This window comes from Basfia succiniciproducens, assembly GCF_011455875.1.
GTDB classification, from domain to species: domain Bacteria; phylum Pseudomonadota; class Gammaproteobacteria; order Enterobacterales; family Pasteurellaceae; genus Basfia; species Basfia succiniciproducens.
On record NZ_CP015031.1, the window covers coordinates 1,268,771 to 1,499,456 of the forward strand.

Below are 230,686 nucleotides of genomic sequence, written 5' to 3' on the forward strand. Positions count from 1 at the left end.
TTAAGTGTAATCCCTTTAGATTTAAGTTCGTTGAAAATTTGTTTCCACGCATCCAATACGGCTAAACTTTGATAATCGGGTCCGTATAACCGGGGTAAATTATCATTTTTTAATCTATCCTTGGGCAGTTTAAAAACTACACCATCAAGAGAAACAAAATCTTCGGAATTCCAAAAAGCAACCGGTGCATATTCCGCCACCCAAATGCTTAATCTATCGGGCCAAATTTTGCGCACAACCGCACCTTTAATCCAAGGCATTGATTCAATTTGTTCTCTAATGACATCAACATCCTGCCCGAAAAAGCCTTTTAGCTCTCCCATTTTCAGAATCATATCACGAACATCCGCATTTGTTGTATATTGCGGCGTGCCGACTAACGCAAAAGAACTAATAGGTTTGCTATCAAGTTTGTCCAGCAATGTTTGCCAGTTAATATAAGCAAAATAAAGCAACCCGACACAACATAGCACAAGCAAAGGTTTAACTTGTAAGAAAACTCTTGTTTTCGGTTCTGCAAGCTTTATTTTTTTTTGTGTCGTTTTGCGTTTTACCACAGACATTAAGCGCTAAGCTCCAAAATTTTTACCACAAGTTGTTCAAATGAATAACCTACTGCTGCGGCAGATTTCGGAAATAAGCTATGACTTGTCATACCCGGTGTTGTATTTACTTCAACAAGACGGAAATTACCGTTTGCATCGGTCATCACATCAATACGGCTCCAGCCGCGGCACCCCACTACATCATAAGCGCGTTTTACTAATTTTTGTAATTCCTGTAAGCTTTCCTCGCTCATCGGAGCCGGACAAATATACCGGGTATTATCCGAAATATATTTTGCATCATAGTCATAAAATTCGCCTTCAGGAATAATCTGTACCGCAGGTAATACTTGATCATCCAATACGGGCACCGTCATTTCAATGCCACTCAACCATTCTTCAATAAGTACAGTGTCATCATGGGTTAAGGCTAAATCCACCGCGTTTTTTAATTCTTCGACGGCATTAACTTTTGTCAAACCGACACTTGACCCTTCCCTGGAAGGTTTTACCATTAACGGTAACCCGAGACGTTCGACAACCTCAAGGGGATTAAGTTCGTCCACTGTATCGCGAGTAACGATTTCCATGTCCGCAATAGGTAAGCCGAACCCTTTCCAAAGCATTTTAGTACGCATTTTATCCATAGTTAATGCGGAAGTCATTACGCCGCAGCCGGTATAAGGCAGCCCGATTTGTTCTAAGACGCCTTGAATAACGCCGTCTTCCCCGCCTCGTCCGTGAAGAATATTAAACGCCCGCTCAAATCCCTGCTCTTTGAGTTGAGCTACAGGATATTCTTTCGGATCGATCGGGTGGGCATCATAACCTTGGTTGCGCAATGCCGTAAGTACGGCATTTCCCGAAGTAAGAGAAACTTCACGTTCGGCAGAGGTTCCGCCTAATAAAACTGCGATTTTTTGTTCTTTTAATGGTTTCATTTTATTTTCATCTATACATTGAGCCTTGGCTCTATTATCTACCCTTTCCGACCGTAAAAGTGCGGTCAAAAAAACCGAAATTTTTAAATTATGCTTTTGTCCAAAGCTCGACCAGCTGACGGGACAATTTGCTGACGTTACCCGCACCTTGTGCAAGTACCAAATCGCCGTCTTGCAAAACTCTGTCCATTATTTCAGGCAATTCGGCGGTATCCGTAACCAAAATAGGATCTACCTGACCTAAATTACGAATCGAACGGCATAAAGAACGACTGTCCGCACCGGCAATCGGTGATTCGCCGGCAGGATAAACGTCTAACATAATCAGTAGATCAACTTGCGACAGAACCCTTACGAAATCGTCGAATAAGTCACGGGTACGGCTATAGCGATGAGGTTGGAAAATCATAACGATACGCTTATTTTCCCAGCCTTTACGTGCTGCCTGAATAGTTACGTTTACTTCAGTCGGGTGATGCCCGTAATCGTCAACCAGCATCACTTTGCCGTTAGGTCGGATAAATGACCCCAATTGATCAAAACGGCGTCCTGCTCCCTGGAAGTCCGCTAATGCGGCAAGAATCGCTTCATTTTCAATACCTTCTTCTTTGGCAACGGCTAACGCAGCGGTAGCGTTCAAGGCATTATGTTTGCCGGGTACGTTAAGTAACACATCAATCCGTTCGCCGGCTGGTGTAATCACGCTGTAATGTCCCTGAAAGCCGGTTTGTTCATAATTTTCAATGCGATAATCGGCTTCTTCACTGAAACCATAGGTAATAACCGGGCGACCGACTTGAGGAATAAGCTCCAACAATACCGGATCATCGGCACACATCACTGATAAACCGTAGAAAGGCAAATTATGTAAAAAATTCACATAAGTGCGTTTCATCTCATCAAAATCGCCGTGATAAGTATCCATATGATCCGGTTCGATATTGGTTACTACGGAAACCATTGGCTGTAAATGCAGGAATGAAGCGTCGCTTTCATCCGCTTCGGCAATCAAATAACGACTGCAGCCTAAATGAGCATTTGTCCCCGCCGATTTAACCAATCCGCCGTTGACAAATGTCGGATCAAGCCCGGCTTGTGCATAAATCATTGAAATCATTGCAGTTGTTGTCGTTTTCCCGTGAGTGCCGGCAACCGCAATACCATGACGAAAACGCATAATCTCAGCTAACATTTGCGCCCGTTGAATAACCGGGATACGTTTTTCATGAGCCGCCACTACTTCGACGTTATCCGCTTTAATAGCACTGGAAACCACCACAACGCTTGCATTATCCACATTTGACGCCGCGTGAGAAAAATGAATTTTCGCTCCTAAAGAAATTAAGCGATTTGTAACCGCACTTTCGGCAATATCAGAACCGGTTACCGCATATCCTTCATTTAATAAAACTTCGGCAATACCGCCCATACCGGCACCGCCAATTCCAACAAAATGAATTTGATGTACGCGACGCATACCCGGAATCATATTCCGGACACGTTGTTGAAATTCTTTTTTAGCATTAATCATTATTTATATCTCTATTTTTTAATTTGCATTTTCAATGATTACTTCAGCCACCTGTTGCGCGGCAAAAGGCGCCGACATTTGTTTCGCTTTAATTGCCATCGCTAATAATTGTTCACGATCTAAATTAGTTAACAAATCCACTAATACGTCGGCGTTTAATTCTGCTTGTTGCACGATTTTTGCCGCACCCACATCCGCTAAATATTTCGCATTTAAATATTGTTGCTGATCCTTATGCCGGAACGGAACAAAAATCGCCGGCGTACCCACGGCGGCAAGTTCGCACACCGTTAATGCACCCGAACGACAAATGACAATATCCGCCCAAGCATAGGCTTCCGCCATATTATCAATAAATTCGGTGATTTTTACATCCGCACTTAACGCACCTTTTTCTTCATAAAGTGCGGTAATTTTTTCTACGGAACCGGCACCGACCTGATGACGAATTTCTAACTTATCAGTCAATCGAGCAGCCATTTCCGGCACGGTTAAATTTAATACTCGGGCACCTTGACTGCCTCCCACCACCAATACGCGAAGTTTCCCTGTACGCTCGGCAAAACGCTGTTCGGGATCCGGCATGGAAAATAAATCCTGCCGAACCGGATTACCCACCACTTCGGCATTCGGAAACGCCGTCGGAAAAGCCTGCAAAACACGTTTCGCAATTTTTGACAGCCAAACATTGGTTAACCCCGCCACCGCATTTTGCTCGTGCAAAATAACGGGTACGCCGCAAAGTTTTGCCGCTACGCCGCCCGGACCGGAAACATATCCGCCCATACCGAGTACCGCATCGGGTTTTTGCCGTAAAATAATCTTGCGTGCCTGCATTATAGCACGACAAATAGCAAAAGGTGCGCCCAATAACGCCTTGATACCTTTACCGCGCAACCCCGAAATTCGAATAAACTCAATAGGAATACCGTGTTTTGGCACTAACTGGGCTTCCATTCTATCCTTAGTCCCCAGCCAGCAAATATCCCAACCCTGTTTTTGTAAATATTGAGCAACTGCAATTGCCGGAAAAACATGACCGCCCGTACCGCCGGCCATCACTAACAATTTTTTTCGTTGTGCCACGTAATATCCTTAATCATCTTTTAATCGAGCATGCCCGCCGCGCATAAGGCGGTTTTCATGATCAATCCGTAATAGAATTGCGATACTTATCGCCATAATAACCAAACTTGAGCCACCGTAACTCACCAGCGGAAAGGTTAACCCTTTTGTAGGCAATAAGCCTAAAGACATCCCCAGGTTAACGAAGCCTTGGAAGAAAATCCAAAAACTGATACCAAAAGCAAAGAAACCTTTAAAACGCTGCTCAAGCTGTAATGATTCGCGCCCGATTTTCATAGCGCGGAAAACTAATAAGGCCAATAAAATAATCATAACGGTTATGCCGGCAAAACCGAATTCTTCGCCCACTACCGCCATAACAAAGTCCGTATGGGCTTCAGGCAAATATTCCAATTTCTGAATTGAATTGCCCAAACCCTCGCCGGTAAATTCACCGCGACCAAATGCCATTAAAGAATTCGATAACTGGAAGCCTGTGCCGTAAGGGTCTTTGAACGGGTCCATAAACCCCGTAATACGTTTCATCCGATATGCCGAGGATAGTACCAACACCACGAAAAGAAATCCGCCTGTTGCCGCCAATACCAAGAATTGCATGATATGTGCGCCGACTACAAACAACAGACCAAAGGTAATCACAAAGAGTACAACCGTGCTCCCTAAGTCGGGTTGAAGAATTAGAAACGTGCCGAGGAACCCCATCACAATTAAAGGTTTTGCCGCACTTAGTTTTCTACTGCGGACTTCATCGTAACGACGGGTAAAATAACCGGATAAGAAACAGATTAGCGCTAATTTGGCAAACTCCGCGGGCTGAAAATTGAATAAAACCATCGGAATCCAGCGTCTTGCTCCGTTTACCGATTTACCAATGCCCGGGATAAGTACCAAAATAAGTAAAATTAACGCGAGAATAAACACACGTTTGTGCCATGATTCCCAGTTTGCCATCGGTACTTTAATAAAATAATAACAAATACCCATGGAAAGAATAACATACATGGCATCGCGCTTAGCAAAATAAAAAGGGTCGTCAAACAAACGAGTGCCCACGGGAATTGAAGCGGACGTGACCATGACAAATCCGATAAACAATAAAATGATAAATAACCACAACAAAGATCGGTCATATAACAAATTAGTCGGTGTTAATGTAGTCCAGCGCTGATAACCGGCTTTAATTTTACTAAAAATATGCATTCAAAAACCTAGATAACTTCTACTTTATTGAGCAACGCTCAGCTTTGCTAAACGGGTGAATTCCTCACCGCGTTTTTCAAAAGAGGCAAACTGATCCAAACTTGCGCAAGCCGGCGATAACAATACCATATCACCTGGTTTTAAGGTCGGACGCAATGTTTCAATGGCTTGTTCCATCGTGTTAAATAATTGACTTTGCGATGATAATTTTGCCAAATGCGCACCGTCCTGACCGAAGCAATAACAAAAAATCTCAGGCTTGTTAATTAATTTTTCCAATTCCGAAAAATCGGCGCCTTTGCCGTCACCGCCCAATAATAAATGTAATTTACCTTCGATATGCAAGCCGGTAAGCGCCGCTACCGTGCTTCCCACATTTGTCGCTTTGGAATCATTAACCCAACGTACGCCGTTTGCCATATGAGCAAGCTGAAAACGATGTGCTAAGCCCGGAAAGGTACGAAGTGCGGTCAAAATTCCCGAATTTTTAATCCCCACCGCTTGCGCCAAGGCAATGGCTGCCAGTGCATTCATGTGGTTATGGCGACCGGTTAATTTTATTTCATCACAAGCTAAAATCAGCTTGTCTTTTGCCATCAGATATTTTTTACCGTTTTCCGTTTTCAGCCAATAATCCGCATTATTTTCGGCAAAACTGACTTGCTGCTGCGCACTTTGTTTATCGTCTTCTTTCGTTAACGGATCTTCGCCGTTAATAACAGCAGTTTGGCAATGATGATAAATATTTAGCTTAGCTTGGCGATATTCTTCTAAATCGGCATAACGGTTCATGTGATCTTCAGTTACATTTAATACGGTCGCCGCCGTTGCCTTTAAGCTATAAGTCGTTTCTAATTGGAAACTGGAAAGCTCCAGCACGTAAAGATCATGATTTTCATTAAGCAGAGATAATGCCGGAATACCGATATTGCCGCCCATGCCGACACTTAACCCTGCGGCTTTGCCCATTTCCGTTACTAACGCGGTAACCGTACTTTTTCCGTTCGAGCCGGTAATGGCAATAACGGGTTTAGCGGCTTCGCGACAAAACAATTCGATATCGCCGACCACTTCTACACCGGCAGAAAGTGCGGTCTGAATTTCGGCAGTTTTTACCGAAAGCCCCGGGCTGATTACAATCATATCGCTTTCAAGCAACCATTGCTGATTGAGGCTCCCTGTATGCAAAGGAATGGATTTATCCAATTGTTCCGCACCGGCCGGGATTTTACGCGTATCAATTACGCGAACATTCGCTTTTTTCGCCGTTAAAAAATCAACACAAGATAATCCTGTTTTACCTAAACCGATAACAGTGATGTTTTTGCCTTGATAATCTTTCATTTTATACCTGCCTTCTCAGCTCCGACGGATTAACGCAATTTCAGCGTTACCAATCCAAACAATACGAGCATTAATGAAATAATCCAAAAACGGATAATTACCCGCGGCTCCGGCCAGCCTTTTAATTCATAATGATGATGAATCGGCGCCATGCGGAAAATCCGTTTTTTGCGTAATTTATAAGAACCGACCTGTAAAATAACAGAGACGGTTTCCATTACAAATACGCCGCCCATGATGACCAATAAAAATTCCTGACGGACTAATACGGCAATCGTACCCAATGCGCCGCCTAAAGCAAGGGAACCCACATCGCCCATAAATACCTGCGCGGGATAAGTGTTAAACCATAAAAAACCCAAACCTGCACCAACAATGGCGGTACAGAAAATCACCAACTCGGAGGTGTATTTGATGTAAGGAATATAAAGATATTTGGAAATTTCTACGTTACCGGTCGCCCAGGCAATAATCGCAAAAGCGCCTGCAACAAACACCGTAGGCATAATGGCCAAACCGTCTAAACCGTCGGTTAAATTAACCGCATTACTGGTCCCCACGATTACAAAATAAGCCAAAACCACATAAAACAGACCGAGCTGCGGCATTATTTCTTTAAAAAACGGCACCACTAAACGGGTGGCGTCAGTATCCTTGCCTAACGCATACATGCCGAAAATGGCAATTAACGATACCAGTGACAACCAAAAATATTTCCAGCGAGCGATTAAACCGTCCGTATTTTTGTATTTGATTTTTCGGTAATCATCCACAAAACCGATAGCACCGTAACCGAGTAACACAAATAAACTAAACCAGATATAAGGATTAGATAAATCGCCCCACAATAATGTGCTGACGGTAATAGTCGCCAAAATCATAAGACCGCCCATCGTCGGCGTGCCGCGTTTTTGAAAATGGCTTTCCGGCCCGTCGTTACGCACTTCCTGACCGAACTTAAAAATCTGCAAACGACGGATCATTTTCGGACCAATCCATAATGACAACAAGAGCGCCGTCAATAATGCCAGCACGGAACGAAATGTCAGATACGAAACAACATTAAAACCCGAGTAATATTGCTCTAAAAATTTAGCAAACCAAACTAACATAAGAAGCGATCCTTCAATGAATTAATAACGTCTTCCATTTTCATAGAACGAGATCCTTTCGCTAATAACACAATATCTTCATTTTCTTTCAATTGATGACTGATTATTTCTTTAAGACTGGCGATTAACGCCTCTTTATTAGAGAAATGTACGCCGCCGCAAGCTTTGGAAACCACCGCGCTTTCGCTACCATAAGTCACCACCAGGTCTAAATTGGCCGCTTTGGCGAAATCCGCTACTTCCTGATGACAACTTATAGTTTCATCGCCTAATTCCGCCATATCGCCGAAAGCAAAAATACGGAACGCTTCACGATAGTCAGACAGCACGCTGATTGCCGATTTTACCGAAGCAACATTAGCGTTATAAGTATCATCCAATAATAATAAATTAGTTGACAATTGAATCGGGAACAAGCGCCCTTTCACGTGTGACGGGTTTTCCAAGCCTCGCTTTATGTCTTCTAAACTTGCCCCTACATTCATTGCCAGAGCGCTTGCCGCCACCGCATTGGCAACATTGTGTTTGCCCAGGTAAGGCAACTCGATTTTAATGGCGCCTTTCGGCGTATTTAAAGTAAAGCGAGAACCGTATTCCGAAAGCATAATCTTTTCCGCATAATAATCGGCACCCACATGATCATAAGCAAAGGACTCAAATTCGCGGTCGTTTATATCTCCGCCCCAATAATGCGCATAATTGCTGTCAAGGTTGAGAATCGCCACACCGTCCGGCGTTAAACCGCTGTAAATTTCACCTTTAGCCTGCGCAACCCCTTCAACACTGCCAAAACCTTCCAAATGTGCGGCGGAAACATTGTTCACTAACGCGACATCAGGCATAGTCAAATGCGCGGTATAAGCAATTTCTCCGGCATGATTTGCGCCTAATTCAATAACCGCATATTTGTGTTTTTCCGTTAAACGCAATAATGTGAGCGGCACACCGATATCATTATTAAAATTGCCTTCGGTAAATAAAACCGCCTCATCATCACCGGCGGTTCGCTGCAAAATTGCCGCCGTCATTTCTTTTACGGTGGTTTTGCCGCAAGAACCGGTAATCGCCACCGTTAAAGGTTCAAGTTCCCTTCTTAGCCATGCCGCTAAACGTCCTAACGCTAAACGGGTATCTTTCACCACAAGTTGCGGTACGTCTATTTCGCAAGGATGATCCACCACAACCGCCGTGCAGCCTTGTGCGACGGCTTCGGCCAAATAATTATGACCATCGAACTTTTCCCCTTTTAAAGCAAAAAATAAACCGTTCGGCATTTTCCGGCGCGTATCCGTACTCACGCTTTCAATAGTAAGCGTTTCCTCACCGATTAATTTAGCTTTTAGAATTTGTGCAATTTTTTTTACGTTTAATTTAATCATATTATTCTTCTTATTTGTAAAGGAAAGTTAATTAAAAGTGCGGTCAAAATTTGTGAAATTTTAACCTAAATATTTTTTCACCGCTTCCTGGTCGGAAAAATGATGTTTGGTGTGACCAATAATCTGATAATCCTCGTGCCCCTTGCCCGCGATTAAAATTACATCATTTTCGACCGCACTTTGAACGGCGGTTCTAATTGCTTGCTCGCGATCATATACGATGTTGACCGATTCCGGCCGTTTAAACCCGGCAACAATGTCTTGCACGATTTGATGACGGTCTTCCGTACGGGGATTATCATCCGTCACAATCACATAATCAGCAAAGCGTTCGGCAATTTGTGCCATTAAAGGACGTTTGCCCCTATCTCTGTCACCACCGCAACCGAATACACACCACAACCGCCCGGTACAATGCGCTCGGGCGGCTTGCAACGCTTTTTCCAAAGCGTCGGGAGTATGGGCATAATCGACAATTACCGTCGGTTTATGGGCGGCATGGAGCATTTCCATTCGACCGCACACACCGGTTAATTGCGAAACCGTTTTTAACAGCTCATCCAACGAATAACCTAATGACAACAAGGTTGCTAATACTAACATTAAATTGCTGACATTAAACGCACCAATTAAACGGCTGGTTAAAATAGCGCCACCCCAGCTTGAATTAAACGTAATGGTTGCGCCTTGGCTGTTAAACGAAACTGCGGTCACTTTTAGCCAATTTTCTTGTGTCGGCTGATAGGCCGGATTACAGCTTACCGCAACGGCATCGGGCAATTCCCGTAACCATTGAGCGCCAATTTCATCATCTGCATTGATAATTTTTTGTTGGCATGATAATTCGGAAAATAAGCGTTTTTTCGCCGACGCATAATTTTCCATACTGTGGTGATAATCAAGATGATCGCGACTTAAATTAGTAAAAATGCCCGCCGCAAAATGTAAGGCTTCTATACGATGTTGAACCAGCCCGTGAGAAGATACTTCAATGGCGGCAAAATCAGCGCCTTGTTGAACAAAATCAGCTAAGGAAGATTGTACTTCAATGGCGGAACCGGTGGTATTCGCTGCGGGTTTCAGTGCGCCGAATAAGCCGTTGCCAATAGTTCCCATCACCGCCGGCTTTCGCCCTAAAAGTTGAGCCCATTGCGCCAACAGCTGTGAAACCGTGGTTTTGCCGTTGGTGCCGGTAACACCGACCAGAGTTAAATGTTGGGAAGGCGCTTTATAAAACTGATCGGCGATGTCGGATAAATGTTCCGATAAGTGATAATAAGAAATGACAGGAATTTGATTTTGTTCCGAAACCTGCAAATGCTCATCAGCGTTATCGCATTCCTTTAATACGGCTGACGCTCCTGCTGAAATAGCCTGGGGAATGAATTGACGTCCGTCAACAGAATGGCCTTTTATAGCAACGAAAAGACAGCCAGTCCTTACGGAACGGCTGTCCAGGGTCATCCGGTTCAGTTTAATAGCATCAAATCGGTCATCCCTGCCGAAAAGTGCGGTCAATTTTCGCATAATTTTTTATCTCTTCATTAATTATTAATTAGCCTGTTTTCGCATAGTTTCGCCATTCATTTTTTGACTTAATTTATTATTTAAACGAATAGTTCGCGCAGCCGTTTTATCTGTGACAGGCACGCCATCCGGGGTAATATTATTCGCCCGCAAAGTATATCCCATAATGCTGGAAAATACAGGTGCGGAAACCGCGCCGCCGTAATATTGTCCGGCTTTCGGATCATTAATTAAGATAATCAGGGCAAAACGGGGATCGGAAACCGGCGCAATCCCTGCGGTATAAGCCATATATTTATCAACATAGCGTCCGTTTTCCAATTTTTTTGCCGTACCGGTTTTAATCGCCACACGATAACCGTCAACCAATGCGCGTTTATTTTTAATCGCTACTTTTTCCATCATGTTCACCACATCGCGCGTAATTTTTTCGGAAAATACACGGTTGCCGATGACCGGCGGATCAACTTTAGTAATAGAAAGCGGGCGATAAATACCAAAGCTGCCCAATGTAATATAAGCGCGGGCAATTTGCAGCGGGGTTGCGTTAATACCATAACCGTAAGCGACGTTAGCTCGTTCGATATCGGACCAGCGTTTGCGGTTTGCATTTAAGAACCCAGCCTGTTCGCCGCCTAAGCCTAAATCCGTCGCTTTTCCCAAGCCTGCATTCTGATAAGTTTCCATCAATGCGGAAGGCGGCATACGCAAGGCAAGACGGCTTACCCCGCGGTTTGATGAATTTTCTAAAATTTCATCTAAAGTTTGTTGATTACGCGGCGCAACGTCTTTGATTTCATGACCGTTTAACACCAACGGACCGGTATTAATAATTTCGTTACGACGTACCGCTCCTCGTTGCAATGCGGTTAACACAACAAAAGGTTTAATGGTCGAACCAGGTTCAAAGGTATCGGTCACCGCGCGGTTACGCATTAAATCTTCCGATACGCCGTTACGTTTGTTCGGATTATAAGAAGGCGCATTAACCATTGCCAATACTTCGCCGGTACGGATATCCACCAAAACCGCAGTACCGGATTCCGCATTATTTTCCGCTACGGCTTTTTTGATTTCACGATAAACCATAGATTGTAGTTTTTCATCAATACTCAAAGTTACATCATGAGCGTCATATTTTTTTACATCCGAAATATCTTCAACAATATTGCCATATTTATCTTTACGATAAGTTCGGGAACCCGATTTGCCGATTAATAATGAATTAAAACTTTTTTCAATACCCTCAATTCCGTTATTATCAATATCGGTAAAACCCAGCAAATGTGCGGTTTCTTCAGCACGAGGATAAAAACGACGGGAATCGCTTTTCAATACGACCCCGGTGATTCTCAATTTTTTCACATAATCCGCAACGCTGGGCGGAACCTGACGGGCAAAATATTCAAAGCGGGATCTTGGATTTTTTTCAATGCGTTTAACCAAATCTTTATAAGGTACGCCGATAGTATCCGCTAAGGCTTTCCAGCGGTCTTTATCCGCTAATGAGTTTTCATCTAAAACGAATTTCGGATCCGCCACAACCGAATGCATCGGTACGCTAACGGAGAGAAGTTGTCCGTTACGGTCTAAAATGGAACCGCGCACGGATTGAATTTCCTGAGTTCGGAGAGAACGTTTGTCGGCTTCATTGGTAAGCGTATCAACGTTAATAATCTGAATATAAGCCGCGCGCGCTACTAAGGCCAATAAACAGATAATAATAAGCCCGACAGCCACCTGAAAACGCCCGCTTAAAAAGCTCGTTTCATAAATGATTTTAGGTTTGTTCAGCTTCACTGCCGTATTCGGCATAATATTTTTCTTTACGCTTTTTTTCGGCTTGGCTGACACTTTTCTGGATGTGTTAAATTTCACCATAATATTAAATTACTCTAAAATAACCACTTCATGTTCGCTATCTATGTGTTTCATACCCAATTTCACCGTTGCAATGGCTTCAATTCGGGTATTGTCACTTTGCGTCGTTTCTTCTAACTTCAAATTCAAATATTCGTTTTCTAAAGCTTGCTTTTCAAAAACCAGCTCGCCCTTTTCCGACGTTAAAGTACGGGTTTTATGAGTCACCCATACGGTGGTTACCGCAGTCATCACAATGGCAATTAAAAGCGCAACCACTAATTTATTTGCGGAAAAAAGATCATCGACGACAATGTTTTGTAATGGGTATCTTTCGCTGTTTTCTAACATTATCCGATTCTCTCCGCCACACGTAATACGGCACTTCTGGAACGAGGATTAGCAAAAACCTCCGATTCTTTAGGCTGAATAGCTTTTCCAATCACTTTTAATGTCCGATTACGATTAATTTGATCTTCCCGCAACGGTAGTCCTTTAGGGATACTTTCACCTTTACTTTGTTTTCGCATAAAGTGTTTTACCATACGGTCTTCTAAAGAATGGAAACTAATGACAGACAAACGGCCTTCAGGCGCTAATACCGTCAAGGCGGAATGAAGCACGCTTTCCAGTTCGTCTAATTCCGAATTAATAAAAATACGAATGGCTTGAAAACTACGGGTTGCAGGATGTTTGTGTTTATCCTTGAAAGGCACGGCTTGCGCGATTAATTCAGCTAAAGGTAAAGTTCGGGTTAAAGGTTCCGTGCCGTTTTGTACCGCACTTTTATTATAGTTAACAATTGCATGAGCAATACGCTTGGCAAAGCGTTCTTCACCAAAGGTTTTCAGAACCCAAGCAAGATCCTCTTCCGTTACCTGCTGCAACCACTGCGCCGCCGATAAGCCTTTAGAAGTATCCATGCGCATATCTAAGGGGCCGTCCTTCATAAAACTGAAACCCCGTTCGGCATCATCAAGCTGGGGTGATGACACACCGAGATCCAATAAAATACCGTCAATTTTCCCAACCAAGCCTAATTTTTCACAAATGTCGGGAATTGCAGAAAAGCTATTATGTTCTATATGAAAGCGGGAATCTTGAATTTCTTCGGCTGCCGCAATGGCTCGAGGGTCTCGATCTATAGCAATAAGTCGACCGTTTTCGGTTAATTTGGAGAGGATCAGGCGGGAATGACCGCCGCGGCCGAAAGTACCGTCGATATAAATACCTTTATCTTTCAAAGCCAAGCCATCCACCGCCTCATGCAATAGCACGGTGATATGTTCAGGTGATGAAAAGGTATTTTGTTCGCTCATAAACTAACCCAAATAAAGTAAATGAAAAGAAAAGAAATTTTTATAAGAGATAATGCGGTGTACTTATGTACACCGCTTATCTTGCTAGTGCTGCTGTTCTTTTTTAAGAAAATAATTTTCTTTTATAATGACAGCATTTTTAATGCGTCCGAAGTAGCCAATTCGCCGCTAAGACCTAATTCCAGATCCCGCTCGATTTGTGCTTGCCATTCGGTTTCAGACCAAATTTCAAATTTATTTAACTGCCCGACCAGCATAATTGTTTTTTCTAATTTTGCTCGCTGGCGTAACGGGGCGCTTAATAAAATCCGACCTGCGCTATCTAATTCGCATTCCGTTGCATATCCGGACATCACTCGTTGAACACTGCGCTGCGCCGGATCGAAATTGGCTAACTGACAAAGTTTTTGCTCAATAATTTCCCATTCTTTTAACGGGTAAAGTAGTAAACAGGGCTGACGAATATCTACGGTACAAATTAACTGTCCCTGATTTTCAGCCAATAGCTCAGGACGATAACGGGTAGGAATCGCAATTCTTCCTTTCGTATCTAAATTTATTGCCTGAGCGCCACGAAACATAAGGTTTCCTTTTTAATTTATTAGGAATAATAAAGTTTTGACCGAAAAATCCAATTTTCTCCACAAAACTCCACTTTTCCCCACTTTTTTATAAAGTGTATTATTTGTTTGACTAAGTTGCAAGCTGTTTTGAGGCATAATTTAGTAAAGGAAGGTAAAGATAAAAAAAACCGCACTTTATAAATCCTATAAAGTGCGGTCTAAAAAGACAGATTTTTTAATTAATCTTGTTCATCTGCAGAAATCGGTTTTAGCAACATGAAGAAAGCAATAACCACTACCGCCGTTACCGCACCGCCTAACCATACGGAAAGTTGGTAATCCAAGCCGAAACCGATTGGCGCGTTGAGTAAGAATGTTGAACAAACCAGAGTCATAAACACCGCAGGAATCGTACATACCCAGTGGAATTTTTGATGACGGAATAAATATGCCGCCGCAGTCCATAACATTACCATTGCAGTGGTTTGGTTCGCCCAACCGAAATAACGCCATAAAATGGAAAAATCAATGGTTGAAACCCAGAAACCGATAGCGAATAACGGGAGCGCAATAGTCAGACGTTTAACAAGATTACGTTGGTCATATTTAAAGAAATCCGCAATTAATAAACGCGCAGCACGGAATGCCGTATCACCTGAAGTAATAGGTAATACCACCACGCCCAATACTGCTAAAATACCGCCAAACACGCCTAACATACCGATTGCGGCATCATAAACCACTTTAGACGGTGTACCGATTTGGATTGCTTCGGCAAGTCCAGCCTGATCGTTGTAGAAACTTAATCCCACCATACACCAGATTAATGCAATAATACCTTCACCGATCATTGCGCCGTAGAAAATGAAACGTCCTTCTCTTTCGTTCTCAGTACAACGCGCCATTAACGGAGATTGGGTTGCGTGGAATCCGGAAATCGCACCACAGGCAATGGTAATGAACAGCAACGGCCAAATCGGCGCATTTTTCGGATGCATATTAGTGAAAAAATCCGCTAAGCTGATATCGCCGCCGAGTGTTCTGAAGAACGGAATGCCTTCAAAGAAAAGACCGAATAACATACCGCAGGTCATAAACAACAATAAGGCACCGAAGAACGGATAAATACGACCGATAATTTTATCAATTGGTACTAATGTGGCGATAATGTAATAAATGAAAATTACAGCAGTCCACATAATCAGAATATTGCCTTTTGCCGCACCCGCCTCATCATTTACGGCCGCCGCGCCGACAGAACCCGAATTCATTAAATCGCTGGTAATATTGGTTAACAGTGATGCCGGGCTTGCTACGAATACCACACCCACTAATAACAATAATAAAATAGCAATAATATTCATAAAATGTTTAGCCGGGCGACCTAAATATTTACCCGCTAAATACGGCACGTTCGCCCCGCCGTTACGAATACTCAACATACCGCTGAAATAATCGTGCACCGCACCGGCAAATACGCAACCGAATACGATCCAGAGCATTGCTACCGGCCCGTATAACGCACCTAAAATCGGACCGAAAATCGGACCCGTACCGGCAATATTCAATAATTGGATTAACCAGATTTTTTTCTTGGTCATCGGTACGTAATCCACACCGTCTCTTAAAGAATAAGCCGGTGTCTTACGATCAGGATTGATAACAAAGATTTTTTCGACAATTTTACCGTAGATAAAATAACCGGATAGCAAAATTGCCACACATAACAAGAACCACAACATACTAGCACCTTAAAAAATAAAAAAATAAAACCGCACGTATTGTACGGAAGCGATAGAGATTGTAAACGAAATTTTAACTTTTTTACGCAAACGGTTTACTAAATCGTGATAGATTTCACATTATTTTTTATTTTTTGGTTCTTTTTTCAGCAAATTGCCATTTTCATCCGCCTTAATTTCTGGTACGCCGCAGCTGCGACAGGTAGCCTGATCATAACCGAAGTCTTTACAGAACCGATTATATTTTTCAATTACCCGCTTAAACCAACCGTTTTTTTCTTTTATGTTTTCATTTTTCATCAGGATTCTCCTTTTCAAGTAACTTGAGTAATCTTTTGACTTCCTGCCGGCATTGTTTCAACCAATATTTTTTACCCTTGGTCCGTTCAATCGTTCGGCTGTTAAACAGCTTATCCAACATGGGGCTGGTATCTGCGCCCAAACGGATGAATAAACGGTAAATCGCGCCTTGAGATGAATAAAAAGTGCGGTGATAATCGGCGAAATTTTCCAATATACCGAAATCCTGCCCGTTCAATTGCGTTATTTTTTCCGCTGATGATTTTTCTGCCGATAATTTGTCACGTAAAGGATGAAAAGTAAATGCCAGATTACGCCGGAAATATTGCTGCGCCCGCTTGACCAAATCTTCGCCCGCCGCCGTTAAAGGACGCAATGCAATTGCCGAATAGCAACCGCTGGTCGCCTCTTTATATTCACCAATATTGACTAAAATAAAACCGCACTTTCGCCAAAAATGATCCAGTTCTTCGTTATAGCCGAAGCTTACGGAGAGAAAATCCGCCTGCGCGGTTTGCGCCAGTTTTTCCACTAATTGCAACCCTAAGCCACGCCCCTGCCAATCGGGTTGCACCGCAATGCGGGAAATGCGCAATGATTTCAGCGCACAAGCCTCGGGCAAATTACAGTTAAACGCCAGGCTTTGCGCCACCAGATTGCCTTTCGGACGACGTTCGCCCCGACAAATTGCCCGAATCAAGGCTTTATCGGAAAATCCGCCCTCCTCAAGCGCCCAAACTCCAGCCAGCAAATAGCGCTCCCATTCGGCAATAAGAAAATGTTGTTTAACCGCATCAAACAAACGACGCAAATCTAATGGCGAAGTACGATAATGAGCTAAAGTGAGTAAACCGTAAAAATCCGTAATATGTTCCACCAGTTCGTTTTGCGAAATTTGCCGGATTTTGACCGCACTTTTAATACTGTAAGGCGGTTGAATAAGACGGTCTTCCGCCTCTAGCATGAGCAATTCCTCAATAAATTTTTCCAATTTATCATTTTCAGCCCAACGCAGAGGGCGGATAAGTTCAAACTGTTGAAAACTGCGGTGTAAATTAGGCAAAAACTTGAGCAGAAAGCCACGCCCGGTGCCTTCATAACTATGAATTGTCGTGCAACAAAGAATATGCTTAAAAGTTGAGGTGAGTTGAAATAACAACTCAAGCGGGATCATTGCCGCTTCATCAATCAGTAGCCAATCCTGCGAAAATTGCCGGGCATTTTGCCCAATCCGCCGGCAAAGTTCATCGGGTGCGATAAAGGTAATTTTTTCACCGGCAAAAAGTTGTAAAGTTTCGACCGCACTTTTATTGGGTGCGGTCAAATATACGTTAAACGGTTGCTTGTGATATTGCGCCGAATTGCGTAATTCCTTAGCCAGCAATCCCGCCAGAGCGGATTTTCCCCGCCCGCGTTTTGCTGTGAGGATAAAAATATCGGAATCCGCTTGCAAAATTTGTCTGATGATTTGTTGCTGTTCCGCCGTGGCGGTTGAAGCAATGTTTGTTTTTTGAGTGGAAACGGATTGGTTATTTTGAGCCTGAATACCGTTATCACAACCGTATATTTGTAATAATCGGTTAAAATGAGCGTAAAAATTCGGCGTTTCGACGGCTTGTTCCGCCCCCGACCATCGTAGGCTGTCCGGATCGACATGAGGATTTTTATCCAGCCATAGCAGCAGCCTTCCGCCTGCCCGCAAAGTTCCGGCGGCAATTGCCAGCGCATCTAAATTTAATGAGGTTCTGCCGTCAAATAAAATTTGATCGAATTCCCGTCCCAATAAATTTTTTGCGTTGTGAAAGTTTTCGGGCGATAAAATAACCGCACTTTTCGCCATTTCATCAAAAAAGTGCGGTGGGTTTTCAGCGAAATAAAGTTCCAGACGTCGTTCGGCTAACATTATTCTTCATCGTACGAATAAGGATCTTCAAACCCCAATCCTGTCATAATTTCCGTTTCCAGGCTCTCCATTTCAACGGCTTCATCATCTTCAATATGATCATAACCCAGTAAATGCAGACTACCATGCACTACCATGTGCGCCCAATGCGCCGTTAAGGGTTTACCTTGCTCCTGCGCTTCCCGTTCCACCACTTGGCGGCAGATAACCAAATCGCCCAACAGCGGCAGTTCCACTTCTTCAGGGCATTCAAAAGGGAAAGACAACACATTTGTCGGGCGATCTTTACCGCGATAAGTAAAATTCAACTCATGACTTTCCGCCTCGTCAACAATACGGATCGTAATTTCAGGCTCAAAATGTTCCGCCCGAACGGCATTTGTCGCCCATAAAGTAAATTGTTCGAGTGTCGGAAGATTGCTTTGATCTTCACTGGCGATTTGGAGGTCGATTATTACGTTTTTCATTTAAATATTCTTTATTCTCGGTTCTGTGTGATTTTCCTGAAATAAGGAAAATAAAACTGCGGTAAATTTTAGTCGGCTTTTGGGCTTTGTGTGGCTTCGGCTTGAACTTCAACTCGTTCGGCCCGGCGTTGTTCGGCTAATTTCCGCTTACGGATTTCATCTTCCGCCTCCCAGCTTTCATAAGCCTGAACGACTTTGGCAACCACCGGATGGCGGACAATATCTTTGCTGTCGAAATAGTTAAAGCTTAATTCTTCAACTTTTTCCAAAACTTCAATTGCGTGTTTTAAACCCGATTTCTGGCTACGCGGCAAATCCACTTGGGTTACGTCACCGGTAATAACCGCTTTGGAATTAAAGCCGATTCGGCTCAGGAACATTTTCATTTGCTCGACAGTTGTATTCTGGCTTTCATCAAGAATAATAAAACTATCGTTGAGTGTCCGCCCGCGCATATAAGCCAGCGGCGCAATTTCAATGACATTGCGTTCCATCAATTTTTCAACCCGTTCGAAACCAAGCATTTCATAAAGAGCGTCGTAAAGCGGGCGCAAATAAGGCTCGATCTTAGATCCCAGATCACCGGGCAGAAAACCGAGTTTCTCACCGGCTTCAACTGCAGGACGTGTTAATAAAATGCGGCGGACTTCCTGCCGCTCAAGGGCTTCAACCGCAGCGGCAACCGCCAGGAAAGTTTTTCCCGTGCCCGCAGGACCGATACCGAAACTGATGTCATGAATTAAAATATTATGCAGATACTCAATTTGATTTTTACCCCGAGGTTTAATCAGCCCCCGTTTGGTTTTGATGGTTGTGGTATAAACCTTACTTTCGTCAGTATCCGCCTTTTCATCGGTTTGAGCAGGCTGCAACAGCATTCGGCTTTCCTGAATCGCCATATGCACGTCGGATAAATCCAGTTCTTTGATTTTTCCCCGTACAGTCGCGGTTTCCACGTACAAATCCTGAATTAATTTCACCGCACTTTTAATTAACGCTTCATGATGCGGCTTAGATTGTTTGTCTTTCGATTGGATAATAAAGGTAAAATTACGACGGGCGATATCAAGGTTAAACTCGCTTTCAATGAGTTTGATATTGTCGTCATAAGCGCCGCAAAGGGATTGTAGGCGTGCGTTATCTTGCGGGGTGAGGGTAAATTCTTGTTTATATTGGGTTGTCAATGTTTGATCCTCGGATTACGTTCGTTTTCTTTGCACAAACCAAGAGAACGAACCAAAAGAAACACATCCCGGTTATATTGCTCCATCCTGTTTAGTGGCAAATTTTCTTCACTAAAAGTTTTCTGTCTGCGCTGCGCTCTCGTAGGTAAACCTTTCTAAAAACTTGCTCCGAAACAGGGCAACATAGAGGGAAAGAATGGTGGCTATTGTAAAAAAGTGCGGCTAAAATTACCATAATTTTAAAAATATTTAAATTCCAACCGCACTTTTTCCCCCTCTAAGTTGCCCGGATTTTCCGTAAACGGCAACTTAGTCGGGAGCATTTCTTTGGTTACTTTCTTGGGGCAAGCAAAGAAAGTAATAAACTAGACTAATTCCGGAAACAACATCCCCAACACATTCAACGTCAATCTTCTTGATTTACCGGAATACGGAAAAATATGCATCATCATCATCGGATTAAAGTTTGCTTCAATTACGCCCCATGAGCTTAAATTCGGCTCCGCCGGTTTTTTCAAATCAGGGATAATTAAATCCACGCCGCACACCGCCGCCCCCATTGCCTTAGTAATGCCTACCGCTAAATCTTTATAGCTAGGGTGCATTTCATCGGTCATATCGATACTATCGCCGCCGGTACTGATATTCGAATTGGCCCGTAACTGTACGAGCTGATCTTTTGCCGGCACGGAATCTACCGTTAATCCCTGCTCTTTTAATTGAAGTTGTTCAATCTCACCTAAGGCGATTTTCTTCAGAGGCGTACGGCTGCCGTCACCGCGCAACGGATGATCATTTTTCGCCGCCACAAGTTCCGCCACCGTATGGACACCATCGCCCACCACATTCGCCGGCACGCGCAATAATACCGCAAGGGTTTCGTTACCCAGTACGAAGAAACGGTATTCCGTACCCACCAGATAATCTTCCACCATCACTTCTTTGTCTTCACGGAACGCAATTTCAACGGCTTTGGCGAAATCCGCCTTGTCATGCACGCCTTGTTGAAAAATACTGATTCCCAAACCAAAGTTAGTGGATTTCGGCTTGATAACAACCGCTTTGCCTTCAAATAACGGATAGCTTGCCACCGCTTGCTCGACACTGGTAAATTCCAAACTCTGCGGCACATTGAACCCCGCTTTCGCCAGTACTTTTTTAGTGACAACTTTATTTTCCATAATTAACGGCGAAATATAACTGTCATGCGAGGTCATATTGCCATTTTTCACGTATTCAAAATGATCACCGAATTGCAGGCGCAGGAACTGGTCGTTTTCATCAAGAATTTCCATATTTAAGCCTTTTTGAATGGCATCAAACATTAAAGCCTGAGTAGAAAGCTCCATGTTATCAAAGGCGGATAAAGCATAAAAACGCTCAAAAGCCTGAACTTTATTACGTTTTGCGATTTCCGCGCCCAATTGTTGATAACCGCCGGCCTGTTCAATGGCATCGACTAAACGGGCGCAAAGAGTTTGACCCGGGTCGGAAAACTGGGCTAATTTTTCTTCGGCGAATTCCACCGCACTTTGTTCCGCACCTATAGCTTTCAGCATATCAATCAATTGATTAATAATCCGTTCGCCTTCATCACGATAAGCGGTTTCGCTGTGAGGGTCTTCAAACGCCACTTCGCCTAATCTGGCACGCCCTAACTCAACGGCATCTTGATCCGCCGTTTCATCCAGCCAAATCATTAACAAAATAAAATGATGAATAAATTTTGCGTCCTTTAAATTAATACCGTAAGCCTCAAAAGGGTTCAGATCAAACAGGCGGAATTCAAGATATTGAATCCCCGTATACAAAAATTCGCGGGCTTTTTTCGCCCCGCGCAGGCGGACATTGGAATAAAATTCTTTTTCAGCGATTAATCTGCCGGAATTAACCCAATGTTCCAAGGTTTCCACATATTTTTCAATACTGTCAAAAGAAACGATAATATCCGGCGCATTCACATAGCCGTATTTACTGGAACGCAAACTGCGCACATATTGATTGGGTTTTAACGGTGATCCGTCTTTGAAATAATTCGCCTCCACGGTTGGCGTAGCTGATAATAAATAAAGCAGTATCCATTGATAACGCAGGAAATTTTTTGCCATTTTCAAATATAAATTATTCTGAAAATCGACCGCACTTTTATAGTCCGTTTGTGCGTTAAACAGCGTTTCAACCAGTTTTGGATCCAATTGGAAATTATAATGAATGCCGCTTACCATTTGCTTGGCCTTGCCGTAAGAGGCAACCAAATGCTCGCGATAAGCCACATCCGCCGCATTATCCAGTTGGGCAACCCGGATTTCCTGTTCCGGTGGCAATCCCGCGGGCATACTCATTGGGAAAATATATTCGTTTTCGTCGATAGTACGCAACGTCACTTCATGCAGGGCGGACAGCCAACGTAACGTATCTTCGATTTTTTTATTCGGCGGCGTAATTAATTCCAACTGGCTTTCGGCGAAATCTGTTTGAATATAAGGATGATAGGAACGATTGCCAAAGGCTTTCGGGTGTTCGCTGGTAACAATCGACCCGTCGGCATGTACGCGTTGGCTCTCTTTTTCAATGCCCACAGTACCTTGCCGGAAAAGTAAACCCAATCCCTTTTCTTTAACAATTTGTTGAATATTCATAAGATTTCCTTGATCAAACCGCATAAAATAATGATAAACAGAGGATATATAATGATAAAAAAGTGCGGTGAAAGCAACCGCACTTTTTAATTTATCGGGAGATTATTGATATTCGACTAAAACGTCCGCTTCTTTTATTTCATCGCCATAAATCGGTTGCAGCGTTTTCTGATAAGCTTTATTCAAGGTTCCGTCTTTAGCGAGTTTCTCGATTTCGCCATCTAACCATTGCAGTAAATCCGTATCTTCTTTTTTCACTGCCGGCGCAATGTAATCTAAATCGCCAAGATTTTTAATGGCAACCACATAACCCGGATTTTCTTTCGCCCATGCGAATAATAGCGTATTGTCATGTGAAAGCGCATCGCCCCGACCGTCTAACAATGCTTGAAAAGTTTCGGTATTTTGCTCAAATTTCAACGACTTATTTTTAGGGAAATTTTTGGTGAAATAAGCATCCGCCGTGGTGCCTTTATTTAATAATAAGGTTTTATCCGCAAGCTGAGCGACGTCGGTAATCGGCGCATCCTGTTTCGAAACCACGCCTAACGCCACTTTCATGTAGGGTTTGGCGAAATTTACCACTTCTTTACGTTCCGGCGTTACCGTAAAATTTGCCATGGTAATATCCACTTTGTTGGAAAGCAGATATTCCGCACGGTTTGCCGCTTCCACCAGCACAAATTCCGCTTTATTTTCATCGCCTAAAAGATCTTTAGTTACCGCTTTGGCGATTTCTACGTCAAAACCCTGTACTTTGCCGTCTTTGTCCACATAACCGAAAGGCGGTTTATCGCTGAATACACCGATACGGACTTTATCCGCTTTTTTGATGCGTTCGATGGCTGAAGCGGCGTTATTGTCGGCTGAAGCCGCTCCGCTGTCTTTGTTGTCGCAAGCGGTTAAACCGGTCGCCAGTAATGCTGCCGCTAAAAGTGCGGTCGTTTTTTTGAAAATTTTCATATTGTTACCTTTATGTTGTGTTAAATATAATAATCAAGAATGTTTAAGAAAGTTTTCGCCCGCTCGGTTTTCGGGCTGGTAAAAAATTGTTCCGGCTCGGATTCTTCAATAATATTGCCGTTATCCATAAATACAATGCGATCCGCCACCTGACGGGCAAACTGCATTTCATGGGTGACGATAATCATGGTCATGCCGTCTTTCGCCAGCCCCAGTACCACGTCCAACACTTCGCGTACCATTTCCGGATCCAATGCCGCCGTAACTTCGTCAAATAACATAATATCCGGGTTCATACATAATGAACGAACAATGGCGATACGCTGTTTTTGTCCGCCGGAAAGTTCCCGCGGATAGGCATTTTTACGCTCATATAAACCGACCCGTTTTAATAACGCATCCGCTTGTTTTTCCACTTCCGCACGCGCGCGTTTCTGCACTTTCAAAGGGCCGAGCAAAATATTGTCGATAACGGTCATGTGAGCAAACAATTCGTAGCTTTGGAATACCATACCGATATGTTGACGGGCTTTCACCCAGGAAATATCCTTACCTAATTCGCCCACATCAGCCAACTTTAAAGAGCCGCTTTTGATTTCTTCCAACCCGTTAATACAGCGCAAAAAAGTACTTTTCCCGCAGCCGGAGGGCCCGAGAATAACCACCACTTCGCCTTTTTCAACGGATAAATTAACGCCGTTAAGTGCGGTCACTTCGCCGTAATTTTTTACCAACTCTTTAATTTCTAATAACGCCATGATTCTGTCTCATCATTTTTATTCGATTCGTTTTCGGGCCGACAAACCCGCTGTATATTTTAATTAATTTTCCCAGCGTTTTTCTAAATATTTAGAAAATAAGGAAAGCGGATAACAAATCGCAAAATAAAGTGCGAAAATAACCCCGTAAATCCACAGTGCCGATGTAGGATCCCGGAATAATGAAGTTTCGATGATCTGCTGCCCTACTTTAATCACTTCCAATACGCCGATTAACATGGCAAGGGAACTGGTTTTGATCATACGGGTAAATAAATTAATCGCTCCCGGCGTTACCCGTTTTAAACTTTGCGGCAACAAAATATAAATAAAGGTTTGAATTTTACTTAATCCCAAAGCATAAGCGGCTTCCGTCTGATGTTTTTCGATTGAAGTTAATGCGCCGCGCACTAAATCGCCCATTTCCGCCGTTCCCCAAAAAATAAAAACGAGGATACAAACCGTTACGCCCGATAAATGAACGTTAAACCATTTCGCCACGCCGAAATAAACGATAAATAAAATCGCCAATAAAGGAATAATACGAACGATTTCCAAATACAAACGGCAAAATCCTCTCACAAAGATATTCCGGCTGGTCATCACTACGCCCATTACAATCCCTAAAATGCAGGCAAAAAATACCGAAACAAAGGCAATTTCGGCGGTAATACCCAAGCCCGCCAACAGGCGCTGTAAATTATTTCCTTCAAATAAAAGCGTTAACCCCATCTTTTAGGCTCCATATTTCGCACGACGTAAGCGGCGTTCCAGATAACCGATAAAAACAGACGCCGGCAATAAAATAATGAGGTAAAACACCACCAGCAGGAATAGGGCTTCGTTGGTTTTATAATCCATACCGATAATTTCTTTTGCCATAAACATTAATTCGGCAATGGCGATTGCGCTGACCACTGAGGTTTCTTTCATCAAAAACAAACAATTGGCGCCGATAGCGGGAGTTGCTACCGCAAAGGCCTGCGGAAACACCACATAACGGAAAGTTTGCATCGGCGTTAAACCGATACTTAATGCCGATTCCACCTGACCTTTAGAAACCGATTCAATACCGGCACGTACGGCTTCCGCCATATAACTGCCGCCAAGAAACGCCAAACCGATAACCGCGCAAGTAAAACCCTCTAATTTAACGCCGATTTTTGATAAGCCGAAATAAAGAAAGAAAATTTGAATAAGAAGCGGCGTATTGCGGGAAAGCTCAATATAAGCCTTAACAATTGTCTGCAAACCGCGCACGCGGTAACTCATCACCACAGCGCAAATCACCCCGATAATTACGGAGAATAAAATCGCCCAGAATGAAAGTTCCAGCGTTAAAATTGTGGCATCTACAAATCTTGGAAGCGCATTCCAAATATATTGCCAATTCATAATAATACTCAAGATAAGGAATCAATTAAGTGACATTATAAAGGACTTTTTCTTCCGAAATAAAAGAATGATTCCGTATTATTTATAGCAATTAAGAATATAGAAATGAAAAGTGCGGTAAAAATTTCGAAAATTTTACCGCACTTTACAGACTTTAGAATTATAGCGGAGTAACCGCGTTAATAATTAGATATGTGAACGGATTTCGGTTTTGGCTGCTGCTAAATCCGCTTTTGTCGCCGCCTGATCCAGACTGTCGATAAGTTTATTCAATTTCCAGCCGCTATAGTCCGCATCCAACTCTGCACGGCGGTTGTCCGAAGCTTCGCCGAAATCAAAAGTCTGAGCCAGCACCGCCGCTTTAGTTTGTTGCGCCAATTCCTTAGCATCGGTTGCCAGCGCATTGAATGCGGTCATATCGGAAGCCTGGCTTAACTGCGCTAATTTTGCGTCAAGTTCGGTTTTTAACGCTTCATAACGGTTGGTTTCGGCTTTAACCGGCTGGTGAGTCTGGTTTGAAATATTGCGTACAATTTCACGTTCCATCGGGCTTACCGCCATTGCTTGCATAGAGAATGCGGCGGTAATAAATGCGAATGCTACGGTTTTGATCATTGAATGTTTCATAATACTTTCCTTAAAAATGTTTAAATTAATGTTTGTTACGCGAACAGCCTTTGCCGTTCGATGGTGAGCATTATAAATATTTTAATTAATATGATAAGATTGCTAATTAATAATTCACAATTAACAAAAAATTAATAATACTATGCAAAGTTCAATTTACGGGTATCTTACCTATTTTCATGAAATCGTTATTGAAGGATCTATCGCCGGCGCCGCGCGCAAACTTGAAGTCGCACCGCCGGCAGTGAGCAATGCGTTAAAACTGCTTGAACGGCATTTGGGCTTGCCTCTGTTTACCCGCACCACCCGTAAAATGGAATTAACGGAGGCGGGACAGCGGTTGTTCGATTCCACCAAGGATATGCTTCGAGGTCTGGATTCGGTTATGGAGTCCGTTCGGGATTTAACGGAGAAACCTTCGGGGCTGGTTCGGATTACCACTTCTATTATTTCTTATTTATTGGTCATCAGACCGCATTTCGCCGAATTCTGTGAACGTTACCCCGATATTCGGCTGGAAATTTCCGTCAATGACGGCATTGTAGATATTGTAAAAGAAGGTTTTGATGTAGGAATGCGTTTCGGCGATCGGCTGGAACAGAACGTGGTGGCTAAAAAGCTGCTCGATCCGGTACGGTTGGGACTATATGCCTCGGAAAGTTATCTCCGTAAATACGGAAAACCGGAAACATTAGAAGATTTAAGCCAGCATAAACTGCTGGGTTATCGTTTTGTCACGGCAAATCGCACCTATCCTTTGACTTTTAATCAAGAGGGCAGAGAAATTTCAATAGATATGCCTTATTCCGTTTTAACCAATAATCTTACCGTGGAATTGGATACCGTACGTCAGGGTGTGGCATTGGGGCAATTGTTCGAACCGGTAGTGAACGCCCTGCATGACCGCGAAAATTTTATCCCGGTACTGGATGCGCACTGGACACAATATCCCGCTTTATATCTGTTCTATATGCAACACAGTCAGAAAGCCGGCAAGGTACGGGCGTTGATTGATTTTTTGGAAGAGAAAATAAAGGGATGACAGAATAGAAAGCGCGGTAAAATTTTCGAAATTTTGACCGCACTTTTATGCTGAACGGTTATTCAAATAAACTCAAATTAACCGCCGAAACGCCCTACTCCGAGTTCGTCTTCTTTACGGGTGCGGTTGATTACCGCTTGCGGTGATTGCACGACGCGTAAACCCATTTGATCTTCGGTACGGACAACATCGCCGCGTAGCGAGTTGGTAAATACATCGGTGATTTTAATATCCACGAATTTGCCGATCATATCGGGCGTGCCCGCAAAGTTTACGATACGGTTATTTTCCGTGCGACCGGTCAGTTCCATGATGTCTTTCTTCGACGGACCTTCCACCAATACGCGTTGTTCGGTGCCAAGCATTGCGCGGCTGAATTGTGCCGCTTGATTATTAATGCGTTGTTGAAGAATGTATAAACGTTGTTTTTTCTCTTCTTCGCTCACATCATCAGGCATATCCGCCGCCGGCGTGCCCGGGCGAGCCGAATACACAAAACTGAAGCTCATATCGAAGTTGACTTGCTGAATCAGATTCATAGTTTGTTCGAATTCCTCGTTGGTTTCTCCCGGGAAGCCGACGATAAAATCGGAACTGATCTGAATATTCGGGCGAACCGCACGCAATTTACGGATAATCGATTTATATTCAATCACCGTATGACCGCGTTTCATCATAGTTAAAATACGGTCGGAACCCGCTTGCACAGGTAAATGTAAGAAACTTACCAATTCCGGCGTATCGCGATATACATCGATAATATCATCGGTAAATTCAATCGGGTTACTGGTAGTGAAGCGTAAACGGTCGATGCCGTCAATCGCCGCCACTAAACGCAATAACTCGGCGAACGAGCAAATGCCGCCGTCGTGAGTAGGGCCGCGGTAAGCATTAACGTTTTGACCGAGCAAATTCACTTCCCGTACGCCTTGTTCCGCCAGTTGCGCAATTTCAAATAACACGTCGTCTAACGGGCGGCTTACTTCTTCACCGCGGGTATAAGGCACAACGCAATAAGTACAGTATTTATTACAACCTTCCATAATGGAAACAAACGCTGTCGGACCTTCCGCTTTGGGCTCCGGCAAGCGGTCAAATTTTTCGATTTCAGGGAAACTGATATCCAACACCGCTTTTTCACCGGCACGAATCTGGTTAATCATTTCAGGTAAACGGTGCAATGTTTGCGGCCCGAAAATAATATCCACATAAGGCGCACGTTCACGGATATGTTCGCCTTCCTGCGAAGCCACGCAACCACCCACACCAATCACTAAATTAGGATTTTTTTTCTTTAATTCTTTCCAACGACCTAATTGATGGAACACTTTTTCCTGCGCTTTTTCGCGAATTGAGCAGGTATTCAGCAGCAATACATCCGCCTGTTCCGCTTCTTCCGTTAATTCCAAACCGTGCGTACTCTGCAATAAATCCGCCATTTTTGATGAATCGTATTCATTCATCTGGCAGCCCCAGGTTTTAATATGTAATTTTTGTGTCATCTTTTTTCAATCATTCAGTTAATAAACGGACAGCTTACCCGCTCGAATCGGGTAAGTTAAAATCGGTGGGTCATTTTACAGATTTGTAGCAATTATGACCAGTTAAAAACGCCGTTTTTCACGGATTTTTACCTGTTAGAGTTAGATTTAACCAGTTTAAGCAAACTGATCTATTCCGCTTTTCCCTTACCTTTTACCAACTTCATGATTTCTAAAAAATGCGGTTTAATTTCACGAAACAAGGGGAAATCCCGATGAGCCATCATTACCTCGCCCATCAATTTCAAACCGACCGTAAACTGTTCCGCCATGTCGGATGTAAAGCCCTCACGTTGTTTGGATAGTTCGATAATTTTGAAGATATCGTCATGATTGGCAGCCGTAAATTGAATCTTTTCATCTTTTGGGTTGCCTTGATTATCTTCTAAATATTCCAGAGTAATACGATATTGATATTGTTTCATAAATTGATTCCTTGTAGGATTAATCGTTTTTTTATTATATCTCTTAGGAAAAAATCATGTCAGACTTTCAGCAATATTTAAATTTTAATGAGGAAGAAAATAAACGGCGTCAATTAGAAGTTTATGCCGATACGCACATATCCGCCCTTACCGAACGGCGTATCGCCGCCATTTCCGCACCGCAGCAATGGTTAGTATTGGGCGAACCCTTCTGCCCCGATTGCCGGGTGTTTGTACCTTTTGTGCAAAAGTTTGCCGAATTGAACCCGAATATCAAAATCAAATACGTGGCACGCAAAAATTACCATGAGCGTAGCCGATTTGATTCCGACGAACAACAAAAACTCGTGGTGGAAACCCACAATATTCCAAGTTTATTCCGTATCGAAAATGATACAACACGCTTGGTATTAAAAGAATTCCCCGAGTTTTTCAAACAACGTGCAGAACAGGCGCCCGACCAAAAAGATCAACTTAAAGCGGATTATCGGGCGGGGAAATTTAATGAAGAATTAGAAAGGGAACTGGTAAAATTATTTACCGTTTAATGAAAAAGTGCGGTGAAAATTTTCAAAATTTCTACCGCACTTTTAGAATCATCCTGTTAACCAATAAAACCCTTAATAGCCGTCTTCCTGCATATTCGGCAAAAAGCTGGCTTTTTGAATACGGTTCACTCTTGTGATGATAGAGCCGTCGGAATGCAGTTCCACTTCCCGCCAGCCCGGTTGCAAGGTATCCAGCGCAAAAACATTACTATCCGGCTTAAACTGTATGCAGGTGGAAGGTGTTGCCATAATTTGGTAGTCTTTCCATGTGCCGTCCATTGCCTGATGAATATGCCCGTACAAAATCCCCCGCACATTATCATATTGGGCAAGAACCTGCGCTAATTCGTGGGCATTACGCAGATTATGTTGATCCAGCCAGCTGGAGTGGGTTGGCAGAATATGATGATGCAACACCACCAACGAATAGCGATCCGGATTATCTTTTAATTTGGAATCCAGCCACTCCAACTGATATTGCCCTAATTGCCCGTGCGGCACACCGAACACTTGGCTGTCCAGCATTAGTATCTGCCATTTGTCACCCAATAACAGGTGCTTTTTAGGGCTTAAATTGCCATGCTCCTGTACCAGAATATCAAACATTTTTGGCTGGAAATCATGATTTCCGGGGATCCAAAAAACCATTTTATCTAATTGTTGAACGGATTTGCAGAAACGTAAATAAGCCTCTTCGCTACTATCCTGTACGATATCGCCGGTAGCTAAAACAAAATCATAGTTAAATTGATTTTCTTTCAGTTCCGTCAATACCTGCGTCAAACTCTGTTGCGTATTCACACCTAATAGCTCTCCCTGCTCACCTTTAAACAGATGAGGGTCCGTTATCTGTACAAAACGAATCACATCGCTATCGGCTTCATAGATATATGTATTACTTATCACAGCGAACCTCTAATTATCAAACTGTAATTACCTTATACGTTTCATAAAATTTTTCATCAGGCAAAATAAAAAATTGTTAACAAGATCATATTTATAGCTATTTTTTTATAAAAATTGAACGCCAGATCACATTCCGGTTGCGGCCAATCAACACCAGTTTTTTTGCAACCGCCGATAGTTAAGTTGCAACCATTGGATACCTATCACGGCACTACTGTTATCAATTTTACCCTGATTTACCCATTGATATGCGGTTTCCCGGCTGACTACATGGACTTTAATATCTTCGTGCTCGCAGGCTAAACCGTGCAATCCTTTCGCCTTACTGCTGTCCACTCTACCGGCAAATAAATACAGGCGTTCCACCGTTCCGCCGGGGCTATCCCAAACACTTAACGCATACTCCAGATTATCAATCGTCACGCCGGCTTCTTCTTCGCTTTCGCGCATTGCCACTTCTTCCGGGCTTTCGCCTTCTTCTATCATTCCGGCAATCAGTTCCATTAACCAGGGTGAAGAAGATAAGTTCGGGTCATAGGCGCCAATCCGTACCTGTTCTACCAGCACGACTTCGTCACGAACCGGATCATAAGCGATCACCACAGAGGCCGCACCTTTATAAAGAAGTTCCCGGGTTACGACTTCGCTCATTCCGCCGGCAAACAATTTATGACGAAACTGCACTTTTTTCATCTTAAAAAAACCGCTGTAAAGCGTTTCTTCATTAAGAACTTCAATATCTTGCTGACTAAACTGTTGTAATTCGGACATTACGCTACCTCCGGCGAAAACTATGGGTAAGGATAATTCAAAATTGAAAATTTTAAGGTTTTTTTTATAATTTTTTTGAACTTGCTCACAAAAAATTAGCACAAACGCTCATTTTTTAAGTTTTATTGACAGAATATTTAATGGCATTATTCAAGCTGACCGGAGAAAATCCATTGTTTTCCCAACAGAAATATTGCGCTTGTTCCAGCTGTGAATTTGCCGCAAAACAGGCAAAATAGAAAGGCAGTTCATCGGTAAAAATTAATCTGCCGGAGGGACAATAAGCGGATTTTAAACGTAGGTTTTGCGGATCATGAAACACTTCGCTTAACTGAACGATCCCCACACCCTGAGATTTCAATATTGCTTCCCGCAGGCACCAGCAACGATAAAAAGCGCTGTCCGCATCCGCCTCACCGGCAAACCAATTCTGCTCCCGTTGCGAGGTAAAATGCGCTAAAAGTGCGGTGTAATTTCGCATTTTTTTAGGATGTTCAATATCAATCCCCACAATAGATTGAGGCGTATTAACGGATAAAATCACCGCTACCCAGTCGCCCGAATGGCTGATATTAAAATCAATATGAGGGGGCGTAAAATAAGGACGTCCACTGACAGAACGCTGAATATCCGCTAAAAGTGCGGTAGGAATTTGGGCTTTTTTGCATAATTCCCATAATAAAAAATGCGCAATCCATCGGCTGCGATGACGGCGCTTTACCCGTATATTGTCGGTGGGTTTCCGGCCTAATTCTTCCGTTAAAAACTCAGGCGGAATTTGTCTAAGAGGGTAATGTTGTTGAATATTGCCGAACGCAATGAATGTTGTCATAAAAAATAATAAAGCCAGTAAAAACTGGCCTTATTATACGTTAAAATTTTATTTCGCCAATAAAGCATTCACAAGTTTAATGAACGCCGCCGGATTTTCCAAAGAACCGCGTTCCGCAAGCATGGCTTGATTTAACAGCAATTCAATCCAATCGCCGAATTCGGTTTCATCGGTCACCTCCGCCGCTTTTTTCACTAATTCGTGCTGCGGATTAATCTCAAAGGTATATTTTACTTCCGGCACCGGTTGGCCGCTCATGGCAAAAAGTTTCGCCATTTGGGTAGTCATTTGGTCATTATCCGTTGAAACTACCGCCGGCGTATCCGTTAGGCGGTGGGTTATGCGTACATCTTTTACTCGCTCACCAAGCAAAGTTTTCACCCGTTGGATAAAGGAATCGAATTTTTCATCCTGTTCTTTTTGATTTTCTTCCTCTTTATCCGCCAAATCCCCTAAATCCAAATCCGCTTTGGTGACGGATTGCAACGGTTTACCGTCGAATTCCGTTAAATAACTCAACATCCATTCGTCGATACGATCGGAAAGTAATAATACTTCAATGCCTTTTTTGTTGAACAATTCCAGGTGCGGGCTGTTTTTCGCCGCCACATAGCTGTCTGCGGTAATGTAATAGACGGCTTTTTGCCCTTCTTTCATACGGGAAATATAGTCCTCAAAGGACACATTTTGTTCGCTGCTGTCCGTGTGAGTAGAAGCGAAACGGTAAAGTTTGGCAATTTGTTCTTTATTAGCGAAATCTTCCGCCACGCCTTCTTTCAGCACCAAGCCGAATTCTTTCCAGAATACGGCGTATTTTTCAGGTTCGTCTTTCGCTAATTTTTCCAGCATTTGTAACGAACGTTTGGTCAAGGCTTTGCGCAACGCCACCGTGGTTTTATTATCCTGTAAAATTTCGCGGGAAACGTTTAACGGCAAATCGTTGCTGTCTAACAAACCGCGCATAAAGCGTAAATAATTCGGCATAAAGACTTCGGCGTCATCCATAATGAATACGCGTTGCACATAGAGTTTTAAACCGTGTTTTTGTTCGCGGTTGAATAAATCCCAAGGCGCTTTGCCCGGCACATAAAGCAGACTGGTATATTCCTGATTGCCTTCCACTTTATTGTGCATCCAGCTTAACGGATCGGCAAAATCATGGCTGATATGTTTATAAAATTCTTTATATTCGTCATCGGAAATTTCCGCTTTAGAACGAGTCCAAAGGGCTTGCGCCTTATTGATTTTTTCCCATTTCACACCGGATTCTTTACCTTCTTCGTCATATTCTTTCGTCAGAATTTCCACCGGCAAACCGATATGATCGGAATATTTGCCGATAATTTCCCGTAAACGCCATTCGTTTAAGAATTCTTTTTCATCCTCACGCAGGAATAAGGTAATTTCCGTACCGCGATCCTTTTTCTCAATATTTTCTACGGAATATTCGCCTTCGCCGGCAGAAGCCCAAAGCACGCCTTTATCCGCCGCGACACCGGCGGCACGACTACGCACTTCCACTTTGTCGGCAACGATAAATGCGGAATAAAATCCGACCCCGAACTGACCGATTAACTGACTGTCTTTCGCCTGATCATTTCCTAGCGCGCTTAAAAATTCTTTTGTGCCTGATTTTGCAATCGTACCTAAATGATCGACGGCTTGTTCCCGGGTCATACCGATACCGTTATCGCTCACGGTTAACGTGCCTTTTTTGTCGTCAAAGCTAATGCGCACTTTTAAATCGCCGTCGCCTTCATAAAGTTCCGGTGCGGAAAGCGCTTTAAAACGGAGTTTGTCCGCCGCATCCGATGCGTTTGAAATCAGCTCGCGCAAAAAAATCTCTTTATTGGAATAAAGAGAATGAATCATTAATTGTAAAAGTTGTTTTACTTCGGTTTGAAATCCACAAGTTTCTTTATTGCTCATTTTATTTTCCTCGTAGAACGGGTCTTCCCGTCAAAAGCATTATAATAAACAGGCATGAACCTGTTTCAATAGCTTTCTAGATATAAGAATAATTTTGCAAATTTCAACCGCAGTTTTACGGATTTTTGCATTAGAAGGGAAATAGAAAAAAAGTGCGGTAAAATTTTTGAAAATTTCACCGCACTTTTCAGATTCAGGAAAGATTAGAAGTCGTAACGGACACCGACTTTAGCGCCGTATTGATTGATGTTGTGACCGTTGGCTTTGCCCAAACGGTTATATTCAACACCACCGTTTAAAGAAACGTCTTTCGCTACCTGGTATTGCACGCCGGCTAAGGCGCCGTAACCCAATTTGTAAGAGTCCGTTTCTTTAATTATGCGCGAGCCGCCGGATCTTTTCTCTTCTTTCGCATCAATGTCGTTCGCCGATAAACGTGCGCCTATATAAGGTTTAACCGGTGAACCGACTTCAATATCATAGATTGCGGATACGCCGAAGCCGTGCGCTTTTACTTCGGAATTGCCGTCGGTTGATTTGCCGTAATGAGTATAGTCTATCGCATAACGCATATCGCCCGTGTCATAACCTAGCGCGACATTCGGCGAAAAACGGTGATCGCTGACTTCTCCGGATTTAATTTTCGAATATCCCGCATTACCTTCAACGTAAACGTTGGCTTGCGCAGCGGATACCATGGCTAATGCGGCGATAATCGCTAATAATGTCTTTTTCATAATAAATTCCTTATAAATCTAAGAAAAGGATGGTCGCTAAATAATCCGACAAAGCGGATTTAACTTATTTAGCTGTGAACTAAGACAATTTATCCGCCGAAATGTTCATTTATAAAAAATCCGCCGAATTTAACCGCACTTTTAAATCGGATTTTAAGTACCGCAAAATTGCAACTCAACTCGAGGGTCTGTTTATATTTTATAAACTTGATCTCAACCGCTTACAAAAGATAAACAGCTCCTGCATTTCCGGCAAAAATACACCGCGTGATCACGCTGAATCCGGTTATGGCGGCGAACGGAAAGTTGATGAGTCCGGCATTGGCATTGGTAAGTAAAAGTCTCGCCCTGCACGGATTTAACATCAAACCGATGATAGACGTTTGCCGGCAAATCAAATACGTTGTTCATCACCGTTTGCCATTCGACGCCATGGGGTTTTACCCGCCCGAATACTTGATAAACCAGCAAATGTGCAAGCTCATGAGGTACTACCTGCCCGATAAACTCGGCGGAATTTTCCAACAATAAAGTGCGGTTTAAACGGATTTCGTTTTGTTGCAAATAAGCAACCCCCGCTTTCATTCCACGTACCTGATAAGTGACCGTCGGCATAGGAAAAGAACGATGAAAATGCGTTTCGGCAAGCGTCAGACAATTTGTTAATCTGCGCTGAACCTGCATTTTCAAATGACGAAATCCGGTTAATTCAGAAATATTTTCCATAACGACAAAATCAAAAGTGCGGTGAAATTTTTCGAAATTTTATGTGATGAGAAAAAATTTTCAAAAAATCGACCGCACTTTAACAATGAAGGCTTATGAATGAGCAATATTCATCAGCCCGGATTATTATTTTTTCAATAAATAAGCGCGCAATGCGGCAAAATCATTTTCCATTACATCGGAAAGCAATGGTAATTCCGCATGTTTTGCAAGCGCCTGCGGAAGCGGCAACTGGGTGTTAAGAATGCGTTCAACGGATTCTTTAAACTTCGCCGGATGCGCCGTGCACAGGAACAAACCGGTTTCGCCCGCTTGCAAGTCCTGTTTCAATACGCGATAAGCAATGGCGCCATGAGGTTCGCACAGATAACCTTTTGCATTCATATCGCGTAGGGTTTCTTCCGTTTGTGCGTCGGAAACCGCACCCGAATGCAACTCGGATAAAGCCCAACCGTTACGTTTAAACAATTCTTCGACACGCGGCCAGTTATTCGGGCGGCTGACATCCATGGCGTTAGATAAAGTTGCCACCGTTGCGTTAGGTTCCCATTTACCCTTTGCCAGATAACGCGGAACCGTATCATTGGCATTGGTGGAAGCGATAAAACGCTTAATCGGCAAACCTAAGGTTTTCGCGATTAATCCGGCGGTTAAATTACCGAAGTTACCGCTTGGTACGGAAACCACCAGATTGCTGCGCTCTGAAGGCGAAAGTTGTGCCGCCGCTTCAAAATAATAGCAAACCTGAGCCAGTAAACGGCTGATGTTAATGGAGTTTGCGGAATTTAAACCGATCGCCCGACGCAATTCCTCATCATCAAAAGCTTGTTTTACCAACGCCTGGCAAGCGTCAAAATCCGCATTAATCGCGACGGTACGGATATTGCCGCCTAATGTGCAGAATAATTTTTCCTGTAACGGGCTGATTTTACCTTGCGGATAAAGAATCACCACATCAATATTTTCCAAACCGTAAAATGCATGAGCAACCGCCGCCCCGGTATCGCCCGAAGTCGCGGTTAAGATGGTAATTTTGCCGTCGCCGCGCACTGTCGCTAACGCCTGCGCCATAAAACGGCCGCCGAAATCTTTAAAGGCTAAAGTCGGGCCATGAAATAATTCCAATGCATAAACGCCCTCTTCTACCTTTGCCACCGGAGCCGGAAAAGTGAACGCGTTTTTCACCATGGTATTGAGTTTTTCCGCCGGAATTTCTTCTCCGATTAGAGCGCCTAAGATTTTTTGACTGCGTTCCACTAACGGCAAGGCTAATAATTCGTCAATATTATCTAAAGCCGGAATCACTTCAGGAAAAAATAATCCCTGATCTTTTCCCAACCCCTGGCGTACCGCCTGGGCAAAATTTACTTGTTCTTCCGGGTGTTTAATGTTGTATAGATTCATAATTTAATATTATTCCTGTTTATTTTAATTTCTCAATTATCAATAGTGAGGATATTGATATTATTCGTTATCCTAAAGCCCTTGTACCCTGATTATCCACCTTACAGATATGCACAAAGCCTTCGTTATTCTGCAGATAATGATTCTCTAAATAATTGGCAAGCTTAGTAGCGACCGCTAAATCCGGCGCGATGGAAAAAATTGTCGGACCGGAACCCGAAATCCCGGTGGCTAAGGCGCCTAAATCCCGTGAAGCCTGTTTTACCTCGGCAAAATTCGGCAACAGGGATTCGCGATAAGGTTCGGCTATAACGTCTTTCATCATTAATGCGGCTAAGACGTCCTGCTGCGTGTGACAAGCGTGAACAAAGCTGCCTAAATGGCGTCCGTGAGCAATCACATCCTGACGGGTATAGCTTTTCGGCAAAATCGCCCGCGCTTCGGCAGTGGAAACTTCAATACCCGGATAAGCCAGCACCCAATACCAACTATCGAAAAACGGCAGTTGCTGACAAATATTGCCCAAAGACTGCACCATAAGCTGTACGCCGCCGAGATAGCAAGGCGCCACGTTATCATAATGGATGGAACCTGAAATGCGGCCTTCCAATTCGCCCATCATTTCAAGCAGTTCCATTTTAGAAAAAGGCTCGTTATGAAACGTATTCAATGCCACCAACGCCGCCACAATAGAACAGGCGCTGGAACCTAAACCCGAACCTATCGGCATATTTTTTTCAAGAGTTAAACGCAAAGGTTTGACATGACCGTTACGTAGTTTTAAGCGTTCGCTAAACAGAACATAAGCTTGATAAACAATATTTTTTTGCGGTTCTTTCGGTAATTTACGGACAAAATAACCCGCACTTTCCAACTCAAAACCGGCGGGGATATCTTCAATTTGTACCACATCGCCGAGCAATGACCCGTCAATCGGGGATATTGCCGCACCTAAAGTATCAAAACCGACACTGATATTCGCGCTTGATGCCGGAGCATAAATTCTTAGCATTGTTTACTCTCTTAATTTCTTAACGTTCTGAGGATATCGGCAAAAATACCGGCGGCGGTTACCGCATTACCTGCACCGTAACCACGTAATAATAGCGGAATCGGTTGATAGTAGCGAGTATAAAATGCCAGTGCGTTTTCACCGTTTTTGACTTTATATAACGGATCGTCCGCATCGACTTCCACAATCGACACCTTGCATTTGCCGTCATTTATTTGTCCGACATAACGTAAAACCTTATTCTGAGCACCCGCTTTTTCTACACGGGCGGCAAATTCGGCATCCAGTTGTGGCAAAATTTCCATAAATTCCACCGCACTTTTTCCTTCGGAAAAACCTTTCGGCAATACGCTTTCCACTTCCACATCGGAAAGTTCTAATTCTAAACCGCTTTCGCGGGCTAAAATTAACAGCTTACGCGCCACATCCTGACCGGATAAATCGTCACGCGGATCCGGCTCGGTAAAGCCTTTTTCACGGGCAAGCGCCGTTGCCTGCGACAATGTCAGACCTTCTTCCAGTTTACCGAAAATAAAGGATAAGGAACCGGATAAAATTCCGTTGAAACGTTCTACTTCATCGCCGGCGGCAAGCAGATTCTGCAGATTTTCGATAACCGGCAAGCCCGCACCGACATTGGTATCGTACAGGAATTTACGTTGATTTTTGCGCGCATTTTCACGTACCAAATTATAATACGCCATTTCGCGGGTATTGGCTTTTTTATTTGGGGTAACCACATGAAAACCCTCGCTTAAAGCGCGCGCATATAAACCGGATACGGACTCTGCCGTTGTGCAGTCCACAAATACCGGATTCACCACATGGTGCAATTTAATAAATGACAGTAATACGTCAAAGTCCGACGGTTGGGTGGCATTGGATAGATCTTCTTTCCAGTTATCCAGCGATAAACCGTTTTCATTCAACAACATTTTATTCGAGTTTGCCAAAGCGCAAACCCGAATTTCAATATCCTTTTTTGCCAGATACTCTTTTTGCTGCTTAATCTGTTCGATTAATTCGCCGCCGACACCGCCGACCCCCACAAGAAACATATCGACGCTTTTCTTATTGTTGAAAAGTGCCTGGTGGGTGGACTTCACCGCTTCAATAGCTTTATTTTGCGCCACTACGGCGGAAATCGAGCGTTCGGAAGACCCCTGGGCAATGGCGACAATGCTGATATTCGCCTGTGATAATGCGGAGAAGAAACGCGCCGCAATACCTTTCGCCTGTTTCATACCGTCACCGACTACGGAAATAATTGAAAGATCTTCGATAACCTCAACCGGTTCTAAATCTTTGTCTAATAATTCTTTAGCGAATTCCGTATTTAACGCGTCTTTTGCTTTCGCGACTAATTTACTCGGCACACAGAAACTAATACTGTATTCGGAAGAAGATTGAGTAATCAAAATAACGGAAACACCGGCTTTCGACATCGTTGAGAAAACCCGCGCTGCCATGCCTACCATGCCTTGCATACCCGGACCCGACACATTAAACATCGCCACATTATCTAAATTGGTAATACCTTTGACCTGTAATTCGCCTGATTGCGGTGCGCTTCCGTCAATAACGGAACCGGGTGCGGTCGGATTTCCCGTATTTTTAATCAAACAAGGAATATTGCTGCGAACTAACGGGCCGATGGTTCTCGGATGAATCACTTTTGCACCGAAATAAGACAATTCCATCGCTTCGCGGTAAGAAAGACTTGGCAGCAAACGGGCATCCGGTACCAAACGCGGATCGCAGGTAAACACGCCGTCAACATCAGTCCAGATTTCACAAGCACTGGCGTTCAAGCAGGCCGCTAAACAAGCGGCGGAATAATCCGAACCGTTACGTCCTAACAGAACAAGTTCGCCTTTTTCATTTCCTGCGGTAAATCCCGCCATTAGTACGACGTTATTTTTCGGAATTGAAGCCACATCAACACGTTTTGCCGATTCCTCAATATCGACCGATGACTCTAGGTAATTGCCGTAAGCTAACAGTTTTTCCACCGGATTAATTACCGTTACCTCATATCCGCAAGCTTCAAACCAGGCTTTCATCATAGCGATAGATAATTTTTCACCGCGACAGTCGATTGTTGCTTTTACCGCGTCTTCCACTTTGCCCGTTTGGCGAATTTGTTCTAATAATTCCGCAAGCTGATTGAATTCGCTTTCGATAAGCTGCGATGTACCTTTAAGATCAAAATTATTATTTTTTTCATGCAGCCCGTTAATAATGTTATAAAAAATGTCTAACGCTTCATTAAAATTTGTTTCGGTAGGTTGATTAAGACTGGCTTTTTCAGAAAGAGCGACGAGGTGATTGGTAATTTTTGCGGGCGCCGACAAAACGGCGGCGGCCTGCTCTTCCAAATGAGCTTTTTCGATAAGCCGGGCTGCCTGCAAAAATCTTTCCGGGTTGGCAAGCGAGGTGCCGCCAAATTTAAGTACGCGCATAGGAGTCTCCTATAAAAAATGTTGTGAATGCAAAAAACTGTATAAAAAAACCCGCATAAGTTGCGGGTTTCATGTATTTTTTATTTAGAACGCACTAACCCACCCAGTTACACATCGTAATGGTAATCATAATGGTGGTCATAATCATTGTGCTATTGTTCATAGGTTCGTAAATTTATTTGTACAACGAAAAACGTATGCTAGAAATACCGAAGTTTTTCCGCTTTGTCAACGACAAAATAAAAAAAGCCTGAAAAATTATATTCAGACTTTTTATTCGCTATCGCAAAGCGGTTTTATTTAAAACATCTGCAATTTCCGATTTATTTAATCACACCGCACGCCATTCTCGCTCCACCGCCGCCTAACGCCGCCGGATGATCGGAATGGTTATCGCCGCCTACATGAATCATTATTGATTTGTCGGCGATTTCATCTAAAGATTTAAGGCGCGGAGCCAATACCGGATTAGATGCCGTACCGTCCGCATTTACGGCTAATGCCGGTAGATCACCTAAATGTGCGTTATCTTCCCAAGGAAATCCGTGGCGTTTTGCCTCTTTCGGATCCCAATGCCCGCCGGCGCCTAAACCCGCCACTTTTTTGCCGTCTTTTTCACCTGCCGCACAACTTGGATTTTGATGAAGATGAAAACCGTGCAATCCTGCAGTTAATCCGTTTAATTCAGGAGTGAAAACTAAGCCGTAAGGCGATTCCGTGACAACCACTTGACCGATAGCTTTATCACCTTTTACCGGGTCCAATAAGCTGACTTCAATTACTTTTGATTTGATTTCGGTCTGTACATTTTTTGCTTCTTCCGCGATAGCGGTGCCGCTTAAGGCAAACAAACCTAATAAAATAACCGTCTTTTTCATATAAGCTCCTGTAAACAAATAAAAAGTTGGCAAATGCCAAAGTGATACTATCATTGTATGAAAGATAAACAAGCCAATTGTTGCATTTTTGTTACATAGCTCACAAATATTATCAATAGATGTTTTTAGATAAACTGGTACAATATTCCTTTATTTCATTATCAGGAAAGCACTAACGGGTTATTTCAATGGAAATCACTAACAATTTAAAACAAATTCATAAAAATATCGTATCAATTTGCCAAAATGCCGGTTTGCCCTCGAACTCGGTGAAATTATTAGCGGTCTCGAAAACCAAGCCGGTTGAAGATTTGGAACAGGCTTATCAAGCCGGACAACGTGCTTTTGGTGAAAATTATGTGCAGGAAGGTGTTGAAAAAATTGAATTTTTCCAGGCAAAACATCCGGATATGGAATGGCATTTTATCGGCCCGTTACAATCCAACAAAACACGTTTAGTGGCGGAATATTTTGACTGGATGCAAACGGTGGATCGGGAAAAAATTGCAATCCGTCTGAATGAACAGCGCCCCGTCGATAAATCGCCGTTAAACGTTCTGATTCAGATTAATATTAGTGATGAGGAAAGTAAGTCCGGCATAAAACCGGCCGATATGATGGCGATGGCAAAAATTATCGAAAACTTACCGCACTTGCGTTTGCGCGGATTAATGGCGATTCCCGCCGCAACGCATGATGCGGCGATTCAAGCGCAAAGCTTCTCAGCAATGCATAAACTTTTTGTCGAATTACAACAGTCGTTACCGAATCAGCGAATCGATACTCTTTCTATGGGTATGACCGATGATATGACGGCAGCGATTAAGTGCGGTTCAACCATGGTCAGAATCGGCACGGCTATTTTTGGCAGCCGAAATTAAGGTTTTCGTGACTTATTGAAAATAAAATCCAAAAGTGCGGTTAAAATTTTCGATTTTTTGACCGCACTTTTTCTAACCACAAAAAATGGCACCCTTGGAGTGCCATTTTTGCTTTATAAATATTATAAATTGGTTTTAATCGGAAAAACGTTCGATTCTTGCGCCTAAACCACGTAATTTTTCTTCGATACGTTCATAACCGCGATCGATATGATAAATACGATCCACAATGGTTTCGCCGGATGCGATACAGCCCGCTAATACCAAACTGATCGAAGCGCGCAAATCCGTCGCCATCACCTGCGCACCGGATAAATGTTCGACACCGTGACAAATCGCCGTATTTCCTTCGATTTCCGCTTTTGCTCCCATACGAATTAATTCGGGAATGTGCATAAAACGATTCTCAAAAATCGTTTCGGTAATTTTGCTGGTACCTTCCGCCACTACGTTTAACAAAGTGAACTGCGCCTGCATATCGGTCGGGAAGCCCGGATGTGGCATGGTGCGAATATTCACCGCTTTCGGACGTTGACCTAAAGAATCTAAAGTAATGCTGTCTTCCGTGATGTCTATCTGCATACCGGCTTCGCGCAGTTTTTCAATAACGGCTTCTAAGGTATCCGCTTTTGTTCCGCGGCAAGTAATACGCCCGCCCGATATAGCGGCCGCCACCAGGAAAGTCCCGGTTTCGATACGGTCCGGCACGATGCGATGGCGGCAACCCGCTAAACGTTCAACCCCTTCAATGGAAATCGTATCCGTGCCTGCGCCGGAAATTTTTGCGCCCATGGCATTTAAAAAGATTGCCGTATCCACCACTTCCGGTTCACGCGCCGCATTTTCAATAACGGTTTTGCCTTCGGCTAAAGTTGCCGCCATAATGATGGATAAGGTTGCGCCGACACTGACTTTATCCATATAAATTCTGGCACCTTTCAAACGACCGTTTACCGTCGCTTTCACATAGCCTTCGTCCAGTTCAATCGCCGCACCCATTTTTTCCAGACCGGAAATATGCATATCGACAGGGCGAGCGCCGATTGTGCAACCGCCCGGTAATGAAACCTGTCCTTCATGAAAACGCGACAATAACGGCGCTAACGCCCAAATAGAAGCGCGCATGGTTTTTACCAACTCATAAGGCGCGACAAATTGATTAATATTGCCGGCATCGATCAGCACTTTACCCGGTTCTTCCGCACATTCCACATTAACGCCCAACTTGCGCAGAATCTTAAATGTTGTTTCGACATCTTTTAAGTCAGGCACATTGGTCAATATAACCGGTTCTTCCGCTAAAATTGAAGCGAATAAAATTGGCAATGCGGCATTTTTTGCACCGGAAATATCGACGGTTCCGGTTAAACGAGATTGCCCATAGACACGAAATTTTTCCATTTTATTTTCCTAAAATTAAATTAGTTTACGACGTTTAACATACGTTCTAATTTCCATTTTTCAGGACTGAACGTTTTAATGGTCAAGGCATGGATTTCACCGCTGGAAAAATGATCCATCAATGGCGCGTAAATAGTTTGTTGTTGTTTTAATCTTGATAATTTTGCGATTTCTTCACTGACAACAATCACGCCGTAATGTGCGTTTTCACCTTGCACGTAAACTTCATCAAGATTTAAAGCCTGTTTAAGAATTCGTTCGATTTCTTGGGTTTCCATTGTTATTTCCATTAAGGTTATTTAGCAAATTGCTACTTCAAATAAGGCTTAATCCAATCGGCTAATCCGACAAGATCAGCTAATGTAAGCAATTGGGGCGGGACATTTTCCAATAATAACGTTTTATCAGCGTTTTTCTTGGCTTGGCAATAATGAAGTAAATCACATAATAAAGCAAAACCGGCGGAATCAATGCGGGATACTTGAGATAAATCCCAACTGATATTTTTATCCGCAATTTGTTGTTCTGATAAAAAAGAAGAACGTTGCTCCCTTTTTTGGAATTCATTCCAAAGAGGTAGCAACGTATCCCTAGATAGCTCTCCGTCCAAGCGGAAAGCTATTCTATCATCATTTTGCTCGGCTGCCCATTTCAAATGTTTTTCAGCTTGCATAATTTCTCTTATTTTTTACCAAGGCTAACCGGAACCGCCGCCGCACGTTGTACCTGTGCGGTTAAAGCATCAATCCCGTTTTTGCGTAAAATACTGCTCCACTCCTGTTTTTTGGTATCTACCATGCTCACGCCTTCAGCGGTCATGTCATAAACCTGCCATTTGCCGGTTTTACTGTTTTTACGCCATTGGAAATTTAAATTTAACGGCTCCTGACCTTTCTGTAATAGTTTTACCCGAACGCTTGCCTGACTGTCGCTAACGGTTTGTTGCGGTTGCACCTGAATATCCTGATTGCTGTACATGGTCAACGCCTGAGCATAAGCCTGCACAATAAATTGATCAAATGCGGCAAAAAATTGTTCGCGCTGCGCCGGTGTAGTGGACTTGAAATATTGACCTAACACTAATGAGCCTGCATAGTTCACATGTACATAAGGCATTAAATCCTGACGAACGATATTTTTTAAATAATTCGGATCCTGTTTAATTTTAGGCTGATTCGCTTTAATATCGGCAAATAATTTTTCCGCCGCTTGCCGGGTCAAACCGTAAGGACTTTCATCTGCCAATGCATTTTGGACGGCAAAAAGTGCGGTCACTAAAAGCAAAATTTTTGATAACCAAGTTTTAAATGTGGCTTTTAACATAAATTCATTTCTCCAATAAAATTAAATAACTGTCCTGATTATTCCGCCGCTTTGGGTTCCGCAGAATCGTCTTTTTTGTCTTTATCGCCGTAAATAAACTGCCCGATAAGATCCTCTAGCACCACCGCCGATTTCGTATCTACGATTTTATCGCCCTCTTTTAACATAGCGGTTTCACCATCGTCAAACCCAACGCTTAATGCAATATATTGTTCGCCCAATAAACCGGAAGTTTTAATGGATAAAGAACTGTTTTCCGGAATTTGATTATATTCTTCGTTAATAGCAATAGTTACCTGCGGTAAATAATTTTGCTCATCTAAAGAAATATTCGTTACGCGACCGATAACCACGCCGCCGACTTTCAACGGCGCACGCACTTTTAGTCCGCCGATATTATCAAAAGTTGCGAAGACTTGATAAGATTTCGTTTCACTGAATCCTTGCACATTCGCGACTTTTAGTCCCATAAAAATAAGCGCGGCAATGCCGATTAGCAGAAATAATCCAACGCCAAATTCATATTTAATTGTTTGTCTCATTATTTTTCCTATTTTACGCAGTCCTGTTTGCGCATATCACTCAATAAAAAACCTTAACCGGCACCAAACATAATTGCTGTTAGCACAAAGTCTAACCCCAACACCAATAAAGAGGCGTTCACTACAGTTCTGGTGGTTGCCTGGCTGATACCTTCCGAAGTGGGAATACAGTCATAGCCGTTGAATAAAGCAATCCAGGTTACGGTAAAGGCAAAAACCAGGCTCTTAATAAACCCATCCCATAAATCCAGAGTTCTTACCGCATTTTGCATTACCGACCAGAAACTACCGCTATCAATACCTTTCCATTCAACGCCGATCAAATGGCCGCCGATAATCCCCACTGCAGTAAATAGCACAGTTAAAACCGGCATGGCAATCACGCCCGCCCAAAAACGAGGTGCGATAACCCGACGCAACGGATCAACCGCCATCATTTCGAGGCTGGATAACTGCTCTGTTGCCTTCATTAAACCGATTTCGGCAGTCAATGCCGAACCGGCTCGCCCGGCAAATAAAAGTGCGGTCACAACCGGGCCTAATTCCCGTAATAAGGACAACGCAACCAACTGCCCGACATTCGCCTCGGCGGCAAAATCCACTAAAATAACATAACCCTGCAATCCCAATACCATGCCGATAAAAAAGCCCGATAACAGGATAATTAATAGGGATTGAACGCCAAGCACATATAACTGTTTAATTAATAATGGAAAATGTTTTTTAATTTGCGGTTTACCCACTAAAGAGCCAAACAGCATAAAGCCCGCTCTACCTAAAGCTTTTACCGAATTAATAACATTGCGTCCCAGTGCAGAGATTAAATCAACCATCATTTATTTATTCCTCTGCCAAACAATTCTTCCTCATAATCCTGAGACGGATAATGGAAATGCACGGGACCGTCTTCCTGCCCGTTAATAAACTGTACTACTTGCGGATCAGTGCTTTGCAGCAACTGCTCCGCCGTTCCTTCCGCAATCACTCGCTTATTGGCGATGATATACGCATAATCGGCGATACTTAATACTTCCTGCACATCATGAGAAACCACAATCGATGTCAAATTCAACGCTTCATTTAAACGTTTAATTAGACTGACGATCACGCCCATACTAATAGGATCCTGTCCGGCAAACGGCTCGTCATACATAATCAGTTCCGGATCAAGAGCAATGGTTCTCGCTAAAGCGGTGCGTCTTGCCATCCCGCCGGATAATTCCGAAGGCATTAATTCCGCCGCTCCGCGCAACCCGACCGCTTCTAATTTCATTAATACAATTTGACGAATTAAGCTTTCCGGCAAATTGGTATGTTCGCGAATCGGAAAGGCTACGTTTTCAAAAGTTGAAATATCGGTAAATAAAGCGCCCGACTGGAATAACATCCCCATACGTTGGCGAACTTTATAGAGTTCCGAATTCGACATTTGGCAAATATCTTTTCCTTCAAATAAAATCTCACCCTGCTCCGGGTGTAACTGACCGCCAATCAGTTTTAATAACGTGGTTTTACCAATCCCCGACGGGCCCATAATAGCGGTAATTTTACCTTTTTGAACCTTAAGGTTGAGATCGTTATAAATCGTGCGTTCACCACGTTTAAAAGTGAGATTATTCACTTCAACCAGCGTGTTCTCACCCATAAAACCTCTGTATCATTTTTTTCTCTAATCAAATAAAACTGGGATAATCTACGAATTTTCCCCTAATGTCAAAGTTATTAGTAATAAATTTATGCCAATAAATCTGACAAAAACGTCTGCTATTCGACCATAAACTAAAAGTTTCGTTCCTCAAAACAAAGAAAAATCTTACCGCACTTGCGTAATTTTTCAAAAATTATGCTATTATTCCGCTTTATTTATTAACACAGAATTTAATATTTTATGAATATTCGCTGGAATATTATTCTTGGAACTATCGCTTTAGTATTGCTTGCCTGGTTTTATACATTAAACCAAGACAAGCCGGATTTAACCCGGTTAATCAAAGCGCCTGAAAGCCCTGAATATACCGGGCATAAAATGGAGACCACCATTTTTTCTCCCGCAGGGAAAAAACAATACCAAGCTTATTCGGATACGGCACGGCATTATGATCAAGACGGACATACCGAATTTGTAAACCCGGTAGTGTTCGCTTTAGAGGTGGAAACAGAAAATCAGGGAAAGCAAAGCTGGAAATTAACCGCAAAATCCGCCACCCTGACAAAAGATAATTTACTCTATCTCAATGGTGAGGTTGTGGCCCAAAGCCTGGATCCGATTTCTCGTTTACAACGTATTGAAACGGAAGCCGCAGTAGTCAATTTAAAAAACCAGGACATTACTTCCGATAATATGGTTACCATCCGAGGGCTCAACTTTACCAGTTCGGGCATGAAACTGACCGGTAATCTGAAACAACAAGCAGCGACTTTAAAAGAGCAGGTGAAAACCCATTATGAAATTAGCAATCAATAAAATTTTACTTACTTCCGCATTAGTGATGACTTCATTATCTGCTTTCGCTTTAAAAGACGATACGAATCAGCCTATTAATATTGTGTCTGACAACCAATCCCTGGATATGGAAAAAAGCATCGTCACTTTTACCGATAACGTTGTAATTACTCAGGGTTCCATTTTAATCAAAGCCAATAAAGTAATTATCACTCGTCCGCCCGAGGGTTCGAAACAAAAAGAAACCGTTGAGGCATTCGGTAATCCCGTTACATTTCACCAAATGCTGGATGACGGCAAACCGGCAGACGGTAAGGCCAATAGAGTCCATTATGATTTAGGTAAAGAATTTTTAACATTAACCGGTAATGCGCAATTAAAACAATTGGATAGTACCATTGATGGCGACGTAATTACTTATGATGTGAATAAACAGCAATTAAAAGCTAGCAGTACGGCAAAAAGTCGAGTAAAAACCGTATTAATTCCTTCACAATTAAATGAGAAGAAAAAATAGAGGTTACTTATGTCTATTCTTTATGCCGAAAACTTAGCGAAAAGTTATAAAGGCCGTCAGGTTGTATCCGATGTAAGCTTTACCGTAAAATCCAATGAAATTGTCGGTTTACTGGGACCAAACGGTGCAGGCAAGACAACCTCTTTCTATATGGTTGTCGGGCTTGTGCGCCATGATCAGGGCAAAATCCGTATTGATGATGAGGACATTAGCTTGCTGCCGATGCACAACCGTGCACAAAAAGGCGTAGGTTATCTTCCGCAAGAAGCCTCGATTTTCCGTCGTTTAAGCGTGTACGATAATTTAATGGCGGTTCTTGAAATTCGTAAAGATCTGACTAAAGAACAACGTCATGCCCGCGCGGAAGAATTAATTGACGACTTTAATATCGGTCATATCCGGGATAATTTGGGACAATCGTTGTCCGGTGGCGAACGTCGCCGCGTAGAAATTGCCCGTGCATTGGCGGCGAATCCTAAATTCATCTTATTAGACGAACCTTTTGCCGGTGTTGACCCTATTTCAGTTATCGATATCAAAAAAATAATTAAAGATCTGCGGGATCGCGGTTTAGGCGTGTTAATTACCGACCATAATGTCCGCGAAACACTTGATGTATGTGAGCGGGCATACATCGTTAGTGCCGGAAAAATGATTGCAACCGGAACACCGACAGACATTTTAAATGACGAACATGTAAAACGTGTTTATCTTGGTGAAGAATTTAAGCTGTAAGCTATGGTTAAATTTACTGAAATTTTATCCCCTGAAAATATCCGTCAGGGGATTATTTGTTCAAGCAAAAAACGATTACTTGAAGTTATTTCAGATATCGTAACAAAACGATTTAATCTGCAGGAAGAAGAAATCGGTTATCATATTGAACAATTGGAATGCTTTGAAACCTTGCTTTCAAGAGAAAAACTAGGTTGTACAAGCTTAGGTAACGGCATTGCAATGCCGCGGGCAAAACTGCCAATCGGCGATAAACCGGTTGCCGTATTCTTGCAATTAGCCAGCCCCGTTAATTATGAAGCGCCGGATAAAAGAGATGTTGATTTAGTGCTGGCTATTTTAATTCCGGAAAAATGCTGCGCCGCCTATTCCCCTTATCTGCCGGAATTGGCCGAGCGTTTTTCGGATAAAATGCTATGTAAGCAACTGCGGGCGGCGCAAAGTGCGGATGAAATCTGGCAAATTTTTCAATATATGGATAACTGTTTGCATGAACACACCGACGATACGGCGACGGAAGAAAAATAACACTTATCACTCAAAATGAGGCAATTTATGGAACTTATTATCATCAGTGGGCGTTCCGGCGCGGGCAAATCTGTTGCATTAAGAGCTTTAGAAGATATGGGTTACTATTGCGTTGATAACCTGCCAATCAATTTATTGCCCGAGCTTGCCGATATTTTATCGACCTCTCAGCAATCCGCCGCCGTGAGTTTAGATATTCGTAATTTACCTCATTCACCCGAAACATTAGATACATTACTTCAACAACTGGCCGATGCGCAGCATCAGGTGCGAATTATCTTCCTTGAAGCGGATCGCAGTACATTAATTCGCCGTTATAGCGATTCCCGTCGGCTACATCCGTTATCCATGCAGGATTTATCCCTTGAAGCGGCAATTGAAGCGGAGGCCGGTTACCTGGAACCTTTATTGCAAAATGCCGAATTGGTGATTAATACCAGCGAAATATCCACCCACGAACTGGCACAGCGTTTGCGTGAATTCTTAAAAGGCAAACCTGATAAAGAACTGAAAATTGTCGTCGAATCCTTCGGTTTTAAATATGGTCTGCCCCTTGATGCGGATTATGTTTTTGACGTTCGTTTTTTGCCTAACCCTCATTGGAACCCCGATTTGCGACCAATGACGGGGTTAGATCAACCGGTCATTGATTTTTTAGGTAAATATAGCGAAGTGAATAATTTTATTTATTCCACCAGAAATTACCTTGAAACCTGGTTGCCGATGCTAGAACAAAATAACCGTAGTTATTTAACCATCGCAATAGGTTGCACCGGGGGGAAACACCGTTCCGTGTACATTGCCCAGCAACTTGGCGAATACTTTCAGGCTAAGGGAAAAAAGGTCAAAATCCAGCATAAATCCTTAGAAAAACACCACAAAAAGAATTCCGCCTAATAAAAAAAGCGAATTCAATCAAACAAAAAGGACTGAACGCAATAATACGTGTTCAGTCCTTTCGTTATATAAATATAGTTTTTCAAATCACGAATTTATTTATTCGTACTCATCCAACCATCTAAGCAAGATATTTTCTAAGATCTTTTCGTTTGATGCTTCAGGGTTATCATCAAACTCTTCCAACTGACAAATCCATTGGTGCATATCGGTAAAACGCACGGTTTTAGGATCAACATCAGGATAAAGATCATAAAGATTTTCAGCAATTTCTTGCGCATCTGTCCATTTCATTAGTGGTTCTCTTCCCGCGCATGATTAATCGTATATTTAGGGATTTCTACCACTAAATCCTCATCGGCGATTTGACACTGGCAACTTAAGCGACTATCCACTTCCAGCCCCCAGGCTTTATCTAGCATATCATCTTCTTGATCCGTTGTTTCATTAAGGCTGTCACCGCCTTCGCGAATAATACAATGACAAGTGGTACAAGCGCATAAACCGTCGCAAGCGTGTTCGATTTCAATGCCCGCTTCAAGCGCGACTTCTAATAAATTATCTCCGGCGGCGGCATCAACCACCATGCCTTCCGGGCAAAGTGTTTCGTGAGGAAGAAAAATTACTTTTGGCATTTGTTTATCCTACTTTCCTGTTAATTAAATATCTTCTACGGAATGACCGGTTAAGGCGGAACGAATGGATTTATCCATACGGCGCGCCGCAAATTCCTGAGTAGCCGCATCAAGGTCTTTAATTCCCTGTTTAATGGCTAAAGTATCATTTTGTTGTTGCAACTTATCCAGCTCAACTAAGGCTTTTTTAATTGCACTTAGCTCTTCGTCATTCAATAAATCCCCATCATGAGAAAGTGCGGAAAGAACGGATTCAATTACACGTTTGGCTTCAACACGCTGTTCCGCAAGCAAGCGGGCATCAATATCCTGTTTTGCATTATCCATCGAAGCTTTCAGCATTTGAGTAATTTCGTCATCGGTTAAGCCGTAAGAAGGCTTCACCTGAATTGAAGATTGAACACCTGTAGATTTTTCCATCGCCGTTACATTTAACAAACCGTCGGCATCCACTTGATAAGTCACTCTCACTTGAGCCGCACCTGCCGCCACTGGCGGAATACCGCGTAAAGTAAAACGAGCAAGCGAACGACAATCCGCCACCATTTCGCGCTCCCCTTGAACAATATGCACGGTCATTGCCGTTTGTCCGTCTTTGAAAGTAGTAAATTCCTGCGCCCGAGCTACCGGAATTGTGGTATTTCGAGGAATAATTTTTTCCACTAATCCGCCCATGGTTTCAATACCTAAGGACAAGGGAATCACATCAAGCAAAAGCATTTCCGAATCGGGCTTATTTCCCACTAAAATGTCAGCCTGGACCGCCGCACCTAACGCCACCACTTTATCGGGATCAATAGAAGTTAAAGGTTGGCGTTTGAAGAATTCGCCCACTTGCTCGCGTACAAAAGGTACGCGGGTCGAGCCACCCACCATAACCACTTCGTTTACTTCGTCTGCTGTCACGTTCGCATCTTTTAATGCGCGACGACATGATATTAGCGAACGTTTTACCAAAGGTTGGATCAGTTGGTTGAACTGATTACGGCTAATTTTCCCATGCCAGTTTTGATATTGAATCGCAACCGTTTCATTGTCTGTCAACTGAATTTTCAGCTGAGTAGCCAATTCCACCAGTTGACGTTTTTGTTTATCATCCTGCGGTGAAATACCGGACTGCTCAATAATCCAGTCGGCAACTAAATGGTCAAAGTCATCGCCGCCAAGCGCAGTATCACCGCCGGTAGCAAGTACTTCAAACACACCTTTTGATAAACGTAAAATCGAAATATCGAAAGTACCGCCGCCTAAATCATAAACCGCAATAACCCCTTCTTTTCCGCTGTCTAAACCGTAAGCAATCGCGGCGGCCGTAGGTTCATTAAGCAAACGAAGTACATTCAAACCGGCCAGTTTCGCCGCATCCTTAGTGCTTTGACGCTGAGCGTCATCAAAATAAGCCGGCACCGTAATAACAGCGCCTTGCAATTCGCCGCCTAAACGCCGCTTTGCAAGTGCGGTCAATTTTTTCAAAATTTCACTCGAAACTTCAACGGGACTGACCGCACTTTTACGCGTACTAATCAGCGGCAGTCCGTTTTCCGACGTTTCAAATCGATAAGGTAAATTCGGGTAACGCGCCTGCACATCCTCAAGACTTCGACCAATCAAACGTTTCACCGAAATAACGGTATTCTGCGGATCGATGCTTGCCAACTCTCCGGCTTCATAGCCGACAGTGATTTCATTATTATCACCAAAATGCACAATAGACGGGACTAGGGGACGATCTTTTTCGTCTAATAAAATCTCGGTATGGGCGCTGCGCACTGTCGCCACTAATGAATTTGTTGTCCCTAAATCAATACCCACCGCTAATTTATGCTGATGAGGCGCAGCCATTAAACCCGGTTCTGCAATTTGAAGTAATGCCATGTTATTTTTCTCTAAATGTAAAACAGGCTTATGAGCCTATTTATTCATAAATTGAGTTCAAACTCACAATGAATAAAATTAAAAATCCGCTAATTTATCTTCGATTCGTTCAACTTCAGTCATTAATTTTTTGATAAAACGTAATCGATCATTAATCAGTTTTGCCTGTTGCCAATCCTTCATAGAAAGTGCGGTGGAAATTTCTGAAATTTTTTCTTTATTGCTTTGTTCTATTTCCGCAGAAAAAGTCATTAATCCGTCAATATCCTGCGTGTTTTCAATTTCTTCCAGCTGCTCGCGCCATTGCATTTGCTGCATCAAAAACGCCATATCCTGCGTACTTTTTTCTTCCGTATTTTGTTGTTCGCCCGTATTAAGCGCAATAATACAGTCCGCTCGTAAAATAGGGTCTTTCAGAATTTGTAAAGCGTCATTCACCTCGGCGGATTTTTGCATGGCAAGGCGCTGTTCCTGAGCCGAACTGTTGGCAAAATTATCAGGATGCAACGCTTTTTGTAATGCGAGATAACGTTCGGACAAACGATTTTGATCGAGTTGAAACTCAATGGGCAAATCAAATAACGCAAATGGATTATTCATAATTTATACGTTAAAACTTTCGCCGCAACCACATTGATCTTTTACGTTCGGATTGGTGAACTTGAATCCTTCGTTCAGACCTTCTTTGACAAAATCAAGTTGCGTACCGTTTAAATACACAAGGCTTTTGGTATCAACGATGACTTTAACGCCGTGTTGTTCGAATACATTATCATCCGAATTTAATTCATCAACAAATTCAAGCACATAAGCCAAGCCCGAACAACCTGAGGTTTTAATTCCCAAGCGTAAACCAATACCTTTACCACGGCTTTCTAAACATTTTTTCACATGTTTGGCAGCACTTTCCGTCATGCCGATTGAAGCGGATTGAGAACTCTGCTCCGCATCTTCCACGCTAAATTGTTCTACGGACATTTAATTACTCCCGAGTAAGTTAAGGCGCAAGCATTATACTTACGCCGTCTGTTTTATGCGCCTTTTTTAGATTTATAATCAGCAATTGCCGCTTTAATTGCATCTTCCGCCAGAATTGAGCAATGCACTTTAACCGGCGGTAATTCCAGTTCTTCTGCAATCTGGCTGTTTTTAATCGCACCGGCTTCATCTAAGGATTTGCCCTTCACCCATTCGGTAATCAATGAGCTTGATGCAATGGCAGAGCCGCAACCGTATGTTTTGAATTTTGCATCTTCAATAATGCCTTCTTCATTCACTTTAATTTGTAACTGCATAACATCACCGCAAGCCGGTGCGCCCACCATTCCGGTGCCCACATCTGATGATTTTTTATCAAAAGAACCTACGTTACGAGGGTTCTCATAATGATCGATAACTTTTTCGCTATATGCCATTTCTTGTTCCTAATTTTTAATAAAATAAATTATGCTGCCAGGGTGGATTTCACCACCATAAGTTCACTGTCTTCAAGTGCTTTTAAAGCATGCCATTCATCGGGTATCATCTGTACAATTCGTCCGGGATAAATTTCCTGCGATTCTTCACGGTTTGAAAAATCTATCCGTCCTTTGATTGGAACAACAATGACGGTTTGTGAAACTTTATGTTCCGGTACTGCCTGCCCAGCCTTCAACACTAAATGCGTAACTGTTTGATTCGGTTCGTCGATTAAGTGTTCAAATAATTTAATATCTGTTCGTCCTGTATAAACTTTCATTGTAGCCTCCTTTAAGTTGACTTGATGAATTGAATTTATTTTTCAAAATACAGACTTTTTCGACCGCACTTTTTGAGAACTTTGTACTAAATCTTAATGTGCAGACCATTCAATTTTAGACATATCAATGCCTTCTTTGAACATATCCCAAAGCGGTGATAAATCTCTTAATTTTTTAACCGCACTTTTTACTAAATCAATGGTGTAATCAATTTCTTCTTCCGTGGTATAACGACCTAAAGAGAAACGGATTGAACTATGCGCAAGCTCATCGCTCAAGCCCAACGCGCGCAATACATAAGAAGGCTCTAAACTTGCGGAAGTACAGGCTGAACCCGATGACACGGCAATATCGCGTAATGCCATCATTAAGGACTCGCCTTCTACAAAGTTAAAACTGATATTTAAATTCGAACCAACACGATGTTCCATTGAACCGTTCACATAAGTTTCTTCAATATCTTTTAAACCGTTATATAAACGATCACGAAGTTTAGTTACATACGCCATTTCTTCCGCCATTTCTTCTTTGCAGATACGATAAGCTTCGCCCATACCTACAATTTGATGAACAGCCAACGTACCGGAACGCATTCCTCGCTCATGACCGCCGCCGTGAATAATCGCTTCTAAACGAACACGCGGTTTACGACGAACATATAAGGCGCCGATACCTTTTGGTCCATAGAGTTTATGACCGGACATAGACATTAAATCAACCGGCAATTCCGCCAGATTGATAGGTAATTTACCTACGCTTTGGGTAGCGTCCACATGAAAAATAACTTTATGCTCGCGGCAAATTTTACCAATAGCTTCAATATCCTGAATCACACCGATTTCATTATTAACGTGCATGATCGACGCTAAAATGGTATCAGGGCGAATCGCCGCTCTAAATTCGTCTAAATCAACCAAACCGTCCGATTTAGGCGCAAGATAGGTTACTTCAAAGCCTTCACGCTCTAACTGACGGCAAGTATCCAATACAGCTTTGTGCTCGGTTTTGCAGGTAATGATATGTTTGCCTTTAGTTTGGTAGAAATGCGCTGCGCCTTTGATCGCAAGGTTATCTGATTCCGTCGCACCGGAAGTAAACACAATTTCACGACTATCCGCACCGATAAGATCCGCTATATGATTACGCGCGATATCCACCGCTTCTTCCGCTTGCCAGCCGAATTTATGAGAACGGGACGCCGGATTTCCGAAGATCCCGTCGCGCGTTAAATATTGCATCATTTTTTCTGCAACGCGATCATCCGCCGGACAAGTCGCCGCATAATCTAAATAAATAGGAAATTTCATTATTCACTCCATTCGTTACGTCATATCTATATGACGTGATAAAACTCTAATTATCTACAACTAATAAATTATCAAAATCTGTATGCGTTTTTTGGCTATGTTGTTTGCTAACCAATTCTTCTAATGTGATTTCGTTTAGAAAATTTTCAATACGATCGCTTAATTCCGCCCAAAGGTGATGAGTTAAACAAACTTTTCCACCCTGACAATTCCCTTGCCCCAAACATTTTGTTACCGAAATATTTTCATTCACTGCAGCGATAATCATGCCGATAGAAATTTGACCGCTCGGCTGCCCTAATTGATAACCGCCACCGGGACCACGAACACTTTTTACCAGCCCATGACGGCGTAATTTGGCAAATAATTGCTCTAAATAAGAAAGCGAAATATTTTGACGTTCAGAAATATCAGACAAAGTCACAGGACCATCTTCCGCATTAATGGCAATATCTAAAATTGCGGTTACGGCATAACGCCCTTTCGAAGTTAATTTCATTTTGCCTTTCCTTTAAAAATTAAAAATCTGCTCATTATAGTTACATAACCAAGTAAATTAGTCAACTATTTATCTCGTAATAAATCCAGCCGTTTTTCCACCGCACTTAGCATTCCGCGTAAAATATTCAACTCATTTTTCTTCAAGTTAACACGGTTATATAAATGACGAAGTTTTTGCATTACGCCTTGATTCTGAATAAAACCTAGCGATTGGTACAATTTTTCCGTATGGGCAAAAAAATACTCCAATTCCAATGCAGTAGGTTTTTGCGCAATTTCAACCGAATCCGACATTGATTCGCTTTGTCGCCCGTTTAGCCAGGCCATACGCAATTCATAACTCACCAACTGCACAGCCATGGCCAAATTCAACGAAGAATAGTCCGGATTGGCGGGAATATTGAGATGATAGCGGCATTTCAATAATTCATCATTGGTTAAACCAAATTTCTCACGACCAAAAACAATAGCGATTTGTCCGCAATGCGCCTCTTGAATAGAAATTTTGCCACATTCTCTGGGCTCGATTAAGGTACTTTGTAAGTGACGTAATCTTGCGCTGGTACCGATGACTAATGAGCAATCGGCAACAGCTTCATCAAAACTCTTAACGATCACCGCCTTGCGAAGCACGTCCTCAGCTCCTGCTGAAAGCGCCACAGCCTGCTCGTCAATGCCCTGCTTGGGAGAAACAAGATAAAGGTTTGCCAATCCCATAGTTTTCATTGCTCGCGCAGCGGAACCGATATTACCGCTGTGAGAAGTTTCGACTAACACTAATCGAATGTTATTTAACATATTTTTTACATTCTAACTAAAATTTGTGGTTATTATAGCATAATAACCTTTATATTTAGTCGGAATTTTTTAAAAATTTTAAGCTGGTAAATACAACAAATTTTACATATAATGCGCAACACATTTATACGAGTTAGAATCTCTAACTTAATTATTCCGTTCTTTAAAATCTAGTGGAAATTATTATGAATCCAATGTTAAATATTGCTATTCGTGCGGCACGAAAAGCAGGCAATGTAATTGCTAAAAGTTATGAACGCCGCGATGATATTCAAACAACCTTAAAAAGCGCTAATGATTACGTAACAAATGTAGATAAAGCTGCTGAACAGGCAATTATCGACGTTATTCGTACATCTTATCCGGACCATACCATCATTACCGAAGAAAGTGGGGCGTTAGAAGGTAAAGATAGCGATATTCAATGGGTAATTGATCCGCTAGATGGCACAACAAACTTTGTAAAAGGTTTACCTCATTTTTCCGTTTCTATCGCTATTCGTGTAAAAGGCCGTACCGAAGTCGGCGTTGTTTACGATCCTATTCGTAATGAACTATTTACTGCCGTGCGCGGTGAAGGCGCTAAATTAAACGATCTTCGCTTGCGTGTTGATGCAAAACGCGAATTGGAAGGTGCAATATTAGCGACCGGTTTCCCATTCAAACAAGCTCGTCATATGCCGTTACATTTCGCGGTAATGAATAGTTTAATTGAAAGCTGCGCGGATTTCCGTCGTACGGGATCGGCGGCGTTAGATTTATGCTACGTGGCGGCAAACCGTGTGGACGGTTTCTTCGAAATCGGTTTAAAACCCTGGGATTGTGCAGCCGGCGACCTGATTGTACGTGAAGCGGGCGGTTTGGTTACCGATTACAACGGCGGCCATAGCTATTTAACTTCCGGTCATATTGTTGCGGCACCAGCCCGTGTAGTAAAAGAAATTCTAAATCGCTTGCAACCGCTGTTAGGCGATGAATTCAAAAAATAATCGAAAAATTATATAAAATGAGGGACAAAAATAGATTTTGTCCCTCATTTATTTTTGTTATTTTTTAGCTAACCAATGTTCTAATTTTGTAACGTCCTCAAACCAACTTTGCTCAATTTCATCAATCCAGCGCTTAATATTTTCCCGCCAAATATCGGCTTCATCATGTTGACCTTTTTCAGCCAACAATTGAATATGCTTTAATCCGACAGAAGCCGCCGCACCTTTAATTTTATGCATACAGGCAGCGACATCTTTTTTCTTTTCCTTATCCTTTTGATAGTTCTGGTAAATCGTTAACAATTCATCTATATATTCGGGCATGGTTTGCTTAAATAAGGCCAAATTCTTCAACACAAAAGAAGCGCCCAACATTTCAACCAAATCGTCAAGCAGCGGATAATCAAAGTCATCGGGTAATTCGGCTGCTTTTGTCATTACCGAATTTTGTGCTGACGACACACCTATTTCATCTCCAAAATATTCAGATAAACATTGATTTAATGAGTCTAAGGACAACGGTTTGCGTAAAACATCATCCATGCCTTGTTTTTGATAATCCGATTTATTCTGCATAACATTTGCCGTTAAAGCAATTAAAGGAGGCAAATAATCATAAACGCCATCTTCATATTTTGTTCTCAAAATTTTGGCAATATCAAATCCGGTCATATCCGGTAGTTGAATATCTAAAAGGACTAAATCGTAATTATTCCGTTCAAATTTTGTTAAAGCCTCTTGTCCCGTCATGGCAGTATCCACTTGATGTCCCAGCTTTTCCAGAAGTGATTTTGCAACGATAATATTTAATTCAATATCTTCTACCAACAAAATCGATAAACTAAGATCTAAATCGGCTGTACCATCACTTATTGGTTTGCTCACTTCATCCGCCTGAATAGTGAGTATAAATGTGGAACCTTTACCTATTTCGCTCTCAACTACTAAATCACCGTTCATTAAGCGGGCGATACTTTTAGAAATAGCTAATCCAATTCCGCTACCAGCCGCTTTATGCTTATTAAAGTTCGCCTTAACCTGATAATACATGGTAAAGATTTTATTTAGCTCATTTTCTGGGATCCCGGGGCCGGTATCGCTAATAGCGAAAGCATACCGGTTTTCAGATAATCGACTAATTTTTAAGGTAACTGTTCCCTTATCCGTAAATTTCACCGCATTACTAATAAGATTCCATAGAACCTGACTTAATCTCGTATAATCAAGCAACAACCAATTCGGCAGATCTTTATCTACCTGTAAAATAAATTTCAGATGTTTCTGTTCAGCCATTAATTGCGCCACATTATAAACATCCGTTATTAATGCGTGAAAATCGGTTTCTTTTTTATAAAGCTCAATACGGCTGCCATCCAGTTTTTCTAAATCAATAATATCATTAAAAATATGTCCTAAAGATACCGCACTTACATTGATAGTCTTTAAATAATTGTATTGTTCTTCCGTAAGTTTCGAATCCAATAAAATCCGGCTTAGTCCGACAATTCCGTTCAACGGCGTTCTTAATTCATGGCTAATCGTTGCCATTAATGTAGTTTTATCGCGAATAGCCTGTGCTAAACGCTGCTCCGCCGTAGTTCGTTCACGAATTTCCTGCTGTAATTCACCAACTAAATTTGACAAATTTTGTCGAGACAGCTCCAAACGCTCAACTAATAATGCAAAGAAATAAATAACGAAAGGTGCGGAGATCACACCAAATACGACGGAATATAATAAACTTTCCCAATGAATTTGCCCGGTGATCATCAAACTCAAAAAGATATGAGTACATAGTGCCAGAATAGCAATCAGAATGAAGCCTAATAGTGAAAACTTCAAACGACCTAATTTAGTCACCCAATCAATGTAACGCTGGGCAAAAAATTTCACATTTTTCATAAATTACTCTCAAATTTTTTATCATTTTATTGTAGCAGTAAAATAAATAGATAAGAAATTTAAAAAGTATTCCTCTTTTATAAAATGTTATGTTCTGAGTTAGTCAACAAAAGTGCGGTCGATTTTTACTGATTTTTTAATTGTGGGTAAAAACGCCTAATAAAACCGGATATAACGATTTAAACGCATTATCGGTACAAATAATGAAAACAGCATTGCTGATTTTATTGAAGGGCTTAAATAACTAATTTAGCTTAGTTCCAATCCTATAAAATGCGCCTTTATTTTTACTCAAAAGTGCGGTAAATTTTCCTACAGTTTTGCGCCTACGCGCGTCAATGGCGGTGATGACGCGCCGGTTCAGTTAGTAGGTATGGGTGTGAGCACAAGCACAAAAAAAAGCCCTCATCTCTCGATGGGGGCCTCTCTTCATAACAACCTGGCGGTGACCTACTCTCACATGGGGATACCCCACACTACCATCGGCATAACAGCGTTTCACTTCTGAGTTCGGCATGGATTCAGGTGGGACCACTGCACTATCGCCGCCAGGATAATTCCGTTTCAGATACTGACCGCGGATTCTTCTCTCCGCTATCACTAGCCTACTTCTAGTCTTCTACTCTTCTATTCTCTAAAATTAAAAACAAGCCGATTCCCTGACTACTTACTTATTCCGTAATAACTTTCACTACCAAAAACACTTGAGCGTTGTATGGCTAAGCCTCTCGGGCAATTAGTACCGGTTAGCTCAACGTCTCGCAACGCTTACACACCCGGCCTATCTACGTCGTCGTCTCCAACAACCCTTACAGTATTAAATACTGGGAGAACTCATCTCGAGGCAAGTTTCGTGCTTAGATGCTTTCAGCACTTATCTCTTCCGCATGTAGCTACCCGGCAATGCGTCTGGCGACACAACCGGAACACCAGTGATGCGTCCACTCCGGTCCTCTCGTACTAGGAGCAGTCCCTCTCAATTCTCCAACGCCCACGGCAGATAGGGACCAAACTGTCTCACGACGTTTTAAACCCAGCTCGCGTACCACTTTAAATGGCGAACAGCCATACCCTTGGGACCTACTTCAGCCCCAGGATGTGATGAGCCGACATCGAGGTGCCAAACACCGCCGTCGATATGAACTCTTGGGCGGTATCAGCCTGTTATCCCCGGAGTACCTTTTATCCGTTGAGCGATGGCCCTTCCATTCAGAACCACCGGATCACTATGACCTGCTTTCGCACCTGCTCGACTTGTCCGTCTCGCAGTTAAGCTTGCTTATACCATTGCACTAACCTGACGATGTCCGACCGTCATTAGCAAACCTTCGTGCTCCTCCGTTACTCTTTGGGAGGAGACCGCCCCAGTCAAACTACCCACCAGACACTGTCCGAGTACCCGTTCCAGGCACTTCGTTAGAACATCAAACGTTAAAGGGTGGTATTTCAAGGATGGCTCCACGATAACTGGCGTTACCGCTTCAAAGCCTCCCACCTATCCTACACATCAAAATTCAAGGTTCAGTGTCAAGCTATAGTAAAGGTTCACGGGGTCTTTCCGTCTAGCCGCGGGTACACCGCATCTTCACGGCGATTTCAATTTCACTGAGTCTCGGGTGGAGACAGCCTGGCCATCATTATGCCATTCGTGCAGGTCGGAACTTACCCGACAAGGAATTTCGCTACCTTAGGACCGTTATAGTTACGGCCGCCGTTTACTGGGGCTTCGATCAGGCGCTTCTCTTGCGATAACGCCATCAATTAACCTTCCAGCACCGGGCAGGCATCACACCCTATACGTCCACTTTCGTGTTTGCAGAGTGCTGTGTTTTTAATAAACAGTTGCAGCCAGCTGGTATCTTCGACCGGTTCAACCTTCAAGGGTATACCTCTACAATCTACGCCGGCGCACCTTCTCCCGAAGTTACGGTGCTATTTTGCCTAGTTCCTTCACCCGAGTTCTCTCAAGCGCCTGAGTATTCTCTACCTGACCACCTGTGTCGGTTTATAGTACGGTTTATTATAATCTGACGCTTAGTGGCTTTTCCTGGAAGTGTGGTATCGGTTACTTCGGCACCTTAGCGCCTCGTCATCATCTCTCGGTGTTGATAAGCGTCCGGATTTGCCTAAACGCTCCACCTACCAACTTAAACGACCATTTCCAACAGGTCGATAACCTAACCTACTCCGTCCCCACATCGCAATTATAACAAGTACGGGAATATTAACCCGTTTCCCATCGACTACGCTCTTCAGCCTCGCCTTAGGGGCCGACTCACCCTGCCCCGATTAACGTTGGACAGGAACCCTTGGTCTTCCGGCGAACGGGTTTTTCACCCGTTTTATCGTTACTTATGTCAGCATTCGCACTCGTGATACGTCCAGCAGCCCTCTCGAACCACCTTCTTCCGCTTACACGACGCTCCCCTACCCAACAGTGTTTCCACTGATGCCGCAGCTTCGGTGCTATATTTGAGCCCCGTTACATCTTCCGCGCAGGCCGACTCGACTAGTGAGCTATTACGCTTTCTTTAAATGATGGCTGCTTCTAAGCCAACATCCTAGCTGTCTAAGCCTTCCCACTTCGTTTCCCACTTAATATAAACTTTGGGACCTTAGCTGGCGGTCTGGGTTGTTTCCCTCTCCACGACGAACGTTAGCACCCGCCGTGTGTCTCCTATGCATTACTCTTCGGTATTCGCAGTTTGCATCGGGTTGGTAAGCCGGGATGGCCCCCTAGCCGAAACAGTGCTCTACCCCCGAAGGTATTCACATAAGGCTCTACCTAAATAGATTTCGGGGAGAACCAGCTATCTCCCGGTTTGATTGGCCTTTCACCCCCAGCCACAGGTCATCCGCTAATTTTTCAACATTAGTCGGTTCGGTCCTCCAGTTAGTGTTACCCAACCTTCAACCTGCCCATGGCTAGATCACCGGGTTTCGGGTCTATATCATGCAACTCGACGCCCAGTTAAGACTCGGTTTCCCTTCGGCTCCCCTATTCGGTTAACCTCGCTACATAATATAAGTCGCTGACCCATTATACAAAAGGTACGCAGTCACCCTCGCGGGCTCCCACTGCTTGTACGTACAAGGTTTCAGGTTCTATTTCACTCCCCTCACCGGGGTTCTTTTCGCCTTTCCTTCACAGTACTGGTTCACTATCGGTCAATCAGGAGTATTTAGCCTTGGAGGATGGTCCCCCCTTCTTCAAACAGGATTTCTCGTGTCCCGCCCTACTTCTCGCAAGCTCAGTACCACACAATGATTTTCAAGTACGGGGCTATCACCCTGTGCCGCCCGGCTTCCCAGCCGGTTCCTCTAATCCTCATGCTATCACTTGCAGGCTCTTACGCTTTCGCTCGCCGCTACTTACGTAATCTCGGTTGATTTCTTTTCCTCGGGGTACTTAGATGTTTCAGTTCTCCCGGTTTGCCTCAATAACCTATGGATTCGGTTATTGATAGTAGATTCTTCATCTACTGGGTTTCCCCATTCGGATATCTTGGGTTAGACGCTTCTTATCAACTCACCCAAGCTTTTCGCAGATTAGCACGTCCTTCTTCGCCTCTGATTGCCAAGGCATCCACCTTGTACGCTTAGTCACTTAACCATACAACCTCAAGTATTCTTATACCTGTGTCGTTCGTTATTACTAAACACTTGACCGCTTTTGCTCGGCCAAGATTTTTTTATACTCAGACTTTCTTTTCAGAAAATCTCTCAGTTTTTCAGCTTGTTTCCAATTTTTTAAAGAACAAAAAGATAACGCCTTTCGGCTATCATCATGACTAAATAAACAAAGTCCGGTCAATTCCGGCAAGAACATTGCCTGACCCTCGATTCACTTAGTCATGATGATTGGTGGAGATAAGCGGGATCGAACCGCTGACCTCCTGCGTGCAAGGCAGGCGCTCTCCCAGCTGAGCTATATCCCCAATCCGTTTGCACCTTACAGTGCAACCTTTCCTTTTAGCTTTCACTCGTCCAGCCGGCCTCGCCGCGCTTGAGTGGTGGGTCTGAGTGGACTTGAACCACCGACCTCACCCTTATCAGGGGTGCGCTCTAACCACCTGAGCTACAGACCCAAAAGGATGTTGGTTTGTCTCTTTCTATCAAACAATCTGTGTGAACACTTGCCAGTCGCCTAAAACTTAGTAAGGAGGTGATCCAACCGCAGGTTCCCCTACGGTTACCTTGTTACGACTTCACCCCAGTCATGAATCATACCGTGGTAAACGCCCCCCCGAAGGTTAAGCTATCTACTTCTGGTACAACCCACTCCCATGGTGTGACGGGCGGTGTGTACAAGGCCCGGGAACGTATTCACCGCAACATTCTGATTTGCGATTACTAGCGATTCCGACTTCATGGAGTCGAGTTGCAGACTCCAATCCGGACTACGATGCACTTTCTGAGATTCGCTCTACCTCGCGGTATCGCCGCCCTCTGTATGCACCATTGTAGCACGTGTGTAGCCCTACTCGTAAGGGCCATGATGACTTGACGTCATCCCCACCTTCCTCCGGTTTGTCACCGGCAGTCTCCTTTGAGTTCCCATCTTTACATGCTGGCAACAAAGGATAAGGGTTGCGCTCGTTGCGGGACTTAACCCAACATTTCACAACACGAGCTGACGACAGCCATGCAGCACCTGTCTCAGAGCTCCCGAAGGCACTCCCGTATCTCTACAGGATTCTCTGGATGTCAAGAGTAGGTAAGGTTCTTCGCGTTGCATCGAATTAAACCACATGCTCCACCGCTTGTGCGGGCCCCCGTCAATTCATTTGAGTTTTAACCTTGCGGCCGTACTCCCCAGGCGGTCGATTTATCACGTTAGCTACGAGCACCAGGCCTAAAGCCCAATCCCCAAATCGACAGCGTTTACCGCGTGGACTACCAGGGTATCTAATCCTGTTTGCTCCCCACGCTTTCGCATATGAGCGTCAGTATCTTCCCAAGGGGCTGCCTTCGCCTTCGGTATTCCTCCACATCTCTACGCATTTCACCGCTACACGTGGAATTCTACCCCTCCCTAAAGTACTCTAGACTCCCAGTCTGAAATGCAATTCCCAGGTTAAGCCCGGGGCTTTCACATCTCACTTAAAAGTCCGCCTGCATGCCCTTTACGCCCAGTTATTCCGATTAACGCTCGCACCCTCCGTATTACCGCGGCTGCTGGCACGGAGTTAGCCGGTGCTTCTTCTGTGATTAACGTCAATTGCTTGTCCTATTAAAACAAACACCTTCCTCGTCACCGAAAGAACTTTACAACCCGAAGGCCTTCTTCATTCACGCGGCATGGCTGCATCAGGGTTCCCCCCATTGTGCAATATTCCCCACTGCTGCCTCCCGTAGGAGTCTGGACCGTGTCTCAGTTCCAGTGTGGCTGGTCATCCTCTCAGACCAGCTAGAGATCGTCGGCTTGGTAGGCCTTTACCCCACCAACTACCTAATCCCACTTGGGCTCATCTTATGGCGGGTGGCCCGAAAGTCCCACCCTTTAATCCGAAGATATTACGCGGTATTAGCGACAGTTTCCCGTCGTTATCCCCCTCCATAAGCCAGATCCCCAAGCATTACTCACCCGTCCGCCACTCGTCGGCAAAGAAAGCAAGCTTTCCTCCCGCTACCGTTCGACTTGCATGTGTTAAGCCTGCCGCCAGCGTTCAATCTGAGCCATGATCAAACTCTTCAATTTAAAAAGTTCAATCGCTCAAAATACTGACTATAAATCATTAATTAAATTAACTTTGTTCAGCACTCTAAGTCTTGTTTAAATTTTTTGTTTAAACGAATCTTTCAAGTGCCCACACAGATTGTCTGATAAATTTTTAAAGAACGGTTGCATTAAGCAAGGAAGGGAATTCTATTAAAAGCCGATTTCATTGTCAAGCAAACATGTTCAATTTTTTACTCAAATTTACTTATTTTTTATTTTACTTGCTTCCCTTGCGGTGCGGAGGCGTATTATAGAGATTTCAGATTGGCTTGCAAGTTATTTTTATCAAAAATTTAGAAAAACATTTCAACTGATTATCTTTTATACTAAAACACCAATTATTAGCTATAATTAGCCGAATTTTCACTCTAAGATAGATAATAATTTTAAATTTTTAAATCCCCAGAAGCGAAGTGCTTGGATAAATTTATCTTCCAGCTCAAAATGTTTTGTGTAAAAAATGCAATTATCCGTTTCCGTTTTATCCTTTGGCGTTATGCCGGCTAATAAATCAAATACTCTTTTCGCTATTGCCGTACCGGGTTCAAAATAAAATTTGACTTGCGGTAAACATAATTGAATTTCTTCTTTTATCAATGGGAAATGAGTACATCCCAAAATAACGCTGTCTAAATCGCTTAATTGTATCCATGGGGTTAGTTCGTTTCTTAATGCAATTAGATCAACTGATTCGCCATGAAGTTTTCTTTCGGCAATCTCGGCTAATTTTGTTGAGCCTATTTTTTCAACAATACAATCTTGCGCATAACGCTCAATAAGCGAGGTTACATAAGTGCGTTTAACGGTGCCTTTTGTTGCGAGCAAGCCGATATGCTTGGTCTGAGATTTTTCCGCCGCCGGTTTAATAGCCGGAACGGTGCCGATAATAGGAATGGCAAAATGTTGTCGCAAAGTGGGAAGAACAACCGTACTTGCCGTATTACATGCAATTACAATCGCATCTAAGGGATATTGTTCATTGATTTTTTTGCATACGGTTAATGTGCGTTCAATGATGACTTCTTCACTTTTTTCAGAATAGGGAAAAAAGGCATTGTCAAAGCAATAGAGATAATGTGCGTTTGGCAATAATTGTTTGACTTCCTTGTAAACACTGAATCCGCCTACACCGGAATCAAAAAATAGGATTGTCGGTTTTATTTCTGTATTCATAATCAATCCGTTAAAATTCTCGAATTTTTTACCGCACTTTTGCTCGGAAGACGAGTATCAAGCGTTACTATAAATTTCCCTGTTATTCAACCAGCGCTTAATTAATGTATCAGCCACATCAGGATATTCCACAATAAGCCGGCGCGCATAATGTTGGACGGTCGGAATCATTTTACGATCGCGCATTAAATTTGCCACTTTAAATTCTGCGATACCAGTTTGTTTTGTTCCAAGTACTTCGCCCGGACCACGAATTTCCAAGTCCTTTTCCGAGATAACAAATCCGTCTTGGCTTTCACGTAAAACCTGTAAACGCTTTTGTGAAATTTTTCCCAGCGGCGGCTTATACATGAGTACGCAAAATGAAGCGGTGCTTCCCCGTCCGACACGCCCGCGCAATTGATGCAGCTGAGATAATCCCAGGCGTTCAGCATTTTCAATAATCATTAAACTTGCATTCGGCACATCCACCCCCACTTCAATTACCGTAGTCGCCACTAAAAGATCGAGTTCCGCCGCTTTGAAACTTGCCATAATAGCCTGTTTTTCTGCCGGTTTCATTCGGCCATGAACCAGACCTATACGCAAATGCGGTAAAGCGCGATGCAAATCTTCCGCCGTTGCCTCGGCGGCTTGTGCCTCTAGCACCTCGCTTTCGTCAATTAACGTACAAACCCAATATACTTGGCGGTTCTCATTAGTACAAGCGTTATGCACTCGAGCAACAATTTCCGCTCTGCGTTCTTCCGATACAACAATTGTTTTAATAGGCGTACGACCCGGCGGCAATTCATCGATAATTGACGTATCTAAATCCGCATATACCGTCATCGCGAGAGTACGTGGAATCGGTGTTGCCGTCATGATCAATTGATGCGGATAATTACCTGCTTTTTCACCTTTTTCCCGCAACAGTAAACGCTGATGAACACCGAATCGATGTTGTTCGTCAATAATGACTAATGCGAGATCGGAAAACGCTACTTCTTCCTGGAATAACGCATGAGTCCCCACCACCATTTGAACTTCAGCATTTTTTATCCGTTCAAGTTCCGATTGACGCGCCTTGCCTTTCACCTTTCCGGCTAGCCAACCGACTTCAATACCGAAAGGTTCGAACCAACGGCGGAAATTTTCGGCATGTTGTTCAGCCAGAATCTCAGTGGGCGCCATTAGTGCGACCTGCTTACCGTTATCAATGGCAGTTAACGCAGCTAAAGCGGCGACTAAGGTTTTGCCCGAACCGACATCCCCCTGCACTAACCGCATCATCGGATAATCTTTTGCGAGATCCCGCTCAATATCTTGTGTCACTCTAACCTGGGCATTCGTCGGTTCAAAAGGCAGTGTTGCCAAAAATCGTTGTTTAAGATCCGTCTGAAAATGTAAAGGCAGCGCTTGAAATTGCTGAGTTCCTAACCGCACTTTTTGCATGGCGAGATTATGCGCCAATAATTCTTCGAAAATTAACCGCACTTGTGCGGGATGGGCGCCCTTTTCAAGGCTTTCAACGGACACATCCGGCGGCGGACGGTGTAAAAAGCGAATCGCCTCTTTCAAGCTAAAGGGATAAGGATTAAATTGATCAGGTAAAATTTCTGCGATTTGAATTTTATCAAGCAGTTCCAATGCCTGATCAGTCAGTTTACGTAATGAATTTTGCTTTAATCCTTCCGTCGCGGAGTAAATCGGCGTGAGATTTTCTTCTAATTGAAGCGGTTGCTTATCCCTAATAATTTGGTATTCGGGATGGTGAATTTCGGCCATGAAACGGCCGCGTTTTACTTCACCGAACACTTTGACGCGAGCACCCAGTTGAAAACCATTACGCATTCCCGCATTAAAATTAAAGAAACGCAACATAATTTTCGAGGTGCCGTCAGACAAACTTACCGTTAAAATCGGGCGACGGCCAAATTGAATCTCACAAGTTTGAACAATACCTTCAATCGTTGCGTATTGCTCCGGGCGGAGATCTGAAATAGGCGTAATTCTTGTACGATCTTCATAACGAATGGGAAGATGGAAAAGCAAATCCTGTAAATTATTAATACCGATTTTGCTTAACTTGGCAGAAACAGCAGCTCCCACACCGGAAAGTGATGTGAGAGGTATTGCATCAAGAAGTTGAGTTGTCATGCGATCTATTCGTTGATATTGCGTTCGACAGACTGTACGCCGGAAAGACTTTTAATTTTACGCATGATATTGGCAAGATGTTTGGTATCTTTCGCACTTAAGGTCAACGTCACATGACAAATACGACCTTCACTTTCTTCCGTCCAAATGCTATGAATATTACTTTGTGCCGCCGATATCGCCGCCGTTAGATTGGCCAATGCACCTTGCTGAGCAACCATATTAATATGTAGCTCGGCTTCAAACTCCGCAGAATGATCACACTGTTCCCATTCAACTTTAATAAACGGGACGGATTGTGTCGTCCGTTTCTTTAAATTGCGACAATTTTCATGGTGTACGACAAGCCCCTTACCAGGATTGGCATAAGCTACAATTGAATCGCCCGGAATCGGATGGCAGCATTTAGCAAAGTTGACCAATAATCCGTCCATACCTTTAATAGGTAAGCGTTCCTGATTGTTAACTTCTTCAATATCCGTATAGATAGCGAGACTTTCACCTTGCAAACGACGGGCAATAACTGTACTCAGTTGATTACCTAATCCGACTTCCGCCAATAAGTCATCCATTGTATCCAGATTTAATTCAGTTAAAACATGATGAACTATTGCCGGATCCAAATCTTCAAGATGTTTACCCGCTAAAGCGTGAAGTAATTGATATCTGCCTAAATTAATTGCTTCTTCAAGACGCAAAGTTTTTAAGGTTTGGCGGATTTTCGCCCGAGCGCGCCCGGTTACCACAAAATTCAGCCAGTTAGCGTTTGGTGTCGCATTAGGTGACGTAATAACTTCAACGGTCTGTCCCGAACGCAACGCTTGTGATAACGGGTAAGTTTCGCGATCCACTTTTGCTCCGACACAGGTACTGCCGATACTGGTATGAACCGCATAAGCAAAGTCAATAGGCGTCGCCCCCGCCGGCAATTCGATAATTCTGCCTTTCGGCGTGAATACGTAAATTTCATCGGAAAAGAGATCTGATTTTACGCTTTCAATAAATTCGAAAGAATTACCTGCACTTTGTTGCAGCTCAATAATGCTTTGTAGCCAATGTTGCGCTTTAATTTGTGCCGTTGTCGTATCATTTTTACCGCCCGGTTTATAAACCCAATGAGCGGTCACACCTAATTCCGCGATTAAATTCATTTCCTCCGTACGAATCTGAATTTCAACCGCCACGCCATGCGGACCGATAGTCGAAGTATGTAAAGCCTGATAACCATTTGCTTTCGGCACTGCAATATAATCTTTAATTTGCCCCGGACGAGGTTTAAACAATTGGTGCATTTGCCCGAGGACACGGTAACAATTATCAATAGAATCAACAATTATACGGAAATTAGAAATATCCATAATTGAACGAAACTGTTGATTTCTCAACCGCATATTTTGATAAATATAAAAAAGCGGTTTTTCTTCACTAAAAACCTGTGCGTTAATTCCGACTTCTTCCAAACGCTGCTGAATCGTCACCAAAATAGGATGCACTAACTCCTGTCGGGTATTACGCGCCACCTGAATAACTTTATTTAATACGGCATAACGTTGCGGATGCATGGCTTGAAAGCACAAATCTTCCAATTCGTTTTTTACTTTTTCAATACCGAGACGATGTGCCAACGGGCTGTAAATTTCCAGCGTTTCTTTTGCAATGCGGCGACGTTTATCCGGGCGCAACGAACCGAGCGTACGCATATTATGCGTGCGGTCGGCAAGCTTGATTAAAACCACGCGAATATCTTTCGTCATAGCGAGAATCATCTTACGGAAACTTTCGGCCTGCGCTTCCTGACGGGTTCGGAATTTTAATTTATCGAGTTTTGAAACACCTTCCACAATTTCGGCAACACTTTTGCCGAATTCTGTGGTTAGTTGTTCTTCAGTATAAGGCGTGTCTTCAATAACATCATGCAACAATGCCGCCATGATTGCCTCATGGTCTAAACGCATTTCCGCAATAATTGACGCTACCGCCACAGGATGGGTGATGTATGGCTCGCCACTGGAACGGAATTGCCCCTCGTGAGCATCTCGCGCAATAACAAAAGCGCGTTTTATTAAATCAATATGTTCTGAGGGTAAATAGCCCTGGATAATCTTGTTTAACGGTTCAAAAAGATACAAGGGACACCTACCTTCTTACTAAAAATTCAGATAACGAGCCGATAATTAAAAATAAAAAATTATTCAGATAATAAAGAAACAGCGTTTAATTCCACTTTTTCCTGCTCTAGCGCTTCCTGACGTTCCTGCGCGTTCATAATATTATTATCAATTAAACCTTTTTCAATTTCACGTAATGCGATAACTGTCGGTTTATCATTATCTTCCGGCACTAAAGGTTCACGAACGTGCAACTGTAATTGTCTTGCACGGCGCGCCGCAGTTAAGATTAAATCAAAACGGTTGCCAATTTTTTCAACAGCATCTTGCACTGTTACACGAGCCATATTTTACTCCATGAGTTTAATTAAAAGGGTTAAAAATAATAGGGTTGTTAATGATACTAAAATACCGCTTATTTTGCTAGTAATTGATTAATTAAGGCTTGATTTTGCTCTGTTTGATAAGCCAAAGTCAATTTTTCCGCCCTTAAAATATGAACTAAATCCGCCAACGCCCGGGTAAAATCGTCATTAATAATCACATAATCATATTCATTATAGTGAGAAATCTCATCCATCGCTTTTGACATGCGATCCGCAATAACTTCGGCACTGTCTTGCCCTCGCCCGATTAAACGCTTTTCCAATTCGCCTAACGACGGAGGCAAAATAAAAATACTTTTCACCGAAGGCACTTTCTTGCGGATTTGCTGCGCGCCCTGCCAGTCGATATCTAAGAATACGTCAATTCCCTGCGCAAGATTTTTTTCAATAGTAGGTAATGATGTACCGTAATAATTTCCGCCGAATACTTTCGCATACTCTAAAAAAGCACCTTCGTTAATCAGTAACTCGAATTCTTCCACGGAAACAAAGTGATAGTGGACGCCGTTTTCTTCGCCCGGACGAGGCTGTCGCGTAGTATGGGAAACGGAAACCATCATTGTGTTTGCCTGATCTTGCTCCAACAGTGCGGAAATAAGAGAAGATTTACCGGCACCACTGGGCGCGGAAAGAATATATAAATTACCTTGCGACATAACTTAACCTCACTAAATAGACCTTAGTATTATGCCCATAATTGATAAAGAAATCAGCTAAAAAGTGCGGTTCTTTTTAGCGGAATTTCAAAGACGAATAAAGAACGACAGAAAACCATTTGTCAATACTCATTTTGTTAAATTTCATAGCGTTAAATATTGACATGGATCACAAAAAAGTTATCTGTTATAGTTTAGCGCATAGTCTAGTTTCGAATATAAAAGAAATCGTGCTATAATTTCAAAATGACGGATAGTTGAAATAATAATATTTTGATGACCCGTGATAATTTTGTTTAACTTAAATATTATAGGTGAAAATCTTATGGCAATTAAAATTGGTATCAATGGTTTCGGCCGTATCGGTCGTATCGTATTCCGTGCTGCACAAACTCGCGATGACATCGAAGTTGTAGGTATTAACGATTTAATCGACGTAGAATACATGGCATACATGTTAAAATACGATTCAACTCACGGTCGTTTCGATGGTTCGGTTGAAGTTAAAGACGGTAACTTAGTAGTTAACGGTAAAACAATCCGCGTAACTGCCGAACGTGACCCTGCAAACTTAAACTGGGGTGCAATCGGTGTTGATATCGCTGTTGAAGCAACAGGTTTATTCTTAACTGACGAAACTGCTCGTAAACACATTACTGCTGGCGCTAAAAAAGTTGTAATGACAGGTCCTTCTAAAGATGCGACTCCAATGTTCGTTCGCGGTGTAAACTTCTCAGCTTATGCGGGTCAAGACATCGTTTCTAACGCATCTTGCACAACAAACTGCTTAGCACCTTTAGCACGTGTTGTTCACGAAACTTTCGGTATCAAAGACGGTTTAATGACAACCGTTCACGCAACTACAGCAACTCAAAAAACCGTAGATGGTCCGTCTGCTAAAGACTGGCGCGGTGGTCGTGGTGCTTCCCAAAACATCATCCCGTCTTCAACCGGTGCTGCAAAAGCGGTAGGTAAAGTATTACCTGCATTAAACGGCAAATTAACAGGTATGGCTTTCCGCGTACCTACTCCAAACGTTTCTGTTGTTGACTTAACCGTTAACCTTGAAAAACCTGCTTCATACGAAACAATCAAACAAGCAATTAAAGATGCGGCTGAAGGTAAAACTTTCAACGGTGAATTAAAAGGCGTTTTAGGTTACACTGAAGACGCAGTTGTTTCTACAGACTTCAACGGTTGTGCGTTAACTTCCGTATTCGATGCTGACGCTGGTATCGCATTAACAGATTCTTTCGTTAAATTAGTATCTTGGTACGATAACGAAACTGGTTACTCAAACAAAGTATTAGACTTAGTAGCTCACATCTACAACTACAAAGGCTAATCTTTAGTTAAATTCCAAACAAAACCGCTCTCTATGAGCGGTTTTTTTATTTCCTTTAAAATGCATATAAATTAAAAGTGCGGTTAAAATTTTCGATTTTTTGACCGCACTTTTGAGCTTAGATTAATCTTTTAATTGGCTGATATCCGCTAAATAAATCGCCGGTCTCCCTTCAAAATCACTACCGAATAATACGGCGGAGTCATCGGGATTAAAAGAAGGATGAGGGTGCGTAATCTGACGATCACCATCCAATACCTGCCAGGAAGAACTATGCTTAGCCAATTTAACGGTACGTTGTTTTTCAATATTGAACAGGTACAAAAACGGATCGTTTTCAATGTTATAACTGTCGCTATCCGCTACATCCACCGGAGAATCGCAACCGTCGCCAATAAGCAGATTACCATTAAAATTACTCATTAAATGAGAGCAAGGCGGCATGGTAATCAGGCGCGTATTTTCCAATGTATTAGGATCCACACTGTAAATTACTCGTTCGGTCTGCCCTTTGAAATAAGAAACGTAGATCATTTTTGAGCCGTCCGGCACCCAAAATTCATGGGTACAGGACTCACCTTCTTGATGTTCTTTCGCTTTGCGCACATTTGTGCCGTCTTCATTAACAAACCACATTCTGGCATCCACTAAATCATGCGGGCCTTCATGGCAAAAACCGACAATACTGTCATCAAACGGGCGATAAGTCGGGTGTCCTAACCAGACGTTATCTTGAAGAACCACCTCTAAATCACCGGTTAAAATATCAACTTTAATTAATCGGCAAGTAGGATTGGTATGATAGAAAGCTTTAAACTTATCCCAATCCGTTAATGGTTGCCAGCAGGATTTTAAGATTTCAATACCGACCAATTTCGTACAATCGGAATTTGCCACCCATGTACCGTAGCCTTTCCAGTTTTCATCTACGGTATAAATCACTTTTTCTTCTAAAGTTGCTAAATCCACTTTACGCAAACTTGATTCATTTTTCACATAGAAAAAGAATTTATCATCATGGGAAATAAAGCCGCCGAATGTATTATCGCCTTTTCCTTCGGTTAACTGAATAGCTTCCTGACTCTGAAGATCAAGTAAATAATAATTGCGGTTGCCGTCAAAATCTCCTGCAAAAAGCAATTTTTTGCCGTCTTGAGTGAAACACTTTTGGTAAAAATAATTGCGGTGACAAGTCACGTCTTTTGGTGTTAATCGTGTTACTTTTACATTAGTATCCGAATCAATAAAGGATTCAAAAGTAAGTTGAATTTTCTTCCCTTTCGCCATAATTACGACCTCCATCTGCTAAGAAAAGACAATAAATGGGCGATTTATACCCATCTATTGCTATAAGTTAAATCAATTCGTTATACTTCCGCGCTTCGTTTCAAACCGTATCCCACTGCAAAGATAGCCAATGAACAGCAAGCAAATAAGGCTCTACCCCATAAAGGATTCGGAATAAGAATCATCAATAGAAGACCTGCCGCCATTAACATAACCAACGTACTTAATTTTTTGCGTTGTAAACGGTCGATTTCATCTTGACCTTCTTCGGCTACACACTCGGCATCCACATCTTTAAAGAATGCTATTCTTCTTTCATTATTGGTATCTTTCGCTTCATTATAGAATAATGTGGTTAAGCAGAAGAAACCGGCGGTGAAAATTAAGTGCGCCGCAATGGTAATAATGACTTTTAATTCGGAAATTTCACGTTTAGTTAAATCTTCAACACCAAACCAGCTTGCAACATATTCCGGTGTAAAGACTTTTACCACAGACCATGACACGAACATACCGAATAATACTGTTGCCCAAGGCGCCCATTTAGGTGTTTTACGAATAATAATCGCTAGGAATAACGGAACCAGAATCGGTGATTGTAATAAGGTTGCAACTTGCATCATTAAATCGAATAGACTTAAGTGTTTTAATGAGTTAAAGAATTGCGCCATTAGGATTACTAAAATACCGTTAATTACACATACGATTTGGCCTGCACGTAATAATTCTTTGTCATCGGCTTTACCTTTGCGAATAATCGGTGCATAAAAACTACGGACAAATACGCCTGAGTTACGGTTTAATGCGGAGTCCATTGAAGACATTGTCGCAGCAAATAAACCCGCCATCAGTAAACCGATCGTGCCTGCCGGCATAACGTTTTTGGCAAATACAAGGTAAACTGCGTCCGACGCTTTCTTACCTAATTGCGGATAAAGTGAAGCCGCTTCAGGATAAATAATTGCCGTTACCCAAGGCGGAATGAACCAGATAATTGTACCGACAAGCATTAATAGCAGTGCAAAAATTGCCGCTTTACTCGCATTTTTAGAATCTTTCGCATTTAAAAAACGATAAGAATCCTGCATATTGTTGATACTTTGTAACTGTTTCACAATAAAGAAAAGGAAGGTACAAATTAAAATAAGTGGATAGTTCATATCCGGGCCGGATACAAATCCGCCAGGGAAACGATCAATAATTTCACCCGGTCCGCCAATCACAACCAAACCGACAACCGCACAAGCCACAGAAATAACGGCAACAACAAGCATTTGCACGAAGTCTGAAGCCACAACGCCCCAGGCACCACTCAATAATGAAATAATTAATACTGAAATCCCCGTTACATAGATAGTCATGGTGATATCCGCATCAAATACGGCCGAAGCAAATACGGATAAACCGTTTAGCCATACACCGGCATTAATTACGCTAAGCGGAATGATCACCCAGGTAAAAAATTGCTCATTACTTGTACCGAAACGACGTCCGATTGCTTCTGTCGGCGTATCGACCCGCATTTGTCTGAAGCGTCTTGCAAAATACCAATAAGCACAGGCATAAGCAACCATGTTACCGACGAATACGGCAATCACGGATAAACCGTCATTAAACGCTTTACCGGCAGCACCGGTAAAGGTCCATGCCGAGAATTGCGTCATAAAGGCTGTCCCACCTACCATCCACCAGAGCATTTTACCGCCGCCCCGGAAATAGTCACTCGTACTATTACTTGCCATTTTTTTGAATAACAAGCTGATTGCTATAATTAAAGCAAAGTAACCAGCCATAACTAAATAATCAACATTCATAATTTTTCTCCAATCAGTTTTACTGTTGGGCTGTAATTTAGCATAAGAAAAAATAAAAAAATGTGATCAAAGTCTATTATTTAAAACATTGTTTTATTTTTATAAGAAATAAATTTTATAAATTTTATTGATTTTGACTTTTAATAATAATTAAGAAAAAAGTGCGGTCAAAAAATTAAAAAAAACAGCACCGGTTAAGGTGCTGTTCGGATACGGTGATAACGAAAATTATCGTAATAAAGCTTGAATTTTTTTCACTTCTTCTAAGCCCGTATTATCTTCAGAAAATTCTACCTTACTCAATGCCTGCAATTTCTGTAATAATTCGGTTTTTGCCGGCGTCATTTCCGTTGTGCTTAAAAACTCATTATTATTCAACAGGCTACCGTTTACAACATCTGTATATTTACTTTCCTGATAGAATCTGAATGAGCGGTTGTCTTTGAAAACACCTTGCTTCGGACCGTTTTCATAAGGACTTTTTCTGAATAGATAGTTAAAGCGTTTATTATCAATGGCAACATTGTTTTCCACGGTAAAGGTCCCCGGATTGAAATTATCCGTAAATCCATCCATATTGTTACGGAAAGAAATGCTGTTTTTAATAACATGATTTACCGGCAATCCTTCACCGCCCAATTTAAATCCGTTACCGATAGAAGCGCTCTTACTCTTTAACTTCAAGGTTTGCCCGTTCATAAAGGCAATAGAATCTTTAATAGTCACAACACCGTTCGGACCGTCTTCCACTTTATTAAACAGATCCCAACCGTCATCTACATTGTGGTGAGAAATACAACGGATAAAGCTGTTACCGTCGCCGATTCTCATTTTAGCGGCAAAACCGTCGGCATTAATTTGCGAATCATCCATATTGTTAAAACTGATACTGTCAGTTACAGTATTATGGCTTGCCCATAATGATCTGCCGATTTTTTCCGGCGAGGTAATTTGGAATCCGGTATCCGGTGCGCCATGAGTGACAATATGACTGAAATTATTATGGCTGCCATGAACAATTAAACTTGCACCGGACACCTCAATATTTTCCATATTCCAAAAGCTGGCTTTATGAAGCACTTCACCGATAAATTTAACTTTACCTTCAATTCCTTTTAATGTTTTCGGCGAGTCTTTTAATCCGCTCATGGTTGTATCCAAAGTCACCGCGGCATATTCTCCCGGTTGCAATTGAATTGTTCCGCCCGGCGGCAATAATTCAAGCGCGGTCACTAAATCCAACGGTTTTTCTGCCGAACCGTTGCCTGCTGCACTGCCGTTTGTTGCAACATACAACAGTTTCGGATTTTGTAACTGATGTTTCTCAATACTGATATTTTGTTCGAATCCGTTTTCTTTTAATTTTGCTTTTGGAATAAACTGAACTTTTAAGTCTGTTTTATTTTGGTTAAGTTTTAGTTTATGTTGAACATATTCACCCGCTTTCACAACCGGTGATTTAAATAATGTTTTATTTCCTCGCTGTAAAACAAACGAACCTTCATAGTTTGCTCTCGCCTGGAAGACATAATCACTACCAGTCGCTTTAGTTGAAGACTCAATATTTACTATTAAAGGCATGGCTTTCGGCGTAAATTTTGCCGGTTCGACTTTCTTGCCGTCAGTGAGTTTTAAATCAACATTTTCCACAGTTATCTTCGCATTACGGGAAGCAAAAAAGCCCAGATATTGCTTGTCCGCATTTTGGTTCGCTAAAATACCGGGATTTACTTTATCCAACACTTTTTTATATTCTTTACCGTCCTGAATATATGTCACTACAAAACCCTGATCATTTTTCTCCAGAGTTAAACGAAGGGGGTTATTTTCAAAATCAATACCCTCCGCATAATCTTCTCTAACCAGCTTATTACCAGCAGTTCCCCAAGGTTCTTTAATGCCTTCTCGGTAAGATGCGTTAATATTTACCTTCCCGTTATGCGCTTTTGTATTACTGCGTAATAAATTCATCACCATATTTGAAGCCGCAGGGAATTCTTCATAGCCCATAGGTTGAGGTTCAGCACGAGGTTTTCCTACGATATCACGTACCATAATACCCGCACCTTCTTGTCGATTCGGTTTTGCACCGGTTTCCGGCCCTAATTGTTCCAACCGCACATCCGCTGATATAACAAAGTTAGTATTAATTGGTAGTTCTGTATAATAATAAGTCACCCCTTCATGGGAATTTGCCAATTTACCGCCTCGGCTTTCAATGGTAAATTTGGTCGCCAACGCCCCTTCCTGAACGGGATGACCGTCAACTGTCGTTTTATTTACACCGACTTTCTCCGGCAAAATTGTTGAACCGAAATTAAGATCCGTTGACTGCCCGAATGCCGCACTTTTCCAAATAAGATCACTTGGATTAACAGCTGCCACTGCACTTGATGCTGAAAATAATGCTAAATAAAAAAGTGATGCCAAATTTTTATTTGTCATAAAATTCTCCTTAAATTTAGAGGGGGATTATCTTGTCTGTTTAATGAATGGCTGGCACTGTAGCATAGTTTTAATTATAAAAATGTGATCGAGATCTTAATTTGAAATAATGTTTTATTTTATTAGATTTAATGTTTTGTTTTACAAAGAATACTGATAAAGCTTTGGTAAAAAACAAAAAAAAGACTAAGCCTGATACAACACAAAACTTAGTCCTTAATTTAATTGAATTTTAAAAATGGTTAAAAATACGCCTGAACAAGAAAATTAAAACAATACTCTGGCGCGAATCGTACCCTCGATTGATTTAAGTTTTTGCAGTAAATCCGTACTGTCATCCGTTTCTACATCAATAACCACATAACCGATTTTAGCATCAGTTTGCAGATATTGCGCGGCGATGTTGATATTTTCATCAACAAAAACCTGGTTGATTTTATTCAAAATACCCGGGCGGTTATGGTGAATGTGCAAAATACGTTTTGCCGTACGATGTTCCGGTAACGAAACTTCCGGAAAATTCACCGCACTTAGAGTTGAACCGTTATCCGAATATTTAACGAATTTACTTGCCACTTCAGTGCCGATATTTTCTTGCGCTTCCGCCGTTGAACCGCCGATATGCGGGGTTAAAATCACATTATCGAATTTACGTAACGGCGACTCAAACGCTTCCGCCGCAGAAGCCGGCTCTTTCGGGAATACGTCGATTGCGGCGCCATGTATTTTCCCCTGTTCTAACGCTTCGGCTAACGCATCAATATCAACAACCGTACCGCGCGCCGCATTAATTAAAATACTGCCCGGTTTTAACTGAGCAATACGTTCCGCGCTCATTAAATTCTTTGTTGAAGGCAGTTCGGGTACATGTAATGAAATAATATCGCAGGAACTTAATAATTCCTCTAAAGTGGAAACTTGCTGCGCATTACCTAAAGGCAGCTTGGTTTCAACATCGTAGAAAAATACATTCATACCTAAAGACTCGGCGATAATACTTAATTGCGAACCGATATGACCGTAGCCGACGATACCTAATTTCTTACCGCGAACTTCATGAGAACCCGCCGCCGACTTGTTCCATTCACCGCGGTGAACCTGCGCGTTTGCCGCCGGAATATTGCGCATTAATAACAAAATCTCACCGAGAACCAATTCCGCTACGGAACGGGTATTAGAGAACGGCGCATTAAATACGGGAATACCCTTTTCTTCCGCCGCTTCCAATGCCACTTGATTGGTGCCGATACAAAAACAACCGATAGCGATTAATTTATTCGCATGTTCAAGAATATCCGCCGTTAAATTTGTGCGGGAACGTAAACCAATAAAGTGCGCTTCTTTAATTGCTTCTTTAAGTTCATCCGGCTCTAACGCTTTTTTATGATATTCAATATTAGTGTAACCGGCCGCATGTAACACATCTAATGCGTTTTGGTGAACACCTTCAAGAAGTAAAAATTTGATCTTAGATTTATCCAAAGATACTTTATTAGTCATGTTTGCCTACCTTGTATATTTATTATTCAATAATTTTAGCACCGTCCGGTGTGCCGACAATCACGGTATGCGCCGCATTTAACGCAAAAATACCGTTTGTTACCACACCTGCGACATTATTCAATTCTTTTTCCATTTCAATAGGATTCATAATAATAAAATTATGCACGTCCAAAATTACGTTACCGTTATCGGTAATCACGCCTTCACGCCATTCAGGGCTTCCGCCCAACGCTACCAATTTACGGGCGACTTGTGAACGCGCCATAGGAATCACTTCTACCGGCAACGGGAAAGTGGAACCCAGTATATCTACCTGTTTGCTGCTATCGACAATGCAAATAAAATTTTTCGCCAAAGACGAAACGATTTTTTCACGGGTTAACGCCGCACCGCCGCCTTTAATCATCATTTTCTGCGGATTGATTTCATCGGCGCCGTCTACATAAATATCCAGACCCGATACGTCATTGGCACTGAAAACCTCAATACCTTGTTTTCTTAATAATTCTTCCGATGCTTTAGAAGCCGCTACCGCGCCTTTAATTTGATCACGAAATGCACCTAATTCTTCAATAAAGCAATTTACCGTTGAACCGCTCCCTACCCCGACAATCATATCCGGTTTGACAAATTGTAATGCGGCTTTAGCCGCAACTTTTTTCATTTCGAGTTGATTCATGATGAGATCCTTTTCAGATTAGTTTTAAATTAAGCCTGGTATTTATTCAGCATAAAAAATACGGTTTTTTACACCGCACTTTTAGGGGTTGTTTATTATTCAAATCGCCACATAAATTTAAAACCAAACAATATACGTAAACGTTTGCGTAGCAGAAATAATAAGCCTACTTTAATACCAATCAAAAATATAAACAAGAACAAATTTACAAAAATTTTAGTCCGTTTTATGAAAATTTATAAAAGATAAACAGACCCTAGTCATCAGGTAAAAAAACTTCCAGCAATTCATTTAAAAACAACTTACCTCGTTCGGTAATTTGCCAGGTCGACTCGGTTTCAATAATATAATTTTTTTCCAGCGCCCAATCTATTTGTTTTTTGACCGCACTTTCAGGCAAACCGGTAAATTGCACGAATTCCGTTTTCGGTACGGGTTCCAACAGGCGGAAACGGTTCATAAAAAATTCAAAAGGACGATCCGCTTTGTTAATCAGCCGTTCTTCATAAAGATATTCGCCGCGTAAATAACCTTTCGGATGCTTGGTCTTGCTGTAACGTATAATATCGCCATTGACGAAGCTCATTTTGCCGTGAGCGCCGCAACCGACAGCCAGATAATCACCAAAACGCCAATAATTTAGGTTATGTCGGCATTGGAAATCCGGTTTGGCATAAGCGGAGGTTTCATATTGCCGATAACCCGCTTCCGTTAATAATCGGTGTCCCCGCTCAAAAATATCCCAGAGCTCGTCGTCATCCGGTAATACGGGCGGACGATAAGCAAACATGGTATTAGGCTCAATAGTAAGCTGATACCAGGACAAATGCGGCGGATTTAATGCGATAGCCTGCCGTAGGTCGTCCAGCGCCTGTTCCGGCGTTTGATTCGGCAAGCCGTGCATAAGATCTAAATTAAAGCTTTTTAAACCGGAAATTTTGGCAATTTCCACCGCACTTTTTGCTTCCCGGGCGTTATGAATTCGTCCTAAAGCTTTTAGTTTTTCATCATTAAAACTTTGTATGCCCATGGAAATCCGGGTGACACCCGCTTTCACATAGCCTTGAAATCGTTCGGCCTCTACCGTACCGGGATTGGCTTCCATAGTAATTTCAATGTGCGGTGAAAAATCAATAAGTTTTTTTATTTCCGTTAACAAACAGGTAATGCTTTCCGCAGAAAACAGGCTTGGCGTGCCGCCGCCAATGAAAATGCTGTGTAGCGGGCGATTCTGCACGCTGTCTTTAAAACGAAGAAGATCCGCCTGCAAATCCGTCACTAAATGACGGATATAATCGATTTCAGGGATCGCACCTTTTTGCGCATGAGAATTGAAGTCGCAATAAGGACATTTCTGCACGCACCAGGGAATATGCACATATAAACTAAGCGGAGGAAGAACGAGAGTTGTCATGAACGAACCGCTTATGCGCCTAATTTGCTTTTTAAGACCGCCAATGCGCGGGCGCGGTGAGAGATTTTTTTCTTCTCGACGGTTTCTAATTCTGCGAAAGTACAGCCTTTTTCCGGAGTGAAGAACAGGCTGTCGTAACCAAATCCGTTTTCGCCTTTTTCGGCAAAAATAATTTCACCGAGGCATTCGCCCTCCGCGATAATCGGCGAAGGATCCGTTTCATGTCGTAACATTACAATGCAGCTCACAAATTTTGCCTGACGTTTGCCGGCCGGCACATCGGCTAAATCGCGCAATAACTTACGGCGGTTTTCCGCATCCGCCGTTTCGCCGTCAATGCCGGCATAACGGGCGGAATATAATCCCGGCGCGCCGTTTAAGGCTTCCACCACCAGTCCGCTATCGTCAGCAATTGCGGGTAAGCCCGAAACTTTAGCGGCATAACGCGCTTTTAATAATGCATTTTCAACAAAAGTTAATCCGGTTTCTTCCGGGCTTTCAATGTCTAAATCCGTTTGCGCAACCACTTCAAAGCCGAAATCCGCCAGCACATCCGACATTTCACGAACTTTACCTTTATTACCCGTCGCCAACACAATTTTTTGTTTCATAATCCGTACTCCTCATATTAGGAAGTCTGTTTATCTTTTGTAAACAGCCCCAGGCGAATCATTATACTTGAATAGAAAAAAAGCGGAATATTCCTATTCCGCTTTTAGCAAGTTATGTTTAGAACCCTATCTTTTTTATCTTTATAATTTTATCCGATCTTTATTTTTATCCAAAGTCGCCTCTCCTATTCCCTGTATTTCCAGTAATTGTTCTACGTTGGTAAAATTACCATGCTTTTCACGGTATTGAATAATAGCTTCCGCTTTTTTTGCGCCAATGCCGATTAAAGTTTGCTTAATTTCCTCTGCCGTTGCCGTATTAATATTCACCGTATTGCCAATATTATCTGCGGGCTTGGCGGTTTCGGAAGTTTTTATTGCTTGAGTTTCTGCAGAAGCCGGCACTTTATCAGCTGCGAATGCAGTTCCGGCAGATAATAACGAACCGGCGGCTAAGCAACTAAGCAAAAATTTTCTTACTGATAATTTCATTAACGATTCCCTTTTAAAGTTAAAATAACGTTGCTCGGTAGCAACAACATTACTTTCAGGGAATAATCGGTTCATACAAAGAAATACGGTATATTTTTTCGATCCGATGCACAAAATTAAAAAAAGTGCGGTCAAAAATACGGGAATTTTAAAAGAAATTAGCGTTAATTTTTCAATAACGGCAGTTATCCCACTTCTTTAATCCGTAATTCTTTCGGCACTTCAAAAACCGTATTTTCCTCACAACCTTCAAGTTCTTCGACGGAATCGACACCAAGTTCTTTTAAACGGGCAATCACGGACTGCACCAATACTTCAGGCGCCGAGGCACCGGCGGTGACGCCGATAGTATTTATACCTTTTAACCAATCCGGCTCAATATCATTCGAATCATCAATCAATTTTGCCGGCACACCCATACGGGAAGCCAGTTCGGCTAAACGATTCGAATTTGACGAGTTTTTTGAACCCACCACAATCACCAAATCGGATTGTTCGGCAAGTTCGCGCACCGCCTGCTGACGGTTGGTAGTGGCATAACAAATATCGTTTTTACGAGGTCCTTGAATCGCGGGATATTTTGCTTTTAATGCGGCGATAACATCGGAAGTATCGTCAATAGATAAAGTGGTTTGTGTCATAAACGTCAATTCTTCGTTATCTTTCAAACCTAACTTAGCAATATCTTCTACATTTTCCACCAGAAAAATACCGCCTTCCGGGTTATCATACTGCCCCATTGTTCCTTGCACTTCAGGATGACCCTCATGACCGATAAGAATAGCCTTTGTCCCCTTACGACTGGCGCGCGCCACCTGCATATGCACTTTTGTAACCAACGGGCAAGTGGCGTCAAACACTTTCAGGTTGCGGTTTTTCGCTTCCTGACGTACCGCCTGAGATACGCCGTGCGCGGAAAAAATCACAATTGCGCCGTCCGGTACTTCGTTTAATTCTTCCACAAAAACCGCGCCGCGTTCACGCAGTCCGTTCACCACAAAACGGTTATGTACCACTTCATGGCGCACATAAATCGGCGCGCCGTGAGTTTCAAGCGCGAGTTCCACAATACTGATGGCTCGGTCAACACCGGCACAAAAACCGCGCGGATTGGCTAAAATAATTTTCATTGCTTGTCCGCCTTTTTCTCGCCGTTTTTAAAGCTGTCTAAAATTAATAATCCAACGCCGACACAAATGGCGATATCCGCTACGTTAAACACAGGATAATGCCATTCCCGCCAGAAGAAATCGAAAAAATCCACCACAAAACCGTTATAAGCGCGATCCGCCATATTGGCAAGCGCTCCGCCGATAATCAGGGCGTAAGCGGAATTCTGCAACTTCTGCCGTGCGCTGTTTTTTCGCAGCAAATGCACCAACACGGCGGAAATAACCAGCGCCAGTGCAATAAAGAAATATTTTTGCCAGCCGCCGTGTTCAGCCAGAAAACTGAAAGCGGCGCCCGTATTTCTAGCGTAGGTTAAATTGAATATCGGTAAAATGTTTACGCTTTCATACAATTCGAAATTTTGCGTCACAATGTATTTTGTGAGCAGATCAATGAAAAAAGCGACCGCACTTAGCCATAAAAACGATAGACCGGTTTTAGATTTTGTCATCAAATTTTTACCTAAAATATAGGGGCGTACCGCATACGCCCCAATTCATACAACAGCGCAATATATAACACGCCCCGCAAATTTATCAATTACGCAAAACGACGCTCTTCACCATTGCCGTTCACGTTTTCTTCGCAACGTGAACACAGGCTGTTTGCGTCTTTGCTGTCGGAATAATGCCAGCAACGCGGACATTTGTGGTTAGCGGAACGGATAGCTTTGATGGCTAATCCCGCTACTTCGCCTTCCGCAACATCGGCATCCGCTAAAGTTTTCACTTCTGCTTTTGATGTAATAGTCACAAAACGTAACTCGTTGCCCAGTTTGTTGAGCAATGCACTGTATTCATCGTTAGCAAAAATAGTCACTTCCGCTTCCAAACCGCCGCCAATCACTTTGTCATTACGGGCTTGTTCAAGCACGCGATTGACTTCGTTGCGCACGGTGATCACTTGTTGCCAGTAAGCGTCGTCCAATGATTCCGAGGCATCTAAAGCAAATAAGCCGTCGTAAAATTCCTCGGTAAATACGAATTCGCCGCGTTCGCCCGGCAGATAACCCCAAATTTCATCCGCGGTAAAAGACAGAATCGGCGCCATCCAACGTACAAGGGCTTCCGCAATGTGCCATAAAGCGGTTTGACAACTGCGACGGGCAAGACTGTCCGCTTTAGTGGTATATTGACGGTCTTTGATAATATCTAAATAAAATGAACCCATTTCGACAGAACAGAATTTCATGAGACGTTGCACCACAGTGTGGAACTGATAGTTATCATAGGCCTCTTTAATTTCCGCTTGTGCCCGGAAAGCGCAATCCACCGCCCAACGATCTAACGAAATCATCTCATGGGCTTGTACCAAATCGCGTTTCGGATCAAAACCATTCAGGTTTGCCAACAAGAAACGCGCGGTATTACGGATACGGCGATAGGAATCCGCCGCACGTTTTAAGATTTCGTCGGAAACCGTCATTTCACCGGTATAGTCCGTTGACGCCACCCATAAACGTAAAATATCGCCGCCGAATTTATCCATTACCTCCTGCGGCGTCACAATATTGCCGATAGATTTCGACATTTTGCGACCTTGACCGTCCACCGTAAAACCGTGGGTCAGTACTTGTTTGTAAGGCGCTTTATTGTCTGTAGCCGTAGAGAGCATCAGTGACGACATAAACCAACCGCGGTGTTGGTCGGAACCTTCGAGATACATATCCGCTTCCTTACCGTTAAATTCAGGACGGTTTTTCACCACGGAATAATAGGTCGACCCGGAATCAAACCAAACGTCTAAAGTATCGGGCACTTTGCTGTAATGAGCGGCATCGTCGCCTAACAAATCTTTAGCGTCCAAATCCCACCAGGCCTGAATTCCTTTCCGTTCCACCAGTTTTGCCACTTCTTCGATAAGCTCAAGAGTTCGCGGATGCAGCTGCTCGGTTTCCTTATGAATAAATAACGCTACCGGCACACCCCAGGTACGTTGACGGGAAATACACCAATCCGGACGGTTTTCCACCATTTTTTCAATACGTGCCTGACCCCAATCCGGAATCCAACGTACTTTTTTAATTTCGCTTAATGCCTGTTGGCGTAATCCCTGAGTTTCCATACCGATAAACCATTGCGGGGTAGCACGGAAAATAATCGGGGTTTTATGGCGCCAGCAGTGCGGATAGCTGTGGCGGATTTTTTCCAGTTTCAGTAATGCGCCCACTTCGTCTAGTTTTTCAAGCACTTTACCGTTAGCCTCAAATACACCAAGACCTGCAAAAAATTTTGCATTAGAATTGAATTTACCGTCATTACCGATTAACCCCGCCATGCCGATATTGTATTTACGCGCCACTACATAGTCGTCCTGACCGTGATCCGGTGCGGTATGAACCAAGCCGGTACCGCCGTCAAGCGTGACGTGATCGCCCAAAATAAACGGCACGTTATAATCATAGAACGGATGCTTAAATTGCAATAATTCCAAATCGGAACCTTTAGCCGAGCCTAACGCTTTCCAGCTTTCAACGCCAACCGCCTGAGCGACGCTTTCCACTAATTCGGCAGCTAAAATAAAACGTTCGTCACCGAATTGTACGATTTGATATTCTAATTCCGGATTGATAGAAATCGCTTTATTGGACGGCAACGTCCAAGGCGTGGTAGTCCAGATAACGGCGGATAATTTACCCTTGCCTTGTTCCGTTAAAACGAACTTATTTTCCACCGCACTTTCGTCCGCCGCAGCAAAACGCACATAGATTGAAGGTGAAGTTCTGTCTTCATATTCCACTTCCGCTTCCGCCAATGAAGAGGCGCAATCCAAACACCAGTGAACAGGTTTTGAACCTTTATATAAATGACCGTTCGCCACCGCTTTACCGAAAGCGCGGATGATATTCGCTTCGGTGTCAAAATTCATGGTTAAATACGGGTTATCCCAATCCCCCAACACCCCTAAACGGATGAAGTCTTTTTTCTGCCCTTCCACTTGCTCGCGCGCATATTTACGGCATTCTTCACGGAATTGGGCCGCGGAGATTTTTTGATTCGGCTTACCCACCAAACCTTCCACTTTTAATTCGATCGGCAAACCATGGCAGTCCCAGCCGGGAATGTAAGGGCTGTCAAAACCCAGTGCGGTTTTAGATTTAATAATAATATCTTTTAAAATTTTATTTACAGCGTGACCGATATGAATACTGCCGTTGGCATAAGGAGGGCCGTCATGCAAAATGAAGGATTTTTTACCTTTTGACGATTGACGGATTTTTTGGTAAAGGTCGTTATCATACCAATTTTTTAACATGCCCGGCTCGCGTTTAGCCAGGTCTCCGCGCATCGGAAAGCCTGTTTCCGGCAGGTTTAACGTATTTTTGTAATCTTTTTGTTCAGACATTTTTCGTACCACGTTGTAATAAATTAAGATATTAAAAACTGAATCGGTTAGTTATAACTTTTTTTCTATATGAATTAAAGCAAAATCAACTGTTTTGCCGAAAATACTGTTGCGCCACTAATACATCCCGGGCGATTTGTTGTTTCAGAGCGTTAAGTGACGGAAATTTCATTTCATTACGGATTTTATGACAAAAAGTCACGGCAATATTTTGCCCGTAAAGATTTTCATCAAAATCAAACAGATGAACTTCTAAACGCTGCTCTACGCCGTTCACCGTAGGGCGCTGCCCGATATTGGCAACCCCTTGAAAAGCCCGTCCGCAAGGACATTGAATACGTACGGCATATACGCCTTGCAACGGATTTACCTGCCGTTGCAAACGAATATTGGCGGTAGGAAAACCTATGGTTCTGCCTAATTTCTGCCCGTGCACGACTTTGCCGAAAATGCTGTAAGCGCGCCCAAGCAGTTCTTCCGCTTTTTTGAGATCGTCATGCGCCAGCGCATGACGGATTGCGGTACTGCTGATACGCAGTTTATCCAGTGAAAATGTGCGGTTGTCTTCCACGGAAAATCCGTATTTTTTACCCGCACTTTCAAGCAAAGAAAAATCCCCTCGGCGATTAGCGCCGAAACGGAAATCGTCACCAATACTTAAAAACTTCACATGAAGCCGATTGACTAAATAAGTTTCGATAAACAGATTAGGATCTTGCTTGGCAAAAGTGCGGTCAAATTTTACGCAAATTACGTAATCCACACCCTGTTGTTGAAGATAATGCAATTTATCCCGTAAACGCATTAAACGAGCCGGAGCCTGTTGCTTTGCATCGGCAGACACGAAATACTCTCTCGGCTGAGGTTCGAACAGCATCACCACCATCGGCAACTTTAATTGATTGGCTTTTTCACGCAAATGCTGCAAAATCGCCTGGTGCCCTAAATGTACACCGTCAAAATTACCGATAGTGAGCGCACAACCGGCGAAATCCCGCCGCAAGTTGTGTAAACCGCGAATAAGCTGCATTAAGTAGTCCGTTAAATAAATAGAAAATTATGCCGTATTATACGCATAAATTAACTAAGATTAAAGGTCGGGATAAACTAAACCGCTCAGTAAGTTTACGGGCTTTTTTTCATTAAAACGGGAATTAATACGGAAACCGCCGCCGCACCTAAGGTCAGCAAAATACCCATTGCCGAAACGGTGCTGAGCCGTTCGTCTAAAATTAAAATAGCCAGGATTACGCCGAATATCGGCTCTAAAGTAGTCAGAATACTCGAAATATAGGTCGGCGTTTTTTGTACCCCTTTAAACCATAATACAACCGCCAGCCAAGTGCAGCCTATTCCCAGATAAAACAAGGAAATCGTTCCCTTAACGCCCGGCACAATTGACCAATCCCGTACTAAAACGCAAGTGAAGGGTAAACACAAAATACTGCCTAAAATTACTAATACGTTGGTATAATCTTTCGGCGCCATTTCCTGCATAATATCTTTCGATAAATATAAACAAAAGCAAAATGATACGGCGGACCCCAACACTAACAGGCAGCCCCACGGATTAATGAGATTATCCTCTCCGCCTCCGACAACAGTTAAAATAATGCCTGCCAAAGCAACCAAACTTAGCAATAAATCGATTTTATTAATTCGTCGTTTAAAAAACAAAAAACCTATTAATACGGTCAGTAACGGGATCATACCCAGCATAGTGACCGCGCTGGCGGCGGAAGTAAAATAAAGCCCGATAAATTGCAATAAAAACATCAGGGGAAAATTAATCAGTGCCAGCAGCCACATTATTTTTAAGCGATCTTTCGGCACTCGTTTATAAGCGGCAAAAAAACCTGGTAACATGATGATCGAAGCGATAAAAAAACGACATTGCACCATCAACACCGGATCCATCATTTCATAGGTATATTTTGCCGCAATAAAAGCGCTCGCCCAGATGAGCGTGGCAATAATCTGAAAAAGCATGATTTGCCTACAATATAGTGACTTTATTTTTAATGTAGTTAATCAGCATCGACGATAATACGGAAATACCCGCCGCACTAATCACTAAGCAAATACCAAATAAAGTGGTTAAAGTAAGATGTTCGCCTAATAATAAAATAGCTAATAATACACCGAATACCGGCTCTAAGGTCGTTAAAATGCTGGCGGTATTTGCCGAAGAAACCCGTAACCCTTTACTCCACAGACGATAAGCCAGCCATGTACAGCCGACGCTTAGATAAAGGATCGCTGAAATACCTTCGATATTAAGGTGAATTTGCCAATCTTGTATCAATAATAAAGAAAATGGAACGCAGCTTATCGCCCCGGTCATAATAATCACATCCGTATAGGCTTTTGCCTCGACCGCTTTCATAACGCTTTGCGCCAAATGAATACTAAATGAAAAGGCAATGCTGCCGAGTAATACCAGCGTACAGCCTAATAAAGTCACTTCTCCGCCGGGTTCGGAACCATAAACTACAAAAACGATGCCTGTTAAGGCAACTATTCCTAATAACCAATCCAGTAATCTTGCCGGTTTATGAAAGAAAATATGACCTAATAAAGTGACTACCAAAGGCTCCGTGCCGAGCATGGTTACCGCACTGGCAACCGAGGTATAATGCACGCCGGTAAATTGCAACAACAGGACCACCGGGAAATTTAACAAGCCCAATCCCCATAATTGCAAGCGGTATTGTTTTGGGATTTTCCGATAGCTACGGAAAAATGTCGGCAGCACTAACAAGGCGGATAAAATTAAACGTAACATCACGGTTAGCGCCGGATCAAACATGGTATAACTGAATTTAGCCGCAATAAACGCACTCGCCCAAATTAGCACGGCGGCAATAAGGTAAAACATATTTTCTTCTTATTAAGGATAATAAATTTAACGGGCAAGCAAATGACGTTTACGAATACCTAGTATTACCAACATCAGTAAATAACTTGATGCGGCAATCAGAATTAACTCGGCTAACCGGATGACTTTAGTCAAAAATGCCATCTCGTTCCATATTACTAATTGCGGACTAAAATACCAAACTACCGTTCCCATAACCAAAGCCGCCGCTAAAACTTTCAAAAAAAAGACCGCACTTTGCTTCGTGAAACAATACACATCGGCTTTAGCTAATCCTCGATATAATAAATAGGCATTTAAAGTTGCCGACATTGCCGAAGCCATAGCAAGCCCCACATAGCTGAAAGGAATAGCCAGTAAATTAAATACCATATTACTAATCATAGCAATAATCCCAATCTTGACCGGTGTTTTCGTATCTTGTCGGGCATAATAACCGTTAGCCAGAATTTTAATCAGCATAAAACTCAACAAGCCCACATTAATGGACCACAGCGCATAAGAGGTCGCCTGCACATCGGTTAAGCTAAATTGCCCGCGCATAAAAAGCACCAACAACATAGGTTGAGCCAATACCGCAATACCAATAGTCGCCGGCACGCCTAACAATAAAATCATTCTAACGCCCCAATCCATAGTGGCGCGGAAGTCCGCCGCACTTTTTTGCACGTCGTCGGCGCGGTTGACATGCTGACGGGAAAGAGTCGGCAAAATCACGGTAGAAATTGCAATGCCGAATAAGCCCAACGGGAATTCCAACAAACGATCGGAATAATAAAGCCAACTGATGGAACCGGTCATTAAAAAACTGGCGATGAAGGTATCCAGTAATAAATTAATCTGACTAACGGAAACCCCGAACAACGCGGGAATCATTAATGTACGGATTTTTTTTACACCTTCATCATTCCATGCCCAACGCGGGCGAACTAATAGACCCGCTTTTTTCAAAAAAGGCAACTGGAACAAAAATTGCAGCAATCCGCCGATAAAAATACCAATAGCTAAAGCGACATCCGGGGATTCCATTTGAGGTGCCAATAAAAGTGCGGTAGTAATCATCGCAATGTTCAACAGCACCGGGGAAAACGACATCACGCCGAATTTACCCAGGCTGTTTAAAATAGCACCGGATAACGCCACAAAAGTAATAAACCACAAATAAGGAAAGGTAATTTTCAATAACAATGAAGCGGAAGTAAATTTTTCGGCATTCGGTCCGTCATTGATCCAATCAATAAACCAACCGGTACCGAAGATCGCCGCGACTACGGGCGATCCGACCATTGCAAGTAAGGTCACGATAGAAACCAAGCCGCCAAGCGTTCCCGAAACCTTACCGATAAATTCTTGCGTTTTGCTTAATTCGCCTGATCTTTGGTATTCCGCCAACACAGGTACAAACGCCTGAGAAAATGCCCCTTCGGCAAATAAACGACGCAGGAAATTAGGAATCCTGTTAGCAAATAAAAAAACGTCGGCCGTGGCTCCCGCTCCGATAATATTAGCGATTACCACATCCCGTACTAAACCTAAAACACGGGATAACAGCGTCATTGTACTTACAATGATGCCTGATTTTAAAAGTCGTTTGCTCAAAATATAGCCTTATTAATAAAAATATTTTCAAATATAAAATTTCTGCCTAATTGTATAGAAATTTCATTTTTACGCTATATTCTAAGCAAAAAAACTGATAAAATCTCGCCCACATCGTTAATTTCATCGCTTAACGGCTTACAGCGACACTCAAAACGGTGGAAACATTCGGTTGTGTCTCACCGAAACTAACAGAAATTACTTAATTAATCATTGACAAACCTGCATAAAAAGGGCATATTTTACGCCTTTATTTTATGTTCGTTTAATTACAGAAATTCTTAGGAGTTTGACCTTGGCTAATATCAAGTCAGCAAAAAAACGTGCGGTTCAATCAGAAAAAAGCCGTCAACACAACGCAAGTCAACGTTCAATGATGCGTACATACATCAAGAAAGTATACGCAGCAGTAGCAGCAGGTGAAAAAGCAGCTGCTCAAGCAGCATTTGTAGAAATGCAAAAAGTTGTAGACCGTATGGCTTCTAAAGGCTTAATCCATGCTAACAAAGCGGCTAATCACAAATCTAAATTAGTTGCTCAAATCAAAAAATTAGCGTAATTTTTAAAGCTTTAAAAAATCGAATAAATAAAACCGCACTTTTAGTTGCGGTTTTTTATTATCCTGAATTAGCAATCCGACACTAACGGTATCTTCTGCGGCGACGGTGAAAAACTAAAGCGGAACTGTTTTTGATTTCTTTTACCGTATTGATTTGTTCCGTTATTTGACTGCGACGCGCACGGCGATAATGGCTTAAAAAATAATGAACGGAACTTGCCAGAATAACCCCGGCCAGAAATACGATAATTAATTCTCCGTATAAACGGTGGAAAATCTGATTGATCTTATTTTGTGTCGTTTGTCCGTATTTTGAATCAAAGGTCACCCGTAAAAAACCTTCAATACCGTTTGGAGAATAAATGGGCTCCACAATTTGTTGCCGATTCACTACATGATGTTTTGAACTCTCTTCGTTTAATCCTAATTGTTCGCGCAAATCTAAAGTATTACGGGTTTGTGCCAGTAATTCGCCGTTTTTGCCGTAAATTGAGGCATCCAACACAAATTTATCTTTGGTCAGATTTTCGAGATTATCCGTGAGCTGTTCATTTCCGGCATTATTTACCAATAACATGGAAAATAAATTTGCCTGTTGGCGAACCAATAAGTGAGAAAGATTGGATACCTGATTCACACTCGCCAACTGAGAGCCGATTTTAAACTGATTTATACCAAACAAAATAATGCTCATTACGGTGATGCAAAGGGCAATAATCACAACAAACATTAAGGATTTCGCCAATTTTTCTTTAATTATATGCAAATTATGTTCCCCAAAAACTGAAAGCGATAGTATTATGATAAAGTTTACACATAAACTAAGATTATCATAATAATATCATAGGATCCGTTAATTTATGCAAACAAGCGAATTCATTAATCTGACTCTTAAAGACATCAAACAACATTATTCCCCCTTCCCTAATAAATTAATCAACAATCAGCCCCAAACCGAAGGCCGGGATTATTTTATTTTATTCGGCACCAACTTAGAACCTGCAAAACTTCAGGCTTTCCAACAAAAGTGCGGTGAAAATTTTCAAATTTTCGATTGCTGGAATAATCTGCATAATATTGTCGTGTTATTAAAAGGACATTGGCAAAAAAGCTATGAAACCCATGCCCACGATCTCACCCTTGACGCGGCAAAAATTGATTTTAATGCGAACCTTGCGGAACAGGGGTTACTTGTGATGGATATGGATTCAACAGCAATTCAAATAGAATGTATTGATGAAATTGCAAAATTAGCCGGCACCGGCGAAGAAGTCTCGGCGATTACTGCGGCGGCTATGCGCGGCGAATTGGATTTCGAGCAAAGTTTACGCCGCCGGGTAAGTACATTAAAAGATGCGCCGGAAACAATTTTACAGGAAGTTCGCCTGCAATTGCCTTTAATGCCCGGCTTAAAAGAAACCGTACGGATATTACAGCAACATAATTGGCGGGTTGCCATCGCTTCCGGCGGTTTTACTTATTTTGCCGATTATCTGAAAGAATTACTGAACTTAGATGCCGCCGTTTCAAATCAATTCGACATTGAAAACGGCAAGCTCACCGGGCGGGTAAAAGGCGATATCGTGCACGCTCAATATAAAGCGGACACTTTAAAACGTTTAGCCCGCGAATTTAATATTCCGTTAGAAAATACCGTTGCCATCGGTGACGGTGCGAACGATTTGCTTATGCTGAAACAGGCGAATCTTGGCGCTGCCTTCCACGCTAAACCAAAAGTACAACAACAGGCGCAAGTTGTGGTAAACTTTGCCGACTTAACCGCCCTGCTCTGTTTATTGAGCGCCGGTGAAAAAATTAAGCATTTATCATAACAGGAGAATGAATTATGCCATCATTTGATATTGTTTCAGAAATTACCATGCACGAAGTAAATAACGCGGTTGAAAATGCCAACCGTATTTTATCGACACGCTATGATTTTCGCGGTGTAGAAGCCGTTATTGAATTAAATGAAAAAAATGAGACGATTAAATTAACTACGGAATCGGATTTCCAATTGGAACAGTTAATTGAAATTCTAATCGGCGCCTGTATTAAACGTAATATCGACAGCACATCCTTAGATATTCCGACGGAAAGCGAACATCACGGCAAATTATATTCAAAAGAAGTGAAGTTAAAACAAGGCATTGAAACCGAAACGGCGAAAAAAATCACAAAGCTGATTAAAGACAGCAAATTAAAGGTGCAAACGCAAATTCAGGGCGAACAGGTTCGTGTAACCGGCAAATCCCGCGATGACCTTCAAGCCGCGATTCAATTGGTTAAAGGTGCCGAATTAGGACAACCTTTCCAGTTTAATAACTTCCGCGATTGATATTCTTTAAAAGCCGACTTAGTCGGTTTTTTTATTACCGAATTGTTATCCGATATAGCGGGAAAATTGAAAGGCAGAATAATAAATGGTGCCCCCAACAGGACTTGAACCTGTGACCAAGCGATTATGAGTCGCCTGCTCTGACCAACTGAGCTATGGGGGCAAAAGAAATGCGCTTTCGTTAAAAGCCAGGTGATTATATTGAAATATTGGAATGAAGTCTATAAGTGCGGTCGATAATCGTCGATTTTTCAAACAAATAAGGTCCGGAAAACCGAACCTTATTTTTTATAGATTATTCATCTAGGAAACTGCGCAACGTTTCCGAACGGCTTGGATGACGCAATTTACGCAATGCTTTTGCTTCAATCTGACGAATACGTTCACGGGTTACATCAAATTGTTTACCCACTTCTTCAAGAGTATGGTCCGTATTCATATCAATACCGAAACGCATACGCAAAACTTTCGCTTCACGCGGGGTCAAACCTTCAAGTACTTCATGAGTGGCAACTTTCAGGCTTTGTGCCGTTGCGGAATCTAACGGTAATTCCAAGGTGCTGTCCTCAATGAAATCACCTAAATGCGAATCGTCGTCATCACCAATCGGAGTTTCCATTGAAATTGGCTCTTTGGCTATTTTAAGCACCTTACGGATTTTATCTTCCGGCATTCCCATACGTTCAGCCAACTCTTCAGGTGAAGCCTCACGGCCCATTTCCTGTAACATTTGACGGGAAATACGGTTTAATTTATTAATGGTTTCGATCATATGCACCGGAATACGAATGGTGCGCGCCTGGTCCGCAATAGAACGGGTAATCGCCTGACGAATCCACCAGGTTGCATAAGTTGAAAACTTGTAACCGCGGCGATATTCGAATTTATCTACCGCTTTCATCAAACCGATATTACCTTCCTGAATCAAATCCAGGAATTGTAAACCACGATTGGTATATTTTTTCGCAATAGAAATCACTAAACGTAAGTTCGCTTCCACCATTTCTTTTTTGGCGCGACGGGCTTTCAACTCACCTTGAGCAATACGTTCGCCGATATCGCGGATTTGTTGAACGGTTAATTTCGTATCCGTTTCAACCTGCTGTAAACGCACGATAGATTTACTGATTTCCGGTGCCCGTTGCTGCAATTTTTCTACATAAGCTTTTTTGCTTTGCAACAAGCCTTCCAACCATTGTTCAGAGGTTTCGTTACCGATAAAGGCCTTTTGGAAATCATCTTTCGGCACTTTCGCATAATCCACAGCAAGGCGTTGAATTTGACGTTCTTCCGCTCGAACTTGTTTCATCATACTGCGCATTGACAACACTAACGTATCGAACTGGCGAGGGACTAAACGGAATTGAGTAAAAATATCAGACAAAACTTGAATCTGTTCTTTTACTTTATTATCGGTGCGTCCGTATTTTTCAATAAATTCTAAAGTTTTAACACATTGATCTTTTAATGCGGAGAATTTTTCACGAGCAACTTCAGGATCAATAGAATTATCGCTATCGTCTGTTGAGGTATCGCCTTCATCGCTCTCTTCGTCTTCTTCCTCATCATTTAGCGCATCCGCCGGAATATCGCCGTCTTCATCATCAAGCACTTCCTCTAAATCAGAAATTTCTTCACTTGCTTCTTCCGCATTCAAATCAACAAAACCTGTGATCAAATCAGCCAAACGAACCGAACCTTCTTCAACTTGTTCATATTGTTTCAGTAAATAATCCAGAGCTTCCGGATATTCTGCAACAGCGCTTTGTACTTCATTAATGCCGTCTTCAATACGTTTTGCAATATCGATCTCGCCTTCGCGGGTTAATAATTCAACGCTTCCCATTTCACGCATATACATACGCACCGGATCCGTTGTTCTGCCTAATTCCGCTTCAACACTTGACAATACCTGAGTCGCTTCTTCCACCGCATCTTCATCGGCAATGGTTTCACTCAACATTAAATCATCGGCATCAGGTGCGCTTTCCAGCACTTGGATACCCATGTCATTAATCATTTGAATAATATCTTCAATTTGATCCGTATCAACAAGTTCTTCAGGAAGATGATCATTTACTTCTGCATAAGTTAAATAACCTTGTTCTTTCCCTTGGGCGATTAACAATTTCAATTGAGATTGTGGATTGTGATCCATATATGACGTCCGCCTTTGATTCATTAGTTATATGAAAGATAAAATACGTCTGATTTTACCACTGTTACGGTTGATTAACTATTATTTTGTTGTGGTCGGGCTAATAATTGTGCCAGCTCTTGTTTTTCCTCAGGGGATAAACCGGTACTACGATCCTTAGCAATCAACCTTTCGATATTTTGATCCGTAAACCGGACATAAAGATAAAGCAAGGTTTCCAAAAATGTTTCCTGGATTTTATCATCCGTTACTAAATGATCCCAAATCGCTAAAATTTCAAGGGGCTTACTGTATTGTGAGTCTCGCCAATACTCAAGAATTTGCCCCATGGTAATCCCCATATTGTCACGACATAATTTTGTTAATGCATAAAACAGCTCGAATCCCGGCTCATTTAGGCTTTTTAACGGCTCTAAATCATAATCTAACTGTGCCAATTGCGGATTTTGCAGCAACAAACCGATTAACAGACGCATCGGCGTACGTTTAACCGCAGGACTTTTTTCAATCGCTGTTTCCGGTTGTTCAATCTTGCTTGGAATTAAGCTTTCTAATTGGGTTTGATCGATAATCCCCAGTTTTTGCGCCAGAATATTGCGCAAATATAAACGCAGCATTTGCCCCGGAATCCGTTTAATCAACGGCACGGCTAAAGCGGCAAGCTTACTTTTCCCCTCTTTACTGGAAAGATCAACCTGTTCGATCAAATGCGTAAACATAAAATCGCTTAACGAAAGCGCTTTTTGAATATAGTCCTCAAAAGCATCTTTTCCGTATTGGCGGATATAGGTATCCGGGTCTTCGCCGTCGGGCAGAAAAACAAATTTTAACTGACGACCATCCTGTAAATAAGGCAAGGCATTCTCTAACGCCCGCCATGCTGCTTCCCGTCCCGCTCGGTCGCCGTCATAGCAACAGACAATCTGTTCCGATGCTCTGAATATCAGTTGAATCTGCTCTGCAGTAGTTGCAGTACCCAATGAAGCAACAGCATAATTTACCCCGAACTGCGCCAGCGCCACTACATCCATATAGCCCTCCACAACCAGCAGCATTTCAGGCAAATCGTTGATTTGCAGCGCCTCATACAGCCCGTAAATTTCATTACCTTTATGGTAAGTCAGCGTTTCCGGCGAATTCAGATATTTCGGCCGCTCATCAGTTAAAACCCGTCCGCCGAAAGCGATGGTTCTACCCCGACGATCACGAATAGGAAACATAATTCGGTTACGGAAACGATCATAAATATCACCGCGATCGTTGCGGGAAAGCATACCTAAATCAAATAATTTTTGCTGTTCCGCTTTTGTGGTACCGAAACGGCGTAACACCGCATTAAAACTGTCGGGTACAAAACCAATGGCAAAACGTTCGATGACTTCTTCCGACAATCCCCGCTTCTGCAAATAGGCTTGAGCGGGAATACTATGAGGCAATTGCTGCCGGTAAAACTCGGCAATATCATGCATCAATTCATAAAGATTGCGTTTATTTTGATAGTGCGGTTGAGATTTCTCGAATTTTTTATCACTGCCGGCTTCGCGGGGAACCTCTAAACCGAGGAAATTAGCCAGTTCTTCCACCGCTTCCAGAAATTCGAGTTTGTCGTATTCCATCAAAAAACCGATAGCATTACCATGGGCACCACAGCCGAAACAATGATAAAATTGTTTATTTTTACTTACGGTAAAAGAAGGGGTTTTCTCATGATGAAAAGGGCAGCAAGCCTGATAATTATTCGTGCCGGCTTTTTTGAGTTTTACCCGTGAATTGACTACATCCACTATATCAGCTTTAGCCAGTATATCGTTAATGAATGAACGGGGAATCGGAACGCCCATTAGCCAACCTCAAACAAGATAAGGAAATTAATGAAGACTACAATGAACAAAACCGTGATTCCCTTGCTCAATTCTGTTTCAGGGTTTCACGGTTTGTCGAACTCGAGTTTAATTAAATTAAAAATCTAATTAATATAAACGTGTATTACGAGCATTTTCACGAGCTACGCGTTTAGCGTGGCGTTTTGCACGAGTCGCGTTCTCACGTTTACGAATTGTAGTCGGTTTCTCATAGAATTCACGGCTGCGAACTTCTGCTAAGATACCCGCTTTTTCGCAAGAGCGTTTAAAACGACGTAATGCAACGTCAAATGATTCGTTTTCACGTACTTTAATTACTGGCATAAGCCATCACCTCTAAAATAATTTGATAATAAGTTAAGTTAATTTTGCAAAATTACTGAGCAACTTACTCAATAAGGTCGCCAATTTTAATCCAAATTCATAGCAAAAGTAAAGTATTGATTTGTTGTTTTATGAGCAAACACCGCTTTAACGCTCAACAAACAATGAAAAGTGCGGTAGAATTTGCCACAAATTTTTAAGACTTTTTAAATTAAGAGAAAATCCATGCGAATCTTAGGAATCGAAACATCTTGCGACGAGACGGGCGTCGCTATTTACGATGAAGACAAAGGGCTGATTGCCAACCAGCTTTATACGCAAATTGCGCTGCACGCCGATTACGGCGGCGTTGTGCCCGAACTTGCTTCGCGCGATCATATCCGAAAAACCGCTCCGTTAATTGAAGCTGCATTGCAGGAAGCGAATTTAACCGCAAAAGATATCGACGGCATTGCCTATACCTGCGGTCCGGGATTAGTGGGTGCGTTATTGGTCGGTTCCACCATCGCCCGTTCGCTCGCCTATGCCTGGAACGTGCCTGCTGTCGGCGTTCATCATATGGAGGGACATTTATTGGCGCCGATGTTGGAAGATGCCGACAACAGACCGCAATTTCCCTTTATTGCGCTGCTTGTTTCCGGCGGTCATACCCAATTAGTCAAAGTTGAGGGTGTCGGCAAATATGAAGTAATGGGCGAAAGCATTGATGATGCCGCCGGCGAAGCCTTTGATAAAACGGCGAAATTATTGGGCTTGGATTATCCTGGCGGTGCGGCGCTTTCCCGTTTGGCGGAAAAAGGCAGTGCCGGACGTTTTGTTTTTCCGAAACCAATGACGGATCGCCCCGGATTGGATTTCAGCTTTTCGGGTTTGAAAACCTTTGCCGCCAATACCATTAATCAGGCAATTAAAAACGAAGGCGAACTCAGCGAGCAGACGAAAGCGGATATTGCCCATGCCTTCCAAACCGCCGTAGTGGAAACTCTTGCGATAAAATGCAAACGCGCGTTAAAGGAAACCGGTTATAAACGTTTAGTGATCGCCGGCGGAGTAAGTGCCAATAAACAGCTTCGTCAAGGGCTTGCAAACCTGATGGACGATTTAAAAGGACGGGTCTTTTATCCCGCCCCGCAATTTTGTACGGATAACGGCGCAATGATTTCTTATGTGGGTTATCTGCGTTTGAAACACGGCGAACGCGCCGACCTTGCTATCGAAGTGAAACCTCGCTGGCCGATGATCGAACTTGAAGCAATTTAGGGTTCGTTTATCTTTTATAAACGGACCCTAACCTAAAAAATAATAAAAAATTAACCGCACTTTTAAATTATGGCAAAACTTTATTTTTACTATTCAACAATGAATGCAGGGAAATCCACTACCCTGCTGCAATCCGCCTATAACTATAACGAGCGCAATATGAACACCTTGGTTTATACCGCGGCGATTGACGATCGCTTTGGCGCCGGCAGGGTAACATCCCGCATCGGCATTAGCCAACAAGCTAAATTATTCAATAGAGAAAGCAATCTATTTGAAGAAATAAAAAGGCATTTAGCTTCGGAAAAACTCCATTGCATCCTCATTGACGAAGCGCAGTTTCTGACCAAACAACAGGTTTATCAGCTAACTGATGTAGTTGACCTATTGAATATCCCTGTGCTTTGTTATGGCTTGCGTACGGATTTTCAGGCTGAATTATTTGAAGGAAGCCAATATTTGTTAGCCTGGGCGGATCAATTGGAAGAACTGAAAACCATTTGCCATTGCGGTCGCAAAGCGAACTTTGTGCTGCGTTTAAACGAGCGGGGCGATGTGGTCAAAGACGGCGAGCAAATCCAAATCGGCGGCAATGAGCGCTATTTATCGGTATGCCGTTTCCATTTCAAACAAAAAACGGGCAAACTGCATAATTAAAGTCTGTTTAACGGCCCCTAATAAAAAACCGTAATATGGAAAATTTTCTTGCTAAAAATACGGAATTAAAATAAAACTAATACATCAACCCAACAAAGAGGTGCAAATTATGAAAAAGATTATGGCATTATTAGTCGCCGGTGCGTTTATTTTCACTTTATCGGCTTGTGAAACCACAAAAGGCGTGGGTAAGGATATCCAAAATGCCGGTCAAAAAATGGAGCAAGTATTCAATTAATTGATTGATTGAAAAACTGATTCGACTACCTAATTTACGGGAACAGATCAAAGTGCGGTCAAAAAAATTAAATTTTTTAACCGCACTTTTGTTTTACCCGCTTTCAAGCCGGTTAGCGCTTGTAAGCGTTCACAATAGCCAGAAATTCCGCCTCGCTCATCACCGCCACGCCCAATTCCTGCGCTTTGGTTAATTTGGAACCGGCATTGTCGCCGGCAATCACAAAATGAGTTTTGGCGGAAACGCTGCCCGCCGCTTTTGCGCCGAGCTGCTGCAGCAAATCTTTTGCCTCGTTTCGCCCCATTTGCGTTAATGTGCCGGTAAGCACAACGGTTTTGCCTTTGAAAGGATTCTCGCCCGCTTCTTTTGTTTCAACGGTTTCCCAATGAATTCCTTGAGCAATCAGATCATTTACCGCATCAATATTATGCTGCTCGCGCCAAAATACATAAATACGGTTTGCCACCACTTCGCCCACATCCGCCACTTCCTGCAATTGCTCCGGGCTTGCCGCCTGTAAGGCGTCTAAATTCTTAAAGTGATTCGCCAGATTCAGCGCCGTCGCCTCGCCCACTTCACGAATACCTAAGGCAAAAATAAAGCGAGCAAGCGTGGTGTTTTTCGCTTTTTCCAAACTGTCCAACGCATTTTGAGCGGATTTTTCCCCCATACGCTCCAAACGCATAAGTGTAATTAAATCCAATTTAAACAGATCCGCCGGCGTGCGGATAAGTTCTTTATCCACCAACTGCTCAATCAGTTTTGCCCCGACACCGTCAATATCCATTGCCCGACGGGAGACAAAATGTTTAAGCGCTTCTTTGCGCTGGGCGTCACAGAATAAGCCGCCGGTACAGCGTGCCACCGCTTCGCCTTCAATACGCACGATTTTAGAACCGCAAACCGGGCATTGAGTCGGAAAAACAATAGCCTGCGCATTAGCCGGACGGCGTTCGTGAAGCACGCCGATAATTTGCGGAATCACATCCCCCGCCCGACGAATAACCACCGTATCGCCAATGGCTATATCAAGGCGCGCAATTTCATCGCCGTTATGTAAAGTTGCGTTACTCACGGTAACGCCCGCCACAAACACCGGCTCAAGTTTTGCCACCGGCGTAATTGCGCCGGTTCTGCCCACTTGGAATTCAACATCATTTAACCGGGTTAATTCCTCTTGCGCCGGAAATTTATAGGCAATCGCCCAACGCGGCGCTTTAGAAATAAAACCTAATTCCCGCTGCAAGCCAATATCGTTGATTTTTAACACCGTACCGTCGATATCGTAACCCAAGGTCGGACGCTTTTGCTGCATACTGCGGTAAAATTCCAGCACTTTTTCGCTTCCGTCACATAGCTGAACTTCAGAATTTACCGGAATACCCACGGATTTCAGCCATTGCAGCCGTTCATAATGAGTAGCGGGCAATTCCACGCCTTCGGCAATGCCAACACTGTAAGCATTAAACACCAAAGGACGCCGGCTGGTAATTTTCGGGTCTAACTGGCGCAGTGAACCCGCCGCCGCATTACGCGGATTGGCAAAAGTTTTCTCACCATGTTCAAGGGCACGCTCATTCAGGCGGTTAAAACCTTCGTGCGGCATAAAAACTTCACCGCGCACTTCCAGCCGGGCCGGCGGATTGTCCGTTAATAATTGCAAGGGAATATTGCGGATAGTGCGAATATTTAAGGTAATGTCTTCGCCCGTTGTGCCGTCGCCGCGGGTCGCCGCTTGAGTTAATACGCCGTTCACATAAAAAATACTCACCGCCAGCCCGTCTAATTTAGGTTCGCAACAAAATGTCAGCGATTGCGGCAACACAATCAATCGATCCTGAATACGCTTTACAAAGGCATTAAATTCTTCATCTGAGAAAGCGTTATCCAGCGATAACATGGGAAGTTCATGGGTGATTTGAGCAAATCCGGCAAGCGGCTTGGCGCCGACCCGTTGAGTCGGCGAATCCGCCGTAATTAACTCCGGGTGCTGTTGCTCCAGCGCTTTTAGTTGATGAAATAAACGGTCGTATTCCGCATCGGGGATTTTCGGATCGTCTAATACGTGATATTGATATTCGTGATAACGCAGCGTATCCCTTAATTGTTTAATTTGTTGATTAATATCCATTATAGTCAAGTCCTGAGAAAGCAAACCGCACTTTTAACAAACGCAAAAGTGCGGTCTTTTTTTCGAAAATTTTAAATCCGTTTATTTTATTTTGGCTAAATATTCTTCTTCCGCCGCATCGGTAAACAGCTCTTGCTGTTCCGTTAATACAAAACCGCCAAGTTGCTGCGCCAAAGTTTTGGCAGAACGAATCATAATTTTTAAATTGGTACGATCATTGCCGGGAGAAGGAAGACGCATAAAAATCGCCACGCCGTCGGTAAAAAACTCATGCAGCGTATAAGGATTAAATGTTCCCGGTTGAGTAATATTGGCGGCACTGAATAACACCGGACTTGCTACGGTTAAATCCAAATGGCGATGATAAAGATTATCTTCACCTAAAGAGAAACCTAAATCTTCCAAAGCCTGAACTAAAACCGTCCCTTGGAACTGACGGTTTTCCGCCGCCGCCACATATAACATCACAAAAGAAACGTCTTCATCTTCGTTATTATCTGACTCTTTTTCCTGTTGTGCCGGTTGGTCGAATTCAATAGGTTGTTGTAACGGCGCCCGTGAAAGCGGCGATTGGGTAAAAATCTGATTGCCTTCCTGTGACGCTTCCTGCAATTGAGTACGTAAATATTCGGAAGAAGAATTAACCCCTTCGTTCGGATCTACTGTCGCCTCGATATCCGCAATAGTTTGCCGGGCAAGATTTTGTTGCACAGGTTGCTGATAATAAGGTTCGTTCGGCTGTTGATAATATTGAGGTTCGGTATTACGGCGGGACGGTCGCATTTCATAAATAGGAGCGGATTCCGCCGGTGCCGGTTCGACATTCGGTAAGGTAATTTTAATTTGATCGACCGATTGGGGCTCGGCTCTAACCGGCGTTTCCTGAGTTATAGGTTCAGGTTCTGTATTTAAAGGCTGTTGAACCGGCGGTTCCTGATGAATTACCGCTTGTTTCGGTTGAGTAAACGCCGGTGCCACATTTCTTGCCTGCTTATAAGATTCCGGAGTTGAAATAGGCTCGTCCTGTCGATTTGCGCGACCGAATGTATTTGCATTTTCAAAATATTGTGATTTTTCACGACGATTCGACCATAACCCATGAGCGACCAGCGCCACAAGTGCAAGAATACCTAAAATAATTAAAATCGTATTTAAATCCATCGTTCGGCTATCCTATTTCCTGTTTTTACAACTATATTCACATTCTAATCATGTGATCTAAAATGTCCCTAGCTTACCATATTTTATTGATTTAATGGTATGTTTATCTTGAAATTCGCCGGCGAATTCAATGTTTAATAACTCATATTACCAGTAAATTCCGCGAATATTCGTCGTAAGATAAAATCTTTGCTTTTTCCGACCGCACTTTGTATGCTAGCCCTCATTCGTTTTTTAATCTATATTTTTTTAGGGAGTTTTATGAAAAAAGAAAAGGAAATAAAATCCGGGTTTCATTATTTTGTCATGGGCTGGCATTTAATCGGCCAACAAGGCTTGAGACGTTTTGTGGTTATGCCGGTTTTGCTCAATATTGTACTGCTCAGCGGGCTCTTCTGGCTTTTTGTCAGTAAAATCAGCGATATGATCGAAGGGGTGATAAGCTTTATTCCCGATTGGCTAAGTTGGTTAAGCGGTATTTTACTCGCTTTGTCTATCTTAATGATTTTACTTGTTTTTTATTTTATTTTTAATACGTTATCGGGCTTTATCGCCGCTCCTTTTAACGGCTTGCTGGCGGAAAAAGCGGAAGCCATGCTTACCGGCGAGTCCGGCGAAAATATGACGACCATGGAATTTATTAAAGACACGCCGAGAATGCTGGCACGCGAATGGCAAAAACTGCTTTACAGTTTACCGAAATATATCGGTTTATTCCTTTTAAGCTTTATCCCGCTTATCGGGCAAAGCCTGATTCCGGTGCTGACCTTTTTATTCACCGCTTGGATGATGGCAATTCAATATTGCGATTATCCTTTTGATAATCATAAAATTTCTTTCCCGACAATGAAATTCAAACTCAATGAAAACCGTATTCAAAATGTGACTTTCGGTACGTTTGTCACCCTTTGTACATTTGTGCCTTTTATTAATTTTGTGATTATTCCGGTAGCGGTTTGCGGTGCGACGGCAATGTGGGTGGACACTTATCGGAAACAGCTTTATCTTGATAAAAATCCGCAAAAATCTACCGCAGTTTCAACCGCCTCGACGGAAAAACCGGGTAGCGATATAGCGCGCCGCTCAAACAATATTCGAAACAGATAATTAAATAAATCAAAAGGTTATCAAGTTTTTCCGTTTTTATTTATTAAGGTCGGTAGTATACCGACCTTTTTATATAAACGTTGGTTATAAAATAGATCAAATAACTATTTTTTTAATATAAAGGCTAGTGCTATAAATATTGCAACTAAAGCATAGTTCTGAGGAGAACATTTTATGACAATTTTTGCAGATAACTCATATTCAATCGGTAATACTCCGTTAGTTCGTTTACATAACTTCGGTCACAACGGAAACCTTGTTGTTAAAATTGAAAGCCGTAACCCAAGTTTCAGTGTGAAATGCCGTATCGGTGCAAACATGGTATGGCAAGCGGAAAAAGACGGCGTTTTAACTAAAGACAAAGAAATTGTTGACGCTACAAGCGGTAACACAGGTATTGCTCTTGCTTATGTAGCTGCCGCCCGCGGTTATAAAATTACTCTGACTATGCCGGAAACAATGAGCCTTGAGCGTAAACGTTTATTACGCGGTCTAGGTGTAAACCTGGTGTTAACGGAAGGCGCAAAAGGTATGAAAGGCGCTATTGCTAAAGCGGAAGAGATCGTCGCATCGGATCCGAACCGTTATATCATGCTAAAACAATTTGAAAACCCGGCGAATCCGGCAATTCACCAACAAACCACAGGTGTCGAAATTTGGCAGGCGACCGAAGGTAAAGTGGATGTGGTTGTTGCAGGCGTGGGTACCGGCGGTACAATCACAGGTATTTCCCGAGCAATTAAGCTGGACCAAGGCAAACAAATTACTTCCGTTGCCGTAGAACCTGCCGAAAGCCCGGTTATTACACAAACCTTAGCCGGCGAAGAAATTAAACCGGGTCCGCATAAAATTCAGGGTATCGGTGCCGGTTTTATTCCGAAAAACTTAGATCTTTCGCTTATCGACCGCGTTGAAACCGTAGATAGCGATACGGCAATAAAAACCGCCCGCCGTTTAATGGCTGAAGAAGGTATTCTTGCTGGTATTTCATCCGGTGCGGCAGTTGCGGCGGCGGATCGTTTAGCAAAATTACCGGAATTCCAAGATAAATTAATCGTAGCGATTCTTCCTTCCGCTTCAGAACGTTATTTAAGTACGGCGTTATTTGAAGGTATCGAAGGCTAATTAAAGTAAAAAACACAACATAATAATTCCCTTTAACCCCCTTTGCGGTCAATATCAATTATGAATTGACCGCTTTTTTATGACTGTAACGCCCCCCTCAGTCACTATGTAGTGGTAGACTAATTCCGCAGTCCTCAATAAGTGGTAAAATAACATCACAAATGAGGAAATATTATGAGAAGAACATTTAGCGCAGAATATAAAGCTGAAGCAGTAAAATTAGTGACTGAACGAGGATATTCAGTTTCTCAAGCTTGCCGAGAGTTAGGTGTGGGTGAAACAGCACTTCGTCGCTGGATAAGTCAAGTTCAAGCGGAGCAACAAGGTTACGTTTTAGCTGGTTCAAAGCCAATTAGCCCAGAACAACAACGAATTCGAGAACTTGAAAATCGTATTAAAGAACTTGAAGAAGATAAGGCCATTTTAAAAAAGGCTACAGCGATTTTAATGTCACTCGAAAACAAAAATACCAAGTCATTACGACGTTAAAATCGCGAGGAATCAACCGGTTATGTGAGCTATTTAGCGTGTCTGAAAGTGCTTACTACGCCCATTTGCGCACAGCCAAAAAGCCAGCGAAACACACAGCTTTAGCCGTTGAAATCAAGGCAATTTTTGATGCAAGCCGAAGTTCAGCAGGCAAACGAACGATTCAATCGCATTTGAAAGAGAAAGGTATTTTTGTGGGGTTGTATTTAATTCGTAAGTTAATGAATAAGCAAGGATTATTTAGTAAGCAACCGCAAAAATGGCGCAATCCTAGTAAAGGAAACAGTCAAGTTTTTGAGAATATACTAAGTCGAGAATTTACGCCTGATAGCCAAACGACCGTGCTATGTGGTGACACGACCTATATAAAAATCAATGGGATATGGTGCTATTTAGCAGTGGTAATTAATTTATTAAATCGTCAAGTCGTCGGTTGGAAGCTAAGTCGCTATCATGATAGTGAGCTGGTTAAAGATGCACTGAATCATGCGATGCTGAATATTGAACGCACGGAGCGAATGTTGTTCCATTCAGACCAAGGTAGTATTTATGGCAGTGAAATCTTTACTGATTCAGTTAAGAAACATGGGCTTACACAAAGTATGAGCCGTCGTGGTAACTGTTGGGACAATGCGCCGATGGAGCGTTGGTTTCGGAGTTTTAAATATGAATGGATGCTGAAAGGGGGTTATAGTGATTTTGAAAGTGCTGTAAATGATGTGAGAGAATATGTGATGTATTATAATCACATTCGCCCACATAGCTATAATCAAGGTCTATCTCCGATTTTAGCAAAAACAACTTATCGGAGACTGTTAAATTAGTTGACCACTACACTACGTGACAGCTCCCCCCATAAAGGGGGGAGCGAAAAGGGTTAGAATTATAACCATCGGCTACAACATTTATGTCCTGTTTAAGGTAGTTGTTTTTAAAATTAACCGTTAATCGACATATGAGTCCGCCATTATTTGGAAACTACAGAATAACGACCAACGCACTTATTTATTGAGGACTGTAGTACTAACCTATACATTTTTCGCTCCCCCCTTTATGGGGGGAGCTGTCACGCAGTGACTGAGGGGGAAACTAATTACTATAATAAGTCGGTTCTTTATAGGTTGAGTGACCGACTTCTTCCACCAATCCGATTATTTTTCTGAAAGATTCTAAAAGTTCTTCCTTGTTATTAGCAACATAATAATATTTACCTACACATTTTTCCCATGCCGCTTTTTGCGTGCCTGACGGACCGTAACCAAAAGCGACAAAGCCGATACGGGTCGGTTGTTCCAGATAAGTCTTATCCTGTAATGAATTTAGTTTGCTTTTGATTTTCTCGCACATTCCTTGGTTAATTAATGTACTCGTAATATTTAATGAGCTGCTGGCATTATTAATTTGATCCTCCCCATCAGAAAGCACCAATATAATTCGCTGTGTATTAGCGCCTAATTTACTTGGTTGAGCGTTTTCATCCGGGGTTGTATTCATTAATAAATTAGCACCAATTAACAAGCCGGAACTGGATAATGTCGCACCCAAAGCCGGAACTCGATTAAACCGGCTAACAAGATCTGCCGATTCATTTTTTCCCGCCCAAATATAAGTCGAATTAATACGGTTATTTGCGCTACCTAAACACCATGAATTTTTACTAAAATACATAAGGGAACTCAAATCTTTTCCGTCAAAAGAATTAATTGATTCAATTGTTTTATCATAATCAACAAATGCATCAAAATACTGTGCTAATGTTGCATAAGAATAACGTTGCTGGTTACTACCTACATAAGAAAGCAATTCGGAGTATTGGATAGTAGTATAGTAATAACCTCCGTAATAACTATTACGAACGCTTATGCTTGGTTTTATTTCATAAGGCAAATAACATTGAGCAGTATTATTTTGCTGTTGCGCTCCAAACGCAAATGACGTAAAGCCGATTCGATTGTATTGGCTGATAACTTTGCCTTCTTCAGTGTTATTTTGCTCAAGAAGCTCTTTGGCAATTGCGGAAACGACTTCTCTAAGAATATCTATTTTAGCAGTACCATATTTTGTACCGCTCACACTAGAATTCATTGAGCCACTCAAGTCCGCTACCAACATTAGATCAATAGGGATAATTTCATCCAGATTTTTCTGTATATAGATTTTATTAGCGTTAATGGTTGTTGTTTCGGCAAAACTAAGCCCGTTATTTTTACCGAGATAGAGCCAGGAAGGGCGCTCGAATTTGCCGGATATTTCACAAGCGATACTCTTTAATTGTTCGCCGTTTGGACCTTGCAGGTTGTTGCATTGATAGTCATATTTATCGCTGATTTTTAGATTATCCTTAAAATAGGTTGAGGGGTAATAATAGTGACGGACTAATCCGCTCACCAACTCTTGGTTACGTTTGTATTTTTGTGCCGAAAAGGTGTCGCTGAAACCTTCTAATTCTTCTTTAGTCACCGTTTGACGAAGTACATCCGCATGCTTTTGATTTGTCGTTCTGAAATCATTATTCTCCGCCATTAACGCCAGCCCCGCCTGTTCTATTCCCTGTGAAAAACGGGCTTTATCCAGCAACATTCCCGAACCGTCAACAGTTAACGCCACTAAACCGATTAAAAAAAATGACAATATTCCCATGATCACCGCATAGGCACCGTCTTCGTTTTGAAAAAATTGCTTTAACTTGATGAAATAATGATATTTTTTCATAGCAAATTTCCTACTTGGCAGATTAACGGGAAACCGTAATAGAAGAAGAACGTATCGTCTCTTTCATATTTTTTGCCACACCCGGCACCAGCGCGCTGAAAAAGCTGTAATTAGGCACGCAAACGGTAACCTGATATAAAGGGATTTTTCTTGTATCGTTGATTTCGGATCGTGGCGAGAGATTTTCCAACCCTTGCAAACTATCATAAGGTTCGCATTTGGCACGGTCTCCGATTATGCGGTAAACCGAATTTTGCGGTGCCAAATATTCCAATACGACATAAATTTCTTTATTGCTGTTTTTATCGCCAAAAGCCATTCGTTTGGCAAGCAATTTAAAGTTGTTTACGTCGCGATTATTCACATTTTCGGTCGCTAAATTTTCTTTACCGTCGTATAGCTGGGTTCGTTCGCGCAAAATATTAGCCAAAGAATAAGAAATATTATCCAACCGCCCGGTTGTGGAACGTAACATTGCCAAATCCGTCATAAAAGCCAGAATCAGAATCAGCAAAATCAGCATGAATACGAATTCAATGGTAACGGAGCCGCGCTGCTGGCGAATAAAACGGCGTAAAGGGCTAATTGTTGTATCGGAATGAAGGACGTTCATATTCTTGCACCACAAAAATCTCCCGGTTAAACATCGGGTTAATCCATTGTTCGGAAATAAAAGGCAACGGCACTAAAAAGCGATAACTATAACTTAAACTGTAACGCGCGATACTGGCGTCCGCACCGGTCGGCGAAACGGCTACGCCGTTAACTATAGTAGGCTGTCTGAAAACTTCATTAACCAAATCATCAACGGATTCCGCATATTCAACCTTCACGTCGATTTTCTCGTCTCTCACATCAAAAAAAGCCAATACCGCATTATTTTGCTGTTGATGTTGTTGCTCTAATACCGTTCTAAACAAGCTGGCGTAATCATTATTTTCCGCCCGTTGGTTTTTGGTTATGCGCACACTTTCCGTTAACAGATAATCCCAATAAGAGGTGAATAATGTTAAGCGGGCAAGTTCGAGAATCATAAATACAACCATAAAGAAAAGACCCACCGTCAAGGTGAATTCGATAGAAGAAACCCCCTTTCGGCAAGATAATAATTTTCTTATTTTGTTCATATGACATTCTCGGCTGAAATCAAAACATTATTTTTTATAACGGGCAGTCGTAACTTTATTAGGGACTTTTTCGGTTTTCTTTAACGCATTAACTAAATCTTCCGGCGAAGTATTTAACCGCTCTTTTTTTATAATATCCAAAGCGTAATTAGTGTCGCCGCTTTTCACCAGCGCAAAAACCAGATTATGTACCAAGCGCTGTTCTTTTGCACCGTTTAAATATTGAGGTAATAATAGATTTACCGCATTTTTATAATCACCGTTAATAATTTTTAACATTGCGAGATTATTAATAGCGATAACGTCGTTAATAAAGCGGTTTCTGGCGGAATTAATATCCTGCTCGGCATTTTTATATTTTCCTAATTGCGCATTTGCAATACCGCGCAAATTATAGGCTTCGGAATTATGCGGATATTTACTTATTAACATGGAAGCCGAACTGATTGCCTCATTATAATTCTGTAATTGAATTAAATTACGAATTTGCAAAATAGTGGCTGACTGAAAATAAAGATTTTGTTCATTTAATAAAGGCTGTAAATAATCCAATGAAGATTGGCTGTCGCCTTTTTGATAATAAGTAAGCGCTAATTTATAACGAACGGAATTATCTTCCGTTGTTTTTAACTGTTCGCGGTAAAGGGAAATCAAACCGTTATAATTGTTAGTGGAATGATAGAGTTTTTCTTTTGCGACAAAACTCTCGGAATCGCTCATAGGGAGACCGGAGCAACCGCCAAGTGCAAAAATTAAAGATAAAAATAATGCTTTTTTCATTGAGTTGTTAAACATTTGGAAATACCCTCATCACACCAGGTGCGACAATTAAAATAATAATCGGAAACATAATAAATAAAATTAAAGGCACGCTCATCTTAGCGGAAAGCGTACCTAAATGTTCTTCGATGGTCAGTAGTTGAAGTTCCCGCATATCTGACGATAATTGCAATAAATGACTATAAATCGAAGAACCGAAATTTAAACTTTGTTGCAATACGGTAGTAAACATACGGATTTCTCTGGTCGGCAAAGAAACGGCCAAGGTATCCAATGCCGACGGTAGACCGATAATTTCCGCCTTACGGATAATTCTGAGCATGACGTAACTTAAATCCGGATTCAGAATCTTAAAATCCTCCGCCACACGTAATAACGCGGCATTAATAGTCATCCCGGTTTGTACGCAAATCGCCACCAAATCCACAAAACTTGGCAAGTCGGTCATCATGTTTTTAACTTTGCGGTTTAAAATCATGTTGGCGAGAGAGCCGGGAATTAAAATCACCAAAACGAAAATAACCGCACCGGCAATTGCCAGGCTTTTTCTTTCCGCATCCAGATTAAAAAGCGCGTAAATACCGGTTAATATTAAAGTAATAAAAAGTTTCACTTTAATATTTTTATCTATGGTGCTTAATATATTTAAAAACTTATTATTAGTAATAATTAATTGTTCTAACTCAACTTGCTGTTGATTTTTATTTTTCTGCGTTTCTTTATTGTTTTTTTCTTTCGGATACATACCGGAAATAATATCCTGATTTCTGCTCAATTTCTTTTTATTGGAAACCGCCAGAAAAAAAACTAAAAAACCGGATAAGGTTAATGCCAAATAAAATAACAAGGTTCCCAATATCATGTTGCTTTCCTCATTAACCACCAAATAATTCCCATACCTAAGGATTCGCTGCCTAACACATAATAAAGAATCATTCGTCCGCCCGGATCATTTAATAAAAACTCAAAATTTTCTGGCATCATAAATTTCATAAAAATAAAAAATGCCACCGGGAACGAAGCCACAATCATTGCCGACATTCTTGCCTCGGAAGTCATCGCGCTTTTTTTCTTTTCCATTTTTTTACTGTCCGCAATAACCCGCCCCAAACGCAGAATAACCTCCCGCATTTGTCCGCCTTTATCCAGATTCACCCGGATAATGGTAATAAAGAAATAATATTCTTTATAAGGATAGCGGCTATAACTGTCTTCAAAAACCGAATTGGCATCCTCGCCGATAGCCAAACGTTTATGAATCGCGGTGAATTCCTCGCCAATCTGCCCGCTGATATCTTTGCCGCAACGTTCCAAAGCTTGTAATAAACCGGCTCCCGAAGAAGTTGCCGAATTAAGAATTTGAATCACTTCCGGAAACATTTCCTCAAATTCTTTTCTATTTCGCCGTTGCCCCAATTTCCATACGATAATAAAAAACAGAACGAGAAAAACGCCTAAGAAAATAAATTTATCAACTTTTATATATAAATAATTTAAAGTGTGAAAAAAGAAAAAAATAATTAAGGTTAACAATACGTTTCTTAATAAATTCCGTTCATTCCCAGCCGTAAAATAATATTTCCAAAGTGCGGTCTTAAATTTAATATTTTTGAAAAACTCGTTAATAGTTTTAAATGAATCATCATTCTGATTAATCTTCTTTTTAGCAGAATTTAAATTAAGCGCCGTATAAGTAAATAACAGCAAACTGAAGATAATAATCAGATAATACAAAATCATTGCAAACCCTCGAATATACTTTGCAACTCATTGCTTAAATTAAATATTTGCGCGTTCTGGTACACCACGGAATTGGATAACAAGCCGTGAGAAATAAACTCACCGATAATTTTTCCGTTTTCATCCCGGTATTTACTCGGCTGATAAGTGAAAATATCCTGTAAAACAATATGTCCGCTTTCCATCCCCATGATTTCCGTAATATTGGTGATTTTTCTCGAACCGTCATTTAAGCGGGAAGCCTGCACAATAATATTCACCGCGGCGGCGATATTGCGTCGAATCGCCTCAAGAGGCAAAGAGGCGTTTGCCATCATCACCATACTTTCCAGACGGGAAGTGGCGTCTCGAGGACTATTGGCGTGCAGAGTAGACATTGAACCGTCATGCCCGGTATTCATTGCCTGCAACATCTGGAACGCTTCCGCACCGCGGCATTCCCCCACAATAATCCGTTCCGGGCGCATCCGCAGCGCATTAATAACTAAGTCCTGCATGGTAATGGCACCGGTTCGCTCAACACCGGCAATCCGGGTTTCCAAGCGCACCACATGGGGCTGTTCTAAACGTAATTCCGCCGTATCTTCTAAAGTAATCACCCGTTCCGTATGAGAAATATAATTGGATAAAGCGTTTAATAACGTGGTTTTGCCCGAACCCGTCCCGCCGGAAACGATTATGTTCACCCGGGAACGGGCGGCGATAATCAGAAAATTTGCCATTTCCAGCGTCATGGAACCGAAATTCACCAATTCCTGTAAAGATTTTTTATTTTTGCTGAATTTACGAATGGAAATGGAGGTACCGTCTAAAGCGATAGGCGGCACTACCACGTTTAAACGGCTACCGTCCGGCAGGCGCGAGTCCACCAGCGGCGAACCGTCGTCAATCCGGCGCCCTACTCGCGCCACCAGCCGTTTGGCAATATCCGTCAGCTGTTCGTTATTAATAAATTGCTTGTTGGTTTTTTCCAGAATACCGGCGCGCTCAATCCATACGTCATCCGGGCCGTTCACCAGAATATCGTTTATCGTGTCATCTTCCATTAATTCCCGTAACGGACCGTAACCTGTGATTTCATCGGCAATAATCTCCGCCATACCGGAAGCGTCAAGGGCGGTAAGATAATGTCCGTGCTGATTGCTGACCTGATAAACAATCTGCACCAGTTCGTCAACCAATTTACCGTATTCACTCTGAATTTCGTCAAGTTTCTCAATATCCAGATTGCTCAACACTTCATTACGGAAAAAAACTTGTTGCTCTTTAGTTAACATAGAACGCCTTCATATCTAACGATTGAATAACAGACGATAAAGCCCCTTAAACAGGCTTTTATTTTCATTGTTCAAATTATTCCGCGACAATACGCCGATAATTTTCATTGCCAGAGTATAAAAAGATTTTTTGTGGGCTTTGCTCAAATTTAATGCCAATATGGTTTTAGCTTCGGTGTTTTTAATAAAAGGAATCACCGCATCCACCGTCGCGCCCAATAGGGTCTCAATATCCGATTTTGCCATTAGTTTTTCACTTTTCGGCTTATGATCGGAAATGCAAACGAACACTCGGACCGCCTGATTGGTAAGGCTGCGCAGGCGATCGCATTGTTCCAGGAACTGTTTCGCCACACGCAGTGCACCGATTCGGCGCTCCACCACTAACACAAAGCTGTTGCTGTATTTAAAAAATTCGGGATACAGATCTTTATCAATATTAAAGATCGGCTGATCATAAATAACGAAATTATATTTTTCCGTCACTTTATCATTCAGCCCCTGAGGCACTCCGTTAAAAATATCAAGATATTCGTCATATTTGGCAATATCGCCCTGTAATTTTTTATCAAAAGCAAGATCCAAATCCTGTGAGCCGTTAGGGCCTTGCGCAAGCAACACCGGCACTTTTTTCTTGCTGATAATCTGATTGGCAATATGGGTTGCAATTAAGCTACTGCCGATTCCGCCTTTGCAGCCTAATACACAAACGTTCACGGTATGTCTGGTATGAGGAATGCTGATTTTTGATGAGGTAATTTTTTCCATCATCAAATGCAATTGCGTATCCGCATGGAAATATAAAATCCCGGTATCCGCTAAATTTTGCGCCAAGGTAATGGAATCGGAATTGCCCACCGCACAAATCCAAAGGTTTTGCGGCACAATGGCGGTGATATGTTCCGCAATTAACGAAACATCCGTTTCATCTTTTATATCAATAATCATGCCGATAATGTCTTCTGGGCTAAAAGCGATATCCGCAGAAAGAAAATGGCGCTTGCGTTGTTCGACATTTTCAAAACCGCGAGTGCGCAATAGCTGCGACACATTGTTTTGCATTTCCTCCGAATCCGACAACACCACAATTTTACGGGCGCCGTTTTGGTTCGATTGATTCTTATCAAGTAATAACATGATTAACCCCGCCCGGAATTATTGGATAAACCCGCCGTTTTTCATAAAATTTGTCGTTAATGTTTTATGATAAACATTCTTAAACGGCATTAAATTGAAAAAGCGTTCTAACGTACCGGTTTGCTCAAATGAAGGATAAATTACCTTTTCCGCATCGTTTGGCGTAACTAAATTAACCGTTGCCACCACTACCAATTCTTTAGTTTCACGAGAAGTCGTCACACTGCGGAAAAACGCTCCCAAGATTGGAATATCGCCAAACAGAGGAACCTTTGAAACCCCTTCTAAATCACTGGAACTGAGCAAACCGCCGATAATAAAGCTTTCGCCGTTACCCACTTCAAAGGTGGATTTCGCGCGGCGGGTTTGGAAATAAGGAATATCCCCCACACTTGTATAGGTGTAATTCCCCGCCAAGGTGCTGACCTCTTGCGCTAAAACGATCCGAACCTGATCATTTTTTTGCACTTTGGCGCCTACCATCAGCTTTACCCCGAAATCTTTATAAATAATGCTCGTGTTGCCGTCACTGTCCCGCTGAGCAAAAGGCACTTCGCCCCCCACCAAAATATCGGCGGTTTCGCCCGATAACATCGAAATATTGGGTTCGGCTAAAATTTTACCGTTATTCGCATTATTAACCGCGGTGATAAATGCGCTTAACCGGTTAGCGTTAATCAATGCGATTGAACCTGTAGTGCCGTCGAATCCGCCCGAATATCCGTTAGCGCCGGAAGTCCAGTTCTCCAGTACGGAACCGGATAAATGCTCCCATTTTATGCCGAGCGAATCGGAGAAATTTTTATTCACCTCGGCAACCGTTAATTTCACATTGATTTGTTTGGTCTTGTCGACATTCGTATTATTAATCACACCGTTATATTCATATTTATCTAAAAACGGTATTTTCTCATCAGACATACCATTACCGCGTTTTAATGTGGTTTCGGTAACTTTAGGCGCAACACCGATAGCCTCTCCTACAATACGGTTTACTTCTTCACTTTCGTGCTGGGTATTTGCTTTTCCTTCAATGACATAGGCTTTCCCTAATTTTTTTACCTGTAGGTTACTATTAGGAAAGCGGGCTTTAATTTGTTTGTTGGTATCAACAATATTATTAATTAAAGCATTCACATTCAGCGTATCGGTATATAAAATATTGCCGTTTGCATCAAATGCCGTTACATCCGTGGTACCCTCCTGTTTGCCGTAAACCATAAAACTGTAATCGTCTACAATTTCATAATCGGCGACTTCGGAAGAAGAAACAAAAATCGTATCGATTTTTTTATCCAGCTCAATATATTTGCTTTTTCCCTGTTCCAAATACATGGGTTTTGCGAAAATCGGAGCGGCGCAAACCAACATAAATGCCGTTAGCGCGGCAGTCATTATTTTTCTTGTTATCTGTTTACAAATCGGCATAGGTTATTGACCTCTCAATTCTCTAATAAAAATGCCACGGTGATTCGGCTCACCCTGCTTCCATATATTGTTGGGAAATAAAATTAAATTGGCGCCCTTAGGTAGGGAGTAAAACTTTTGCAGTTGCTGCGCGTTAAGCTTGACGCTAATATACCCGACGATATTTCTATCCATTAATTTCTCATCTTGTCCATAAATTTTGCTTTGCAGAACCACCGTATCGCCAACCAGTTTAATCAGTTCCGTACGTTCCTTATTGTTTTTACCACCGGCAATTTGCTGGCTGCCAACAGAAACATGGCTCCCCGCCCGTAAAGTATCAAAAATATAACCATTCTCAGCTTTAATATAAATGCGGTACGCCACTTCCTGCATTGGATCAAGGCTCGACAGCAAATAGTCCGGATGTTGAGGGGAAAGCAATAAATCCGGTGATAAAAACGAACCGACTTGCAGAGTTTGTTTTGCCAGATAACCCTGCAAAGAGGAATTTTCATTGTTTGCCAACCAGGCTTTTAAATCGAAATTAGCCCTTGCGTCATCGGAATCTACCGTTAGTTCGCTTAAGGCATAATCCTCCGCTTGCAATAATGTGCCTTGCGGGATTTGTCGGGTAGTTTGGGCAATAAGAATAGAGATTTGCGATTTAGGGGCGGTTTTTTCGCTCGTGGTCTGTTGCTGCGGTGTATTCGGGCTTTCCTCAGGCAGCATAAAAAACAAGCCGCTAAGCCCCATTGCGAGAATAAGGAATGAAATAAAAAACAGCACTCGATAATTCATATTATATCCTTTTACATTCTCCCGGGAATTTACCTGCTAAGAAGCAAACAACCACAAGGTGGCCAAATATCCCGAACTAATGGCAACGCCGTAAGGCAATCCGTTTTGTTTAATGGATTGGCGAAAAAAAAGCCAACCGATAATAATTAACAAAAGACCAAAAACTGCGGTCAGAAAAAAGAAAGAAATAAGCTGTGCAGGAGGAATTGAAAGCATTAACACCGCAATTAATTTAGCATCGCCGCCGCCCATCACATTCAACGTAAATAAAATAAAACAGACGGCAAGCCCGATAGCTCCTTGCAACACAAACACCTGTTCATAGTTCAGCCAACTTAATGCAACCATGGTAAAAAACAGACTGATAATTACCCGGTTGCCGATAATTCTTGATTTAATATCCGTCCAACTTAAATAAATCAGTTGCAAAACAGCGGTTAAATAAAGCCCTATAGTGAGTTGGTTGGTTAGCATAAAACTACATTTGTGTCGTTGTTATAATTAAGTAGGCACACGCCCAGAAACGTGCGCCATTAAAGATTTGCTAGTAATATGGGGTTAATTACCCACCAGTTACATCGGTACCTGCCACTTTTCCTTTTAGCTCACCAAACTTAGTTTTTAGTGCACCAATGAAGCCATCATCACTTGAAAACGCAATCACAATAAATGCTGCCATAGCAACTGCAATCAAACCATATTCGATTGCGGTTACGCCTTTATGATCCTGTTTGAAACGACGGATAGCTTCCGTTGTTGCAATATAGGTTTTGGTTGTTAAATTGGTTAACATAGATTTCTCCTGATTTTATTTGGATTCTTTATATTGCTGATTGCGATCAACATAAATTGATCGCCGATTACATAGAACCATAAGTTTTTAAGTAAACTTATGTAAATTTATGTAAGCTCGTGAATGCTATCATGGATTTAAATATTAATTCAACTATAACTGTTTGTATTTTATACAACTTTTTAATAAAAATTAAAAAAATCAAATATAGATCACATTTTTTATGTAAAATTTAAGCGGGTTTTATTGGTAATTTTAATAAGTTTTGTAAATTTAATGTAAATTTATGTATGTATAATTGGCCGTTTTTTATGGCTGCGCCCCCTCAGTCACTACGTGACAGCTCCCCCAGCTTCGTGGGGGAGCGATATTTTTTTGTGTATTTTGATAACGACAATGCCATTTCAGTCTATTCCTTCGCCCCCTCAGTCACTGCGTGACAGCTCCCCCATAAAGGGGGGAGCGAAAAGGGTTATAATCATAACCATCGGCTACAACATTTATGTCCTGTCTAAGGTAGTTGTTTTTAAAATTAACCGTTAATCGATATATGATCCGCCATGATTTGGAAACGACAGAATAACGACCAACGCACTTATTTATTGAAAACTGTGGCATTAACCCATACATTTTTCGCTCCCCCCTTTATGGGGGAGCTGTCACGCAGTGACTGAGGGGGGGCGGATTTTCCAGTGTCTACAACACTTCAAAAAAGCCCCAAAAAAATACCGCACTTTTATCTCTAAAAGTGCGGTATAAATTGACAGAATTTTATATTTTACTGTTTCGCAACCACTTTGCCGTCTTCGTAATCCACGGTAACAGGTTTTGCCGGTAATAATTTGCCGGACAAAATTTGTTGTGCCAACGGATTTTCGATTTCCTGTTGAATTGCGCGTTTGAGCGGTCTTGCGCCATAAACCGGATCGTAACCGACTTCGCTGATAAAATCCAACAAGGTTTCGCTAAAGTTAATTGCATAACCGTGTTGCTCCATACGTTTGGTTAAGCGGGCTAATTGGATTTGTGCAATCGCCTTGATGTTTTCTTTCGCTAACGGATGGAATACCACGGTTTCATCAATACGGTTGATGAATTCCGGACGGAAATGTTGGCCGACCACCGACATCACGATTTCCTTCATGCCTTCATAACCGAGATCTTTATTTTCCTGAATTAAATCCGATCCTAAGTTTGATGTCATAATCACCACGGTATTGCGGAAATCCACGGTTCTGCCCTGCCCGTCGGTTAAACGCCCGTCATCCAATACTTGCAATAAAATATTGAATACATCGTGATGGGCTTTTTCCACTTCATCCAATAAAATCACCGAATAAGGTCGACGACGCACCGCTTCGGTTAAATAACCGCCTTCTTCATAACCCACATAACCCGGAGGCGCCCCCACCAAACGGGATACGCTGTGTTTTTCCATAAACTCGGACATATCGATACGCACCATGGCGTTTTCATCGTCGAACATAAAGTTCGCCAGCGTTTTACAAAGCTCGGTTTTACCCACCCCGGTAGGCCCTAAAAACAGGAAGGAGCCAATCGGACGGTTCGGGTCGGAAAGCCCCGCACGGCTACGACGGATAGCGTTCGCCACCGCTTCCACCGCTTCACCTTGCCCGATAACGCGTTTATGTAATTCCTCTTCCATACGCAATAATTTTTCTTTTTCGCCTTCCATCATGCGGGAAACCGGAATACCGGTTGCGCGGGAAAGTACCTGGGCGATTTCTTCGTCGGTCACGCGGTTACGCAACAGACTCATTTCCTTGCCTTCTGCGCTATCTGCCGCTGCAAGTTGTTTTTCCAATGCCGGAATCGTGCCGTATTGCAATTCGGACATCTTATTCAAATCGCCGGCGCGACGTGCCTGTTCCATTTGCGTACGGGCGTTTTCAAGCTCGGCTTTAATATGTTGCGTGCCGGAAAGGGCGGCTTTTTCACTTTTCCAGACTTCTTCCAGCTCCGCATATTCCCGTTCTTTTTCGCTTAATTCTTTTTCAAGCATATCCAAACGCTTGCGGCTTGCTTCGTCTTCTTCTTTCTTCAATGCCTGTTGTTCAAGTTTTAATTGAATAATACGACGATCCAAACGATCTAACGGCTCAGGTTTGGAATCGATTTCCATACGAATGCTGGATGCCGCTTCATCAATCAGATCGATCGCTTTATCCGGTAATTGACGATCGGAAATATAGCGATGAGAAAGCGTTGCCGCCGCTACGATTGCCGGGTCGGTAATTTGCACGTGATGGTGCAGTTCATAACGCTCTTTCAAACCGCGCAGAATGGCAATGGTGTCTTCCACTGTCGGTTCATCTACAAATACTTTTTGGAAACGGCGTTCAAGTGCGGCGTCTTTTTCGATGTATTGACGATATTCGTCTAAAGTCGTCGCCCCTACGCAATGCAATTCGCCACGGGCAAGAGACGGTTTTAACAAGTTGCCCGCATCCATAGCGCCGTCGGTTTTACCGGCGCCTACCATGGTGTGAATTTCATCAATAAACAAAATCACCTTGCCTTCTTCTTGCGCCAGCTCTTTTAATACCGCTTTCAAACGTTCTTCAAATTCGCCGCGGTATTTTGCCCCGGCAATTAAAGCGCCCATATCAAGGGAAAGTACGCGTTTGCCTTTCAACCCTTCCGGCACTTCGCCGTTTACGATACGTTGTGCCAGACCTTCTACGATAGCGGTTTTACCTACACCAGGCTCACCGATTAACACCGGGTTATTTTTGGTACGGCGTTGTAACACCTGGATTGCACGACGGATTTCTTCATCACGACCGATTACCGGGTCAAGCTTGCCGCTTTCCGCCCGCTCGGTTAAGTCAATAGTATATTTTTCAAGAGCCTGACGGCTTTCTTCCGCATTTTGATCATTCACGCTTTGTCCCCCACGAATGGTTTTAATCGCTTGTTCTAAACTTTCTTTTTTTGCACCGCACTTTTTAAGTAAATCGCCAAGGCTGCCTTTTTCTTCCAATGCGGCCAGTAAAAATAATTCCGATGAAATAAATTTATCATTGTTGCGCTGTGCAATTTTGTCGCACAAATTCAATAAATTCAGTAGCTGACGGGAAATCTGCACATCTCCGCCGTTGCCGGAAACCTGCGGCAATTTATTGATTTCACTATTTAATTCCGCTTTCAACGCCCCGACATTCACGCCGGCGGAAGTCAAAATCGGCGCCACCGAACCGTCTTGCTGATTAATCAAGGCGCTCAGCACATGAACCGGCTCGATATATTGATTATCCTTTCCCAATGCTAATGACTGCGCTTCGGCCAATGCCTGTTGGAATTTTGTGGTAAATTTTTCGATATTCATAGTTGCCTTCCTTAAAATTCATAGAACATTTTTTGTTCACAAAACAGTAAATGAGATTAAATTCCGGCGTTTCAAGGGGAAAATAAAAAATATTTTATGTTAAATAGCAATGCTTAATCTCTTTATGCGGTCAGAATAAAGAAATGCCTATCGCTGCCGGTGTGATAATCTAATTTACTCACCCGGATTTGCCCTCTATAATGCCCGAATGCAAACAAATTTATAGGATACGAATATGCAGTTTTCAAAAATGCACGGATTAGGCAATGACTTTGTTGTGGTTGATGCGGTGACGCAAAATGTGTACTTCCCGGAAGAAGTGATCAAAAAACTGGCGGATCGCCATCGCGGTATCGGTTTTGACCAAATGTTGATTGTAGAGCCGCCTTATGATCCGGAATTAGATTTTCACTACCGTATTTTTAATGCCGACGGTAGCGAAGTGGCGCAATGCGGTAACGGCGCCCGTTGTTTTGCCCGTTTTGTAACCCTCAAAGGATTGACCGATAAAAAAGACATCGCGGTCAGTACCACCAACGGCAAAATGATTTTAACCGTTCAAGACGACGGTATGATTCGGGTGAATATGGGTGAGCCCGTTTGGGAACCGGCAAAAATCCCGTTTATTGCCAATAAATTTGAGAAAAACTATATTTTACGCACGGATATTCAAACCGTATTATGCGGTGCCGTGTCGATGGGCAATCCTCATTGTACGCTGGTGGTTGATGATGTGGAAACCGCAAATGTGGCGGAGCTTGGCCCACTGCTGGAAAACCATGAACGTTTTCCCGAACGCGTTAATGTTGGCTTTATGCAGGTGATTAATCCGAATCACATTAAATTGCGGGTCTATGAACGGGGTGCGGGCGAAACGCAGGCTTGCGGCAGCGGCGCCTGTGCGGCGGCGGCTATCGGCATAATGCAAGGGTTATTAGAAAATAAGGTACAGGTGGATTTGCCGGGCGGCAGTTTGTGGATAGAATGGCAGGGAGAAGGCCATCCGCTTTATATGACCGGCGATGCGACCCATATCTATGACGGTGTGATTAAGCTGTAAAATTCCTTAATTTTTAACCGCACTTTTCGCGCTCAAAGAGGAAATTTCTCTATCTGAGCGCGTTTCCAATGGTAATTAATATGAATAACGCTCAAGTTGACGAACTGGTTGTCAAACATCTTAAAGCAAATCCTCAATTTTTTGTTCAACATATTGATTTATTAGATCAACTTATCATTCCTCATGCACAAAAAGGCACACTGTCTTTAGTGGAAATGCAGTTGGAACGCCAACGGGAACGCATTAAAGAACTGGAGGCGGAATTGGCGCTTTTCGCCGATTTGGCACATCAGCAACAGGATATTTTTCTTGCGTTAATGCCGTTACAAAAACGATTGGTACAATGTAAAAATTTTCCCGAAGGCGTGGAAGAAATCAACAAATGGGCAAGAAATTTTGAACTGCAACAAGCTAAAATTTTACTTTTTAATGACTGTTGGCAGAAAAACCCCAGCGTGGGCGAAGAATTCTGGATTGATCGCAAAGGGTTTGAATTAATCCGTCTGGAACGGATCGGACTGCGCCATTTTTATTTAGGCGAACTGACCAACAAAGAGAAATCTTTGTTATTTTTGCCGGAAGAATTACCCGTCGGTTCCATTGCCTGTTGTTTATTGGGAATGAAAAAAAATCAACATAAATCCACCGCACTTTTGTTATTCAGCGCAAGGGATACGGCTCATTTTCATAACGGGCAGGATACCGCTTTCCTTAAACATTTGGTCAGCATTATCGAACTGCATTTGCATCGCTGGTTAATGATTTATCAGCAAGCGGAATAATTAAGGGCGGAATAATCCGCCCGATTTTAAGCAAATTTGCTTTTAAGCCTTAATTTGTTTGCGTTCACCGATTTTATTAGCGATTAAAAACGCGATTAAACCGAACACAAGCGCCGGCACAATGGCGTGAAAATCCAATAACTTCAGTTTTGCGACGGTAAGATAAATATAGCTGCCAAGGCCCACAACCATCGAGGCAATCGCACCGTAAGCGTTGGCTTTGTTCCAATAAATACCGAGCACAATTACCCACAAAAATGCCGCTTCCAAACCGCCAAAGGCAAACAGGTTCAACCAAATAATCATATCCGGCGGATTTAAGGACAAAAATACCAAAATCACCGTAATGGTTAAGGTAATCAATGAGGAAAAACGGGAAATAAGTTTTTGATTGTTTGCTTTCTCGGGTTTCGCCGCAAGATAAATATCCTTCACAAAAATAGCGGAAGACTGAATCAGCTGCGCATCAATAGTGGACATAATAGCCGACATCGGCGCCGCTAAAAAGATCCCGGCTACAATCGGCGGCAATACTTTGATCATCAGTGTCGGGATTACTTGATCGGGGATAGTCAAATCCGGCACAATGGCTCGCCCTAATGCACCGGATAAATGCATACCAAACATAATGATCGACAAAATAATCGTGCCGATAAGCATTCCGCTGTGCAGGGCTTTGCTGTCTTTAAACGCCATACAGCGCACCGCAGTATGAGGCAATCCAACCACCCCGAAACAAACCAGTACCCAAAATGAAGTCATGAACTGAAAGTCCAGCATATTATTCGGCCCGTAAGGCGAAACCAGCTGCGGATCCACTTCTGTGAGTTTGGTGATTGCCGCCTCGGTACCGCCTGCCGCATAAATAACGGCGCCAAGCAGAATCATCGTGCCGAGAATCATCACCGTGCCCTGAATGGTATCCGTTAATACCACGGCGCGGAAACCGCCGATAAAGGTATAAAGCCCCACGGTCAGCGCAAAAATTAATAAAGACTGGGTATAATTAATGCCGATTGTAGTTTCTAGTAAACGTCCGCCGCCAATAAACTGCGTGGTCATCGCGGCAAAAAAAGCAATTAACAAGGCTATGCTGGCAATCCAAACCAAATATTTGTTTTTATAACGATAAAGTAATAAGTCATTGATGGTTAAGGCATTTGTCTCACGAGACAACATAGCGAATTTTTTACCTAATGCGCCTAGTGCCAACCAAACCGCCGGCACTTGAATCATGGCAAGCAGCACCCAGCCTAAACCGTATTTATAAGCGGCACCCGGACCGCCCACAAAAGAGCTGGCACTGGCATAAGTGGAAGCTGTTGTCATCGCCAGTACAAAGCCCGTCATAGAGCGGTTTCCCACATAATATTCGGTTAAAAAATCGCCCCGCTGACGTTTCACATAGGCATAAATTGCCGCACCGAAAATAAATGCCAGATAGATAACAAGCGGAAAAATCACCCCTAAATTCATGAATTTTCTCCCGCACTTTTATCTTTGCCGCTACTTCCGGAATGATCCAAATCAATGTCCTGATAAACGATTTTAATCATCCAATAACCGATAACCACAAATAAAATCGGTAAATAAATACAGGACAATTCAAACCATAACGGAAACCCTAAAGGCCCGGCGGAACCTTTCGGCAAATAGGCGCAAACGCACCAGCCAATCACATAAAGAATCGTTAATCCCAGTGACCAACGGGCTTCTTTTTCAGCTTGCAGATAACGTTTTTGAATATTCATAACTATCCTTAGTGTAAATAACGGGAAGTAAGTATAAAAAAAAGTGGATCTAAAAATCCACTTTTCTTTTAACTATTCACCCATCCCTAATTTTTTTTCCAGGTAATGAATATTGGTACCGCCTTTTTGGAAATTTTCATCTTCCAAAATCAGATTTTGCAACGGAATATTGGTTTTAATACCGTCGATAATCGTTTCGGCCAATGCGTTTTGCATGCGACGAATCGCTCCCTCACGGGTATCCGCATGCACAATTAACTTCGCAATCATGGAATCATAATGCGGAGGCACTGTATAACCGGCATAAACGTGAGAATCCCAGCGCACGCCTAAACCGCCCGGCGAATGCAAATGCGCGATTTTGCCAGGCGACGGCAGGAAGGTTTTAGGATCTTCCGCATTGATACGGCATTCAATGGCATGACCGTGAACTTTAATGTCTTCCTGTTTCACCGAAAGCGGCAAGCCTGAAGCAACGCGTAATTGTTCTTTTACAATATCGACGCCGGTAATCATTTCCGTTACCGGATGTTCAACCTGAACACGGGTATTCATTTCAATGAAATAGAATTTGCCGTCTTCATATAAAAACTCGAACGTACCTGCGCCGCGATAGCCGATTTCAATGCAGGCATTGGCGCAACGCTGTCCGATATCGCGACGGATTTCTTCCGTAATACCCGGCGCCGGCGCTTCTTCCAATACTTTTTGGTGACGGCGCTGCATTGAGCAATCGCGTTCCGCCAGATACACAGCATTTCCGTGGGTATCCGCAATAACCTGGATTTCTACGTGGCGCGGGTTTTCCAGGTATTTTTCCATGTAAACCATGTCGTTATTAAATGCCGCTTTCGCTTCCGCTTTGGTCATGGCAATAGATTCTTCCAATGACTCGTCGTTACGCACCACTCGCATACCGCGACCACCGCCGCCGCCCGAGGCTTTAATAATAACCGGATAACCGATACGATTGGCGATTTGCTTATTTTTCACCATATCCGTGCCTAAAGGGCCGTCGGAACCCGGTACGCACGGCACGCCCGCTTTTTTCATGGCATTAATCGCTGAAACTTTATCACCCATTAAACGAATAACATCCGCAGTCGGACCGATAAAGGTAAAACCGGAAACCTCAACCTGTTCGGCAAAATCCGCATTTTCGGATAAAAAACCATAGCCCGGATGAATCGCGTCGGCACCCGTTACTTCCGCAGCCGCAATAATCGCCGGCACGTTCAAATAACTTTTTACCGAAGGCGCAGGACCGATACAAACCGTTTCATCCGCTAATAAAACGTGTTTTAAGTCACGATCTGCCGTAGAGTGAACCGCAACGGTTTTAATGCCCAATTCTTTACAGGCACGTAAAATACGCAATGCAATTTCACCACGGTTAGCAATAACCACTTTTTCTAACATAAGAGTATTCCAATTCGAAATTTGATCAACAAATGTAAAAAGGTGGGATAAACCCACCCTACAAGATTATTCGATAACGATTAACGGTTCGTCAAACTCAACCGCATCGCCGTCATTGACAAGAATTGCAGTGACCACACCGGCTTTATCCGCTTCAATACGGTTCATCATTTTCATTGCTTCAACGATACAAAGCGCATCACCCATTTTCACTGTTTGACCCACTTCAACGAATGCTTTTGCTTCCGGACTTGGACTACGGTAGAAAGTCCCTACCATCGGAGAACGAATGATATGACCGGAAAGCTCCGCTACCGCGTCAGGTGCCGCCACAGGAGCCGCCACCGGTGCATGCGGAGCCGCTACCGGCGCAGGTGCCGCAGCAGGTAAAGTATATTGAATCGCACTTGGTGCGGCCGCACCGCGACTGATACGAACGGACTCCTCTCCTTCGGAAATCTCCAACTCCATAATGCCCGATTCTTCAACTAATTCGATAAGTTTTTTGATTTTACGAATATCCATTGCCATAATATTTTGATCCGTTTTGTTGCTAAAAATAAAAAATAACAACCGCACTTTACAATACTGAAACATGCAGTCTCAAGTGCAGTTTGCCGAGAATAGATTTATTGCCCGCAAGATTACCTGAAATTTAACCTTTTTGCGATAAATTTCTACTATTTTCGCTGAAATTATGCTTTTTTCGCTAAAAATTCGACGGCGAACTCAAATGCGCATTCATAACCCTTTGCGCCTAATCCGCAAATCACCCCTTCAGCCACATCGCTAAAATAAGAATGATGACGGAAAGGCTCGCGTTTATGAATATTCGAAAGATGAATTTCCACAAAAGGAATCGCCACCGCCAACAAGGCATCACGTAATGCCACGCTGGTATGAGTAAAGGCAGCCGGATTAATCAAAATGAAATCGACTTTTTTAAAACTTTGATGAATTTTATCAATCAGTTTTTCTTCGCTGTTGGCCTGAAAACATTCCAATTCAATATTGTTTTTTGCCGCCAACGCCTGAACATTGGCTTCAATCGCCGCTAAAGAAAGCGTACCGTAATGTTTCGGCTCTCTTGCGCCCAACATATTTAAATTCGGGCCGTTTAGCAGCAAAATACGTGATGATTGCGACATAATTATTCCTTTTTATATGAAAGGCTTACATTATAACGATTTTTTCCTCATTTGCAGCGCCTATGTGGTCAAACCTTTGTTTTAAACAGGGTGGTTTCCTATAGAGTAAATAACCCTTAAAAATTAATTTCGGTAATAAATCCGGAATTAAAATCCGCCACCGGCAAGCCAGACCCCGGCCAGCTTCTTACCACCTGATATTCCATTAAATCCAGCGTATCCAATCCCGGCGTAACGTCCGGCGTATACTGACGGGCAATGCGGGCAAGCTGGGTTAAGCCGAAACTGCTTTCGATTGAAGAACTGATGACCGCCTTCATACCCAAATTTTGCGCTTTTTCAATTAATGAAACACATTTTTCCAATGAGCCCACCAACGTCGGTTTAATCACAATCGCCGTAACATGAGGTTCGGTAACCACTTCGAAATCAGGCTCGCGCACCGATTCGTCCCAGGCAATATTAATTCCCGTTTGCTCGGCAAACCGACGGCTTTCCTCACGGGTTTTGCAGGGTTCTTCCAAAAACTGAATGCGCGGGAGATGTTCCGGTTTCACATATTTGGCGAACATCGCCGCTTTTGCCGGCGTCCAGCTGCGGTTGGCATCTAAACGCAAATAAAGATCCGGAATGGCTTCCAATAACATATCGGCAATCATGCCGTCCCGGTTGGCTTCGTACATGCCTACTTTAATTTTTGCCACTTTCTCGCCTTGCATTTGATCCAAGGGTTCATAAAGCTCGTCGGGATCGCCGTAACACAAAGGCGCAACCTGATAATTCCCTTCCGTTTGTAATGAGCCTTTCATCTCCGCTAACGCACAACTTAAACCGAACGCCACCGATGGGTATAAACCGTCAAAGGAAAGTTTTTCATTGCGGCTGCGGGCTGCATCCCAATCTTTCAGCCATTGAATTGCCTGTTCCTGCGCTTGTTCTAAGGTTTCCCAGCTGTATTCAGGCAGCGGAGCTATTTCCCCCCAACCTTCGTTCTCTTTGCATTTGATCTGTACTAACAGACCTTCACGCCGTTTTAAAAAACGATTGCGCAAAATCAGTTGGCTGTCAACGGGAATGGAATAACGATAAAGATGATAACAACGAGTAGTCATATGTTTTCTCTGAAAAATTAAAAAGTGCGGTTAAAATTCGTTGGAATTTTGTGTTGCCCCCCTCAGTCACTGCGTGACAGCTCCCCCCATAAAGGTGGGAGCGAAAATCACATTATCGCGCCTGCACTGGCGGTACTAGCTATGTTGAAATGTAGTGGTCAACTAATTTAACAGTCTCCGATAAGTTGTTTTTGCTAAAATCGGAGATAGACCTTGATTATAGCTATGTGGGCAAATGTGATTATAATACATCACATATTCTCTCACATCATTTACAGCACTTTCAAAATCACTATAACCACCTTTCAGCATCCATTCATATTTAAAACTTCGAAACCAACGCTCCACCGGCGCATTGTCCCAACAGTTACCACGACGGCTCATACTTTGTGTAAGCCCATGTTTCTTAACTGAATCAGTAAAGATTTCACTGCCATAAATACTACCTTGGTCTGAATGGAACAACATTCGCTCCGTGCGTTCAATATTCAGCATCGCATGATTCAGTGCATCTTTAACCAGCTCACTATCATGATAGCGACTTAGCTTCCAACCGACGACTTGACGATTTAATAAATTAATTACCACTGCTAAATAGCACCATATCCCATTGATTTTTATATAGGTCGTGTCACCACATAGCACGGTCGTTTGGCTATCAGGCGTAAATTCTCGACTTAGTATATTCTCAAAAACTTGACTGTTTCCTTTACTAGGATTGCGCCATTTTTGCGGTTGCTTACTAAATAATCCTTGCTTATTCATTAACTTACGAATTAAATACAACCCCACAAAAATACCTTTCTCTTTCAAATGCGATTGAATCGTTCGTTTGCCTGCTGAACTTCGGCTTGCATCAAAAATTGCCTTGATTTCAACGGCTAAAGCTGTGTGTTTCGCTGGCTTTTTGGCTGTGCGCAAATGGGCGTAGTAAGCACTTTCAGACACGCTAAATAGCTCACATAACCGGTTGATTCCTCGCGATTTTAACGTCGTAATGACTTGGTATTTTTGTTTTCGAGTGACATTAAAATCGCTGTAGCCTTTTTTAAAATGGCCTTATCTTCTTCAAGTTCTTTAATACGATTTTCAAGTTCTCGAATTCGTTGTTGTTCTGGGCTAATTGGCTTTGAACCAGCTAAAACGTAACCTTGTTGCTCCGCTTGAACTTGACTTATCCAGCGACGAAGTGCTGTTTCACCCACACCTAACTCTCGGCAAGCTTGAGAAACTGAATATCCTCGTTCAGTCACTAATTTTACTGCTTCAGCTTTATATTCTGCGCTAAATGTTCTTCTCATAATATTTCCTCATTTGTGATGTTATTTTACCACTTATTGAGGACTGCGGAATTAGTCTACCACTACAATTTTGATAACACCAACGCCATTTCACTCCATTCCTTCCCCCGCAACGTCGGGTAGGTGCCTGCAAGGCGGAAAGGCGAAAATCCCCGCCCCCTCAGTCACTGCGTGACAGCTCCCCCAACTTTGTGTGGGAGCGAAATTGTTGCCGTATTTTGATAACGCCAACGCCATTTCACTCCATTCCTTCCCCCGCAACGTCGGGGAAGTCCTGCAAGGCGGAAAGGCGAAAATCCCCGCCCCCTCAGTCACTGCGTGACAGCTCCCCCAACTTTGTGTGGGAGCGAAATTGTTGCCGTATTTTGATAACGCCAACGCCATTTCACTCTATTCCTTCCCCCGCAACGTCGGGGAAGTCCAGCAAGGCGCAGGGAAAATTCCTGTCCCCTCAGTCACTGCGTGACAGCTCCCCCAACTTTGTGTGGGAGCGAAATTGTTGCCGTATTTTGATAACACCAACGCCATTTCATTCCATTCCCTCCCCCGCGAAGTCGGGGGAGGTGCCTGCAAGGCGGAGGGGGAAAATTCTTACTATCAGTCACTGTATGACGGCTCCGCTTTTTACTCGTGTTAATAAGAAATCCGATTGTTTTGTTATAAAAGTGCGGTCGATTTTAGAGAAATTTTGCTGGTAAATTCCGCCTTTTTACAGGTAACCTCTTAGCCTAATAAATTGCACAACGGAAATAAATTGTTATAATCCCATCGACTTATTAACGGATAAGTTAAAACTTTATATGTTAGGTGAATATAACATTATGAATTCATTAGAAAAAAAACAAATCACTTACGGACAACGATTAAAAATTGCTTTTCAATATGCAATGCCGCAAATTTATTTAACACAAATTGCCGGTTGGTTTGCCAATAAACGTTGGGGTGCCGTCACACATTTTGTGATCAAAATGTTTGCTAAAAAATATAATGTGCATATGGCGGAAGCGGCAAAACCGAATTTTTCCGATTATGTGACATTTAACGAATTTTTTATTCGTCAGTTAAAAGAATACGCACGCCCGATTAATCAAAATACCGATGCTTTATGTTTGCCCGCAGACGGCAAAATCAGCCAGTGCGGGCATATTGACGACGAATTATTGTTACAGGCAAAAGGTCATAGCTTCAGCTTGCGCGACCTATTGGCGGGCGATGAAGAATTAACCCGACTGTTTAAAGACGGCGAGTTTGTTACAACTTATTTGTCGCCGCGCGATTATCATCGTGTGCATATGCCGTGTAACGGAACTATCCGCAAAATGATTTATGTGCCCGGCGAACTGTTTTCCGTCAATCCTTTTTTGAATACCCATATTCCGAATTTACTGGCGCGTAACGAACGGGTTATCTGCCTGTTTGATACGGATTTCGGCCCGATGGTGCAAATTTTAGTAGGCGCTACGATTACCGCCAGTATCAGTACGGTTTGGGAGGGGGTGATTAATCCGCCAAGAACGGGAGATATCCGTACCTGGACTTATGAAGGTCAGAGCGCTGTCAGTTTAGCGAAAGGGCAGGAAATGGGTGCGTTCCAATTAGGTTCTACGGTAATTAATTTATTTCCTAAAAATGCCGTGAAGTTAGCGGATTATTTGCAAGTAGACACGGTTACCCGTGTCGGTGAAATTTTGGCGTATAAAAAATAATTACGGCTTTACCCTTGAATTATATGGATAAAGAGCCATATAGAGAGGGTGAAAAAACTCATTCATTCATCATTAATTTAAATAGGGAAATAGAATGTCAAAACAATTTTTTGATTCAGTTGCGTTAGACAGCGTATCGGCAAAAGGCGGCTATGGCGTAGGATTACAAATCGGCCAGCAATTATTAGACAGCCGATTAAATGTTGAAGCGGAAGCGGTAGCGAAAGGTATTTACGACGTATTAAACAATAATGCCCCTGCGTTAGATTTAAATGAAGTCAGCAAAGCGTTACAGGAATTACAGCAAAAAGCGCAAGATGCCGCTCAAGCGCAATTTAAACAAATTGAAGAAGACGGTCGCGCATTTTTAGTGGAAAATGCGAAAAAAGACGGCGTGCAGGTAACGGAATCCGGTCTTCAATATGAAATTCTAGTGGAAGGTAACGGTAATAAACCTTCCCGTGAAGATACCGTGCGCGTTCATTATACGGGGACTTTACCTGACGGTACCGTATTTGACAGTTCCGTAAGCCGCGGTCAACCGGCGGAATTTCCGGTAGGCGGCGTTATTGCAGGCTGGGTGGAAGCATTACAATTAATGCCGGTGGGTTCTAAATGGCGTTTAGCTATTCCGCATAATTTAGCGTACGGTGAACGCGGTGCGGGAGCATCAATTCCGCCGTTCAGCCCGTTGGTGTTTGAAGTGGAATTATTAGATATTCTTTAATAATCCGGTTTAATAAAAAATAAGGACGCTATATTGGTGTCCTTATTTTTATCTGTGTTTTATTTATAATCTAAAGTGCGGTCAAAATTCGATAATTTTGACCGCACTTTTGCACTTCTTATGCGGTTATTTGTTTAACACGATCATATCATCGCGGTGAATCGCCACAGAGCCGTATTCATAACCCAGAATTTTTTCAATATTCTGAGATTTTTTGCCTTGAATGAGATAAAGCGCATCGCTGTTGTAACGTGGCATGCCAAGGGCGATATCTTTGCCTTGTTGGGTGCGGATTTTTACCACTTCTCCGCGGGAGAAACGACCTTCAATATTTACAATACCCGCCGGCAATAAAGACTTATGTTGTTCTAATATTGCATTTTCCGCCCCTTGATCGATGGTCAGAATGCCGGCGGAAGGCGCGGCAAAGAGCCATTGTTTACGGCTTTCCAGTTTATCGGTCTGAACCGTAAATTTCGTACCTATAGCTTCGCCGTGGGCAAGATCGGCGATAACATTTTCCCTGTTTCCCGGAGCAATGATTGTTTCAATGCCGGAACGGGTTGCAATGTCGGCGGCGGTAATTTTGGTGGACATTCCGCCTGTGCCTAAGGTTGTACCGCTACCGCCGGCAATAGAACGAATATGATCGGTAATTTCATTTACCGCCGGGATTAGCTTTGCCTGCGGATTTTTCCGCGGATCGGAATCAAATAATCCTTGTTGGTCGGTGAGCAAATAAAGTTGTTCCGCCTGTACTAAAATCGCCACTAACGCTGATAAGTTGTCGTTATCGCCTACTTTGATTTCTGCGGTGGCGACGGCGTCGTTTTCATTTACGACCGGAATAATGCGGTTATCCAATAACGCGTGAAGCGTATCTCTGGCATTTAAAAAGCGTTCGCGGTCTTCAATATCGGCGCGGGTTAATAAAAGCTGACCGATATGAATATCGTAAATGGCAAATAGTTGTTCCCACGTTTGAATCAGCTGGCTTTGCCCAACCGCCGCCAATAATTGTTTTGAGGCGATTGTGGGCGGAAGTTTCGGGTGATTAAGATAATGCCTGCCCGCCGCCATTGCACCGGATGTGACAATTACAAGACGATAACCTTCCTGATGTAATTGCGCCAATTGACGCACGATTTCGATCATGTGGGCGCGATTTAATTTTGGCGTACCTTGAGTTAATGTGCTGGTACCGAATTTCACTACAATGGTTTTTTGCGAGTTTTGTTTTTGTTCCATTTTTCCGCCTTGCGAATTTGCGCAATTTTATAAGTGAACTTTAAATTAGCATTAAACAATTGAGAAATCACCTCATTTTTGAACGCACTTTTTCATTCAAATAAAAAATTTTTCCAATTCTCTACAACGCTCATGATTTAGAACAAAATTTTTAATCGGGAAAAGCATATAATTTGCACGGAATCAGTTTTAGGAGAAATTATGCAAAATCAAAGTGAAGTGAGTTCACAAAAACAACGTGAAATTACCCGTCTTTGTGTGCACACCGCATTATTATTGTTACAACATGGTGCGGAAAGTGCTTTAGTTGTGGCATTAACCACTCGTTTAGGCTTGGCGTTGGGCGTTGACAGCGTAGAATGCGCACTAACGCCGAATGCCGTAATTGTCACGACATTAACGGACGGGCATTGTTTAACTACTACAAGAAAAAATATCGATAAAGGCATCAATATGAAAGTGGTTACCGACGTTCATCATATCGTGATTGCGGCGGAACATCGGATTTATAGCTTGGAACAAGTGAAAAGTAAATTAGAAAATATGAAGCCGATAAAATATAACCGTTATTTTGTTGTGCTGATGATTGGTTTATCCTGCGCAAGTTTCGCCCATTTGTCCGGCGGTGATAATTTAATTTGTCTGATTACCTTTATAGCTTCTTCTATCGCCATGTATATTCGTCAAGAATTATCCGTACGGCATTTTAACCCGTTAATCGTGTTTTGCTGCACCGCATTTGTGGCTTCTATGATTTCCGGTTTGGCATTGAAATTTCAGCTGGGAAATGATGCGCAAATTGCATTGGCATCCAGTGTCTTGTTATTGGTACCGGGTTTCCCGCTGATCAATTCCCTTGCGGATATTTTAAAAGGCCATGTGAATATGGGGCTGGCGCGTTGGAGTATTGCTACTGTATTGACCTTTGGCGCCTGTATGGGCATCGTATTTGCCTTAAATGTATTGAATATTGCAAATTGGGGGTATTAAATGGACTTATTAATCACACTGATTGACGATATGTTTTTTGCCTCAATTCCCGCCGTGGGGTTTGCGCTGATTTTTAACGTGCCGCCTAAAGCATTGGGTTATTGTGCGATTTTGGGCGCTATCGGGCACGCTTCACGCACTTTGTTGATGCATTTCGGCGTATCCATCGTATTTGGTACTTTTTTTGCCGCCGGTCTCATCGGCTTTATCGGCGTGCGTATCGCCCAACATTATCTTGCCCATCCAAAAGTTTTTACCGTGGCGGCAATTATTCCGATGATTCCCGGCGTTTATGCCTACAAAGCCATGATCGCCATTGTTCGGATTAATTCTTTAGGATCATCGCCCGAATTGTTTAATCAAATGGTGGATAATTTTGTAAAGGGCTGTTTTATCCTCGGCGCACTGGTTTTTGGACTTGCTTTGCCGCGTCTGCTATTCTATCGGGGCACACCTGTGGTTTAGACCGCAATTTTATCTGATAGAAAGAGGCATTTTATGACACTGAGTTTAATCGTCGCAGCCACAAAAAACCATGTAATTGGTAAAGATAACCAAATGCCCTGGCATTTACCTGCAGATCTAAAATGGTTTAAAGAAAACACTCTTGGAAAACCGGTTATTATGGGGCGCAAAACCTTTGAAAGTATCGGTCGCCCGTTGCCGAAGCGCGTGAATATTGTGCTTTCCCGTCATCCTTTCGAACATGAAGGCGTTATATGGAAAGAAAGCCTGGAAAGTGCGCTAGATTTTTTGAAAGATTCAGCCGAAATTATGCTTATCGGCGGCGGACAGTTATTCGAGCAATATTTATCTCAAGCGGATAAACTGTACTTCACGGAAATTCAGGCGGAACTTGAAGGCGATACCTTTTTCCCGGCAATTAATACGGACGAATGGGAAATTTCCTATGAGGAATATCGCCCGGCGGATGAAAATAACGCCTATGATTTACGGTTTTTAATTTTAGAGCGCAAATCATAAATTAAAAAAGTGCGGTAAAAAAATCGAAATTTTCTACCGCACTTTTTTATTCGATTCCGGCTAACTTATGGGTTTGAATGCTCAATTGCCATTTGGGTTTATTCGGGCGTTGATTTAATTTGCCTAACAACGCGATGGTTTCCAGCAAATTCATTTTTCCTTCTATTTCGCAAGGCGAAAGGTAATAACGCTCCGCCCGAATTTTTTGTTCAATTTGTTGGCAGAAATTTTCCGCATCGGCATCCATCACAATACGTACTTCATGGGCGAAATCAATACAACGGCGCCGATACTTTTCCGCATACATCGCCTTCGGGCTGGCGGAGATATAATCAATTTGCGGCGGCACCGCTCTCAAACCGTTGGTTTCGATAGCCAGAAAATAGCCGTCCCGTTTAAATTGCGCCAATAATAAGGAAATATTCGGCTGAATCGTCGGTTCGCCGCCGGTGATAATAATATTTTTGGCAGAAAATGATCGCACTTTTTCCACAATTTGCTGCAAAGTCCGATATTCGAACCGTTCATAATCCGTATCGCACCAAGGGCAAGCCAGATTACATTTGCCGAAACGTACAAATATGCAGGGCATACCTGTGTTGAAGCCTTCGCCCTGTAAACTTTCGAAAATTTCCACAATAGGATAACGGGGGTTGGAAATTAACAGATTTTCCACCGCAGTTATTCCCGATATTCGCAAAAAGAGGTCGGCGTTTCCCATAAGCGAATAGCGGAAACGGGCAGCCCCGCGTCATGTTTTAAGCGATTAAAGATAAATCGCGACATTTCCTCGGCGGTTGTGCGAACCGGAATCCCGAAGGTTTTTGAGTTCAGCTCCACTAATAAACGGGCAATTTTGCATTCGCGTTCGCTTGTATTGTCATAAATAAAGGCATGATCCATCGGGTCTAAAATGAATTTTTTCACGACGGTTTTGAGATCTGAAAAATCCACTACCATGCCTTTTTTCGCACCGCTTTGGTGAAGCTGAGCGCTCATCACTTCCACTTGAAGCTTATAGGTATGGCCGTGTAAATTTTGGCATTTGCCGTCATGACCGTCCAGAATATGGGCCATATCAAAACTGAATTCTTTTGAAACTTTAAACATTTTTACCGCACTTTTATTGTTTTGAAGCTAAATACTGTTGTAGACCGTTTTCCCGCAGAATGCAGCTCGGGCAACTGCCGCAACCGCCTTCAACACCGAGATAACAGGTATGGGTATGTTCGCGCACATAATTTAATGCGCCTAATTCGTCGGCAAGCCGCCAGGTTTGCGCTTTGGTTAAATACATTAACGGCGTATGAATGTTGAATTGATAATCCATCGCCAGATTTAACGTCACATTCATGGACTTGATAAATACATCGCGACAATCGGGATAACCGCTGAAGTCGGTTTCGCATACGCCGGTGATAATGTCACGAATGCCTTGCCCTTTGGCATAAATCGCCGTATAAAGCAAAAATAAGGCATTACGCCCGTCCACAAACGTATTCGGCATACCGGCTTCATCTTTAGTTATTTCAATATTATCCATCATCGCATTGGCGGTGATGGTTTTGATAACGGAAGTATCAATTAAGGTTTGTTTAATGCCGAGATCCTGGGCTATCCATTTTGCTTTTTCCAGCTCAATAGCATGGCGCTGGCCGTATTGAAAAGTCACCGCCTCGACATTTTCAACGCCGTAATCGGCAATGGCTTTAAGCAGACAGGTTGTAGAATCTTGTCCGCCGGAAAAGATAACAACCGCTTTGCGGTCGCCGTTCGGATTTGTAATATTCATCGTTTTCCTTAGTTTTTTTGCGTGGGAGGTTTTCGAACCACGAATTAAAAGAGTGCATATTCTACCTATTTGTTTGTGTTGTTGCAAAATTTCGATATTGAATTTGTTATTTTTTAGTAATAACGCAAATATTTTTGAAACGCCCCTAAACCCTATTGTAGAATGTGGACTTAATCGGTTTATTTGTTAAATGGAAGGTAAATTATGCGTTGGCAAGGTCGAAGAGAAAGTACAAATGTTGAAGACAGACGTTCGGAACGTTCCGGCATTTCGATGGGCGGGAAGAAAACGGGCGTTTTAGGGTTTATTATTTTATTGGTAGGCGCTTATTACGGCGTGGATTTATCGGGATTGGTGGGAACTTCATCGAATATTGGTGAGGTCGGTTCCTCATTAAGCCAAAACGAAGAGGAAACATTGGAAAAATTATCCCGGGTGGTGTTAGCCGATACGGAAAGCACATGGCAGGATTATTTTGCCCGTAGCGGACAAAAATACAGTGCGCCGACCATGGTTTTATATAACGGCGCAACCCCTAGCGCCTGCGGAACGGGTCAATCCGCTATGGGGCCTTTTTATTGCCCGAACGATCATAAAGTTTACTTAGACTTATCTTTTTATAACGATATGAAAAATCAGCTGGGTGCCGGTGGTGAAGCGGCGTTCGCTTATGTAATCGCTCATGAAGTAGGACATCATGTTCAGAATTTAACGGGCATTTTGCCTCGAATCAGCCGCCTGCAACAAAGTAATCCCGCTCAAGCTAATCAGCTTTCGGTTAATCTTGAATTACAGGCGGACTGTTTTGCCGGTGTATTCGGTTATCAGGCGGTAAAAAACAATATGTTTGAAGCGAGTGATTTAGAAGTAGCGTTTGCCGCAGCGGAGGCGGTAGGAGACGACCGTTTACAAAAACGCAGTCAAGGTTATGCGGTACCCGATAGTTTTACTCACGGTACATCGCAACAGCGTCTCACCTGGTTCCGAAAAGGCTTACAAACCGGCGACCCGACACAATGCAATACGTTTACTAACTAATCTGAAAAATATCGGAATACGTAAAATATCGCTCCCCCACGAAGCCGGGGGAGCTGTCACGCAGTGACTGAGGGGGCAAGGATTTTTCCCCTCTGCCTTGCAGGCACCTCCCTCGACGTTGTGGGGGAGGGAACGGGCTGAAATGGCGTTGTCGTTATCGTAATGCACAAAAATATCGCTCCCCCACGAAGCCGGGGGAGCTGTCACGCAGTGACTGAGAGGGCAAGGATTTTCCCCCTCCGCCTTGCAGGCACCTCCCCCGACGTTGCGGGGGAGGGAACGGGCTGAAATGGCGTTGTCGTTATCGTAATGCACAAAAATATCGCTCCCCCACGAAGCTGGGGGAGCTGTCACGTAGTGACTGAGGGGGCAAGGATTTTCCCCCTCCGCCTTGCAGGCACCTCCCCCGACTTCGCGGAGGAGGGAACGGATTGAAATGGTGTTGTCGTTATCAAAATACGCAAAAATATCGCTCCCCCACAAAGCTGGGGGAGCTGTCACGCAGTGACTGAGGGGGCAAGGATTTTCCCTCTCCGCCTTGCAGGCACCTCCCCCAACTTTATGAAGGAAGGTGCGGGTTGAAATGCGGTATGGTAAAGAATAAGTCGTTTTCTTATTAAAAAAAGTGCGGTCAAAATTCAAGGATTTTTACCAAGGAGATTTGATTTTTACTAAGAAAAGTTAGAAATAAATCGACTGAATTAAATGGCACGCCCTATTGGATTCGAACCAATGACCTACGGCTTAGAAGGCCGTTGCTCTATCCAGCTGAGCTAAGGGCGCAATGTCAAATGGCTTATTGAAATTGAACTGAAAGAAGTGGTCGGCGAGATAGGATTTGAACCTACGACCCACTGGTCCCAAACCAGTTGCGCTACCAAGCTGCGCTACTCGCCGACGAATGGCTGCCATTATAGTGAGCTTTTTTATTCAGTCAATAATTTTTTCTGATTTTTTGTTTGATCGCTTAATTTTATCTCAATTAGGCTTACAATCCCGAAAAAATTTTGCGAAAATAGCAAACGTTTACGGTTCAATTAAAATAAGGAAAAATCAATGACTGCACAGGTTATTTCGGGTTCGGCTTTAGCGAAAAAAGTAAAAACGGAAGTCGGGCAAAAAATCGAACAATATGTTGCGCAAGGCAAACGTGCCCCCGGGTTAGCTGTAATTTTAGTGGGCGCCGATCCCGCTTCTCAGGTTTATGTGGGGAGTAAGCGCAAAAGTTGTGCGGAAATCGGTATTAATTCCAAATCCTATGATTTAGAGGAATCCACCTCTGAAGCAGCGTTATTAACTTTAATTGACGAATTGAATAACGATGCGGATATCGACGGTATCTTAGTGCAACTGCCGTTGCCGAAGCATATCGACAGTACAAAAGTTATCGAGCGCATTGCGCCGCACAAAGATGTGGACGGTTTCCATCCTTATAATGTGGGGCGTTTGTGCCAGCGTATTCCGACTTTGCGCGCCTGTACGCCTTACGGTATTATGAAATTGCTGGAAACTACGGAATTAAACCTGAAAGGTCGACATGCGGTGATTGTCGGCGCTTCAAATATCGTCGGTCGTCCGATGGCGATGGAGTTGTTGCTCGCCGGTTGCACGGTGACCGTTACTCACCGGTTTACTACCAATCTGGAAGGTTATGTCCGTCAGGCGGATATTTTAGTGGTCGCCGTAGGTAAAGCGGAATTTATTCCCGGGAATTGGGTCAAAGAAGGTGCGGTGGTTATTGACGTGGGAATTAATCGTTGTGAAGACGGCAAGCTGCGCGGCGATGTGGAATTTGCCGCGGCCGCGGAAAAAGCCGGGTTTATTACGCCTGTTCCCGGTGGTGTCGGTCCTATGACTGTTGCCATGTTAATGTTTAACACATTAACGGCGTATGAAAACAATGGTTAGCCGTGACGGATAAAAGTGCGGTCGTTTTTTTAAATTTTTCAATTAATGTAAATTTAATAGACGAACCGATCCGATTTCGTTATGTTTAACCTATAGTTTCAATTAACTTGTTAAAAAAGGAAGGAAAAATGGGCTTATTTGATTTTGTAGGTAATATCGGTAAAAAAATCTTCAACCGAGAAGATGAAGCGTCTAAAGCGGTAACCGAGCATATCGCGGAAGACAATCCGGGCGTTGAAAATGTGAACGTGACTGTTGAAAATGGCGTGGCAAAACTTGAAGGTTCGGCAAAATCCGCCAGTGCGTTGGAGAAAGCCATTTTAATGGCGGGAAATATCGCCGGTATCACCTCGGTGAAAGCCGACGGGGTGAATATTCTGAACGGCGAAGTATTAGCCGGTGATGACGAATTCTATGTGATTCAAAAAGGCGATACATTATGGGCTATCGCGGAAAAACATTATGGTAACGGCATTAAATATAAAGCTATTGTTGAAGCAAACAAAGAAGTGATCAAGGATGAAAATAAAATTTTCCCCGGTCAAAAAATCCGTTTGCCTAAATCACTTTAATTTAGCCGTTTAATTAATTTTGAAGCCCCTATTTTAAGTAATAAAAATAGGGGTTTTTCTTTGTTTTAGATTATTTTTTAAGCAAATATTTTAATTTAATCGGCATTTCCTCGACTGAACCCGCGACTAACGTTATAATCCTCAAGTTTATATGTATTTAAACCGTGTTCGGTGTAAAACCTTCGCCGAGTGCACATTCAATTCGAGAAAATTCAATTCGAGGTAAACAGAGAATGACAACTATTGAAACAACTCAAGGTCTTGAGCGTCGTGTGAGCATCACCGTTCCTGCTGAAACCGTAACAACCGCAGTGCGTGATGAATTAAAACGCGTAGCAAAAAATGCACGCGTAGATGGCTTCCGCAAAGGTAAAGTTCCGGCGCAAATTATTGAAAAACGTTTTGGCGCATCTGTTCGTCAGGACGTGTTGAACGACTTATTACCGCGTCATTTCTTTGACTTAGCGTTTAAAGAAAAAGTAAATTTAGCCGGTCGCCCGACTTTTGCCGTTGAAAACTATGAAGAAGGCAAAGATTTACAATTCACTGCAACTTTTGAAGTATATCCGGAAATTCAATTGCAGGGTTTAGAAAACATTAAAGTTGAAAAACCTGTAGTTGAAATCACTGATGCCGATGTGGACAACATGGTTGAAGTGTTACGCAAACAACAAGCGACTTGGGCTGAAACGGACAATGCGGCGACTAAAGACGATCGTGTAACTATCGATTTCGTCGGTTCTATCGACGGTGAAGAATTCCAGGGCGGCAAAGCGAACGATTTCGTACTGGCAATGGGTCAAGGCCGTATGATTCCCGGCTTTGAAGACGGTATTCTAGGTCATAAAGCGGGCGAACAATTTGATATCGAGGTCACTTTCCCTGAAGATTATCACGTTGAAAACTTAAAAGCGAAACCGGCTAAATTTGTTATCACCGTGAAAAAAGTGGAAGTGGTGGTATTGCCTGAATTAACGGCGGATTTCATTGCTAAATTCGGTCCGAATACAAAAACCGTTGATGATTTACGTGCGGAAATCCGCAAAAATATGCAACGCGAATTAAAAAATGCGTTAACGGCCCGCGTTAAAAATCAAGTAATTGACGGTTTAATCGAACAAAACCAAATTGACGTACCGTTCGCTGCGGTAGATCAGGAAATTGAAGTGTTACGCAATCAAGCGGCACAACGTTTTGGCGGCAATGCGGAACAAGCGGCGCAATTACCTCGCGAATTATTCGAAGAACAGGCAAAACGTCGCGTTCAAGTAGGCCTTTTATTAGCTGAAGTGATTTCTTCAAACGAATTAAAAGCTGACGAAGAAAAAGTAAAAGCGATGATCGAAGATATTGCCTCCGCTTATGAACAACCGGCCGAAGTTGTTGAATATTACAGCAAAAACAACGAATTAATGAATAATATTCGTAACGTTGTATTGGAAGAACAAGCTATCGACGCAGTGCTTGCTAAAGCGCAAGTAACGGAAAAAACTTCTTCATTCGATGAAGTAATGAATCCACAAGCATAATTATTGCTTTAGATTTTAGCTTTTTTAAGTGCGGTCAAAAAATGCAAAATTTTGACCGCACTTTTCTTTTATTCAGATCCTATATTGGTACTTGCCGGCGTTTTAAGTTAGAAAAATTCTATTTTTCAGGTAAAATAAGCAAAAATTTGCCCATAAGCTAACCAATAACAATGAATCGTTAGCTATTTACATTAATTTATGAGGACATTATGGCACTTATTCCTATGGTTGTAGAACAAACCTCCCGCGGTGAGCGTTCGTACGACATTTATTCGCGTTTGTTGAAAGAACGCGTCATTTTTTTAAGCGGTGAAGTTGAAGATAATATGGCAAACCTGATCGTAGCCCAACTGCTTTTTTTAGAATCGGAGAATCCGGAAAAAGACATTAATCTCTACATTAATTCTCCGGGCGGTTCGGTGACGGCCGGGATGGCTATTTATGATACGATGCAGTTTATCAAGCCCGATGTACGCACTTTGTGCGTCGGTCAGGCTTGTTCTATGGGCGCATTTTTATTAGCCGGCGGCGCTGCCGGTAAGCGTGCCGCGTTACCTCACGCCCGAGTGATGATTCACCAGCCGTTAGGCGGGTTCCGCGGTCAGGCATCGGATATTCAGATCCATGCGCAGGAAATTTTAAAAATTAAACAAACATTAAATGAACGTTTGGCCTTTCATACCGGTCAACCTTTTGAGGTTATCGAGCGGGATACGGATCGCGACAATTTTATGTCGGCGGAAGATGCAAAAAATTACGGTCTTATCGATAGCGTATTGGTTAAGCGTTAATTGGAATCAGTAGAATGACAAAAGAAACAGAAACCACCTGTTCGTTTTGCGGTAAATCGCAAGATGAAGTAGGTAAATTAATTGCCGGCGTCGATGGCTATATTTGCGGCGAATGTATTGATCTTTGTCATGATTTATTGCATGACGAAGAAACACGGGAACAACAAAGCGCTGAAGAAGCGGTTGAAACGGAAGAAAAATTACCGACCCCGCATGAAATCCGCGCTCACTTAGACGATTACGTTATCGGGCAGGATTATGCGAAAAAGGTATTAGCCGTTGCGGTTTATAATCATTATAAGCGCTTGCGTTCAAATCACGGCATTGCTGATGTTGAATTGGGCAAAAGTAATATTCTGTTAATCGGTCCGACCGGTAGCGGTAAAACCCTGTTAGCCGAAACAATGGCGCGTATGCTTAATGTGCCTTTTGCCATGGCGGACGCGACCACCTTAACTGAAGCGGGTTATGTGGGCGAAGATGTTGAAAACGTAATTCAAAAGTTATTGCAGAATTGCGATTATGATACGGAAAAAGCGCAACGAGGCATTATTTATATTGATGAAATCGATAAAATTACGCGTAAATCGGAAAATCCGTCTATTACCCGTGATGTATCGGGCGAAGGCGTTCAGCAAGCGTTATTAAAATTAATTGAAGGAACTGTGGCGTCTATTCCGCCTCAAGGCGGGCGCAAACATCCGCAGCAGGAAATGCTGCGCGTTGATACTTCAAAAATTTTATTTATTTGCGGCGGCGCTTTTGCCGGCTTGGATCGTGTGGTTCAAAAACGTATTCATAAGGGGAGCGGAATCGGCTTTGATGCGGAAGTAAAAGGCAAAGAAGACGAAGTCAGTTTAACGGATTTACTTAAACAAATTGAAACCGAGGATTTAATCAAATACGGTTTAATTCCGGAATTTATCGGCCGTCTGCCGGTGGTGGCGCCGTTAAGCGAACTTGATGAGAAGGCGTTGGTGCAGATTTTAACCGAACCTAAAAATGCGCTGACCAAACAATATCAGGCATTATTCGGCTTGGAAAATGTTGAACTCGAATTTACGCCGGAAGCTTTAAACGCTATGGCTAAGAAAGCCCTTGAGCGTAAAACGGGCGCTCGCGGTTTGCGTTCAATTGTTGAAGGCGCATTATTAGACACTATGTATGATTTACCTTCATTGGAAGGGCTTGTTAAAGTGGTGGTTGATGAGGCGGTTATCAACGAACACCGCGCACCTAAATTAGAATACTAATCGGAATATGTCATTATTTAATAAAAAGTGCGGTATTTTTTACCGCACTTTTGTTATTGCTACTTGAAGTTCCGCCTTCTATCCCCATATAAAATGAACCAGTCTGAAATTTCAAATAAAGAGTAAATTATGAGCAAAAGAATTCAACAAAAAGAATTACCGGTTCTCCCTTTACGAGACGTCGTGGTATTTCCTTTTATGGTGATGCCGTTATTTGTAGGCCGTGCAAAATCCATTCATAGTCTTGATAAAGCAATGGAATCAGGTAAACAATTATTATTGGTTTCGCAAAAACAAGCGGAATTGGAAGATCCTACCATTGACGATATTTATAACGTCGGTACCATCGTTAATATTATCCAGTTGTTAAAATTGCCTGACGGTACGGTGAAAGTGTTGGTGGAAGGCCAGCAACGCGCCAATATTTTGAAATTAACCGATCAGGATTATTTTTCAGCTACCGTAACGCCCATTGAAACGACTTTGGGCGATGAAAAAGAACTTGAAGTGTTACGCAATACGGTTCTCGAAGAGTTTGACAACTACGCTAAACAAAACAAAAAAATTCAACCCGAATTAGCCAAAGCTCTGGCCGATGTGGGTGATTTTGACCGTTTCGCCGATACGCTGGCGGCACATTTACCTATTTCCGTCGCCAATAAACAGGAAGTGCTGGAACGTGAAAATGTGACCGAGCGTTTGGAATACTTGCTTGGCACTATGGAAAGCGAAGCGGATTTATTGCAGGTTGAAAAACGCATTCGTAACCGCGTGAAAAAACAAATGGAAAAAAGCCAGCGGGATTACTATTTAAATGAGCAGATTAAAGCCATTCAAAAAGAACTTGGCGACAATGATAATGCTCTCGAGAATGATGAAATCGGTCAATTACGTCAAAAAATTGAAGATGCAAAAATGCCGTTAGAAGCCCGCGAGAAAGTTGAGGCGGAATTACAAAAATTAAAAATGATGTCGCCGATGTCTGCGGAAGCGACCGTTGTACGCAGTTATATTGACTGGATGATTCAGGTTCCTTGGGCTAAACGAACTAAAGTCAAAAAAGATATTGTGAAAGCGCAGGAAATTCTGGATGCGGATCATTACGGATTGGAACGCGTTAAAGAGCGTATTCTTGAATATTTAGCGGTACAAAGCCGTTTAAACCAAATTAGGGGGCCTATCCTGTGTTTGGTGGGACCACCTGGGGTGGGTAAAACCTCTTTAGGGCAGTCAATCGCCAATGCCACCGGTCGCAAATACGTACGTATGGCGCTGGGCGGTGTGCGCGACGAGGCTGAAATCAGAGGTCACCGCAAAACTTATATCGGCTCTTTACCGGGTAAGTTAATTCAGAAAATGGCGAAGATTGGCGTGAAAAACCCATTATTCCTGTTGGATGAAATTGATAAAATGGCATCCGATATGCGCGGTGATCCTGCTTCGGCGTTATTGGAAGTATTGGATCCGGAACAAAATTCGCATTTTAACGATCATTACTTGGAAGTGGATTACGATCTTTCCGACGTGATGTTTGTGGCTACCTCGAATTCCATGAATATTCCTACGCCGTTATTGGATCGTATGGAGGTTATTCGTCTTTCCGGTTATACGGAAGATGAAAAACTAAATATCGCGCAGCGTCATTTAGTGCAAAAACAAATGGAACGAAACGGCTTGAAAGCCGGCGAATTAGCCATTGAAGAAAGTGCGATTGTGGACATTATCCGTTATTACACCCGTGAAGCCGGGGTACGCGGACTTGAGCGTGAAATTTCAAAAATCTGCCGTAAAGCGGTGAAAAACTTACTGCTTAATAAAGAATTGAAATCCATCACGGTGAATGCCGATAATTTGCATGATTATCTCGGCGTAAGACGTTTTGATTTCGGTCTTGCCGATACGCAAAACAGAATCGGTGAAGTAACCGGGCTTGCCTGGACCGAAGTGGGCGGTGATCTGCTTACGATCGAAACGGCATCCGTTGTGGGTAAAGGAAAATTAACCTTTACCGGTTCGCTCGGCGATGTGATGAAAGAGTCCATTCAGGCGGCAATGACCGTTGTGCGTACCCGTGCGGAAAAATTAGGTATCGCCGCTGATTTCCACGAAAAACGGGATATTCACATTCACGTTCCGGACGGTGCAACACCGAAAGACGGTCCGAGTGCAGGGATTGCAATGTGTACTGCGCTGGTGTCTTGTTTAACCGGCAATCCGGTAAAATCGGAAGTGGCGATGACGGGCGAAATCAGCTTAAGAGGCAAAGTATTGCCAATCGGCGGTTTGAAAGAAAAATTGCTTGCGGCGCACCGGGGTGGTATTAAAACCGTGATTATTCCAAAAGATAATGTTAAAGATCTTGAGGAAATTCCGGAAAATGCGAAAAATGCGTTAACCATCATTCCTGCTGAAACCATTGATGAAGTGTTAACCGTTGCACTCGAAAATCCGCCTGAAGGCGTTGAATTTATCAAAGCGGCACCGCTGGCTAAAGTGAAAGCGCCGAAAGCCAGAAAGCCCGTTTCAAAACGTTCGACTTCAACGGTGAACTAACTTTTTAAATACTCAATCGGCACGGGCTAAGGCTCGTGCTTTTTTATTTTTCTCGTGATAAGTGGCGGACTTTCGATTATAATTCGAAAACTTTTAATTATTATTTATAGGATTAGCACTAATGGTAATGGAAAAAATGCATAATGCCTCAAACAGCATATTTTCAAAAATTATTTTTGCGCTGATTTCAGTGGCGTTTGTAGTGAGCGGTATGGCCGGCTACATGGTCGCTACGGCCGATACATCAGCGGTAAAAATCAACGGTGAAGAAATCTCTCAACAGGCATTCCAACAACAATATAATGACGAATATCAACGATTAAGTCAGCAATTAGGCGCGCAATTTTCTGCCGTCGCGGATACGCCGGAGTTTTCTGAAGGATTAAGAAAATCAGTGTTAAACCGTCTTATCGACCAAGAGTTATTACGCCAATATGTAACGGATTTAAAATTAGCGGCAAGCGATACCTATGTAAAACAGGAAATCGTTACAACTCCGGCATTTCAGGCTGACGGTAAGTTTGATAACAATGCCTATCAGCAAATATTACGTGCAAATAATATGACGGCGGATATGTATGCCGAATATGTGCGTGAGGCGTTACGTTTAGATCAATTGCAATCAGGTTTAGCCGGTACGGTGCTGATGTTGCCGGCTCAGCAGGAAGAATTCGCGAAATTATTTTTCCAAAAACGGACTTTCCGTTTAGCAAAATTGCCTTTAACCGCTGAAATGGCGAAGCAGACGGTAACGGATCAGGAAGTCGCGGATTATTACAACGCCAATAAAAGTGCGTTTATGGTGCCTGAATTAGTTAAGGTGCAATATCTTGATATCACCCGTGCGGCTGCGGAAAAAGCGGTAAAAGTAACGGATGTTGAGATTCAGCAATATTATCAGGACAATAAAGCCCAATTTGTTTCTAAAGCGCAGGATCGTTTAGCCCATATCCAGTTTGCGAAAGAAACGGATGCGTTAGATGCGTATCAGGCTCTACAAAACGGGGCGGATTTTGCCGCTTTAGCGAAAGAAAAATCCTTAGATAAACCTTCTGCCGTTAACGGCGGTGAGCTGGGCTGGCTGAATGCCGGCGATTTGCCGAAAGCATTTGAAGAGGCGGCTGCGGCATTGCAAATCGGTCAATACAGTCAACCGGTTAAAGTAGATAATCAATATCACATTATTAAGCTTGAAGATCGCAAAGCGCCAAAAGCGCAAAGCTTAGAGGAAGTGAAAGATCTAATTGCAAGCCAGATTCGCCAGGATCTGTTAAATAATCAATTTTATTCTTTAGAAAAACAGGTTGCTGAAAAAGCCTTTGAGGATCAATCCTCTCTCGAAGCGGCGGCAAAAGTTGCCGGCGTTGAAATCAAAGAAACGGATTACTTTTCGCGTAAAGATATTCCGGCAGCGTTGAATTTCCCGTCAGTGGCGAGTGCGATATTTGACGGCGATATTTCTCAAGGTAATCAGAATTCCGAACCGATGAATGTGGCTGATCAACATTCGATTGTGGTTCGTGTGGTTGATCATAAAGCGGAAGGCACAAAATCCTTAGAAGAGGCAAAAGCGGAAATTACCGCCTATTTAAAACGCCAAAAAGCGGAAACCGTTATGCTTGAACAGGCTAATAAAACGGTGGAAGAATTAAATCAGGGAAAACAACCTGCGTTAAATTTTGCGGCTGCCGAAACCTGGGTTTATGCGGAAAATAAAGATCCGGCATTAAATAATGCGATTTTCTCTATGGCAAAACCGGAACAGGATAAAACAACTTACGCTGCGGCAAAAGCGGATAACGGCGATGTAGTTATTGTGGCGCTAACTGCGGTAGAAAACGGGGAAGTTTCTGCGGAACAGGGTGCGCAATTTACCGCACAGGTTATGCAGGCGGAACAAACGGACTTACAGGCTAATTTACTTAAATCTTTGCGTAATAAAGCAAAAATCGAAGTAAATGAAGAGTTTATGAAACAAAGCCAAGACTAAAAGTAAGTTTATTTTAAAGATAAAAGTCGCTGATTAAATTAATCAGCGGCTTTTTGTTTATATGTCAATGAGTAAGTATTTAGCACAAAATTTTCAAATTTCTAACCGCACTTTTATGTTTAAAAAATTGTGCAATGGCTTCTCTCAAGCTAGGGCCGGACAAGCTGCTTGCCGCGGTACTTGCACGGAAAACTTATAAACCCAGTGAATTTTATTCATGTTTAAATATTGCCGGTTTGTTCTATATCAAACACTTCGGCGACATCTGCGGAATTCTGCCGGATTCGCCAACGGATATTAAATTCATACAGCGTGATACCGTATTCCCGCTCGCTTGGCTTACCCGCTTGATAAGCCGGGCGCGGATCCTGTGCGATCACATCAGTGAGAAAGCGTCCAAAGTGCGATCGTTTTTGTTCGATTTTCTGGATGATATTTTGTATTGACGGAGTGAATTCAACCTTTAATTTAGCTTGCGGTTTTTCCTGGGCAAAGCTTGATTTTGCCTGCGGCTCGCTATCGACATAGGCAATATAGGGTTTAATATCGAAAATCGGCGTGCCGTCCACTAAATCTACCGACCCTAAATGCAGTAAAACCTTGCCGTTGCTAATTTCTATCTTACGTAATTCGACTTTGGATAAGCCTAACGGATTCGGGCGGTGGGTAGAGCGGGAGGCAAATACGCCGATACGCCGGTTGCCGCCAAGACGAGGCGGTCTGACGGTCGGTTGCCATTTACCCTGCGGAACTTTATCAAACTGAAAAATCAGCCATAAATGGCTGAATGCTTCTAATCCGCGCACGGCTTCGGGTTGGTTAAAGGGCGGTAATAATTCAACGGTGCCGACGCCGTCGGGAACGAGATTCGGCTGGCGCGGCACGGAAAATTTCTCTTTATAAGGCGTATTAATAATCGCAATTGGGTGGAGGCTGAGAGAAGTATCCGACATATTTTCCTTAAAATCCGTAATAAGTATTGATAGAATAGGCCTTTCATTATAACACCGCTTAAAAGTGCGGTCTCTTTTTTGCAAATATTATGACTCAAAGTGCTTTAAAAACCTGGTTTGAAACCGCCCGACCAAAAACTCTGCCGCTTGCCCTGGCTATTATTTTTACCGGTTCCGCCGTGGCTTACTGGTTCGGCAGTTTTGATTGGCAGATTACGCTATTATGCTTATTAACCGCTACCTTACTACAAATCCTTTCTAATTTTGCCAATGATTACGGCGATTTCCAAAAGGGTTCGGATACGGTCGAGCGTATCGGTCCGTTGCGAGGCATTCAAAAAGGCAATATGACGGAAGGGCAATTACGCAACGGATTAATTGTCACCATTATATTGATCTTAATTTCCGGTTTTGCGTTATTAGCAACCGCTTACCAATCATTACAGGATTTGATTGTGTTTATCGCATTAGGTATTGCCTCTATCGTGGCGGCGATTGCTTATACCGTCGGCAAAAAGCCTTACGGTTATCTCGGATTAGGCGATATTTTTGTGTTCTTATTCTTTGGTTTACTGGCCGTTGCCGGCACCTATTACCTGCAGGCTCACAGTATGAACTGGACGGTATTTTTACCTGCCGGCGCTTGCGGTTTTCTTTCGACCGCGGTATTAAATATCAATAATATGCGGGATATCGAGCAGGATAAAAAAGCGGGCAAACATACTTTGGTGGTGCGTTTAGGAGCGGAAAAAAGCCGAGTGTATCATTGCCTTTTATTAACTTCCGGTGTGCTTTGCTATGCGCTGTTTTCCGCGATAAATGTAGATTCCCGGTGGGGATTTCTTTTTATTCTGGCAGTGCCGTTGTTAGTGAAACATGCCGGTTTCGTTTATAAAACCAAAGAGCCGATTTTATTGCGCCCCATGCTTGCCCAAATGTCTTTATTGGCATTGTTGACTAACGTGCTTTTCAGCCTCGGTTTAGTGCTGGCAAAATAGCAACCGATAAGCGTATCGGAACCGGATTTTCGCTTTAAATGCGGATTTGAGTTATACCGGAAACAGGTTTATACTAGAAAAGTCCAATTTATATAAGGGTAATTTTATGCGTATCGATACTTCAGAACTCTGTGACGTTTATCTTGATCAAGTGGATGTTGTAGAGCCGATTTTTTCCAGCTTCGGCGGTGTAAACGAATTTTTCGGTAAAGTAACAACGATTAAATGTTTTGAAAATAACGGGCTGATTGCCGAAATTTTAGAAGAACAAGGTGAAGGTCGAGTACTTTTAGTAGATGGCGGCGGTGCCGTGCGCCGTGCGTTAATCGATGCCGAACTTGCTCAACTTGCGGCGGATAACGGCTGGGAAGGTATTATCGTATATGGTGCGGTGCGGCAATTAAGCCGATTAGAGAATATTAATATCGGTATTCACGCGCTTGCGCCGATTCCTGTCGGTGCGGATGAAGATACGCAGGGCGAAAGCGATATTCCGGTTAATTTCGGTGGTGTGACCTTTTTCCCGGAAGATTATGTGTATGCGGATTTAACCGGTATCATCCTTTCTCAAGAGCCGTTAGAACTTGAAGAACTCGGTGAAGAATAACAGATAATTATATTGAGTTTGCAAAAGTGCAGTAAAAAATCCGAAAATTTTTACCGCACTTTTTGTTTTTAAAATAAAGGTGTAATAGACAAAATAAATTTAAGCCAAAAAATGATCGCATAAAGCGATCATTTTTCTTTAGTTAATTGGATTACGAACGTTTCATAATTTCGAAGAATTCTTCGTTGGTTTTGGCCACCATTAATTTATCAATAAGGAATTCCATGGCTTCCACTTCACCCATCGGGTTAAGGATTTTGCGCAGAATCCACATTTTTTGTAATTCGTCAGGCGTGGTGAGCAAGTCTTCTTTACGGGTACCGGAACGGTTGAAGTCGATAGCCGGGAACACGCGTTTTTCCGCAATTTTGCGGGAAAGATGTAATTCCATATTACCCGTACCTTTGAATTCCTCGAAAATAACTTCATCCATTTTTGAACCCGTATCAACAAGAGCGGTGGCGATAATGGTTAAGCTGCCGCCTTCTTCCACGTTACGCGCCGCACCGAAGAAACGTTTCGGGCGATGTAAGGCGTTGGCGTCCACACCGCCGGACAAGATTTTACCGGAAGCCGGCGTGACCGTGTTGTAAGCGCGGGCAAGACGGGTAATTGAGTCTAATAAAATCACCACATCTTTTTTATGTTCTACGGAACGTTTTGCTTTTTCGATTACCATTTCCGCAACCTGAACGTGGCGGGACGCCGGTTCGTCAAAGGTTGAGGCAATAACTTCGCCTTTCACCGAACGCTGCATTTCGGTAACTTCTTCCGGACGCTCGTCGATAAGCAGTACGATTAATTCACATTCCGGATAGTTGTGGGTGATGCTTTGTGCAATATTTTGCAGCAACATGGTTTTACCCGCTTTCGGCGGCGCCACGATAAGACCGCGTTGGCCTTTACCGATTGGTGAAGCCAAATCGAGAATGCGCGCGGTCAAATCTTCCGTTGAGCCGTTGCCGCGTTCCATACGTAAACGGGAATTGGCATGTAAAGGCGTTAAGTTTTCGAAAAGAATTTTGCTGCGGGAAACTTCGGGTTTGTCATCGTTAACCTGGTCAACTTTTAACAGGGCAAAATAACGTTCGCCTTCTTTCGGCGGGCGGATTTTACCTTCGATTTTATCACCGGTTTGTAAGTTGAAACGGCGGATTTGACTAGGTGAGACGTAAATATCGTCCGGGCCCGCCAAGTAAGAGCTGTCGGCGGAACGAAGAAACCCGAAGCCGTCCGGTAAGATTTCAAGAATACCGCCGCCGAAAATATCTTCGCCGCTTTTGGCGTGCTGTTTAAGAATGGCAAAAACGATATCCTGTTTACGTAAACGGGCTAAATTTTCTAAGCCCATTTGACCTTCGCCAAGCGCGACTAATTCAGACACGGGCGTATTTTTTAATTCTGTTAAATGCATAATAATTTGTTGAGAGTCTTTTTGATTGGATTTAATGAAATTTTGACTTGTCTGCTTAATTGTCGGCAGTAATTTTGAATGGGCTAAAGTTACCATTAAATCGACGAGGTGTCTAGTTTTTGGTTAAAAAAATCTTATAAAAAGTGCGGTTAAAAATAATGGATTTTTTAATTTTGTTCTGTCAAACCGCCTGAAGAATACGGAATTGTTTAACTTGCCTTGCATATTTTTTGAGGATTTTCGCATATCATGCTATTCTTAGCGCCACAATAAACAAATAGATAAGCAGACCTTTTATTTATGTCTTTAGATCATTTAAGCCAACAACGTTTCGCCGATTTACCCCTTAATGCCAAAGTATTGGAAGCCTTAGAAAGTAACGGCTTCGAATATTGTACGCCGATTCAGGCGCTTTCGTTGCCTATTTCATTGGCGGGTAAAGACGTTGCCGGGCAGGCGCAAACCGGTACCGGCAAAACCATGGCGTTTTTAACCGCAACTTTCCACCATTTATTGGAACATCCCGTTAAAACGAATCATCCGCGGGCGTTGATTATGGCGCCGACCAGAGAACTTGCGGTACAAATCGCTCATGATGCGGAACGTATGGTGAAAACCACCGGTTTAAAAACCGCACTTGCCTATGGCGGTGACGGTTATGACAAACAGCTGAAAGCCATTGAAGCGGGTGCGGATATTATTATCGGCACTACCGGACGCATTATTGATTATGTGAAACAAAATATTATTGCTTTATCGCATATTCAGGTGGTGGTGCTGGATGAAGCGGATCGCATGTTCGATCTCGGTTTTATTAAAGATATTCGCTATTTAATGCGCAAATGCCCTTCACCTAAGCAGCGCCTTACTTTGCTGTTTTCCGCAACCCTTTCTTACAAAGTGCGGGAGCTGGCGTTTGAAGATATGAATGATCCCGAATATGTGGAGGTGGAACCGCTGCAAAAAACCGGTCACCGCATTAAAGAGGAATTATTTTATCCTTCCAATGAAGATAAAATGCCGTTGCTTATCACTTTATTAGAAGAAGAATGGCCGGAGCGTTGCATTATTTTTGCCAATACCAAACATCAATGCGAGAAAATCTGGGGTTATTTAGCCGCCGACGGTCATCGTGTGGGTTTGCTGACCGGTGATGTCGCGCAGAAAAAACGTTTATCTCTGCTGAAACAGTTTACCGACGGCGCTTTGGATATTTTAGTGGCGACGGATGTGGCGGCGCGCGGCTTACATATTCCGGATGTTACTCACGTATTTAATTATGATTTGCCGGACGACCGGGAAGATTACGTACACCGCATCGGGCGAACCGGTCGTGCGGGGGAAAGCGGCGTTTCCATTAGTTTCGCCTGCGAAGAATATGCGATGAATCTGCCTGCCATCGAAGAATATATCGGGCACCATATTGCTGTAAGTCAATATGATCCCGACTCGTTAATTCGCGATTTGGCAAAACCTTACCGTTTAAAACCGAGTCTGCCGGCAAGCAATCGCCATAATCGAAACGGGGCAAAGCCTTTCAAAAAACGTTTTTAAAATTCACTTAAAAAATACCGCACTTTTGTTCCGATTCACGGCAAAAGTGCGGTATTTTTTTCTGATTTTTCAGAAGCCAGATCTTGATCACGGACGTTGATTTTTCAATTCTTTATAATTAGCGTTTATTTATAAAAGATAAACAGGCCTAGCCCAAAATAAGGAGATTTAAATGAAAAATACAATTATTAAAGGGTTAACCGACTTAGTCGAACAAAAACGGGATAATTTAATTCGCCAGGTGGTGGTTCAACTTGAAGCGCAAGGCTATAAAGCGGTGTTGGAACAAGCTACCGTGCAACAATTTTGCCGGCAATTCGCCCTTTCACCGGTTGAGTTCGCGTTGCGATGTTTGCCTGTCGCCGCTTGTTATGCGTTAACGCCGATTTCTCAGTTTAATGTGGGAGCGATCGCAATCGGCCAATCCGGTTCGTTTTATTTTGGCGCAAATCAGGAATTTGTTGCAGCCTCTATGCAACAGACCGTACATGCGGAGCAAAGTGCGATTTCTCATGCCTGGCTGGCGGGAGAAAAAGCTATTGCTCACATGGTGGTGAATTACACGCCTTGCGGGCATTGCCGCCAGTTTATGAATGAATTGAACAGCGCCGAACGGCTTAAAATCCATTTGCCTCATAGCCAAAATAATTTGCTGCACAATTATTTGCCGGATGCATTCGGGCCGAAAGATCTGAATATTCAAAATGTGTTTTTTGACGGGCAATCTCATCCGTTTAACTATCAAGGGCATGACCCTTTGATTCGTGCGGCGGTAGAGGCTGCAAGTCAGTCTTACGCGCCTTACAGTCAAGCTTTCAGCGGCGTGGCGTTGCAGCTTGGCGAGCTAATTATTTGCGGACGCTATGCGGAAAATGCCGCTTTTAATCCGACTTTTCTGCCGTTGCAATCGGCGCTGAATTATCAGCGTTTGCAAGGGCTGATTGATGTAAAAGTCCGTCGTGTCGTAATGGCGGAGGCAAAAGCGGATTTAACCAGCCTACCGATGACGCAAAGCCTCGCCGGCGCTCATTTAGGGCTTGATATCGAATATATTTCGCTATAAGTCCAATAAAAGTACATTGAATTTTTATCTATAATCCTCGAAAGGATTATTTTTGACATTACGGTGTCAACTGCTTCAAAGAAAAATAATTCGTTATGCGGGTTTTGAATGATTTTTTGTATAATTTTCGCTCTTTTATTCAGATTCCGGTTATCTCGTGTTAGAATTGCCCGTTTTAAGATAATAGGATGATATAAGCAGAATGAATTTAGTCGATTTTCTTGTAGATAAACTGGATGCTTTAAAAGCAACAGAGATTGAATGTATAGACGTGCGAGGCAAGTCTTCCGTCACCGATAATATGATTATTTGTACCGGTTCTTCCAGCCGTCATGTTGCCTCCGTGGCGCAGAAGCTAATTGATGAAAGCAAACAGGCGGGCTTTGAAAGCTTTGGCGAAGAAGGTAAAGCGGTCGCCGATTGGATCGTGGTGGATTTCGGTCAGGCAATTGTACATATTATGCAAGGTGACGCTCGTCAAATGTATCAATTGGAAAAACTTTGGGCGTAAAATTCCTCTGAGATTCTTCACAATTCGTATAACGGAAAATTGCATTTTTTTGACCGCACTTTTCAATCCGATATCATAAGGGTTACAGCATAAATGAAAATTCAGTTAATTGCAGTGGGAACAAAAATGCCCGATTGGGTGAAAGTGGGGTTTGAGGAATATCAACGCCGTTTTCCCAAAGATATGCCTTTTGAATTAATTGAAATTCCTGCTGGCAAACGGGGAAAAAATGCGGATATCAAACGGATTCTGGAGCAGGAAGGCAAAGCCATGCTTAGCGCTTGCGGGCGGGGAAAGGTGGTGACCCTGGATATTCCCGGTAAACCTTGGACCACGGATCAATTAGCCCGGCAACTTGAATCCTGGAAAAATGACGGTCGGGATATTTGTTTGCTAATCGGTGGGCCGGAAGGTTTGTCGCCGGAATGTAAAGCGGCGGCGGAACAAAGCTGGTCGCTTTCACCGCTTACTTTGCCTCATCCGCTGGTGCGGGTGGTTGTGGCGGAAAGCCTTTATCGAGCCTGGTCATTAACGACGAATCACCCTTATCACCGGGAATAATTAATATTGAGCGAATAGCGTTCACTCATTTTTGAAGAATATGAATTTGTTAACAAAACTTTTTGCAACACCTCGACATGATCCGATTCGCGATAATAAGGCGGAGCGGAATCTGTTTGCCCGTCGAGCATTAGTGGCCTTTATCGGTACGCTTTTGCTGACGGTAGTTTTATTCACAAATTTATATAATCTGCAGGTAACGGAATACGATAAATATCAAACCCGTTCTAACGGCAACCGTATTAAATTGCTGCCGGTACCGCCTACCCGCGGGTTGATTTATGATCGTTACGGTAAATTATTAGCGGAAAATCTGACCTTTTTCGGGCTATATATAGTACCGGAAAAAGTGGAAAATTTAGACCGCACTTTTGACGAACTCAGAGATGTGGTGGGGTTAACGGATAGCGATATCGAACAGTTTAAGAAAGAACGCCGTCGTTCTTCTCGCTATACGCCGATTATGCTGAAATCCGATTTAACGGAAGAACAAATCGCCCGTTTTGCGGTGAATCAATATAATTATCCGAGTCTGGATATTCGTCCGTACTTTAAACGCCATTATCTTTATGGTGAGCCTTTAACCCATATTTTAGGTTATGTGGCGCGAATTAATGATAAAGATGTAGAACGGCTGAAAAAAGAAGAAAAAGACGCTAATTATGCCGGTACAACGGATATCGGTAAGCTCGGTATTGAACGTTTTTACGAAGATCAGTTGCACGGCACGGCAGGTTATGAACAGGTAGAAATCAATAACCGCGGTAAGGTTATCCGCAAGTTGAGCGAGCAGCCTCCGGTTGCGGGGAAGAGTATTTATTTAACTATTGATTTAGAATTACAGCGCTTTATTACCGATTTACTTGCCGGCCAGAAAGGGGCCGTTGTGGTAATGGATCCGCGGGACAGCAGCATATTAGCCATGGTTTCCAGTCCGAGTTATGATAACAATTTATTTGTAGGCGGTATTTCAGGTTCGGCTTATAAGCGTTTGTTGGAGGATCCGACGCGGCCTTTATACAGCCGGGCGACTCAAGGGGCTTATCCGCCGGCTTCTACCGTGAAACCGTTTATTGCCGTTGCCGCATTAACGGAAGGTATTATTACGCCGAATATGACTATTTTCGACCCCGGTTACTGGATATTGCCAAACAGTACAAAACGTTTCCGGGACTGGAAAAAAACAGGGCATGGTTCATTAAATTTATATAAATCCATTACCGAGTCTGCGGATACTTATTTTTATCAGGTCGCCTATAAAATGGGGATTGATAAGATGTCGGAATGGATGACTCGTTTCGGTTTCGGCGTACCGACCGGTGTTGATATTCAGGAAGAGACTTCCGGTATTATGCCGACCAGAGAATGGAAGCAAAAACGTTATAAAAAACCTTGGGTAATAGGCGATACGATTCCCGTCGGTATCGGGCAGGGCTACTGGACGGCAACACCGTTGCAGTTGGCTAAAGCGACCAGCGTGTTGGTTAATGACGGTAAAGTAAACACGCCGCATTTAATGAAAGAAACTGTGGGTTCGGAGAAAGAGCCTTATAAGGATCCTTTGTTGTATGAGGATATTTCGGAACCGACTAAAGCCGCCTGGAATGAGGCAAAACGCGGAATGTACGGTGTTGTCAACGCACCGAACGGAACAGGGCGTAAGGCGTTTACCGGTGCCGCTTATCGGGTGGCGGGAAAATCCGGCACGGCACAGGTGTTTAGTTTGAAAGAAAATCAACGATATGATGCAAGCCAGTTAAAACGGGAATTACATGATCACGCCTGGTTTACCGCATACGCTCCTTATGAAAACCCGCATATCGTGGTTTCCATTATTTTAGAAAATGCCGGCGGCGGTTCGGGCAATGCAGCACCGGTAGTGCGTCAAATTATGGATTATTATTTATTGCATCGTTTGCCGCAAGTTGCCAAATTAGAAGGGATTACTGATGAGCAGAGCGTAAACTCCGCAGCAGAACAGTCGAAAGCGGCTGAAAATAATAGTGAGGAGGCTGCAACATCAGGCGATATGCCTATTGAAGAACCTATTTCATTACCGCACGAAGGGGCGACAGAATGACCGAGAAAAAATCTATCTTCTCAAATATTTGGACCAGGTTGCACCTTGATTTTCTGTTGCTGGTCGGATTATTGGTTGTCTCGGGCTACGGTTTAATTGTGTTATACAGCGCTTCCGGTGGCAGTGAGACAATGTTCCGTAGCCGGATTATCCAGGTTGTATTGGGATTTGCGGTGATGATTGTAATGGCTCAATTCCCACCTCGCTTTTATCAACGTATTGCGCCTTATTTATTTTTTGTCGGACTTATTATGCTGATTTTGGTGGATTTAATCGGTACCACCAGTAAAGGTGCTCAACGTTGGCTTGATTTGGGTTTATTCCGTTTTCAGCCGTCAGAGATCGTTAAACTATCGGTGCCATTGATGGTAGCGGTTTATTTAGGAAATAAAAAATTACCGCCTAAGCTTTCCGAAACCGTTATTGCACTGGCAATTATTGTAGTGCCGACCTTGTTAGTAGCAATTCAACCGGATTTGGGGACATCTATTTTGGTAAGCGCCTCCGGGCTTTTCGTTGTATTTTTAGCAGGTATGAGCTGGTGGCTTATTTTGGCGGCAGTAGTCGGTTTAGCTGCATTTATACCGATTATGTGGTTGTATTTAATGCATGATTATCAAAGAACGCGAGTGCTAACATTATTGGATCCGGAAAAAGACCCGCTCGGTGCCGGTTATCATATTCTTCAGTCTAAAATTGCTATCGGTTCGGGCGGATTATGGGGTAAAGGCTGGATGTTAGGCACGCAGTCTCAGCTGGACTTCTTACCCGAACCTCATACCGACTTTATTTTTGCCGTATTAAGTGAAGAACAGGGTATGTTTGGAATTACGCTATTGATGTTAATTTATTTCTTTATTATTATTCGGGGTCTAATTATCGGTGTTAATGCGGAAACTGCGTTCGGACGTATTCTAACCGGCGCATTAACATTAATTTTCTTTGTTTACATATTTGTAAATATTGGGATGGTAAGTGGAATTTTACCGGTAGTAGGTGTACCATTACCGCTTATCAGTTATGGTGGAACGTCATTTGTTTCATTAATGGCGGGATTTGGCGTAATAATGTCAATCCATACGCATAAACGTACTCTTTATCACAAAGGGAACTAATTAAAGTTTTCACGGTCAGATTAGTCTGATATCTGTGGAAATTTAGGACACTAACCTAGAGTATCTATTATGAAACTAAAATTCTTATTAACTGTATTATTAGCAGTGATGACAACCGCTTGTTCGGCAAGTTCGAATACTGCGCAGGTAAATAATACAAAAAAACATTATGGTATTGCAGGGCCGAAATTAGAACATAAGGGTGCTGCAAAATCATCAAATACTTATGTTGTAAACGGTAGAAAATATACTACGCAAACTTCTCGTAATGCAAAAAATTACAGTAAAGAAGGGAAAGCAAGTTATTATCACAACAAGTTTCACGGGCGTCGCACGGCGAGCGGTGAGAAATACAGCAACCAGCAATATACCGCAGCACATAAAACCCTGCCTTTAGGTTCTTATGCATTAGTGACTAATTTGCGTAATAACAAAAAAGTGATTGTGCGTATTAATGATCGCGGACCGTTTTCCAAAACACGCATTATGGATTTATCACATGCCGCTGCAAACGAGCTCGGTTTAATTAGAGCAGGTGTTGGAAATGTGCGAGTGGAAGCGTTACATGTTGATCGCAGCGGTCAGATCTCCGGTGCTGGCGCATCAACATTAGTGAAAAATGCGAGAACCGATGAAGCCCGCGATAGAATCAAATAAATGACAAATGTTTGATTTATTTTATTACACAAAGTGACGACATGTTAAATGACGTCACTTTGTCTGCTTATTTAGCCTGAGAATTAAGGATTGAAAGCAGGCAAAACCGACTTATTATTTTTATTTATCCGAAGGATTTATCGATGTTAAAGAACGCACTTAAAAAAACAAGCTTGGCAATATTTGCCGGTTTATTAGCTCTACCATTAACGGTGTCCGCCGAAGACGTTAATTTCGGTATAGTTCCTCCTCAAGTGAATGCACAAACCTATGTTGTTATGGACTATAACTCCGGCGCTGTGCTTGCTTCCTTAAATCCTGATCAACGTCAGTATCCGGCCTCATTAACTAAAATGATGACAAGCTATGTAATTGGCGATGCGTTAAAACAAGGTAAAATTCATAATACCGATACCATTACTGTCGGCGAAAGTTCATGGGGTAAGAATTTCCCCGATTCATCTAAAATGTTCCTGAACCTGAATCAACAGGTTACGGTTGAGCAATTAAACCGCGGTATTATTATTGTATCCGGCAATGATGCCTGTGTTGCCATGGCCGAACACGTATCCGGTACAACGGATAATTTTATTAACAGCATGAATAAATATGCCGAACAATTCGGATTGAAAAACACGCATTTCACGACGGTACACGGTTTAGATGATGCAAACCAATATTCGTCGGCACGAGATATGGCGATTATCGGCGCACATATTATCCGTGATTTGCCGGAAGAGTATAAAATTTATGCGGAAAAAGACTTTACTTTCAATAAAATCAAACAGCCGAACCGCAACGGTCTATTATGGGATAAAACCATCAATGTTGACGGAATGAAAACAGGTCATACAAGCCAGGCAGGTTATAACTTAGTCGCCTCGGCAACGAACGCGGATAATATGCGTTTGATTACGGTGGTGATGGGTGTGCCGACTTATAAAGGCCGTGAAGTGGAAAGTAAAAAACTACTGCAATGGGCGTTCAACAGTTTTGATACCTTCAAAACTTTAGAAGCGGGTAAAGCGGTTACAAACCAGGATATTTATTACGGCAATCAGGGCAAAGTACAGATCGGCGTGTTGCAGGATCGCTTTATTACCGTGCCTAAGGGCCGTAATGCCGATTTAAAAGCCCGTTTCGAATTAGATAAGAAATATTTAGAAGCGCCTTTAGCAAAAGGTCAGGTCGTGGGTAAAGTGATTTACCAATTAGACGGTAAAGATGTGGCAAAAGTCGATTTACAGGCAATGCAAGACGTTGAAGAAGGCGGAATTTTTGGTAAAGCCTGGGATTGGTTAGTATTAACGATTAAGAGTTTATTCTAGGTAATAGGCGACGTTATTTAATTTGTTAAGCGTTAATTAAAAACCGCATTTCGCTTCATGGCAAAGTGCGGTTCGTTTTTTCAAAATTTTGACTGATTATTCACCATTGAAATTTTGTATTTCGGCTTTATATTGTGACAACACGTAAGAATAGAATTTAATAATTTAAAGGATAAAGAGATGAGCGAAACAAAAACAGTAAATTTATCAGAACTACCGCAACAAAAATTAAAAGATTTATTAGAATTTCCATGCAGTTTTACCTTTAAAGTTGTAGGCGCCGCACGCCCGGATTTAATTGATGATGTGGTGATGCTGGTACAGCAGCACGCAAAAGGCGATTATAATCCGCGTAATGCCGTGAGCAGCAAGGGAACATACCACTCGGTTTCTATTGATATTATTGCGGAAGAAATCGAACAAATAGAAAGACTGTATGAAGAATTGGCTAAAATTGAAGGCGTGAGAATGGTTCTTTAATAATAGCCGAATGTTTTTTGAGAGCCTCCGTTGAGGCTCTTCTTTTATAGTTTTGCATTTTGTATATAGTTTGGTTTTAGCAACGTATTTAGAATTTTATATGGAACAAAAATTAATTATCCGTCAACTCGGTATACGGGATTACCAAAAAACCTGGCATGAAATGCAGGAATTCACCGACAATCGCACTGATAAAAGTGCCGATGAGATTTGGTTGGTTCAGCATCCCTCCGTTTTTACGCAAGGGCAAGCGGGCAAAGCCGAGCATTTACTCCGTAGCACGGCGATTCCCGTTGTGCAGTCGGATCGCGGCGGGCAAATTACCTATCACGGAATCGGTCAGCAGATTATGTATGTGTTGATCGATATTAAGCGGCTTAAAACACAGGGGCGGGATATTAGTGTCCGCCAACTGGTGAGTGCGCTGGAACAATCCGTTATCAACACGTTGGCGGATTACGGCATTGAAAGTTATGCAAAAGCGGATGCGCCGGGCGTTTATATTGACGGCAAAAAAATCTGTTCGCTGGGGTTGCGTATTCGCCGCGGTTGTTCTTTCCACGGGCTGGCGTTTAATATTAATATGGATCTCGAACCTTTTCACAGTATTAATCCTTGCGGCTATGCGGGGTTGGAAATGGTTCAGCTGGCGGATTTTGTTTCACCTCAGGAGGCGGATTGCGACAAAGTTTCGCCAAAATTAGTTGAACACTTTGTAACAATTTTAGGCTATAATAAGCAACAAATTTTTAACATTAAGGAATAACCTAGTGAGTACCGCATTTAAAATGGAACGAGGGGTAAAATACCGCGATGCAGCGAAAACCTCGATCATTCAAGTTAAAAATATTGATCCCGACCAGGAGTTACTGCAAAAACCTTCCTGGATGAAGATAAAACTTCCCGCCAATTCGGCTAAAATCCAAAGTATTAAAAACGGTATGCGTCGTCACGGGTTAAATTCCGTTTGTGAAGAAGCTTCATGCCCTAATTTGCACGAATGTTTTAATCATGGCACGGCGACATTTATGATCCTCGGGGCAATTTGTACGCGCCGTTGCCCGTTCTGTGACGTTGCGCACGGTAAACCGTTGCCGCCGGATCCTGAAGAACCGAAAAAATTAGCGGAAACTATTCAGGATATGAAATTGAAATATGTGGTGATTACTTCCGTTGATCGCGACGACTTGCCTGATCGCGGTGCGGGGCATTTTGCCGAATGTATCAAGGAAATCCGCAAAATTAACCCGAATACCAAAATTGAAATTTTGGTGCCTGATTTCCGCGGACGTATTGAACAGGCGTTGGATAAATTAAAAGACAATCCGCCGGATGTGTTTAATCATAATCTGGAAAATGTACCTCGTTTGTATCGCGATATTCGTCCGGGTGCGGATTATCAATGGTCGCTGAAATTATTACGTGAATTTAAAGCATTATTTCCGCATATTCCAACCAAATCAGGCTTAATGGTAGGATTGGGCGAGACAAACGAAGAAATTTTAAACGTGATGCAAGACCTGAGAAACAACGGGGTAACCATGCTGACCTTAGGGCAATATTTGCAGCCAAGCCGTTTCCATTTACCGGTCGCCCGTTATGTGCCGCCTGAAGAATTTGACGAATTCCGCACCAAAGCGGAAGTCATGGGCTTTGAACACGCAGCCTGCGGTCCGTTTGTGCGTTCTTCTTACCATGCGGATTTACAAGCCAGCGGCGGATTGGTGAAGTAATAAACAGATCTTAAGCAAAAAGTGCGGTAAAAAATTCGAAAATTTTTACCGCACTTTTTTATCGTTATTTTTTATTACAAAGAGTAAGCCCGATAACAATCAGCAAAGAGCTAATCAAATGATAGCCGTGCAACTGTTCACCCAACACTAAAATGCCAAGTGCCGCCGCAAAAAGCGGGGTAGCGTTGGTGAACGCGGCGCCTTTTGTCCCGCCTACAATAGTCATACCGTAATTCCAGAACCCGTAAGAGAGAATTGAAGGACCGATTATGAGATAGAGAATAATCATCCATTGGCCATAAGTCAGCTCACTGATAATCTGTAGATTTTCGGTATTCAATTGAGAAAGAAACACCGGTGTGAAAATTATCATAGCAATGCCGACTTGTGCGGTCAGCATAACGGAATTGCCGATTTCTTTAGGTCTCAACCGGATAATGCTGCAATAAACCGACCAACTGACGGCTGATCCGATAGCCCATAAATCTCCTTGATTTACGTTAAACGTCAGCAGTCGGCTAAGATCTCCGTGACTTAGTAGCCACAATACGCCGATAAAGCTAATTAACGCCCCGATAAAAACGGGAAAGCGAATAGTATCTTTAAAACAAATCCGGTTTAAAAACATCACCACAATCGGTACCACGGCAAGATAAATACTGGCGTTTAGCGCAGTGGTGGTTTGCAAACCCTGATATAAAAATACGGGGAAAATCAACACGCCTAGTAATGCAAGTGCGGTTAAAATTTGCCAATTTTTGCGAATAATATGCCGTTGCTGAGGAAGATATTTAGCAAACAGCAGCAGTAAAATAATTGCGGCGGGCAGCCAGCGTAAATAATTTAAAATAATCGGCGGAATTACATGGCTCAGGATTCGGCCGAACATATAGTTACCGCCCCAAAAGAAGGTGGCAAGAATAAGGCAGAAATAACCATAACCTTTGCTTTGGGTAAAATGCGGCATTAACACTGACCTCGTTCGATAATAATACCCACATTACGGGCTTCGGCAACCGCTTTAGGTTTGCTTAATTTCAGCTTAATCCATTTTATGCCGAATTCTTTTTGCAATTGTTCGGCAACTTCATTCGCCACCCGTTCAATTAATAAAAAAGGCTTCGATTGAATATATTGAATAATAAATTGACTGACTTCCGCATAATTTAAGCAATAACTCACATTGTCGGTTTCTGCCGCTTTGCTGCTATCCCATGCCATCTCAATATCAAAGATAAGACGCTGTTTGATTTGTTGCTCCCAATCATAAACGCCGATTTGGGCAAAAACGGTTAATTCTTCAATAAAAATGCGATCGATCATAAGGTTTCCTATTATTGCTGAAATATAATTGGCTATATGCTATCAATTTTAGGTAGAATAAACGAACTATTTATCGCATTTCACTCATGTTATGAGCGAAAGGTTATCTTTAAGGTGAGTCCGATGAGCTTTTTTGCCATTTTATACATGCTGGCGACCTATTTTTTAGGATCAATTTCAAGCGCAATTTTAATTTGTCGGCTTGTAGGATTGCCGGATCCTCGGCAAAGCGGATCCGGTAACCCGGGTGCGACTAATGTGTTACGTATTGGCGGGCGCTGGGCTGCATTAGCCGTGCTGATTTTTGATATTTTAAAAGGTATGATTCCCGTTTGGTGTGGTTATTACCTCGGTTTAACTCCTTTTGAGCTGGGTATGGTGGCATTAAGTGCTTGTCTTGGACATATTTTTCCGATTTATTTTAAATTCCGCGGCGGGAAAGGTGTTGCAACGGCATTCGGCGCTATTGCTCCGATTAGCTGGGGAATTGCCGGCGCAATGTTAGGTACTTGGGGAATTATTTTTTTACTCAGCGGTTATTCTTCTTTGAGCGCCGTTATCGCCGCACTGGTAACACCGTTTTATGTGTGGTGGATTCGTCCCGAATTTACTTTTCCTGTAGCATTAGTTTGTTGTTTGTTGGTTTATCGCCATCATGAAAATATCCAGCGTTTATGGCGCGGGCAGGAAGATAAAGTTTGGGCTAAATTCAAAAAGAAAGAAGATTCGCAAGGCGAATAAAGCTTCCCCCTCCGCCTTGCAGGCACCTCCCCCAACTACGTGGGGGAGGGAACGCTGTGGAATGCCGTTGGCGCTGTCGAAATACGAAAAATTTCGCTCCCCCACGAAGCTGGGGGAGCTGTCACGCAGTGACTGAGGGGGGAAAAATCCGATTATTCAAATCGCATTACGTTAACCGAATGAAATAGATCAGTTAAACCCGCGCTTCCCCCTCCGCCTTGCAGGCACCTCCCCCAACTGCGTGGGGGAGGGAATGGGCTGAATGATATTAGCGCTGTCGAAATACGAAAAATTTCGCTCCCCCACGAAGCTGGGGGAGCTGTCACGCAGTGACTGAGGGGGAAAAATCCGATTATTCAAACCAAATCACCGTCGCCATGCGACCGGTATTGATATCTCGACGGAAAGAAAAAAACTTATCCTGTTCCTCATAAGTGCAATGTTCCCCGCCGCTAATATTGGTTACGCCCATATTATGCAGACGTTGGCTGGCAATTTGATAAAGATTGCCTAAAAACTTGCCTTCCGTATTGGGATCTGCAATAAAGGCTTGTTTTGCTTTATTATCCTGCGCAACAAATTGTTTCATTACATCCTCACCCACTTGAAAAGCATTGGGGCCGATAGCGGGTCCGAACCAGGCAATAATTTCATCACGGGGGCATTGAAAGCATTTGATCGTTTCTTCCAATATACCGTCGCATAACCCGCGCCAGCCGGCGTGCGCGGCGGCGACTTCAGTCCCCGCTTTGTTGGTAAATAGTACGGGCAGGCAATCCGCCGTCATGACTACGCAAACCTGATTCGGTTGGGCGGTATAAACCGCATCCGCATCAAGATCTGTTCCTTCGAAAGGAAGCGTGATGACACGGATGCTATGGGTTTGAGTTAAGAAAACGGGCAACTGCGGTAGGTTGAAATTTTCCACTAGCAGATTTCGATTAATTTTGACTGCGTTCGGATCGTCACCTACGTGATTGCCCAAATTAAAACTTGTATACGGTTCTTGGCTCACGCCGCCTTGACGATAAGTAGTGAATCCATGGATATTACCGGGCGCAATCCAGTCGGCTTGCAATGCATCCATCATTTTATCCTTCAACATTTAGTAGTCTAATTCATCTTTATGTAATTGATAATCCGCTTTCAACGCATTGACCAGTTCGACAAAATCTTCCGGTAAAGGCGCATGCCATTCCATCAGTTCGCCTGTAATCGGGTGTTCTAAACGTAACATGATTGCATGTAGCGCCTGGCGTTGGAAATTACGCAATACGCTCATAAATTCTTCGCTGGCATTTTTGGGCGGACGAGGGCGCCCGCCGTAAGTTTGATCTCCTAATAACGGATGGGCGATATGGGCCATATGTACTCTGATTTGATGGGTACGACCGGTTTCCAGACGCAAACGTAAGCGGGTGTAATTGCGGAAATGTTCCATTATCCGATAATGAGTTACCGCAGGTTTACCCATAGGATGAACCGCCATAAGGGTGCGCTTGGTGGGGTGGCGGGACATCGGCTCGTCAACGGTACCGCCTTTTGTCATAATGCCGAAAGCAATGGCTTCGTATTCACGGGTAATTTTGCGTTTTTGTAGTGCGCGAACCAATTGTGTTTGTGCGGGAATAGTTTTTGCCACGACCATTAATCCCGTGGTGTCTTTATCCAGACGATGTACGATCCCTGCCCGCGGCACTTCGGTAATTTGCGGATAATGATAAAGCAATGCATTCAGTACCGTACCGTTAGGATTGCCGGCACCGGGATGAACTACAAAATCTTTCGGTTTGTTAATAACTAAAATATCATCGTCTTCATAAACAATATTTAAAGGAATATTTTGAGGCTCAAAGCGGTTTTCATCTTCAATTTCAACGGTAATTTCAACTTGTTCGCCGCCATATACTTTCTCGCGGGGGATATTGGCGACTTTTCCGTTTAACAAAACGAGCTCGTCTTCTATCCAGGTTTTTAAACGGGAGCGGGAATAATCCGGGAACAATTCGGCTAAAGTTTGGTCTAAACGCTGTCCCATTTGATGAGGCTGAACTTCAGCCGACATAGTAATTTGTGCCATAAATATCAAAATTCCATTAATTGAAGTTTGCTTATTTTATAATGTTCTATACAATATCTTAATTATTTCGGGAGCATTGTAACTCACAACACTAAATTTTTATACATAAAAAAGGATTATAGCTTATATGCGTAAATTTAAATCATTGACTCTTATTGCTTTAAGCGTGTTGGTTATCGCAAGTTGTTCGAGTTCGGAAAAACCTGTTGAACAGGCATCGGAGCAAGAATTATTCTCAACAGGAGCTAATTATTTACAAGAGGGTAATTACACTCAGGCTACGCGTTATTTAGAAGCTGTAGATTCACGCTTTCCCGGTAGCTCTTACAGTGAACAGGCTGAATTAAATCTCATCTTTTCTACTTATAAATCTCAAGATTACACAAAAACGCTCACAACTGCGGATCGTTTTTTACAACAATTCCCGCAAAGCCAACATTTAGATTATGTGCTTTATATGGCGGCGTTGACGAATTCCGCTTTAGGCGATAATTTATTCCAGGATTTCTTTGGCGTAGATCGTTCTACCCGGGAAACCACTTCAATGAAAACCGCTTTCAGCAATTTCCAGACCTTAGTGCAAAATTTCCCGAACAGCCCTTATACGCCGGACGCTTTGGCTCGTATGGCTTACATTAAAGACCGCTTAGCCCGTCATGAATTGGAAATTGCCAAATTTTATGCTAAACGCAGTGCTTGGGTTGCGACATCTAACCGTATTACCGGCATGTTGAGAAGCTATCCGGATACGCAAGCTACTTTGGAAGCTCTACCGCTATTACAGGAATCCTATGAAAAAATGGGGTTAACACAATTGGCGAGTCAGGCGGCAACTTTGGTTAAAGCAAATGAAGGCCGTGTAATAAAAGAAGCGGAAAAACCGAAAGAGCCGTTCTTGAGCCTGCCTTCTTGGTTATCATTCGGATCTTCCGATTCCTCCGATAAAGAAAAGGTTGCGACAAAATCCGACGATTCTTTTTTTAGCTGGCCGTCATGGTTGTCATTCGGTTCGAAAGATTAAGGATAAAACCGAATTATTAGATTTTCCGGTATTTTAATAAAACATTCTAAATGCCTGTTTAGCTGATTTAAAGCCGAGTTATTTGTGAGATAACTCGGCTTTTTATATGTTTCAAGTTTGTGAAATTTTTGCGCAAAAAATGGCCTGTAATTTTGTGTAAAAGAGAATTTTAGTCTTATTCAATGCTTTGGTAAATGATTCTAACTTTTTGAAAAATAACTAATTTAAGTTAACTATAAAGAGGTATTATCATGTGGTGAAAATTTTTTATCAGACGGAATGTTAAAAAAATATTGATCAAAAGCAATAATTTGTTATTTAACCATGAAAAATGTATGCGCATTTGCTATTTTTAGCCTTGAGGAACTCTCTTTTTATTAAGTATCACCTTGTTTTTGATGATAAAAATTCTCATTTTTATTGGCAGGGTAGAATTAATAAAAACTTTAAAATTAAATCTAAGATTCTTAACCTTGGTTAAACCTTGAATGGAGTAATTATCGTGAACATACTCAGAAAAACGCTATCTTCTTTAGCGATTGCAGGCTTAGGTTTTGCAATGGCGAATTCGGCGGCAGCTGAAGAAAAAGCTATGGCAACACACCAACAAGCGCAGCAATTACAGCAACCCGCGCCTGAAACAGCAGCAAAACGCGCACCGACTAAAGAAGAATTAACACCAGTTAATCCTAATCTTAAAATTGAAGCGGCAAACGAAAAATTTGCTGCGGATTTCCCAAGACAGTATAACTCCTGGGCGAAAACAGCGGAGCAGACAGAATTCCATAAAGAGGTAGAAGACGATCCTCGTATGATCGTTATGTGGGGCGGTTATGCATTCGCAAAAGAATTTAACTCTCCTCGCGGTCACATTTATGCAGTAACTGATGTACGTAATATTTTACGTACAGGTTCGCCAAAAGATGCTAACGGCGGTCCGCAACCAATGGCTTGCTGGACCTGTAAAGGTCCGGATGTTCCTCGTTTAATTGCCGAATGGGGCGAAGAAGGTTACTTCTCCGGCAAATGGGCAAAAGGCGGCGCTGAAGTTGTAAACAGCATCGGTTGTGCCGACTGTCACGATACTCAATCTCAAGATTTTAAAGACGGTAAACCTGCATTACGCGTTGCCCGTCCGCATGTTTTACGTGCGTTGGATACGGTTGGTAAAACCTTTGCCACTTCCGATCGTACGGATCAACGCGCCGGGGTTTGTGCTAACTGCCACGTTGAATATTATTTCGATAAAAGCACCGGTGCAAACAACGTAGTTTTCCCATGGTATAAAGGTCGCGACGTAGATAGTATCGAAAAATACTACGATGAAATCGGTTTTAAAGACTGGGAACATTCAATTTCTAAAGCGCCAATGTTAAAAGCGCAACACCCTGATTTTGAAACCTGGTCAATGGGTACGCACGGTAAAAACGGCGTAACCTGTGTTGATTGCCACATGGCTAAAACACAAGATAAAGACGGTAAAGTTTATACGGATCACCAAGTTGTGGGTAATCCTGTAAAAGATAACTTCCAAAATACCTGTGCTCGTTGCCATGATCAAAGCCAGGATACTTTAATTAAAACTGTTGAACAGCACAAAGCGGACGTTCGCGAAGTGATGCTTAAACTTGAAGATCAACTTGTTAAGTCTCATTTCGAAGCGAAAACCGCTTGGGATAACGGTGCAACTCAAGAAGAAATGAAAGATGCGCTGCAAGCAATTCGTCACGCTCAATGGCGTTGGGATTTTGCGGCGGCGAGCCACGGTATGCATATGCACGCACCTGATGTAGCATTAAAAATCATTGCCAGCGGTTTAGATCGCGTGGCAGATGCCCGTGCTAAATTAGCCGTTATTCTTTCGAAACACGGCGTTCAACAACCAATCCAATACCCGGATATTTCAACTGCTGAAAAAGCATGGAAAGTAATGGGAATCGATATTGAGAAAGAACGCAAAGAAAAAGAAGAGTTCATTAAAACAGTGATTCCTGAATGGAATAAAGAAGCGATTAGCAAAGGGTTAATTTTAACCGCTCCGCCGACAACACCTGCAAAATAATGACAAAAGCGACCGCACTTTGAGTTTTCCTGAAAAGAACAAAGTCGAAGTGCGGTAACTTAAATCAAAGGATTAAGGTAAATAAGATGAACTCTGTATTGAAAAAATTTGCAAAACTCTCAGCATTGTTCGGAGTGATGCTATTTGCGACAACAGTTCAGGCCGAACAGGCTAAAGTTGACGCGAAGCAAGAGTCTCCGGTGGCTGCTTTTGACCAAACGTTGGACAACGTACGCGATCCTAATAAGTATTGTGCACAATGTCATAACCTTGACACCTCAAAAGACCAGGCTGTGGGTACAAACCATGCGGGTAAATTCCATGGTACTCATTTAACTAAAAACAACCCGGCAACAGGTAAACCTATTACCTGTGTAAGTTGTCACGGTAATATTAGTGAAGATCACCGCAAAGGCGCCAAAGATGTTATGCGTTTTGAAAGTGATATTTTCAGTACTGAACAACCGATGTATTCAGTACAGGAACAAAATCAAGTTTGTTTCTCTTGTCATAAACCGGATGATTTGCGTAAAAAACTTTGGGCTCATGATGTTCACGCAATGAAAGCGCCTTGTGCAAGTTGCCACACATTACATCCCGCTAAAGATGCAATGAAGGATATCGAACCTAAAGAACGTGTGAAAATCTGCGTTGACTGTCATAGCGAACAACGTTTACGTAAAGAAGCCGCAGATGCAGCGCAATCTGCAACCGAACAAAAGGATAAACAATGACAGCTTGCTCACGCCGAAACTTTGTTTCCGGAATGGGTGCGTTAATCCTCACAACGGGAACATCAGTTAAATTATCGGCACAAGGTGAAAAGCCTAACGAAACGGCGCCAAAACGCTATGCAATGGTACATGACGAAACTTCATGTATCGGTTGTACGGCCTGTATGGATGCCTGCCGTGAGACTAACCAAGTGCCAGAAGGTGTTTCTCGTTTGGAAATTCTCCGTAGCGAGCCTCATGGCGAATTTCCGAACCAGGAATATGAATTTTTCCGTCAATCTTGTCAACATTGCACTAACGCGCCTTGTGTGGCGGTATGTCCGACAGGTGCTTCGTTCATTGACCCTGAAACGGGTATTGTTGATGTAAACAAAGATCTTTGCGTAGGTTGCCAATATTGTATCGCCGTATGTCCTTATCGCGTACGTTTTATTCATCCGGTGCATAAAACTGCCGATAAATGTAATTTCTGCCGCGATACCAATCTTGCAGCAGGCAAACAACCGGCTTGTGTTGAAGCTTGCCCGACTAAAGCATTAACCTTTGGTGATATGAATGATCCAAATAGCGCGGTCGCACGTAAAGTAAGAGAAAATCCGGTGTATCGTACCAAATTAACATTAGGTACCGAGCCGAATCTTTACCATATCCCATTTGCAAAAGGAGAGCATAGATAATGAGTACATTAACCTATCCTGTGCCTTTTCATACGCCTGATCTTGTATGGGATTCCTCTATTGCGATTTACCTGTTTTTGCTGGGTATTTCTTCCGGTGCGGTACAGTTAGCGATCGCTTATCGCCGCTCCCACAAGTTGGAAAAACCAAGTGAAAACTGGATTGTTCGTAGTGCCGCGGTATTGGGAACGATACCGACCCTAATCGGTTTGACTTTATTGATTTTCCATTTGGCACGACCTTGGACGTTCTGGAAATTGATGTTTAATTATCAATTTAATTCCGTGATGTCGATGGGGGTTATGCTTTTCCAAGTCTATATGCTGTTTATGGTAATTTGGATTGCGGTACTCTTTAAAGCCGAAATCGATAACCTAATTAAGAAATTTGTGCCGAAGTTACGGTTCGTAACCAATATTATCGGCGCTTGTGAACGCATTTTTAGTGCCGCCGAAGTAATTCTGTTTATTTTAGCCGCAGTATTAGGCGCTTATACCGGTTTCTTGTTATCGGCATTAATCAGTTACCCAATGTTGAATAACCCGGTATTGCCGGCATTATTCCTCGCATCGGGAACCTCATCCGGCATTGCCGCCACATTCCTGTGTATTTTAATCGCAGGTAAACTTAAAGGCGACAGCCATGAAGTGCATTATATCCATAAATTCGAAGTGCCGATTATGGTAACCGAATTGGGTTTAATCGTCTGCTTCTTCGTAGGCTTGTACTTTGGCGGCGGTCAAAAGGTCGTTGCCTTGCAGAATGCCCTTTCCGGCTTCTGGGGCGCGGTGTTCTGGATTGGCGTTATGTTGATTGGTATTATGATTCCGCTAATCGCAAACTTATTTGCCAGCGATAAATGGAAATATAATGCGAAATTTATCATTTTAGTGTCAATTTTTGACTTAATCGGTGTGCTTTGCCTGCGTTACTTTATTTTATACGCCGGCCAACTAACCATCGCAATGTAAGTTTACTTTCTGTAGAATAAAGGCGTATTTCGGTACGCCTTTTATTATTTTTCTTTTATTTTCTTATGTCAGACAGATTATTATGATCCCAGAACTCGGCTTTATTGCATTGCTTATTGCATTACTTTCTTCTTTCTTGCTTACGTTAATTCCGCTTGTAGGTATGATAAAACGCAATACGAATTTACTGAGTTATGCCTGGAATTTCAGTTATCTGTTTGCCATTTTCAGCACGATTTCCATTGCCTGTTTAGCCTATTCTTTTTCGGTTAATGATTTTTCGGTGGAATATGTCGCCGCCCATTCGAATTCACAGCTTCCTCTGTTTTTTAAAATTGCCGCGACCTGGGGCGGGCATGAAGGCTCCATGTTATTCTGGCTGTTTTCATTAAGTTTATGGACTGCCGCTTTTGCTTTTTTCAGTCGAAAAATTGATCCTGTTTTTTCAGCGCGGACCCTTTCTATTCTCGGTTTTATTTGTTTGAGTTTTGCTATTTTTATTCTGTTTTTTTCCAACCCTTTCATTCGTCAGTTCCCTTTACCGCCGGAAGGGCGGGATCTTAATCCGATGTTGCAAGATATCGGTCTGATTATTCATCCGCCGCTGCTTTATTTGGGTTATGTGGGGTTCGCGGTAAATTTTGCTATGACTTTATCCGCCATGCTAGGCGGACATGTTGATGCCGCTATCGCACGCTGGACAAGAATTTGGGTATTGTTATCATGGTTCTTCTTAACTTTGGGCATTATGCTCGGTGCATGGTGGGCATATTACGAACTCGGCTGGGGCGGCTGGTGGTTCTGGGATCCGGTGGAAAACGCCTCGTTGATGCCTTGGTTAATCGGTCTGGCGTTATTGCACAGCCTGATAGTTACCGAACAACGCGGGATTTTCAGCTATTGGACGATACTTTTTTCATTATTTGCCTTTGCTTTCAGCCTGCTTGGCACCTTTATCGTGCGTTCCGGCGTATTAACTTCGGTTCACGCTTTTGCCGTGGACGGCGAACGGGGGACTGCATTATTACTTATTTTCTTCCTGTTAACGGCGTTGGCATTAACCGTTTTTGCCCTTAAAGTCAATTTGCGTCAAAGTGCGGTCCGTTTTTCTGTTTTTTCGAAAGAAAGCTTTTTGTTGTTGGCTAATGTAGTTCTCACTATTGCCACTGTCAGCGTGTTTTTAGGAACTTTTTATCCAATGGTATTTTCGGCGATGGGCTGGGGTTCTATTTCCGTCGGTGCGCCGTATTTTAATAGCATTTTTGTACCTTTGTTGCTGATTATGCTTATTGCGATGGTTTTTGTATTAGCTACAAAATGGCAAAAAATGAACCGCACTTTATTGCGGCAAAAATCAATATTGCTTATCCCCGCCCTTCTGATTGCATATTTGATTATTCATTTCACCGTTCGGCAGGATGAAAGTCTGCGCTTTCATTTTTCCGCATTTGTGCTGCTTAGTTTGGCAATTTGGCTGTTGCTTGCAACTTTATGGATAAATTGGCGAAAAATAGGGTTGCGACGGTCAGGCATGATCCTTGCTCATTGCGGTGTCGCCCTTGCGGTGGTTGGTGCGGTGATGTCCGGTTATTTCGGCAGTGAAATCGGCGTACGTTTAGCGTCGCAACAGAGCCAAATGTTAAACGGTTATGAGTTCCGCTATATAGGCTTTACTAATGAGCTAGGTCCTAACTTTACTTCGGAAAAAGCGCATTTTGAAATTTATAAAAATAACCAAAAACTGACCGCACTTTATCCGGAACGCCGTTATTATGAGGTACGAACTATGAATATGTCGGAAGTAGGCATTCAATGGGGCGTTTTAGGCGATATTTATATTGTCATGGGAGATAAGCTGGCGCCGAATGAGTTCAGTTTTCGCCTGCATTACAAACCTTTTATCCGCTGGTTATGGCTGGGCGGAATCTTAATGGCGTTAGGCGCTTTAGTGGCCGCCGTAAGCCTGGTTCAACGGAAAAAACACCATGGCGTTTTCATCGGCAATTAAAAAAGAATAACATAATGAAAAGAAAAGTATTTTTATTTTTACCTCTGATTGTTTTATTGGTTATCTGCATTTTTTTAATAATGGGATTAAAGCAGGATCCGAAAAAAATTGCTTCGGCGTTAATCGGTAAACCTGTGCCGGAGTTTTTCCAGGCGGATTTACTGGATAACAACCGTATCATTAGCAATAAACATTTGCCGAAACAGCCTTATTTGCTGAACGTATGGGGTAGTTGGTGCTATTACTGCCAACAAGAACATCCGCTTTTAATGGAATTGGCGGAACAACGTATTCCGATTGTGGGTTTGAATTATCGTGACAAAAAGCAAGGCGCTCTAGAAATGTTAGCTAAAAAAGGCAATCCTTTTGCGTTGGTGATTGACGACAGCCGCGGCGAATTAGCAATGAAATTAGGCGTGGACGGCGCGCCGGAAACCTATGTAATTGATGAAAACGGCGTAATCCGTTACCGTTATTCCGGCGCTGTTGACAAAACCATTTTACAAAAAGAAATTCTTCCCGAATTCAATAAGTTAAGAAACTAAATGAAAAAAATACTGTTCTCCATATTGGTGTTTGTAAGCTTGTCTCTACAAGCGGAAATGGTCGATACCTATCAGTTTAAAAACGTAGAAGATCGCACCCGCGCGGTTGCTTTGGCGAAGTCTTTACGCTGCCCGCAATGCCAGAATCAAAATCTGGTGGAGTCGAATTCTCCCATCGCTTACGATTTACGTATCGAAGTGTATAAAATGGTGGATGAAGGTAAGTCGAATCAGCAAATTGTGGAAGTGATGACTTCCCGATTCGGCAATTTCGTTTTATATAAACCGCCTTTTGAACTTACTACGGCATTGCTTTGGTGTTTGCCTATCGGGTTACTTTTATTGGCGGTATTGTTAATGGTGCGTTATTTGCGCCGGCGCTCGGAAAATCGCGAAATTTGCACCGCACTTAGTGAGCGGCAACGCCGGGAATTGGCGGAATTATTGGCTAAAAATAAGGGTAAAAAATGACGCAATTTATTATCGGGCTTATTATTTTTGCCGCCATCGGGCTTTTGCTTTTTGTGTTTTTTACCAAAAAGGTAAGTTGGCAGCAAAATTATCGTCAGCAGCAAAATATCGCTTTATATGAACAGCAACTTCAAAGTAATCCGGGCGAGGAACTGGCAAATGAGTTCGCTCAGCGTTTATTAATGGACGAACAACAAAGTGAAGCGGCGCTAACATTGAAAAGTGCGGTCGGTTTTAGCCGAAAATTATCGGCGCTACTGTGGCTGGTACTTGTCGTTATGCCGTTGCTTTATTATTTTTCTTTAAACCGCTTCGATTATGTACGGCAAGGGGAAAAAGCCTTTGCTCAACAACAAAGCCGGTTAATTACCGCCAGTGCCGAAGATAAGAATATTGATTATGTGCTATCAATTCAAAACAAACTGCGTAAAGACCCGAATAATGCCGACGATTGGGTTGAACTCGGACAGGCTTATATGTTGAGCAACGATTATGATAACGCTTTGCTTGCTTACGGCAATGCGGAAAAATTAGAGGGTGGCAAACCCCATATTTTAGGTTTAGCGGCAACGACGTTATATTATCAGGCGGGGCAAAAAATTACCCCGCAGGTACAACATATTATCGATATTGCTTTAGCTGCCGATCCTAAAGAAGTGTCGAGCCTTTCCTTAATGGCGTCGGACGCGTTTTTAAAAAACGATTTTCCAAGCGCATTGCAATATTGGCAGCAGTTATTGGATTCCGGGCATACGGGGATCGATCGTCGGGAAATTATTCGAAATATGAATCTGGCGACAATGCTGCAAAATAACCGGATGCAACAAAAGGCAAATTAAGTGTGAAAAACTATTCGGAAACAATCATTATCGGTGCCGGCGCCGCGGGTTTATTTTGTGCCGGGCAAATCGGCAAAGCGGGAAAATCCGTCACGGTTTTTGATAACGGCAAAAAAGCGGGACGTAAAATCCTGATGTCCGGCGGCGGATTTTGTAATTTTACCAATTTAGAGGTTTTGCCTTCCCATTATCTTTCCCATAATCCGCATTTTGTGAAGTCGGCGTTGGCGCGCTTTACCCAATGGGATTTTATCGCCATGGTTGCGGCGCAGGGTATTGCTTATCATGAGAAAGAATCCGGGCAGTTATTTTGCGATAACGGCGCGGAAGATATTGTGAAAATGCTGGAAGCGCGATGTACCGAAAACCGGGTGAGCATTCAGTTACGACAGCGCATTGATTTGGTGGAAGCGGTACATAATGATGAAAACGCGCGTTTTAAAATTCAGTCCGGCGGGCAAACCTGGTATTGTAAAAATCTTGTGATCGCAACCGGCGGGTTGTCTATGCCGGCGCTGGGCGCCTCGCCTTTCGGCTATCAAATCGCCGAACAGTTTGGTCTTAATGTGCTGTCGCCGCGTGCAAGTTTAGTGCCTTTTACTTATCGCGAAAATGACAAATTTTTAACCGCACTTTCGGGTATTTCGTTGCCGGTACGGGTAACGGCACAAAACGGCAAATCCTTTAGTAACAACTTGTTGTTTACTCATCGGGGCGTTTCGGGGCCGGCGATTTTACAGATTTCCAATTATTGGCAGCCGAATGAATCGGTGGAAATCGATTTGTTGCCGGCGGATTCTATTGATGAATATTTGTCGCAATTAAAAGCAAGTTCGCCGAAGTTACAATTAAAAACCGCATTATCCCGTATTTTGCCTAAAAAACTGGTGGAATTATGGTTTGAGCGGCAGCTGCTGCAAGACGAAACTTTGGCTAATTTAAGCAAAGTGCGGTTAAAAAATCTGGAAAATCTAATTCATCATTGGCAGTTTCAGCCTAACGGTACCGAAGGTTATCGCACGGCGGAAGTAACTATGGGCGGCATTGATACGAAGGAAATTTCTTCCAAAACCATGGAAAGCCAAAAAGTAAAAGGGTTATATTTTATCGGCGAAGTATTGGATGTGACAGGCTGGCTCGGCGGCTATAATTTCCAATGGGCGTGGAGTTCCGCCTATGCTTGTGCGGTGGGAATTACGCAAACGGAGTAGCGTGAAATTAGACAAGAAAATACCGCGCTTTCTTGACAAAAGTGCGGTATTTTTTTATGGATTTTTGTTTAACAATCCTGACAAACCACAAAATTATATTCGTGGCGGGCGGCAATTTTCGCTTTACGTCGTTTTAGATGTTTTAAGCGCAAATTACGGCGTTTCGATAAACTCAAAGAGAGTTTGTTTTTCGTTTTTAATGAGGGTTTGCGTCGTCTTATTAACATAATTATTCCTGTTTTTCTTGGTTATCCGTTAACGGTAACGGTAAATTTTCGTCTGTCTCGCTTGGTTTGTCTTTATTATCGGCATTTTCCTGTACGCGATAATAATTAATAATACTGTTCATATAACGGCGGATATTTTCTACGTATTGAAAGGCTTCATATCCTCTGGCGTAACCGTATTTCAAATTAGGATAATAACGTTTTTCAGCCAATAACGGCAGATTCTTTTTCACATCCAGCCAATTGTCTGGGTCGCCGCCTAAATTTTTGGTTAAACGGCGCGCATCCAGCATATGTCCTAATCCCATATTGTAACCCGTTAAGGCGAACCAAATCCGATCTTCTTTTGGAATGCTGTCCGGCACTTGCGAAATCAGCCAATGCAAATATTCGGATCCCGCTTTAATACTTTGTTCCGCATCGGTGCGGTCGGCGATTTTCATCCGCTCGGCGGTATCTTTGGTTAACATCATCATACCGCGCACGCCCGTCGGTGAGGTAGCATTTTCGTTCCAATGGGATTCCTGATAAGCGATAGCGGCAAGTAAACGCCAATCCAAGTCACCTTTATATCGGTCAAATAAAGGGGCGTATTTCGGCAAAATATCATTAATCGCCTGCACGTACTGGCGCATATCTACGTAGTCGAACTGGCTGAAATGGTTGAAATATTTTTCTTCAATTCGGGCGATTAAACCGCCTTCAAGCGCCGTATTCATAAAATCCAGTAAGGCGGCTTGTAATTCATTGTAGGAGTTATTCGGCAAATACCAATGTACCGATGCCTCATCCGTTACGTCAAATGCCACGGCAATTTCAGGACAAACCTGCTGAACGGCGGAAACATCAATGGAATTTGCCACCGTATATTTAATTTTGCCTTGAGCCACCTGCAATAATAATTCTTCCTGAGTCTGGTTGTTTTCCAGCTGCCATTTTAAATTCGGATATTTTGTTTGATAACCTTGCAGAATCAATGGCAGTTCCGAACCGCGGGCGATAATCAGCTTGTCCTTGATTTGGCTTAGCGATTGCGGACGGCTTTCGCCTTTGCGGTAAACCAACTGCCAGGAAGCGGAATAATAAGCTGGACCTAATTGAAAAGTTTCCGCTTTTTTGGCTTGATAGAGTAAATTAGCGGCGGCAATATCGATTTCATTGTCTTCCAGCGCATCAAATAATTGTTCGCTGTTATCCATGGCTTTCATTTCCAGCTCGACACCAAGATAATCGGCAAACGCCCGGCTTAATTCATATTCCAAACCGGCCTGCCCTTCATTGCCGATAAAATAAGACACCGGATTATTGACCGTGCCGACAACTAATTTGCCACGTTGTTGAATTGCGTTATAGCGGTTTTCTTCCGAGCGCATCATTTGCTGCCAGGGGAATACCATATCGATAGCCCAGAGCACCAATGCGAATGCCGCGATTATCCGTAATAATAAACCTTTCAAATGAGAACTCTCTGTGTTTGGAAAATGATGGCATTGTAACCGTTCAATCAAAATTTCTCAAATATTCACAATATCCAAGGGAAATAAAGAAAAAGTGCGGTCCGAAAACGAGAAATTTTAATGTGATTATAGATTAACCCAATATATAAAAAGCGGAAAATTATGACGGTTTTCACGGAAGGCGGATAATCTTTCCAGCCTGTAAAAATACATAAGCAAACGTTTTCGTTTTGCCGGGATTTCCTTTATAATAAGCGGGATTTTGTTTAACTCGTTAAGGTACAAACCCTATGTTCCAGATTTTCCGCGGCTCACCAGCCCTTTCTGAATTCCGTTTAAACCAACTTTCCGCCCGTTTTCAAAAAGCAGATTTACCGGTGAAATCCTGCTATGCGGAATATTTACATTTTGCCGACTTATCGGCAGGATTAAGCGCTGAAGAAACAGATGAATTAGAGCAATTATTACATTATGGTCCGACTTTGGCGCAACACGAATCTAAAGGCGAATGCTTTGTGGTGATTCCGCGGGTGGGGACTATTTCTTCCTGGTCGTCTAAAGCGACGGACATCGCACATAATTGCGGTTTGGATAAAGTCGTGCGTTTAGAGCGCGGCATCGCATATTATTTTGAATTTGACCGCACTTTGAGCGCCGAACAACAGCAGCGATTGGTTTCCCATATTCACGACCGTATGATGGAAACCGTCGTTCGTGCGCCTGAACAAGCCGCCGTATTATTTGATTCGCAGGATCCGAAACCCTTTACCACAGTAGATATTTTAAACGGCGGTCGCAAAGCGTTGGAAATCGCTAACGTTGAATTAGGTTTAGCTCTGGCTTCGGATGAAATGGATTATTTGGTTGAAAATTTCACCGCGCTCGGACGCAATCCGAATGACATCGAACTTTATATGTTCGCTCAAGCGAATTCAGAACACTGCCGCCATAAAATCTTCAATGCGGATTGGGTGATCGACGGTGAGAAACAGGAAAAATCCTTATTTAAAATGATCAAAAACACCTTCGAGAAAACCCCGGATCATGTGTTGTCCGCTTATAAAGACAATGCGGCGGTGATGGAAGGTTCAAAAGTAGGGCGTTTCTTTGCGGATCAGGACTGTCAATACCGTTATCACAATGAAGACGCTCATATTTTAATGAAAGTGGAAACACACAATCACCCGACGGCTATTTCACCGTTTCCGGGGGCGGCAACAGGTTCCGGCGGTGAAATCCGTGACGAAGGGGCGACCGGTCGTGGAGCCAAACCAAAAGCGGGCTTAGTGGGTTTTTCCGTGTCTAACTTGGTTATTCCGGGTTTTGAACAACCTTGGGAAAACGAATTATCCAAACCAAGCCGTATTTCTTCCGCATTGGATATTATGATCGAAGGCCCGCTTGGCGGCGCCGCATTCAATAATGAGTTCGGTCGTCCGGCATTATTGGGATATTTCCGTACCTATGAAGAAAAAGTCAACAGTTTTGCGGGCGAAGAAGTGCGCGGTTACCACAAACCGATTATGTTAGCCGGCGGTATCGGCAACATCCGTGCCGAGCACGTGCAAAAAGGCGAAATCCCGGTGGGGGCCAAACTTATCGTGCTTGGCGGTCCGGCTATGAATATCGGTCTGGGCGGCGGTGCGGCATCATCAATGACTTCCGGTAAATCGAAAGAAGATTTGGATTTTGCCTCCGTTCAACGGGATAATCCGGAAATGGAACGACGTTGTCAGGAAGTGATCGACCGTTGCTGGCAAATGGGTGAAGGCAATCCAATCGCTTTTATTCATGACGTGGGTGCCGGCGGTTTATCCAATGCAATGCCTGAATTAGTGCACGACGGCGGTCGCGGCGGTAAGTTCGAATTACGCAATATTCTTTGTGACGAACGTGGCATGTCGCCGTTGGAAATCTGGTGTAACGAGTCGCAGGAACGTTACGTACTGGCGGTAGCACCGGAAAATTTAGCGGTGTTTGAAGAACTTTGTCAACGTGAACGCGCCCCTTATGCCATTATCGGCGAAGCGACGGAAGAAGAACATTTAATGCTGCACGATAATCATTTTGACAATAATCCGATTGATTTACCAATGAGCCTGTTGTTGGGCAAAACGCCGAAAATGACCCGTGATGTGAAATCAACACAGGTGAACAATAGCCCCGTTGACCAAACAAATATTGAATTAAAAGAAGCGTTCCACCGCGTATTACGTTTGCCGGTGGTAGCGGAGAAAACTTTCTTAATCACTATTGGCGACCGTACGGTAACCGGTATGGTTGCCCGCGATCAAATGGTCGGACCGTGGCAAATCCCCGTTTCCGATGTGGCGGTAACCACTGCGGCGCTGGACACTTATCACGGCGAAGCCATGTCTATCGGCGAACGCGCACCGGTGGCATTGTTGGATTTTGCCGCTTCCGCGCGTTTGGCCGTGGCTGAATCCATCACCAATATTGCCGCTACCAATATCGGCGATATCAAGCGTATTAAACTTTCCGCCAACTGGATGTCCGCAGCCGGTCACGAAGGCGAAGACGCAGGGCTTTATGAAGCGGTGAAAGCCGTCGGCGAAGAACTTTGCCCGGCTTTAGGATTAACCGTCCCGGTGGGTAAAGATTCCATGTCGATGAAAACCACCTGGAGTGAAAACGGCGAACAAAAAACCGTTACCGCCCCATTATCATTAGTGATTTCGGCTTTCGCACGCGTGGAAGATGTGCGCAAAACCGTTACTCCGCAACTTCGTACCGATAAAGGCGAAACCGCATTATTATTAATTGACTTAGGCGAAGGCAAAAATCGCTTAGGCGCCACCGCACTTGCACAGGTTTATAAACAATTGGGTGACAAACCGGCGGACGTAGTGAATGTTGAGTTGCTGAAAGGCTTCTATAATGCAATGCAAACCCTTGTTCAACAAGGTAAATTACTTGCTTACCACGACCGTTCCGACGGCGGTTTAATCGTTACCCTGGCTGAAATGGCATTTGCCGGTAATTGCGGTATCCGTGCCGAAATCAGCGCTTTAGGCGATAACGATTTAGGTATTTTATTCAGCGAAGAACTGGGCGCCGTTATTCAGGTACGCGAATCCGATTTAGCAGCGGTTCGCGAAGTATTAACCCAACACGGCTTAATTCATTTAACTAAAGATTTAGGCTTAGTGACGGAAGACGACGAATTTGAAATCAAACGCGGTACAAAAGTGGTATTGAGCGAAAAACGTTCCGAATTACGCGGAATTTGGGCGGAATTAACGCACCAAATGCAACGTTTACGTGATAATCCCGAATGTGCGGATCAGGAATTTGCCGCTAAGAAAGATCCGGCAAATCAAGGATTCAGCGCACATTTAACTTACGACATTAACGAAGATGTTGCCGCGCCATATATTGCAACAGGTAAGAAACCTCGTATTGCCGTCTTGCGCGAACAAGGGGTGAACAGCCATGTCGAAATGGCGGCAGCCTTTGACCGTGCAGGTTTTGAAGCCATTGACGTTCATATGAGCGATTTACATACGGCACGCCAAAACTTAAAAGATTTCAATGCGTTAGTAGCTTGCGGCGGTTTCTCTTACGGCGACGTATTAGGCGCAGGCGGCGGCTGGGCAAAATCTGTCCTGTTTAACACCGCACTTCGCGATCAATTCCAGGCATTCTTTGAGCGTGAAGATACACTGGCATTGGGCGTATGTAACGGTTGTCAAATGATCTCAACCCTTGCCGACATTATCCCGGGTACGGAAAACTGGCCTCGTTTTGTACGTAATACATCCGAACGTTTCGAGGCGCGCGCCGCATTAGTACGAATCAACGAAAGCAATTCCGTTTGGTTCCAAGGCATGGCCGGGTCTCATATGCCAATTGCCGTATCTCACGGTGAAGGCAGAGTAGAGTTCAAAAACGACTCACAACTGCAAGGCTTACGCGACCAAGGTCTAATTATCGCTCAATACGTAGATAACAACATCCGACCGACAGAAGTGTATCCCGCTAACCCGAACGGCTCCGTCGACGGTATTACCGCCCTAAGCAACACCAACGGCCGCGTCGCTATCATGATGCCGCACCCGGAACGCGTATTCCGCACCGTCAGCAACTCATGGCACCCGGAAGACTGGAGCGAAGACGGCGCCTGGATGCGGTTGTTTAGAAATGCGAGGGTGTTTTTGGGATAAAGTATAGTTTTTAAAGCACTTGGATTTTTCTGAGTGCTTTTTTTTTTAAATTATTAGACGTCGGATCCTAACTAGATTAAACTATACATCAGTTTATTGTTCATTTGCAGATGAATAAAGGTGAGTTTGTGCGGAGTTTTTTATTAGAATATACAAAAAGGGAAAGGGATGATGTTTCCAAGGAGACTGAGATTGAGATTGATATTCATGTTAATCTATGGGGGGTAAATGCTCGGAAACCAGAAATCGCTCCAATTATAGATTTTGGTTTTATGGTCGAGAATATTAAAAGTGTTAGTAGTATCATATTGTATTGTCCATTTCATATAGATAGAGTTGACGATTTAGGCGGTATATTATCTCAACAACCGGATCTTATTGAGGCAATATTTAATGAAGATTGCGAAGTTTTATCAAAAATTCATCCTAATAGAACTAAAATTACTAAAAGAGGTGATAATTTTAAATCCTCCAGTGAAGATCGGAAAGAATTTATACTATACAAATTAGATGCATCGTTAATTGAATTCTGCGATCAAGACGAGTATGGACGAGTAGAAGTTAATGTTAAAAACATTTTATCTGGCAATGAAGAAGTTTTACCATCCTTAAATGGTACTGATATTTACTATTTCAGAATAAGAATACATCCTAAAGACAATGATCATATTTATATTTTAAAGAGAGAAAATGAGCGTATAAATATACTACAAGATTCATCATTAAGAACAACTGAGATTATAGATTTTAGAATTAATGATTTTAGATCTATAACAGAAAATATAAAAGAAGAAGTTTTTAGATTAAATACTTTTAATATAAATAGCATTCATTATTTAATAATGAGAAGTTCAACTGATGAATTTATTTCTGGCTCTGATAAATATAAAAGTAGACTTTTAGAAAGAGAAGTTTGGAAAGACTATATAGAGTTAAATAAAAATAATGATGTAATAGCATATCATTTTAAAGAAATTGCAGAAGAAAAGAATGAAAATAATAAAAAATATATATCTTCTTTTACTAATCTTTCAAGATTTAAATATCCATTAAATGTTGGGAAGAGAATGCTATGTTATGTTTTAATTGTTATATTGATTTCTGTAATATCTAATTTATTTTATGATTTTTTTTTGAGATTTTTTCATTAGGAGGATAATTATGGAGTATCAAATAATTAAATATTCTGACATTAATCCTGATACATTAAAAGAACTATTTGAGCGTTTATCACTAGAATATTTAGAAAGCGAATCAGTACTCAATCAGCAAATTCAAGGTTTTCTTCCTGCATATCCAGATATTTCCAACTGGTATAATAAGGTTATTCAGGAGATAAAAATCAATCCGAATAATCGTGAAATGTTTATTTCATTATCAAATGAAAATAATTCATTATCTATTTCTGGATTAATGATTTTAAAAAATCATCTCGAAGAGAAAAAAATTTGCACATTACGAATAAAAGATAGCTATCAGAAAAAAGGTATTGGTTCTGAATTACTTGAGATTGCATTTGGATTTTTAGATACCAAAAAACCATTGATTACAGTTCCGGAAGAGTCTGTAGATATATTTTCAAGAATTTTTAATAAATATGGTTTTGAAAAGAAAGATGAAATTCCAGATTTATACCGGAAAAATAAAATTGAATATATCTATAATGGGTTGTTTAAATGAAAGTATTAATGTCTATTAAACCACAATATGTAGATAAAATTTTTTCGGGTGAAAAAGTTTATGAATTAAGAAGGAGGATTTTCCAAAAGAAAGTTAGTACTATTGTCATCTATGCAACAAGTCCTGTTATGAAGGTCATAGGAGAAGTTAATATAGATAGTATTGTAATTGATAGTCCTGAGAATATTTTTCGACGTTTTGAGAAGTCGATTTGTATTACTGAAGATAATTTTTTTAATTACTTTTTTAATAAAAATGTTGCTTATGCCATAAAGATAGGAGCTGTTTGTAAATATTCTAAACCCAAAGAATTAAGCTATTTCGGCATAGATAGGGCTCCTCAATCATATATTTATCTGAAATAGTTATATTCTACCTGTCCCGGCATGTGATTTAAAATCAGTTGTTCGATGAACTCTCGCGTGCCCGATCCTTTTTCACGCAATACTAAAGGTAATGTGGAAAGCTGATTTAAATCAATGGTTGTCATATCCCGTGGTTTGCCTTGATGTTTATCGGCGTGACAATCTTTAATTCTTTTGTATTATTACCGCAAAGTATCGTTGAACTGTTAATTACCCTAGATAATTTTTTACTAATGATGTCGATGGCGGCGTTAGGCTTAACCACGCAAGTTAACACCATTAAACAGGCAGGTATAAAACCTTTAATCTTGGGCTAGGTGGTGTGTCTTTGGTTAATTATCGACGGATTTGCGATTAATATAACGGCGGAAAGATTATTAGGTTAAAAGTGCGGTCATTATTGGTGAAGTTTTTTACATCAGACTTTCCCAAAATGCTTTAATTAACGGCTCATTTAAGCGTTTTTTCTGTACGCAAATTCTCCGATGGCGCAGGTTTCCTAGCCTGTGCCGTTTCTTTTTAAGAGGGATATAATAAGCGAACACAGGGATGCGTGCGTTATTAACGAGCTTGAATGAGATTATTTAGAAATGCGCAGATGTTTTTTTAAGGCTTGATTTACAATCCAAGTGCAACAAAGCATAAATTCAAGTGCAATATTTTTGACAGACTAAACCGGTTAAACTTAGTTGGAATCTATCAAATTATTTTAGGACAATACCTAACTTATCTAAAAAAGAGTAAACATGATGAAAAAATTATTGTCAACAGCAGCGGCGCTTTTAGTGTCCGGTTTTATTTTAAGTGGTTGTTCAACAACTGAAAAACATTGGGGTTATACGGGAGATGTTTCGCCGGAATATTGGGGAGGGCTATCCGATAAATTCAAAACTTGTGCCGTCGGTCAAAAACAGTCGCCTGTAAATATTCAAGTACAAAAAGCAACGGATAAAGATTTGCCTGCGTTAAATATAAACTATTTAGCTTCAAAAGCGACGGTAGTTAATAACGGTCACTCTATCCAAGCGGATTTAACAGACGAAAACAGCACGTTAACAATTAACGGTAAAGTTTATACCTTAAAGCAATTCCATTTCCATTCGCCAAGTGAAAATACGATTGACGGTCAGTATTTACCACTGGAAGGGCACTTTGTCCACGTGGCAAAAGATGGCGGTATCGTAGTTGTAGCGGTACTTTATGAAATTGGAGGCGAGAATGCACAACTTGCAGATATTTGGGCCGGTATGCCCGAAAAAGCAGGAGAAAAAGTAAAATTAAAAGCGAAATTTAATCCTGCAACGTTAATTTCTTCAAAACAAAGTTACTATAGTTTTGAAGGTTCATTAACTACGCCTCCTTGCACTGAAGGTGTGGATTGGATTGTATTAAAAGCATACGGTCATGTAAGTGCCGAACAAGTAGAAAAATTTGCAAAAGCGGTTGGCGTTAAAAATAATCGTCCAGTTCAGCCATTAAATGAGCGAACTATTGCTAAATAACCTCTGGGACGGTGCAGGTTTCCTAACCTGTGCCGTTTTTCTTTTGGGGAGATTGATTATAAGTTCAGAAAAACCTAACCCATCTTTGCTAAAGAGGGGAATTTTTCTATTGTTATCTCTGTGTAGTGGTCAACTAATTTAACAGTCTCCGATAAGTTGTTTTTGCTAAAATCGGAGATAGACCTTGATTATAGCTATGTGGGCGAATGTGATTATAATACATCACATATTCTCTCACATCGTTTACAGCACTTTCAAAATCACTATAACCCCCTTTCAGCATCCATTCATATTTAAAACTCCGAAACCAACGCTCCATCGGCGCATTGTCCCAACAGTTACCACGACGGCTCATACTTTGTGTAAGCCCATGTTTCTTAACTGAATCAGTAAAGATTTCACTGCCATAAATACTACCTTGGTCTGAATGGAACAACATTCGCTCCGTGCGTTCAATATTCAGCATCGCATGATTCAGTGCATCTTTAACCAGCTCACTATCATGATAGCGACTTAGCTTCCAACCGACGACTTGACGATTTAATAAATTAATTACCACTGCTAAATAGCACCATATCCCATTGATTTTTATATAGGTCGTGTCACCACATAGCACGGTCGTTTGGCTATCAGGCGTAAATTCTCGACTTAGTATATTCTCAAAAACTTGACTGTTTCCTTTACTAGGATTGCGCCATTTTTGCGGTTGCTTACTAAATAATCCTTGCTTATTCATTAACTTACGAATTAAATACAACCCCACAAAAATACCTTTCTCTTTCAAATGCGATTGAATCGTTCGTTTGCCTGCTGAACTTCGGCTTGCATCAAAAATTGCCTTGATTTCAACGGCTAAAGCTGTGTGTTTCGCTGGCTTTTTGGCTGTGCGCAAATGGGCGTAGTAAGCACTTTCAGACACGCTAAATAGCTCACATAACCGGTTGATTCCTCGCGATTTTAACGTCGTAATGACTTGGTATTTTTGTTTTCGAGTGACATTAAAATCGCTGTAGCCTTTTTTAAAATGGCCTTATCTTCTTCAAGTTCTTTAATACGATTTTCAAGTTCTCGAATTCGTTGTTGTTCTGGGCTAATTGGCTTTGAACCAGCTAAAACGTAACCTTGTTGCTCCGCTTGAACTTGACTTATCCAGCGACGAAGTGCTGTTTCACCCACACCTAACTCTCGGCAAGCTTGAGAAACTGAATATCCTCGTTCAGTCACTAATTTTACTGCTTCAGCTTTATATTCTGCGCTAAATGTTCTTCTCATAATATTTCCTCATTTGTGATGTTATTTTACCACTTATTGAGGACTGCGGAATTAGTCTACCACTACACTGTTAGAAGCGCCTGTTTTTCTAAAAAGGGCGCTGTCCTCATAAAAAAGTGCGGTAAATTTTACCGCACTTTTGCTATTGGTTTGCTGATTAATCCCGGTTAATCGCCGTCATAGGCGCGTTGGAAGATTTCGATAACCTGTTGTTTGGTAGCTTTGCGCGGGTTGGTGAGCATGCAAACGTCTTTCATTGCATTTTCAGCCATGACGTCAAAGTCTTCCGGTTTAACGCCGAGTACTTTTAAGTTGGCAGGAATGCCTACCTGTTTGCTTAGTCGACGGATCGCGGCGATGGCTTTGAGCGCTGCGTCATCGGTACTCAAGCCCTGGATGTTTTCACCCATTGCGTTGGCAATATCACGGAAGCGGTTGAGGTTGCCGATTAGGTTAAATTCTTCCACATAAGGCAGTAAAATTGCGTTACAAACACCGTGCGGCAGGTTATAGAAACCGCCTAACTGGTGCGCCATTGCGTGTACGTAACCTAAGGAAGCGTTGTTGAATGCGATACCCGCTAAGTATTGGGCGTAGGCCATTTTATCGCGGGCTTTCATGTAATCCCCGTTTGCCACGGCTTTCGGCAAATATTGCTGGATCATGGAAATCGCCATTAAAGCTGCGGCATCCGTAAGCGGATTGGCTGCGGTAGAAACATAGGCTTCAATGGCATGAGTGAGAGCATCCATACCGGTTGCGGCTGTTAAACCCGCCGGCATGCCTTTCATCAGCAGCGGATCGTTTACCGCAATTTGCGGAGTAACGCGCCAGTCCACAATCGCCATTTTTACTTTGCGGGCCGTATCTGTGATGATACAAAAGCGGGTGATTTCGGAAGCGGTACCGGCAGTGGTGTTTACCGCCATTAACGGCACCATCGGGTTGGTTGAACGATCCACGCCTTCATAATCCTGAATGCGACCGCCGTTACTGGCAATTAAACCGATACCTTTCGCGCAGTCGTGAGATGAGCCGCCGCCTAAAGAAATAATACAATCGCAGTTATGGTCGTGATAGAAGGCGATACCGCTTTCCACGTTTTTATCCGTCGGGTTAGGTTCCGCACCGCCGAAGATAATAGGCTCTAAGCCGGCACCTCTTAGGATGGTGGCGAGTTGTTCCGCCATGCCGCTTTGAGCAAGAAAGCCGTCGGTCACGATGAGCGGTCGGTTGCCGCCCAAGCTTCTCATTAACTCGCCGACTTCTTCAACAGCGTTTTCTCCGAATACGTTTCTGGTTGGTAAAAAGTAATATGTTGACATAAGCACTACCCCCATGAGAAAAATAGCTTGAGTAAATTCTGTTTATCAAATCAGCAATTGCTGTTCGATAAATGTACTATATACCTCTTAAAAAATAGGCAAAAGGAAATTGTTACATTTAATTAACAAAATTTTAATAATTGTGACAAACTTCAAATTTTTGGCGGTTTTGAAGTGCCTATTTGGAGTGATAAGAATTAATGAACGCGTAATAACAAATAACCGCACAAAAGTGCGGTTATTTTTTCCTAAATTTTTGATCGGGTTATTTGGTTGTACTTTTAAGCAATAAATAACCTAATATTGCCGATACGGACGAACCAAGCAAAATACCTAATCTTGACAAGGTATTGATTAAGCTGTCCGATTGCCCGTCGGTAAAGGCTAAGCCCGCCAGGAACATCGACATAGTGAAACCGATACCGCACAAAATTGCGATAGCAAAAACCTGCTTCCATTTTATACCTTCCGGCAGTTTGGCAATCCCCAGTTTGACCGAAAAATAACTAAAGCTGAATACGCCTAGAGGTTTGCCCACAATTAAACCCAGCGCAATACCCAACGGCAGGGTGGAGAAGATCATATCCGTATTAATCGTGCCTAATGACACCCCCGCATTGGCAAAGGCGAATAATGGCAAGACAAAAAATGAACACCAAGGGGTGAGAATATGTTCAAAGGTATGCAGAGGACTTTTGCCTTCGCTATCTTTTTGCGGGATACAGAAACCGATAATTACACCGGCAAGAGTTGCATGAACGCCGGATTTTAATACCGCAGCCCATAAAATTAAGCCGAAAATTAAATAGGCGCATAAATGTCCCACTTTCATACGGTTGAGGGTAATTAAGCCGGCTATCGCCACAATTGCTACGCTTAGCGCCTGAATACTCAATTCCTCGGAGAAGAAAACGGCAATAACTACGATAGCGCCTAAGTCGTCAATAATAGCTAACGCCAGCAAAAAGACTTTCAACGGCAAAGGTACGCGAGTGCCGAGCAATGCGACAATCCCTAAAGCAAAGGCAATATCCGTCGCCATTGGAATAGCCCAGCCGTTACTTAATTCCGGGTGTTGATTGGTGATTAAGTAATAGATGAGAGCCGGCACAATCATACCGCCGATGGCGGCAACCGCCGGAAAAATAGCCAGTTGATAGCGGGAAAGCGAACCCTCAAGCATTTCTCGTTTTACTTCAAGCCCTACGAGTACGAAGAAAACCGCCATAAACCCGTCATTAATCCAGTGTAACAGGGTTTTGTTGATCATAAATTCGCCAAACTGAACGCTAACAGGAATGTCCAAAAAGTTAAAATAAAAATTATTCAAAGACGTATTAGCAAAAATCATTGCTAATAATGCAAAGAAAAATAATAAAATGCCACTTGCCGAGCCCATCTTAAAAAAGCGCTGGATTTGAGCCATAAACATGTTGCATCCTCCTTTAAATGTTAGATTTATAGATGGACTCATCTTAGCATAAGTTATAGATTTTTTATTACAAAACCATTAATTAAGCGTTAATTTTAGTAAATGATTAGATGATATCTAATATTTTATCTTTTTGGTTATAATGGCATCTAATTTGCTATTAAATTTTCTTATTTGAATGCGGATTTGTACGAAAAAAGTGCATTAAACTGTTTGAAAACAGTATTGTTTTACTTAAAAAGGCGCCTTTATTCAGCTATCTATAAACGGTTTTTTTCACCGCCAAAATGCTCAATAAGATTTTCCGTCAACTTTGCCAATTCGCCGGTCATCAAAATAAAATCGGCATCAAAGCGTTGGGCAAAGTCTTCTTTTAAAATATCATCGTTTTTTTCACGAATCATGTCGGCAAATTTCAACCGTTTTAAGGTGCCGTCGTCATTTAATACAAAGGTTAAATGCTCTTCCCATTCAAGGGCAAGTTTGGTCACAAATTTGCCCGCCTGCAAGTGAGAGATCATTTCTTCGCTGTCCAAAGCTTGATTTTTGCAGCGAATAATGCCTCTGTCGTCAGCCGCTTTAAGCTCGGCTTCTTCTAAGGGAACCAGCCATTGCGGCATATAGTTTTTAATGATCCAATCGGTCATCACCATGCTTGGCTCATTAGCAAAGGCAAGAGGTACCACCGGGAGCGAGCCTAAAGATTTCCGTAATAAAGCGAGCACATCTTCGGCACGTTTGCTTGAAGCCGCGTCGACATAAATTAAATTTTTTTCGGTATCGATCCAAATCGCCGTTTGTTGATTTTTACTGAATGCGCGGGGTAACAGCACCGATACCACATCGTCTTTCAGCGCCTGCTTTTCGGTTTTTTTCAGTTTGCGGTTTTCTTTTTCTTCTAATTCATTGATTCTGTTATCTAATTCCCGTTTTATTACATGCGCGGGAATTATTTTTTCTTCCTTGTGAGCTACCAATAAAATTTGTTTACCCACTGAAAAGCAGAATAGTTCGGCACCGCGCAACGGCGTTGTCCAGCCGAATTTGCTCATATCCGATTGACCGCAAGGGTGATAGGCGCATTGCGCCAGATTTTGTTGAAGTTTATCTTCCGACCAATCGAGCTCTTTAGTGAGCTTATAAATCATTGCATTTTTGAACCAGTACATTTGATGATGTCCTTACGAAAGTTTAAAGGGAACATGCCATATTCGTATAACATTGCTTAACAATCTTGGAACGATATGGGGTAAAATATTGCGGTATTTTACTCTAAATCGGAGAATTAAATGAAAAATAAATTGATCACCTTTATCGGTGGCGGAAATATGGCGCAGGCGATAGTGTTCGGATTGTTGAATAAAGGATATTCGGCGGCAAAATTAATTGTTTGCGATCGTAATGAGGCTAAACGCAACTTATTTGCCCAAAAAGGCGTTGAGGTCAATTTAACGAATGTAGAGGCGGCGGAAAAAGCGGAAGTAGTGGTGCTTGCGGTAAAACCTCAGGCGATGGCGGAAACCTGCGGCCCATTAAGCGCGGTGGATTTTAGCGGAAAATTGGTCATTTCCATTGCTGCCGCAGTTTCCGTAAGCCGTTTATCGGCGCTGCTTCCAACGGCGAAAAATATTGTGCGGGTAATGCCGAACACGCCGGCGCTGGTGTCGGAGGGCATGGCGGGTTTATTTGCATCGACAGGGCTTAACGGGGAATATCAGGATTTCGCTGAAGATTTGCTGAATGCGGTAGGGAAAACCTGCTGGCTACAAAAAGAAGAGGATATGCACGCCGTTACCGCAGGATCCGGCTCAAGCCCCGCTTATTTCTTTCTATTTATGGAAGCTATGGAAAAAACATTATCAAGCATGGGAATTTCACCGGAAAATGCCCGCACTTTGGTGCAGCAGTCCGCTTTAGGTGCGGCGAAAATGGTGGAAAACAATCCGCAGCTGCCCCTTTCGACATTACGCGAAAATGTCACTTCAAAAGGCGGAACCACTGCGGCGGCGTTGGCGGTGTTTAATCAATATCAATTAGATAAAATCGTGCAACAGGCGATGGAAGCCTGCGTTGCCCGTTCTCAGGAAATGGAAAAATTATTTTAATGAACGTTCGTCCTTTTACTTGGCTGGCGCTAAGTTATTTCGGTTATTATTGCGCTTACGGCGTGCTGGTTCCTTTTTTACCAGTGTGGTTAAAATCGCAAAATTACGGCACCGAATTAATCGGCGCGGTTATTGCTTCCTCTTATCTTTTCCGTTTTCTAGGCGGTATTTTCTTTCCTTCCCGGGTAAAACGGGCGAATCAAATTTTATCCGCCTTAAGATTATTGGCTTGGGCTAATGTTTTTGTTATTACTGCGATGGCGTTTGTGTCGGAAAGTTTCTGGTTGATTTTTATTGCTATCGCCGTTTTCAGCATGGTTAATGCTGCCGGGATGCCTTTAACGGATTCAATGGCGACCACCTGGCAACGCCAGATTAGGTTGGATTACGGCAAGGCGCGGCTTATCGGGTCGGCGGCTTTTGTGGTGGGCGTCACTGTGTTCGGTTCTTTAATCGGCGCTATCGGCGAGCAATATATTATCAGCATATTAATCGGTTTATTCGGTCTATATGCCGTTTTACAAATGGTACCGCCTCAGCCGAAACCGGCGGATGAAGATAAAAATTCGGCAAAAAGTGCGGTCGGTTTTGGCGAACTTTTGAAAAAACCGACTCATTTGAGGTTAATTATTGCCGCCATGTTAATTCAGGGATCTCATGCGGGTTATTATGTTTATAGCGTTATTTATTGGACAAATCGGGGTATCGCCGTTGAAACTACCAGTTTGTTATGGGGATTAGGCGTTATTGCGGAAATCCTGTTGTTCTTTTTCTCCGGTCGTTTATTTAGAAATTGGTCGGTGAACGCTATTTTTTATTTGTCGGCAGCCGCCGCTGCGTTGCGTTGGGGGGCGTTCAGCTACACTGACGCATTATGGCAAATCGCCTTATTGCAATGTTTACACAGCCTCACTTTTGCCGCTCTGCATTATGCCATGGTGCGCTATATCGGCATGCAGCCGCAAAACGCTATGGTGCGTTTGCAATCTTTGTACAGCGGTTTGGCAAGTTGCGCTTCCGTAGCGTTATTGACCGCTTTAGCCGGCATAATCTACCCCATCTCAAGTCATTGGGTATTTTTGGTGATGATGATTTGTGCGTTGATCGCATTATTTGTGATTCCGCGCAAGCCGACAAACGCATAATTCCGTTTGTGTTACCCACTCATATAAGGAAATATATGTATTTAGTTAAATTCAGTGTTATCAGCGCTATTATAAAGGGTGAGGACGAAAGATTTTATTGATAATCCGAAACGCCTGTCGGAGGACAGGCGTTGTTGATTCAATAAAATTTCTTATTGATGATAGTTTTCCATAAATCGGGCGAATTTGCTCAAGGCCTCTTCAATTTGATGCACATAAGGCAGAGTAACGATTCGGAAGTGGTCAGGCGCGTGCCAGTTAAAGCCTCTACCGTGAACTAACAACACCTTTTCCTGCGCCAGCAAATCGAGCACGAGTTTTTCATCGTCATAAATATTGAATTTTTTAATGTCGATTTTCGGGAACATATAAAGTGCGCCCATCGGTTTTACGCAACTTACGCCGGGAATTTGATTTAATAATTCATAGGCGCGGTTGCGTTGTTCGTACAAACGACCGCCGGGCACAATCAATTCGTTAATACTTTGATAACCGCCTAACGCAGTTTGGATGGCATGTTGCATCGGCACGTTCGCACATAACCGCATTGAGGCGATCATGTCTAACCCTTCGATATAGCCGCGTGCTTTATCTTTAGGCCCGTTTAAAATCATCCAACCCTGACGGAAACCGCAAATGCGATAGGCTTTGGACAAACCGTTCATGGTGATGGTTAATAAATCGGGCGCTAAGCCCGCAATATGGTGGTGAACCGCGCCGTCATATAAAATTTTGTCATAAATTTCATCAGAGAAAATTAATAAACCGTTTTGCCGTGCGATTTCGGCAATTTCCAATAAAAGTTCTTTGCTATAAACCGCACCGGTCGGATTGTTAGGATTAATAATAACAATGGCTTTGGTGCGGGAGGTGATTTTGCTTTTAATATCATCGATAGCCGGGAACCAATCCTGTTCTTCATCACAAAGATAATGTACCGCTTTACCGCCTGCCAAGGTTACCGCCGCAGTCCATAACGGGTAGTCAGGCATTGGCACCAGCACTTCGTCGCCGTCGTTTAAAAGCGCCTGCATTGCCATTGTAATTAGTTCCGAGGCGCCGTTACCGATATACACGTCATTTACCGTAGCGCCGTGAATACCTTTTGATTGGTAGTATTGCACAATAGCTTTACGGGCGGAATATAGCCCTTTGGAATCGCAATAGCCTTGTGCGGTCGGTAAATTGCGGATAACATCAATCAGAATTTCGTCGGGCGCTTCAAAACCGAAAGGCGCGGGGTTGCCGATATTCAGTTTTAAAATTTTGTGACCTTCTTCTTCTAAACGAAGCGCCGCTTTATGCACGGGGCCGCGAATATCATAACAGACATGTTCTAATTTATTCGATTTAGGAAAGAGTTCCATAAGGGCTACCTTAATTACTAATTACTTTTTGATGTTGTCTTTTGGGCTTGTGTTTAAAACTTCCGCAAGCGTCAGGAAAAGTTTTTTCAATTTACGCTTATTTTAAACGGAATAAAAGATTTACTAAAAAATTTTTTTAAATTGCGGTAGAATTAATGGCTCCGTTAACCCTTTGAGCTGGGTATTTTGTCGGTTTAAGCCGGTTTAGCTTTAATTCTTTCATATATGTTTCTAACGATGGATAGTTTGCAATCATTACAACAACAGCTAATACAGCAAATGGATGCGTATCAACCTTGTAAAAATCAGCCTGAAATTACCGCGCTTACGGCAAAAATTCAGCTGGAACAAAATCTTTTAGCCTGGTTGAAAGCACAACAAGATTATCCTCAGTTCTATTTGCATTGCCGGGCGGATTCTCCTAACGAGCAGGAAAACCATATTGCCACAATCGGGCAGGTGCGCACTTTTACAACGGTAAATCATGCGCAAACTTTCGTACGGCGGGCGGATTTCACTTTGGTGGGCGGAATGACCTTTAACGGCGAATGCGATTTTTATTTGCCGCGTTTATTGTTACGGCAAGTTGACGGCGAACTCACCGCGACCTTATTTATTGACAGTCAAAAGGATTTATCGGTAGAAAAGCAACTTGCCGGCAAATGTTTAAAAAATTTTACAAAATCCGTCGCGCTTGAGCCGGTTGTTCAATCCGTGCAGTTAGTGGAAAAAAAAGCGACGCAAGCTCAATGGTGCGAATGGGTGGAACAGGCGTTATTAGAAATAAAAAAAGGCAGTTTCACCAAGGTTGTGTTGGCTAATGAAAGTATTTTCAGCAGTCGGCAGCCGATAAACGCCATTGATTTTCTGGCTGAAAGCGAGAAAAAAAATACCGGTTGTTATCATTTCTTCTTTGCCCAAAAAGCGGATTGCGCCTTTATCGGCTCGTCGCCCGAACGTTTATATTTGCGTAACGGACAAGATTTACAGACGGAAGCGCTGGCGGGAACGGCTGTTATGAGCGATGATGAAGAGCAAAATCAGCGGCAGGGCGAATGGTTACTCAAAGATGAAAAAAATGAGTACGAAAATATGCTGGTGGTGGAAGATATTTGCGGTAATATTGAATCCTTTACGCAGAATATCGAAGTACAATCCGTAGAATTAAAACGTTTACGCCTGGTACAGCATTTGCGGCGGAAAATTTTCGCAAAATTGACCGCACTTGCGGCGGATGAAGCTTGTTTGAACGCCATTCATCCCACCGCGGCGGTGGCAGGGTTGCCGAAACAAAACGCATTACGGTTTTTAGCCAAAACGGAGACCTTTGAAAGAAGCTGGTATGCCGGTACCTTAGGTTTTATGAACCGTGCAAGGGCGGAATTTTGCGTAACTTTACGTTCCGCTTTTGTGGAACAAAACAGAATTCGTGTTTTTGCAGGCGCAGGGATTGTCGCAGGCTCTGTCCCCTTGCTAGAATGGCAGGAAATTGAAAGAAAAGCATCAGGGTTATTATCTTTATTACAAAATAGTGGAGAGCACATATGTCAGTAAGCACATTTAATCGTTGTTGGTCAAAAGTGATCCTTGAGACTTTAACACGTCACGGAGTGAAACATTTCTGTATCGCTCCCGGCTCCCGCTCCACACCTTTAACGCTTGAAGCAAACCGCTTGCAGGAACAACGGCGGGCGTTGTGTCATACGCATTTTGATGAACGGGGTTTGGGCTTTTTTGCTTTAGGCTTGGCAAAATCTTCGCAAACACCGGTGGCGATTATCGTAACTTCCGGCACGGCGGCGGCTAATCTTTACCCTGCTATTATCGAAGCGCGCCAAACCGGCGATAATCTGATTGTGCTTACCGCAGATCGTCCGGACGAATTAATAGAGTGCGGTGCAAACCAAGCGATTTTGCAGCAAAATATGTTTGCGGGTTATCCTGTTGCCAGCGTGAATTTGCCTCGCCCGAGTCAGGATTATATTGTCTCCTGGTTAATTTCTACGCTGGATCAGGCTTGTCATCAACAAGCGCAACAAGCAGGCGTGATTCATATTAATGTGCCGTTCGCCGAGCCTCTTTATGACGCCGATGAAGATGAAATCGACGTTCATCCTTGGTTGGCGCCGGTACAGCGCTGGCTTAATCATAATAAACCATGGGCGGATCATCAGGCTTTACAGGAAGAAGTGGTGATGCACGAGCATTGGGATAATTGGCGCACCAAACGCGGCGTGATCGTGGCGGGCCGTTTAACGCAGGAACAGAGTATGGGTATTACCGCCTGGGCAAATACCATGGGGTGGGTAGTATTAACCGACATTCAATCCGGCGTTGAACCAAGTCTGCCTTATGCGGATATTTGGCTTGCCAACAAAACCGTGCGCGAAAAATTATTGCAGGCGGATCTTGTGATTCAGCTGGGCTATGCTTTTGTCAGCAAACGAATCAACCAATTTTTGGCGGATTTCAAAGGTGAATACTGGATTGTGGATGAAAGCGCGCACAGAGTGGATCCTTATCATCATATCCATACCCGCTTTACCGCCAAAGTGCATCACTGGTTACGCGCTCATCCGCCGTTACGGCAAAAACCTTGGTTGCTCGAACCATTGGCATTATCTAAATTCTGCGCAAGTTTTATCGAACAACAGGTAGGCGGCAATTTAAACGAAGCTTCATTGGCGCATCATATTGAACGAATTTTGCCGAATAACGGAATTTTATTTTTAGGTAACAGCTTATTTGTCCGCCTTGTGGACGCTCTGGGCAAATTACCGGAAGGTTATCCGGTAATTACAAACCGCGGCGCCAGTGGCATTGACGGTTTACTAGCTACCGCAGCCGGTGTGGGAATGGGCTCGAATCAGCCCGTAGTCGCCATGATCGGCGATGTTTCCGCTCTGTATGATTTAAACTCGTTGGCATTGTTCAAAAACGTTAACCAACCGACGATTATTTTCCTGATTAATAATAACGGCGGCGCTATTTTTGATATGCTGCCGGTGGAAAGTTCGGTAAAAAGCGAATTTTACCGCATGCCGCATCATACGGAATTTTCGCAAGCGGCTTCAATGTTCGATTTAAAATATGCCCGTCCGTACACCTGGGCGGATTTAAGCTCCGTGCTGAAACAGGCGTATTCCCGTAAAGAAGCGACGGTAATCGAAATTAAAGTCGGTCCGATGGACGGTAGTAACACCTATAAACGCTTAATTGAACAAATCAGTTATGCGGTAATCGGTGCTTAAAATGAGTAAAAAACCTTGATAAATTTCAAGGTTTTTTTATAGGTGAATACAATGACTCTGGTTTTTTTACACGGTTTGCTCGGCACAAAATCCGACTGGCGGAAAATCATCGAAAATCTACCGCACTTTCGTTGCGTCAGCCTGGATTTACCTTTTCACGGCGAACATAAATTTACTGAAGCGAATAATTTTGAGCAATGTGCGGATTTTATCTCTCATCAAATCAAAAGTGCGGTAGGAAATCAGCCGTATTTTTTAGTGGGTTATTCGCTTGGCGGGCGGATTGCCCTTTATTATGCGTTGCAGTCTCAATGCGAAAAGGGGAATTTACAAGGTTTGATTTTAGAAGGTGCGAATCTCGGTTTAACCTGTGATGAGGCACGCAAAGTGCGGTGGAAAAACGATGAATTTTGGGCTCAACGGTTTATCACTGAATCTGCGGAAAGCGTGTTAAATGATTGGTATCAACAACCTGTATTTGCTCATTTAAACGCACAACAACGTGCGGATTTAATTGAAAAACGTGTTACAAACTGCGGTAAAAATATCGGTAAAATGCTGGAAGCAACTTCCCTTGCTAAACAGCCTTATTTAGGCGATAAAGTGCGGGAAAGTACATTGCCGGTTTATTATTTGGCCGGCGAAAAAGATCAAAAATTCCTCCAAATGGCGGTACAGGAAAAGTTGAACTTACAGCTTATTGCTAATGCGGGGCATAATGCGCATCTGGAAAATCCCGTCGAATTTTCGCAAAAACTGACCGCACTTTTGCGAAATCATAAAATAAAAAAGACGGATAACTTATGATCTGTTTATTTATCGGTTTTTCTTTCTAGATTTGCAAAACTTCCGCTATAATGACCGCACTTTTCATTAACTCAAAGGACTTACAATGTTATATCCAAGCGAAGAATTTCTTTACGCCCCGGTTGAATGGGCGGATCACAGCGAAGGTTACACCGACATCCGTTACCACAAATCCAAAGACGGCATCGCCAAAATTACTATTAACCGCCCGGAAGTACGTAACGCATTTCGTCCGCAAACCGTAAAAGAAATGATTCACGCCTTTTCCGACGCCCGTTTCGATGAAAAAATCGGTGTTATCGTGTTGACCGGTGAAGGGGAATACGCATTCTGCGCCGGCGGCGACCAAAAAATCCGCGGCGATTACGGCGGTTATAAAGACGACAGCGGCGTTCATCACTTAAACGTACTGGATTTTCAACGCGATATCCGTACCTGCCCGAAACCTGTGGTAGCAATGGTTGCCGGTTATGCGGTGGGCGGCGGTCATGTTTTACACATGATGTGCGACTTAACCATCGCGGCGGATAACGCCAAATTCGGTCAAACCGGTCCGAAAGTGGGTTCTTTCGACGGCGGTTGGGGAGCCAGCTATATGGCGCGTATTGTAGGTCAGAAAAAAGCCCGCGAAATCTGGTTCTTATGTCGCATGTACGACGCCAAAGAAGCTTTGAATATGGGCTTGGTAAATACCGTGGTACCTTATGCGGATTTAGAAAAAGAAACAGTGCGCTGGTGTCGCGAAATGCTGCAAAACAGCCCGATCGCATTGCGCTGCCTGAAAGCCGCCCTGAATGCGGACTGCGACGGTCAGGCCGGTTTACAGGAATTAGCGGGTAACGCTACTATGTTGTTCTACATGACGGAAGAAGGTCAGGAAGGTCGCAACGCTTTCAACCAAAAACGCGAACCGGATTTCAGCAAATTTAAACGCAATCCTTAATTTTGTTAAGTGCGGTTAGAATTTATAGAATTTTATGCGGCCCTTGCTGCCCCCTCAGTCACTGCGTGACAGCTCCCCCCATAAAGGTGGGAGCGAAAATCACATTATCGCGCCTGCACTGGCGGTACTAGCTATGTTGAAAAGACAACATTACTTTTCCACCTCTAACTTCGTGGAGGAGGGAACGGAGTGAAATGCTGTTGTCGTTATCAACATACGCCAAAAATATTGTAGTGGTAGACTAATTCCGCAGTCCTCAATAAGTGGTAAAATAACATCACAAATGAGGAAATATTATGAGAAGAACATTTAGCGCAGAATATAAAGCTGAAGCAGTAAAATTAGTGACTGAACGAGGATATTCAGTTTCTCAAGCTTGCCGAGAGTTAGGTGTGGGTGAAACAGCACTTCGTCGCTGGATAAGTCAAGTTCAAGCGGAGCAACAAGGTTACGTTTTAGCTGGTTCAAAGCCAATTAGCCCAGAACAACAACGAATTCGAGAACTTGAAAATCGTATTAAAGAACTTGAAGAAGATAAGGCCATTTTAAAAAAGGCTACAGCGATTTTAATGTCACTCGAAAACAAAAATACCAAGTCATTACGACGTTAAAATCGCGAGGAATCAACCGGTTATGTGAGCTATTTAGCGTGTCTGAAAGTGCTTACTACGCCCATTTGCGCACAGCCAAAAAGCCAGCGAAACACACAGCTTTAGCCGTTGAAATCAAGGCAATTTTTGATGCAAGCCGAAGTTCAGCAGGCAAACGAACGATTCAATCGCATTTGAAAGAGAAAGGTATTTTTGTGGGGTTGTATTTAATTCGTAAGTTAATGAATAAGCAAGGATTATTTAGTAAGCAACCGCAAAAATGGCGCAATCCTAGTAAAGGAAACAGTCAAGTTTTTGAGAATATACTAAGTCGAGAATTTACGCCTGATAGCCAAACGACCGTGCTATGTGGTGACACGACCTATATAAAAATCAATGGGATATGGTGCTATTTAGCAGTGGTAATTAATTTATTAAATCGTCAAGTCGTCGGTTGGAAGCTAAGTCGCTATCATGATAGTGAGCTGGTTAAAGATGCACTGAATCATGCGATGCTGAATATTGAACGCACGGAGCGAATGTTGTTCCATTCAGACCAAGGTAGTATTTATGGCAGTGAAATCTTTACTGATTCAGTTAAGAAACATGGGCTTACACAAAGTATGAGCCGTCGTGGTAACTGTTGGGACAATGCGCCGGTGGAGCGTTGGTTTCGAAGTTTTAAATATGAATGGATGCTGAAAGGTGGTTATAGTGATTTTGAAAGTGCTGTAAATGATGTGAGAGAATATGTGATGTATTATAATCACATTCGCCCACATAGCTATAATCAAGGTCTATCTCCGATTTTAGCAAAAACAACTTATCGGAGACTGTTAAATTAGTTGACCACTACAAATACGGCAAAAATTTCGCTCCCCACAGCGGTGATTTTTTCCGTTACATTTCTTATTAAAAGACAACTTTGGAAAAATTCCGGCTTTTTTTACAACATCACAAGACTTTTCAGCTAAAAAATGATAATTTCCTTTGACTATTTTTCTATCTGAAGGTAAGATTCACGCCCTATGCAAAAGGTAAAACTACCCCTAACCGTTGACCCGGTTAAAGATGCGCAACGCAGATTGGATTACGTAGGCTACTACGCAGCCGATCAGTTGGTTCGTCTTAATGAGTCAGTGGTAAAAGTGCTCAGCGATGCACAGGTAACATTATCGTTTTTCATCGATCCGCAAAAATTAGTGGTGATGAAAGGTCAGGCGCAGGTTGAGGTTGAATTAGAATGTCAACGTTGCGGTCAGACGTTCAATCAAACGCTGGAATGTACGTTTTGTTATAGTCCGGTGGCTAATTTGAGTAAAATTGATGAATTACCGGAGATTTATGAACCGATTGAATTTAATGAATTCGGGGAAATAGATTTAATTGGTACGATTGAAGATGAATTTATTTTAAATCTTCCAATTGTTCCAATGCATTCATCTGAACACTGTGAAGTGTCCGCGCAGGAACAGGTTTTTGGCGAATTGCCAGAAGAATTGGCAAAAAAACCGAACCCGTTCGCTGTATTAGCTAATTTAAAGCAAAAGTAAATTTAGGAGTATAGCCAATGGCTGTTCAACAAAATAAAAAATCTCGTTCACGTCGTGATATGCGTCGTTCACATGATGCGTTAACTACTGCTGCAGTATCAGTTGATAAAGCAAGCGGTGAAACTCATTTACGCCACCATGTAACTGCTGACGGTTACTACCGTGGTCGTAAAGTGATTAACAAGTAATTGAACTTATTACTTTAAGGTAATCACTTGAGTCGTCTAACCCTTGCGTTAGATGTGATGGGCGGGGACATTGGTCCCCGTATTACTATCCCTGCGTCTATAAAAGCGTTGGAAAAAGATCCAATGCTATCTTTGCTTTTGTTTGGCGACAGCCAGCAAATAAATCCCTTATTGGAACAAGTTCCGTCCGCTCTGAAAGAACGTCTCCGTGTTTGTCATTGCTCTCGTGTAGTTGAAAATAATCAAGGTTTATCCTATGCCTTACGTCATAGTAAAGGAACGTCTATGCGTTTAGCTATCGAAGCGGTACAAAAAGGCGAGGCTCAAGGTTGTGTCAGTGCCGGCAATACCGGTGCTTTAATGGGATTATCAAAGGTACTTTTGCAACCGTTAAAAGGAATTGATCGTCCGGCGCTTATTTCTCTGCTGCCGACAATGGACGGCGGTCGCACGGTTATGCTGGACTTAGGAGCAAATATAGATTGCAACGCGAATAATTTATACCAATTTGCTTTAATGGGTGCTATTTTTGCAGAAAATCAACTTGATTTGGTTTTCCCCCGGATTGCTTTATTGAATATAGGCATTGAAGAAATTAAAGGTTATAAATCCATTCGCGAAGCCGCCGATTTATTAACAGGCAACAGTTCGCTCAATTACATCGGTTTTATCGAAGGAAATCTCCTGTTAAACGGCAAAGCAGATGTTATCGTCAGTGACGGGTTTGTGGGTAATATAGCCCTGAAAACCCTCGAAGGGGCGGCAAAAAATGTGATTTCCTTAATAAAAGGAAAATCGCGCAATCATTTATTAAAACCTCTGTTTAATTGGTTAATAAAATTGCTGTTTAAAGACAGTTATCAACGTTTACAAAAAATAAACCCGGATCAATATAACGGGGCATCATTAATCGGATTAACCTCAATCGTTGTTAAAAGCCATGGCGCTGCAAATATTGAGGCATTTAATAATGCGATTCATGATGCTGCATTACAGGCCCGCCAACAAATTCCTGAAAAAATATTGGCAGGGTTACAAAAATAATCTAAAAATTTTAATAAAGTTGTGACATAACGAGAACATTATGTACAGTAAAATCTTAGCCACAGGTAGTTATTTACCTGCACAAGTGCGTACTAACGCCGATTTAGAAAAAATGGTCGATACTTCGGACGAATGGATTTATACCCGTTCAGGCATGAAGGAACGCCGTATCGCCGCAACGGATGAAACATCGGCGACGATGGGTGCCAATGCGGCGGCAAAAGCCTTGGAAATGGCAAATTTAGATCCGCAGGAAATAGAGCTTATTATTGTAGGTACAACAACTAATTCCCATTCTTATCCAAGTGCGGCCTGTCAAATCCAAGGTATTTTAAATATTAAAGACGCAATATCCTTTGATGTCGCCGCAGCCTGTACCGGTTTCGTTTATGCGCTTTCTGTCGCCGATCAATTTATTAAAAGCGGGCAAGTGAAAAAAGCCTTGGTCATCGGCTCTGATCTAAATTCCCGCCATCTTGATGAAACCGATCGCAGTACGGTGGTTTTATTTGGTGACGGTGCCGGTGCCGTTATTTTAGAGGCAAGCGAACAACAAGGCATCGTCTCAACCCATTTACATGCATCCGCCGATAAGGAAGATATGCTTTCATTGCCTCATATTGAACGCGGTGAAGACAAATCCGGCTATATCACAATGCAGGGTAATGCCACCTTTAAACTTGCCGTGGGTCAGCTTTCAAGCGTCGTAGAAGAAACCTTAGAAAAAAATAATTTGCAGAAATCCGACTTAGACTGGCTGATTCCTCATCAAGCCAATATCCGTATTATTTCGGCAACGGCAAAAAAATTAGATATGGATATGTCACAAGTTGTATTAACCATAGAAAAATACGGCAATAACAGCGCTGCAACGGTACCTGTCGCATTAGACGAAGCCGTTCGCGACGGACGGATCAAACGGGGGCAACTCCTTCTGCTTGAAGCCTTTGGCGGTGGTTGGACTTGGGGCTCCGCTCTCGTTCGTTTTTAATATATAAACTCCTCAATATTTTTATTGAGGTTTTCACTCGGAATTCAATAAAATAGGAAATACAATGAAAAAATTTGCAATGGTTTTCCCGGGTCAGGGATCGCAATCAGTAGGTATGCTGGCTGAACTTGCCGAACAATTTCCCGTTGTTCAAGAAACCTTTAAACAAGCTTCCGAAGTCTTAGGTTATGACTTATGGCAACTCGTGCAACAAGGTCCTGCCGAAGAACTTAACAAAACCTGGCAAACTCAGCCCGCACTTTTAGCAGCTTCAGTGGCAATTTACCGTATTTGGCAACAACAATACCCGGAATTAAAACCCGAAGTGATGGCCGGCCATAGCTTGGGTGAATATTCCGCTTTAGTTTGCGCAGGCGTTATTGATTTTCAGGATGCTATTAAATTAGTTGAATTACGCGGTAAATTAATGCAACAAGCCGTGCCGGAAGGTACAGGCGCAATGTACGCAATCATCGGTTTAGATAACGAATCTATTATTAACGCCTGTAAAGCCGCCGAACAAGGCGAAGTGGTTTCCGCAGTAAACTTTAACTCTCCTGGACAAGTTGTTATTGCCGGTAGCAAAGCCGCTGTCGAGCGTGCCGCAGCTGCTTGTAAAGAAGCTGGCGCAAAACGTGCGTTACCATTAGCGGTAAGTGTTCCTTCTCATTGCGCATTGATGAAACCGGCGGCGGATCAGCTTGCGGTTTCCTTAGAAAGTATTTCGTTCAAAGCGCCTGAAATTGCCGTTATCAACAATGTCGACGTGAAAGCGGAAAATGATGCAGAAGCAATTCGAACCGCCCTTGTTCGCCAACTTTACAGCCCTGTTCGTTGGACTGAAATCGTTGAACGCATGGCTAAAAATAATATCGAAGTTTTACTTGAAATGGGACCGGGCAAAGTATTAACCGGTTTAACCGGCCGAATCGTTAAAGAACTTTCGGCACAACAAGTAAATGATGCGAAATCATTAGAAACGGTAAAAGAAATTTTAGCTTAATTATTCGTGGTGGGTTTTCGCCTGCCATTTACCAGGGTCTATTTATCCGGTGGTTTTTTAACCCCCGCCTACAAACGTTAGGAGACAAATATGCAAGGCAAAATCGCATTAGTAACAGGCGCAACCCGCGGTATCGGTCGCGCGATTGCGGAAGAATTAGCGACAAAAGGCGCTTTTGTTATTGGTACCGCAACATCAGAAAAAGGAGCGGAAAGTATTTCCGCTTATTTAGGTGAAAAAGGCAAAGGTTTCGTGTTAAACGTAGCTGATCAGGAATCTATCGAATCCGTTTTGGAACAAATCAAAAAAGAATTCGGTGATATTGATATCCTTGTAAATAATGCGGGCATTACCCGTGACAACCTGTTAATGCGCATGAAAGATGACGAATGGTTTGACATTATTCAAACCAACCTCACTTCCGTTTATCGCTTATCTAAAGCGATGTTGCGTACTATGATGAAAAAACGTTTCGGCCGTATTATCACTATCGGTTCGGTTGTCGGTTCAAGCGGTAACCCGGGTCAGTCCAATTACTGCGCGGCAAAAGCCGGTTTAATCGGTTTCAGTAAAGGGCTTGCCAAGGAAGTGGCGTCTCGTGGAATTACGGTAAACGTTGTTGCTCCGGGCTTTATTGCAACCGACATGACAGAAGTATTAACAGAAGAGCAAAAAGCGGGGATTTTAACTAATGTTCCTGCCGGTCATTTAGGTGAACCTAAAGATATTGCCAAAGCGGTTGCTTTCCTTGCATCCGAAGATGCGGGCTATATTACCGGAACTACTTTACACGTAAACGGCGGCTTATATATGGCATAATTTTATTCTTATTCCGTTCCGAAAACAGAAAAAGGATAAAAAGCATGGCAAAGCATTAGTCTTAATGCTAGAATTAACCTTGCTATAACGTGAGTTACGCAACAGCGTATGCAAAAACGTAACTGATTTCTAACCGTTTGTATGTTCCAATTTGTTTGTATTGTGGTTTGACCACGCAAAGAAATAGCTTGCAAGTTTTGGAAAAATACATACACTATTTACCTTATCGCATTGGGCGAGAACTACAATAGGAAAAAAAAATGAGCATTGAAGAACGCGTAAAAAAAATCATTGTTGATCAATTAGGTGTTAAAGAAGAAGAAGTTAAATCCGAAGCGTCTTTCATCGAAGACTTAGGTGCCGACTCTTTAGACACAGTTGAATTAGTAATGGCTTTAGAAGAAGAATTCGATATCGAAATTCCTGATGAAGAAGCTGAAAAAATTACAACGGTTCAATCAGCAATTGATTACGTTCAAAACAATCAATAATTAATTCATTAAGGCGGTAATAACCGCCTTAATTTTTTATCTCATTCTCCCCCCTTTCATCTTTTTGTGTTATCCCTGAATAGCTAAAAAATAACCAACTTATTACATTTTTTTGATTTAAATAAAACTTTTATAAGAATCCTGTAATAAATGAATTAAATCAATTGAAAGCATTTCTAATTCACGTATCATTTGCGTAGTTTTTAAAAATAACTCTTTCGGGGAATTAATCATGCTTTATTTAGAATTTCTGTTTCTATTATTAATGCTTTATACGGGTAGCCGTTTCGGCGGTATTGGTCTTGGGGTAATTTCAGGTATCGGGCTGGTTATTGAAGTATTCATACTTCGTATGCCGTTAGGTAAAGCGCCAATTGATGTAATGCTTGTAATCTTAGCTGTAGTAACTTGTGCCTCCATACTTGAAGCGGCCGGCGGTTTAAAATATATGTTACAAATTGCAGAACGCGTACTGCGCAGTAACCCAAAACGCGTAACTATTTTAGCGCCGATGGTAACTTACGTAATGACATTCATGTTAGGTACCGGTCACTCAGTTTACTCCGTAATGCCGATCATCGGTGATATCGCGTTAAAAAACAAAATCCGTCCGGAACGTCCGATGGCGGTTTCATCCGTAGCTTCGCAATTAGCTATTACATCCAGCCCGTTATCCGCGGCAATTGCTTATTATTTAACGCAAATCACTAAAATGCCGGGCTATGAACATATCACATTGTTGAACATTATTTCAGTGACCGTTCCGGCAACTTTCGTCGGTACTATGGCAATGGCGCTTTACAGCTTACGTCGCGGTAAAGAATTGGAAGATGATCCGGAATATCAACGTCGTTTAAAAGATCCGACTTGGCGCGATCGTATTTTAAATACGACTGCAACCTCTTTAGATGCGGAATTACCTCGTTCGGCAAAAATGGCGGTATGGTTATTCGTACTTTCGCTTGTTACCGTTGTAGTCATCGCAATGCTTCCTGAAATCCGCACAGTAGGTGTGCCGGTGGATGGCAAACCGGTGAAAGCGATTTCTATGTCATTCATTATCCAAATGATGATGCTCTGTTTCGGCGGTATTATCTTAATCGCAACCAAAACCAATCCGCAATCCGTACCAAACGGTGTGGTGTTTAAATCAGGTATGGTGGCATGTATCGCAATTTACGGTATTGCATGGATGAGTGATACATACTTCTCATACGCAATGCCTGAATTCAAAGCGGCGGTAACTACTATGGTTGAAAGCTATCCTTGGACATTCGCTTTCGCTCTATTTGCCGTATCCGTAGTAATCAACAGCCAGGCGGCAACCGCGGTAATGATGTTGCCAGTAGGTATCAGCTTAGGCTTACCGGCGCCCGTATTAGTCGGTTTAATCCCGGCGACTTACGCGTACTTCTTCATTCCTAACTATCCGTCAGATATCGCAACCGTGAACTTTGACGTAACGGGTACAACCAAAATCGGTAAATACTACTTCAACCACAGCTTCATGATACCGGGTCTTATCGGTGTAACCACAGCTTGTTTGGTAGGTTATGCCTTAGCTCATATGATTATTGTTTAATTTAATCAAACAATATCATCTTAAAAGTGCGGTCAAAATTTTCAAAGTTTTGACCGCACTTTTTATTGTTTAAAGTCCGAGAGTTTCTTTCACGAAAGGAATGGTGAGTTTGCGCTGCGCTTGCAAGGAAGCCTTATCCAATTTAAGCAAAGCGTCAAATAAGGTGTGCATATCGCGGTCTAAACGTTTTAATAGAAAATTTGCCGTTTCATCAGGCAATTCAATCCCGCGTTCATGGGCATTACGTTGTAAGACCAGAATTTTTTCTTCATCGGTAAATACATTAAGATGATAAATTTCGCCCCAGGTTAAACGTGAAGCAAGATCAGGCAACTTAATCGACAATGCGTTAGGCGATTGATTGGCACTGATTAATAATAAAGTATTTTCTTTTTCTTTAATGCGGTTAAACAAATCAAAAATCGCGATTTCCCATTCTTCATTACCAACCACAAGCTGTAAGTCATCAAGACATACCGCATCCTGGTATTCCAGATTTTCTAAAACTGCGGGAGAAAAATACTGAGATTTGCTTAAAGGTACATAAATTGCAGGGCGATTCTGCAATAAAAATTGATTAGACACCGCTTTCAATAAGTGGCTTTTACCGCTTCCTTCGGCGCCCCATACATAAAAGAATTGCTGTTTAAGGCAGGCAATATTTTTAGATAAAGAATCAACCAGCAGATCATTATGACCTACAAAAAAATTATCCAGGGTTTCGTCGTCAATTTGATGAATCGGTAAAGGAAGTTGATGCTCTGACAAAAAATAATCCTAACTAAAATAAATGAGGTAAGAATATAGCTGAAAAAAATAGGGTTAGGCAAGGCCCAACCCCATTTTTTATTTATTCCATCTGATTTTTTGCTTTCGGTAACAACAGGTTCAATACAATGGCGACCACCGCACATAAGCTGATACCTTTGAGAGAAAGCTCTCCCACATTCACAAACATACCGCCGATACCAAAGGTCATCACTACCGAAATAATACAGAGGTTACGGGCTTCCGTTACATCCACTTTATCGCGAATTAAGGTACTCATCCCTACCACCGCAATCGAACCGAACACTAACATCATAATACCGCCCATAACGATAGTCGGAATGGTTGATAAAAATGCGCCGACTTTGCCACAGAATGAAATACCGATTGCCCAAACCGCCGCCCAGGTCATAATATTCGGGTTGAAATTGCGGGTTAACATAACCGCACCGGTGACTTCCGCATAAGTCGTATTCGGCGGACCACCCAATAAAGAGGCGGCTGTTGTCGCCACACCGTCGCCTAATAAAGTGCGGTGTAAGCCGGGTTTACGAATAAAATCCTTGCCGGTAACGGAACTGATCGCCATGATACCGCCGACATGCTCAACGGCAGGTGCAATAGCGATTGGTAATAAGTATAAAATCGCTTCCAGTTTAAATTCCGGCGTAGTGATCTCCGGTAAGCTGAACCAAGGTGCGTTCAATACGGGTTGAAAATCAATTAAACCTAAGAACAAACACAAAATATAACCGACCGCTATCCCGAACATAATAGGAATCAGCTTCATCATGCCCTTAGAGAAAATCGCGACACACAAGGTAGTAAGCAAAGTAACCATGGAAACCAACACCGCGTCGTTATAGCTATAAGCACTATTTTTGCCAAGCGCCATATCTACTGCGGTAGGTGCCAAACCCATACCAATAATAATGATAACAGGGCCGACCACAACCGGTGGAAAAATGCGTTGCAAAGCGCCAGCTCCGCGCATCTTAACCAAGGCGCTTAATGCGACATAAACCAGCCCCGCAAAAGCAAGCCCGCCCATAGTGACTGCGATACCCCAGGTTTGAATACCGTATTGCATCGGTGCAATAAAGGCAAATGAAGAGGCCAAAAAAATAGGAACCTGTTTTCCGGTACATAACTGGAATAACAATGTTCCTATCCCTGCGGTTAACAATGCCGTATTTGCATTTAACCCGGTAATTAACGGCACTAATACCAATGCGCCAAATGCCACGAATAGCATTTGCAAACCTACAAAGGCTTGTTTCGCTTTACTCTGCACCTCAATCGGTGCGTTTGTTTGATTTGTCATGTAAGTTTTAACTCTCTGATTAAAATTAACTTGAAACTAAAAATTATTTTGTGCCGAAAATTTTATCGCCCGCATCACCAAGACCCGGAATAATGTAACCGTCTTGATTTAAATGATCATCAATTGAGGCGGTATACAATTCGATATCCGGATGGGCGGATTCCAACGCTTTAATACCTTCCGGCGCCGCAACTAAAACCAATACTTTAATGTGTTTGCAGCCCTTTTGTTTTAATAAGTCAATGGTTGCAATCATAGAGCCGCCGGTTGCCAACATCGGATCAACAACGATAGCTAAACGTTCTTCAATGTCACTGGCTAATTTTTGGAAATAAGGAACCGGTTCTAAGGTTTCCTCGTCACGATACATACCCACAACACTGATACGCGCGCTCGGAATGTGTTCTAACACACCATCCATCATACCGAGCCCCGCACGTAAGATCGGTACTACCGTTACTTTTTTGCCTTTAATGCGTTGAACTTCAACCGGACCACACCAACCTTCAATCGTCACAATTTCCGTTTCTAAATCCGCCGTTGCTTCATAAGTCAGCAAACTTCCCACTTCAGTCGCTAATTCACGGAAATGTTTTGTACTTACATCAGCCGCACGCATTAAGCCTAATTTATGTTTCACTAAAGGGTGTTTAACTTCAACTAGTTTCATAAGACATTCCTTAATCTAATTTATTTAAAAAATCAGTAAATTTTAAATCAGAACAATTTAAATTAACAGGGGCTAACCCCGTTATTTTTTCCCGATAAAAAAGTGCGGTCGAAATTTTGAAATTTTTGACCGCACTTTTAAACCATTATTTATTGGAACCCTCTGGGTGCAAACCAATACCTTGATGGCGTTCTTTTAATTTATCAATTACGTCTCCCCATTCAAGGTTTTGCTCGTGCAACATCACCGTTAAGTGATAAATTAAATCCGCCGTTTCCGAAACAATTTCACCTTTATCTTTAGACAAGGCGGCAAGAGCGGTTTCAACCCCTTCTTCCCCGACTTTCTGGGCAATTTTTTTGGTGCCTTTAGCATAAAGCGTTGCGGTATAAGAGCTTTCCGGATCGGCAAATTTACGCTCTGCCAACACACGCTCTAACTTGGCAAACCAAGTCCAATCACCTTCGCTTTGTGCTGCAAACTGATGGAAACAGCTCTCTTCTCCCGTGTGGCAAGTGGGACCGATCGGATCCGCTAAAATCAATAACGTATCGTTATCGCAATCCAAACTCATATCCACCACATTTAAGAAATTGCCTGAAGTTTCGCCTTTTGTCCATAAACGCTGTTTAGTACGCGAGAAAAAGGTCACCACTTTTTCATCACAGGTTTTTGCTAAGGCTTCTTGGTTCATATAGCCCAACATTAACACTTCGCAGGTTTGGAAGTGTTGGATGATGACGGGGAGGAGGTTATCGACTTTTTGCCAGTTGATTTTATTTTGCATATTTTTCCTTAATTTTAACCGCGTATATGTATTTTTACGTAGGGACAGACTTTATGTCTGTCCAGCGTTGTTTATTTGACGGACAGGGATAAACCCTGTCCCTACGAGTTATCTGCGAACTTCCACACCTTCCTGCGCCAAATATTCCTTCAACTCCCCAATATTGATAATCTGCTTATGGAACACGCTCGCTGCCAAGGCACCATCCACATTGGCTTCAATAAAGGCGTCGCGGAAATGCACCATTTCACCGGCACCACCAGAAGCAATAAGAGGCACTTTGCACACATCACGCACTAATTTGAGCTGAGTTAAATCATAGCCGTTGCGCACGCCGTCTTGGTTCATCATATTTAACACGATTTCACCGGCGCCACGTTTTTGCACTTCTTGAACCCAGTCGAGTAATTGCCAGTTGGTTTGGCGGGTACGGCTTTCGTCACCGGTGTATTGATTCACCCAGTATTTACCGGTTTCTTGTTCAAACCAACTATCAATACCCACTACGATCGCCTGCACACCAAAACGATCCGCCAATTGTGTAATTAAATTCGGATCGGCTAATGCCGGAGAGTTGATCGAAATTTTATCTGCACCGAAGGCAAATAATTTTTCCGCATCCTCGATGGTTTTGATTCCGCCCGCTACACAAAACGGAATGTCGATCACTTCCGCCACACGTTCTACCCAGCTTTTATCCACCGTTCTGCCGTCGGATGAAGCGGTGATGTCATAGAATACTAACTCATCCGCCCCCTCTTCCGCATAACGAGCCGCCAAGGGCACGATGTCGCCAATAATTTCATGATTGCGGAACTGCACGCCTTTTACTACCTGCCCGTTACGTACATCTAAACAAGGGATTATCCGTTTTGCCAACATTCGATTGCCTCCGCTACATTAAATTTGCCTTCCAATAACGCGCGCCCAACGATTACACCTGCCACGCCCGTGCCTTTTAATGCCTTGATATCCTCAAGCGAACCGATCCCGCCTGACGATTGGAAATTTACAGCCGGATATTTAGCGCAGATTTCTTTATATAAATCTACGTTTGAACCCGCCAAAGTGCCGTCACGGGAAATATCGGTACATAACACGTGTTGTAAACCGACCGATTGGAAATCTTCAATCAGCTCTTCAAGCGATACGCCGCTTGCTTCTTGCCAGCCGCTAATTGCAATGATTTTTTGACCGCTTGCATCAATGTTCACATCTAATGCCAACACGAATTTTTCCGCACCGTATTTGTTAAACCACTCTTTAACCATCGCGCGTTCTTTCACGGCGGTTGAACCGATTACCACACGGTTTGCGCCGACTGCTAAAAGATCCGCCAAATCTTTCTCGGTACGAATCCCGCCACCCACTTGGATTTTACAATGGGTTGCCGCAATAATTTTACCGATTAAAGCGGTTTGACGTTTAGCCGGATCTTTTGCCCCGGTTAAATCCACCAAATGCAACTGCTCTGCCCCTTGGGCTAAATAACTGGCAAATTGCTCAATTGGGTTATCGCTATATGTGGTTTGTTTGGCGTAATCTCCTTGATGTAGGCGAACAACATTGCCATCAATAAGATCGAGGGCGGGGATAATAATGGATTTTTTCATTGTTTTTTCCTGTATTAAAATTCCGGCGTGTTAAAAAATGCGCTTTCGCTGGATTGCTGAGCCAGTTTCTCCGCTTGTTTATAAAGGGTTTTCTTATAACCTTCCGCCAGCGGTGCACAAGCAATTGCTTTATCTAAAACGGTTTTATCCAAATTTTTTGCCGGTTGGGATAACAAACCGTGCACTAGGGCGACGGTCATTTCAGGATAAGGGCGTTTAACTAATTCGAGTTTATCGCCCCGTGCAATCACGCCGTTTTCCAACACTCGCACATACCAGCCGACCAAACCTGTTTCCACTACGGTTTTGCGGGTTTCGGGCACTTCGGTATTTTTAGATAAGGTATTGCAGGGTTTACGCGGCTGACAGACTTCCACAAGAGCGGAACCGATGCGGTATTGATCGCCGATACAAACGCTGTTTTCATCCGATTCGGATACCACAAAATTTTCGCCGAAGCGGGAATCCTGCAAATAGTCGTAATCCAGCTTCAAAAGTGCGGTCAGTTTTTCCAAAGATTTTTGCGCCATAAAAAACAAGGCTTTATCCACACCGCCGTGATGTTTTTTATCGCCCACATCATTGCCTTCCGCACCGAGTTGGTGCACACGCACCTTATCCACCGCTTTTTTACGAATTGCCGTTTCAATGTTTGAACCGTCGGCAAGCGAGAGAGTTTCCACTTGGGCGACTTTAACTGCCAGAATATGCGACATTACAGATTCTCCACAAAGTTTTTCAACAACTGCGCGCCGTTTTTGCCGGAACGTTCCGGATGGAACTGTACGCCGTAGAAGTTTTTACAGCCTAACGCCGCACTAAAAGGCACACCGTAATCGCTGGTGGCGATGGTATGTTCATTCGGCAACACCGCATAGCTATGCACAAAATAGAAGTGGCTGTCTTGTTCGATACCGGCAAATAGCGGGTGATCCTGCTCGTAACGCACTTTGTTCCAGCCCATATGCGGCAGCGGTAAACCCGTATTCGGGATTAAATCCGTATGCCCGCTCATCAGGCTTAGGGTCGGTACATTACCTTCGCTGGAATACTCCGTCATCAGCTGCATACCTAAACAGATACCGAGCATAGGTTGAGTGGCGTTTTGGATGGTTTCAATTAAATTGCGATCTTGCAAGATTTTCATCGCCGCCATCGCAGTGCCCACACCGGGCAATAGCAATTTATCCGCTGATTTGATAGTTGCAATATCACGGCTAATTTCCGCTTTAATATTTAAGCGGTCGAATGCAAATTTTACAGATGACAGGTTTGCACAGCCTGTGTCGATGATTACTAGGTTGGTCATATAAATATATCTTTATTTTAATTTACCTAATGCTTTTGCTGCATTTGGATTTTGGAATGCTTTTATAGTTTCTAACTGAATTTCAGCCTGAATTTTGGGATCTAACGGTAACTTAGATAAAATAGCTTTTTCAACTAAAGTAGTTAATGGTTCACCGATAGCTTTCCTAAAATTAAAGCCTAATAATTGTAGAATTATAAAAGTTTCTTTTGAAACCACAGGAGACAAAATTCTAACTACCTCATCAACATTTCCACCAGTAGCTTTAGCTAAATCTTGTAATTTAGGAATTAACTCTTGCGTAATGTAGTCAATTTCTTTATCAGCAATTTTCTGAGCCATTAGTTCTTGTTGGTAAGCTTGGGAAATTTGCAATAATTCATTTTTATCCGAAATTAATTCCTGAATAATTTCTTCTAATTCATTTATTGTTTCTTTATCATCTTTTTTGGCTTTACTTGCTTTAATTTTCGTAAAAATAGCTGACGCCGTGTTTTTAACTAATGCTTCAGATAACTTAACACCTAAATCAATTAATTGCTGATCCATATAAACTTTCTCCAATTACAAGCGGTCAAATTCCCCAAAAACTTTGCAAAATTTCACCGCACTTCTATATTTAAAATCTCCCCCAACCCCTCTTTACAAAAGAGAGGAGCTAATTCAAGGAGCTCATACTCAATTCGACTTGTAGTGGTCAACTAATTTAACAGTCTCCGATAAGTTGTTTTTGCTAAAATCGGAGATAGACCTTGATTATAGCTATGTGGGCGAATGTGATTATAATACATCACATATTCTCTCACATCATTTACAGCACTTTCAAAATCACTATAACCACCTTTCAGCATCCATTCATATTTAAAACTTCGAAACCAACGCTCCACCGGCGCATTGTCCCAACAGTTACCACGACGGCTCATACTTTGTGTAAGCCCATGTTTCTTAACTGAATCAGTAAAGATTTCACTGCCATAAATACTACCTTGGTCTGAATGGAACAACATTCGCTCCGTGCGTTCAATATTCAGCATCGCATGATTCAGTGCATCTTTAACCAGCTCACTATCATGATAGCGACTTAGCTTCCAACCGACGACTTGACGATTTAATAAATTAATTACCACTGCTAAATAGCACCATATCCCATTGATTTTTATATAGGTCGTGTCACCACATAGCACGGTCGTTTGGCTATCAGGCGTAAATTCTCGACTTAGTATATTCTCAAAAACTTGACTGTTTCCTTTACTAGGATTGCGCCATTTTTGCGGTTGCTTACTAAATAATCCTTGCTTATTCATTAACTTACGAATTAAATACAACCCCACAAAAATACCTTTCTCTTTCAAATGCGATTGAATCGTTCGTTTGCCTGCTGAACTTCGGCTTGCATCAAAAATTGCCTTGATTTCAACGGCTAAAGCTGTGTGTTTCGCTGGCTTTTTGGCTGTGCGCAAATGGGCGTAGTAAGCACTTTCAGACACGCTAAATAGCTCACATAACCGGTTGATTCCTCGCGATTTTAACGTCGTAATGACTTGGTATTTTTGTTTTCGAGTGACATTAAAATCGCTGTAGCCTTTTTTAAAATGGCCTTATCTTCTTCAAGTTCTTTAATACGATTTTCAAGTTCTCGAATTCGTTGTTGTTCTGGGCTAATTGGCTTTGAACCAGCTAAAACGTAACCTTGTTGCTCCGCTTGAACTTGACTTATCCAGCGACGAAGTGCTGTTTCACCCACACCTAACTCTCGGCAAGCTTGAGAAACTGAATATCCTCGTTCAGTCACTAATTTTACTGCTTCAGCTTTATATTCTGCGCTAAATGTTCTTCTCATAATATTTCCTCATTTGTGATGTTATTTTATCACTTATTGAGGACTGCGGAATTAGTCTACCACTACAACTATTTATCCCCCTCTTTAGAAAAGAGGGGTTAGGGGAGATTTGATAGCGATGTTAATTTCGCTTTAATCAAATTACAACCCCGTTGGCGCAAGCGTCCTTGCTTGTGCCTAAACCAATTTTTCAGTCCAATCGTAGACGCTTGAACTATCTGTTATTTCTTACAAACTGTCGAATGCAAATTTTACAGATGACAGGTTTGAACAGTTTGTGTCGGTGATCATAGTTAATTTAATTCATTAAGTGTTACGCCACATTCGTTTGTTGAGCTACTTGGAATCACTTCATAATTTTTACCGGCTTCAGCAACAAATGAGATTTCCTTTCCACCCGAACATTTGTAGTATGTCGTTGTTGTTTTACCTGTTGTAACATCTTTAAATATATGTGGAGCGCTCATAATCTCGTTCTTTACATTTACTTTCGCATTCGCTGGAATAATAAATTCTTTGAAAAATGGTGTTGAACCGATATTTGAAAATTGGCTAGGATCCTTGCTATATACAGATTCAGGCATACCGATAGATTCGTTTCCTTTTGCACCAACAAGTGATGAAAACGCCTGTCCTACACCTCCGCCAATTGTAATTTTTTCTTTATTTCCATTATGTTCGATGGTAAGTGTTGATGGTCTGCCATTTTGACCAAATATGCGAATACGGGCATCAGTTGAGGCATTATAAGTTTTATCTTTTGTAGATAATTCCGTACCCATACAGCCAGCAAGCAATAAAATAGATAAAGCTAAAGATAATTTTTTCATTTTTATATTCCTTTTTTATTTGTCACAAGCGATCAAATTTCACAAAAAATTTGTAAAAATCAACCGCACTTTTAAGCCTAGCACTTGCGTGCTAAGTTATCCATATCATCAATACGCAAAAGCATAGGGTATTGCATTCAGTTCAATTGTGCGGTTTAGCGGGATTGGGTAATAATGTCTTTAATATCGTCGATTATTATGACACCAAGCATAACGCTGTTATATTTTGATTTTAACACTCCGCTTCATCGGGGGATTTCGGTTTAGGTGGCAACATACGTTTGTGATGAGAACGGTTGTGCCAGAAACGAATTTGTTGCAGCGCCTGCGGGCTAACGGTTTCGCCGCGCAGATAAGCGTCGATTTCCGCATAAGTAACGCCCATTTCAGCTTCGTCCGTTTGTCCTGCCCATAAACCGGCGCTCGGTTTTTTATCCAGCACGCTTTGCGGTACGCCAAGATAACGTCCGAGTTCAAATACCTGCTCTTTGCGCAATCCCGCTAAAGGCAGCACGTCCGCCGCACCATCGCCGAATTTGGTAAAATAACCCGTCAGCCATTCCGCCGCATTATCGGTGCCCAACACAATAGAACGATGGCTTTGTGCCGTGGTAAACAGCGCAATCATACGCAGTCTTGCCATTAAATTGCCCTTTAATACGTTAATGCGCTCCGGTTCGGAATTTAATACCGGGGAAAGTTGTTGCATAATTAAATCGTACCAAGGCGCAATGGAAATTATTTGTCCGTCAATACCGGCGCTTTCCAGTGTGGCTTGCGCATCCGCCACATCTGACGGACTGGTTACTTCGGCGGGCAAAATTAAGGCTTGTACCGGTGCGCCGGTGCGCGCTACCAAATGAGCGCAGACGGCGCTGTCAATACCGCCGCTGACGCCCAGCGTATAGCCGTCCATACCGTAAAGTTCGGTTCGTTGGTTTTCCAGCCATTGAATTAAATAATCTGCGTATGCTGCCGTTTTCATTCTTTTTTCCCCGAATGCCGTTCAATCAGATGTTGTTTTAGCGTCCATAAATCCTGCGATAAATCCACATAATAACCGTGAGGTTTTTCCAACCGGCGGACTTCATTCCAAAGCGATTGTAATTCCTGTCGGCAATGCGCACGGCTCTCTTCCAGTGTCGGTATGGTCAGCTGTTTTTCCCCTTGCGAAATCCATTGCTGCAATTTTTGTTCCGCAACAAAATCCGTCACCCATTTGGTTTTCCAGGTATATTCCGGGTCAAACAACATATAAGGTTTAGTACTATCAATGATTTCATCATGTAAGGTAATCACATCGGCGATCGCTTTGTGATTTTTATCATACAGGCGCCACAAATTTTTAAAGCCCGGTGTAGTGGTTTTTTGCAAGGTCTCGCTAAGTTTAATTTTCGGAATAATCCGCCCTGCGTTTTCCAGCGCAACAATCTTATATACGCCGCCGAAAACCGGTTCGCTTTTTGCGGTAATCAACCGTTCGCCTACACCAAAACTGTCGATTTTCGCCCCTTGCAGCAACAAATCTTTAATCAGATATTCGTCAAGGGAATTGGATACGGTAATTTTAGTTTCCGTAAGCCCCGCCGCATCCAGCATTTCTCTCGCCCGAATACTTAAATAGGCTAAGTCGCCGCTATCAATACGGATACCTTTCAATTTATAGCCCCGTGGCGCCAGATATTCGCGATGAACCCGTATTGCATTAGGAATGCCTTGATGCAACGTATCATAAGTGTCCACCAGCAACACCGTGTTATCGGGGTAAGTTTTGGCATATTGCAGAAAAGCTTCGTATTCATTATCGAAACTTTGTACGTAAGCATGAGCCATCGTGCCCAAAGCGGGAATACCGCAGGCAAAATCGCTGTACACATTGGACGTACCGTCTACACCCGCAATATAGGCTGCACGAGCCCCGAAATGGGCGGCATCAACGCCATGCGCACGGCGCGCACCAAATTCCAGCACATTACGTCCTTGTGCTACACTCACTATACGCGCCGCTTTAGTGGCAATCAGCGTTTGATGATTCAACGTCAGTAATAAAAAGGCTTCAATCAGGGTGCAATCAATAATCGGCGCACGGATCACAACAAGCGGTTCGGCAGGAAACACCGCCGTACCTTCTTTCACCGCCCACAGATCACCGCGAAAACGAAAATGACGCAGATAATCCAGAAAACCTTCTGAAAAAATCTGTTTTTGTTGTAAAAAGGCAATTTCCTGCTCGCTGAAATGTAAATTTTCCAGATAATCCAGTAATTGCTCCAACCCGGCAAAGACCGCATAACCGCCCTCGTCCGGCACCCGTCGGAAAAAATAGTCAAAATAGGCAATTTCATCTTGTCTGCCCTGCTCAAAATAACTGTTCGCCATAGTCAGAGCATAAAAATCCATCAATAATGCACTGTTTTGCATAATGCCTCCTTATTTTTAAATGTCATATAAGCAAAAAATGTAAACTATCACTTAAAATTGTAAAGCATAAGCTACATTAAACGCCGATAAGGATGATATTTCAAGTTATTTTGTAGCAAGAAAATGAAATAAAAAAACTTTATGAATTCTGACCGCACTTTGGGGCGTATGTGATACGCCCCTAGGATTCGATTATGAAAATTTACAACACGCCCTTACTGCTCGGCATTTCATTTCCTTCGATTTTAATCGCCTGGCGCAAAGTTCTGCCGAAAGCTTTAAACAAGGCTTCGATTTGATGGTGAGCATTGTCGCCTTTAACGGATAAATGCAAGGTTGCAAGCAAGGTATAGGCAATAGACTGGAAAAAATGCTCCGTCATTTCGGTGCTGAAATCGCCCACTTTGTCACGATTGAATTTCGCTTTGAATTTGAAATACGGGCGACCGGATAAATCCAGGGCGCATTCCGCTTTGCATTCGTCCATAGGCAGCACAAAACCAAATCGCTGAATACCGCGCTTATTGCCGATAGCCTCTTTTAACGCCGCGCCCAGTGCCAATGCGACATCTTCGATGGTATGGTGATCGTCAATATGCAAATCGCCTTTGCAGCTGACATTCATGCGAAACCCGCCATGAGTAGCGATTTGATCAAGCATATGATCAAAAAAACCGATACCGGTATTAATTTGATTCACCCCGGCTTCATCCAACCAGACTTCCACTTTGATGTCGGTTTCTTTGGTTTTGCGAGCCACAACGGCATGACGCGGTTGACCTAAACCTTTCGGATCCGCCACAGGTTCCCGTAATAATTTTTCGGCGATCATATCCCAGTCTAAATTTTCCGGATGATACTGCAATGCGCGAATACCCAGATTTTCAGCCAGTTGAACGTCTGTCGCCCGATCGCCGATAACAAAGCTGTCTGCGGGATCAAATAATTTTTTATCAATGTACTTTTTCAACAATTTAATTTTCGGTTTACGGCAATCACAGTTGTCTTCCGGCTTATGCGGGCAGATTAAAATATCATCAAATTCAATGCCTTGCGAACGAAAAACAGCTAACATGGCATTATGCGGCTTATCAAAATCTTCCTGCGGAAATGAATCCGTTCCCAAGCCGTCTTGATTCGATACCATCACAAAACGATAACGATTTTTTAATTTGAGCAACGCCGGAATCACATTACGTTCGAATTTGAGCTTTTCTAAACTGTCAATTTGAAAATCGGTTTTCGGCTCGTCGATTAACGTGCCGTCACGGTCGATGAATAGGGTTGGTTGTTGAGTCATATAGTGTCCTTGTAAGGCAGGCTTACCCGCCCACCATCAATGCAACATAAAGTGCGGTTAAAATTCCGGATTTTTTGGGGCCGGCAAGCCCTACGATTATGCGAGTTTAAGCGCAGCCACTGTTTTTTCTAATTCCGCTCTAGTTCCAATCGAAATCCGAATACAATTTTGCAAACCAAAGGCTTTGTGCTGATCACGCAAGATAATGCCCTTTTCCCATAAGGCGTTAAACACTTTTTCACCATCCTGGAATTTCACCAGTACATAATTAGCTTCGGTGGTGAAAATATCTACTACGCTTGGGATTTGTTTGAGTTCGCCAATCAACCACGCGCGATTTTCCAATACCTCTGCAACCCGCATTTTCATTTGTGCTACGCCCTGTGGCTGTAAAGCCTGAGCGGCAATATCCGAAACGGGTACCGGCAACGGATAAGGGGCAATCACTTTTTGCAGCACGCCGATAAGCTCAGGATTTGCCAAGGTAAAACCGCAACGTAATCCCGCCAGAGCAAAGGCTTTGGAAAGCGTACGGATAATGGCTAAGTGTGGATAATTTCCCAGTTGTTTTATCATCGAAGTTTCAGGGCTGAATTCAATATAGGCCTCATCCACTACTACAATAGCGCTGCCGGCTGTAATGTCCAACAAACGAATCAAATCCGCCTGATTTAACACATTACCTGTCGGGTTATTCGGACTACACACAAAAATCACTTTTACGCCTGCTAAATTTTTTTCAATTTCAGGTAAATCCAGCTGAAAATCCGCTGTTAACGGTACGGTTTTAGTGGCAATACCTAGCGTTTCCGCACTCACGGCATACATGCCGTAAGTAGGCGGACAGTAAAGTACTTTGTCTTCCGGTTCGCAAAACCCTTTAATCAACAATTCAATGCTTTCGTCGCCGCCTCGGGTCACAATCACATTTTCAGGTTTTACATCCGCGTAAGCGGCATAGCCCTTTATCACCGCTTCAGGTTGCGGTTCGGGATAACGGTTAAAAATACGCTCGGAAAGGTTAAAGTCCGGCGAAGTCGGGTATTCGTTGGCATTCAGCCACACATCGCCGTTACCGCCCAACCGACGTGCGGATTGATATGGCGTTAAGGCTTGAACGTTTTTTCGCGAGAGTTGTGAGATGCTCATATTATCTTCCTTTTCTTTCGTAGGAGCGGATTATTTAATTTTTGCTAATCGAATCGATACTGCCTGTTTATGCGCATCCAACCGTTCCGCCGCTGCCATCACTTCAACGGTTTTAGCTAAATCTTTAAAGCCTTGCGGGCTGAGTTCCTGTACCGTCATGCGTTTGCTGAAATCCGCCAGACCTAGGCTGGATGAAGTCCTGGTATAGCCGTAAGTAGGTAAAACATGGTTAGTACCGCTGGCATAATCTCCCATACTTTCGGGGCTGTAGGCACCTAAGAAAATTGAGCCTGCATTATCGATATTCGGTAATAAATCACGGGCGTTTTGTACTTGAACCACCAAATGTTCCGGCGCATATTCATTACTGATTTCAACACATTGCTGTAAATTTTCAGCAATAAAAATGCGACTGTGCGCTAACGCTTTTTGCGCAATTTCGGAACGTGGCAAGGTGGTCAGTTGGCGTTCGACGGCGAGTTCGGTTTCCAGCGCCAATCGTTCGCTCGGCGTAACCAGTATGACTTGGCTGTCGGCACCGTGTTCCGCCTGAGAAAGCAAATCACTCGCCACAAAATCAGGATCGGCATTTTCATCGGCAAGTACCAGCACTTCCGACGGCCCCGCCTGCATATCAATGGCGGCGCCGTTCACCGCCTGGCTTACCTGGCGTTTAGCTTCCGTCACAAAGGCATTGCCCGGTCCGAAAATTTTATCTACTTTCGCTACGGTTTCCGTACCGAATGCCATTGCAACGACGGCCTGTGCGCCGCCTACCTGATAAATGGTTTCTACGCCGCAAAGATTCGCCGCATAAAGGATCGCATCGGCAATCGGTGGCGGCGAACAGAGCACGATTTTTTTACAGCCTGCAATTTTGGCAGGAATTGCAAGCATTAATACGGTTGAAAACAGGGGCGCCGAACCGCCGGGAATATATAATCCCACACGATTAATCGGGCGGGTCAGCACTTGGCAACGTACACCCGATTGGGTTTCGACATCCGCCTCGACGGGAACCTGTGCAAGATGGAAAGCTTCGATATTTTTCTTCGCATTTTGAATGGCTTGTTTTAATTCTTCCGGCAGGCGTTGCGCAGCTTCCTCAATTTGCTGTTCGGAAACCTCCAAACTATTCAATTTTACTCTATCGAATTTTTCCGAAAGCTCAAACAGCGCTTTATCGCCATTGGCAGCCACATTTTCCCGAATGGCATCCACCGCATCTTTAATGTTCCCCGCCGCAGAAATCGCCGGGCGTGTAAGGGCTTGTTTCTTTTCTTGTTCGGTTAAATCTTTCCAAATTAGGGTTTGCATATTTATCTCCGTTTTTCTCTTTCTTAAATCTCCCCTAAATTCCCCTCTTTAACAAAGGGGAACGGAGAACGATCTCAAGCCAGCATTTTTTCAATAGGTAACACCAGCACCGAACTTGCGCCTTTTTCTTTTAACTGTTCCATAGTCTCCCAGAACAGATTTTCCTGACTGACCACGTGAACAGCCACTTTAGTATCGTCGTGGGCAAGCGGGAGAATTGTCGGATTTTCCACTCCCGGTAACAGCGCGGTAATTTCTTCCAATTTATCTTTCGGCGCGTGTAGCATAATGTATTTGGATTCATCGGCTTGTTGTACGCCTTGAATACGGGTGAGAATTTTATCCACCAACGCCTGTTTTTCCTCCGACAGCGGTTCCTTACGTTGAATTAAGCAGGCTTTTGAACGATAAATCACTTCCACTTCTTTTAAACCGTTGGCTTCAAGAGTAGCGCCGGAGGAAACCAAATCGCAAATGGCGTCGGCTAAGCCGGCACGCGGTGCGACTTCAACGGAACCGTTTAATAAAATACTTTTGAAAGGAACGCCCTGTTCTACCATATAGCGTTTTAGTAATTGAGGATAAGAGGTAGCAATGCGGCAATCGCGCAGCGATTCGGGGCCGTCAAATTCAACATCGCTATCCACCGCCAGCGACAAGCGACAACCGCCGAATTCTAAACGGCGCAACATTTTATATTCCACTTTGTCGCCTGCCGCCGTGCGGGTTAATTCTTCTTCCTCCAACACGTTTTCGCCGATAATGCCTAAATCGACCACACCGTCAAACACCAATCCGGGAATATCATCATCACGTACTCTTAAAATGTCGATGGGTAGATTTTCCGCATAAGCAATTAATTTTTGTCCTTGTAAATTAATTTTTACACCGCATTGTTTAAGTAATTCTTGAGATTCATCACTTAAACGGCCTTTTTTCTGCATTGCAATTCTTAAACGTTTATTGGTTGACATATTGTATTTCCTTTTATTGTTTTTTATTTAATCGGGTTAAATCCGGAGTATAAAAAAACCTCCCGAAAGTTTCCTTCCGAGAGGTTTAGCAATCCTGTTTCCACACTTGCCCGGAAGTTTTCTTTTCTTCCGAACACCACAAAACGCCCGAAAGATCAATCAGGGTGATGATGGTGATGAGATAAAGTGCGGTTGAAGTTCATGTTATTTCTCCAATTTTTCTATGCCCTTTAACTTACTGCAAAATCTTTTAAGCCGCAAGCTGTTTTTGCTATTTTTTATGATTTTTTTGCACGGATAAAAAGTAATACGGGGCGGTGCTGCAAATCCTTAAATTCCGTTTGCCACTCCGCTTGGTCGGCAAGCATGGGCTCCGCCATTTTCTCAATTGTAAAACCCGCCTGTATTAAATTATTTACGATTGTTGAAATCGTTCGATGATAAGTTAAAAACGGCTGTTTAAACCAACTGCGCTCCCGCTTGCCTTCATCCCGATAAAAATTCAGACGATAAGCGATTTGTTGTTTATTTTCATCTTTTTCCCAGCGTTCTCCGCCCTGATAGGCGGTGACGACGGGATGCTCCTGAGAAAAAACCAAGCTTCCCCGCGCCGTTAATTTATTAGAGATTTTCGTCAACAATGCAGGAAAATTTTCAACATAGTGGAAAGCAAAAGAGCTGGTAATCACATCAAATTGTGCCTCCGGCAGTTGATCAAGTTGTTCCATGGGAAGATGGTGCAAACTAAAGCTGCCTGATGAAAACTGCGGTTGATTTTCGCAGAATTTCCCCAAATCGATTTCCGCCTGTTTCAGCATACTTGCAGAAAGATCGATGCCCACTACTCTTTTTGCCCCCAGCCGCAAATACATCTGCAAATGCTCGCCTGTTCCGCAGCCCATATCCAGCAAGGTTTTACCTGTTATATCAGGCAATAAAGACAGCATAGTCGGTTTCTCGACTATTTCATTTAAGCTGCCGGGATTGGCGCGAAGTTTTTGGTATAACTCAAAAAATCCTTCGCTGTCATAAACGGATTCTTTCATAGCAATAAATCAATAAAAAATACAGGCACGGGAAATTTTCCGTGCCGGTTATAAGGCCTGAGCAGGTGATTTAACCTTTAAATTCCGGTAACCAGCCGAACTGCATAGCAAGCTGGGACAGGATATTTAACACGCCGAAAATAATAATGAAATACACCATTAAATTACCGCCGAAGCAACTATAAGAAGGTTTGTTGAATTTTTTCCGGCTCGCTTTCGCCAATAATGCCGGCACGATAGCCGCCCAAATCGTTGCCGCCAGCCCCGCGTAACCAATGGCGATAACGAAACCGTAAGGGAATTGCAAACTGAGTAATAATGGCGGCAAAAAAGTCACTAATGCCGTTTTCGTTCTGCCGGCTTTGCCGTCGTCAAAACCGCAAAGATCCGCAATATAATCGAATAAACCCAAGGTCACGCCTAAAAATGAACTGGCTATTGCCATATAAGCAAAGAATTTCAACGCCAGAGCGATATAATCCGTTTGAATATATTTACTTAATGCCGCAAGTAATGCCGCAATATCGCCGCCTTTTTCAATAACCGGAACAAATTCCGCACGCGGTAAATTCCCTTGAATTGCTAATTGCCACAAAATATAGATAATCAGTGCAATAAATGTGCCGACAAAAACGGATTTCGAAACCTTGCCCGCATCACGATTATAGTACTTAACCAGACTTGGCACGTTTTGATGAAATCCGAAGGAAACCAG

221 protein-coding genes, 5 tRNA genes, 3 rRNA genes, 1 riboswitch and 1 other annotated feature (2 of these 231 cut by a window edge) are annotated in these 230,686 nt (G+C 42.7%); of the genes, 81 read left to right on the forward strand and 148 right to left on the reverse strand.

The genetic code is table 11. From position 1 onward, the window contains the following. The 24 genes from A4G13_RS05670 to A4G13_RS05785 all read right to left on the reverse strand — a co-directional run. Positions 1 to 563, reverse strand: the 5' portion of a protein-coding gene (locus tag A4G13_RS05670; RefSeq protein ID WP_011200831.1) for a cell division protein FtsQ/DivIB. Its footprint begins 208 nt before the window's first position; the window shows 563 of its 771 coding nt (coding positions 1–563); its start codon is at positions 561 to 563; the stop codon falls past the left edge of the window. Then, positions 563 to 1,486: a D-alanine--D-alanine ligase gene (locus A4G13_RS05675; protein ID WP_090655158.1), complete on the reverse strand. Its 924-nt coding sequence runs from the start codon at positions 1,484 to 1,486 to the stop codon at positions 563 to 565. The genes A4G13_RS05670 and A4G13_RS05675 overlap by 1 nt, the downstream gene beginning before the upstream one ends. An 88-nt stretch (positions 1,487 to 1,574) precedes the next feature. Further along, a complete protein-coding gene (murC, locus tag A4G13_RS05680) occupies positions 1,575 to 3,017 on the reverse strand; it encodes a UDP-N-acetylmuramate--L-alanine ligase (protein ID WP_011200834.1) in 1,443 nt (480 codons plus the stop codon). Positions 3,018 to 3,035: 18 nt separating this feature from the next. After that, positions 3,036 to 4,076, reverse strand: a complete 1,041-nt coding sequence (murG, locus tag A4G13_RS05685) for an undecaprenyldiphospho-muramoylpentapeptide beta-N-acetylglucosaminyltransferase (RefSeq protein ID WP_243739759.1) — start codon at positions 4,074 to 4,076, stop codon at positions 3,036 to 3,038. 36 nt (positions 4,077 to 4,112) lie between these two features. Beyond that, positions 4,113 to 5,303, reverse strand: coding sequence for a putative lipid II flippase FtsW (gene ftsW, locus A4G13_RS05690; RefSeq protein ID WP_090655152.1), 1,191 nt, complete (start codon positions 5,301 to 5,303; stop codon positions 4,113 to 4,115). A gap of 24 nt (positions 5,304 to 5,327) precedes the next feature. Next, positions 5,328 to 6,647, reverse strand: a complete 1,320-nt coding sequence (gene murD / locus A4G13_RS05695) for a UDP-N-acetylmuramoyl-L-alanine--D-glutamate ligase (RefSeq protein WP_090655149.1) — start codon at positions 6,645 to 6,647, stop codon at positions 5,328 to 5,330. A 29-nt stretch (positions 6,648 to 6,676) separates the two neighbouring features. Next, the gene (gene mraY / locus A4G13_RS05700) at positions 6,677 to 7,759 is read right to left on the reverse strand and encodes a phospho-N-acetylmuramoyl-pentapeptide-transferase (RefSeq protein WP_011200838.1); all 1,083 of its coding nucleotides are present in this window, start codon (positions 7,757 to 7,759) and stop codon (positions 6,677 to 6,679) included. Continuing rightward, positions 7,753 to 9,138, reverse strand: coding sequence for a UDP-N-acetylmuramoyl-tripeptide--D-alanyl-D-alanine ligase (gene murF / locus A4G13_RS05705; RefSeq protein WP_090655146.1), 1,386 nt, complete (start codon positions 9,136 to 9,138; stop codon positions 7,753 to 7,755). Before murF ends, mraY begins: the two co-directional genes overlap by 7 nt. Positions 9,139 to 9,198: 60 nt before the next feature. Then, positions 9,199 to 10,665, reverse strand: coding sequence for a UDP-N-acetylmuramoyl-L-alanyl-D-glutamate--2,6-diaminopimelate ligase (gene murE, locus A4G13_RS05710; protein ID WP_090655144.1), 1,467 nt, complete (start codon positions 10,663 to 10,665; stop codon positions 9,199 to 9,201). Between the two features lie 24 nt (positions 10,666 to 10,689). Further along, positions 10,690 to 12,546, reverse strand: a complete 1,857-nt coding sequence (ftsI, locus tag A4G13_RS05715) for a peptidoglycan glycosyltransferase FtsI (protein WP_090655142.1) — start codon at positions 12,544 to 12,546, stop codon at positions 10,690 to 10,692. A 9-nt stretch (positions 12,547 to 12,555) separates the two neighbouring features. After that, on the reverse strand, positions 12,556 to 12,876 hold the full coding sequence (gene ftsL, locus A4G13_RS05720) for a cell division protein FtsL (protein ID WP_011200842.1): 321 nt from the start codon (positions 12,874 to 12,876) through the stop codon (positions 12,556 to 12,558). Continuing rightward, positions 12,876 to 13,844 carry a 16S rRNA (cytosine(1402)-N(4))-methyltransferase RsmH gene (gene rsmH, locus A4G13_RS05725; protein ID WP_090655139.1) on the reverse strand — a complete coding sequence of 323 codons (969 nt, stop codon included), beginning with the start codon at positions 13,842 to 13,844 and terminating at the stop codon, positions 12,876 to 12,878. The genes ftsL and rsmH overlap by 1 nt, the downstream gene beginning before the upstream one ends. A gap of 122 nt (positions 13,845 to 13,966) precedes the next feature. Next, entirely contained in the window at positions 13,967 to 14,425 is a 459-nt protein-coding gene (gene mraZ, locus A4G13_RS05730; RefSeq protein ID WP_011200844.1) for a division/cell wall cluster transcriptional repressor MraZ, read from the reverse strand. 221 nt (positions 14,426 to 14,646) lie between these two features. Further along, on the reverse strand, positions 14,647 to 16,149 hold the full coding sequence (locus A4G13_RS05735) for a carbon starvation CstA family protein (RefSeq protein WP_090655137.1): 1,503 nt from the start codon (positions 16,147 to 16,149) through the stop codon (positions 14,647 to 14,649). 120 nt (positions 16,150 to 16,269) lie between these two features. Next, a complete protein-coding gene (locus A4G13_RS05740; RefSeq protein WP_041639906.1) occupies positions 16,270 to 16,449 on the reverse strand; it encodes a DUF5363 domain-containing protein in 180 nt (59 codons plus the stop codon). Further along, complete coding sequence (locus tag A4G13_RS05745; protein WP_090655134.1) at positions 16,439 to 18,352, reverse strand: tRNA(Met) cytidine acetyltransferase TmcA; 1,914 nt, start codon at positions 18,350 to 18,352, stop codon at positions 16,439 to 16,441. Before A4G13_RS05745 ends, A4G13_RS05740 begins: the two co-directional genes overlap by 11 nt. Then, positions 18,352 to 18,819, reverse strand: a complete 468-nt coding sequence (gene ybeY / locus A4G13_RS05750; RefSeq protein WP_090655131.1) for an rRNA maturation RNase YbeY — start codon at positions 18,817 to 18,819, stop codon at positions 18,352 to 18,354. Before ybeY ends, A4G13_RS05745 begins: the two co-directional genes overlap by 1 nt. Positions 18,820 to 18,887: 68 nt before the next feature. Beyond that, positions 18,888 to 20,003: a PhoH family protein gene (locus tag A4G13_RS05755; RefSeq protein WP_090655128.1), complete on the reverse strand. Its 1,116-nt coding sequence runs from the start codon at positions 20,001 to 20,003 to the stop codon at positions 18,888 to 18,890. A gap of 365 nt (positions 20,004 to 20,368) precedes the next feature. Further along, complete coding sequence (gene gshAB, locus A4G13_RS05760; protein ID WP_090655125.1) at positions 20,369 to 22,642, reverse strand: bifunctional glutamate--cysteine ligase GshA/glutathione synthetase GshB; 2,274 nt, start codon at positions 22,640 to 22,642, stop codon at positions 20,369 to 20,371. Positions 22,643 to 22,744: 102 nt separating this feature from the next. Continuing rightward, positions 22,745 to 23,605, reverse strand: coding sequence for a cysteine ABC transporter substrate-binding protein (locus A4G13_RS05765; RefSeq protein WP_090655120.1), 861 nt, complete (start codon positions 23,603 to 23,605; stop codon positions 22,745 to 22,747). Between the two features lie 20 nt (positions 23,606 to 23,625). Next, complete coding sequence (locus A4G13_RS05770) at positions 23,626 to 24,363, reverse strand: amino acid ABC transporter ATP-binding protein (RefSeq protein ID WP_011200853.1); 738 nt, start codon at positions 24,361 to 24,363, stop codon at positions 23,626 to 23,628. 63 nt (positions 24,364 to 24,426) lie between these two features. After that, positions 24,427 to 25,095, reverse strand: a complete 669-nt coding sequence (locus A4G13_RS05775) for an amino acid ABC transporter permease (RefSeq protein WP_011200854.1) — start codon at positions 25,093 to 25,095, stop codon at positions 24,427 to 24,429. 3 nt (positions 25,096 to 25,098) lie between these two features. Continuing rightward, positions 25,099 to 25,758, reverse strand: coding sequence for an amino acid ABC transporter permease (locus tag A4G13_RS05780; protein ID WP_090655116.1), 660 nt, complete (start codon positions 25,756 to 25,758; stop codon positions 25,099 to 25,101). A 186-nt stretch (positions 25,759 to 25,944) separates the two neighbouring features. Continuing rightward, positions 25,945 to 26,385: a hypothetical protein gene (locus A4G13_RS05785; RefSeq protein WP_090655112.1), complete on the reverse strand. Its 441-nt coding sequence runs from the start codon at positions 26,383 to 26,385 to the stop codon at positions 25,945 to 25,947. 142 nt (positions 26,386 to 26,527) lie between these two features. Between A4G13_RS05785 and A4G13_RS05790 the strand changes: the two genes are divergently transcribed. Continuing rightward, positions 26,528 to 27,427, forward strand: a complete 900-nt coding sequence (locus tag A4G13_RS05790) for a LysR family transcriptional regulator (protein WP_090655109.1) — start codon at positions 26,528 to 26,530, stop codon at positions 27,425 to 27,427. Positions 27,428 to 27,504: 77 nt separating this feature from the next. Here the strand turns inward: A4G13_RS05790 and miaB are convergent, their stop codons facing one another. After that, positions 27,505 to 28,929: a tRNA (N6-isopentenyl adenosine(37)-C2)-methylthiotransferase MiaB gene (gene miaB / locus A4G13_RS05795; RefSeq protein ID WP_090655106.1), complete on the reverse strand. Its 1,425-nt coding sequence runs from the start codon at positions 28,927 to 28,929 to the stop codon at positions 27,505 to 27,507. 170 nt (positions 28,930 to 29,099) lie between these two features. Next, on the reverse strand, positions 29,100 to 29,393 hold the full coding sequence (locus A4G13_RS05800; protein WP_011200859.1) for a DUF3861 domain-containing protein: 294 nt from the start codon (positions 29,391 to 29,393) through the stop codon (positions 29,100 to 29,102). A gap of 56 nt (positions 29,394 to 29,449) precedes the next feature. Here A4G13_RS05800 and A4G13_RS05805 point away from each other — a divergent pair, with 56 nt between their 5' ends. Continuing rightward, on the forward strand, positions 29,450 to 29,941 hold the full coding sequence (locus A4G13_RS05805) for a thioredoxin family protein (protein ID WP_090655102.1): 492 nt from the start codon (positions 29,450 to 29,452) through the stop codon (positions 29,939 to 29,941). Between the two features lie 72 nt (positions 29,942 to 30,013). Here A4G13_RS05805 and cpdA read toward each other — a convergent pair whose 3' ends face one another. The 10 genes from cpdA to sodC form a co-directional block, all read right to left on the reverse strand. Continuing rightward, complete coding sequence (cpdA, locus tag A4G13_RS05810) at positions 30,014 to 30,844, reverse strand: 3',5'-cyclic-AMP phosphodiesterase (RefSeq protein WP_090655257.1); 831 nt, start codon at positions 30,842 to 30,844, stop codon at positions 30,014 to 30,016. Between the two features lie 150 nt (positions 30,845 to 30,994). Beyond that, entirely contained in the window at positions 30,995 to 31,618 is a 624-nt protein-coding gene (gene nudF / locus A4G13_RS05815; protein ID WP_090655254.1) for an ADP-ribose diphosphatase, read from the reverse strand. Between the two features lie 115 nt (positions 31,619 to 31,733). Then, complete coding sequence (locus A4G13_RS05820) at positions 31,734 to 32,450, reverse strand: 4'-phosphopantetheinyl transferase family protein (protein ID WP_090655099.1); 717 nt, start codon at positions 32,448 to 32,450, stop codon at positions 31,734 to 31,736. Between the two features lie 48 nt (positions 32,451 to 32,498). Next, positions 32,499 to 34,379, reverse strand: a complete 1,881-nt coding sequence (htpG, locus tag A4G13_RS05825) for a molecular chaperone HtpG (RefSeq protein ID WP_090655096.1) — start codon at positions 34,377 to 34,379, stop codon at positions 32,499 to 32,501. 203 nt (positions 34,380 to 34,582) lie between these two features. Beyond that, positions 34,583 to 35,116 carry an opacity family porin gene (locus A4G13_RS05830; RefSeq protein ID WP_011200865.1) on the reverse strand — a complete coding sequence of 178 codons (534 nt, stop codon included), beginning with the start codon at positions 35,114 to 35,116 and terminating at the stop codon, positions 34,583 to 34,585. Between the two features lie 213 nt (positions 35,117 to 35,329). Beyond that, on the reverse strand, positions 35,330 to 35,842 hold the full coding sequence (locus tag A4G13_RS05835) for a SprT family zinc-dependent metalloprotease (protein ID WP_090655093.1): 513 nt from the start codon (positions 35,840 to 35,842) through the stop codon (positions 35,330 to 35,332). A 126-nt stretch (positions 35,843 to 35,968) separates the two neighbouring features. Then, on the reverse strand, positions 35,969 to 37,246 hold the full coding sequence (gene thrC / locus A4G13_RS05840) for a threonine synthase (RefSeq protein ID WP_011200869.1): 1,278 nt from the start codon (positions 37,244 to 37,246) through the stop codon (positions 35,969 to 35,971). A 67-nt stretch (positions 37,247 to 37,313) separates the two neighbouring features. Next, the gene (gene thrB, locus A4G13_RS05845; protein WP_090655090.1) at positions 37,314 to 38,258 is read right to left on the reverse strand and encodes a homoserine kinase; all 945 of its coding nucleotides are present in this window, start codon (positions 38,256 to 38,258) and stop codon (positions 37,314 to 37,316) included. An 11-nt stretch (positions 38,259 to 38,269) separates the two neighbouring features. Continuing rightward, positions 38,270 to 40,720: a bifunctional aspartate kinase/homoserine dehydrogenase I gene (gene thrA / locus A4G13_RS05850; RefSeq protein WP_090655087.1), complete on the reverse strand. Its 2,451-nt coding sequence runs from the start codon at positions 40,718 to 40,720 to the stop codon at positions 38,270 to 38,272. Between the two features lie 323 nt (positions 40,721 to 41,043). Further along, positions 41,044 to 41,598, reverse strand: a complete 555-nt coding sequence (gene sodC, locus A4G13_RS05855) for a superoxide dismutase family protein (protein WP_090655084.1) — start codon at positions 41,596 to 41,598, stop codon at positions 41,044 to 41,046. Positions 41,599 to 41,786: 188 nt separating this feature from the next. Between sodC and A4G13_RS05860 the strand changes: the two genes are divergently transcribed. Beyond that, positions 41,787 to 42,479, forward strand: coding sequence for a YggS family pyridoxal phosphate-dependent enzyme (locus A4G13_RS05860; protein WP_090655081.1), 693 nt, complete (start codon positions 41,787 to 41,789; stop codon positions 42,477 to 42,479). 135 nt (positions 42,480 to 42,614) lie between these two features. Here A4G13_RS05860 and murA read toward each other — a convergent pair whose 3' ends face one another. Genes murA through mlaF form a run of 7 tightly spaced genes read right to left on the reverse strand, consistent with a single transcriptional unit; the run spans position 42,615 to position 47,390 of the window. Next, positions 42,615 to 43,880 carry a UDP-N-acetylglucosamine 1-carboxyvinyltransferase gene (murA, locus tag A4G13_RS05865; protein ID WP_011200875.1) on the reverse strand — a complete coding sequence of 422 codons (1,266 nt, stop codon included), beginning with the start codon at positions 43,878 to 43,880 and terminating at the stop codon, positions 42,615 to 42,617. 20 nt (positions 43,881 to 43,900) lie between these two features. After that, a complete protein-coding gene (locus A4G13_RS05870; RefSeq protein ID WP_041639921.1) occupies positions 43,901 to 44,158 on the reverse strand; it encodes a BolA family protein in 258 nt (85 codons plus the stop codon). Positions 44,159 to 44,190: 32 nt separating this feature from the next. Then, on the reverse strand, positions 44,191 to 44,553 hold the full coding sequence (locus tag A4G13_RS05875; RefSeq protein WP_090655078.1) for an STAS domain-containing protein: 363 nt from the start codon (positions 44,551 to 44,553) through the stop codon (positions 44,191 to 44,193). An 8-nt stretch (positions 44,554 to 44,561) separates the two neighbouring features. Continuing rightward, entirely contained in the window at positions 44,562 to 45,203 is a 642-nt protein-coding gene (gene mlaC, locus A4G13_RS05880; protein WP_090655076.1) for a phospholipid-binding protein MlaC, read from the reverse strand. A 38-nt stretch (positions 45,204 to 45,241) separates the two neighbouring features. Further along, complete coding sequence (gene mlaD, locus A4G13_RS05885) at positions 45,242 to 45,745, reverse strand: outer membrane lipid asymmetry maintenance protein MlaD (RefSeq protein WP_090655073.1); 504 nt, start codon at positions 45,743 to 45,745, stop codon at positions 45,242 to 45,244. 53 nt (positions 45,746 to 45,798) lie between these two features. Then, the gene (gene mlaE, locus A4G13_RS05890; protein ID WP_011200880.1) at positions 45,799 to 46,581 is read right to left on the reverse strand and encodes a lipid asymmetry maintenance ABC transporter permease subunit MlaE; all 783 of its coding nucleotides are present in this window, start codon (positions 46,579 to 46,581) and stop codon (positions 45,799 to 45,801) included. After that, the gene (gene mlaF, locus A4G13_RS05895) at positions 46,578 to 47,390 is read right to left on the reverse strand and encodes a phospholipid ABC transporter ATP-binding protein MlaF (RefSeq protein WP_011200881.1); all 813 of its coding nucleotides are present in this window, start codon (positions 47,388 to 47,390) and stop codon (positions 46,578 to 46,580) included. Before mlaF ends, mlaE begins: the two co-directional genes overlap by 4 nt. A gap of 243 nt (positions 47,391 to 47,633) precedes the next feature. Between mlaF and lptC the strand changes: the two genes are divergently transcribed. The 5 genes from lptC to rapZ are packed head-to-tail and all read left to right on the forward strand — an operon-like array spanning position 47,634 to position 50,865. Then, the gene (gene lptC / locus A4G13_RS05900) at positions 47,634 to 48,209 is read left to right on the forward strand and encodes an LPS export ABC transporter periplasmic protein LptC (protein ID WP_090655070.1); all 576 of its coding nucleotides are present in this window, start codon (positions 47,634 to 47,636) and stop codon (positions 48,207 to 48,209) included. Beyond that, complete coding sequence (gene lptA, locus A4G13_RS05905; protein ID WP_011200883.1) at positions 48,190 to 48,705, forward strand: lipopolysaccharide transport periplasmic protein LptA; 516 nt, start codon at positions 48,190 to 48,192, stop codon at positions 48,703 to 48,705. Before lptC ends, lptA begins: the two co-directional genes overlap by 20 nt. Before the next feature lie 9 nt (positions 48,706 to 48,714). Continuing rightward, on the forward strand, positions 48,715 to 49,440 hold the full coding sequence (gene lptB / locus A4G13_RS05910) for an LPS export ABC transporter ATP-binding protein (protein WP_090655068.1): 726 nt from the start codon (positions 48,715 to 48,717) through the stop codon (positions 49,438 to 49,440). Between the two features lie 3 nt (positions 49,441 to 49,443). Continuing rightward, on the forward strand, positions 49,444 to 49,968 hold the full coding sequence (gene ptsN / locus A4G13_RS05915; RefSeq protein ID WP_011200885.1) for a PTS IIA-like nitrogen regulatory protein PtsN: 525 nt from the start codon (positions 49,444 to 49,446) through the stop codon (positions 49,966 to 49,968). 27 nt (positions 49,969 to 49,995) lie between these two features. Continuing rightward, positions 49,996 to 50,865: an RNase adapter RapZ gene (gene rapZ, locus A4G13_RS05920; protein ID WP_041639924.1), complete on the forward strand. Its 870-nt coding sequence runs from the start codon at positions 49,996 to 49,998 to the stop codon at positions 50,863 to 50,865. A gap of 99 nt (positions 50,866 to 50,964) precedes the next feature. On the opposite strand, the gene iscX is transcribed toward rapZ, so the two are convergent. From iscX to trmJ, 10 genes are all read right to left on the reverse strand, one after another. Continuing rightward, positions 50,965 to 51,159, reverse strand: coding sequence for a Fe-S cluster assembly protein IscX (gene iscX, locus A4G13_RS05925; RefSeq protein WP_011200887.1), 195 nt, complete (start codon positions 51,157 to 51,159; stop codon positions 50,965 to 50,967). Continuing rightward, positions 51,159 to 51,500: an ISC system 2Fe-2S type ferredoxin gene (gene fdx, locus A4G13_RS05930; RefSeq protein WP_090655066.1), complete on the reverse strand. Its 342-nt coding sequence runs from the start codon at positions 51,498 to 51,500 to the stop codon at positions 51,159 to 51,161. The genes iscX and fdx overlap by 1 nt, the downstream gene beginning before the upstream one ends. Positions 51,501 to 51,524: 24 nt before the next feature. Next, a complete protein-coding gene (gene hscA / locus A4G13_RS05935) occupies positions 51,525 to 53,375 on the reverse strand; it encodes a Fe-S protein assembly chaperone HscA (protein WP_090655063.1) in 1,851 nt (616 codons plus the stop codon). 78 nt (positions 53,376 to 53,453) lie between these two features. Further along, positions 53,454 to 53,975: a Fe-S protein assembly co-chaperone HscB gene (gene hscB, locus A4G13_RS05940; protein WP_090655060.1), complete on the reverse strand. Its 522-nt coding sequence runs from the start codon at positions 53,973 to 53,975 to the stop codon at positions 53,454 to 53,456. Between the two features lie 3 nt (positions 53,976 to 53,978). Continuing rightward, positions 53,979 to 54,353: an iron-sulfur cluster assembly protein IscA gene (iscA, locus tag A4G13_RS05945; RefSeq protein WP_011200891.1), complete on the reverse strand. Its 375-nt coding sequence runs from the start codon at positions 54,351 to 54,353 to the stop codon at positions 53,979 to 53,981. 53 nt (positions 54,354 to 54,406) lie between these two features. Next, the gene (gene iscU, locus A4G13_RS05950; RefSeq protein WP_011200892.1) at positions 54,407 to 54,790 is read right to left on the reverse strand and encodes a Fe-S cluster assembly scaffold IscU; all 384 of its coding nucleotides are present in this window, start codon (positions 54,788 to 54,790) and stop codon (positions 54,407 to 54,409) included. A 29-nt stretch (positions 54,791 to 54,819) separates the two neighbouring features. Beyond that, positions 54,820 to 55,113 carry a cupin domain-containing protein gene (locus tag A4G13_RS05955; protein ID WP_011200893.1) on the reverse strand — a complete coding sequence of 98 codons (294 nt, stop codon included), beginning with the start codon at positions 55,111 to 55,113 and terminating at the stop codon, positions 54,820 to 54,822. Between the two features lie 93 nt (positions 55,114 to 55,206). Beyond that, entirely contained in the window at positions 55,207 to 56,421 is a 1,215-nt protein-coding gene (locus tag A4G13_RS05960) for an IscS subfamily cysteine desulfurase (RefSeq protein ID WP_090655057.1), read from the reverse strand. Positions 56,422 to 56,467: 46 nt separating this feature from the next. Beyond that, on the reverse strand, positions 56,468 to 56,920 hold the full coding sequence (gene iscR / locus A4G13_RS05965; RefSeq protein WP_011200895.1) for a Fe-S cluster assembly transcriptional regulator IscR: 453 nt from the start codon (positions 56,918 to 56,920) through the stop codon (positions 56,468 to 56,470). 65 nt (positions 56,921 to 56,985) lie between these two features. Continuing rightward, on the reverse strand, positions 56,986 to 57,720 hold the full coding sequence (trmJ, locus tag A4G13_RS05970) for a tRNA (cytosine(32)/uridine(32)-2'-O)-methyltransferase TrmJ (RefSeq protein ID WP_011200896.1): 735 nt from the start codon (positions 57,718 to 57,720) through the stop codon (positions 56,986 to 56,988). A 185-nt stretch (positions 57,721 to 57,905) separates the two neighbouring features. On the opposite strand from trmJ, the gene suhB reads away from it, so the two are divergent. Then, positions 57,906 to 58,709 (forward strand): inositol-1-monophosphatase, encoded by an 804-nt coding sequence (gene suhB, locus A4G13_RS05975; RefSeq protein WP_090655054.1) that lies wholly within the window; start codon positions 57,906 to 57,908, stop codon positions 58,707 to 58,709. Between the two features lie 57 nt (positions 58,710 to 58,766). Here the strand turns inward: suhB and A4G13_RS05980 are convergent, their stop codons facing one another. The 11 genes from A4G13_RS05980 to gmk all read right to left on the reverse strand — a co-directional run bounded on the left by A4G13_RS05980 (position 58,767) and on the right by gmk (position 72,795). Then, positions 58,767 to 60,611, reverse strand: a complete 1,845-nt coding sequence (locus tag A4G13_RS05980; RefSeq protein ID WP_090655047.1) for an ATP-binding protein — start codon at positions 60,609 to 60,611, stop codon at positions 58,767 to 58,769. A 437-nt stretch (positions 60,612 to 61,048) separates the two neighbouring features. Continuing rightward, positions 61,049 to 61,164, reverse strand: a 5S ribosomal RNA gene (gene rrf / locus A4G13_RS05985). A 162-nt stretch (positions 61,165 to 61,326) separates the two neighbouring features. Next, positions 61,327 to 64,224 (reverse strand): 23S ribosomal RNA (locus tag A4G13_RS05990). A gap of 249 nt (positions 64,225 to 64,473) precedes the next feature. Then, positions 64,474 to 64,549 (reverse strand) — tRNA-Ala (locus tag A4G13_RS05995). A 73-nt stretch (positions 64,550 to 64,622) separates the two neighbouring features. Further along, positions 64,623 to 64,699 (reverse strand) — tRNA-Ile (locus tag A4G13_RS06000). A gap of 70 nt (positions 64,700 to 64,769) precedes the next feature. Then, positions 64,770 to 66,312, reverse strand: a 16S ribosomal RNA gene (locus tag A4G13_RS06005). The 16S, 23S and 5S rRNA genes sit together here with 2 tRNA genes alongside, the layout of an rRNA operon. A gap of 384 nt (positions 66,313 to 66,696) precedes the next feature. Continuing rightward, a complete protein-coding gene (gene murI, locus A4G13_RS06010; RefSeq protein WP_041639929.1) occupies positions 66,697 to 67,506 on the reverse strand; it encodes a glutamate racemase in 810 nt (269 codons plus the stop codon). Between the two features lie 57 nt (positions 67,507 to 67,563). Continuing rightward, positions 67,564 to 69,645, reverse strand: a complete 2,082-nt coding sequence (gene recG, locus A4G13_RS06015) for an ATP-dependent DNA helicase RecG (protein ID WP_090656442.1) — start codon at positions 69,643 to 69,645, stop codon at positions 67,564 to 67,566. A gap of 5 nt (positions 69,646 to 69,650) precedes the next feature. Beyond that, a complete protein-coding gene (gene spoT, locus A4G13_RS06020) occupies positions 69,651 to 71,774 on the reverse strand; it encodes a bifunctional GTP diphosphokinase/guanosine-3',5'-bis pyrophosphate 3'-pyrophosphohydrolase (protein WP_090656445.1) in 2,124 nt (707 codons plus the stop codon). A gap of 59 nt (positions 71,775 to 71,833) precedes the next feature. Continuing rightward, positions 71,834 to 72,100, reverse strand: a complete 267-nt coding sequence (gene rpoZ / locus A4G13_RS06025) for a DNA-directed RNA polymerase subunit omega (protein WP_011200903.1) — start codon at positions 72,098 to 72,100, stop codon at positions 71,834 to 71,836. Between the two features lie 68 nt (positions 72,101 to 72,168). Continuing rightward, positions 72,169 to 72,795, reverse strand: coding sequence for a guanylate kinase (gmk, locus tag A4G13_RS06030; protein ID WP_090656448.1), 627 nt, complete (start codon positions 72,793 to 72,795; stop codon positions 72,169 to 72,171). A 325-nt stretch (positions 72,796 to 73,120) separates the two neighbouring features. On the opposite strand from gmk, the gene gap reads away from it, so the two are divergent. Next, positions 73,121 to 74,140 carry a type I glyceraldehyde-3-phosphate dehydrogenase gene (gene gap, locus A4G13_RS06035; protein ID WP_041639932.1) on the forward strand — a complete coding sequence of 340 codons (1,020 nt, stop codon included), beginning with the start codon at positions 73,121 to 73,123 and terminating at the stop codon, positions 74,138 to 74,140. Between the two features lie 123 nt (positions 74,141 to 74,263). On the opposite strand, the gene A4G13_RS06040 is transcribed toward gap, so the two are convergent. From A4G13_RS06040 to murJ, 15 genes are all read right to left on the reverse strand, one after another. Further along, positions 74,264 to 75,427 carry an oligogalacturonate lyase family protein gene (locus A4G13_RS06040; RefSeq protein ID WP_090656451.1) on the reverse strand — a complete coding sequence of 388 codons (1,164 nt, stop codon included), beginning with the start codon at positions 75,425 to 75,427 and terminating at the stop codon, positions 74,264 to 74,266. Between the two features lie 80 nt (positions 75,428 to 75,507). Further along, the gene (locus A4G13_RS06045) at positions 75,508 to 77,241 is read right to left on the reverse strand and encodes a sodium:solute symporter family protein (protein WP_090656454.1); all 1,734 of its coding nucleotides are present in this window, start codon (positions 77,239 to 77,241) and stop codon (positions 75,508 to 75,510) included. Between the two features lie 228 nt (positions 77,242 to 77,469). Next, complete coding sequence (locus A4G13_RS06050; RefSeq protein ID WP_090656456.1) at positions 77,470 to 79,686, reverse strand: right-handed parallel beta-helix repeat-containing protein; 2,217 nt, start codon at positions 79,684 to 79,686, stop codon at positions 77,470 to 77,472. A 267-nt stretch (positions 79,687 to 79,953) separates the two neighbouring features. Then, positions 79,954 to 81,186, reverse strand: a complete 1,233-nt coding sequence (serA, locus tag A4G13_RS06055) for a phosphoglycerate dehydrogenase (RefSeq protein WP_011200909.1) — start codon at positions 81,184 to 81,186, stop codon at positions 79,954 to 79,956. Positions 81,187 to 81,208: 22 nt separating this feature from the next. Continuing rightward, on the reverse strand, positions 81,209 to 81,868 hold the full coding sequence (gene rpiA, locus A4G13_RS06060) for a ribose-5-phosphate isomerase RpiA (RefSeq protein WP_090656459.1): 660 nt from the start codon (positions 81,866 to 81,868) through the stop codon (positions 81,209 to 81,211). Between the two features lie 256 nt (positions 81,869 to 82,124). Further along, the gene (gene hemW, locus A4G13_RS06065; RefSeq protein WP_090656462.1) at positions 82,125 to 83,282 is read right to left on the reverse strand and encodes a radical SAM family heme chaperone HemW; all 1,158 of its coding nucleotides are present in this window, start codon (positions 83,280 to 83,282) and stop codon (positions 82,125 to 82,127) included. 11 nt (positions 83,283 to 83,293) lie between these two features. Next, positions 83,294 to 83,893, reverse strand: coding sequence for an RdgB/HAM1 family non-canonical purine NTP pyrophosphatase (gene rdgB, locus A4G13_RS06070; protein WP_090656463.1), 600 nt, complete (start codon positions 83,891 to 83,893; stop codon positions 83,294 to 83,296). A gap of 141 nt (positions 83,894 to 84,034) precedes the next feature. After that, a complete protein-coding gene (locus tag A4G13_RS06075; protein ID WP_041639938.1) occupies positions 84,035 to 84,385 on the reverse strand; it encodes a ComEA family DNA-binding protein in 351 nt (116 codons plus the stop codon). Between the two features lie 185 nt (positions 84,386 to 84,570). Further along, the gene (ispH, locus tag A4G13_RS06080; RefSeq protein WP_090656466.1) at positions 84,571 to 85,515 is read right to left on the reverse strand and encodes a 4-hydroxy-3-methylbut-2-enyl diphosphate reductase; all 945 of its coding nucleotides are present in this window, start codon (positions 85,513 to 85,515) and stop codon (positions 84,571 to 84,573) included. Continuing rightward, the gene (gene lspA / locus A4G13_RS06085) at positions 85,512 to 86,006 is read right to left on the reverse strand and encodes a signal peptidase II (protein WP_090656469.1); all 495 of its coding nucleotides are present in this window, start codon (positions 86,004 to 86,006) and stop codon (positions 85,512 to 85,514) included. The genes ispH and lspA overlap by 4 nt, the downstream gene beginning before the upstream one ends. Before the next feature lie 89 nt (positions 86,007 to 86,095). Next, a complete protein-coding gene (gene ileS, locus A4G13_RS06090; protein WP_090656472.1) occupies positions 86,096 to 88,900 on the reverse strand; it encodes an isoleucine--tRNA ligase in 2,805 nt (934 codons plus the stop codon). A gap of 85 nt (positions 88,901 to 88,985) precedes the next feature. Beyond that, positions 88,986 to 89,930, reverse strand: a complete 945-nt coding sequence (gene ribF / locus A4G13_RS06095; RefSeq protein WP_011200918.1) for a bifunctional riboflavin kinase/FAD synthetase — start codon at positions 89,928 to 89,930, stop codon at positions 88,986 to 88,988. A 95-nt stretch (positions 89,931 to 90,025) separates the two neighbouring features. Beyond that, positions 90,026 to 90,889, reverse strand: coding sequence for a DMT family transporter (locus A4G13_RS06100; protein ID WP_090656475.1), 864 nt, complete (start codon positions 90,887 to 90,889; stop codon positions 90,026 to 90,028). Between the two features lie 7 nt (positions 90,890 to 90,896). Further along, positions 90,897 to 91,778: a DMT family transporter gene (locus A4G13_RS06105; RefSeq protein ID WP_090656477.1), complete on the reverse strand. Its 882-nt coding sequence runs from the start codon at positions 91,776 to 91,778 to the stop codon at positions 90,897 to 90,899. 27 nt (positions 91,779 to 91,805) lie between these two features. Further along, positions 91,806 to 93,377, reverse strand: coding sequence for a murein biosynthesis integral membrane protein MurJ (gene murJ, locus A4G13_RS06110; protein WP_011200921.1), 1,572 nt, complete (start codon positions 93,375 to 93,377; stop codon positions 91,806 to 91,808). A gap of 295 nt (positions 93,378 to 93,672) precedes the next feature. Here murJ and rpsT point away from each other — a divergent pair, with 295 nt between their 5' ends. Beyond that, positions 93,673 to 93,936: a 30S ribosomal protein S20 gene (gene rpsT, locus A4G13_RS06115; protein ID WP_011200922.1), complete on the forward strand. Its 264-nt coding sequence runs from the start codon at positions 93,673 to 93,675 to the stop codon at positions 93,934 to 93,936. Positions 93,937 to 94,018: 82 nt separating this feature from the next. Here rpsT and A4G13_RS06120 read toward each other — a convergent pair whose 3' ends face one another. Next, positions 94,019 to 94,702 (reverse strand): YtjB family periplasmic protein, encoded by a 684-nt coding sequence (locus A4G13_RS06120; protein WP_011200923.1) that lies wholly within the window; start codon positions 94,700 to 94,702, stop codon positions 94,019 to 94,021. 94 nt (positions 94,703 to 94,796) lie between these two features. Between A4G13_RS06120 and serB the strand changes: the two genes are divergently transcribed. Next, positions 94,797 to 95,768, forward strand: a complete 972-nt coding sequence (gene serB / locus A4G13_RS06125) for a phosphoserine phosphatase (RefSeq protein WP_011200924.1) — start codon at positions 94,797 to 94,799, stop codon at positions 95,766 to 95,768. A gap of 14 nt (positions 95,769 to 95,782) precedes the next feature. Next, positions 95,783 to 96,274, forward strand: coding sequence for a YajQ family cyclic di-GMP-binding protein (locus A4G13_RS06130; protein ID WP_011200925.1), 492 nt, complete (start codon positions 95,783 to 95,785; stop codon positions 96,272 to 96,274). Positions 96,275 to 96,360: 86 nt separating this feature from the next. On the opposite strand, the gene A4G13_RS06135 is transcribed toward A4G13_RS06130, so the two are convergent. The 4 genes from A4G13_RS06135 to rpsU all read right to left on the reverse strand — a co-directional run bounded on the left by A4G13_RS06135 (position 96,361) and on the right by rpsU (position 100,618). After that, positions 96,361 to 96,437 (reverse strand) — tRNA-Ile (locus A4G13_RS06135). A gap of 132 nt (positions 96,438 to 96,569) precedes the next feature. Next, positions 96,570 to 98,432, reverse strand: a complete 1,863-nt coding sequence (gene rpoD, locus A4G13_RS06140; RefSeq protein ID WP_243739725.1) for an RNA polymerase sigma factor RpoD — start codon at positions 98,430 to 98,432, stop codon at positions 96,570 to 96,572. 74 nt (positions 98,433 to 98,506) lie between these two features. Next, entirely contained in the window at positions 98,507 to 100,273 is a 1,767-nt protein-coding gene (gene dnaG, locus A4G13_RS06145) for a DNA primase (RefSeq protein ID WP_090656482.1), read from the reverse strand. 129 nt (positions 100,274 to 100,402) lie between these two features. Further along, the gene (rpsU, locus tag A4G13_RS06150) at positions 100,403 to 100,618 is read right to left on the reverse strand and encodes a 30S ribosomal protein S21 (RefSeq protein ID WP_005717672.1); all 216 of its coding nucleotides are present in this window, start codon (positions 100,616 to 100,618) and stop codon (positions 100,403 to 100,405) included. Between the two features lie 225 nt (positions 100,619 to 100,843). Between rpsU and tsaD the strand changes: the two genes are divergently transcribed. The 3 genes from tsaD (at position 100,844) to A4G13_RS06165 (ending at position 102,773) form a co-directional block, all read left to right on the forward strand. Next, positions 100,844 to 101,878, forward strand: coding sequence for a tRNA (adenosine(37)-N6)-threonylcarbamoyltransferase complex transferase subunit TsaD (gene tsaD / locus A4G13_RS06155; RefSeq protein WP_090656483.1), 1,035 nt, complete (start codon positions 100,844 to 100,846; stop codon positions 101,876 to 101,878). Positions 101,879 to 101,947: 69 nt separating this feature from the next. After that, entirely contained in the window at positions 101,948 to 102,535 is a 588-nt protein-coding gene (locus A4G13_RS06160; RefSeq protein WP_090656486.1) for a thymidine kinase, read from the forward strand. Positions 102,536 to 102,644: 109 nt separating this feature from the next. Next, positions 102,645 to 102,773 carry an entericidin A/B family lipoprotein gene (locus A4G13_RS06165; protein WP_041639950.1) on the forward strand — a complete coding sequence of 43 codons (129 nt, stop codon included), beginning with the start codon at positions 102,645 to 102,647 and terminating at the stop codon, positions 102,771 to 102,773. A 112-nt stretch (positions 102,774 to 102,885) separates the two neighbouring features. Here A4G13_RS06165 and ligA read toward each other — a convergent pair whose 3' ends face one another. Next, entirely contained in the window at positions 102,886 to 104,904 is a 2,019-nt protein-coding gene (gene ligA, locus A4G13_RS06170; RefSeq protein WP_090656489.1) for an NAD-dependent DNA ligase LigA, read from the reverse strand. 81 nt (positions 104,905 to 104,985) lie between these two features. Beyond that, complete coding sequence (gene zipA / locus A4G13_RS06175; protein WP_090656491.1) at positions 104,986 to 106,065, reverse strand: cell division protein ZipA; 1,080 nt, start codon at positions 106,063 to 106,065, stop codon at positions 104,986 to 104,988. Positions 106,066 to 106,326: 261 nt separating this feature from the next. On the opposite strand from zipA, the gene cysZ reads away from it, so the two are divergent. From cysZ to A4G13_RS06195, 4 genes are all read left to right on the forward strand, one after another. Beyond that, positions 106,327 to 107,172, forward strand: a complete 846-nt coding sequence (gene cysZ / locus A4G13_RS06180; RefSeq protein WP_090656494.1) for a sulfate transporter CysZ — start codon at positions 106,327 to 106,329, stop codon at positions 107,170 to 107,172. Positions 107,173 to 107,346: 174 nt separating this feature from the next. Further along, entirely contained in the window at positions 107,347 to 108,297 is a 951-nt protein-coding gene (gene cysK / locus A4G13_RS06185; protein ID WP_090656496.1) for a cysteine synthase A, read from the forward strand. Positions 108,298 to 108,471: 174 nt separating this feature from the next. Beyond that, positions 108,472 to 108,786, forward strand: a complete 315-nt coding sequence (locus tag A4G13_RS06190; RefSeq protein ID WP_165898014.1) for a transposase — start codon at positions 108,472 to 108,474, stop codon at positions 108,784 to 108,786. Between the two features lie 11 nt (positions 108,787 to 108,797). Then, positions 108,798 to 109,610 (forward strand): IS3 family transposase, encoded by an 813-nt coding sequence (locus tag A4G13_RS06195; protein WP_041639880.1) that lies wholly within the window; start codon positions 108,798 to 108,800, stop codon positions 109,608 to 109,610. A gap of 265 nt (positions 109,611 to 109,875) precedes the next feature. Here A4G13_RS06195 and A4G13_RS06200 read toward each other — a convergent pair whose 3' ends face one another. From A4G13_RS06200 to clpB, 13 genes are all read right to left on the reverse strand, one after another. Further along, entirely contained in the window at positions 109,876 to 111,498 is a 1,623-nt protein-coding gene (locus A4G13_RS06200; protein ID WP_090656707.1) for a TadE/TadG family type IV pilus assembly protein, read from the reverse strand. A gap of 22 nt (positions 111,499 to 111,520) precedes the next feature. Further along, positions 111,521 to 112,111: a tight adherence pilus pseudopilin TadF gene (gene tadF, locus A4G13_RS06205; RefSeq protein WP_090656709.1), complete on the reverse strand. Its 591-nt coding sequence runs from the start codon at positions 112,109 to 112,111 to the stop codon at positions 111,521 to 111,523. Next, on the reverse strand, positions 112,080 to 112,625 hold the full coding sequence (locus tag A4G13_RS06210; RefSeq protein ID WP_011200938.1) for a TadE/TadG family type IV pilus assembly protein: 546 nt from the start codon (positions 112,623 to 112,625) through the stop codon (positions 112,080 to 112,082). Before A4G13_RS06210 ends, tadF begins: the two co-directional genes overlap by 32 nt. Before the next feature lie 27 nt (positions 112,626 to 112,652). Beyond that, positions 112,653 to 113,420: a tetratricopeptide repeat protein gene (locus A4G13_RS06215; RefSeq protein WP_011200939.1), complete on the reverse strand. Its 768-nt coding sequence runs from the start codon at positions 113,418 to 113,420 to the stop codon at positions 112,653 to 112,655. Further along, positions 113,413 to 114,267, reverse strand: a complete 855-nt coding sequence (locus tag A4G13_RS06220; RefSeq protein ID WP_090656712.1) for a type II secretion system F family protein — start codon at positions 114,265 to 114,267, stop codon at positions 113,413 to 113,415. The genes A4G13_RS06215 and A4G13_RS06220 overlap by 8 nt, the downstream gene beginning before the upstream one ends. Continuing rightward, the gene (locus A4G13_RS06225) at positions 114,264 to 115,145 is read right to left on the reverse strand and encodes a type II secretion system F family protein (RefSeq protein WP_011200941.1); all 882 of its coding nucleotides are present in this window, start codon (positions 115,143 to 115,145) and stop codon (positions 114,264 to 114,266) included. Before A4G13_RS06225 ends, A4G13_RS06220 begins: the two co-directional genes overlap by 4 nt. Beyond that, positions 115,142 to 116,422, reverse strand: coding sequence for a TadA family conjugal transfer-associated ATPase (locus A4G13_RS06230; protein WP_011200942.1), 1,281 nt, complete (start codon positions 116,420 to 116,422; stop codon positions 115,142 to 115,144). Before A4G13_RS06230 ends, A4G13_RS06225 begins: the two co-directional genes overlap by 4 nt. A gap of 15 nt (positions 116,423 to 116,437) precedes the next feature. Beyond that, positions 116,438 to 117,559 carry a CpaE/TadZ family protein gene (locus A4G13_RS06235; RefSeq protein ID WP_011200943.1) on the reverse strand — a complete coding sequence of 374 codons (1,122 nt, stop codon included), beginning with the start codon at positions 117,557 to 117,559 and terminating at the stop codon, positions 116,438 to 116,440. Positions 117,560 to 117,577: 18 nt separating this feature from the next. Further along, positions 117,578 to 118,954 (reverse strand): type II and III secretion system protein family protein, encoded by a 1,377-nt coding sequence (locus A4G13_RS06240; protein ID WP_243739726.1) that lies wholly within the window; start codon positions 118,952 to 118,954, stop codon positions 117,578 to 117,580. A gap of 36 nt (positions 118,955 to 118,990) precedes the next feature. Next, positions 118,991 to 119,767 (reverse strand): hypothetical protein, encoded by a 777-nt coding sequence (locus A4G13_RS06245; RefSeq protein ID WP_011200945.1) that lies wholly within the window; start codon positions 119,765 to 119,767, stop codon positions 118,991 to 118,993. Between the two features lie 36 nt (positions 119,768 to 119,803). Beyond that, on the reverse strand, positions 119,804 to 120,241 hold the full coding sequence (locus A4G13_RS06250) for an A24 family peptidase (RefSeq protein ID WP_090656716.1): 438 nt from the start codon (positions 120,239 to 120,241) through the stop codon (positions 119,804 to 119,806). Between the two features lie 88 nt (positions 120,242 to 120,329). Beyond that, the gene (locus A4G13_RS06255) at positions 120,330 to 120,560 is read right to left on the reverse strand and encodes a Flp family type IVb pilin (protein ID WP_090656719.1); all 231 of its coding nucleotides are present in this window, start codon (positions 120,558 to 120,560) and stop codon (positions 120,330 to 120,332) included. 778 nt (positions 120,561 to 121,338) lie between these two features. Then, positions 121,339 to 123,909 carry an ATP-dependent chaperone ClpB gene (clpB, locus tag A4G13_RS06260; RefSeq protein ID WP_090656722.1) on the reverse strand — a complete coding sequence of 857 codons (2,571 nt, stop codon included), beginning with the start codon at positions 123,907 to 123,909 and terminating at the stop codon, positions 121,339 to 121,341. A 235-nt stretch (positions 123,910 to 124,144) separates the two neighbouring features. Between clpB and dapF the strand changes: the two genes are divergently transcribed. Next, on the forward strand, positions 124,145 to 124,969 hold the full coding sequence (dapF, locus tag A4G13_RS06265; RefSeq protein ID WP_090656725.1) for a diaminopimelate epimerase: 825 nt from the start codon (positions 124,145 to 124,147) through the stop codon (positions 124,967 to 124,969). Between the two features lie 80 nt (positions 124,970 to 125,049). Next, positions 125,050 to 125,751: a DUF484 domain-containing protein gene (locus A4G13_RS06270; protein WP_165898023.1), complete on the forward strand. Its 702-nt coding sequence runs from the start codon at positions 125,050 to 125,052 to the stop codon at positions 125,749 to 125,751. Positions 125,752 to 125,793: 42 nt separating this feature from the next. Here the strand turns inward: A4G13_RS06270 and panF are convergent, their stop codons facing one another. The 8 genes from panF to A4G13_RS06310 all read right to left on the reverse strand — a co-directional run bounded on the left by panF (position 125,794) and on the right by A4G13_RS06310 (position 132,482). Beyond that, entirely contained in the window at positions 125,794 to 127,227 is a 1,434-nt protein-coding gene (gene panF / locus A4G13_RS06275; protein ID WP_011200951.1) for a sodium/pantothenate symporter, read from the reverse strand. Then, positions 127,224 to 127,502 carry a YhdT family protein gene (locus tag A4G13_RS06280; RefSeq protein ID WP_011200952.1) on the reverse strand — a complete coding sequence of 93 codons (279 nt, stop codon included), beginning with the start codon at positions 127,500 to 127,502 and terminating at the stop codon, positions 127,224 to 127,226. Before A4G13_RS06280 ends, panF begins: the two co-directional genes overlap by 4 nt. Before the next feature lie 72 nt (positions 127,503 to 127,574). Then, a complete protein-coding gene (gene accC / locus A4G13_RS06285; RefSeq protein ID WP_011200953.1) occupies positions 127,575 to 128,921 on the reverse strand; it encodes an acetyl-CoA carboxylase biotin carboxylase subunit in 1,347 nt (448 codons plus the stop codon). Between the two features lie 66 nt (positions 128,922 to 128,987). Then, positions 128,988 to 129,446: an acetyl-CoA carboxylase biotin carboxyl carrier protein gene (gene accB, locus A4G13_RS06290; RefSeq protein WP_090656740.1), complete on the reverse strand. Its 459-nt coding sequence runs from the start codon at positions 129,444 to 129,446 to the stop codon at positions 128,988 to 128,990. Between the two features lie 170 nt (positions 129,447 to 129,616). Beyond that, positions 129,617 to 130,069 carry a type II 3-dehydroquinate dehydratase gene (aroQ, locus tag A4G13_RS06295; protein WP_090656730.1) on the reverse strand — a complete coding sequence of 151 codons (453 nt, stop codon included), beginning with the start codon at positions 130,067 to 130,069 and terminating at the stop codon, positions 129,617 to 129,619. Positions 130,070 to 130,185: 116 nt separating this feature from the next. Next, entirely contained in the window at positions 130,186 to 131,181 is a 996-nt protein-coding gene (gene menC, locus A4G13_RS06300; protein ID WP_090656737.1) for an o-succinylbenzoate synthase, read from the reverse strand. A gap of 162 nt (positions 131,182 to 131,343) precedes the next feature. Continuing rightward, positions 131,344 to 132,180 carry an IS3 family transposase gene (locus A4G13_RS06305; protein ID WP_165898049.1) on the reverse strand — a complete coding sequence of 279 codons (837 nt, stop codon included), beginning with the start codon at positions 132,178 to 132,180 and terminating at the stop codon, positions 131,344 to 131,346. Further along, entirely contained in the window at positions 132,168 to 132,482 is a 315-nt protein-coding gene (locus tag A4G13_RS06310) for a transposase (protein WP_165898014.1), read from the reverse strand. The genes A4G13_RS06305 and A4G13_RS06310 overlap by 13 nt, the downstream gene beginning before the upstream one ends. 821 nt (positions 132,483 to 133,303) lie before the next feature. Between A4G13_RS06310 and asd the strand changes: the two genes are divergently transcribed. Then, on the forward strand, positions 133,304 to 134,188 hold the full coding sequence (asd, locus tag A4G13_RS06315) for an archaetidylserine decarboxylase (protein ID WP_090656339.1): 885 nt from the start codon (positions 133,304 to 133,306) through the stop codon (positions 134,186 to 134,188). Between the two features lie 94 nt (positions 134,189 to 134,282). Beyond that, on the forward strand, positions 134,283 to 134,915 hold the full coding sequence (gene bamJ, locus A4G13_RS06320; RefSeq protein ID WP_011201026.1) for a BamJ family beta-barrel-assembly machinery protein: 633 nt from the start codon (positions 134,283 to 134,285) through the stop codon (positions 134,913 to 134,915). 126 nt (positions 134,916 to 135,041) lie between these two features. Here bamJ and proB read toward each other — a convergent pair whose 3' ends face one another. Beyond that, entirely contained in the window at positions 135,042 to 136,163 is a 1,122-nt protein-coding gene (gene proB, locus A4G13_RS06325) for a glutamate 5-kinase (protein WP_090656240.1), read from the reverse strand. A 201-nt stretch (positions 136,164 to 136,364) separates the two neighbouring features. Between proB and A4G13_RS06330 the strand changes: the two genes are divergently transcribed. The 3 genes from A4G13_RS06330 to folA are packed head-to-tail and all read left to right on the forward strand — an operon-like array spanning position 136,365 to position 138,137. Continuing rightward, positions 136,365 to 137,153 (forward strand): threonine/serine exporter family protein, encoded by a 789-nt coding sequence (locus A4G13_RS06330; RefSeq protein WP_011201023.1) that lies wholly within the window; start codon positions 136,365 to 136,367, stop codon positions 137,151 to 137,153. After that, positions 137,154 to 137,618, forward strand: coding sequence for a threonine/serine exporter family protein (locus A4G13_RS06335; protein ID WP_011201022.1), 465 nt, complete (start codon positions 137,154 to 137,156; stop codon positions 137,616 to 137,618). It begins immediately after the preceding gene. 33 nt (positions 137,619 to 137,651) lie between these two features. Next, the gene (folA, locus tag A4G13_RS06340; protein WP_090656243.1) at positions 137,652 to 138,137 is read left to right on the forward strand and encodes a type 3 dihydrofolate reductase; all 486 of its coding nucleotides are present in this window, start codon (positions 137,652 to 137,654) and stop codon (positions 138,135 to 138,137) included. Between the two features lie 46 nt (positions 138,138 to 138,183). Here folA and A4G13_RS06345 read toward each other — a convergent pair whose 3' ends face one another. From A4G13_RS06345 to queC, 3 genes are read right to left on the reverse strand one after another with little or no spacing between them, the layout of a single operon-like run. Continuing rightward, positions 138,184 to 138,858, reverse strand: a complete 675-nt coding sequence (locus tag A4G13_RS06345; protein WP_011201020.1) for a 7-carboxy-7-deazaguanine synthase QueE — start codon at positions 138,856 to 138,858, stop codon at positions 138,184 to 138,186. Beyond that, positions 138,819 to 139,247, reverse strand: a complete 429-nt coding sequence (queD, locus tag A4G13_RS06350; RefSeq protein ID WP_090656245.1) for a 6-carboxytetrahydropterin synthase QueD — start codon at positions 139,245 to 139,247, stop codon at positions 138,819 to 138,821. Before queD ends, A4G13_RS06345 begins: the two co-directional genes overlap by 40 nt. A gap of 13 nt (positions 139,248 to 139,260) precedes the next feature. Beyond that, positions 139,261 to 139,929: a 7-cyano-7-deazaguanine synthase QueC gene (queC, locus tag A4G13_RS06355; protein WP_090656248.1), complete on the reverse strand. Its 669-nt coding sequence runs from the start codon at positions 139,927 to 139,929 to the stop codon at positions 139,261 to 139,263. 2 nt (positions 139,930 to 139,931) lie between these two features. Continuing rightward, positions 139,932 to 139,976, reverse strand: a riboswitch (PreQ1 riboswitch). A 157-nt stretch (positions 139,977 to 140,133) separates the two neighbouring features. Here queC and ypfJ point away from each other — a divergent pair. Continuing rightward, positions 140,134 to 140,967, forward strand: a complete 834-nt coding sequence (gene ypfJ, locus A4G13_RS06360; RefSeq protein ID WP_011201017.1) for a KPN_02809 family neutral zinc metallopeptidase — start codon at positions 140,134 to 140,136, stop codon at positions 140,965 to 140,967. A 706-nt stretch (positions 140,968 to 141,673) separates the two neighbouring features. Here ypfJ and A4G13_RS06365 read toward each other — a convergent pair. Further along, positions 141,674 to 141,750 (reverse strand) — tRNA-Arg (locus A4G13_RS06365). A gap of 37 nt (positions 141,751 to 141,787) precedes the next feature. Next, a tRNA-Pro gene (locus tag A4G13_RS06370) sits at positions 141,788 to 141,864 on the reverse strand. A gap of 159 nt (positions 141,865 to 142,023) precedes the next feature. Between A4G13_RS06370 and folD the strand changes: the two genes are divergently transcribed. From folD to ppiD, 7 genes are all read left to right on the forward strand, one after another. Continuing rightward, the gene (gene folD / locus A4G13_RS06375) at positions 142,024 to 142,875 is read left to right on the forward strand and encodes a bifunctional methylenetetrahydrofolate dehydrogenase/methenyltetrahydrofolate cyclohydrolase FolD (protein ID WP_090656252.1); all 852 of its coding nucleotides are present in this window, start codon (positions 142,024 to 142,026) and stop codon (positions 142,873 to 142,875) included. 128 nt (positions 142,876 to 143,003) lie between these two features. Continuing rightward, entirely contained in the window at positions 143,004 to 143,447 is a 444-nt protein-coding gene (gene lysM / locus A4G13_RS06380; RefSeq protein ID WP_041639991.1) for a peptidoglycan-binding protein LysM, read from the forward strand. Between the two features lie 233 nt (positions 143,448 to 143,680). Next, positions 143,681 to 144,976, forward strand: a complete 1,296-nt coding sequence (tig, locus tag A4G13_RS06385; RefSeq protein ID WP_090656255.1) for a trigger factor — start codon at positions 143,681 to 143,683, stop codon at positions 144,974 to 144,976. Between the two features lie 209 nt (positions 144,977 to 145,185). Then, positions 145,186 to 145,767 carry an ATP-dependent Clp endopeptidase proteolytic subunit ClpP gene (clpP, locus tag A4G13_RS06390; RefSeq protein ID WP_011201010.1) on the forward strand — a complete coding sequence of 194 codons (582 nt, stop codon included), beginning with the start codon at positions 145,186 to 145,188 and terminating at the stop codon, positions 145,765 to 145,767. Positions 145,768 to 145,781: 14 nt separating this feature from the next. Beyond that, positions 145,782 to 147,020 (forward strand): ATP-dependent protease ATP-binding subunit ClpX, encoded by a 1,239-nt coding sequence (clpX, locus tag A4G13_RS06395; RefSeq protein WP_090656258.1) that lies wholly within the window; start codon positions 145,782 to 145,784, stop codon positions 147,018 to 147,020. A 129-nt stretch (positions 147,021 to 147,149) separates the two neighbouring features. Continuing rightward, positions 147,150 to 149,573 (forward strand): endopeptidase La, encoded by a 2,424-nt coding sequence (lon, locus tag A4G13_RS06400; protein WP_011201007.1) that lies wholly within the window; start codon positions 147,150 to 147,152, stop codon positions 149,571 to 149,573. A gap of 121 nt (positions 149,574 to 149,694) precedes the next feature. Continuing rightward, on the forward strand, positions 149,695 to 151,563 hold the full coding sequence (gene ppiD, locus A4G13_RS06405; RefSeq protein ID WP_090656261.1) for a peptidylprolyl isomerase: 1,869 nt from the start codon (positions 149,695 to 149,697) through the stop codon (positions 151,561 to 151,563). 221 nt (positions 151,564 to 151,784) lie between these two features. Here ppiD and tsaA read toward each other — a convergent pair whose 3' ends face one another. After that, entirely contained in the window at positions 151,785 to 152,516 is a 732-nt protein-coding gene (gene tsaA, locus A4G13_RS06410) for a tRNA (N6-threonylcarbamoyladenosine(37)-N6)-methyltransferase TrmO (RefSeq protein WP_090656263.1), read from the reverse strand. 89 nt (positions 152,517 to 152,605) lie between these two features. Here tsaA and A4G13_RS06415 point away from each other — a divergent pair, with 89 nt between their 5' ends. Further along, complete coding sequence (locus tag A4G13_RS06415) at positions 152,606 to 153,514, forward strand: 1,4-dihydroxy-2-naphthoate polyprenyltransferase (RefSeq protein ID WP_090656266.1); 909 nt, start codon at positions 152,606 to 152,608, stop codon at positions 153,512 to 153,514. 106 nt (positions 153,515 to 153,620) lie between these two features. Beyond that, entirely contained in the window at positions 153,621 to 154,121 is a 501-nt protein-coding gene (rraA, locus tag A4G13_RS06420) for a ribonuclease E activity regulator RraA (protein ID WP_041639983.1), read from the forward strand. Between the two features lie 151 nt (positions 154,122 to 154,272). On the opposite strand, the gene rho is transcribed toward rraA, so the two are convergent. Further along, positions 154,273 to 155,535 (reverse strand): transcription termination factor Rho, encoded by a 1,263-nt coding sequence (rho, locus tag A4G13_RS06425; protein WP_041640233.1) that lies wholly within the window; start codon positions 155,533 to 155,535, stop codon positions 154,273 to 154,275. A gap of 300 nt (positions 155,536 to 155,835) precedes the next feature. On the opposite strand from rho, the gene rhlB reads away from it, so the two are divergent. From rhlB to lipA, 11 genes are all read left to right on the forward strand, one after another. Then, entirely contained in the window at positions 155,836 to 157,089 is a 1,254-nt protein-coding gene (gene rhlB, locus A4G13_RS06430) for an ATP-dependent RNA helicase RhlB (protein ID WP_090656269.1), read from the forward strand. 172 nt (positions 157,090 to 157,261) lie between these two features. Continuing rightward, positions 157,262 to 158,152, forward strand: a complete 891-nt coding sequence (gene cdd, locus A4G13_RS06435) for a cytidine deaminase (protein WP_090656272.1) — start codon at positions 157,262 to 157,264, stop codon at positions 158,150 to 158,152. 202 nt (positions 158,153 to 158,354) lie between these two features. Beyond that, complete coding sequence (gene rsfS, locus A4G13_RS06440; RefSeq protein WP_011200997.1) at positions 158,355 to 158,663, forward strand: ribosome silencing factor; 309 nt, start codon at positions 158,355 to 158,357, stop codon at positions 158,661 to 158,663. 93 nt (positions 158,664 to 158,756) lie between these two features. Next, positions 158,757 to 159,224 (forward strand): 23S rRNA (pseudouridine(1915)-N(3))-methyltransferase RlmH, encoded by a 468-nt coding sequence (rlmH, locus tag A4G13_RS06445; protein ID WP_090656275.1) that lies wholly within the window; start codon positions 158,757 to 158,759, stop codon positions 159,222 to 159,224. 40 nt (positions 159,225 to 159,264) lie between these two features. Beyond that, on the forward strand, positions 159,265 to 161,304 hold the full coding sequence (mrdA, locus tag A4G13_RS06450; protein WP_090656279.1) for a penicillin-binding protein 2: 2,040 nt from the start codon (positions 159,265 to 159,267) through the stop codon (positions 161,302 to 161,304). Continuing rightward, the gene (gene rodA, locus A4G13_RS06455) at positions 161,301 to 162,419 is read left to right on the forward strand and encodes a rod shape-determining protein RodA (protein WP_011200994.1); all 1,119 of its coding nucleotides are present in this window, start codon (positions 161,301 to 161,303) and stop codon (positions 162,417 to 162,419) included. The genes mrdA and rodA overlap by 4 nt, the downstream gene beginning before the upstream one ends. A 69-nt stretch (positions 162,420 to 162,488) precedes the next feature. After that, on the forward strand, positions 162,489 to 163,076 hold the full coding sequence (locus tag A4G13_RS06460; protein ID WP_011200993.1) for a septal ring lytic transglycosylase RlpA family protein: 588 nt from the start codon (positions 162,489 to 162,491) through the stop codon (positions 163,074 to 163,076). 143 nt (positions 163,077 to 163,219) lie between these two features. Continuing rightward, positions 163,220 to 164,404 carry a serine hydrolase gene (locus A4G13_RS06465; RefSeq protein ID WP_011200992.1) on the forward strand — a complete coding sequence of 395 codons (1,185 nt, stop codon included), beginning with the start codon at positions 163,220 to 163,222 and terminating at the stop codon, positions 164,402 to 164,404. Positions 164,405 to 164,584: 180 nt separating this feature from the next. After that, a complete protein-coding gene (ybeD, locus tag A4G13_RS06470; protein WP_011200991.1) occupies positions 164,585 to 164,884 on the forward strand; it encodes a DUF493 family protein YbeD in 300 nt (99 codons plus the stop codon). A 100-nt stretch (positions 164,885 to 164,984) separates the two neighbouring features. Then, on the forward strand, positions 164,985 to 165,650 hold the full coding sequence (lipB, locus tag A4G13_RS06475; RefSeq protein ID WP_090656283.1) for a lipoyl(octanoyl) transferase LipB: 666 nt from the start codon (positions 164,985 to 164,987) through the stop codon (positions 165,648 to 165,650). A gap of 4 nt (positions 165,651 to 165,654) precedes the next feature. After that, on the forward strand, positions 165,655 to 166,617 hold the full coding sequence (lipA, locus tag A4G13_RS06480; protein WP_090656285.1) for a lipoyl synthase: 963 nt from the start codon (positions 165,655 to 165,657) through the stop codon (positions 166,615 to 166,617). A 64-nt stretch (positions 166,618 to 166,681) separates the two neighbouring features. Here the strand turns inward: lipA and A4G13_RS06485 are convergent, their stop codons facing one another. Together A4G13_RS06485 and folB are read right to left on the reverse strand one after the other, a co-directional pair. After that, positions 166,682 to 167,584 (reverse strand): DMT family transporter, encoded by a 903-nt coding sequence (locus tag A4G13_RS06485; protein ID WP_090656288.1) that lies wholly within the window; start codon positions 167,582 to 167,584, stop codon positions 166,682 to 166,684. Continuing rightward, positions 167,584 to 167,940 (reverse strand): dihydroneopterin aldolase, encoded by a 357-nt coding sequence (gene folB / locus A4G13_RS06490; RefSeq protein WP_090656291.1) that lies wholly within the window; start codon positions 167,938 to 167,940, stop codon positions 167,584 to 167,586. The genes A4G13_RS06485 and folB overlap by 1 nt, the downstream gene beginning before the upstream one ends. Before the next feature lie 123 nt (positions 167,941 to 168,063). On the opposite strand from folB, the gene plsY reads away from it, so the two are divergent. After that, a complete protein-coding gene (gene plsY, locus A4G13_RS06495; protein ID WP_011200986.1) occupies positions 168,064 to 168,681 on the forward strand; it encodes a glycerol-3-phosphate 1-O-acyltransferase PlsY in 618 nt (205 codons plus the stop codon). Between the two features lie 352 nt (positions 168,682 to 169,033). Here the strand turns inward: plsY and pgeF are convergent, their stop codons facing one another. Continuing rightward, entirely contained in the window at positions 169,034 to 169,768 is a 735-nt protein-coding gene (gene pgeF / locus A4G13_RS06500; RefSeq protein WP_041639975.1) for a peptidoglycan editing factor PgeF, read from the reverse strand. An 18-nt stretch (positions 169,769 to 169,786) separates the two neighbouring features. Beyond that, complete coding sequence (gene rluD, locus A4G13_RS06505; protein WP_090656294.1) at positions 169,787 to 170,761, reverse strand: 23S rRNA pseudouridine(1911/1915/1917) synthase RluD; 975 nt, start codon at positions 170,759 to 170,761, stop codon at positions 169,787 to 169,789. A 127-nt stretch (positions 170,762 to 170,888) separates the two neighbouring features. Here rluD and A4G13_RS06510 point away from each other — a divergent pair, with 127 nt between their 5' ends. The 10 genes from A4G13_RS06510 to A4G13_RS06555 all read left to right on the forward strand — a co-directional run bounded on the left by A4G13_RS06510 (position 170,889) and on the right by A4G13_RS06555 (position 181,300). Further along, positions 170,889 to 171,782 carry an outer membrane protein assembly factor BamD gene (locus tag A4G13_RS06510; RefSeq protein ID WP_090656297.1) on the forward strand — a complete coding sequence of 298 codons (894 nt, stop codon included), beginning with the start codon at positions 170,889 to 170,891 and terminating at the stop codon, positions 171,780 to 171,782. A 502-nt stretch (positions 171,783 to 172,284) separates the two neighbouring features. Beyond that, the gene (gene nrfA, locus A4G13_RS06515) at positions 172,285 to 173,844 is read left to right on the forward strand and encodes an ammonia-forming nitrite reductase cytochrome c552 subunit (RefSeq protein WP_165898024.1); all 1,560 of its coding nucleotides are present in this window, start codon (positions 172,285 to 172,287) and stop codon (positions 173,842 to 173,844) included. A gap of 86 nt (positions 173,845 to 173,930) precedes the next feature. Continuing rightward, complete coding sequence (gene nrfB, locus A4G13_RS06520; protein ID WP_011200981.1) at positions 173,931 to 174,578, forward strand: cytochrome c nitrite reductase pentaheme subunit; 648 nt, start codon at positions 173,931 to 173,933, stop codon at positions 174,576 to 174,578. Then, a complete protein-coding gene (gene nrfC, locus A4G13_RS06525; RefSeq protein ID WP_011200980.1) occupies positions 174,575 to 175,255 on the forward strand; it encodes a cytochrome c nitrite reductase Fe-S protein in 681 nt (226 codons plus the stop codon). The genes nrfB and nrfC overlap by 4 nt, the downstream gene beginning before the upstream one ends. Beyond that, positions 175,255 to 176,226, forward strand: a complete 972-nt coding sequence (nrfD, locus tag A4G13_RS06530; RefSeq protein WP_011200979.1) for a cytochrome c nitrite reductase subunit NrfD — start codon at positions 175,255 to 175,257, stop codon at positions 176,224 to 176,226. Before nrfC ends, nrfD begins: the two co-directional genes overlap by 1 nt. Before the next feature lie 82 nt (positions 176,227 to 176,308). Further along, on the forward strand, positions 176,309 to 178,234 hold the full coding sequence (nrfE, locus tag A4G13_RS06535) for a heme lyase NrfEFG subunit NrfE (protein WP_090656303.1): 1,926 nt from the start codon (positions 176,309 to 176,311) through the stop codon (positions 178,232 to 178,234). 14 nt (positions 178,235 to 178,248) lie between these two features. Further along, positions 178,249 to 178,779, forward strand: coding sequence for a DsbE family thiol:disulfide interchange protein (locus A4G13_RS06540; protein WP_090656306.1), 531 nt, complete (start codon positions 178,249 to 178,251; stop codon positions 178,777 to 178,779). Next, complete coding sequence (gene nrfF / locus A4G13_RS06545; RefSeq protein WP_090656309.1) at positions 178,780 to 179,250, forward strand: heme lyase NrfEFG subunit NrfF; 471 nt, start codon at positions 178,780 to 178,782, stop codon at positions 179,248 to 179,250. Beyond that, a complete protein-coding gene (locus A4G13_RS06550) occupies positions 179,247 to 180,089 on the forward strand; it encodes a tetratricopeptide repeat protein (RefSeq protein ID WP_090656312.1) in 843 nt (280 codons plus the stop codon). The genes nrfF and A4G13_RS06550 overlap by 4 nt, the downstream gene beginning before the upstream one ends. 2 nt (positions 180,090 to 180,091) lie before the next feature. Next, complete coding sequence (locus A4G13_RS06555) at positions 180,092 to 181,300, forward strand: BaiN/RdsA family NAD(P)/FAD-dependent oxidoreductase (RefSeq protein WP_090656315.1); 1,209 nt, start codon at positions 180,092 to 180,094, stop codon at positions 181,298 to 181,300. Between the two features lie 68 nt (positions 181,301 to 181,368). Here the strand turns inward: A4G13_RS06555 and A4G13_RS06560 are convergent, their stop codons facing one another. Next, positions 181,369 to 181,527 (reverse strand): hypothetical protein, encoded by a 159-nt coding sequence (locus tag A4G13_RS06560; RefSeq protein ID WP_011200972.1) that lies wholly within the window; start codon positions 181,525 to 181,527, stop codon positions 181,369 to 181,371. 2 nt (positions 181,528 to 181,529) lie between these two features. Then, positions 181,530 to 182,984, reverse strand: coding sequence for a membrane-bound lytic murein transglycosylase MltF (gene mltF / locus A4G13_RS06565; RefSeq protein ID WP_090656318.1), 1,455 nt, complete (start codon positions 182,982 to 182,984; stop codon positions 181,530 to 181,532). A gap of 290 nt (positions 182,985 to 183,274) precedes the next feature. On the opposite strand from mltF, the gene purL reads away from it, so the two are divergent. The 4 genes from purL (at position 183,275) to A4G13_RS06585 (ending at position 189,213) form a co-directional block, all read left to right on the forward strand. Further along, the gene (purL, locus tag A4G13_RS06570) at positions 183,275 to 187,168 is read left to right on the forward strand and encodes a phosphoribosylformylglycinamidine synthase (RefSeq protein WP_090656321.1); all 3,894 of its coding nucleotides are present in this window, start codon (positions 183,275 to 183,277) and stop codon (positions 187,166 to 187,168) included. A 128-nt stretch (positions 187,169 to 187,296) separates the two neighbouring features. Beyond that, on the forward strand, positions 187,297 to 188,319 hold the full coding sequence (locus tag A4G13_RS06575; protein ID WP_090656324.1) for a hypothetical protein: 1,023 nt from the start codon (positions 187,297 to 187,299) through the stop codon (positions 188,317 to 188,319). A 10-nt stretch (positions 188,320 to 188,329) separates the two neighbouring features. Further along, entirely contained in the window at positions 188,330 to 188,848 is a 519-nt protein-coding gene (locus A4G13_RS06580; RefSeq protein ID WP_090656326.1) for a GNAT family N-acetyltransferase, read from the forward strand. Positions 188,849 to 188,856: 8 nt separating this feature from the next. Further along, positions 188,857 to 189,213: an ASCH domain-containing protein gene (locus A4G13_RS06585; protein WP_207945315.1), complete on the forward strand. Its 357-nt coding sequence runs from the start codon at positions 188,857 to 188,859 to the stop codon at positions 189,211 to 189,213. On the opposite strand, the gene A4G13_RS06590 is transcribed toward A4G13_RS06585, so the two are convergent. Beyond that, entirely contained in the window at positions 189,201 to 189,338 is a 138-nt protein-coding gene (locus tag A4G13_RS06590; protein ID WP_165898025.1) for a hypothetical protein, read from the reverse strand. The two genes, A4G13_RS06585 and A4G13_RS06590, sit on opposite strands and share 13 nt — an antisense overlap. Before the next feature lie 18 nt (positions 189,339 to 189,356). On the opposite strand from A4G13_RS06590, the gene A4G13_RS06595 reads away from it, so the two are divergent. Together A4G13_RS06595 and A4G13_RS06600 are read left to right on the forward strand one after the other, a co-directional pair. After that, a complete protein-coding gene (locus A4G13_RS06595) occupies positions 189,357 to 189,530 on the forward strand; it encodes a putative sulfate exporter family transporter (protein WP_090656331.1) in 174 nt (57 codons plus the stop codon). 429 nt (positions 189,531 to 189,959) lie between these two features. After that, on the forward strand, positions 189,960 to 190,715 hold the full coding sequence (locus A4G13_RS06600) for a carbonic anhydrase (RefSeq protein WP_090656333.1): 756 nt from the start codon (positions 189,960 to 189,962) through the stop codon (positions 190,713 to 190,715). Positions 190,716 to 190,848: 133 nt separating this feature from the next. Here the strand turns inward: A4G13_RS06600 and A4G13_RS06605 are convergent, their stop codons facing one another. The 5 genes from A4G13_RS06605 to rdgC form a co-directional block, all read right to left on the reverse strand. Continuing rightward, positions 190,849 to 191,685 (reverse strand): IS3 family transposase, encoded by an 837-nt coding sequence (locus A4G13_RS06605; protein ID WP_157847505.1) that lies wholly within the window; start codon positions 191,683 to 191,685, stop codon positions 190,849 to 190,851. Next, a complete protein-coding gene (locus tag A4G13_RS06610) occupies positions 191,673 to 191,987 on the reverse strand; it encodes a transposase (RefSeq protein WP_165898014.1) in 315 nt (104 codons plus the stop codon). The genes A4G13_RS06605 and A4G13_RS06610 overlap by 13 nt, the downstream gene beginning before the upstream one ends. Positions 191,988 to 192,154: 167 nt before the next feature. Then, positions 192,155 to 193,312, reverse strand: coding sequence for an iron-containing alcohol dehydrogenase (locus A4G13_RS06615; RefSeq protein ID WP_090656769.1), 1,158 nt, complete (start codon positions 193,310 to 193,312; stop codon positions 192,155 to 192,157). A 265-nt stretch (positions 193,313 to 193,577) separates the two neighbouring features. Further along, positions 193,578 to 194,738 (reverse strand): Na+/H+ antiporter NhaA, encoded by a 1,161-nt coding sequence (gene nhaA / locus A4G13_RS06620; RefSeq protein ID WP_090656783.1) that lies wholly within the window; start codon positions 194,736 to 194,738, stop codon positions 193,578 to 193,580. A gap of 266 nt (positions 194,739 to 195,004) precedes the next feature. Beyond that, entirely contained in the window at positions 195,005 to 195,913 is a 909-nt protein-coding gene (gene rdgC, locus A4G13_RS06625; protein WP_090656770.1) for a recombination-associated protein RdgC, read from the reverse strand. Positions 195,914 to 196,033: 120 nt separating this feature from the next. Here rdgC and proC point away from each other — a divergent pair, with 120 nt between their 5' ends. After that, positions 196,034 to 196,849: a pyrroline-5-carboxylate reductase gene (proC, locus tag A4G13_RS06630; RefSeq protein WP_090656777.1), complete on the forward strand. Its 816-nt coding sequence runs from the start codon at positions 196,034 to 196,036 to the stop codon at positions 196,847 to 196,849. After that, complete coding sequence (locus A4G13_RS06635) at positions 196,849 to 197,994, forward strand: 3-phenylpropionate MFS transporter (protein WP_090656778.1); 1,146 nt, start codon at positions 196,849 to 196,851, stop codon at positions 197,992 to 197,994. The genes proC and A4G13_RS06635 overlap by 1 nt, the downstream gene beginning before the upstream one ends. 152 nt (positions 197,995 to 198,146) lie before the next feature. Here the strand turns inward: A4G13_RS06635 and A4G13_RS06640 are convergent, their stop codons facing one another. After that, complete coding sequence (locus tag A4G13_RS06640) at positions 198,147 to 199,361, reverse strand: pyridoxal phosphate-dependent aminotransferase (RefSeq protein WP_090656779.1); 1,215 nt, start codon at positions 199,359 to 199,361, stop codon at positions 198,147 to 198,149. Positions 199,362 to 199,598: 237 nt separating this feature from the next. Here A4G13_RS06640 and A4G13_RS06645 point away from each other — a divergent pair, with 237 nt between their 5' ends. The 14 genes from A4G13_RS06645 (at position 199,599) to A4G13_RS06710 (ending at position 212,623) form a co-directional block, all read left to right on the forward strand. Further along, on the forward strand, positions 199,599 to 200,915 hold the full coding sequence (locus A4G13_RS06645) for an isochorismate synthase (RefSeq protein WP_090656780.1): 1,317 nt from the start codon (positions 199,599 to 199,601) through the stop codon (positions 200,913 to 200,915). Further along, entirely contained in the window at positions 200,906 to 202,612 is a 1,707-nt protein-coding gene (gene menD / locus A4G13_RS06650; protein WP_011200959.1) for a 2-succinyl-5-enolpyruvyl-6-hydroxy-3-cyclohexene-1-carboxylic-acid synthase, read from the forward strand. Before A4G13_RS06645 ends, menD begins: the two co-directional genes overlap by 10 nt. Positions 202,613 to 202,663: 51 nt before the next feature. Continuing rightward, positions 202,664 to 203,419 carry a 2-succinyl-6-hydroxy-2,4-cyclohexadiene-1-carboxylate synthase gene (gene menH / locus A4G13_RS06655; protein ID WP_090656781.1) on the forward strand — a complete coding sequence of 252 codons (756 nt, stop codon included), beginning with the start codon at positions 202,664 to 202,666 and terminating at the stop codon, positions 203,417 to 203,419. 85 nt (positions 203,420 to 203,504) lie between these two features. Continuing rightward, the gene (menB, locus tag A4G13_RS06660) at positions 203,505 to 204,362 is read left to right on the forward strand and encodes a 1,4-dihydroxy-2-naphthoyl-CoA synthase (protein WP_090656782.1); all 858 of its coding nucleotides are present in this window, start codon (positions 203,505 to 203,507) and stop codon (positions 204,360 to 204,362) included. Between the two features lie 296 nt (positions 204,363 to 204,658). Continuing rightward, positions 204,659 to 204,973, forward strand: a complete 315-nt coding sequence (locus A4G13_RS06665) for a transposase (protein WP_165898014.1) — start codon at positions 204,659 to 204,661, stop codon at positions 204,971 to 204,973. Positions 204,974 to 204,984: 11 nt separating this feature from the next. Beyond that, a complete protein-coding gene (locus A4G13_RS06670) occupies positions 204,985 to 205,797 on the forward strand; it encodes an IS3 family transposase (RefSeq protein WP_243739756.1) in 813 nt (270 codons plus the stop codon). A gap of 183 nt (positions 205,798 to 205,980) precedes the next feature. Further along, complete coding sequence (gene yceD / locus A4G13_RS06675) at positions 205,981 to 206,505, forward strand: 23S rRNA accumulation protein YceD (RefSeq protein WP_011201030.1); 525 nt, start codon at positions 205,981 to 205,983, stop codon at positions 206,503 to 206,505. A 17-nt stretch (positions 206,506 to 206,522) separates the two neighbouring features. Continuing rightward, positions 206,523 to 206,693 (forward strand): 50S ribosomal protein L32, encoded by a 171-nt coding sequence (rpmF, locus tag A4G13_RS06680; protein WP_005544470.1) that lies wholly within the window; start codon positions 206,523 to 206,525, stop codon positions 206,691 to 206,693. A 27-nt stretch (positions 206,694 to 206,720) separates the two neighbouring features. Then, on the forward strand, positions 206,721 to 207,737 hold the full coding sequence (plsX, locus tag A4G13_RS06685; protein ID WP_090656743.1) for a phosphate acyltransferase PlsX: 1,017 nt from the start codon (positions 206,721 to 206,723) through the stop codon (positions 207,735 to 207,737). 40 nt (positions 207,738 to 207,777) lie between these two features. Then, a complete protein-coding gene (locus A4G13_RS06690; protein ID WP_090656746.1) occupies positions 207,778 to 208,728 on the forward strand; it encodes a beta-ketoacyl-ACP synthase III in 951 nt (316 codons plus the stop codon). 64 nt (positions 208,729 to 208,792) lie between these two features. Beyond that, the gene (gene fabD / locus A4G13_RS06695; protein WP_011201034.1) at positions 208,793 to 209,731 is read left to right on the forward strand and encodes an ACP S-malonyltransferase; all 939 of its coding nucleotides are present in this window, start codon (positions 208,793 to 208,795) and stop codon (positions 209,729 to 209,731) included. A 90-nt stretch (positions 209,732 to 209,821) separates the two neighbouring features. Beyond that, a complete protein-coding gene (gene fabG / locus A4G13_RS06700) occupies positions 209,822 to 210,550 on the forward strand; it encodes a 3-oxoacyl-ACP reductase FabG (protein WP_090656747.1) in 729 nt (242 codons plus the stop codon). 260 nt (positions 210,551 to 210,810) lie between these two features. After that, positions 210,811 to 211,041, forward strand: coding sequence for an acyl carrier protein (acpP, locus tag A4G13_RS06705; protein ID WP_005759872.1), 231 nt, complete (start codon positions 210,811 to 210,813; stop codon positions 211,039 to 211,041). 232 nt (positions 211,042 to 211,273) lie between these two features. Next, positions 211,274 to 212,623 (forward strand): anaerobic C4-dicarboxylate transporter, encoded by a 1,350-nt coding sequence (locus tag A4G13_RS06710; protein ID WP_011201037.1) that lies wholly within the window; start codon positions 211,274 to 211,276, stop codon positions 212,621 to 212,623. A gap of 69 nt (positions 212,624 to 212,692) precedes the next feature. On the opposite strand, the gene hda is transcribed toward A4G13_RS06710, so the two are convergent. The 20 genes from hda to mtr all read right to left on the reverse strand — a co-directional run. After that, on the reverse strand, positions 212,693 to 213,391 hold the full coding sequence (hda, locus tag A4G13_RS06715; RefSeq protein WP_090656748.1) for a DnaA inactivator Hda: 699 nt from the start codon (positions 213,389 to 213,391) through the stop codon (positions 212,693 to 212,695). An 82-nt stretch (positions 213,392 to 213,473) separates the two neighbouring features. Next, complete coding sequence (locus tag A4G13_RS06720; protein ID WP_090656749.1) at positions 213,474 to 214,715, reverse strand: nucleobase:cation symporter-2 family protein; 1,242 nt, start codon at positions 214,713 to 214,715, stop codon at positions 213,474 to 213,476. 43 nt (positions 214,716 to 214,758) lie between these two features. Next, positions 214,759 to 215,385: a uracil phosphoribosyltransferase gene (upp, locus tag A4G13_RS06725; RefSeq protein WP_011201040.1), complete on the reverse strand. Its 627-nt coding sequence runs from the start codon at positions 215,383 to 215,385 to the stop codon at positions 214,759 to 214,761. Positions 215,386 to 215,530: 145 nt separating this feature from the next. Next, positions 215,531 to 216,172, reverse strand: coding sequence for a bifunctional phosphoribosyl-AMP cyclohydrolase/phosphoribosyl-ATP diphosphatase HisIE (gene hisIE, locus A4G13_RS06730; RefSeq protein ID WP_090656750.1), 642 nt, complete (start codon positions 216,170 to 216,172; stop codon positions 215,531 to 215,533). 108 nt (positions 216,173 to 216,280) lie between these two features. Then, on the reverse strand, positions 216,281 to 217,054 hold the full coding sequence (gene hisF / locus A4G13_RS06735; RefSeq protein ID WP_090656751.1) for an imidazole glycerol phosphate synthase subunit HisF: 774 nt from the start codon (positions 217,052 to 217,054) through the stop codon (positions 216,281 to 216,283). After that, positions 217,036 to 217,785: a 1-(5-phosphoribosyl)-5-[(5-phosphoribosylamino)methylideneamino]imidazole-4-carboxamide isomerase gene (hisA, locus tag A4G13_RS06740; RefSeq protein WP_090656752.1), complete on the reverse strand. Its 750-nt coding sequence runs from the start codon at positions 217,783 to 217,785 to the stop codon at positions 217,036 to 217,038. The genes hisF and hisA overlap by 19 nt, the downstream gene beginning before the upstream one ends. A 14-nt stretch (positions 217,786 to 217,799) precedes the next feature. Then, positions 217,800 to 218,501 carry an MOSC domain-containing protein gene (locus tag A4G13_RS06745; protein ID WP_090656753.1) on the reverse strand — a complete coding sequence of 234 codons (702 nt, stop codon included), beginning with the start codon at positions 218,499 to 218,501 and terminating at the stop codon, positions 217,800 to 217,802. Next, entirely contained in the window at positions 218,501 to 219,094 is a 594-nt protein-coding gene (hisH, locus tag A4G13_RS06750) for an imidazole glycerol phosphate synthase subunit HisH (RefSeq protein ID WP_090656756.1), read from the reverse strand. Before hisH ends, A4G13_RS06745 begins: the two co-directional genes overlap by 1 nt. A gap of 12 nt (positions 219,095 to 219,106) precedes the next feature. Continuing rightward, a complete protein-coding gene (locus A4G13_RS06755) occupies positions 219,107 to 219,643 on the reverse strand; it encodes a hypothetical protein (protein ID WP_090656765.1) in 537 nt (178 codons plus the stop codon). A gap of 152 nt (positions 219,644 to 219,795) precedes the next feature. After that, positions 219,796 to 220,632, reverse strand: a complete 837-nt coding sequence (locus tag A4G13_RS06760) for an IS3 family transposase (protein ID WP_165898047.1) — start codon at positions 220,630 to 220,632, stop codon at positions 219,796 to 219,798. Continuing rightward, positions 220,620 to 220,934 carry a transposase gene (locus tag A4G13_RS06765; protein WP_165898014.1) on the reverse strand — a complete coding sequence of 105 codons (315 nt, stop codon included), beginning with the start codon at positions 220,932 to 220,934 and terminating at the stop codon, positions 220,620 to 220,622. Before A4G13_RS06765 ends, A4G13_RS06760 begins: the two co-directional genes overlap by 13 nt. Positions 220,935 to 221,227: 293 nt before the next feature. Next, positions 221,228 to 221,764, reverse strand: a complete 537-nt coding sequence (locus tag A4G13_RS06770; RefSeq protein ID WP_011201047.1) for a hypothetical protein — start codon at positions 221,762 to 221,764, stop codon at positions 221,228 to 221,230. Positions 221,765 to 221,996: 232 nt separating this feature from the next. Further along, positions 221,997 to 222,749, reverse strand: coding sequence for an NAD(+) synthase (gene nadE, locus A4G13_RS06775; RefSeq protein WP_090656151.1), 753 nt, complete (start codon positions 222,747 to 222,749; stop codon positions 221,997 to 221,999). Beyond that, entirely contained in the window at positions 222,746 to 224,185 is a 1,440-nt protein-coding gene (locus A4G13_RS06780; protein WP_090656154.1) for a nicotinate phosphoribosyltransferase, read from the reverse strand. The genes nadE and A4G13_RS06780 overlap by 4 nt, the downstream gene beginning before the upstream one ends. A 202-nt stretch (positions 224,186 to 224,387) precedes the next feature. Further along, positions 224,388 to 225,485: a bifunctional histidinol-phosphatase/imidazoleglycerol-phosphate dehydratase HisB gene (hisB, locus tag A4G13_RS06785; RefSeq protein ID WP_090656155.1), complete on the reverse strand. Its 1,098-nt coding sequence runs from the start codon at positions 225,483 to 225,485 to the stop codon at positions 224,388 to 224,390. A 96-nt stretch (positions 225,486 to 225,581) separates the two neighbouring features. Further along, on the reverse strand, positions 225,582 to 226,634 hold the full coding sequence (hisC, locus tag A4G13_RS06790; protein WP_090656158.1) for a histidinol-phosphate transaminase: 1,053 nt from the start codon (positions 226,632 to 226,634) through the stop codon (positions 225,582 to 225,584). A 30-nt stretch (positions 226,635 to 226,664) separates the two neighbouring features. Next, positions 226,665 to 227,951, reverse strand: a complete 1,287-nt coding sequence (hisD, locus tag A4G13_RS06795) for a histidinol dehydrogenase (RefSeq protein WP_090656161.1) — start codon at positions 227,949 to 227,951, stop codon at positions 226,665 to 226,667. Positions 227,952 to 228,025: 74 nt separating this feature from the next. Continuing rightward, positions 228,026 to 228,925, reverse strand: a complete 900-nt coding sequence (hisG, locus tag A4G13_RS06800; RefSeq protein WP_090656164.1) for an ATP phosphoribosyltransferase — start codon at positions 228,923 to 228,925, stop codon at positions 228,026 to 228,028. A 50-nt stretch (positions 228,926 to 228,975) separates the two neighbouring features. Then, positions 228,976 to 229,105 (reverse strand) — a sequence feature (His leader region). A gap of 98 nt (positions 229,106 to 229,203) precedes the next feature. Further along, positions 229,204 to 229,977, reverse strand: a complete 774-nt coding sequence (locus tag A4G13_RS06805) for a class I SAM-dependent methyltransferase (protein WP_176752354.1) — start codon at positions 229,975 to 229,977, stop codon at positions 229,204 to 229,206. Positions 229,978 to 230,041: 64 nt separating this feature from the next. Then, a protein-coding gene (gene mtr, locus A4G13_RS06810) for a tryptophan permease (protein WP_090656232.1) crosses the window boundary here: on the reverse strand, positions 230,042 to 230,686 show its 3' portion. Its footprint extends 612 nt past the window's final position; only the last 645 of its 1,257 coding nucleotides appear in the window; its start codon lies beyond the right edge, outside the window; the stop codon is at positions 230,042 to 230,044.

Excerpts from the sequence above, each read along its gene's own strand:
- A4G13_RS05675 (WP_090655158.1), bottom strand. The coding sequence starts at position 1,486 with ATGAAACCATTAAAAGAACAAAAAATCGCAGTTTTATTAGGCGGAACC.
- murC (WP_011200834.1), bottom strand. The coding sequence starts at position 3,017 with ATGATTAATGCTAAAAAAGAATTTCAACAACGTGTCCGGAATATGATT.
- murG (WP_243739759.1), bottom strand. The coding sequence starts at position 4,076 with ATGGCCGGCGGTACGGGCGGTCATGTTTTTCCGGCAATTGCAGTTGCT.
- ftsW (WP_090655152.1), bottom strand. The coding sequence starts at position 5,303 with ATGCATATTTTTAGTAAAATTAAAGCCGGTTATCAGCGCTGGACTACA.
- murD (WP_090655149.1), bottom strand. The coding sequence starts at position 6,647 with ATGAAAGATTATCAAGGCAAAAACATCACTGTTATCGGTTTAGGTAAA.
- mraY (WP_011200838.1), bottom strand. The coding sequence starts at position 7,759 with ATGTTAGTTTGGTTTGCTAAATTTTTAGAGCAATATTACTCGGGTTTT.
- murF (WP_090655146.1), bottom strand. The coding sequence starts at position 9,138 with ATGATTAAATTAAACGTAAAAAAAATTGCACAAATTCTAAAAGCTAAA.
- murE (WP_090655144.1), bottom strand. The coding sequence starts at position 10,665 with ATGCGAAAATTGACCGCACTTTTCGGCAGGGATGACCGATTTGATGCT.
- ftsI (WP_090655142.1), bottom strand. The coding sequence starts at position 12,546 with ATGGTGAAATTTAACACATCCAGAAAAGTGTCAGCCAAGCCGAAAAAA.
- ftsL (WP_011200842.1), bottom strand. The coding sequence starts at position 12,876 with ATGTTAGAAAACAGCGAAAGATACCCATTACAAAACATTGTCGTCGAT.
- rsmH (WP_090655139.1), bottom strand. The coding sequence starts at position 13,844 with ATGAGCGAACAAAATACCTTTTCATCACCTGAACATATCACCGTGCTA.
- mraZ (WP_011200844.1), bottom strand. The coding sequence starts at position 14,425 with ATGTTTCGTGGCGCTCAGGCAATAAATTTAGATACGAAAGGAAGAATT.
- A4G13_RS05735 (WP_090655137.1), bottom strand. The coding sequence starts at position 16,149 with ATGTTGTGGTTCTTGTTATGTGTGGCAATTTTGCTATCCGGTTATTTT.
- A4G13_RS05740 (WP_041639906.1), bottom strand. The coding sequence starts at position 16,449 with ATGAAAAATGAAAACATAAAAGAAAAAAACGGTTGGTTTAAGCGGGTA.
- A4G13_RS05745 (WP_090655134.1), bottom strand. The coding sequence starts at position 18,352 with ATGTTAGCCGAACGACGTCTGGAACTTTATTTCGCTGAAAACCCACCG.
- ybeY (WP_090655131.1), bottom strand. The coding sequence starts at position 18,819 with ATGAAAAACGTAATAATCGACCTCCAAATCGCCAGTGAAGATCAAAGC.
- gshAB (WP_090655125.1), bottom strand. The coding sequence starts at position 22,642 with ATGAATATTCAACAAATTGTTAAAGAAAAGGGATTGGGTTTACTTTTC.
- A4G13_RS05765 (WP_090655120.1), bottom strand. The coding sequence starts at position 23,605 with ATGAAAATTTTCAAAAAAACGACCGCACTTTTAGCGGCAGCATTACTG.
- A4G13_RS05770 (WP_011200853.1), bottom strand. The coding sequence starts at position 24,363 with ATGGCGTTATTAGAAATTAAAGAGTTGGTAAAAAATTACGGCGAAGTG.
- A4G13_RS05775 (WP_011200854.1), bottom strand. The coding sequence starts at position 25,095 with ATGGGGTTAACGCTTTTATTTGAAGGAAATAATTTACAGCGCCTGTTG.
- A4G13_RS05780 (WP_090655116.1), bottom strand. The coding sequence starts at position 25,758 with ATGAATTGGCAATATATTTGGAATGCGCTTCCAAGATTTGTAGATGCC.
- A4G13_RS05785 (WP_090655112.1), bottom strand. The coding sequence starts at position 26,385 with ATGAAACATTCAATGATCAAAACCGTAGCATTCGCATTTATTACCGCC.
- A4G13_RS05790 (WP_090655109.1), top strand. The coding sequence starts at position 26,528 with ATGCAAAGTTCAATTTACGGGTATCTTACCTATTTTCATGAAATCGTT.
- miaB (WP_090655106.1), bottom strand. The coding sequence starts at position 28,929 with ATGACACAAAAATTACATATTAAAACCTGGGGCTGCCAGATGAATGAA.
- A4G13_RS05800 (WP_011200859.1), bottom strand. The coding sequence starts at position 29,393 with ATGAAACAATATCAATATCGTATTACTCTGGAATATTTAGAAGATAAT.
- A4G13_RS05805 (WP_090655102.1), top strand. The coding sequence starts at position 29,450 with ATGTCAGACTTTCAGCAATATTTAAATTTTAATGAGGAAGAAAATAAA.
- nudF (WP_090655254.1), bottom strand. The coding sequence starts at position 31,618 with ATGTCCGAATTACAACAGTTTAGTCAGCAAGATATTGAAGTTCTTAAT.
- A4G13_RS05820 (WP_090655099.1), bottom strand. The coding sequence starts at position 32,450 with ATGACAACATTCATTGCGTTCGGCAATATTCAACAACATTACCCTCTT.
- htpG (WP_090655096.1), bottom strand. The coding sequence starts at position 34,379 with ATGAGCAATAAAGAAACTTGTGGATTTCAAACCGAAGTAAAACAACTT.
- A4G13_RS05830 (WP_011200865.1), bottom strand. The coding sequence starts at position 35,116 with ATGAAAAAGACATTATTAGCGATTATCGCCGCATTAGCCATGGTATCC.
- A4G13_RS05835 (WP_090655093.1), bottom strand. The coding sequence starts at position 35,842 with ATGGAAAATATTTCTGAATTAACCGGATTTCGTCATTTGAAAATGCAG.
- thrC (WP_011200869.1), bottom strand. The coding sequence starts at position 37,246 with ATGAATCTATACAACATTAAACACCCGGAAGAACAAGTAAATTTTGCC.
- thrB (WP_090655090.1), bottom strand. The coding sequence starts at position 38,258 with ATGCTAAGAATTTATGCTCCGGCATCAAGCGCGAATATCAGTGTCGGT.
- thrA (WP_090655087.1), bottom strand. The coding sequence starts at position 40,720 with ATGCGCGTACTTAAATTTGGCGGCACCTCGCTTGCCAACCCGGAAAGA.
- sodC (WP_090655084.1), bottom strand. The coding sequence starts at position 41,598 with ATGAAAAAGACGGTTATTTTATTAGGTTTGTTTGCCTTAAGCGGCACC.
- A4G13_RS05860 (WP_090655081.1), top strand. The coding sequence starts at position 41,787 with ATGGAAATCACTAACAATTTAAAACAAATTCATAAAAATATCGTATCA.
- murA (WP_011200875.1), bottom strand. The coding sequence starts at position 43,880 with ATGGAAAAATTTCGTGTCTATGGGCAATCTCGTTTAACCGGAACCGTC.
- A4G13_RS05870 (WP_041639921.1), bottom strand. The coding sequence starts at position 44,158 with ATGGAAACCCAAGAAATCGAACGAATTCTTAAACAGGCTTTAAATCTT.
- A4G13_RS05875 (WP_090655078.1), bottom strand. The coding sequence starts at position 44,553 with ATGCAAGCTGAAAAACATTTGAAATGGGCAGCCGAGCAAAATGATGAT.
- mlaC (WP_090655076.1), bottom strand. The coding sequence starts at position 45,203 with ATGTTAAAAGCCACATTTAAAACTTGGTTATCAAAAATTTTGCTTTTA.
- mlaD (WP_090655073.1), bottom strand. The coding sequence starts at position 45,745 with ATGAGACAAACAATTAAATATGAATTTGGCGTTGGATTATTTCTGCTA.
- mlaE (WP_011200880.1), bottom strand. The coding sequence starts at position 46,581 with ATGATGGTTGATTTAATCTCTGCACTGGGACGCAATGTTATTAATTCG.
- mlaF (WP_011200881.1), bottom strand. The coding sequence starts at position 47,390 with ATGGGTGAGAACACGCTGGTTGAAGTGAATAATCTCACTTTTAAACGT.
- lptC (WP_090655070.1), top strand. The coding sequence starts at position 47,634 with ATGAATATTCGCTGGAATATTATTCTTGGAACTATCGCTTTAGTATTG.
- lptA (WP_011200883.1), top strand. The coding sequence starts at position 48,190 with ATGAAATTAGCAATCAATAAAATTTTACTTACTTCCGCATTAGTGATG.
- lptB (WP_090655068.1), top strand. The coding sequence starts at position 48,715 with ATGTCTATTCTTTATGCCGAAAACTTAGCGAAAAGTTATAAAGGCCGT.
- ptsN (WP_011200885.1), top strand. The coding sequence starts at position 49,444 with ATGGTTAAATTTACTGAAATTTTATCCCCTGAAAATATCCGTCAGGGG.
- rapZ (WP_041639924.1), top strand. The coding sequence starts at position 49,996 with ATGGAACTTATTATCATCAGTGGGCGTTCCGGCGCGGGCAAATCTGTT.
- iscX (WP_011200887.1), bottom strand. The coding sequence starts at position 51,159 with ATGAAATGGACAGATGCGCAAGAAATTGCTGAAAATCTTTATGATCTT.
- fdx (WP_090655066.1), bottom strand. The coding sequence starts at position 51,500 with ATGCCAAAAGTAATTTTTCTTCCTCACGAAACACTTTGCCCGGAAGGC.
- hscA (WP_090655063.1), bottom strand. The coding sequence starts at position 53,375 with ATGGCATTACTTCAAATTGCAGAACCGGGTTTAATGGCTGCGCCTCAT.
- hscB (WP_090655060.1), bottom strand. The coding sequence starts at position 53,975 with ATGAATAATCCATTTGCGTTATTTGATTTGCCCATTGAGTTTCAACTC.
- iscA (WP_011200891.1), bottom strand. The coding sequence starts at position 54,353 with ATGTCCGTAGAACAATTTAGCGTGGAAGATGCGGAGCAGAGTTCTCAA.
- iscU (WP_011200892.1), bottom strand. The coding sequence starts at position 54,790 with ATGGCATATAGCGAAAAAGTTATCGATCATTATGAGAACCCTCGTAAC.
- A4G13_RS05955 (WP_011200893.1), bottom strand. The coding sequence starts at position 55,113 with ATGAAAGTTTATACAGGACGAACAGATATTAAATTATTTGAACACTTA.
- A4G13_RS05960 (WP_090655057.1), bottom strand. The coding sequence starts at position 56,421 with ATGAAATTTCCTATTTATTTAGATTATGCGGCGACTTGTCCGGCGGAT.
- iscR (WP_011200895.1), bottom strand. The coding sequence starts at position 56,920 with ATGAAATTAACTTCGAAAGGGCGTTATGCCGTAACCGCAATTTTAGAT.
- trmJ (WP_011200896.1), bottom strand. The coding sequence starts at position 57,720 with ATGTTAAATAACATTCGATTAGTGTTAGTCGAAACTTCTCACAGCGGT.
- suhB (WP_090655054.1), top strand. The coding sequence starts at position 57,906 with ATGAATCCAATGTTAAATATTGCTATTCGTGCGGCACGAAAAGCAGGC.
- A4G13_RS05980 (WP_090655047.1), bottom strand. The coding sequence starts at position 60,611 with ATGAAAAATGTGAAATTTTTTGCCCAGCGTTACATTGATTGGGTGACT.
- murI (WP_041639929.1), bottom strand. The coding sequence starts at position 67,506 with ATGAATACAGAAATAAAACCGACAATCCTATTTTTTGATTCCGGTGTA.
- recG (WP_090656442.1), bottom strand. The coding sequence starts at position 69,645 with ATGACAACTCAACTTCTTGATGCAATACCTCTCACATCACTTTCCGGT.
- rpoZ (WP_011200903.1), bottom strand. The coding sequence starts at position 72,100 with ATGGCTCGTGTAACAGTGCAAGATGCTGTTGAAAAAATTGGCAACCGT.
- gmk (WP_090656448.1), bottom strand. The coding sequence starts at position 72,795 with ATGTCGCAAGGTAATTTATATATTCTTTCCGCGCCCAGTGGTGCCGGT.
- gap (WP_041639932.1), top strand. The coding sequence starts at position 73,121 with ATGGCAATTAAAATTGGTATCAATGGTTTCGGCCGTATCGGTCGTATC.
- A4G13_RS06040 (WP_090656451.1), bottom strand. The coding sequence starts at position 75,427 with ATGGCGAAAGGGAAGAAAATTCAACTTACTTTTGAATCCTTTATTGAT.
- A4G13_RS06045 (WP_090656454.1), bottom strand. The coding sequence starts at position 77,241 with ATGAATGTTGATTATTTAGTTATGGCTGGTTACTTTGCTTTAATTATA.
- A4G13_RS06050 (WP_090656456.1), bottom strand. The coding sequence starts at position 79,686 with ATGACAAATAAAAATTTGGCATCACTTTTTTATTTAGCATTATTTTCA.
- serA (WP_011200909.1), bottom strand. The coding sequence starts at position 81,186 with ATGACTAATAAAGTATCTTTGGATAAATCTAAGATCAAATTTTTACTT.
- rpiA (WP_090656459.1), bottom strand. The coding sequence starts at position 81,868 with ATGAATCAACTCGAAATGAAAAAAGTTGCGGCTAAAGCCGCATTACAA.
- hemW (WP_090656462.1), bottom strand. The coding sequence starts at position 83,282 with ATGACAACTCTCGTTCTTCCTCCGCTTAGTTTATATGTGCATATTCCC.
- rdgB (WP_090656463.1), bottom strand. The coding sequence starts at position 83,893 with ATGAAACAAAAAATTGTGTTGGCGACGGGTAATAAAGGTAAAGTTCGT.
- A4G13_RS06075 (WP_041639938.1), bottom strand. The coding sequence starts at position 84,385 with ATGAAATTATCAGTAAGAAAATTTTTGCTTAGTTGCTTAGCCGCCGGT.
- ispH (WP_090656466.1), bottom strand. The coding sequence starts at position 85,515 with ATGAAAATTATTTTAGCCAATCCGCGCGGTTTTTGTGCCGGTGTTGAC.
- lspA (WP_090656469.1), bottom strand. The coding sequence starts at position 86,006 with ATGACAAAATCTAAAACCGGTCTATCGTTTTTATGGCTAAGTGCGGTC.
- ileS (WP_090656472.1), bottom strand. The coding sequence starts at position 88,900 with ATGTCTGAACAAAAAGATTACAAAAATACGTTAAACCTGCCGGAAACA.
- ribF (WP_011200918.1), bottom strand. The coding sequence starts at position 89,930 with ATGCAGCTTATTCGCGGTTTACACAACTTGCGGCGGGATTTCGCCGGT.
- A4G13_RS06100 (WP_090656475.1), bottom strand. The coding sequence starts at position 90,889 with ATGCTTTTTCAGATTATTGCCACGCTCATCTGGGCGAGCGCTTTTATT.
- A4G13_RS06105 (WP_090656477.1), bottom strand. The coding sequence starts at position 91,778 with ATGTTTTACCTTATTGCCGCCGTGCTAATTTGGGCGAGTGCGTTTATT.
- serB (WP_011200924.1), top strand. The coding sequence starts at position 94,797 with ATGCAAACAAGCGAATTCATTAATCTGACTCTTAAAGACATCAAACAA.
- A4G13_RS06130 (WP_011200925.1), top strand. The coding sequence starts at position 95,783 with ATGCCATCATTTGATATTGTTTCAGAAATTACCATGCACGAAGTAAAT.
- rpoD (WP_243739725.1), bottom strand. The coding sequence starts at position 98,432 with ATGGATCACAATCCACAATCTCAATTGAAATTGTTAATCGCCCAAGGG.
- dnaG (WP_090656482.1), bottom strand. The coding sequence starts at position 100,273 with ATGGGCGTTCCGATTCCCCGTTCATTCATTAACGATATACTGGCTAAA.
- rpsU (WP_005717672.1), bottom strand. The coding sequence starts at position 100,618 with ATGCCAGTAATTAAAGTACGTGAAAACGAATCATTTGACGTTGCATTA.
- tsaD (WP_090656483.1), top strand. The coding sequence starts at position 100,844 with ATGCGAATCTTAGGAATCGAAACATCTTGCGACGAGACGGGCGTCGCT.
- A4G13_RS06160 (WP_090656486.1), top strand. The coding sequence starts at position 101,948 with ATGGCAAAACTTTATTTTTACTATTCAACAATGAATGCAGGGAAATCC.
- A4G13_RS06165 (WP_041639950.1), top strand. The coding sequence starts at position 102,645 with ATGAAAAAGATTATGGCATTATTAGTCGCCGGTGCGTTTATTTTCACT.
- ligA (WP_090656489.1), bottom strand. The coding sequence starts at position 104,904 with ATGGATATTAATCAACAAATTAAACAATTAAGGGATACGCTGCGTTAT.
- zipA (WP_090656491.1), bottom strand. The coding sequence starts at position 106,065 with ATGGATTTAAATACGATTTTAATTATTTTAGGTATTCTTGCACTTGTG.
- cysZ (WP_090656494.1), top strand. The coding sequence starts at position 106,327 with ATGAAAAAAGAAAAGGAAATAAAATCCGGGTTTCATTATTTTGTCATG.
- cysK (WP_090656496.1), top strand. The coding sequence starts at position 107,347 with ATGACAATTTTTGCAGATAACTCATATTCAATCGGTAATACTCCGTTA.
- A4G13_RS06190 (WP_165898014.1), top strand. The coding sequence starts at position 108,472 with ATGAGAAGAACATTTAGCGCAGAATATAAAGCTGAAGCAGTAAAATTA.
- A4G13_RS06200 (WP_090656707.1), bottom strand. The coding sequence starts at position 111,498 with ATGAAAAAATATCATTATTTCATCAAGTTAAAGCAATTTTTTCAAAAC.
- tadF (WP_090656709.1), bottom strand. The coding sequence starts at position 112,111 with ATGAACGTCCTTCATTCCGATACAACAATTAGCCCTTTACGCCGTTTT.
- A4G13_RS06210 (WP_011200938.1), bottom strand. The coding sequence starts at position 112,625 with ATGAACAAAATAAGAAAATTATTATCTTGCCGAAAGGGGGTTTCTTCT.
- A4G13_RS06215 (WP_011200939.1), bottom strand. The coding sequence starts at position 113,420 with ATGTTTAACAACTCAATGAAAAAAGCATTATTTTTATCTTTAATTTTT.
- A4G13_RS06220 (WP_090656712.1), bottom strand. The coding sequence starts at position 114,267 with ATGATATTGGGAACCTTGTTATTTTATTTGGCATTAACCTTATCCGGT.
- A4G13_RS06225 (WP_011200941.1), bottom strand. The coding sequence starts at position 115,145 with ATGATTTTGTATTATCTGATTATTATCTTCAGTTTGCTGTTATTTACT.
- A4G13_RS06230 (WP_011200942.1), bottom strand. The coding sequence starts at position 116,422 with ATGTTAACTAAAGAGCAACAAGTTTTTTTCCGTAATGAAGTGTTGAGC.
- A4G13_RS06235 (WP_011200943.1), bottom strand. The coding sequence starts at position 117,559 with ATGTTATTACTTGATAAGAATCAATCGAACCAAAACGGCGCCCGTAAA.
- A4G13_RS06240 (WP_243739726.1), bottom strand. The coding sequence starts at position 118,954 with ATGACTGCCGCGCTAACGGCATTTATGTTGGTTTGCGCCGCTCCGATT.
- A4G13_RS06245 (WP_011200945.1), bottom strand. The coding sequence starts at position 119,767 with ATGAATTATCGAGTGCTGTTTTTTATTTCATTCCTTATTCTCGCAATG.
- A4G13_RS06250 (WP_090656716.1), bottom strand. The coding sequence starts at position 120,241 with ATGCTAACCAACCAACTCACTATAGGGCTTTATTTAACCGCTGTTTTG.
- A4G13_RS06255 (WP_090656719.1), bottom strand. The coding sequence starts at position 120,560 with ATGTTAACCAATTTAACAACCAAAACCTATATTGCAACAACGGAAGCT.
- clpB (WP_090656722.1), bottom strand. The coding sequence starts at position 123,909 with ATGAATATCGAAAAATTTACCACAAAATTCCAACAGGCATTGGCCGAA.
- dapF (WP_090656725.1), top strand. The coding sequence starts at position 124,145 with ATGCAGTTTTCAAAAATGCACGGATTAGGCAATGACTTTGTTGTGGTT.
- A4G13_RS06270 (WP_165898023.1), top strand. The coding sequence starts at position 125,050 with ATGAATAACGCTCAAGTTGACGAACTGGTTGTCAAACATCTTAAAGCA.
- panF (WP_011200951.1), bottom strand. The coding sequence starts at position 127,227 with ATGAATTTAGGGGTGATTTTTCCGCTTGTTATCTATCTGGCATTTATT.
- A4G13_RS06280 (WP_011200952.1), bottom strand. The coding sequence starts at position 127,502 with ATGAATATTCAAAAACGTTATCTGCAAGCTGAAAAAGAAGCCCGTTGG.
- accC (WP_011200953.1), bottom strand. The coding sequence starts at position 128,921 with ATGTTAGAAAAAGTGGTTATTGCTAACCGTGGTGAAATTGCATTGCGT.
- accB (WP_090656740.1), bottom strand. The coding sequence starts at position 129,446 with ATGGATATTCGTAAAATCAAAAAACTTATCGAATTAGTTGAAGAATCG.
- aroQ (WP_090656730.1), bottom strand. The coding sequence starts at position 130,069 with ATGTCGCAATCATCACGTATTTTGCTGCTAAACGGCCCGAATTTAAAT.
- menC (WP_090656737.1), bottom strand. The coding sequence starts at position 131,181 with ATGACTACTCGTTGTTATCATCTTTATCGTTATTCCATTCCCGTTGAC.
- A4G13_RS06310 (WP_165898014.1), bottom strand. The coding sequence starts at position 132,482 with ATGAGAAGAACATTTAGCGCAGAATATAAAGCTGAAGCAGTAAAATTA.
- asd (WP_090656339.1), top strand. The coding sequence starts at position 133,304 with ATGAATTCATTAGAAAAAAAACAAATCACTTACGGACAACGATTAAAA.
- bamJ (WP_011201026.1), top strand. The coding sequence starts at position 134,283 with ATGTCAAAACAATTTTTTGATTCAGTTGCGTTAGACAGCGTATCGGCA.
- proB (WP_090656240.1), bottom strand. The coding sequence starts at position 136,163 with ATGGAACAAAAACAAAACTCGCAAAAAACCATTGTAGTGAAATTCGGT.
- A4G13_RS06330 (WP_011201023.1), top strand. The coding sequence starts at position 136,365 with ATGCAAAATCAAAGTGAAGTGAGTTCACAAAAACAACGTGAAATTACC.
- A4G13_RS06335 (WP_011201022.1), top strand. The coding sequence starts at position 137,154 with ATGGACTTATTAATCACACTGATTGACGATATGTTTTTTGCCTCAATT.
- folA (WP_090656243.1), top strand. The coding sequence starts at position 137,652 with ATGACACTGAGTTTAATCGTCGCAGCCACAAAAAACCATGTAATTGGT.
- A4G13_RS06345 (WP_011201020.1), bottom strand. The coding sequence starts at position 138,858 with ATGGGAAACGCCGACCTCTTTTTGCGAATATCGGGAATAACTGCGGTG.
- queD (WP_090656245.1), bottom strand. The coding sequence starts at position 139,247 with ATGTTTAAAGTTTCAAAAGAATTCAGTTTTGATATGGCCCATATTCTG.
- queC (WP_090656248.1), bottom strand. The coding sequence starts at position 139,929 with ATGAATATTACAAATCCGAACGGCGACCGCAAAGCGGTTGTTATCTTT.
- ypfJ (WP_011201017.1), top strand. The coding sequence starts at position 140,134 with ATGCGTTGGCAAGGTCGAAGAGAAAGTACAAATGTTGAAGACAGACGT.
- folD (WP_090656252.1), top strand. The coding sequence starts at position 142,024 with ATGACTGCACAGGTTATTTCGGGTTCGGCTTTAGCGAAAAAAGTAAAA.
- lysM (WP_041639991.1), top strand. The coding sequence starts at position 143,004 with ATGGGCTTATTTGATTTTGTAGGTAATATCGGTAAAAAAATCTTCAAC.
- tig (WP_090656255.1), top strand. The coding sequence starts at position 143,681 with ATGACAACTATTGAAACAACTCAAGGTCTTGAGCGTCGTGTGAGCATC.
- clpP (WP_011201010.1), top strand. The coding sequence starts at position 145,186 with ATGGCACTTATTCCTATGGTTGTAGAACAAACCTCCCGCGGTGAGCGT.
- clpX (WP_090656258.1), top strand. The coding sequence starts at position 145,782 with ATGACAAAAGAAACAGAAACCACCTGTTCGTTTTGCGGTAAATCGCAA.
- lon (WP_011201007.1), top strand. The coding sequence starts at position 147,150 with ATGAGCAAAAGAATTCAACAAAAAGAATTACCGGTTCTCCCTTTACGA.
- ppiD (WP_090656261.1), top strand. The coding sequence starts at position 149,695 with ATGGTAATGGAAAAAATGCATAATGCCTCAAACAGCATATTTTCAAAA.
- tsaA (WP_090656263.1), bottom strand. The coding sequence starts at position 152,516 with ATGTCGGATACTTCTCTCAGCCTCCACCCAATTGCGATTATTAATACG.
- A4G13_RS06415 (WP_090656266.1), top strand. The coding sequence starts at position 152,606 with ATGACTCAAAGTGCTTTAAAAACCTGGTTTGAAACCGCCCGACCAAAA.
- rraA (WP_041639983.1), top strand. The coding sequence starts at position 153,621 with ATGCGTATCGATACTTCAGAACTCTGTGACGTTTATCTTGATCAAGTG.
- rho (WP_041640233.1), bottom strand. The coding sequence starts at position 155,535 with ATGCATTTAACAGAATTAAAAAATACGCCCGTGTCTGAATTAGTCGCG.
- rhlB (WP_090656269.1), top strand. The coding sequence starts at position 155,836 with ATGTCTTTAGATCATTTAAGCCAACAACGTTTCGCCGATTTACCCCTT.
- cdd (WP_090656272.1), top strand. The coding sequence starts at position 157,262 with ATGAAAAATACAATTATTAAAGGGTTAACCGACTTAGTCGAACAAAAA.
- rsfS (WP_011200997.1), top strand. The coding sequence starts at position 158,355 with ATGAATTTAGTCGATTTTCTTGTAGATAAACTGGATGCTTTAAAAGCA.
- rlmH (WP_090656275.1), top strand. The coding sequence starts at position 158,757 with ATGAAAATTCAGTTAATTGCAGTGGGAACAAAAATGCCCGATTGGGTG.
- mrdA (WP_090656279.1), top strand. The coding sequence starts at position 159,265 with ATGAATTTGTTAACAAAACTTTTTGCAACACCTCGACATGATCCGATT.
- rodA (WP_011200994.1), top strand. The coding sequence starts at position 161,301 with ATGACCGAGAAAAAATCTATCTTCTCAAATATTTGGACCAGGTTGCAC.
- A4G13_RS06460 (WP_011200993.1), top strand. The coding sequence starts at position 162,489 with ATGAAACTAAAATTCTTATTAACTGTATTATTAGCAGTGATGACAACC.
- A4G13_RS06465 (WP_011200992.1), top strand. The coding sequence starts at position 163,220 with ATGTTAAAGAACGCACTTAAAAAAACAAGCTTGGCAATATTTGCCGGT.
- ybeD (WP_011200991.1), top strand. The coding sequence starts at position 164,585 with ATGAGCGAAACAAAAACAGTAAATTTATCAGAACTACCGCAACAAAAA.
- lipB (WP_090656283.1), top strand. The coding sequence starts at position 164,985 with ATGGAACAAAAATTAATTATCCGTCAACTCGGTATACGGGATTACCAA.
- A4G13_RS06485 (WP_090656288.1), bottom strand. The coding sequence starts at position 167,584 with ATGCCGCATTTTACCCAAAGCAAAGGTTATGGTTATTTCTGCCTTATT.
- folB (WP_090656291.1), bottom strand. The coding sequence starts at position 167,940 with ATGATCGATCGCATTTTTATTGAAGAATTAACCGTTTTTGCCCAAATC.
- plsY (WP_011200986.1), top strand. The coding sequence starts at position 168,064 with ATGAGCTTTTTTGCCATTTTATACATGCTGGCGACCTATTTTTTAGGA.
- pgeF (WP_041639975.1), bottom strand. The coding sequence starts at position 169,768 with ATGGATGCATTGCAAGCCGACTGGATTGCGCCCGGTAATATCCATGGA.
- rluD (WP_090656294.1), bottom strand. The coding sequence starts at position 170,761 with ATGGCACAAATTACTATGTCGGCTGAAGTTCAGCCTCATCAAATGGGA.
- A4G13_RS06510 (WP_090656297.1), top strand. The coding sequence starts at position 170,889 with ATGCGTAAATTTAAATCATTGACTCTTATTGCTTTAAGCGTGTTGGTT.
- nrfB (WP_011200981.1), top strand. The coding sequence starts at position 173,931 with ATGAACTCTGTATTGAAAAAATTTGCAAAACTCTCAGCATTGTTCGGA.
- nrfC (WP_011200980.1), top strand. The coding sequence starts at position 174,575 with ATGACAGCTTGCTCACGCCGAAACTTTGTTTCCGGAATGGGTGCGTTA.
- nrfD (WP_011200979.1), top strand. The coding sequence starts at position 175,255 with ATGAGTACATTAACCTATCCTGTGCCTTTTCATACGCCTGATCTTGTA.
- nrfE (WP_090656303.1), top strand. The coding sequence starts at position 176,309 with ATGATCCCAGAACTCGGCTTTATTGCATTGCTTATTGCATTACTTTCT.
- A4G13_RS06540 (WP_090656306.1), top strand. The coding sequence starts at position 178,249 with ATGAAAAGAAAAGTATTTTTATTTTTACCTCTGATTGTTTTATTGGTT.
- nrfF (WP_090656309.1), top strand. The coding sequence starts at position 178,780 with ATGAAAAAAATACTGTTCTCCATATTGGTGTTTGTAAGCTTGTCTCTA.
- A4G13_RS06550 (WP_090656312.1), top strand. The coding sequence starts at position 179,247 with ATGACGCAATTTATTATCGGGCTTATTATTTTTGCCGCCATCGGGCTT.
- A4G13_RS06560 (WP_011200972.1), bottom strand. The coding sequence starts at position 181,527 with ATGTTAATAAGACGACGCAAACCCTCATTAAAAACGAAAAACAAACTC.
- purL (WP_090656321.1), top strand. The coding sequence starts at position 183,275 with ATGTTCCAGATTTTCCGCGGCTCACCAGCCCTTTCTGAATTCCGTTTA.
- A4G13_RS06580 (WP_090656326.1), top strand. The coding sequence starts at position 188,330 with ATGGAGTATCAAATAATTAAATATTCTGACATTAATCCTGATACATTA.
- A4G13_RS06585 (WP_207945315.1), top strand. The coding sequence starts at position 188,857 with ATGTCTATTAAACCACAATATGTAGATAAAATTTTTTCGGGTGAAAAA.
- A4G13_RS06590 (WP_165898025.1), bottom strand. The coding sequence starts at position 189,338 with ATGACAACCATTGATTTAAATCAGCTTTCCACATTACCTTTAGTATTG.
- A4G13_RS06595 (WP_090656331.1), top strand. The coding sequence starts at position 189,357 with ATGTTTATCGGCGTGACAATCTTTAATTCTTTTGTATTATTACCGCAA.
- A4G13_RS06600 (WP_090656333.1), top strand. The coding sequence starts at position 189,960 with ATGATGAAAAAATTATTGTCAACAGCAGCGGCGCTTTTAGTGTCCGGT.
- A4G13_RS06610 (WP_165898014.1), bottom strand. The coding sequence starts at position 191,987 with ATGAGAAGAACATTTAGCGCAGAATATAAAGCTGAAGCAGTAAAATTA.
- A4G13_RS06615 (WP_090656769.1), bottom strand. The coding sequence starts at position 193,312 with ATGTCAACATATTACTTTTTACCAACCAGAAACGTATTCGGAGAAAAC.
- nhaA (WP_090656783.1), bottom strand. The coding sequence starts at position 194,738 with ATGGCTCAAATCCAGCGCTTTTTTAAGATGGGCTCGGCAAGTGGCATT.
- rdgC (WP_090656770.1), bottom strand. The coding sequence starts at position 195,913 with ATGTACTGGTTCAAAAATGCAATGATTTATAAGCTCACTAAAGAGCTC.
- proC (WP_090656777.1), top strand. The coding sequence starts at position 196,034 with ATGAAAAATAAATTGATCACCTTTATCGGTGGCGGAAATATGGCGCAG.
- A4G13_RS06635 (WP_090656778.1), top strand. The coding sequence starts at position 196,849 with ATGAACGTTCGTCCTTTTACTTGGCTGGCGCTAAGTTATTTCGGTTAT.
- A4G13_RS06640 (WP_090656779.1), bottom strand. The coding sequence starts at position 199,361 with ATGGAACTCTTTCCTAAATCGAATAAATTAGAACATGTCTGTTATGAT.
- A4G13_RS06645 (WP_090656780.1), top strand. The coding sequence starts at position 199,599 with ATGGATAGTTTGCAATCATTACAACAACAGCTAATACAGCAAATGGAT.
- menD (WP_011200959.1), top strand. The coding sequence starts at position 200,906 with ATGTCAGTAAGCACATTTAATCGTTGTTGGTCAAAAGTGATCCTTGAG.
- menH (WP_090656781.1), top strand. The coding sequence starts at position 202,664 with ATGACTCTGGTTTTTTTACACGGTTTGCTCGGCACAAAATCCGACTGG.
- menB (WP_090656782.1), top strand. The coding sequence starts at position 203,505 with ATGTTATATCCAAGCGAAGAATTTCTTTACGCCCCGGTTGAATGGGCG.
- A4G13_RS06665 (WP_165898014.1), top strand. The coding sequence starts at position 204,659 with ATGAGAAGAACATTTAGCGCAGAATATAAAGCTGAAGCAGTAAAATTA.
- yceD (WP_011201030.1), top strand. The coding sequence starts at position 205,981 with ATGCAAAAGGTAAAACTACCCCTAACCGTTGACCCGGTTAAAGATGCG.
- rpmF (WP_005544470.1), top strand. The coding sequence starts at position 206,523 with ATGGCTGTTCAACAAAATAAAAAATCTCGTTCACGTCGTGATATGCGT.
- A4G13_RS06690 (WP_090656746.1), top strand. The coding sequence starts at position 207,778 with ATGTACAGTAAAATCTTAGCCACAGGTAGTTATTTACCTGCACAAGTG.
- fabD (WP_011201034.1), top strand. The coding sequence starts at position 208,793 with ATGAAAAAATTTGCAATGGTTTTCCCGGGTCAGGGATCGCAATCAGTA.
- fabG (WP_090656747.1), top strand. The coding sequence starts at position 209,822 with ATGCAAGGCAAAATCGCATTAGTAACAGGCGCAACCCGCGGTATCGGT.
- acpP (WP_005759872.1), top strand. The coding sequence starts at position 210,811 with ATGAGCATTGAAGAACGCGTAAAAAAAATCATTGTTGATCAATTAGGT.
- A4G13_RS06710 (WP_011201037.1), top strand. The coding sequence starts at position 211,274 with ATGCTTTATTTAGAATTTCTGTTTCTATTATTAATGCTTTATACGGGT.
- A4G13_RS06720 (WP_090656749.1), bottom strand. The coding sequence starts at position 214,715 with ATGACAAATCAAACAAACGCACCGATTGAGGTGCAGAGTAAAGCGAAA.
- upp (WP_011201040.1), bottom strand. The coding sequence starts at position 215,385 with ATGAAACTAGTTGAAGTTAAACACCCTTTAGTGAAACATAAATTAGGC.
- hisIE (WP_090656750.1), bottom strand. The coding sequence starts at position 216,172 with ATGCAAAATAAAATCAACTGGCAAAAAGTCGATAACCTCCTCCCCGTC.
- hisF (WP_090656751.1), bottom strand. The coding sequence starts at position 217,054 with ATGTTGGCAAAACGGATAATCCCTTGTTTAGATGTACGTAACGGGCAG.
- hisA (WP_090656752.1), bottom strand. The coding sequence starts at position 217,785 with ATGAAAAAATCCATTATTATCCCCGCCCTCGATCTTATTGATGGCAAT.
- A4G13_RS06745 (WP_090656753.1), bottom strand. The coding sequence starts at position 218,501 with ATGTCGCATATTCTGGCAGTTAAAGTCGCCCAAGTGGAAACTCTCTCG.
- hisH (WP_090656756.1), bottom strand. The coding sequence starts at position 219,094 with ATGACCAACCTAGTAATCATCGACACAGGCTGTGCAAACCTGTCATCT.
- A4G13_RS06755 (WP_090656765.1), bottom strand. The coding sequence starts at position 219,643 with ATGGATCAGCAATTAATTGATTTAGGTGTTAAGTTATCTGAAGCATTA.
- A4G13_RS06765 (WP_165898014.1), bottom strand. The coding sequence starts at position 220,934 with ATGAGAAGAACATTTAGCGCAGAATATAAAGCTGAAGCAGTAAAATTA.
- A4G13_RS06770 (WP_011201047.1), bottom strand. The coding sequence starts at position 221,764 with ATGAAAAAATTATCTTTAGCTTTATCTATTTTATTGCTTGCTGGCTGT.
- nadE (WP_090656151.1), bottom strand. The coding sequence starts at position 222,749 with ATGAAAACGGCAGCATACGCAGATTATTTAATTCAATGGCTGGAAAAC.
- A4G13_RS06780 (WP_090656154.1), bottom strand. The coding sequence starts at position 224,185 with ATGCAAAACAGTGCATTATTGATGGATTTTTATGCTCTGACTATGGCG.
- hisB (WP_090656155.1), bottom strand. The coding sequence starts at position 225,485 with ATGACTCAACAACCAACCCTATTCATCGACCGTGACGGCACGTTAATC.
- hisC (WP_090656158.1), bottom strand. The coding sequence starts at position 226,634 with ATGAGCATCTCACAACTCTCGCGAAAAAACGTTCAAGCCTTAACGCCA.
- hisD (WP_090656161.1), bottom strand. The coding sequence starts at position 227,951 with ATGCAAACCCTAATTTGGAAAGATTTAACCGAACAAGAAAAGAAACAA.
- hisG (WP_090656164.1), bottom strand. The coding sequence starts at position 228,925 with ATGTCAACCAATAAACGTTTAAGAATTGCAATGCAGAAAAAAGGCCGT.